General features: G+C 45.7%; 206 protein-coding genes, 1 tRNA gene, 1 other RNA gene, 5 pseudogenes, 1 riboswitch and 1 other annotated feature (2 of these 215 only partly in view). Of the genes and pseudogenes, 135 read left to right on the forward strand and 78 right to left on the reverse strand.

Annotated features, from left to right (window positions below):
- Positions 1–345 carry the start of a DNA-binding transcriptional regulator CytR gene (cytR, locus tag P4S59_RS01675; protein WP_257978021.1) on the reverse strand. It extends 684 nt beyond the left edge of the window, so the window shows 345 of its 1,029 coding nt (coding positions 1–345); its start codon is at positions 343–345; its stop codon lies off the left edge, out of view.
- Between the two features lie 302 nt (positions 346–647).
- A complete protein-coding gene (priA, locus tag P4S59_RS01680) occupies positions 648–2,852 on the reverse strand; it encodes a primosomal protein N' (RefSeq protein ID WP_140367211.1) in 2,205 nt (734 codons plus the stop codon).
- A gap of 296 nt (positions 2,853–3,148) precedes the next feature.
- On the opposite strand from priA, the gene rpmE reads away from it, so the two are divergent.
- The 29 genes and pseudogenes from rpmE to rplQ all read left to right on the forward strand — a co-directional run bounded on the left by rpmE (position 3,149) and on the right by rplQ (position 17,487).
- Positions 3,149–3,370 carry a 50S ribosomal protein L31 gene (rpmE, locus tag P4S59_RS01685; RefSeq protein WP_005379546.1) on the forward strand — a complete coding sequence of 74 codons (222 nt, stop codon included), beginning with the start codon at positions 3,149–3,151 and terminating at the stop codon, positions 3,368–3,370.
- A 455-nt stretch (positions 3,371–3,825) separates the two neighbouring features.
- Entirely contained in the window at positions 3,826–4,137 is a 312-nt protein-coding gene (gene rpsJ / locus P4S59_RS01690; RefSeq protein WP_004410492.1) for a 30S ribosomal protein S10, read from the forward strand.
- A 14-nt stretch (positions 4,138–4,151) separates the two neighbouring features.
- Positions 4,152–4,781 (forward strand): 50S ribosomal protein L3, encoded by a 630-nt coding sequence (gene rplC, locus P4S59_RS01695; RefSeq protein ID WP_005379555.1) that lies wholly within the window; start codon positions 4,152–4,154, stop codon positions 4,779–4,781.
- Positions 4,782–4,798: 17 nt separating this feature from the next.
- Positions 4,799–5,401, forward strand: coding sequence for a 50S ribosomal protein L4 (rplD, locus tag P4S59_RS01700; protein ID WP_005379556.1), 603 nt, complete (start codon positions 4,799–4,801; stop codon positions 5,399–5,401).
- Entirely contained in the window at positions 5,398–5,700 is a 303-nt protein-coding gene (gene rplW, locus P4S59_RS01705; protein ID WP_004398471.1) for a 50S ribosomal protein L23, read from the forward strand. The genes rplD and rplW overlap by 4 nt, the downstream gene beginning before the upstream one ends.
- Positions 5,701–5,715: 15 nt before the next feature.
- A pseudogene (rplB, locus tag P4S59_RS01710) lies at positions 5,716–6,539 on the forward strand (50S ribosomal protein L2).
- A gap of 21 nt (positions 6,540–6,560) precedes the next feature.
- The gene (gene rpsS, locus P4S59_RS01715; protein ID WP_004394525.1) at positions 6,561–6,839 is read left to right on the forward strand and encodes a 30S ribosomal protein S19; all 279 of its coding nucleotides are present in this window, start codon (positions 6,561–6,563) and stop codon (positions 6,837–6,839) included.
- A gap of 10 nt (positions 6,840–6,849) precedes the next feature.
- Positions 6,850–7,182 (forward strand): 50S ribosomal protein L22, encoded by a 333-nt coding sequence (gene rplV, locus P4S59_RS01720; protein WP_005383164.1) that lies wholly within the window; start codon positions 6,850–6,852, stop codon positions 7,180–7,182.
- Positions 7,183–7,200: 18 nt separating this feature from the next.
- On the forward strand, positions 7,201–7,899 hold the full coding sequence (gene rpsC, locus P4S59_RS01725) for a 30S ribosomal protein S3 (RefSeq protein WP_005383161.1): 699 nt from the start codon (positions 7,201–7,203) through the stop codon (positions 7,897–7,899).
- Positions 7,900–7,910: 11 nt separating this feature from the next.
- Positions 7,911–8,321: a 50S ribosomal protein L16 gene (gene rplP, locus P4S59_RS01730; protein WP_005379577.1), complete on the forward strand. Its 411-nt coding sequence runs from the start codon at positions 7,911–7,913 to the stop codon at positions 8,319–8,321.
- Positions 8,321–8,512: a 50S ribosomal protein L29 gene (gene rpmC, locus P4S59_RS01735; RefSeq protein ID WP_005379576.1), complete on the forward strand. Its 192-nt coding sequence runs from the start codon at positions 8,321–8,323 to the stop codon at positions 8,510–8,512. Before rplP ends, rpmC begins: the two co-directional genes overlap by 1 nt.
- Positions 8,512–8,766: a 30S ribosomal protein S17 gene (rpsQ, locus tag P4S59_RS01740; RefSeq protein ID WP_140367210.1), complete on the forward strand. Its 255-nt coding sequence runs from the start codon at positions 8,512–8,514 to the stop codon at positions 8,764–8,766. Before rpmC ends, rpsQ begins: the two co-directional genes overlap by 1 nt.
- A gap of 162 nt (positions 8,767–8,928) precedes the next feature.
- The gene (gene rplN, locus P4S59_RS01745; protein ID WP_004410450.1) at positions 8,929–9,300 is read left to right on the forward strand and encodes a 50S ribosomal protein L14; all 372 of its coding nucleotides are present in this window, start codon (positions 8,929–8,931) and stop codon (positions 9,298–9,300) included.
- A gap of 13 nt (positions 9,301–9,313) precedes the next feature.
- Entirely contained in the window at positions 9,314–9,631 is a 318-nt protein-coding gene (gene rplX / locus P4S59_RS01750) for a 50S ribosomal protein L24 (protein WP_005379574.1), read from the forward strand.
- 23 nt (positions 9,632–9,654) lie between these two features.
- Positions 9,655–10,194 (forward strand): 50S ribosomal protein L5, encoded by a 540-nt coding sequence (gene rplE / locus P4S59_RS01755; protein ID WP_005379573.1) that lies wholly within the window; start codon positions 9,655–9,657, stop codon positions 10,192–10,194.
- A 17-nt stretch (positions 10,195–10,211) separates the two neighbouring features.
- The gene (gene rpsN, locus P4S59_RS01760) at positions 10,212–10,517 is read left to right on the forward strand and encodes a 30S ribosomal protein S14 (protein WP_004410442.1); all 306 of its coding nucleotides are present in this window, start codon (positions 10,212–10,214) and stop codon (positions 10,515–10,517) included.
- 29 nt (positions 10,518–10,546) lie between these two features.
- The gene (rpsH, locus tag P4S59_RS01765) at positions 10,547–10,939 is read left to right on the forward strand and encodes a 30S ribosomal protein S8 (RefSeq protein ID WP_005379572.1); all 393 of its coding nucleotides are present in this window, start codon (positions 10,547–10,549) and stop codon (positions 10,937–10,939) included.
- Positions 10,940–10,952: 13 nt separating this feature from the next.
- On the forward strand, positions 10,953–11,486 hold the full coding sequence (rplF, locus tag P4S59_RS01770; protein ID WP_005379570.1) for a 50S ribosomal protein L6: 534 nt from the start codon (positions 10,953–10,955) through the stop codon (positions 11,484–11,486).
- Positions 11,487–11,495: 9 nt separating this feature from the next.
- Positions 11,496–11,849, forward strand: a complete 354-nt coding sequence (gene rplR / locus P4S59_RS01775) for a 50S ribosomal protein L18 (RefSeq protein WP_005379568.1) — start codon at positions 11,496–11,498, stop codon at positions 11,847–11,849.
- 14 nt (positions 11,850–11,863) lie between these two features.
- Entirely contained in the window at positions 11,864–12,367 is a 504-nt protein-coding gene (gene rpsE, locus P4S59_RS01780) for a 30S ribosomal protein S5 (RefSeq protein ID WP_004745894.1), read from the forward strand.
- Between the two features lie 7 nt (positions 12,368–12,374).
- Positions 12,375–12,551, forward strand: coding sequence for a 50S ribosomal protein L30 (rpmD, locus tag P4S59_RS01785; protein WP_005379565.1), 177 nt, complete (start codon positions 12,375–12,377; stop codon positions 12,549–12,551).
- A 5-nt stretch (positions 12,552–12,556) separates the two neighbouring features.
- Positions 12,557–12,991 (forward strand): 50S ribosomal protein L15, encoded by a 435-nt coding sequence (gene rplO, locus P4S59_RS01790; protein ID WP_005383155.1) that lies wholly within the window; start codon positions 12,557–12,559, stop codon positions 12,989–12,991.
- A gap of 20 nt (positions 12,992–13,011) precedes the next feature.
- Positions 13,012–14,346 (forward strand): preprotein translocase subunit SecY, encoded by a 1,335-nt coding sequence (gene secY, locus P4S59_RS01795; protein WP_005379562.1) that lies wholly within the window; start codon positions 13,012–13,014, stop codon positions 14,344–14,346.
- A 38-nt stretch (positions 14,347–14,384) separates the two neighbouring features.
- Positions 14,385–14,498 carry a 50S ribosomal protein L36 gene (rpmJ, locus tag P4S59_RS01800; RefSeq protein WP_000868186.1) on the forward strand — a complete coding sequence of 38 codons (114 nt, stop codon included), beginning with the start codon at positions 14,385–14,387 and terminating at the stop codon, positions 14,496–14,498.
- A gap of 149 nt (positions 14,499–14,647) precedes the next feature.
- Entirely contained in the window at positions 14,648–15,004 is a 357-nt protein-coding gene (gene rpsM, locus P4S59_RS01805) for a 30S ribosomal protein S13 (RefSeq protein ID WP_005383154.1), read from the forward strand.
- Positions 15,005–15,022: 18 nt separating this feature from the next.
- Positions 15,023–15,412 carry a 30S ribosomal protein S11 gene (gene rpsK / locus P4S59_RS01810; RefSeq protein ID WP_001118870.1) on the forward strand — a complete coding sequence of 130 codons (390 nt, stop codon included), beginning with the start codon at positions 15,023–15,025 and terminating at the stop codon, positions 15,410–15,412.
- Positions 15,413–15,439: 27 nt separating this feature from the next.
- Positions 15,440–16,060, forward strand: coding sequence for a 30S ribosomal protein S4 (gene rpsD, locus P4S59_RS01815; protein ID WP_005383146.1), 621 nt, complete (start codon positions 15,440–15,442; stop codon positions 16,058–16,060).
- 24 nt (positions 16,061–16,084) lie between these two features.
- Positions 16,085–17,080, forward strand: a complete 996-nt coding sequence (locus P4S59_RS01820) for a DNA-directed RNA polymerase subunit alpha (protein WP_337167916.1) — start codon at positions 16,085–16,087, stop codon at positions 17,078–17,080.
- Between the two features lie 26 nt (positions 17,081–17,106).
- Entirely contained in the window at positions 17,107–17,487 is a 381-nt protein-coding gene (gene rplQ, locus P4S59_RS01825) for a 50S ribosomal protein L17 (RefSeq protein ID WP_005383141.1), read from the forward strand.
- A 135-nt stretch (positions 17,488–17,622) separates the two neighbouring features.
- Here the strand turns inward: rplQ and P4S59_RS01830 are convergent, their stop codons facing one another.
- On the reverse strand, positions 17,623–18,102 hold the full coding sequence (locus P4S59_RS01830) for a DUF2780 domain-containing protein (protein WP_017820297.1): 480 nt from the start codon (positions 18,100–18,102) through the stop codon (positions 17,623–17,625).
- Between the two features lie 153 nt (positions 18,103–18,255).
- On the reverse strand, positions 18,256–18,876 hold the full coding sequence (locus tag P4S59_RS01835) for an FKBP-type peptidyl-prolyl cis-trans isomerase (RefSeq protein ID WP_005392370.1): 621 nt from the start codon (positions 18,874–18,876) through the stop codon (positions 18,256–18,258).
- 232 nt (positions 18,877–19,108) lie between these two features.
- On the opposite strand from P4S59_RS01835, the gene P4S59_RS01840 reads away from it, so the two are divergent.
- Positions 19,109–19,705 carry a LysM-like peptidoglycan-binding domain-containing protein gene (locus P4S59_RS01840; protein WP_140367209.1) on the forward strand — a complete coding sequence of 199 codons (597 nt, stop codon included), beginning with the start codon at positions 19,109–19,111 and terminating at the stop codon, positions 19,703–19,705.
- Between the two features lie 91 nt (positions 19,706–19,796).
- Here the strand turns inward: P4S59_RS01840 and P4S59_RS01845 are convergent, their stop codons facing one another.
- Positions 19,797–20,258 (reverse strand): GNAT family N-acetyltransferase, encoded by a 462-nt coding sequence (locus P4S59_RS01845; RefSeq protein ID WP_337168627.1) that lies wholly within the window; start codon positions 20,256–20,258, stop codon positions 19,797–19,799.
- 142 nt (positions 20,259–20,400) lie between these two features.
- On the opposite strand from P4S59_RS01845, the gene dbpA reads away from it, so the two are divergent.
- Positions 20,401–21,780, forward strand: coding sequence for an ATP-dependent RNA helicase DbpA (dbpA, locus tag P4S59_RS01850; protein WP_262646686.1), 1,380 nt, complete (start codon positions 20,401–20,403; stop codon positions 21,778–21,780).
- Positions 21,781–21,834: 54 nt separating this feature from the next.
- Here dbpA and P4S59_RS01855 read toward each other — a convergent pair whose 3' ends face one another.
- Together P4S59_RS01855 and cpdB are read right to left on the reverse strand one after the other, a co-directional pair.
- Positions 21,835–22,413 carry a Crp/Fnr family transcriptional regulator gene (locus P4S59_RS01855; protein WP_054579272.1) on the reverse strand — a complete coding sequence of 193 codons (579 nt, stop codon included), beginning with the start codon at positions 22,411–22,413 and terminating at the stop codon, positions 21,835–21,837.
- A gap of 97 nt (positions 22,414–22,510) precedes the next feature.
- Positions 22,511–24,472: a 2',3'-cyclic-nucleotide 2'-phosphodiesterase gene (gene cpdB / locus P4S59_RS01860; protein WP_337167917.1), complete on the reverse strand. Its 1,962-nt coding sequence runs from the start codon at positions 24,470–24,472 to the stop codon at positions 22,511–22,513.
- Positions 24,473–24,747: 275 nt separating this feature from the next.
- Here cpdB and cobA point away from each other — a divergent pair, with 275 nt between their 5' ends.
- The 5 genes from cobA to cysC all read left to right on the forward strand — a co-directional run bounded on the left by cobA (position 24,748) and on the right by cysC (position 30,659).
- Positions 24,748–25,623: a uroporphyrinogen-III C-methyltransferase gene (gene cobA, locus P4S59_RS01865; RefSeq protein WP_031780800.1), complete on the forward strand. Its 876-nt coding sequence runs from the start codon at positions 24,748–24,750 to the stop codon at positions 25,621–25,623.
- Between the two features lie 59 nt (positions 25,624–25,682).
- Positions 25,683–26,591 (forward strand): sulfate adenylyltransferase subunit CysD, encoded by a 909-nt coding sequence (gene cysD, locus P4S59_RS01870; RefSeq protein WP_258635492.1) that lies wholly within the window; start codon positions 25,683–25,685, stop codon positions 26,589–26,591.
- A gap of 18 nt (positions 26,592–26,609) precedes the next feature.
- A complete protein-coding gene (cysN, locus tag P4S59_RS01875) occupies positions 26,610–28,040 on the forward strand; it encodes a sulfate adenylyltransferase subunit CysN (RefSeq protein ID WP_046874053.1) in 1,431 nt (476 codons plus the stop codon).
- Between the two features lie 252 nt (positions 28,041–28,292).
- Positions 28,293–30,017: an SLC13 family permease gene (locus P4S59_RS01880; RefSeq protein WP_005392351.1), complete on the forward strand. Its 1,725-nt coding sequence runs from the start codon at positions 28,293–28,295 to the stop codon at positions 30,015–30,017.
- Between the two features lie 24 nt (positions 30,018–30,041).
- Positions 30,042–30,659, forward strand: coding sequence for an adenylyl-sulfate kinase (gene cysC / locus P4S59_RS01885; RefSeq protein WP_005392350.1), 618 nt, complete (start codon positions 30,042–30,044; stop codon positions 30,657–30,659).
- An 89-nt stretch (positions 30,660–30,748) separates the two neighbouring features.
- Here cysC and P4S59_RS01890 read toward each other — a convergent pair whose 3' ends face one another.
- The 7 genes from P4S59_RS01890 to P4S59_RS01920 form a co-directional block, all read right to left on the reverse strand.
- Positions 30,749–31,654: a TIGR03899 family protein gene (locus tag P4S59_RS01890; RefSeq protein WP_006742971.1), complete on the reverse strand. Its 906-nt coding sequence runs from the start codon at positions 31,652–31,654 to the stop codon at positions 30,749–30,751.
- 321 nt (positions 31,655–31,975) lie between these two features.
- Positions 31,976–32,470: a DUF3299 domain-containing protein gene (locus P4S59_RS01895; RefSeq protein ID WP_337167918.1), complete on the reverse strand. Its 495-nt coding sequence runs from the start codon at positions 32,468–32,470 to the stop codon at positions 31,976–31,978.
- Positions 32,471–32,474: 4 nt separating this feature from the next.
- A complete protein-coding gene (locus tag P4S59_RS01900; protein WP_337167919.1) occupies positions 32,475–33,734 on the reverse strand; it encodes an ABC transporter permease in 1,260 nt (419 codons plus the stop codon).
- The gene (locus P4S59_RS01905; RefSeq protein ID WP_337167920.1) at positions 33,731–34,459 is read right to left on the reverse strand and encodes an ABC transporter ATP-binding protein; all 729 of its coding nucleotides are present in this window, start codon (positions 34,457–34,459) and stop codon (positions 33,731–33,733) included. The genes P4S59_RS01900 and P4S59_RS01905 overlap by 4 nt, the downstream gene beginning before the upstream one ends.
- Positions 34,460–34,511: 52 nt before the next feature.
- A complete protein-coding gene (gene zrgA, locus P4S59_RS01910; RefSeq protein ID WP_152812838.1) occupies positions 34,512–35,177 on the reverse strand; it encodes a zinc uptake protein ZrgA in 666 nt (221 codons plus the stop codon).
- 134 nt (positions 35,178–35,311) lie between these two features.
- A complete protein-coding gene (locus P4S59_RS01915) occupies positions 35,312–35,611 on the reverse strand; it encodes a DUF2607 family protein (protein WP_005392338.1) in 300 nt (99 codons plus the stop codon).
- A gap of 236 nt (positions 35,612–35,847) precedes the next feature.
- Complete coding sequence (locus P4S59_RS01920; RefSeq protein ID WP_074191995.1) at positions 35,848–36,399, reverse strand: YtfJ family protein; 552 nt, start codon at positions 36,397–36,399, stop codon at positions 35,848–35,850.
- A gap of 214 nt (positions 36,400–36,613) precedes the next feature.
- Here P4S59_RS01920 and P4S59_RS01925 point away from each other — a divergent pair, with 214 nt between their 5' ends.
- A complete protein-coding gene (locus tag P4S59_RS01925; protein WP_012841164.1) occupies positions 36,614–36,814 on the forward strand; it encodes a DUF1107 domain-containing protein in 201 nt (66 codons plus the stop codon).
- A gap of 86 nt (positions 36,815–36,900) precedes the next feature.
- On the opposite strand, the gene msrA is transcribed toward P4S59_RS01925, so the two are convergent.
- Positions 36,901–37,539 carry a peptide-methionine (S)-S-oxide reductase MsrA gene (gene msrA, locus P4S59_RS01930; protein WP_005392333.1) on the reverse strand — a complete coding sequence of 213 codons (639 nt, stop codon included), beginning with the start codon at positions 37,537–37,539 and terminating at the stop codon, positions 36,901–36,903.
- 190 nt (positions 37,540–37,729) lie between these two features.
- Between msrA and tamA the strand changes: the two genes are divergently transcribed.
- The 4 genes from tamA to P4S59_RS01950 are packed head-to-tail and all read left to right on the forward strand — an operon-like array spanning position 37,730 to position 43,984.
- Positions 37,730–39,418, forward strand: coding sequence for an autotransporter assembly complex protein TamA (gene tamA, locus P4S59_RS01935; RefSeq protein WP_337168628.1), 1,689 nt, complete (start codon positions 37,730–37,732; stop codon positions 39,416–39,418).
- Positions 39,415–43,179, forward strand: coding sequence for an autotransporter assembly complex protein TamB (tamB, locus tag P4S59_RS01940; RefSeq protein WP_337167921.1), 3,765 nt, complete (start codon positions 39,415–39,417; stop codon positions 43,177–43,179). The genes tamA and tamB overlap by 4 nt, the downstream gene beginning before the upstream one ends.
- A 45-nt stretch (positions 43,180–43,224) precedes the next feature.
- Positions 43,225–43,572 carry a gamma-glutamylcyclotransferase family protein gene (locus P4S59_RS01945; RefSeq protein ID WP_012841162.1) on the forward strand — a complete coding sequence of 116 codons (348 nt, stop codon included), beginning with the start codon at positions 43,225–43,227 and terminating at the stop codon, positions 43,570–43,572.
- 49 nt (positions 43,573–43,621) lie between these two features.
- A complete protein-coding gene (locus P4S59_RS01950) occupies positions 43,622–43,984 on the forward strand; it encodes a DUF2799 domain-containing protein (protein WP_337167922.1) in 363 nt (120 codons plus the stop codon).
- Between the two features lie 74 nt (positions 43,985–44,058).
- On the opposite strand, the gene ppa is transcribed toward P4S59_RS01950, so the two are convergent.
- Together ppa and fbp are read right to left on the reverse strand one after the other, a co-directional pair.
- Positions 44,059–44,589 (reverse strand): inorganic diphosphatase, encoded by a 531-nt coding sequence (gene ppa / locus P4S59_RS01955; protein ID WP_012841160.1) that lies wholly within the window; start codon positions 44,587–44,589, stop codon positions 44,059–44,061.
- A 127-nt stretch (positions 44,590–44,716) separates the two neighbouring features.
- A complete protein-coding gene (fbp, locus tag P4S59_RS01960) occupies positions 44,717–45,733 on the reverse strand; it encodes a class 1 fructose-bisphosphatase (protein ID WP_005392321.1) in 1,017 nt (338 codons plus the stop codon).
- A 312-nt stretch (positions 45,734–46,045) separates the two neighbouring features.
- Here fbp and mpl point away from each other — a divergent pair, with 312 nt between their 5' ends.
- From mpl to thiQ, 5 genes are all read left to right on the forward strand, one after another.
- Positions 46,046–47,404 carry a UDP-N-acetylmuramate:L-alanyl-gamma-D-glutamyl-meso-diaminopimelate ligase gene (mpl, locus tag P4S59_RS01965; RefSeq protein ID WP_268979684.1) on the forward strand — a complete coding sequence of 453 codons (1,359 nt, stop codon included), beginning with the start codon at positions 46,046–46,048 and terminating at the stop codon, positions 47,402–47,404.
- A 4-nt stretch (positions 47,405–47,408) separates the two neighbouring features.
- Positions 47,409–48,044 (forward strand): flavin prenyltransferase UbiX, encoded by a 636-nt coding sequence (locus P4S59_RS01970; protein ID WP_046874042.1) that lies wholly within the window; start codon positions 47,409–47,411, stop codon positions 48,042–48,044.
- A 37-nt stretch (positions 48,045–48,081) separates the two neighbouring features.
- A riboswitch (TPP riboswitch) is annotated at positions 48,082–48,218 on the forward strand.
- A gap of 71 nt (positions 48,219–48,289) precedes the next feature.
- Positions 48,290–49,282, forward strand: a complete 993-nt coding sequence (thiB, locus tag P4S59_RS01975; RefSeq protein ID WP_337167923.1) for a thiamine ABC transporter substrate binding subunit — start codon at positions 48,290–48,292, stop codon at positions 49,280–49,282.
- 41 nt (positions 49,283–49,323) lie between these two features.
- Positions 49,324–50,910, forward strand: coding sequence for a thiamine/thiamine pyrophosphate ABC transporter permease ThiP (thiP, locus tag P4S59_RS01980; RefSeq protein WP_079882924.1), 1,587 nt, complete (start codon positions 49,324–49,326; stop codon positions 50,908–50,910).
- The gene (thiQ, locus tag P4S59_RS01985) at positions 50,910–51,614 is read left to right on the forward strand and encodes a thiamine ABC transporter ATP-binding protein (RefSeq protein ID WP_337167924.1); all 705 of its coding nucleotides are present in this window, start codon (positions 50,910–50,912) and stop codon (positions 51,612–51,614) included. The genes thiP and thiQ overlap by 1 nt, the downstream gene beginning before the upstream one ends.
- Before the next feature lie 18 nt (positions 51,615–51,632).
- Here the strand turns inward: thiQ and P4S59_RS01990 are convergent, their stop codons facing one another.
- Positions 51,633–52,580 carry a LysR family transcriptional regulator gene (locus P4S59_RS01990; protein WP_272164854.1) on the reverse strand — a complete coding sequence of 316 codons (948 nt, stop codon included), beginning with the start codon at positions 52,578–52,580 and terminating at the stop codon, positions 51,633–51,635.
- 92 nt (positions 52,581–52,672) lie between these two features.
- On the opposite strand from P4S59_RS01990, the gene P4S59_RS01995 reads away from it, so the two are divergent.
- Positions 52,673–53,749 carry an alkene reductase gene (locus P4S59_RS01995; protein WP_337167925.1) on the forward strand — a complete coding sequence of 359 codons (1,077 nt, stop codon included), beginning with the start codon at positions 52,673–52,675 and terminating at the stop codon, positions 53,747–53,749.
- Positions 53,750–53,812: 63 nt separating this feature from the next.
- Here P4S59_RS01995 and P4S59_RS02000 read toward each other — a convergent pair whose 3' ends face one another.
- The 4 genes from P4S59_RS02000 to argR form a co-directional block, all read right to left on the reverse strand.
- The gene (locus P4S59_RS02000; protein ID WP_005392306.1) at positions 53,813–54,250 is read right to left on the reverse strand and encodes a universal stress protein; all 438 of its coding nucleotides are present in this window, start codon (positions 54,248–54,250) and stop codon (positions 53,813–53,815) included.
- Positions 54,251–54,294: 44 nt separating this feature from the next.
- A complete protein-coding gene (locus P4S59_RS02005) occupies positions 54,295–56,874 on the reverse strand; it encodes a TRAP transporter permease (RefSeq protein ID WP_053809458.1) in 2,580 nt (859 codons plus the stop codon).
- Between the two features lie 295 nt (positions 56,875–57,169).
- Positions 57,170–58,138, reverse strand: coding sequence for a TAXI family TRAP transporter solute-binding subunit (locus tag P4S59_RS02010; RefSeq protein ID WP_005392302.1), 969 nt, complete (start codon positions 58,136–58,138; stop codon positions 57,170–57,172).
- Between the two features lie 405 nt (positions 58,139–58,543).
- Positions 58,544–59,014 carry a transcriptional regulator ArgR gene (argR, locus tag P4S59_RS02015; RefSeq protein WP_337168629.1) on the reverse strand — a complete coding sequence of 157 codons (471 nt, stop codon included), beginning with the start codon at positions 59,012–59,014 and terminating at the stop codon, positions 58,544–58,546.
- Between the two features lie 359 nt (positions 59,015–59,373).
- On the opposite strand from argR, the gene mdh reads away from it, so the two are divergent.
- Both mdh and P4S59_RS02025 read left to right on the forward strand, forming a co-directional pair.
- The gene (gene mdh, locus P4S59_RS02020) at positions 59,374–60,309 is read left to right on the forward strand and encodes a malate dehydrogenase (protein WP_046874036.1); all 936 of its coding nucleotides are present in this window, start codon (positions 59,374–59,376) and stop codon (positions 60,307–60,309) included.
- Positions 60,310–60,422: 113 nt separating this feature from the next.
- Positions 60,423–60,614 (forward strand): hypothetical protein, encoded by a 192-nt coding sequence (locus tag P4S59_RS02025; RefSeq protein WP_005392299.1) that lies wholly within the window; start codon positions 60,423–60,425, stop codon positions 60,612–60,614.
- An 89-nt stretch (positions 60,615–60,703) separates the two neighbouring features.
- Here P4S59_RS02025 and ispB read toward each other — a convergent pair whose 3' ends face one another.
- Complete coding sequence (ispB, locus tag P4S59_RS02030) at positions 60,704–61,675, reverse strand: octaprenyl diphosphate synthase (protein WP_005392297.1); 972 nt, start codon at positions 61,673–61,675, stop codon at positions 60,704–60,706.
- Between the two features lie 256 nt (positions 61,676–61,931).
- Between ispB and rplU the strand changes: the two genes are divergently transcribed.
- From rplU to folA, 6 genes are all read left to right on the forward strand, one after another.
- On the forward strand, positions 61,932–62,243 hold the full coding sequence (gene rplU / locus P4S59_RS02035; RefSeq protein ID WP_005383096.1) for a 50S ribosomal protein L21: 312 nt from the start codon (positions 61,932–61,934) through the stop codon (positions 62,241–62,243).
- A gap of 20 nt (positions 62,244–62,263) precedes the next feature.
- A complete protein-coding gene (gene rpmA, locus P4S59_RS02040; RefSeq protein ID WP_005383095.1) occupies positions 62,264–62,521 on the forward strand; it encodes a 50S ribosomal protein L27 in 258 nt (85 codons plus the stop codon).
- A gap of 206 nt (positions 62,522–62,727) precedes the next feature.
- The gene (cgtA, locus tag P4S59_RS02045) at positions 62,728–63,903 is read left to right on the forward strand and encodes an Obg family GTPase CgtA (protein ID WP_005383091.1); all 1,176 of its coding nucleotides are present in this window, start codon (positions 62,728–62,730) and stop codon (positions 63,901–63,903) included.
- Between the two features lie 195 nt (positions 63,904–64,098).
- A complete protein-coding gene (locus P4S59_RS02050) occupies positions 64,099–64,899 on the forward strand; it encodes a threonine/serine exporter family protein (protein WP_337167926.1) in 801 nt (266 codons plus the stop codon).
- Entirely contained in the window at positions 64,899–65,372 is a 474-nt protein-coding gene (locus P4S59_RS02055) for a threonine/serine exporter family protein (RefSeq protein ID WP_005392295.1), read from the forward strand. The genes P4S59_RS02050 and P4S59_RS02055 overlap by 1 nt, the downstream gene beginning before the upstream one ends.
- A 9-nt stretch (positions 65,373–65,381) precedes the next feature.
- Positions 65,382–65,861 carry a type 3 dihydrofolate reductase gene (gene folA, locus P4S59_RS02060; RefSeq protein WP_005392293.1) on the forward strand — a complete coding sequence of 160 codons (480 nt, stop codon included), beginning with the start codon at positions 65,382–65,384 and terminating at the stop codon, positions 65,859–65,861.
- Between the two features lie 266 nt (positions 65,862–66,127).
- On the opposite strand, the gene P4S59_RS02065 is transcribed toward folA, so the two are convergent.
- The 6 genes from P4S59_RS02065 to lptD form a co-directional block, all read right to left on the reverse strand.
- Positions 66,128–66,934: a symmetrical bis(5'-nucleosyl)-tetraphosphatase gene (locus tag P4S59_RS02065; RefSeq protein ID WP_109168751.1), complete on the reverse strand. Its 807-nt coding sequence runs from the start codon at positions 66,932–66,934 to the stop codon at positions 66,128–66,130.
- Between the two features lie 15 nt (positions 66,935–66,949).
- Entirely contained in the window at positions 66,950–67,330 is a 381-nt protein-coding gene (gene apaG / locus P4S59_RS02070) for a Co2+/Mg2+ efflux protein ApaG (protein WP_005379668.1), read from the reverse strand.
- Between the two features lie 75 nt (positions 67,331–67,405).
- The gene (gene rsmA / locus P4S59_RS02075) at positions 67,406–68,215 is read right to left on the reverse strand and encodes a 16S rRNA (adenine(1518)-N(6)/adenine(1519)-N(6))-dimethyltransferase RsmA (RefSeq protein ID WP_005379669.1); all 810 of its coding nucleotides are present in this window, start codon (positions 68,213–68,215) and stop codon (positions 67,406–67,408) included.
- Entirely contained in the window at positions 68,212–69,210 is a 999-nt protein-coding gene (gene pdxA, locus P4S59_RS02080) for a 4-hydroxythreonine-4-phosphate dehydrogenase PdxA (RefSeq protein WP_258507038.1), read from the reverse strand. Before pdxA ends, rsmA begins: the two co-directional genes overlap by 4 nt.
- Positions 69,200–70,483, reverse strand: a complete 1,284-nt coding sequence (gene surA, locus P4S59_RS02085; RefSeq protein ID WP_337167927.1) for a peptidylprolyl isomerase SurA — start codon at positions 70,481–70,483, stop codon at positions 69,200–69,202. Before surA ends, pdxA begins: the two co-directional genes overlap by 11 nt.
- A gap of 60 nt (positions 70,484–70,543) precedes the next feature.
- Entirely contained in the window at positions 70,544–72,889 is a 2,346-nt protein-coding gene (gene lptD / locus P4S59_RS02090; protein ID WP_085342743.1) for an LPS assembly protein LptD, read from the reverse strand.
- 266 nt (positions 72,890–73,155) lie between these two features.
- On the opposite strand from lptD, the gene djlA reads away from it, so the two are divergent.
- Positions 73,156–74,010 carry a co-chaperone DjlA gene (djlA, locus tag P4S59_RS02095; protein ID WP_005383076.1) on the forward strand — a complete coding sequence of 285 codons (855 nt, stop codon included), beginning with the start codon at positions 73,156–73,158 and terminating at the stop codon, positions 74,008–74,010.
- A gap of 99 nt (positions 74,011–74,109) precedes the next feature.
- On the opposite strand, the gene P4S59_RS02100 is transcribed toward djlA, so the two are convergent.
- The 5 genes from P4S59_RS02100 to leuA form a co-directional block, all read right to left on the reverse strand.
- Positions 74,110–74,892 carry a DUF547 domain-containing protein gene (locus P4S59_RS02100; RefSeq protein WP_145533390.1) on the reverse strand — a complete coding sequence of 261 codons (783 nt, stop codon included), beginning with the start codon at positions 74,890–74,892 and terminating at the stop codon, positions 74,110–74,112.
- 133 nt (positions 74,893–75,025) lie between these two features.
- Positions 75,026–75,628, reverse strand: coding sequence for a 3-isopropylmalate dehydratase small subunit (gene leuD / locus P4S59_RS02105; protein ID WP_009707791.1), 603 nt, complete (start codon positions 75,626–75,628; stop codon positions 75,026–75,028).
- Positions 75,629–75,639: 11 nt separating this feature from the next.
- Positions 75,640–77,040: a 3-isopropylmalate dehydratase large subunit gene (gene leuC / locus P4S59_RS02110; protein ID WP_316684392.1), complete on the reverse strand. Its 1,401-nt coding sequence runs from the start codon at positions 77,038–77,040 to the stop codon at positions 75,640–75,642.
- A gap of 110 nt (positions 77,041–77,150) precedes the next feature.
- The gene (gene leuB, locus P4S59_RS02115; RefSeq protein ID WP_337167928.1) at positions 77,151–78,242 is read right to left on the reverse strand and encodes a 3-isopropylmalate dehydrogenase; all 1,092 of its coding nucleotides are present in this window, start codon (positions 78,240–78,242) and stop codon (positions 77,151–77,153) included.
- Between the two features lie 82 nt (positions 78,243–78,324).
- Positions 78,325–79,872, reverse strand: coding sequence for a 2-isopropylmalate synthase (leuA, locus tag P4S59_RS02120; RefSeq protein ID WP_006742733.1), 1,548 nt, complete (start codon positions 79,870–79,872; stop codon positions 78,325–78,327).
- 516 nt (positions 79,873–80,388) lie between these two features.
- On the opposite strand from leuA, the gene P4S59_RS02125 reads away from it, so the two are divergent.
- The 8 genes from P4S59_RS02125 (at position 80,389) to P4S59_RS02160 (ending at position 91,216) form a co-directional block, all read left to right on the forward strand.
- Positions 80,389–81,186, forward strand: a complete 798-nt coding sequence (locus P4S59_RS02125) for an SH3 domain-containing protein (RefSeq protein ID WP_047009047.1) — start codon at positions 80,389–80,391, stop codon at positions 81,184–81,186.
- Positions 81,187–81,338: 152 nt separating this feature from the next.
- Positions 81,339–81,887, forward strand: a complete 549-nt coding sequence (locus P4S59_RS02130) for a phosphatase PAP2 family protein (protein ID WP_005392260.1) — start codon at positions 81,339–81,341, stop codon at positions 81,885–81,887.
- A gap of 3 nt (positions 81,888–81,890) precedes the next feature.
- A complete protein-coding gene (locus P4S59_RS02135; RefSeq protein WP_337167929.1) occupies positions 81,891–82,937 on the forward strand; it encodes an MJ1255/VC2487 family glycosyltransferase in 1,047 nt (348 codons plus the stop codon).
- Positions 82,938–83,493: 556 nt separating this feature from the next.
- The gene (calR, locus tag P4S59_RS02140; protein ID WP_005379693.1) at positions 83,494–84,453 is read left to right on the forward strand and encodes a LysR family transcriptional regulator CalR; all 960 of its coding nucleotides are present in this window, start codon (positions 83,494–83,496) and stop codon (positions 84,451–84,453) included.
- Positions 84,454–84,747: 294 nt separating this feature from the next.
- Positions 84,748–86,556: an AMP-dependent synthetase/ligase gene (locus P4S59_RS02145; RefSeq protein ID WP_046874025.1), complete on the forward strand. Its 1,809-nt coding sequence runs from the start codon at positions 84,748–84,750 to the stop codon at positions 86,554–86,556.
- A 449-nt stretch (positions 86,557–87,005) separates the two neighbouring features.
- Positions 87,006–88,730 (forward strand): acetolactate synthase 3 large subunit, encoded by a 1,725-nt coding sequence (locus P4S59_RS02150; RefSeq protein ID WP_085342747.1) that lies wholly within the window; start codon positions 87,006–87,008, stop codon positions 88,728–88,730.
- Position 88,731: 1 nt separating this feature from the next.
- Complete coding sequence (ilvN, locus tag P4S59_RS02155) at positions 88,732–89,226, forward strand: acetolactate synthase small subunit (RefSeq protein ID WP_005392253.1); 495 nt, start codon at positions 88,732–88,734, stop codon at positions 89,224–89,226.
- A 109-nt stretch (positions 89,227–89,335) separates the two neighbouring features.
- Positions 89,336–91,216 carry a sensor domain-containing diguanylate cyclase gene (locus P4S59_RS02160; RefSeq protein WP_005392251.1) on the forward strand — a complete coding sequence of 627 codons (1,881 nt, stop codon included), beginning with the start codon at positions 89,336–89,338 and terminating at the stop codon, positions 91,214–91,216.
- A gap of 64 nt (positions 91,217–91,280) precedes the next feature.
- On the opposite strand, the gene P4S59_RS02165 is transcribed toward P4S59_RS02160, so the two are convergent.
- Together P4S59_RS02165 and pykF are read right to left on the reverse strand one after the other, a co-directional pair.
- The gene (locus P4S59_RS02165) at positions 91,281–91,967 is read right to left on the reverse strand and encodes a GntR family transcriptional regulator (protein WP_006742739.1); all 687 of its coding nucleotides are present in this window, start codon (positions 91,965–91,967) and stop codon (positions 91,281–91,283) included.
- A gap of 157 nt (positions 91,968–92,124) precedes the next feature.
- Positions 92,125–93,537 (reverse strand): pyruvate kinase PykF, encoded by a 1,413-nt coding sequence (gene pykF / locus P4S59_RS02170; protein WP_005392243.1) that lies wholly within the window; start codon positions 93,535–93,537, stop codon positions 92,125–92,127.
- 433 nt (positions 93,538–93,970) lie between these two features.
- On the opposite strand from pykF, the gene P4S59_RS02175 reads away from it, so the two are divergent.
- The 5 genes from P4S59_RS02175 (at position 93,971) to P4S59_RS02195 (ending at position 99,434) form a co-directional block, all read left to right on the forward strand.
- On the forward strand, positions 93,971–94,732 hold the full coding sequence (locus P4S59_RS02175; protein WP_005392240.1) for a DeoR/GlpR family DNA-binding transcription regulator: 762 nt from the start codon (positions 93,971–93,973) through the stop codon (positions 94,730–94,732).
- A 114-nt stretch (positions 94,733–94,846) separates the two neighbouring features.
- Positions 94,847–96,679, forward strand: a complete 1,833-nt coding sequence (gene glmS / locus P4S59_RS02180) for a glutamine--fructose-6-phosphate transaminase (isomerizing) (protein ID WP_005392238.1) — start codon at positions 94,847–94,849, stop codon at positions 96,677–96,679.
- 204 nt (positions 96,680–96,883) lie between these two features.
- Positions 96,884–97,261, forward strand: coding sequence for a DUF3316 domain-containing protein (locus tag P4S59_RS02185; RefSeq protein ID WP_031815906.1), 378 nt, complete (start codon positions 96,884–96,886; stop codon positions 97,259–97,261).
- A gap of 102 nt (positions 97,262–97,363) precedes the next feature.
- Complete coding sequence (locus P4S59_RS02190) at positions 97,364–98,056, forward strand: heavy metal response regulator transcription factor (RefSeq protein ID WP_005487426.1); 693 nt, start codon at positions 97,364–97,366, stop codon at positions 98,054–98,056.
- Positions 98,049–99,434, forward strand: a complete 1,386-nt coding sequence (locus P4S59_RS02195; RefSeq protein ID WP_337167930.1) for a heavy metal sensor histidine kinase — start codon at positions 98,049–98,051, stop codon at positions 99,432–99,434. The genes P4S59_RS02190 and P4S59_RS02195 overlap by 8 nt, the downstream gene beginning before the upstream one ends.
- 54 nt (positions 99,435–99,488) lie before the next feature.
- On the opposite strand, the gene P4S59_RS02200 is transcribed toward P4S59_RS02195, so the two are convergent.
- The gene (locus P4S59_RS02200) at positions 99,489–100,571 is read right to left on the reverse strand and encodes a glycerol dehydrogenase (RefSeq protein ID WP_337167931.1); all 1,083 of its coding nucleotides are present in this window, start codon (positions 100,569–100,571) and stop codon (positions 99,489–99,491) included.
- A 352-nt stretch (positions 100,572–100,923) separates the two neighbouring features.
- Here P4S59_RS02200 and dhaK point away from each other — a divergent pair, with 352 nt between their 5' ends.
- The 3 genes from dhaK to ptsP are packed head-to-tail and all read left to right on the forward strand — an operon-like array spanning position 100,924 to position 105,033.
- Entirely contained in the window at positions 100,924–101,982 is a 1,059-nt protein-coding gene (gene dhaK, locus P4S59_RS02205) for a dihydroxyacetone kinase subunit DhaK (RefSeq protein ID WP_031854725.1), read from the forward strand.
- Positions 101,983–101,996: 14 nt separating this feature from the next.
- Positions 101,997–102,632: a dihydroxyacetone kinase subunit DhaL gene (gene dhaL, locus P4S59_RS02210; protein ID WP_337167932.1), complete on the forward strand. Its 636-nt coding sequence runs from the start codon at positions 101,997–101,999 to the stop codon at positions 102,630–102,632.
- 1 nt (position 102,633) lies between these two features.
- Positions 102,634–105,033 carry a phosphoenolpyruvate--protein phosphotransferase gene (ptsP, locus tag P4S59_RS02215; protein WP_337167933.1) on the forward strand — a complete coding sequence of 800 codons (2,400 nt, stop codon included), beginning with the start codon at positions 102,634–102,636 and terminating at the stop codon, positions 105,031–105,033.
- 78 nt (positions 105,034–105,111) lie between these two features.
- Here the strand turns inward: ptsP and dhaR are convergent, their stop codons facing one another.
- From dhaR to P4S59_RS02245, 6 genes are all read right to left on the reverse strand, one after another.
- Positions 105,112–107,037, reverse strand: a complete 1,926-nt coding sequence (gene dhaR / locus P4S59_RS02220; protein ID WP_114323117.1) for a dihydroxyacetone kinase operon transcriptional regulator DhaR — start codon at positions 107,035–107,037, stop codon at positions 105,112–105,114.
- Positions 107,038–107,185: 148 nt separating this feature from the next.
- On the reverse strand, positions 107,186–107,716 hold the full coding sequence (locus P4S59_RS02225; protein ID WP_012841150.1) for an MltR family transcriptional regulator: 531 nt from the start codon (positions 107,714–107,716) through the stop codon (positions 107,186–107,188).
- 56 nt (positions 107,717–107,772) lie between these two features.
- The gene (locus tag P4S59_RS02230) at positions 107,773–108,921 is read right to left on the reverse strand and encodes a mannitol-1-phosphate 5-dehydrogenase (protein WP_243194429.1); all 1,149 of its coding nucleotides are present in this window, start codon (positions 108,919–108,921) and stop codon (positions 107,773–107,775) included.
- 114 nt (positions 108,922–109,035) lie between these two features.
- The gene (locus tag P4S59_RS02235) at positions 109,036–110,988 is read right to left on the reverse strand and encodes a PTS mannitol transporter subunit IICBA (RefSeq protein ID WP_009698834.1); all 1,953 of its coding nucleotides are present in this window, start codon (positions 110,986–110,988) and stop codon (positions 109,036–109,038) included.
- A 613-nt stretch (positions 110,989–111,601) separates the two neighbouring features.
- Positions 111,602–113,350: a lysophospholipid acyltransferase family protein gene (locus P4S59_RS02240; RefSeq protein ID WP_337167934.1), complete on the reverse strand. Its 1,749-nt coding sequence runs from the start codon at positions 113,348–113,350 to the stop codon at positions 111,602–111,604.
- A gap of 137 nt (positions 113,351–113,487) precedes the next feature.
- Positions 113,488–113,754, reverse strand: coding sequence for a hypothetical protein (locus P4S59_RS02245; protein ID WP_337168630.1), 267 nt, complete (start codon positions 113,752–113,754; stop codon positions 113,488–113,490).
- Between the two features lie 163 nt (positions 113,755–113,917).
- On the opposite strand from P4S59_RS02245, the gene P4S59_RS02250 reads away from it, so the two are divergent.
- Positions 113,918–114,637, forward strand: a complete 720-nt coding sequence (locus tag P4S59_RS02250) for an SIMPL domain-containing protein (RefSeq protein WP_006742751.1) — start codon at positions 113,918–113,920, stop codon at positions 114,635–114,637.
- 53 nt (positions 114,638–114,690) lie between these two features.
- Here the strand turns inward: P4S59_RS02250 and P4S59_RS02255 are convergent, their stop codons facing one another.
- Complete coding sequence (locus tag P4S59_RS02255) at positions 114,691–115,740, reverse strand: DUF4382 domain-containing protein (RefSeq protein ID WP_065644976.1); 1,050 nt, start codon at positions 115,738–115,740, stop codon at positions 114,691–114,693.
- A gap of 229 nt (positions 115,741–115,969) precedes the next feature.
- Here P4S59_RS02255 and P4S59_RS02260 point away from each other — a divergent pair, with 229 nt between their 5' ends.
- Positions 115,970–116,245, forward strand: a complete 276-nt coding sequence (locus P4S59_RS02260; protein WP_005383040.1) for a hypothetical protein — start codon at positions 115,970–115,972, stop codon at positions 116,243–116,245.
- 94 nt (positions 116,246–116,339) lie between these two features.
- On the opposite strand, the gene P4S59_RS02265 is transcribed toward P4S59_RS02260, so the two are convergent.
- The 6 genes from P4S59_RS02265 to rpsU form a co-directional block, all read right to left on the reverse strand.
- Positions 116,340–117,143 carry a MetQ/NlpA family ABC transporter substrate-binding protein gene (locus P4S59_RS02265; RefSeq protein ID WP_226421544.1) on the reverse strand — a complete coding sequence of 268 codons (804 nt, stop codon included), beginning with the start codon at positions 117,141–117,143 and terminating at the stop codon, positions 116,340–116,342.
- Positions 117,144–117,425: 282 nt separating this feature from the next.
- Positions 117,426–117,501: transfer RNA gene (locus P4S59_RS02270), tRNA-Ile, on the reverse strand.
- 155 nt (positions 117,502–117,656) lie between these two features.
- Positions 117,657–119,519 carry an RNA polymerase sigma factor RpoD gene (gene rpoD / locus P4S59_RS02275; RefSeq protein WP_005395986.1) on the reverse strand — a complete coding sequence of 621 codons (1,863 nt, stop codon included), beginning with the start codon at positions 119,517–119,519 and terminating at the stop codon, positions 117,657–117,659.
- Between the two features lie 99 nt (positions 119,520–119,618).
- Positions 119,619–121,385, reverse strand: a complete 1,767-nt coding sequence (gene dnaG / locus P4S59_RS02280) for a DNA primase (protein ID WP_005379719.1) — start codon at positions 121,383–121,385, stop codon at positions 119,619–119,621.
- Positions 121,386–121,534: 149 nt separating this feature from the next.
- Positions 121,535–121,978 (reverse strand): GatB/YqeY domain-containing protein, encoded by a 444-nt coding sequence (locus P4S59_RS02285; RefSeq protein ID WP_005395984.1) that lies wholly within the window; start codon positions 121,976–121,978, stop codon positions 121,535–121,537.
- Positions 121,979–122,005: 27 nt separating this feature from the next.
- Entirely contained in the window at positions 122,006–122,221 is a 216-nt protein-coding gene (rpsU, locus tag P4S59_RS02290; protein WP_001145625.1) for a 30S ribosomal protein S21, read from the reverse strand.
- 230 nt (positions 122,222–122,451) lie between these two features.
- Here rpsU and tsaD point away from each other — a divergent pair, with 230 nt between their 5' ends.
- Both tsaD and P4S59_RS02300 read left to right on the forward strand, forming a co-directional pair.
- A complete protein-coding gene (gene tsaD, locus P4S59_RS02295; RefSeq protein ID WP_046874179.1) occupies positions 122,452–123,468 on the forward strand; it encodes a tRNA (adenosine(37)-N6)-threonylcarbamoyltransferase complex transferase subunit TsaD in 1,017 nt (338 codons plus the stop codon).
- Positions 123,469–123,643: 175 nt separating this feature from the next.
- Entirely contained in the window at positions 123,644–124,459 is an 816-nt protein-coding gene (locus tag P4S59_RS02300; protein ID WP_337167935.1) for an alpha/beta fold hydrolase, read from the forward strand.
- Positions 124,460–124,493: 34 nt separating this feature from the next.
- On the opposite strand, the gene plsY is transcribed toward P4S59_RS02300, so the two are convergent.
- On the reverse strand, positions 124,494–125,105 hold the full coding sequence (gene plsY, locus P4S59_RS02305) for a glycerol-3-phosphate 1-O-acyltransferase PlsY (protein ID WP_005379857.1): 612 nt from the start codon (positions 125,103–125,105) through the stop codon (positions 124,494–124,496).
- Positions 125,106–125,355: 250 nt separating this feature from the next.
- On the opposite strand from plsY, the gene folB reads away from it, so the two are divergent.
- From folB to P4S59_RS02320, 3 genes are read left to right on the forward strand one after another with little or no spacing between them, the layout of a single operon-like run.
- Positions 125,356–125,715 carry a bifunctional dihydroneopterin aldolase/7,8-dihydroneopterin epimerase gene (gene folB, locus P4S59_RS02310; protein WP_005395977.1) on the forward strand — a complete coding sequence of 120 codons (360 nt, stop codon included), beginning with the start codon at positions 125,356–125,358 and terminating at the stop codon, positions 125,713–125,715.
- A complete protein-coding gene (gene folK, locus P4S59_RS02315) occupies positions 125,712–126,200 on the forward strand; it encodes a 2-amino-4-hydroxy-6-hydroxymethyldihydropteridine diphosphokinase (RefSeq protein ID WP_012841141.1) in 489 nt (162 codons plus the stop codon). Before folB ends, folK begins: the two co-directional genes overlap by 4 nt.
- Before the next feature lie 9 nt (positions 126,201–126,209).
- Entirely contained in the window at positions 126,210–127,013 is an 804-nt protein-coding gene (locus tag P4S59_RS02320) for an undecaprenyl-diphosphate phosphatase (RefSeq protein ID WP_006743204.1), read from the forward strand.
- A 228-nt stretch (positions 127,014–127,241) separates the two neighbouring features.
- Here the strand turns inward: P4S59_RS02320 and P4S59_RS02325 are convergent, their stop codons facing one another.
- Positions 127,242–128,462 carry a multifunctional CCA addition/repair protein gene (locus P4S59_RS02325; RefSeq protein WP_337167936.1) on the reverse strand — a complete coding sequence of 407 codons (1,221 nt, stop codon included), beginning with the start codon at positions 128,460–128,462 and terminating at the stop codon, positions 127,242–127,244.
- Positions 128,463–128,600: 138 nt separating this feature from the next.
- Here P4S59_RS02325 and P4S59_RS02330 point away from each other — a divergent pair, with 138 nt between their 5' ends.
- From P4S59_RS02330 to ggt, 3 genes are all read left to right on the forward strand, one after another.
- Positions 128,601–130,217: an ExeA family protein gene (locus P4S59_RS02330; protein WP_337167937.1), complete on the forward strand. Its 1,617-nt coding sequence runs from the start codon at positions 128,601–128,603 to the stop codon at positions 130,215–130,217.
- Complete coding sequence (locus P4S59_RS02335) at positions 130,217–130,900, forward strand: general secretion pathway protein GspB (protein WP_337167938.1); 684 nt, start codon at positions 130,217–130,219, stop codon at positions 130,898–130,900. Before P4S59_RS02330 ends, P4S59_RS02335 begins: the two co-directional genes overlap by 1 nt.
- Before the next feature lie 280 nt (positions 130,901–131,180).
- On the forward strand, positions 131,181–132,911 hold the full coding sequence (ggt, locus tag P4S59_RS02340; RefSeq protein ID WP_074192028.1) for a gamma-glutamyltransferase: 1,731 nt from the start codon (positions 131,181–131,183) through the stop codon (positions 132,909–132,911).
- Between the two features lie 91 nt (positions 132,912–133,002).
- Here the strand turns inward: ggt and P4S59_RS02345 are convergent, their stop codons facing one another.
- The 3 genes from P4S59_RS02345 to P4S59_RS02355 form a co-directional block, all read right to left on the reverse strand.
- Positions 133,003–133,614 (reverse strand): TIGR04211 family SH3 domain-containing protein, encoded by a 612-nt coding sequence (locus tag P4S59_RS02345; RefSeq protein ID WP_031780509.1) that lies wholly within the window; start codon positions 133,612–133,614, stop codon positions 133,003–133,005.
- Between the two features lie 178 nt (positions 133,615–133,792).
- Positions 133,793–135,052, reverse strand: coding sequence for an inorganic phosphate transporter (locus P4S59_RS02350; RefSeq protein WP_005395948.1), 1,260 nt, complete (start codon positions 135,050–135,052; stop codon positions 133,793–133,795).
- A gap of 131 nt (positions 135,053–135,183) precedes the next feature.
- Positions 135,184–135,864 (reverse strand): TIGR00153 family protein, encoded by a 681-nt coding sequence (locus tag P4S59_RS02355; RefSeq protein ID WP_031780508.1) that lies wholly within the window; start codon positions 135,862–135,864, stop codon positions 135,184–135,186.
- Positions 135,865–136,076: 212 nt separating this feature from the next.
- Here P4S59_RS02355 and P4S59_RS02360 point away from each other — a divergent pair, with 212 nt between their 5' ends.
- Entirely contained in the window at positions 136,077–137,609 is a 1,533-nt protein-coding gene (locus P4S59_RS02360; RefSeq protein ID WP_337167939.1) for a CYTH and CHAD domain-containing protein, read from the forward strand.
- A 40-nt stretch (positions 137,610–137,649) separates the two neighbouring features.
- On the opposite strand, the gene P4S59_RS02365 is transcribed toward P4S59_RS02360, so the two are convergent.
- Positions 137,650–138,423 (reverse strand): potassium channel family protein, encoded by a 774-nt coding sequence (locus tag P4S59_RS02365; protein WP_237309081.1) that lies wholly within the window; start codon positions 138,421–138,423, stop codon positions 137,650–137,652.
- A 105-nt stretch (positions 138,424–138,528) separates the two neighbouring features.
- Here P4S59_RS02365 and P4S59_RS02370 point away from each other — a divergent pair, with 105 nt between their 5' ends.
- From P4S59_RS02370 to hldE, 3 genes and pseudogenes are all read left to right on the forward strand, one after another.
- Complete coding sequence (locus P4S59_RS02370; RefSeq protein WP_005395942.1) at positions 138,529–139,785, forward strand: methyl-accepting chemotaxis protein; 1,257 nt, start codon at positions 138,529–138,531, stop codon at positions 139,783–139,785.
- A 113-nt stretch (positions 139,786–139,898) separates the two neighbouring features.
- Positions 139,899–142,740 (forward strand): annotated as a pseudogene (glnE, locus tag P4S59_RS02375) (bifunctional [glutamate--ammonia ligase]-adenylyl-L-tyrosine phosphorylase/[glutamate--ammonia-ligase] adenylyltransferase).
- 67 nt (positions 142,741–142,807) lie between these two features.
- Positions 142,808–144,238, forward strand: coding sequence for a bifunctional D-glycero-beta-D-manno-heptose-7-phosphate kinase/D-glycero-beta-D-manno-heptose 1-phosphate adenylyltransferase HldE (gene hldE, locus P4S59_RS02380; RefSeq protein ID WP_337167940.1), 1,431 nt, complete (start codon positions 142,808–142,810; stop codon positions 144,236–144,238).
- A gap of 178 nt (positions 144,239–144,416) precedes the next feature.
- Here hldE and tolC read toward each other — a convergent pair whose 3' ends face one another.
- On the reverse strand, positions 144,417–145,745 hold the full coding sequence (gene tolC / locus P4S59_RS02385; RefSeq protein ID WP_012842165.1) for an outer membrane channel protein TolC: 1,329 nt from the start codon (positions 145,743–145,745) through the stop codon (positions 144,417–144,419).
- 229 nt (positions 145,746–145,974) lie between these two features.
- Here tolC and nudF point away from each other — a divergent pair, with 229 nt between their 5' ends.
- The 6 genes from nudF to parC all read left to right on the forward strand — a co-directional run bounded on the left by nudF (position 145,975) and on the right by parC (position 152,987).
- A complete protein-coding gene (gene nudF, locus P4S59_RS02390) occupies positions 145,975–146,625 on the forward strand; it encodes an ADP-ribose diphosphatase (protein WP_337167941.1) in 651 nt (216 codons plus the stop codon).
- Positions 146,625–147,068, forward strand: a complete 444-nt coding sequence (locus P4S59_RS02395) for a DUF1249 family protein (RefSeq protein WP_005395930.1) — start codon at positions 146,625–146,627, stop codon at positions 147,066–147,068. The genes nudF and P4S59_RS02395 overlap by 1 nt, the downstream gene beginning before the upstream one ends.
- A 61-nt stretch (positions 147,069–147,129) precedes the next feature.
- Positions 147,130–147,936, forward strand: a complete 807-nt coding sequence (gene cpdA, locus P4S59_RS02400) for a 3',5'-cyclic-AMP phosphodiesterase (RefSeq protein WP_046874001.1) — start codon at positions 147,130–147,132, stop codon at positions 147,934–147,936.
- A 47-nt stretch (positions 147,937–147,983) separates the two neighbouring features.
- Complete coding sequence (gene yqiA, locus P4S59_RS02405; RefSeq protein ID WP_046874000.1) at positions 147,984–148,568, forward strand: esterase YqiA; 585 nt, start codon at positions 147,984–147,986, stop codon at positions 148,566–148,568.
- A gap of 249 nt (positions 148,569–148,817) precedes the next feature.
- Positions 148,818–150,698, forward strand: coding sequence for a DNA topoisomerase IV subunit B (gene parE / locus P4S59_RS02410; RefSeq protein WP_006743361.1), 1,881 nt, complete (start codon positions 148,818–148,820; stop codon positions 150,696–150,698).
- Positions 150,699–150,701: 3 nt separating this feature from the next.
- The gene (parC, locus tag P4S59_RS02415) at positions 150,702–152,987 is read left to right on the forward strand and encodes a DNA topoisomerase IV subunit A (RefSeq protein ID WP_337167942.1); all 2,286 of its coding nucleotides are present in this window, start codon (positions 150,702–150,704) and stop codon (positions 152,985–152,987) included.
- A 37-nt stretch (positions 152,988–153,024) separates the two neighbouring features.
- Here parC and degS read toward each other — a convergent pair whose 3' ends face one another.
- From degS to zapG, 3 genes are all read right to left on the reverse strand, one after another.
- Positions 153,025–154,089 (reverse strand): outer membrane-stress sensor serine endopeptidase DegS, encoded by a 1,065-nt coding sequence (gene degS / locus P4S59_RS02420; protein WP_005395921.1) that lies wholly within the window; start codon positions 154,087–154,089, stop codon positions 153,025–153,027.
- A gap of 190 nt (positions 154,090–154,279) precedes the next feature.
- A complete protein-coding gene (locus P4S59_RS02425) occupies positions 154,280–155,647 on the reverse strand; it encodes a Do family serine endopeptidase (protein ID WP_337167943.1) in 1,368 nt (455 codons plus the stop codon).
- A gap of 203 nt (positions 155,648–155,850) precedes the next feature.
- Positions 155,851–156,294 (reverse strand): Z-ring associated protein ZapG, encoded by a 444-nt coding sequence (gene zapG, locus P4S59_RS02430; protein WP_005395919.1) that lies wholly within the window; start codon positions 156,292–156,294, stop codon positions 155,851–155,853.
- Between the two features lie 195 nt (positions 156,295–156,489).
- Here zapG and zapE point away from each other — a divergent pair, with 195 nt between their 5' ends.
- The 8 genes from zapE to sspB all read left to right on the forward strand — a co-directional run bounded on the left by zapE (position 156,490) and on the right by sspB (position 163,123).
- A complete protein-coding gene (zapE, locus tag P4S59_RS02435; protein WP_005395918.1) occupies positions 156,490–157,593 on the forward strand; it encodes a cell division protein ZapE in 1,104 nt (367 codons plus the stop codon).
- Between the two features lie 250 nt (positions 157,594–157,843).
- Positions 157,844–158,272, forward strand: coding sequence for a 50S ribosomal protein L13 (rplM, locus tag P4S59_RS02440; protein WP_012842158.1), 429 nt, complete (start codon positions 157,844–157,846; stop codon positions 158,270–158,272).
- Positions 158,273–158,287: 15 nt separating this feature from the next.
- Positions 158,288–158,680 carry a 30S ribosomal protein S9 gene (rpsI, locus tag P4S59_RS02445; RefSeq protein ID WP_005372876.1) on the forward strand — a complete coding sequence of 131 codons (393 nt, stop codon included), beginning with the start codon at positions 158,288–158,290 and terminating at the stop codon, positions 158,678–158,680.
- 618 nt (positions 158,681–159,298) lie between these two features.
- Complete coding sequence (petA, locus tag P4S59_RS02450; RefSeq protein WP_005396462.1) at positions 159,299–159,889, forward strand: ubiquinol-cytochrome c reductase iron-sulfur subunit; 591 nt, start codon at positions 159,299–159,301, stop codon at positions 159,887–159,889.
- On the forward strand, positions 159,889–161,154 hold the full coding sequence (locus P4S59_RS02455) for a cytochrome b (RefSeq protein WP_005372880.1): 1,266 nt from the start codon (positions 159,889–159,891) through the stop codon (positions 161,152–161,154). Before petA ends, P4S59_RS02455 begins: the two co-directional genes overlap by 1 nt.
- Entirely contained in the window at positions 161,151–161,888 is a 738-nt protein-coding gene (locus tag P4S59_RS02460; protein ID WP_005372881.1) for a cytochrome c1, read from the forward strand. Before P4S59_RS02455 ends, P4S59_RS02460 begins: the two co-directional genes overlap by 4 nt.
- 96 nt (positions 161,889–161,984) lie before the next feature.
- Complete coding sequence (gene sspA / locus P4S59_RS02465; RefSeq protein ID WP_005372897.1) at positions 161,985–162,620, forward strand: stringent starvation protein SspA; 636 nt, start codon at positions 161,985–161,987, stop codon at positions 162,618–162,620.
- Positions 162,621–162,637: 17 nt separating this feature from the next.
- The gene (gene sspB, locus P4S59_RS02470) at positions 162,638–163,123 is read left to right on the forward strand and encodes a ClpXP protease specificity-enhancing factor (RefSeq protein ID WP_031780550.1); all 486 of its coding nucleotides are present in this window, start codon (positions 162,638–162,640) and stop codon (positions 163,121–163,123) included.
- Positions 163,124–163,192: 69 nt separating this feature from the next.
- On the opposite strand, the gene P4S59_RS02475 is transcribed toward sspB, so the two are convergent.
- Genes P4S59_RS02475 through P4S59_RS02490 form a run of 4 tightly spaced genes read right to left on the reverse strand, consistent with a single transcriptional unit; the run spans position 163,193 to position 166,640 of the window.
- Entirely contained in the window at positions 163,193–163,858 is a 666-nt protein-coding gene (locus tag P4S59_RS02475; protein WP_005396458.1) for a BON domain-containing protein, read from the reverse strand.
- 21 nt (positions 163,859–163,879) lie between these two features.
- The gene (locus P4S59_RS02480; RefSeq protein WP_005372901.1) at positions 163,880–164,470 is read right to left on the reverse strand and encodes a phosphoheptose isomerase; all 591 of its coding nucleotides are present in this window, start codon (positions 164,468–164,470) and stop codon (positions 163,880–163,882) included.
- A 3-nt stretch (positions 164,471–164,473) separates the two neighbouring features.
- Complete coding sequence (locus P4S59_RS02485; RefSeq protein ID WP_012842156.1) at positions 164,474–164,842, reverse strand: YraN family protein; 369 nt, start codon at positions 164,840–164,842, stop codon at positions 164,474–164,476.
- The gene (locus tag P4S59_RS02490; protein WP_337167944.1) at positions 164,829–166,640 is read right to left on the reverse strand and encodes a penicillin-binding protein activator; all 1,812 of its coding nucleotides are present in this window, start codon (positions 166,638–166,640) and stop codon (positions 164,829–164,831) included. The genes P4S59_RS02485 and P4S59_RS02490 overlap by 14 nt, the downstream gene beginning before the upstream one ends.
- A gap of 68 nt (positions 166,641–166,708) precedes the next feature.
- On the opposite strand from P4S59_RS02490, the gene rsmI reads away from it, so the two are divergent.
- From rsmI to lpxC, 16 genes and pseudogenes are all read left to right on the forward strand, one after another.
- Positions 166,709–167,572, forward strand: a complete 864-nt coding sequence (gene rsmI / locus P4S59_RS02495) for a 16S rRNA (cytidine(1402)-2'-O)-methyltransferase (RefSeq protein ID WP_005396454.1) — start codon at positions 166,709–166,711, stop codon at positions 167,570–167,572.
- A gap of 167 nt (positions 167,573–167,739) precedes the next feature.
- Positions 167,740–168,166: RNase P RNA component class A (gene rnpB, locus P4S59_RS02500), an RNA gene on the forward strand.
- A gap of 229 nt (positions 168,167–168,395) precedes the next feature.
- Positions 168,396–169,346: a 16S rRNA (cytosine(1402)-N(4))-methyltransferase RsmH gene (gene rsmH / locus P4S59_RS02505; RefSeq protein WP_005396452.1), complete on the forward strand. Its 951-nt coding sequence runs from the start codon at positions 168,396–168,398 to the stop codon at positions 169,344–169,346.
- 5 nt (positions 169,347–169,351) lie between these two features.
- On the forward strand, positions 169,352–169,669 hold the full coding sequence (gene ftsL / locus P4S59_RS02510) for a cell division protein FtsL (protein ID WP_012842154.1): 318 nt from the start codon (positions 169,352–169,354) through the stop codon (positions 169,667–169,669).
- The gene (locus P4S59_RS02515) at positions 169,666–171,459 is read left to right on the forward strand and encodes a penicillin-binding transpeptidase domain-containing protein (protein ID WP_006743237.1); all 1,794 of its coding nucleotides are present in this window, start codon (positions 169,666–169,668) and stop codon (positions 171,457–171,459) included. The genes ftsL and P4S59_RS02515 overlap by 4 nt, the downstream gene beginning before the upstream one ends.
- A 62-nt stretch (positions 171,460–171,521) precedes the next feature.
- Positions 171,522–173,002: pseudogene (gene murE, locus P4S59_RS02520) on the forward strand (UDP-N-acetylmuramoyl-L-alanyl-D-glutamate--2,6-diaminopimelate ligase).
- Positions 172,999–174,363, forward strand: coding sequence for a UDP-N-acetylmuramoyl-tripeptide--D-alanyl-D-alanine ligase (locus tag P4S59_RS02525; RefSeq protein ID WP_337167945.1), 1,365 nt, complete (start codon positions 172,999–173,001; stop codon positions 174,361–174,363). Before murE ends, P4S59_RS02525 begins: the two are co-directional and overlap by 4 nt.
- Positions 174,363–175,445, forward strand: coding sequence for a phospho-N-acetylmuramoyl-pentapeptide-transferase (gene mraY, locus P4S59_RS02530; RefSeq protein WP_005372931.1), 1,083 nt, complete (start codon positions 174,363–174,365; stop codon positions 175,443–175,445). Before P4S59_RS02525 ends, mraY begins: the two co-directional genes overlap by 1 nt.
- 39 nt (positions 175,446–175,484) lie before the next feature.
- Positions 175,485–176,798 carry a UDP-N-acetylmuramoyl-L-alanine--D-glutamate ligase gene (gene murD, locus P4S59_RS02535; protein WP_337167946.1) on the forward strand — a complete coding sequence of 438 codons (1,314 nt, stop codon included), beginning with the start codon at positions 175,485–175,487 and terminating at the stop codon, positions 176,796–176,798.
- 18 nt (positions 176,799–176,816) lie between these two features.
- Entirely contained in the window at positions 176,817–178,013 is a 1,197-nt protein-coding gene (ftsW, locus tag P4S59_RS02540) for a cell division protein FtsW (protein ID WP_005396444.1), read from the forward strand.
- Entirely contained in the window at positions 178,000–179,067 is a 1,068-nt protein-coding gene (gene murG, locus P4S59_RS02545) for an undecaprenyldiphospho-muramoylpentapeptide beta-N-acetylglucosaminyltransferase (protein WP_104974500.1), read from the forward strand. The genes ftsW and murG overlap by 14 nt, the downstream gene beginning before the upstream one ends.
- A gap of 22 nt (positions 179,068–179,089) precedes the next feature.
- Entirely contained in the window at positions 179,090–180,547 is a 1,458-nt protein-coding gene (gene murC, locus P4S59_RS02550) for a UDP-N-acetylmuramate--L-alanine ligase (RefSeq protein ID WP_337167947.1), read from the forward strand.
- A 192-nt stretch (positions 180,548–180,739) separates the two neighbouring features.
- Complete coding sequence (locus tag P4S59_RS02555; RefSeq protein WP_012842151.1) at positions 180,740–181,522, forward strand: cell division protein FtsQ/DivIB; 783 nt, start codon at positions 180,740–180,742, stop codon at positions 181,520–181,522.
- Positions 181,515–182,777 carry a cell division protein FtsA gene (ftsA, locus tag P4S59_RS02560; protein ID WP_012842150.1) on the forward strand — a complete coding sequence of 421 codons (1,263 nt, stop codon included), beginning with the start codon at positions 181,515–181,517 and terminating at the stop codon, positions 182,775–182,777. The genes P4S59_RS02555 and ftsA overlap by 8 nt, the downstream gene beginning before the upstream one ends.
- A gap of 30 nt (positions 182,778–182,807) precedes the next feature.
- The gene (gene ftsZ / locus P4S59_RS02565) at positions 182,808–184,046 is read left to right on the forward strand and encodes a cell division protein FtsZ (RefSeq protein ID WP_012842149.1); all 1,239 of its coding nucleotides are present in this window, start codon (positions 182,808–182,810) and stop codon (positions 184,044–184,046) included.
- A gap of 101 nt (positions 184,047–184,147) precedes the next feature.
- Positions 184,148–185,065: a UDP-3-O-acyl-N-acetylglucosamine deacetylase gene (gene lpxC / locus P4S59_RS02570; RefSeq protein ID WP_025768410.1), complete on the forward strand. Its 918-nt coding sequence runs from the start codon at positions 184,148–184,150 to the stop codon at positions 185,063–185,065.
- A 114-nt stretch (positions 185,066–185,179) separates the two neighbouring features.
- On the opposite strand, the gene P4S59_RS02575 is transcribed toward lpxC, so the two are convergent.
- Entirely contained in the window at positions 185,180–185,638 is a 459-nt protein-coding gene (locus tag P4S59_RS02575; protein ID WP_337167948.1) for a DUF721 domain-containing protein, read from the reverse strand.
- A gap of 408 nt (positions 185,639–186,046) precedes the next feature.
- On the opposite strand from P4S59_RS02575, the pseudogene secA reads away from it, so the two are divergent.
- The 8 genes and pseudogenes from secA to P4S59_RS02615 all read left to right on the forward strand — a co-directional run bounded on the left by secA (position 186,047) and on the right by P4S59_RS02615 (position 198,076).
- Positions 186,047–188,777: pseudogene (secA, locus tag P4S59_RS02580) on the forward strand (preprotein translocase subunit SecA).
- 166 nt (positions 188,778–188,943) lie between these two features.
- Positions 188,944–189,342: an 8-oxo-dGTP diphosphatase MutT gene (gene mutT / locus P4S59_RS02585; protein ID WP_005396433.1), complete on the forward strand. Its 399-nt coding sequence runs from the start codon at positions 188,944–188,946 to the stop codon at positions 189,340–189,342.
- Positions 189,343–189,452: 110 nt separating this feature from the next.
- On the forward strand, positions 189,453–190,262 hold the full coding sequence (gene dapB / locus P4S59_RS02590) for a 4-hydroxy-tetrahydrodipicolinate reductase (protein WP_145473190.1): 810 nt from the start codon (positions 189,453–189,455) through the stop codon (positions 190,260–190,262).
- A 481-nt stretch (positions 190,263–190,743) separates the two neighbouring features.
- Positions 190,744–191,883, forward strand: coding sequence for a glutamine-hydrolyzing carbamoyl-phosphate synthase small subunit (gene carA / locus P4S59_RS02595; protein WP_005396428.1), 1,140 nt, complete (start codon positions 190,744–190,746; stop codon positions 191,881–191,883).
- A 16-nt stretch (positions 191,884–191,899) separates the two neighbouring features.
- Complete coding sequence (gene carB / locus P4S59_RS02600) at positions 191,900–195,133, forward strand: carbamoyl-phosphate synthase large subunit (protein WP_258628211.1); 3,234 nt, start codon at positions 191,900–191,902, stop codon at positions 195,131–195,133.
- A 786-nt stretch (positions 195,134–195,919) separates the two neighbouring features.
- Positions 195,920–196,699: a TSUP family transporter gene (locus P4S59_RS02605; protein ID WP_005396424.1), complete on the forward strand. Its 780-nt coding sequence runs from the start codon at positions 195,920–195,922 to the stop codon at positions 196,697–196,699.
- 136 nt (positions 196,700–196,835) lie between these two features.
- Positions 196,836–197,660, forward strand: coding sequence for a hypothetical protein (locus tag P4S59_RS02610; RefSeq protein ID WP_337167949.1), 825 nt, complete (start codon positions 196,836–196,838; stop codon positions 197,658–197,660).
- Positions 197,657–198,076 (forward strand): hypothetical protein, encoded by a 420-nt coding sequence (locus tag P4S59_RS02615; protein ID WP_301607537.1) that lies wholly within the window; start codon positions 197,657–197,659, stop codon positions 198,074–198,076. Before P4S59_RS02610 ends, P4S59_RS02615 begins: the two co-directional genes overlap by 4 nt.
- Positions 198,077–198,108: 32 nt before the next feature.
- On the opposite strand, the gene P4S59_RS02620 is transcribed toward P4S59_RS02615, so the two are convergent.
- The 10 genes and pseudogenes from P4S59_RS02620 to gltB (P4S59_RS02665) form a co-directional block, all read right to left on the reverse strand.
- Positions 198,109–198,993, reverse strand: a complete 885-nt coding sequence (locus tag P4S59_RS02620; RefSeq protein WP_047009084.1) for a LysR family transcriptional regulator — start codon at positions 198,991–198,993, stop codon at positions 198,109–198,111.
- Between the two features lie 129 nt (positions 198,994–199,122).
- A complete protein-coding gene (locus P4S59_RS02625) occupies positions 199,123–199,743 on the reverse strand; it encodes a TRIC cation channel family protein (RefSeq protein WP_054867265.1) in 621 nt (206 codons plus the stop codon).
- A gap of 69 nt (positions 199,744–199,812) precedes the next feature.
- Positions 199,813–200,634 carry a vitamin B12 ABC transporter substrate-binding protein BtuF gene (btuF, locus tag P4S59_RS02630; protein WP_337168631.1) on the reverse strand — a complete coding sequence of 274 codons (822 nt, stop codon included), beginning with the start codon at positions 200,632–200,634 and terminating at the stop codon, positions 199,813–199,815.
- A complete protein-coding gene (locus tag P4S59_RS02635) occupies positions 200,634–201,587 on the reverse strand; it encodes a cobalamin biosynthesis family protein (protein ID WP_337167950.1) in 954 nt (317 codons plus the stop codon). Before P4S59_RS02635 ends, btuF begins: the two co-directional genes overlap by 1 nt.
- An 11-nt stretch (positions 201,588–201,598) precedes the next feature.
- Positions 201,599–202,294 carry a 5'-methylthioadenosine/S-adenosylhomocysteine nucleosidase gene (gene mtnN, locus P4S59_RS02640; protein ID WP_005396324.1) on the reverse strand — a complete coding sequence of 232 codons (696 nt, stop codon included), beginning with the start codon at positions 202,292–202,294 and terminating at the stop codon, positions 201,599–201,601.
- A 63-nt stretch (positions 202,295–202,357) separates the two neighbouring features.
- Positions 202,358–202,786 (reverse strand): DUF1499 domain-containing protein, encoded by a 429-nt coding sequence (locus P4S59_RS02645; protein WP_041852996.1) that lies wholly within the window; start codon positions 202,784–202,786, stop codon positions 202,358–202,360.
- 91 nt (positions 202,787–202,877) lie between these two features.
- The gene (locus tag P4S59_RS02650) at positions 202,878–204,290 is read right to left on the reverse strand and encodes an FAD-dependent oxidoreductase (protein ID WP_005396322.1); all 1,413 of its coding nucleotides are present in this window, start codon (positions 204,288–204,290) and stop codon (positions 202,878–202,880) included.
- A 20-nt stretch (positions 204,291–204,310) separates the two neighbouring features.
- A pseudogene (gene gltB, locus P4S59_RS02655) lies at positions 204,311–208,772 on the reverse strand (glutamate synthase large subunit).
- 450 nt (positions 208,773–209,222) lie between these two features.
- The gene (locus P4S59_RS02660; protein ID WP_337167951.1) at positions 209,223–210,692 is read right to left on the reverse strand and encodes a glutamate synthase subunit beta; all 1,470 of its coding nucleotides are present in this window, start codon (positions 210,690–210,692) and stop codon (positions 209,223–209,225) included.
- Entirely contained in the window at positions 210,692–215,242 is a 4,551-nt protein-coding gene (gene gltB / locus P4S59_RS02665) for a glutamate synthase large subunit (RefSeq protein ID WP_337167952.1), read from the reverse strand. The genes P4S59_RS02660 and gltB (P4S59_RS02665) overlap by 1 nt, the downstream gene beginning before the upstream one ends.
- 552 nt (positions 215,243–215,794) lie before the next feature.
- Here gltB (P4S59_RS02665) and P4S59_RS02670 point away from each other — a divergent pair.
- From P4S59_RS02670 to P4S59_RS02685, 4 genes are all read left to right on the forward strand, one after another.
- Entirely contained in the window at positions 215,795–216,754 is a 960-nt protein-coding gene (locus P4S59_RS02670; RefSeq protein ID WP_337167953.1) for a TIGR01212 family radical SAM protein, read from the forward strand.
- Positions 216,755–216,789: 35 nt separating this feature from the next.
- A complete protein-coding gene (locus P4S59_RS02675) occupies positions 216,790–218,538 on the forward strand; it encodes a sensor domain-containing diguanylate cyclase (protein ID WP_337167954.1) in 1,749 nt (582 codons plus the stop codon).
- A gap of 241 nt (positions 218,539–218,779) precedes the next feature.
- On the forward strand, positions 218,780–221,134 hold the full coding sequence (arcB, locus tag P4S59_RS02680) for an aerobic respiration two-component sensor histidine kinase ArcB (protein ID WP_048626645.1): 2,355 nt from the start codon (positions 218,780–218,782) through the stop codon (positions 221,132–221,134).
- A gap of 1 nt (position 221,135) precedes the next feature.
- Positions 221,136–221,585, forward strand: coding sequence for a hypothetical protein (locus P4S59_RS02685; protein WP_006742686.1), 450 nt, complete (start codon positions 221,136–221,138; stop codon positions 221,583–221,585).
- An 83-nt stretch (positions 221,586–221,668) separates the two neighbouring features.
- Here P4S59_RS02685 and arcA read toward each other — a convergent pair whose 3' ends face one another.
- Positions 221,669–222,385 carry a two-component system response regulator ArcA gene (gene arcA / locus P4S59_RS02690; RefSeq protein ID WP_005381824.1) on the reverse strand — a complete coding sequence of 239 codons (717 nt, stop codon included), beginning with the start codon at positions 222,383–222,385 and terminating at the stop codon, positions 221,669–221,671.
- A gap of 361 nt (positions 222,386–222,746) precedes the next feature.
- On the opposite strand from arcA, the gene P4S59_RS02695 reads away from it, so the two are divergent.
- Together P4S59_RS02695 and P4S59_RS02700 are read left to right on the forward strand one after the other, a co-directional pair.
- Positions 222,747–223,154, forward strand: coding sequence for a DUF3293 domain-containing protein (locus tag P4S59_RS02695; protein ID WP_031780532.1), 408 nt, complete (start codon positions 222,747–222,749; stop codon positions 223,152–223,154).
- 55 nt (positions 223,155–223,209) lie between these two features.
- The gene (locus P4S59_RS02700; RefSeq protein WP_005396309.1) at positions 223,210–223,692 is read left to right on the forward strand and encodes a putative 4-hydroxy-4-methyl-2-oxoglutarate aldolase; all 483 of its coding nucleotides are present in this window, start codon (positions 223,210–223,212) and stop codon (positions 223,690–223,692) included.
- On the opposite strand, the gene P4S59_RS02705 is transcribed toward P4S59_RS02700, so the two are convergent.
- Positions 223,689–224,159 carry a ribonuclease regulator gene (locus P4S59_RS02705; protein WP_065645163.1) on the reverse strand — a complete coding sequence of 157 codons (471 nt, stop codon included), beginning with the start codon at positions 224,157–224,159 and terminating at the stop codon, positions 223,689–223,691. The genes P4S59_RS02700 and P4S59_RS02705 overlap by 4 nt on opposite strands.
- A 425-nt stretch (positions 224,160–224,584) precedes the next feature.
- Here P4S59_RS02705 and thrL point away from each other — a divergent pair, with 425 nt between their 5' ends.
- The 5 genes from thrL to P4S59_RS02730 all read left to right on the forward strand — a co-directional run bounded on the left by thrL (position 224,585) and on the right by P4S59_RS02730 (position 230,266).
- On the forward strand, positions 224,585–224,662 hold the full coding sequence (gene thrL, locus P4S59_RS02710; protein WP_074192076.1) for a thr operon leader peptide: 78 nt from the start codon (positions 224,585–224,587) through the stop codon (positions 224,660–224,662).
- Positions 224,598–224,717: a sequence feature (Thr leader region), on the forward strand. Its footprint overlaps the gene before it by 65 nt.
- A gap of 53 nt (positions 224,718–224,770) precedes the next feature.
- Positions 224,771–227,230 carry a bifunctional aspartate kinase/homoserine dehydrogenase I gene (gene thrA / locus P4S59_RS02715; RefSeq protein ID WP_065645164.1) on the forward strand — a complete coding sequence of 820 codons (2,460 nt, stop codon included), beginning with the start codon at positions 224,771–224,773 and terminating at the stop codon, positions 227,228–227,230.
- Between the two features lie 20 nt (positions 227,231–227,250).
- A complete protein-coding gene (gene thrB / locus P4S59_RS02720; RefSeq protein WP_337168632.1) occupies positions 227,251–228,207 on the forward strand; it encodes a homoserine kinase in 957 nt (318 codons plus the stop codon).
- On the forward strand, positions 228,204–229,484 hold the full coding sequence (gene thrC / locus P4S59_RS02725) for a threonine synthase (protein ID WP_053809747.1): 1,281 nt from the start codon (positions 228,204–228,206) through the stop codon (positions 229,482–229,484). Before thrB ends, thrC begins: the two co-directional genes overlap by 4 nt.
- A 122-nt stretch (positions 229,485–229,606) precedes the next feature.
- Positions 229,607–230,266, forward strand: coding sequence for an NADPH-dependent FMN reductase (locus P4S59_RS02730; RefSeq protein WP_337167955.1), 660 nt, complete (start codon positions 229,607–229,609; stop codon positions 230,264–230,266).
- A 90-nt stretch (positions 230,267–230,356) separates the two neighbouring features.
- Here P4S59_RS02730 and grcA read toward each other — a convergent pair whose 3' ends face one another.
- Positions 230,357–230,686, reverse strand: the 3' portion of a protein-coding gene (gene grcA, locus P4S59_RS02735) for an autonomous glycyl radical cofactor GrcA (protein ID WP_262628742.1). 48 nt of this gene lie beyond the right edge of the window; only the last 330 of its 378 coding nucleotides appear in the window; its start codon lies beyond the right edge, outside the window — the gene reads right to left on this strand; its stop codon occupies positions 230,357–230,359.

Raw genomic sequence — 230,686 nt, forward strand, 5'->3', positions numbered from 1 at the left:
AACGAAAGAGCTTTCGCGTTTCTTCTGTTGTCCGCTATCGCCCAGAAGGACTAGATAGCCATGTTCCATGGCTGCATCTTCAATACCGCGAATAATTTCAGAAAAATAAGGATCACAGATGTCGGGAACGATAGTAACAATGGTTTTTGATTCGTTTCTACGTAAGTTACGCGCTAATGAGTTTGGAGAATAACCCGCTTCAAGTACGGCTTCTTCTACTCTCTTTCTTGTAGAAGAAGAGACCTTCTCTGGATTCATTAAGGCTCGAGATACCGTAGCCGTAGACACTCCCGCAAGCTGGGCAACATCCTTCATTGTCGCCATAGTTTTTAACCTCTCATTTATTTTTTGCCAAGGTGACGTTATTCCGGTTTGAAATCAGAGTAATCAACCGAGTTAGAGCTGTGTTTGCTCTTCGCTCAGTTCGTGTTAACGAGTGGGAAAATGGATTCTTCACCGCGATATCAATTTATGGGAATAGTCATTGTTTTAATTTAAGCCTGTGCAAACAAGTCACTTTAGACTTTTCTAATTTGGATAGTCTATTCATTTCTAAAGTGAAAGTTACGGTCTGTTTAACAAAAATTGCAATCTTGGTGTGATTTTGGTCACATTAAATGGTAATTCATTACATAGTTAAACGTTTGCTAGCTGAGATCTTGTGGTTCTATGTCTAAATTCCAGCGTACTTTCTTAGCATTTGGCAACAACTCAATAGCAGGTTTGGCACTGGTTAATAACTTTTGCATCAATGAACGATGTTGAGTTTGTAGTAATAGTTGCCAGCGGTATTTACCAGCCCGCTTAGCCAAAGGTGAAGGAGTTGGGCCTAATACCATACAAGAACCATCGAACAGAGGGTGTGACTCTAACGTAAAACGAACCTGACGCAGGAAGTCTTCAACTACCTCACTTTGGTTTGCCTCTGCTTTGAACAGAGTCAAGAAACTATAAGGCGGAAGCTGAGCCAGTTTGCGTTCTTCCAGAGCAGTCATAGCAAAGTGGCGATAGTCTTTTTGAAGCAGGGCCTGCAGCAAGCTGTGCTCAGGATGGTGGGTTTGTAGGATAACCTCGCCAGGTTTACTTGCGCGGCCGGCACGACCTGCGACTTGAATAAACAACTGCGCTAGTCTCTCGGAAGCGCGGAAGTCGCTACTATAGAGAGAGCCATCAACATCCAAAAGAGCAACGAGCGTTACATTTGGAAAATGGTGCCCCTTAGCCAGCATTTGGGTGCCAATCAGAATTTGATGTTCACCTTTACGAATTGATTCAAGGGCATCTTCCAAACTACCTTTGCGACGTGTGCTGTCTCTGTCGATGCGAATAGCGTTGTATTCTGGAAATAACTGAGCCAATTGTTGTTCGAGTTGTTCCGTTCCAACGCCGACGGTAACCAGTTGAGTTGAACCACACCCCTGACACTGATGAATTACCGGTTGTTGTGAGCCGCAGTGATGGCAGCGTATTTCGTTGCTGTAATGGTGGAACGTATAGTACGCATCACAGCGTTTACATTCTGCAATCCAACCGCATTCATGGCACATCAAAGCGGGCGAAAAGCCTCGGCGGTTAAGAAACAACATTACTTGATTGCCAGCTTTTAAATGCTTGCGCATTTCGGCAATCAGTTGGGCAGATAAGCCACTTTCTAAATACTGACCTTTTACATCTAACACTTTATTGGTGGTTGGTACGGCAGAGCCAGCTCGTTGGGTTAGTGTTAAATGGTGATACTTGCCTGACAAGGCATTGTGCAATGTCTCCAGTGCAGGTGTGGCTGAGCCCAGAACAATAGGCACTTGCTCCTTGTGCGCACGCATGACCGCGACATCACGAGCGTGGTAGCGCAAGCTGTCTTGTTGCTTATATGAGGAGTCGTGTTCTTCATCGACAATAATGATGCCCAGATCCGCAAAGGGAGTGAGTAGGGCAGAGCGTGTGCCGATAATGATTCCGGCCGCTTTGTCGCGTGCAGAAAGCCACGCATTCAGACGCTCCGTCTCGTTTAACCCGGAGTGGATGACGTCAACTGGCACATTAAAACGGCGTTTAAAGCGGTTGATGGTTTGGGGCGTTAGACCGATCTCAGGTACTAAAACTAATGCTTGTTTCCCTTGCTCTAAAACTGGCTTGATAAGGTTTAAGTAAACTTCTGTTTTACCAGAGCCAGTTACTCCCTCTAATAAATAGCAAGCAAAACCTGTTTGGCTATTTACACTCGCAATAGCCAGCGCTTGTTCGTGGTTGAGCTTTGGCTTCTCGACGTCGCATTCAACGTGCTGTCCCCACTGGATGATTGCAGGCTTCTTCTCGATTCGTTCAATCCAGCCTTTCTCTTCTAAAGACTTTAGTACTGTTGAGGCTATCTCTTGGTCGACAAATTCCTGGTGAGGCAAAGCGCCGTTAACCAACATTTGCAAGACCTTCTGTTGTTTGACCGCTCGACGATCAAGCCCTTGCATCAGCTTGTCTTTACCGGATTCGGTAATTTGCCACTCTTGTAGCGTCGCAAAATCTGCAGGCTTTCCTTTACGTAGAGCTGCTGGCATCGCATTGTGTAGCGTATCTCCAAGTGGGTATTGGTAGAACTGGCTGCACCAAGTCAGCAACGAATAAAGCTTTTCAGACCATATCGGCTGAGAATCAAGAACTGCTTTGATTGGCTTGAGTTGATCTTTGGGAAAGTCCGAGTGATTAACCATCGCGGTGACGATGCCAACTAACGTTTGGCGTCCAAAAGGTACGGAAACGCGTCCACCAATGATCGGAAACAGGTGCCCCGGAATGGCGTAATCAAATTGTTTGTCGAGCGGAACGGGTAATGCCACTCTAGCAATGGTTGGACGCATAAATTCTTAGCTATTAAAAAAGAGGGAAAGGAAATGAGAGTCTATTAAAATCGGTATGGAAATTCGAGTAAAGCAATATGATTCAGCGTGAATCGTGCCTCTATGATTAGTCTGGCTAAAAAAGTGGCGAAAAAGTTGCCAAATGTGTTGATCCGAGCAATGTGATTCTTTACTATATCGCGCCTTGAGATATGGCTTCGGCAATTAGTTGATGCGGTATCCCATTTTATTATTAATTGCGTGTGGTGTGCGGCTTAGATTCGTATAGCGACACGGCCTACTATTGAGGTTATCCCATGAAAGCTGGTATCCACCCAGAATACAAAGCAGTAAAAGCGACTTGTTCTTGCGGCAACTCTTTTGAGTTCAACTCTACTCTAGGTAAAGAGTCTATCCACCTAGACGTATGTGACAAGTGTCACCCATTCTACACTGGTAAGCAACGTATCGTTGATACAGGCGGCCGTGTTGATCGCTTTAACAAGCGTTTCGGTGCACTATCAAGCGGTAAGAAATAATAGCAGCCGCTATTACGATTACAGTTTAGAAAAGGACGCTTCGGCGTCCTTTTTGTTTAATGGCTACCAAGCGAAGGGGCATGTATAGGGTTTGGAATAGTCTCGATTATTTTTCACTCAGTGCTTGCAACCTAAAGTGTGATCTGTATAATGCAGCGCACTGGTTAAGCCAGTTGTGAACCAATGAGCAGTGAGGAGCGAGCAAATCTAAGGATTTGTGAGGTAATGTATACTCAGCTTATGTTCGCGGTTAATACAATTAGCTATCTTTTCTTCGGAAAAACTATCCTCAAAGGTGACTTTGGCATATAGGGATAGTTAATCGAAAATTAACTGACAATGCGTCCTAATCTTGGATGCTACGGTTTCACATAAATCAATCGGCATTCTCTCGTCTTGACGAGTTTGAGTGGCGATATTGTTTGTGTAATTTATTAAATTTGGAGCTCTGTCTCATGCAGAACCAACGTATCCGTATCCGCCTAAAAGCTTTCGATTACAAACTAATCGATGCTTCTACAGCGGAAATCGTTGAAACAGCTAAGCGCACTGGCGCACAGGTTCGTGGTCCAATCCCACTGCCAACTCGTAAAGAGCGTTTCACAGTTCTTATCTCTCCACACGTTAACAAGAAAGCACGTGACCAGTACGAAATCCGTACTCACAAGCGTCTAATCGACATCGTTGAGCCAACAGACAAGACTGTTGATGCTCTAATGCGTCTAGACCTTGCTGCGGGCGTTGACGTTCAAATTAGCCTAGGTTAAGGGAGATTAGAAGTATGATTGGTCTAATCGGTCGTAAAGTGGGCATGACCCGCGTATTTACTGAAGAAGGCGTTTCTATCCCAGTAACAGTTGTTGAGGTTGAAGCTAACCGTGTTTCTCAAGTGAAAACTCTTGAAACTGACGGCTACGCAGCAATCCAGGTTACAGCTGGTTCTAAGAAAGCTAACCGTGTAAACAAAGCTGAAGCAGGTCACTTTGCTAAAGCTGGCGTTGAAGCTGGTCGCGGTCTTTGGGAATTCCGTTTAGAAAACGGCGAAGAGTTCGAAGTTGGTTCAGAACTAACTGTTGAACTATTCAACGAAACTAAGAAAGTAGACGTTACTGGTACATCTAAGGGTAAAGGTTTCCAAGGCGCTGTTAAGCGTTGGAACTTCCGTACTCAAGATATGACTCACGGTAACTCATTGTCTCACCGTGCTCCTGGTTCTATCGGTCAATGTCAGACTCCAGGTCGCGTATTTAAAGGCAAGAAAATGGCAGGTCACATGGGTGCTGAGCGTGTAACGACTCAAAACCTAGAGATCGTACGTGTTGACGCTGAGCGCAACCTGCTTCTTATTAAAGGTGCAGTCCCAGGCGCAACTGGCGGCAACGTGATCGTTAAACCAGCTGTTAAAGCATAACGTCTCAGGAGTAAGTAATGGAACTAATGGTTAAAGGTGCCGATGCACTAACTGTTTCCGAAACTACTTTCGGACGTGAGTTTAACGAAGCTCTTGTACACCAAGTAGTTGTTGCGTACGCAGCAGGTGCTCGTCAAGGTACTCGTGCTCAAAAAACACGTTCAGAAGTTTCTGGCGGTGGCGCTAAGCCATGGCGTCAAAAAGGTACTGGCCGTGCGCGTGCTGGTACAATCCGTAGCCCAATCTGGCGTACAGGTGGTGTTACTTTTGCTGCGAAACCACAAGATCACAGCCAAAAAGTAAACAAAAAAATGTACCGTGGTGCTATGAAGAGCATTCTTTCTGAGCTTGTTCGTCAAGAGCGTCTAATCGTTGTTGATAACTTCTCAGTTGAAGCACCAAAGACTAAAGAGCTAGTTGCTAAGCTTAAAGAGCTTGAGCTAACTGACGCTCTAATCGTGACTAGCGAAGTAGATGAGAATCTATTCCTAGCTGCTCGTAACCTATACAAAGTTGACGCACGTGATGTTGCTGGTATCGATCCAGTATCTCTAATCGCGTTTGACAAAGTTGTAATGACTGCAGAAGCAGTTAAGCAAGTAGAGGAAATGCTAGCATGATCACTGAAGAGCGTATCCTAAAAGTTCTACGTGCACCGCACATCTCTGAAAAAGCAACTATGGCAGCTGAGAAAGCGAACACTATCGTTTTCAAAGTAGCTAAAGATGCGACTAAAAAAGAGATCAAAGCAGCTGTAGAAAAGCTATTTGAAGTTGAAGTTAAGTCTGTAAATACTCTTATCACTAAGGGTAAGACCAAACGTCAAGGTCTACGCCAAGGTCGCCGCAGCGACGTTAAGAAAGCGTACGTTACTTTGAAAGAAGGTCAAGATCTTGACTTCGTTGGCGGCGCGGAATAACAGGAGTAGTTAAAAATGGCTATTGTTAAATGTAAGCCGACTTCCCTGGTCGTCGTCACGTTGTTAAAGTTGTTAACGCTGACCTACACAAGGGCAAGCCATACGCACCTCTTCTAGAGAAAAACTCTAAGAACGGTGGTCGTAACAACAAGGGTCGTATCACAGTACGTCACATCGGCGGTGGTCACAAGCATCACTACCGTGTAGTTGACTTCAAACGTACTAAAGATGGTATTCCAGCGACAGTTGAGCGTCTTGAATACGATCCAAACCGTAGCGCAAACATTGCTCTAGTTCTTTACAAAGACGGTGAGCGTCGCTACATCCTAGCACCTAAAGGTGTTGTAGCTGGTGATGTTATTCAGTCTGGTGTTGATGCACCAATCAAAGCTGGTAACACTCTACCAATGCGTAATATCCCAGTAGGTTCAACAGTACATAACGTTGAACTTAAGCCTGGTAAAGGTGGTCAGCTAGCTCGTTCGGCTGGTGCTTACGCTCAAATCGTTGCTCGCGACGGTGCGTACGTAACTATCCGTCTACGTTCTGGCGAGATGCGCAAAGTTCTTTCTGAAGGCCGTGCAACAATCGGTGAAGTTGGTAACTCTGAGCACATGCTACGTGAACTTGGTAAAGCAGGTGCATCACGTCATCGCGGTATCCGTCCAACGGTTCGTGGTGTTGTAATGAACCCGATTGACCACCCACATGGTGGTGGTGAAGGCCGTACTTCTGGTGGTCGTCACCCAGTATCTCCTTGGGGTATGCCTACTAAAGGCTTCAAGACTCGTAAGAACAAACGCACTGACAAGTACATCGTACGTCGTCGTAACAAGTAATCTATATAAAGAGGAATCGCCATGCCACGTTCTCTCAAGAAAGGTCCTTTTATTGACCTACACTTGCTGAAGAAGGTAGAGAAAGCGGTGGAAAGCGGAGACAAAAAGCCTATTAAGACTTGGTCCCGTCGTTCAATGATCATCCCTACGATGATCGGTTTGACCATCGCTGTCCATAATGGTCGTCAGCACGTACCAGTATTTGTAACTGATGAAATGATCGGTCACAAACTGGGTGAATTCGCACCAACACGCACTTACCGCGGTCACGCTGCGGATAAGAAAGCTAAGAAGCGCTAAGGAGTAGATAATGGAAGCAATTGCTAAACATAACTTTGCTCGCATTTCGCCTCAGAAAGCTCGCTTAGTTGCGGATCTAATCCGTGGTAAATCTGTTGACCAAGCTCTAGAAATCCTAACGTTCAGCAACAAAAAAGCTGCTGCACTAGTTAAGAAAGTTCTAGAGTCTGCTATCGCTAACGCGGAGCACAACGAAGGTGCAGATATTGACGATCTGAATGTCGCAAAAATCTTTGTAGATGAAGGCCCAACCATGAAGCGTATTATGCCTCGTGCTAAAGGTCGTGCGGATCGTATCTTGAAGCGTTCAAGCCACATCACTGTTGTTGTAGCAGATCGCTAGAGACTAGGAGAGTAAGCAATGGGTCAAAAAGTACATCCAAATGGTATTCGTCTAGGCATCGTTAAGCCTTGGAATGCTACATGGTTTGCTAACACCAAAGATTTCGCTGACAACCTAGACGGCGACTTCAAGGTACGTCAGTTCCTTACAAGTGAACTGAAAAAAGCGTCTCTATCACGTATCGTTATCGAGCGTCCTGCTAAGAGCATCCGTGTGACTATTCACACTGCTCGTCCAGGCGTTGTTATCGGTAAGAAAGGTGAAGACGTTGAGAAGCTACGCGCAGCTGTAGCTAAAATTGCAGGTGTACCAGCGCAAATTAACATCGCTGAAGTACGTAAGCCTGAACTAGATGCGCAACTTGTTGGTGACAGCATCGCGTCTCAGCTAGAGCGTCGTGTTATGTTCCGCCGTGCTATGAAGCGCGCAGTACAAAACGCAATGCGCCTAGGCGCTAAAGGTATCAAAGTGGAAGTAAGCGGTCGTCTAGGCGGCGCTGAAATCGCACGTTCAGAGTGGTACCGTGAAGGCCGTGTGCCTCTACACACTCTACGTGCTGACATTGATTACGCAACTTCTTCGGCTCACACTCAATACGGTGTGATCGGCATTAAAACTTGGATCTTCAAAGGTGAAATCCTAGGTGGTATGCCAGCAGCTAACGCTGTAGAGCCTAAAGGCGACAAGCCTAAGAAGCAGCGTAAAGGCCGTAAGTAAGGAGTCGACAGATGCTACAACCTAAACGTACTAAGTTCCGTAAGGTTCAGACTGGTCGTAACCGTGGTCTAGCTAAAGGTACTGATGTAAGCTTCGGCGAATTCGGTCTTAAAGCTGTTGGCCGTGGTCGTCTAACTGCTCGTCAAATCGAAGCGGCACGTCGTGCAATGACACGTCACGTTAAGCGTCAAGGTAAAATCTGGATCCGTGTGTTCCCAGACAAACCAATCACAGAAAAACCACTTGAAGTTCGTCAAGGTAAGGGTAAAGGTAACGTTGAGTACTGGGTAGCCCAAATCCAACCTGGTAAGGTTATGTACGAAATGGGTGGTGTACCTGAAGAATTGGCACGTGAAGCGTTCCGTCTTGCGGCACGTAAACTGCCTTTCAAAACTACATTTGTAACTAAGCAGGTGATGTGATGAAAGCACAAGATCTACGCGAGAAAAGCGTTGAAGAGCTTAACGCTGAGCTAATGAATTTGCTACGTGAACAGTTCAACTTGCGCATGCAAGCTGCGACTGGTCAGCTACAGCAAACTCATACTCTGAAAGCTGTACGCCGTGATATCGCACGTGTGAAAACTGTTTTGACTGAGAAGGCAGGCGCATAATGAGCGAAGTAAAACGTACTCAACAAGGTCGTGTAATCAGCGACAAGATGGACAAGTCTATCACTGTTGCTATCGAACGTTTCGTAAAACACCCAATCTACGGTAAATACGTAAAACGTACGACTAAAGTACACGCACATGACGAGAACAACGAGTGTGGCCTAGGCGACACAGTTGAAATCGCAGAGTGTCGTCCACTGTCTAAGACTAAGTCTTGGACTTTGGTAAAAGTTCTAGAAAAGGCGAAGATTTAATCTCGTTAATTCTATGAAACTAAAGCGGCTCCAAAATATTTTTGGAGCCGTTTATTTTTTGACTACCCAATCACAAAAAAGGGTGGTACAATTCGCGTCCCTTTTAAAGAGGCAGCCCGACCCGTGATGGGTCTAGTTATTAATATTTAGCGGAGCACTAACATGATCCAAATGCAAAGTATGCTGGACGCAGCTGATAACTCAGGCGCACGCAGCGTAATGTGTATTAAGGTTCTGGGTGGCTCTCACCGCCGTTATGCACATATCGGTGACGTCATCAAAGTTACTGTGAAGGAAGCAATCCCTCGCGGTAAAGTTAAAAAAGGTGATGTTCTGAAGGCGGTGGTAGTGCGCACCCGTAAAGGCGTACGTCGTCCTGACGGTTCTGTCATTCGCTTCGACCGAAATGCTTGCGTATTGCTAAACGACAATACTGAGCAACCAATCGGTACACGTATCTTTGGTCCTGTGACACGCGAACTTCGTGGCGATAAGTTCATGAAGATCGTTTCACTGGCTCCAGAAGTTCTGTAAGGAGCACGTAGAAATGGCAGCTAAAATCCGTCGTAATGACGAAGTAATCGTTCTTGCTGGTAAAGACAAAGGCAAGAAAGGTAAAGTAACTAAGGTTCTAGCAACTGGTAAAGTTATCGTTGAAGGTATCAACCTAGTTAAGAAACATCAGAAACCTGTTCCAGCTATGGGTATCCAAGGCGGTATCGTAGAGCAAGAAGCAGCTATCGACGTTTCTAACGTGGCTATCTTTAACGCAGCTACTGGTAAAGCTGACCGTATCGGTTTCCGTTTTGAAGACGGCAAAAAAGTTCGTTTCTTCAAGTCTAACGGCGAAACCGTTTCTAACTAATAGAAGTAATTTGGAGTTCTACTATGGCGAAACTGCATGATTACTACAAGTCGTCTGTAGTCGCTGAACTGACCAAACAGTTCGGTTACACAAGCGTCATGCAAGTCCCTAGAATCGAGAAAATCACCCTAAACATGGGTGTTGGTGAAGCAATCAACGATAAGAAACTGCTAGAAAATGCAGCGTCTGATATGGCAACGATCTCTGGTCAAAAGCCACTTATCACAAAAGCGCGCAAATCTGTTGCAGGTTTCAAAATCCGTGAAGGCTACCCTATCGGTTGTAAAGTAACCTTGCGTGGCGAACGTATGTGGGATTTTCTTGAGCGTTTAATTAACATCGCTCTTCCACGTGTACGTGACTTCCGTGGTGTTAGCGCTAAGTCTTTTGACGGTCGCGGTAACTACAGCATGGGCGTTCGCGAGCAAATCATCTTCCCGGAAATCGACTTTGATAAAGTTGATCGAGTACGCGGTCTAGACATCACTATTACGACGTCTGCTGGTACTGATGAGGAAGGCCGTGCTCTGCTGGCTGCCTTTAACTTCCCATTCCGTAAGTAAGGTGAAGGGTTACTGTTATGGCTAAAAATTCAATGAAAGCACGTGAAGCAAAACGTGCGAAGCTAGTAGCTAAGTTCGCTGAAAAGCGTGCAGCGCTAAAAGCTATCATCAGCGATGTAAACGCATCTGAAGAAGATCGTTGGAACGCGGTTCTTACACTGCAATCTCTTCCACGTGATTCAAGTGCATCACGTCAGCGCAACCGTTGCAACCAAACTGGTCGTCCACACGGTTACCTACGTAAGTTCGGTCTAAGCCGTATTAAGGTTCGTGAAGCTTGCATGAAAGGCGAGATTCCGGGTCTTCGTAAGGCTAGCTGGTAATTGCCACTTAATCATTTGGAGTAAATCATATGAGCATGCAAGATCCGATTTCGGATATGCTGACCCGCGTTCGTAACGGTCAGGCAGCAAACAAAGTTGCTGTAAAAATGCCTTCTTCAAAGCTTAAAGTTGCAATTGCTGCACTACTAAAAGCTGAAGGTTACATCGTTGACTTCGCTGTTGAAGGCGAAGCAAAACCTGAGCTAGAAGTTACACTTAAGTACTTCCAAGCTAAACCAGTAATCGAGCAACTTAAACGTGTTTCTCGTCCAGGTCTACGTGTTTACAAGAAGAAAGATGAACTTCCTTCTGTAATGGGTGGTCTTGGTATTGCTATCGTTTCTACTTCCAAGGGTCTTATGTCAGACCGCGCTGCACGTAAAGCAGGTCTTGGTGGTGAAATCATCGCTTACGTAGCTTAATAAGGAGTAGACTATGTCTCGTGTTGCAAAAGCACCTGTCGCTATTCCAGCTGGCGTAGAGGTGAAACTAAACGGCCAAGAAATCACTGTAAAAGGTGCGAAAGGCGAACTAACTCGCGTTCTTAACAACGCAGTTGTAATCGCTCAGGAAGAAAATAACCTGACTTTCGGTCCTAAAGAAGGTGTTGCTAACGCATGGGCTCAAGCAGGTACTGCTCGCGCTCTAGTTAACAACATGGTTGTTGGTGTTACTGAAGGCTTTACTAAGAAGCTAACTCTTAAAGGTGTAGGTTACCGTGCTGCTATCAAAGGCAACGCTGTAGGTCTAACACTAGGCTTCTCACACCCAGTTGAGCACGAGTTGCCAGCGGGTATTAAAGCTGAATGTCCAAGCCAAACTGAAATCGTGATCACTGGTGCTGACAAGCAACTAGTTGGTCAAGTTGCGGCTGACATTCGTTCTTACCGTGAGCCTGAGCCATACAAAGGCAAAGGTGTTCGTTACGCAGATGAAAATGTGCGTACTAAAGAAGCTAAGAAGAAGTAAGGTAACACTATGGATAAGAAAGCATCTCGCATCCGTCGTGCTACACGTGCACGTCGTAAGATTGCAGAACTGGGTGCGACTCGCCTAGTTGTACACCGTACTCCTCGTCACGTGTACGCACAGGTTATCGCGGCTAACGGCTCTGAGGTTATCGCAGCAGCTTCTACTGTAGAAAAAGCGATCCGTGAGCAAGTGAAATACACTGGTAACGTTGATGCAGCTAAAGCAGTGGGTAAAGCTATTGCTGAGCGCGCTCTAGAGAAGGGCGTAACTGCAGTTGCATTTGATCGTTCTGGTTTCCAATACCACGGTCGAGTAGCGGCGCTAGCAGAATCTGCTCGCGAAGCTGGTCTGAAATTCTAAGGTAGGGTTGGAAGATGGCTAAAGAACAACAAGTTCAAGCGAATGATTTGCAAGAAAAGCTAATCGCAGTTAACCGTGTTTCTAAAACGGTTAAAGGTGGTCGAATCATGAGCTTCACTGCACTAACAGTAGTTGGTGACGGTAACGGTCGTGTAGGTTTCGGTTACGGCAAAGCTCGTGAAGTACCTGCAGCGATTCAAAAAGCAATGGAAAAAGCGCGTCGTAACATGACTACGATCGCTCTAAACGAAGGCACTCTTCACCACCCAGTGAAAGGTCGCCATTCGGGCTCTAAAGTTTACATGCAGCCTGCTGCAGAAGGTACTGGTGTTATCGCAGGTGGTGCGATGCGTGCAGTACTAGAAGTTGCTGGTGTACACAACGTACTATCTAAAGCGTACGGTTCTACGAACCCTATCAACATCGTTCGTGCAACGATCGATGCACTAGGTAGCATGAAGTCACCAGAAATGGTTGCTGCTAAACGTGGTCTAACTGTTGAATCTATTTCGGAGTAAGAACACCATGGCAACTATTAAAGTAACTCAAACTAAAAGCTCAATTGGTCGTCTGCCAAAGCACAAAGCTACTTTGCGCGGTCTAGGTCTTCGTAAAATCAACCACACAGTAGAACTTGAAGATACTCCGTGTATTCGCGGTATGATCAACAAGGTTTACTACATGGTTAAAGTTGAGGAGTAATCAGAATGCGTTTGAATACTCTAGCACCGGCTGCTGGCGCGAAAACTTCTGCGAAGCGAGTAGGTCGTGGTATCGGTTCAGGCCTAGGTAAAACTGGTGGCCGTGGTCACAAAGGTCAAAAATCACGTTCTGGCGGCAGTGTTCGTCCAGGTTTCGAAGGCGGTCAGATGCCTCTGAAACAACGTCTACCAAAATTCGGTTTCACTTCTCGTAAGAGCCTAGTGTCTGCTGAAGTTCGTCTAGCTGAGCTAGCGAAAGTTTCTGGTGACGTAGTTGATCTAAACAGTCTTAAAGCTGCTAACATCATCACTAAGAACATCGAATTTGTAAAAGTTGTTCTTTCTGGTGAAATCAACAAAGCAGTGACTGTTAAAGGTCTACGTGTGACTAAAGGCGCTAAAGCTGCAATCGAAGCTGCAGGCGGTAAAATCGAGGAATAATCTCGAGGAACGAGGTACAGATGGCTAAGAAACCAGGACAAGATTTTCGTAGTGCTCAGAGCGGCTTAAGTGAACTAAAGTCGCGCTTGTTATTCGTAATTGGTGCACTTTTAGTATTCCGAGCCGGCTCTTTTGTGCCGATTCCTGGTATTGACGCTGCTGTACTTGCCGATTTGTTCGAACAGCAAAAAGGTACCATCGTTGAAATGTTTAACATGTTCTCCGGTGGTGCTCTTGAGCGTGCATCTATATTAGCATTGGGCATCATGCCGTATATTTCGGCATCTATTGTTGTCCAATTGCTAACTGTAGTTCATCCAGCGTTAGCTGAACTCAAAAAAGAGGGTGAAGCAGGCCGTCGTAAGATAAGCCAATACACACGCTACGGCACGCTTGTACTTGCAACCTTCCAAGCTATAGGTATTGCAACTGGCCTACCAAACATGGTCGACAATCTGGTTGTTATCAACCAAACCATGTTTACGCTAATTGCTACCGTAAGTTTAGTAACCGGTACCATGTTCTTGATGTGGTTAGGTGAACAAATTACAGAGCGCGGAATTGGTAATGGTATTTCGATACTAATTTTTGCAGGTATTGTTGCTGGATTGCCTTCTGCAATCGGTCAAACAATCGAGCAAGCGCGTCAAGGTGAATTGCATGTACTTCTTCTGTTGCTAATCGCGGTATTAGCTTTTGCAGTAATTTACTTCGTTGTTTTCATGGAACGTGGTCAACGCCGAATCGTCGTTAACTATGCGAAACGTCAACAAGGTCGTAAAGTATTTGCTGCGCAAAGCTCGCACTTGCCTCTTAAAATTAACATGGCAGGTGTAATTCCAGCGATTTTTGCATCAAGTATTATCTTGTTCCCAGGAACATTGGCTCAGTGGTTTGGTCAAAACGGTGAGAGCAGCGCGTTTGGTTGGTTAACTGACGTGTCTTTGGCTCTTAGCCCAGGTCAACCGTTGTATGTAATGCTTTATGCAGCAGCAATTATCTTCTTCTGTTTCTTCTACACTGCGTTGGTTTTCAACCCACGTGAAACAGCAGATAACTTGAAGAAGTCTGGTGCATTCGTACCCGGTATCCGCCCAGGTGAGCAGACAGCGAAATACATTGATAAAGTAATGACACGTCTAACCCTTGCTGGTGCACTGTACATTACCTTTATCTGTCTGATTCCCGAGTTCATGATGGTCGCGTGGAACGTACGTTTCTACTTCGGCGGTACATCGCTACTAATCGTAGTTGTTGTAATTATGGACTTTATGGCACAGGTACAGACTCATCTGATGTCTCAACAGTATGATTCTGTGTTGAAGAAAGCGAATCTGAAAGGCTACGGCCGTTAATCCGGCGGTAGACTCAGTTTCATTTACGGAGTTTAGCAATGAAAGTTCGTGCTTCCGTTAAAAAAATCTGCCGTAACTGTAAAGTAATCAAGCGTAACGGTGTCGTTCGCGTGATTTGCAGTGAGCCAAAGCACAAACAGCGCCAAGGCTAATTAGCAGAAATTTTTACTTGAAAATGAAGGTTGGGTCGAGTATATTCCTCGGCCTACCTTTTGCGTGCAAAAGAAGTAGTATTCCGCAGCGTATCCATAACGGGCTTTGCTGCGGCTAATTCTTTTATAGAAACACTTAGGAGTGAATAATGGCCCGTATAGCAGGCATTAACATTCCTGATCAGAAACATGCAGTAATCGCTCTAACAGCGATCTACGGCATCGGTAAAACTCGCTCTCAAGCTATCCTAGCTGAAGTGGGTATTGCTGAAAATGTTAAGATCAGTGAACTAACTGAAGAGCAGATCGATCAACTGCGTGATGGTGTAGCTAAGTACACTGTAGAAGGTGATCTACGTCGTGAAGTATCTATGAACATCAAGCGTCTTATGGACCTTGGCTGTTACCGTGGTCTTCGTCATCGTCGCAGTCTACCACTACGTGGACAGCGTACTAAAACCAACGCTCGCACCCGTAAGGGTCCGCGTAAGCCGATCAAGAAATAATCGGGAAGGTAGAGTACAATGGCTAAACAACCAACTCGCGCTCGTAAGCGCGTACGCAAGCAAGTTGCAGATGGCGTTGCGCACATCCATGCTTCTTTCAATAACACAATCGTAACCATTACTGACCGTCAAGGTAACGCTCTTGCATGGGCTACTGCAGGTGGTTCTGGTTTCCGTGGTTCTCGTAAGTCTACTCCGTTCGCTGCACAGGTTGCTGCTGAGCGTTGTGCTGAAATGGCTAAAGAATACGGCCTAAAGAACTTGGAAGTTATGGTTAAGGGTCCTGGTCCAGGTCGCGAATCTACTGTTCGTGCACTAAACGCCGCTGGTTTCCGCATCACAAACATCGTTGATGCTACACCAATCCCTCATAACGGTTGTCGTCCACCTAAGAAACGTCGCGTATAACGTTTCTAGGACAATTGGAGAAGAATCATGGCAAGATATTTGGGTCCTAAGCTGAAGCTTAGCCGTCGTGAAGGCACTGACTTATTCCTTAAGTCTGGTGTTCGCGCGATCGATACCAAGTGTAAAATTGATAACGCACCAGGTGTACACGGCGCTCGTCGCGGTCGTCTATCTGAGTATGGCGTTCAGCTTCGTGAGAAGCAAAAAGTACGTCGTATGTACGGCGTTTTAGAAAAACAATTCCGTAACTACTACAAAGAAGCTGCTCGCCTAAAAGGCAACACTGGTGAAAACCTACTTCAGCTTCTTGAAGGTCGTCTTGATAACGTAGTTTACCGCATGGGCTTTGGCGCAACTCGCGCAGAAGCACGTCAGCTAGTTAGCCACAAAGCTATCCTAGTAAACGGTAAAGTTGTAAACGTTCCTTCTTTCAAAGTAGCGGCTAATGACGTTGTTTCTATTCGCGAGAAAGCTAAACAGCAAGCTCGTATCAAAGCAGCTCTAGAAGTTGCTGAACAACGTGAAAAACCAACTTGGATTGAAGTAGATGGTGGCAAGATGGAAGGTACATTCAAGCGTATGCCTGAGCGTTCTGATCTATCAGCTGACATCAACGAACAATTGATCGTCGAGCTTTACTCTAAGTAAGGTTTAAACTAAAGAGAGGACACAATGCAGGGTTCTGTAACAGAATTTCTTAAGCCACGTCTACTAGTTGACATCGAACAAATCAGCTCGACTCACGCAAAAGTAACTCTTGAGCCATTAGAGCGTGGCTTTGGTCATACTCTGGGTAATGCACTTCGCCGCATCCTTCTATCTTCTATGCCAGGTTGTGCTGTAACAGAAGTAGAAATCGAAGGCGTACTTCATGAGTACAGCACGAAAGAAGGCGTTCAAGAAGATATTCTTGAAGTTCTTCTAAACCTTAAAGGTTTGGCTGTGCGCGTTGCCGAAGGCAAAGATGAAGTGTTCATTACTTTGAACAAATCAGGCTCGGGCCCTGTGGTTGCAGGTGACATCACCCATGATGGTGATGTAGAGATCGCTAACCCTGAACACGTAATTTGTCACCTAACGGATGACAACGCTGAGATCGCAATGCGTATCAAAGTTGAACGTGGTCGTGGTTATGTTCCAGCTTCTGCGCGTATCCATAACGAAGAAGACGAGCGTCCTATCGGTCGCCTACTAGTAGATGCTACTTACAGCCCAGTAGACAAAATTGCCTACGCTGTAGAAGCAGCTCGTGTAGAACAGCGTACTGACCTAGACAAGCTTGTTATCGATATGGAAACAAACGGTACTCTAGAACCTGAGGAAGCAATCCGTCGTGCAGCTACAATCCTAGCTGAACAATTGGATGCATTCGTAGATCTTCGTGATGTACGAGTTCCTGAGGAGAAGGAAGAGAAGCCAGAATTCGATCCGATCCTACTGCGTCCTGTAGACGATCTTGAACTAACAGTTCGCTCTGCTAACTGTCTGAAAGCAGAAGCGATTCACTACATCGGTGATCTAGTACAACGTACTGAGGTTGAGCTACTTAAAACGCCTAACCTTGGTAAAAAATCTCTTACTGAGATTAAAGACGTACTTGCGTCACGTGGTCTGTCTCTGGGCATGCGCCTAGAAAACTGGCCACCTGCATCAATCGCTGAAGATTAATCGATACTAGTTAGAAGGATTAGGTCATGCGCCATCGTAAGAGTGGTCGTCAACTCAACCGCAACAGCTCACATCGCAAAGCGATGTTCAGCAACATGGCTAGCTCTCTAGTACGTCATGAAGTTATCAAGACTACTTTGCCAAAAGCAAAAGAGCTACGTCGCGTAGTTGAGCCTTTGATTACACTAGCTAAGACTGACAGTGTTGCTAACCGTCGTCTAGCATTTGCACGTACTCGTGACAACGAAGTAGTTGCAAAACTATTTAACGAACTAGGTCCACGTTTTGCTGCTCGTCAGGGCGGTTACACTCGTATCCTAAAAGCTGGCTTCCGTGCTGGTGATAAAGCTCCAATGGCTTACATTGAGCTTGTAGATCGCCCAGCTGCTGAAGAAGCTGCTGAGTAATCAGTTCGTAAGAACGAGAAAGCCGAGCATTAGCTCGGCTTTTTTGTATCTGTAATTCAGTAAACCTTTATATCCAGCCTGCATTTATTTCAACCCATGCAGACTGGCAATTTAAAAAGTGATTATCACTTACGCTTATTTACTAGTATTCCACAACCCGCCCAACGAACTTAGAAGCCCTTCGCTAGCGCCTTGCTTGTTCAAGTAATCCAAGATTACTGGAGCAAACTGACTGATCATAGATGGGTCTAAACCTAACGTATCGAATGCACTTTTTACTGCACTGATATTCTCAATATTTCCTAGTAAGCTTTGTGCCCCTTGCAAGTTTGAAAGTCCAGGAATCAAAGACTGTAATTCACTACTATTTTCTTGCGAAAGCTGGCTTTGAGCCAAAGCGAGTAGCGCACCACTGCCTCCGGCTGCTTGCTCAGTGGATACTGGTAATTGGCTAGTTAGCATGTCTGTTAATGGAGATGACTCGGTGTTCAAGCTGCTGCCGACCATGTCCATCAGGCCACTTTCTTTACTTTTTTGAGTAACTGAATCTAAGAATGCGTGCGCACTACCAATGTTGATTGATAGGAGTGCTAGAGTTAGGAGTGTTTTACGCATAGTACCTCCAAACGTTGAGCGTTTTTTAAAATTGATTTTATTTTTAAAGGCTATCAGAGTGAAAGGTTCAGAGGTGAGAAAGTCTATTCAGTTTAGACAAAAAAACGGCGCTAATGCGCCGTTTTATTAAATCATAATTGAAAATGGTTTCAATTAAAGAATATCTAGTAGTTCTACTTCGAAAACTAAAGCTGCAAATGGAGGGATAGCCGCACCAGCGCCACGCTCACCGTACGCAAGATCTTGTGGTACGTATAGCTTCCACTTAGAGCCAACAGGCATTAGTTGTAGTGCCTCTACCCAACCTTTGATTACACCTGTAACAGGGAATTCAGCAGGTTGACCGCGAGATACAGAGCTATCGAATACAGTACCGTCAGTTAGCTCACCGTGGTAGTGAACGCGAACTGAGCTTTCTGCTGTAGGAACTGCACCAGTACCTTCAGAAATGATTTCGTACTGAAGACCAGAGTCTAGAACGTTAACTTCAGGTCGTAGAGCGTTGTCTTTTAGGAACGCTTCGCCTTCTGCTGCCGCAATTTTTGCTGCTTCTTGGCGAGCTGTTTCTGCACGAGTGTGAAGTTCTTGTAGTGCTTTGTTGATTTCATCAATTTCGATTGATGGCATGTCACCAGTTAGTGCTGTTGCAATACCCGCTGCGATAGCATCAACGCTAAGACCTTCAAGACCAGAGCCTGCAAGTTGCTGACCCATTTGCAGACCAATGCCGTAGCTTGCTTTTTGTTCTGCAGTTTCAAATTTAATTTCAGACATGAATGTCGCTCTTATTAGGAGTGATAAAGGCAACAGGATATCAGTTTCGAGCTTAGGTTTAAATGATTGCGACTGAATGCTTAATTGAGGCGGCCAGGTTGTGACTTATCTCTTACTCCAAGTGAAATTTCTGCTAATTTAATCCCAATTCCATTTTAGTTTGGTGAAAAACATATACTCTCCGCGTCGGTATTTTTATACTGGCCGTAGAAGTATTAAGGGACTCATTACAATGAATCGTCGCAGAAAGAAAAAGCAGCAAGTCGACTATGTCGAACTGGTTAAACAAAAATTCGCTGCTATCGACTGGAAGCAGCCGTTCAACAAAGAGCAATGGTTGGAGCGTACACAGCCTGTTAAGCAGTTTTGGTTGCGTCTGCCTAAATTTCATCAGCGTGCTTTGATGGTCTTAGTGCCATTGATTCTGGTACTCCTTGTTATTCCTTTGCCGAATAAAACAGACCAGCCAGTTGAGCAGACTGAGGTCGATCATCAACGCGTAGCGATTGAGCTGAACGCGCAGAGTTTAAGCCAGCAGAAAACCTCTCAGAACTCTGGACCGAAATCTGAAGACTGGAAAGAGTACACGGTTAAAAATGGTGATACATTAGCGCAGGTTTTCAGAAGTAATCAGCTCTCTATGGCGGATCTTAGCGCTCTGGTCAAAATAGAAGGCAGTGATAAGCCGCTAAGCCAAATAAAGCAGGGACAATTGATTCGCTTTAAGCTTAGTGACGAAGGTGAGTTAGATATGCTACAGCTGGAAAAAAGCGGGCGGTCCGTTATGTTTTTCCGTTTATCGGATGGGACCTTTGGACGTAACAAGTAAACGCTTCAAATGAAAAGACGCGAAGATATCGCGTCTTTTTAGTTAGTTTTTCATAGCGATTAGTTTTCATAGTAACCAATCGAATTGAAGCTTATTGCGATACGGATTCTTTCCGCATATCCACATGAGGGATACCATCTTCAAGATAGCACTCTGAGATAACCTTGAATCCATGACTAGCATAAAACTGGATGAGGTGTTCTTGAGCACCTATATCTATTGTCTGTCCTGGCCATAATGTTTCGCATTGTGCCAAGGCCTTGTCCAATAACTTATGACCTAAGCCACCGCCTCGCGCGGTCTGCTTTGTCACCACTCGACCAATACTCACATTGTCATACGTAGTGCCTGTGGGCAGTAATCTTGCGCAAGCAACCAGTTCATCACCGTGATAGCCTATTAGATGATAAACGCCTTCCAGCGTGTCCTTACCATCCAGTTCAGGGTAAGGGCAGGTTTGTTCAACAACGAATACATCCACACGCAATTTCATCATTTCATACAGCTGTGTGGTTGTTAGCTGAGCAAAGGGCAAAGTAATCCAAGTGAGCATGTTGTTATCCGTAATGAGAATAGAGTGACTGACTTTACTTTGTTTTGAGCTCATACTCATTAACAAAGGTTAATTATCACTGGTTTTCCCACCAAATCTGGTGATAATGTGCCCTCTTTCCATCTCACCTGAGGATATCCCCGTGAGCAAACAAACATTCGATCAAGTTGGGCTGAACCCAGCGTTACTCGCCACACTTGATTCCCTGAACTATACCCACATGACGCCAATTCAAGCTTTGAGCTTGCCTGCAATCCTAAAACATCGTGATGTCATCGGGCAGGGTAAAACGGGCTCAGGTAAAACCGCTGCATTTGGTTTAGGGGTTTTATCGAACCTCAACGTCAAACGCTTTCGTGTCCAGTCATTAGTATTGTGTCCAACGCGTGAGCTTGCAGACCAAGTAGCGAAGGAAATTCGTACTTTAGGTCGCGGCATTCATAATATTAAAGTGCTTACTCTCTGCGGTGGGATGCCTATGGGGCCACAAATTGGTTCGTTAGAGCATGGTGCGCATATCCTAGTCGGCACACCTGGCCGTATTTTGGATCACCTTGAGAAAGGCCGAATTAACCTTAGCGAGCTGAATACCTTGGTGTTGGATGAAGCTGATCGCATGTTGGACATGGGTTTCCAAGACGCATTAGATGCGATTATTGATGCAGCGCCAAAGCAGCGTCAAACTCTACTTTTCAGTGCTACTTTCCCAGAGAAAATTGAGCAAATTGCGCAGCGTATAATGCAGACACCGGAAGTGATTAAGGTGGAATCGACGCATGATACTTCAAGTATTGTGCAGTACTTCTATAAAGTTGAAGGCTCGGAAGCGCGTGATGAAGCATTGGCGAATTTGCTGCTGACTCACCAACCAGAGTCCGCGGTTGTTTTTTGTAATACCAAAAAAGAAGTGCAAAGTGTCGCAGATGAGTTGCATCACAAAGGATTCAGCGTTATCGATATCCACGGGGACTTAGAGCAGCGTGAACGCGACCAAGCATTGGTGCAGTTTGCTAACAAGAGTGTGTCTATCCTTGTTGCAACAGACGTTGCAGCGCGTGGTTTGGACGTTGATAATCTTGATGCAGTCTTTAACTTTGAGCTATCGCGCGATCCTGAGGTTCATGTGCACCGTATTGGTCGTACAGGTCGTGCGGGTAGTAAAGGTTTAGCGTTTAGCTTTTTTGGTGAGAAAGACGGTTTACGTGTAGCTCGTATTGAAGAATACCTAGAGATGGACGTGGTACCAGCAACATTGCCTGCCAAATCAAATCAGCAGCCATACCAAGCGAAAATGGTTACGATTAATATTGATGGCGGTAAGAAACAGAAAGTACGACCGGGTGATATCTTAGGTTGTTTGACAGGAAAAAATGGTATTCCAGGCTCTCAAGTCGGAAAGATTCACCTGTTCCCTGTACGCGCTTATGTTGCCGTCGAAAAGTCTGTGGCTAAAAAGGCTCTACAGACCATTAGTAACGGCAAGATGAAAGGGCGCCAGTTCCGGGCGCGAATTCTTAAATAGCTCAAATAGCAGAGAAAAAGCTCTTCGTTTGAAGAGCTTTTTTCTTTTTTGAGTTTATTTGAGAGTGTGATCTTTGGTTAAGCGTGCTTTGATTCGACTCAAACTGATTGGCGTAATGCCCAGGTAGGCCGCAACTTGACTATCGGTAATACGTTGCTTTAAATCTGGGTAATGAGCGCAAAATAATTGATATCGTTCTTCTGGAGAGTGGAGCAACATAAAGCGTTCTTTATTCTCTTTATTAACCAGTTGGTTTTCGAGTAGCTTTAAGTAAATGGCGTGCTTTTCTGCTCGCCAGTGATGCAACGTTTCAATTGGCAAGCAAAATAGCTGACAAGCGCTCAGCGTTTCCAATAAGTAAGGCGAAGGTTGGTCCTTTATTATGCTCTCAAACCCGATAACCCAGTCCTTCTCCCAATAAAATTCTTTACTGAATTCTTTGCCGTGCTCCGTGAGATAGCTTGCGTGGCATAACCCCTCAATGATGAAGTAAAGGTGTGAGCTAAACTCCCCTTGGTGATTAAGAATGTGGCGTGTAGGCAGTTCGAGTAACTCACCATTTTCAATAAGTTGGTTTGCTTCTGTCTCTAAAAAGCCATGTTTGACTAAGTCTGAAAAAAGATCGCTGTGCATGTGATAACTCGGAAACGGTTTTCTTTATTTTAACGGGTTTTATTGATAACAAAAAAGCGGCTCATGAGAGCCGCTTAGTGTTGTTGTCAAATCAACCTTATTTATTCAGATCGATTTGATAAATTGCGAAACCAATGTCGTCTGTTGACACGCGTTTCATTGGGTATTGACCTTTATCTTTAATGAATTGCGCCGCTTTATCGCTAGGAGATGTTTCGAAGCGAATATCTAGCTTTTTATCGGATTTAATCGGTGCGAAAGACCAGTTGTTGTCAGCGCTTGGTGTCACTTCACCTTTTTCTTCACTCACGCGAGAAATATAAGCGGCGACGACAGAGCGGTTTTCATCTGGTGCGTCAAACGCAATAAAGTCTGGGCCCGTACCAGGGAAAGTATTGCTATAAGCACGGTAGTTATTGGTTGCGATGATGAAATCTTGCTTCGGATTGACAGGCTTACCATTGAATGTCAGGTTCGCAATACGCTGAGAATCTGGATTAATCACTTTACAATCCGCATCGTACTTCGGCGGTTGGGTAACGTCGATTTGGTAGTTCACCCCATCAATGACATCGAAGTTGTACGTACGGAAATTATCCCAATCAATCAAAGATTGCGGTTCAGGATTGTTGATGTCGATGTGGTTGAATTGACCCGCGCTGCACTCTAGCCATTCGCGAACCTCTTTACCTTTCACTTTCATCGCGACCAAGGTGTTGGGATATAAATAAAGATCGGCAGCATTACGGAAGGTGAGCTGACCGGATTCGACTTCTGTAAAGTTATTCGGATCGTTCTTACGCCCCCCGACTTTAAATGGTGCTGCGGCACTCAATACTGGAATGTCAGCGAGATCTGGGTCGCCTTGAATAAAGCGTTCCACGTAATCTTTCTGAGCAAGGTTAACGATCTGAATGGTTGGGTCGTCCTGCACTAATGCCAAGAAGCTGTACATGACATCATTTGCTTTGCCGATTGGTTGGTTTACAAATTCACGAGTGCCTTTGTGATCCTCTTCTAACGCTTTCACAATACCTTCATCGGCTTTAGCTAATGACTTCTTATTTACTTTATCGAAGATAGGGCGTGCTTCTGCTTGGCCTTCAACTACTTGCCATCTGCCGTCTTTCTCTTTCAGCATCAAATCCATCACACCTACATGACTTCCCCAGCGACCAGGCATCACTGACGTCACACCATTGATGGTCCCTTTCTCAGTATCAACACCTGGTAGGTTTGCGAAGTCTTTCCCTGGGAAGACCGCGTGAGAGTGGCCAAAAGCAATCGCATCAATACCTTCAACTTCTGTGAGGTAGTAAACTGAGTTTTCAGCGCCAAGCTTGTATGGGTCAGTAGAAATGCCCGAGTGTGGAATCGCCACAATCACGTCTGCGCCTTCTTTCTTCATTTGAGGAATCAGTTTCTCTGCTGTTTCCTTAATGTCTTTAGCAAAGACTTTGCCTTCTAAGTTCTTCTTATCCCACACCATAATTTGTGGTGGTACAAAGCCGATATAACCCACTTTTATTTGATGCGCTTCGCCGTTTGTGTCTTTAAAGGTGTGGGTTTTGATCAGGTAAGGCTTGAAGTAATGCTCACCGGTTTTTTTTTCAAATACGTTTGCGTTGATGTAAGGGAAGTTAGCGCCCGCCAACGTCTTTTGTAGAAAATCTAAGCCATAGTTGAACTCATGATTGCCAATGTTGCCCACATCGTAGTCTAGTTGGTTCATCGCCTTGTAGACTGGGTGGACATCGCCAGCGTTAATCCCTTTCGCCGCCATGTAATCGCCCATTGGGCTGCCCTGAATTAAATCGCCGTTATCTACTAATACCGTGTTTTCTGCCTCGGACTTAGCCTGTTTCACTATGGTCGCGGCGCGACTTAAACCAATTTGCTGTGATGGTTGGTCTTTGTAGTAATCGTAATCCATCACGTTGGTGTGAATGTCGGTGGTTTCGATGATACGAAGCTTGATGGTATCGGCCATCGCAGGACCAGCAAGCGTTAGCATGCCACTTAACACTGCGAGGGAAATAGGGTGAACTGCCACTTTCATTTGGTGCTCCAATTCAATGGGAAGGGGGAATCGTACCGCGTAATGTATCAAACGCTGGTGCAACTTAATGATAAAGATACAGAAAACTGTGAACAGAAATCAGTTTACTGAACCTTATTCATATTAACCGCCGACTTTTTCACGCTTTTGAATGAGACCAAACAAAAACTTCTTAGCAGATTTTTGAATAAAAAATGAAATTTTAGAATTTCAGGTAATATAAACGCCCCGCCATAATGCTTGCATAACGATATCAATGGACGATGAGCAAGCACATGGCAACGAACGATTCAGTCACTTCTTTTCCTAAACCAAAGCCCCGGTTAGTTTCTGACAACCCAGTAGCTGGTGTTACTCGTTTTGCAAAGCAATCGCTACAGCCTGGTGAAGTCGCCTTAGTAGGTGCAGGACCTGGTGATCCTGAACTTCTTACGGTGAAAGCATTGAACTGCTTGCAGCAAGCTGATGTGGTTTTGTACGACTACTTGGTGTCAGAAGAAATCATGGCATTGATCCCAAGCGATACGATTTTGGTGTGCGTTGGGAAGCGAGCTGGGCATCACAGTGTGCCGCAGGAGAAGACGAATCAGCTTTTGGTGGATTTTGCCAAGCAGGGCTACAAAGTAGTGCGCATTAAAGGTGGGGATCCGTTTGTATTCGGTCGTGGTGGTGAAGAGTTAGAAGTGCTTGCTGATGCTGGCGTTCGTTTTCAAGTTGTCCCTGGCATTACCGCAGCAGCTGGCGCAACCGCTTATGCTGGTATTCCACTGACTCATCGTGATTATGCGCAATCGGCCATCTTTGTGACTGGCCACTTGAAAGAAGAAAGTGATGAGATGGATTGGTCCACGTTGGCGCGTGGGAATCAGACTTTAGTGATCTACATGGGGCTGATGAAATCACACTATATTCAGAATCAACTCATTAAGCATGGTCGTTCAGCGTCGACTCCGATTGCCATTATTGAGCGTGGCACGCAGATTCAACAAAAAGTATTTACGGGAGAACTATCCCAACTCTCTGATTTATCGAAGGAAGCACAATCGCCATCTTTGATTGTTGTCGGAGAGGTAGTGCGACTGTCTCAAAAGTTAGACTGGTTTTTGTCTAGTACTGAATTCAACAAAAGTGCTATTGCCAACTCCATATAATTTCAGACCAAAGATTAGAGACGTAATGCGCCTTCAAGCTTAAAAAGGAAATACAAAACATGGACCAACAACGTTTAACTCACCTTAAACAACTCGAAGCGGAGAGTATCCATATTATCCGCGAAGTTGCGGCTGAGTTTGATAACCCAGTCATGATGTATTCGATTGGTAAAGACTCATCAGTGATGCTGCACCTAGCGCGTAAAGCGTTTTACCCGGGCAAAATTCCATTCCCACTTTTGCATGTCGATACCGACTGGAAATTCCGCGAGATGATTGAGTTTCGCGATCGCACCGCTGCCAAATACGGCTTTGAGCTTTTGGTACATAAGAACCCAGAAGGTCTAGCAATGGGCTGCAGTCCGTTTGTTCATGGCTCGTCAAAGCATACGGACATCATGAAAACGCAAGGTCTTAAGCAGGCGCTAAACAAATATGGCTTTGATGCTGCTTTTGGTGGCGCTCGTCGTGATGAAGAAAAATCACGCGCAAAAGAGCGAGTGTATTCGTTCCGTGACAAGAACCATACCTGGGACCCTAAAAACCAACGTCCAGAGCTGTGGAAGACGTACAACGGTCAGGTCAATAAAGGGGAGAGCATTCGTGTATTCCCACTTTCGAACTGGACGGAGCTTGATATCTGGCAATACATCTATTTAGAAAACATCGAGATCGTACCGCTTTATCTCGCTGACAAACGTCCAGTTGTTGAACGCGACGGCATGCTAATCATGGTTGATGATGATCGTATGAAGCTTCAACCGGGTGAAGTGATCGAAGAGAAGAGTGTGCGTTTCCGTACTCTTGGTTGTTATCCATTAACTGGGGCTATCGAGTCTGAAGCGAACACTTTGACCGGCATTATCGAAGAGATGCTGGTGGCAACGTCGAGTGAGCGCCAAGGTCGAGCGATCGACCACGATCAGTCAGGATCGATGGAGCTAAAGAAACGTCAAGGTTACTTCTAAAGGATCTAAGGAAAGATAATGAACAGTGCAGTTGAAGCTCAATTAGCCGAGCTTGGTATCGAAGGCTATTTAACACAACACCAGTACAAGTCGTTACTTAGATTCTTGACTTGTGGCTCGGTAGATGACGGTAAAAGTACGCTAATCGGTCGCTTACTCCATGACTCAAAACAAATTTATGAAGATCAGCTAGCGGCAGTGCACTCAGACAGCCAACGTGTGGGCACCACGGGTGAAAAGCCTGACCTTGCGTTGTTGGTCGATGGCTTACAAGCTGAGCGCGAGCAGGGGATCACAATTGATGTGGCTTACCGCTATTTCTCGACGCAGAAACGTAAGTTCATCATCGCCGATACTCCTGGGCACGAGCAGTACACGCGCAATATGGCAACAGGCGCATCGACGTGTGACTTAGCGGTGATCTTAGTTGATGCACGTAAAGGCATTCTTGATCAAACTCGTCGTCACTCTTTTATTTCCAACCTACTGGGTTTGAAACACTTTGTTGTGGCGATCAACAAGATGGACTTAGTGGATTACTCGCAAGAGCGCTTTGAAGAAATCCGCGATGAGTATCTTAAGTTTTCTGAGAACCTAACCGGGGATATTGATATTCAAATCATCCCGATTTCGGCGCTTGAAGGTGACAATGTGGTGGATAAAGGGCAAAACCTAAGCTGGTTTAAAGGCCCGTCATTGCTTGAACTTCTTGAAACGGTCGATGTGGATCAAGAAAAAGGTGCGGGTGAGTTCCGCTTCCCTGTGCAATACGTTAACCGTCCTAACCTCGATTTCCGTGGTTTTGCGGGGACGATTTCTTCAGGTTCGATCAAAGTCGGTGATGCCATCAAAGCATTGCCATCGGGGAAAACGTCAACCGTGGCACGCATTGTTACGTTTGATGGTGATATTGAGGAAGCTCGTGCTGGGTTGGCGGTCACTCTGACGCTAAGCGATGAGATCGATATTAGCCGTGGCGATTTGATTGTCCTAGACAATGCTCAAGTGGAAACCACAAACCACTTGCTTGCCGATGTGGTATGGATGACAGAGCAACCTCTGCAACCGGGCCGTGACTACGACATCAAAATCGCGGGGAAGAAAACTGTGGGCCATGTTGAAGCGATTCGTCACCAATATGATATCAACAACCTATCAACTCATAGTGCGGCAGAGCTGCCATTGAATGGTATTGGCTTGTGTGAATGGTCTCTCAATGAGTCAGTTGCGCTGGACAATTACCAAGACTGTGCTGATACCGGCGGCTTCATCATTATCGATCGTCTGACGAACGTGACGGTCGGTGCTGGCATGGTCAAAGAAAGCCTCGCGGTGGTTGAGCGCGATTTGACGGACATCTCTGCGTTTGAAGTTGAGCTGAATGCACTTGTGCGTAAACACTTCCCACACTGGGAAGCAAAAGACGTCAGCCAATTGCTGAAAAAGTAATTGGCGCGCCCGAGCACGATAAGCTCTGATTCTATCTGTTGTTGTGCTTGGGGCGTCGCTGCCTAACTGAGTTGCGAAATGCAGTTAGGTTATTCTCCTAATACCAGAATGCTTCGGTGAAGCCCAAGAAAACCGAGCATTCTGATGTTCTTTTCGCTTGCGCTGATTTTGGTCTGTTTACTCGTTTGTCTGGTGTCTCACGGATAAATGAGCCGTTGTTGTGCCCTTTGGGCGATTTGGTAAGGAAAGGCTATGTGGGAACAAGGGTTTGTATTAGCGATTTTGCTTGGCATTATCACTTGTTTGCTTGTCACAAAAATTAAGCCTAGTTATGTCTTTGCGGGTGCCGCTTTTATTGCATTTATGGCGGGAATGATGGATTCAGCCACGATCGCATCCAACTTTACCAACTCTTCGTTATTGACTCTGGTTCTGTTGATTCTTGCATCCTGTGCTCTAGAAAAAACACTGCTGATCAGTTGGGTGAGCCGTAGTATTTCTGAAGGCCAGTTAGGTAGTGTGATCGCTAAGCTCGGTGTATCAACGGCCTTGCTCTCTTCATTCACGAATAATACCGCCGTGGTTGTCTCATTGATTGGGGCGATTAAGCGTAATCAGCAGCATGCGCCTTCGAAATTACTCATCCCGCTGTCTTACGCGGCTATTTTTGGTGGCACATTAACTTTGATAGGTACGTCGACTAACTTAATCATCAACAGCTTTGTTGAAGATGCCGGTTTGCCGAGCCTGAGCTTTTTTACACCCACGATGATTGGCTTGGCGGTGTTGGTGGGAGGAATGCTGATTCTTATCCCGCTCAGTTACTTACTGCCGAACTACGATGATCAAAGCCAAGAAGATTTACCGTACTTTCTTGAGTCTCGCGTAGAGCCTGGTTCACCGTTAGTTGGGCGCACGGTCAGCGAGAATAATTTACGTGCGCTGCGCAAACTGTTTCTTGCGGAGGTTGTACGAGATGGCGTGACGGTTTCCTCTGTAGGACCGGATTTCGTACTCAATGCGAAAGACCGTTTGTTGTTTTGTGGTGATGTTGAGAGCGTCGCGACTCTGCAAGAAATTCCGGGCCTCAAGCTTTTTGGTCAGCAGCACTTGAATGGGCAAAATTTTATTGAAGTTGTGGTGAGCTCATCCGCGACGTTTTGCTATAAAACACTTAAAGAGAGCCGATTCCGTGACCGCTTTGATGCCGTTGTTGTGGCTATTCGTCGTGGCCATGAGCGCCTAGAGGGCGGTTTGGGTAGCATTACCTTAGCGCCAGGTGACACGTTAGTTCTGGTTCCGGGGAAGCGTTTTGAATCGGAGCGTCGAGCTCATCGTAAAGAGTTTGTTTTAGTGCATGATTTGGACTCTAGCGCTCGGCTTGATACAAATAAATCCTCCATCGTGCTACTGGGCTTTGCTGCCGTAATTGGGTGTGCGCTATTAGAGCTAGTACCGATTATTAAAGGCCTTGCCGCGTATCTTATTGCACTTATCGCGTTTGGCATTGTACAGATTTCAGAACTGCGCCGCCGTTTCCCAATTGATATCGTTGTGATTGTCGGCTCTGCTTTGTCCATCGCTCAATTGATGATCTCTTCCGGCTTGTCAGAGAGAATGGGAGCGATGTTTATTGAAGCGTTCAATGGCTGGGGCGTGTTTGGAGCCTTGGTCGCAACTTACATCATGACATTGGTACTTACTGAATTGGTGACGAATAATGCCGCGGCTGCGCTTTCTTTTCCTATTGGCTATAGCATGGCGGTCGGTTATGGCGTTGATCCGATGCCATTCATTATGGCGGTCTTGTTTGGCGCCAGTGCGAGCTTTATTTCTCCCTACGGTTATCAAACCAACTTGCTGGTGTACAGCGTAGGAAATTACAAATTGACCGACTATGTGAGAATTGGTGTGCCGATTTCGATTGTGTACTCTGTATTAGTACTTACTTTGATTCCGGTCTTCTTCCCGTTTTAATTCCGATATTTACAAGGATACGTTATGACTGCCGAAACGACGGTAAAAGATGAAAACATTGTTTGGCACCAGCATTCGGTCGATAAACAGTTTCGAGCTGAATTAAAGAAGCAAAAACCTGCCGTATTGTGGTTTACTGGCTTATCTGGAGCGGGTAAATCAACCGTAGCGGGGGCGTTGGAAAATCGCCTTGCAGCATTGGGTTACCACACTTATTTATTGGATGGTGACAATGTGCGACATGGTCTGTGTAGCGATTTGGGCTTTTCTGAACAGGATCGTCGCGAGAACATTCGTCGTATTGGTGAACTGGCTAAATTGATGGCGGATGCAGGCTTAATTGTGTTGTCGGCGTTCATTTCACCGCATCGCGCAGAGCGACAGCTAGTGCGCGACTTATTGCCAGAAGGTGAGTTTATCGAAGTGTTCGTCAATGCATCTCTAGAAGTCTGCGAAGGTCGCGATCCTAAAGGTTTGTACCGCAAAGCACGCGCGGGAGAGATTCCTAACTTCACTGGTATTGATTCTGAATATCAAGCACCGAAGAATCCGGAAGTCGATTTACCAGCGGGCGAAAAAAGCGTCGATGAGCTGGTGGACTTGTGCTTGGAAGCGCTTAAGTCGCGTGCAGTGATCCGATAAATAAGCATTTGGATCATTAGTGACCTTAAGCTCTTTGAGCGGCTTAAGAAGCATTTAGATCATGGGTGGTCAAATGCTTCTCGAACTGCCTACACGGTATGATGAACCGTACTTTTCGCGTCACTATGGACACTAAATCTATGATTTAAAAGCGCAAGCATTTGGTCGTAGTAGTCGGCATGTGGTTTGTTACCGAGCAAGGTACAGAGTTCATTGCCTGTTGGCGTGAAGCGGTAATATAAAAGACGGACGCCTTTGCTGTTCACGTTCAGCGACAAGTTTTTACCTTGGTAGGTGAGGATCAATGGCGTCTCGATACCAATTTCGCCAGATTCAAGCTCGGTACTATGCAGTAACCCTAGTTCAATCAACAGCAACAAACTTGAATAGGGCAGCTGAAAACTTCCCATGTTTAAGCTGTTGGCGATGTCTCGTTTGCCGAAGCTAAATATTCCTCCTTGCGCTTTATAACCAATTAACAGCTTGCGACTGTGATCCCCTCCAAAACTGCACGCCAGAGAGGCGGCTCTTTGCAGAGTTTGTGCTTCTTTTGGTGACATATCTTTGAGGACTTTGAGCGCTTTCATAGACGTCGAGCCTGGGTTTGTCACTTCACGCTTCATCACTTGAGCCCATAACTTTTGCATCGCGCTGTTATGGATGTCTTGAGCCATTTCAAAAAAACGATACAACCAGTCTTGGTCGGGCTCTCCGGCAGTTTCATCTCGGCATGAACTGTGTGCTAGCTTTAAAATCTGCTCTAGGTTTTTTTGTCGCTGTTCTTGGCGTCTCTGTTCACGCAGTTGGGCTCTTTCAAGCGCGGATTTGGCCGGTGGATCGGTTTGCAGTAAGGCATCAAGACCGTGTATTTGGGCAATGGTTTTTACCTTGCTGGCACTGTCTTTGATGTAGCCCTGCTTCTTTTCTTGTTGCGTATTTTTTTGTGCGTTTGACTGATGTTCGATGACAACAGGTTGCTTTGTCGGTTCTGCCATTAATTTTCCTACCAAGAACTGCGCTGTTCGCTTGTTTAAATTTACACCTTATCTAACCAGGCGACCAGATAGGAGTTCTCAGTTTTTGAACGAATAGGGCTATCCAAAATGATAATGAGTTGTTAAAATTGTTATCGTTATTTTGGAGGGACAATGAAGTTCTCAGAAGCAGGTAAATTAAAAAAGCACCTGTCGATAGCGTTTCTTTTGGTTATTTATGTTGGCGTATTAGCGTATTTGTCTCGTTATATCGTGTAACACAGAACTAAAAAAGGCGCCGATGTGACGCCTTAGGTGTACCGATGCATGTCAACGACTTAACTACATATCGTCGTAGGCTTCTATTTTCGATCCCTCAATAACGTAAGCCGTTTCAGCCAGCTCGTGGCTTATCGTCTCGGTCTTCAACTCCCCAACCACATATATGACATCCCACAGTTCTTGAACGGGTGCGCCTTTGGGAAACTTCACGTAAATGATTTGGTTTGGTGGCGGTGGTGGTACGTGGATACAAGCTCCAAAGTATGGCACCAACAAAAACTCGGTGACGGTATTCGCGTCACCTTCAAGCGGGATGACAAAGCCTGGGATTTTAACTTGGCTTCCATTTAGCTCTGGTCGAACGTTACCAATTTTAGACTGTTGCGCTGCGCCGCCACTGTGATCAGAAGCTGGCATGCCCACACTGTCGAACAGTTTGCGTTCTTTCTCAGGTACTAGATCAATCCAGTCGAGCGTTAATGGCTCCTCGCTTGCGAGTACTGGTGTTATAAATGAGACGATCAGCAAGCAACTTGCGAGTATTTTTCTCCACATTTTATTAAATCCTTATTGTCATTCCGTCACTTAGTGACTGTCGGTAGGCGCGAAAAGCCGGGATGAAACCAATTACAATTCCAGCGCATTGTACGAAACCTAATAACATCCATTCATAGGGCGATAAGAGGCTTAAAGTCAGATGTATTCCATAATGCTGTTGAATGATGGGTTGCACGATGGCGAGAATGGCATACAGCCCTGCCACTCCGGTCACGATTCCGGCAGCAGTAAGTAGACTGGCTTCGCTGATCAACAATGAGAAAACATGACGAGGTCTTGCTCCCATAGCGCGCAAAATCGCCATTTCACGGCGGCGCTCCTGCAAGCTGGTTAATAAGCTGCTTAGCATGCCGAGTAATCCTGCAATCACCACAAAGCCAGACACTGCCATTAAGGCTTGCTCGGCAACAGACATCATTCCCCACAATTCATGCAACGCAACCCCGGGCATAATCGCGCTAAGCGGTTCTTTGGGATAAGTGTTGATTTGCCTTTGTAGGGCGAAAGTCTGAATACGAGATTTCAAACCGACCAGCATCGCGGTAATTTGCTTGGGCTGAAAGTCTCTGCTTTTGAGGTCTTGTGCCTTGGGTGTTGGGCCTAAACGTGCACCGCTTTCCCATCCGACGTGGATGGCTTCGATGGCTTCTAGCGAGACATGGACGGTTTTGTCGACTGGCGTGCCAGTGGGCGCAAGAATCCCGACAACTTTGAATGGCAGGTTGTCATGTCGGCTAAAGCCTACATCACTAATGCCGTGGGCAATGATGATTTCACTACCGACGTGATAACCCAGCTGTTTTGCGACATCAGAACCGAGCACGGTTTCAAATAAACCATTGAATTCTAGGCCTTCTGAAAAGGTTAGTGATTGCTTACTTCCGAATTTATAGTGTTCAAAATAGCTGTGGTTGGTTCCCATGACTCGGAACCCTTTGTGCGAGTCGCCAAGTGAGATTGGAATCGCCCAATCTACTGCTCGATGATTGGCAAACTCTTGGTAGCTCTTCCAGTCAATGTTGTTGGTGGCATTGCCAATGCGAAATACAGAGTAGAGCAGCAAGTTCACTTGTCCAGAACGGCCACCAATGATGAGGTCGGTGCCTGAAATTGTATTGGCGAAGCTATCTTTTGCCTGAGTACGAATGCGTTCTACTCCTAAAAGGAGTACGACAGAAATCGCGACTGTCATGATGGTTAATATTGCCGTCGCCTTACGATTGATTAAGCTCTTCCACGCGAGCTTTGCAACAGCGCTCATGATGCGGCTCCTAGGTTAGATGCTTGGTTAATATCTGGTAGGTTAAGTGTGCGGTCAAATAAGGGCTCAAGCGTTGGATCGTGACTGACGAAGATCAGCGTAGCGTTGGCTTGATTCGTTTGCTCCATCAGGAGTTCAATAAACGCTTTACGGTTATCATGGTCTAAAGCGGAGGTTGGCTCGTCAGCAATCACTAACCCCGGATACCCAATGAGTGCTCGTGCAGCCGCAACACGTTGTTGTTGGCCAATGCTCAGTTCCGATACCGGACGCGCATGAAGCTCGCTGGGTAGGTGGAGTCTTTCAAGCAGAGCTTGAGCTTGCTCTTCTAACGTTTGAGATGACGTTCTTGAAAGCGCGCGGCCACGTCGTGTTTGACTGAATTGGCAAGGCAGTAGTACGTTTTCAAGTACGTTTAAATAAGGCAATAAATTGAACTGCTGAAAGATATAGCCAATGTGCTCGGCGCGAAATTTGTCTCTTTGACTTGCACTTAAACTAACAAGGTCAGTGTTCAGTACGGATAGAGAGCCAGATGTTAACGTGTTGATGCCAGTTAGTAGGGCAAGCAGCGTAGATTTACCGCAGCCACTGGGACCTTTGATAAATACGTGCTCACCTTGGGCAATATGTAACTGTGGAATATGAATGGTTGCGTGTGTTGAACCGGGCCAGACAAACTGGGCATTATTTAGCTCAACAACATTTGACATGATTTCAGTCATACTAAATCACCAAAGCATTGGCGTGTAAGTGTGTACTTACACGCCACTCGTGTTATTTGATTACGATTTGGGAGTTATCTTTGCTCAGTTTGATGGCTGATTGCATGGTGTCAGTGAATATATTGACGTTGATTGACTCAGTCGTTGGAAATTGATTAAACCAGTCGGTTTGAATATGACTGAGTTGGTTAACTTGGTCACAGCTGAAGCGATATTGCACCGAAAACTCACCATGTCCGCCATTTTCATGCTCCTCATGGTGAGCATCGTGACCGTCATGGTGCTCATGTTCATCATGATGTTCATTGTGGTGATCATGGTGTTCGTGCCCTTCATGATCGTGATTTGCATGGTCATCATGGTCGTGCTCGCTATGATCATGGTCTTCATGAGGGTTGCTGAGGTTATGGTTTACGTAAGCTTCTTCAATATCACAATTGGCTTGCGCGTTAATAGCAAACAGTGTGTTGCTGTCTTCTAGGGTGGCAATGGCTTGTTTAAGTGCTTGCTCTTGCAGTTCATTTTCTGGAGCATGCTCGAAACCGACCACATCGGCACCGGGAGCAGTAATCTCCACTAGCAGATCCTTTCCATCTTGGGCGATATTAAATTCGACGTGACCATGCACATGAGCACCGTGCTGGCGGTATTCGTCCGCATTTGCTGCTGTCGATAAAGAGAGACCAATGACAAGCGCTAAAACATGTTTCGATGACATTTTGTGTTTCCTAATTTTGCTGGCACTAACCCGAGCAATACCGGATCAGATTTTTATTTACTAAGGTGCGATTCGCTGACACGTTAGGTGCAGGAATACGCACAAATTATGTTGAGTGTGGAATAGTTTGGAAATTAAGCAAAATAAGGCGGGGCACGAGCTGCACCACGAATGTCTTCACTATTAACAAGGCGCTGAAAGACATCATGGTATTGGATGCGCGTAAATGTTGGCGTCGATAGGGTCGGTTGAGCTTTGGCTATGCCGTGCTGAACCCCAGAAAATAGCTGGCAATGATGGTGTGTGTGGTGTTCGGGAGTCAGATCAACTTGATGAAGGATTACCGCAAAGTTCCAAGCGATCAGCAACGCGACACTGAAAAACAAAACAGTGCGATGCCAATGCTTCCGTATCTTTTGCTGGTGGTGGTACATCTGAGCTCCTCTTACCGACTGTTATAATATAACACCCATAATGAGTAAAAGTTCACTCTTTTGTTGGCTAGTGGGAAAATTTACGTCAACGCATGCGATGTCGCCGAATCTGAGACAGTCTCCTTGGTGGAATCACTGAGCGTTAAACTAGGGGCAACAGAAATCTCAAGCTTTAAGTTTGGTCGCATGGCTCCTTATACTGCGTACTACGGATATTAAGGAGCCAAGCAACGAGACTAGATGTTCTGTTTAATTAGCTCGATCACCTTTGCAATTTCATCTTGCTCAAGTGCGCCTTCTTTTACAAACAGCACTTTGCCTGTTTTGTCTTGAACAATAATGGCAGAGCTTTCTTCTTTAAGAGCCCAAGTGTTGGCGACTACGCCATTTTCATCCAGAACCATAGATGACCAAGGAAACTCTTTTTTGCTGTCTTGGGCTGAAGATTTCACGAACGAACCTGTCCCCCAGATTGCATCATCTTGGTTAATGATCGTAGTTGTTTGGTAGCTTTCTTGCGGGAATTGCGCGGCGGTTATTGCTGACATCAAAGGGGCGTTCATTTCTTTTGAACTGCTACGACCTGCGATTGCTTGAATAACACGAACCTTACCCTGCATATGCTGGGTTGCCCATGGTTGGTATGCCACGCCCTCACCTTGCAAAACAATCTCGCCATAAGCCGCGACCTTGGCAGAAGGAACGGTCTCACCGACAGATAGGTTGTGTGCAAACGCAAAGCTTGGCGTTATAGCCAATAGTAGAGGTAGGAGAGTCTTAGTTTTCATATTGTTATATTCCGTACGAGTTGGAAGTTTTCCAGTATATATCCAGATCTAGGAAATTTGTAGAACTGTTGATAACATTTATTTAACGTATGGGGTGGTGTAATATTGCGTTATATTTAGAATTTGCTAAAATGAACCTCGTCGCAGATTGCGCATCAAGATTGCAGAGGATAAATAAGCAATCCGTGTTTTCTCAAAGGAATTGAGGTGAGTTATGCTACGTGAGTTTGCTGTATACCGACCATTACAAGTGGCACGTTTCGTTAAAACGTTGTTCAAAGGTCAATTCTTTATTGCTGGGGTTGGATGTTTTCAGTTCGACAATGGCAAAGTTTTGCTCCCTGACGTCAACGATCAGAAAAGACTCACCATCTTTAAAGAAGTCAACCAAGTGATTGCTTCGCTGTCTGTTTAAGAGCCCGTTGGCTTGAATTTAGTTTTCGATTTCAAAAAAGAGCGACCTATTCGGTCGCTCTTTTTGGTTTGAGTTAGTCGTAGGAACTAACTTTGTAAGCTGGGTGGAAAGCAAACACCTGTACCACCGATACCGCAGTAACCGTCAGGGTTTTTAGCCAGGTATTGCTGGTGGTAAGTTTCGGCAAAATAATACGGGCCTGCTGGCTGTATCTCAGTGGTGATATTCGCGCGTAGTTCCTCTTGCAGTGCTTGTTGATACAAGAGCTTCGATTTTTCTGCGCTCTCTTGCTGCTTCGCGGAATAAGTGTAAATAGCCGAACGGTATTGTGTGCCCAAATCGTTACCTTGACGCATCCCCTGAGTTGGGTCATGTTTCTCCCAAAAAACGGCCAGTAGTTTTTCTAAGGAAATCACGCGTTCATCGAAGACGACTCGTACTACCTCTGTATGGCCTGTTTTACCCGTACACACCTCTTCATAAGTAGGATTGGGTGTATATCCACCGGCGTAGCCAACCGAAGTGGAGATAACCCCATCCAGTTGCCAAAATACGCGCTCAGCACCCCAAAAGCAGCCCATTCCCAGCAGAATTTGTTGTTGATGCGGCTCCAATGGTGCCTTTAAGTTAGATTTGTTTACAAAATGATGATCTTCAACCTGCATCGGTTGATCTCTACCTGGCAAGGCATCTTCTATACTGATCAATGTTTGTTTGTTGAGCATGGTATTTGTCCTTCAATACGTGTCTTAAATTTGCGAACTTTTTCATTTCGTCTGTATCTGATGCTGTGATGACATAGACCGCGTTAAACCTATTAATATTACAGACTTAGACTTTAATTGGCGTTATCATTATTTACGTTTACTTAACCTCATTCAGCCAAAAAAGCATGATAAAAAAGCTCTCCTCACCATTGTTGGCCTGTTTGCCTTTTCTCATGGTGCCTATGCCGATGTTTCTTTGACTTTAAAAGGCATCGATGGCGCTTTAGAAGAGAATGTCAGTGCGTACCTGTCGTCCATTCCAGCGAAGGACTACTCCACTTCTCTGCGCTTTCAAGCGAGATTAGATCAAAGTATCACTGAAGCTCTCAATGCGCTTGGGTATTATCATGCAAAAATTTCATACTCTATTCCGGAAGGGAATGATGAGTTGATCGTCAGCATCAAGCCGGGTTTACCTGTGAAAGTGAAAGTCATGGATGTGGTGATCACAGGTGAAGCAAAAGACGATGAAGAGTTCGCCAAACTTATTGAACGTTCACCGCTTAAAGTCGGCAAAGTATTGAATCAAGGCGAATACGATAGCCTGAAATCGGGTATTCGTAACTTGGCGTTGCAGCGTGGTTATTTCAATGGTGATTACAAGCTCAGCAAACTTGAAGTGATTCCTGACTTCAATGAAGCGAACGTGCGTTTGCATTATGACAGTGGTATTCGTTATCACTTTGGTCCGATTAACATTACTGGTAGTCAGATTTGGGAAAACCGTGTTGAATCAATGCGACCTTTTGAAATTGGTGAACCTTACTTGGTTTCGCAAGTGGGAGAGTACAACCAAAACCTGTCTAATACCGATTGGTTTTCATCGGTTTTTGTTGAGCCTGATTTAAGTAAATTGGATGAGGGACGCGAATTGCCAATTAAGGTCTCGCTCGCGCCAGCGTCAAAAAACCAAATAGAAACCGGCCTTGGTTACTCGACCGATACTGGTGTGCGTGGCACGTTAAAATGGAAAAAACCATGGGTTAGTTCACGTGGTCACAGCTTTAATACGGCGTTATCACTATCAAAGCCAGAACAGACGATCACGGCAGGATACAAAATCCCGCTTGATGATGTGTTGCGTGAATACTACCAACTGCAATTTGGTTTAAAGCACCTTGATAACCGAGATACGGAGAGTTTGGAATCCAACCTGGCAGTTGAACGACATTGGCTAACTGATGGCGGCTGGCATAAAACCATTTATGTTCGTCACTTGTACGAAAACTTCTCTCAAGGTCTGCAAGATGATGGGGTGCAATTTGTGTTACCCGGAGCCACTTTTTCACGAACTCGTGTCCGTGGTGGCAACATGCCAATGTGGGGGGATAAGCAAAGTGTAACGATAGAATATGGTGATCCTGCTTTGCTGTCAGAAACGCGAGTATTGCGCCTATTAGGGCGTTCATCTTGGATCCGCGGGATCGGTGATAATCATCGTGGTTTGTTCCGTTTAGAAGGTGGTGCGAACATCACTGACGAATTTGAAAAGCTTTCGCCTTCTCTGCGTTTCTTCGCTGGTGGTGATAACAACATTCGTGGTTATGGATATGAGTCTATTTCACCTGTGGATGAAAGTGGCGCCTTGACGGGTGGTAAATACATCGTTAGCAGCACATTAGAATATCAATATCGCGTGTATGGAAACTGGTGGGCAGCCACCTTCTACGATATTGGTGATGCATTTAACGAAACACCTGAATGGAAATCGGGTGCTGGTGTGGGTATCCGTTGGGCGTCTCCGGTTGGACCGGTTAGCTTTGATTTTGCGTGGGGACTGGATGAAAAACCAGAAAGAGAGTTCCGCATCCACTTCTCATTGGGGCCTGAGTTATGATCAAAATGATGTTTAAGTGGACCAAATGGCTGTCGCTAAGTTTGATTGGTCTATTGCTGTTGCTCATCATTTTTGTTGCGACAGTGCTATTTACTCACCCTGGTCTTAAGCTCGCGTTGTGGGGAGCAGAAAAGGCTTTACCGCAACTACAGATAGAGAAAGTTCAGGGCTCATTATTTCCTCGTTTTGAGCTACAGAACGTCAGTTTTGTCGACGAATCTTTGAACATCGACGCAAAAGTCGATCGTCTAGCGTTAGCGGTTAACTTCCGTTGTTTCTTTGATCCTAAAGTCTGTGTCGATGAGCTAACCCTGCAAGGTGTTAACTTTCAGATGCCAGAGCTCCCTCCGGCAGGCGAAGAGCCAGAGGAGACACCACCATTACGTACAGTAAGTACACCAGTCCCTATTTTTGTTAATAAGGTCAGTTTTGATGACATTAACTTAAACATTTTAGGCAACCAAATTGACTGGCAAGATTTCTCTACCGGGCTTTCTATGCAAGGCGACCGTTTAGTGATTGCGCCGACGGCATTAAAAGACATCAATGTTGCATTGGCTCCAAGTGAAGCTGAACCTGAAGCGGCCACAGACGAGCCGAAAGACGCTGACGCTCCGCCGCAAGATATTGTGTTACCTGAGGTGTGGATTCCACTCACAGTGGAAGCACGACGCCTCGATATTCATAACTTCAAGCTTGCAGGTGAGAAGCCGGTGATCGTTCACCACCTTGGTGTTGTAGCGAAAGCGGGGGGCGACCGTGTTGATGTGAAAACATTAGAGCTCGATATGCCTGAAGTGGAAGGTAAGTTAAGCACGCAAGTAACGCTTTCTGCTGACTATCCTCTCAAAGCTCAGCTCGATGCGCTGGTGAAGCAAGCGGATGCGAAAGGGCAAAAGCTGTCGCTGTCAGCTGCTGGTTCGGTGGGAGACCTTTTTCTCACTGCGACCTTATCTGAACTAGTCGAAGCGGAGATCAAAGGTGAACTTCAGCCCCTGAAAGCGCAGTTACCCTTTGATGTTGCAATCAAAAATGTACAAGCACAATGGCCGTTAATCGGTCAAAGTGATTATCAAGTATCGGTACCAAGTTTATCTGCAAAAGGTTCCCTGGACGGATACGCTGTGGCACTAGAAACACAAGCTTCGGGTAAAGATATTCCTGCTGTAGATGTTGCACTAAACGGCAAAGGCACATTAGAGCAAATCGATCTTGAAAGCCTGGTAGTCAAAACATTGGGCGGTGAGCTATCCGGTCAGGTGATGGCGAATTGGGCTGCGCCAATCAACTGGCAAGCTGACCTTAATTTGCAACATATTCAACCAGGGCTTCAATGGGAAGAAGCGGAAGGCGATATCAGTGGCAGCCTCTCGACTTCAGGTTCTTTAACAGAACAAGGCGGTTGGCAAGTCAGTTTACCTAAGTTAGATATCGATGGCATTTTGCGCGGTTATCCGCTGAATGTGGAAGGCCAACTGGAAGCGTCTGATAAGAATGGTAAAGGTGAAGACATTCAGCTTACCACGCAAGGTTTAGCGCTTTCTCATGGCCCTAACCAATTGAGTGCCAAGGGTAAGATTGATAAGCAGATATTAATGGATGTTGAGGTTAACTTCCCCGATTTTGCGAAAAGTGTTCCGGATCTAGCGGGTAAGATGCAGGGCAATGTGGCGCTGCGTGGTAGCTTGAAAGAGCCTGACATCAAATTAGACCTAGCGCTAAATCAAGTGAACTGGCAGCAGCAAGCGAACGTTGAAAACATAACCTTGAAGGGAGATGTGACGCCTCTGCCAGCACCGAAAGCTAACTTAAGCCTCATTGCTAACAACATTACCTACGACGACATTAAAGTTGATAGTGCAGACCTTGAAGTTTCTGGGGATGAAAAACTGCACCAACTGACGCTAGATGTGGTGTCTGACATTGTATCAACCAGCTTAGAAATTGAAGGCTCATTCATACAGAAGCCGCAAATGATCTGGGATGGTGCATTGCGTCGTCTTACTTTGAGCACGCCGCAGGGACCGTGGGCGTTGCAGAAATCGACGGCGGTTAAAGTCAACATCGATAAACAACTCGCTGATGTTCAAGCACATTGTTGGCTACAAGCCAATTCGAGTGTTTGTTTGACCGAAGATATTAGTGTTGGTCAAAGTGGCGAAGCCAAGTTAGCCGTGAACGACTTTGACTTTGAACAAATCAAGCAGTTCCTGCCGCCAGAGACGAAATTACAAGGGTCGGTCAACGCGCAAGCAACAGCAAAATGGGCACCAGAGATGAAGCCGGAAGTCACGGTGAACGTTGATATGCCTAAAGGTCAAGTAGAGCAAGCACTAGAGCAGCCGATAACACTTGGTTGGGAAAGCTTTAGCTTTAAAGCGGCGCTGGCAAAAGACAAGTTAGATGCTGAGTGGTTATTTGATGTGAGAGACAACGGTGACTTATCTGGTCAGGTTTCTTTGGTCGATGTAACGTCTGAGCAGCCTGAGATTGACGGTAAGGTCTCGCTATCGACATTCCATCTGGATTTCTTAGCGCCGTTGATAGGTGAGTACAGCCTATTCAAAGCGAATATGAATACTGATTTGGCGATATCTGGTGATGTTATGCACCCTAAAGTCAACGGTCAGTTCTTGATTGATCAAATGAAGCTACAAGGTGAAGTCACGCCGATAGACATTAACTCCGGTCAGGTCGCGATCAACTTTAAAGGTCACCAAGCGGATCTTGATGCGGGTATCATGACGCCAGATGGTGAGTTGGAAGTGACCGGTGAGGCCGATTGGCAGGATCTACAAAATTGGCATACCAAAGCGCGCGTATTTGCGAAAGAGCTTCAGGTGGATCTTCCACCAATGGTAAAAATCAAAGTTGAGCCGGACATGACTATTGATGTCACACCGCAGCTTGCTAAGGTCGAAGGTAATATTAATCTGCCTTGGGGACGAGTAGTGGTTGAAGAGCTGCCACCAAGTGCGGTTGGTGTTTCAAGCGACACCGTGATTTTGGACCAGAACTTACAGCCTGTGAGTGATATCGAGCCAATGCCATTTGATGTTGAAACGGATATCAACATTAAGATCGGTGATGACTTCCAACTGGCCGCCTTTGGCTTGAAAGGTGGTCTGAAAGGTAACCTCAATGTGACACAGAAAGATAAAGGTCCGTTCATCGTTGGTGAGGTTAATATCGTCGACGGTTCTTACCGTTCTTTTGGTCAGGATTTGGTGATTGAAGAGGGTAAGATCTTAATGAATGGCCCGGCAGATCAGCCGTACGTTTCTATTAAGGCGATTCGAAATCCAGATAATACCCAAGATGACGTGATTGCTGGTGTGCGTGTAACAGGACCAGCATCGGATCCAAATGTGGAGATATTCTCTGAGCCAGCGATGCCTCAAGCGAATGCGCTCTCTTACCTACTTCGCGGTCAAGACATTGATGGCGAAGCGGGAGGCAATGCTATGACGACCACGTTGATCGGCCTAAGTTTGGCAAAGAGTGGACGCGTGGTTGGTGAAATCGGCGAAGCCTTTGGGGTTCAAGATTTACAATTGGATACGGCGGGTTCGGGCGATGATTCTCAAGTGACCGTCAGTGGTTACATTCTGCCGGGATTACAGGTGAAATACGGCGTCGGCATCTTTAACTCACTAGGCGAGTTCACAGTGCGTTATCGATTGATGCAAGATCTGTATTTAGAGGCGGTTTCTGGTGTAGATAGTGCGGTTGACCTACTCTATCAATTTGAGTTCGATTAGAGCTTGTTCGTCTGCGTACATAAAGTTCATGACTAAGGAGTGGTTATGCAGCATTTAGTTTTTGTGTATGGGACCTTGCGTAAAGGAGAGTGTAATCATCACTTTCTGAGCTCAGCCCAGTTTCTTGGTCAGCATGAAACGGATGCTCAGTTCGCACTTTATGACTTAGGTCCTTATCCCGCGTTGTCTGTCGGGCAGCGCTCGATACAAGGTGAAGTGTATCTGATTGATGATGAAACCTTATCCGAGCTAGATAAGTTGGAAGATGTGCCAGTAGAGTATCGTCGAGAGAGTATCGTCACGCCGTTTGGCCAAGCTTGGATCTACTTGTATCAAGATACCGAACAACTGACCGAAGAAATCGCTTCCGGAGATTGGTGTCAAAAGGTGTGAGCTATACTGACATTATCAATAGCGACGAGCTGGTCACTAAGGAGTCATGATGAAGGTATTCGTAATTGGATCAATGGCGTTGATTCTTGCCGCATGCGCGCAAACAACCCTGCCGACCTCGAGTAATGTTACCGACTGGCAAGCGTTTGGTAAGCAGTCTGCCTTAGATGGATTAAGAGTTTTATCTGAAGATCATATCGCTGCACTGGATGGTACTAATCATGCTACGCCTGAACTGATCATGGCCTATCAAACGGGTTATCAGCAAGGGAAGCAAGAGTATTGTGAACAAAGCGCGTATATGCTTGGTGTTATCGGGCGTCCGTATTTTGGTATTTGTGATGACCTAGACCCTTTCTTTCAGCATGACTATGACGCTGGCCGAATGTCTTCTGCAGGCGCGCCTATCTAGTTGACTTACACAAGATGAAAAGCAAAAGAGCTGCCCTAAAGCAGCTCTTTTTAATTTTGTATCAGCCGTGATGCTTATTTTTTCTGAGCGCGCTCGTAAGATTCTAGGATCTCAGCTTTAGCGGCAGCAACATCTGCCCAACCATCCACTTTCACCCATTTACCTGCTTCAAGCTCTTTGTAACGCTCAAAGAATTGCGTGATCTGCGCTTTCAGTAGTTCTGGGATATCGTCCACATCTTGGATGTGATCGTACTCTTTCGAGATTTTGGTGTGTGGAACCGCAAACACTTTTGCGTCTTCACCTGACTCATCCGTCATCTTCAAAACGCCAACAGGACGGCAGCGAATCACTGAACCTGGCATGAGTGGGTATGGTGTTGGTACCAGTACGTCGACTGGGTCGCCATCAAGAGACAGCGTATTGTTCACGTAGCCATAGTTACATGGGTAGAACATCGGTGCAGACATGAAACGGTCAACAAATACCGCACCAGAGTCTTTATCTACTTCGTACTTGATTGGATCTGCATTTGCAGGAATTTCGATCACGACATAGATATCTTCAGGCAGTGACTTGCCTGCTGGCACATGGTTTAAGCTCATTAGAATATTCCTTTTCATTAACGATGAGTCACACAGAAGCGGCTTCATCTGATGATAAATTCGCGTTTCACTTTAGCGACAAAAACGCGGCAGGTAAACACCTGCCGCGTTGGACAAAGGTCTGAAATTATTCTTCGTCGCGGTGCAGTTCAAGGAACTCTTCAACTTTGCGAACCATGTTCTTAGAACCAACAAAGAAAGGCACACGTTGGTGCAATTCGGTTGGTTTGATATCCATGATGCGATTGACGCCGTCTGATGCAATACCGCCCGCTTGCTCAATTAAGAACGCCATTGGGTTACATTCATAAAGTAGACGCAGTTTGCCCTGTGGATGGCTTTGCGTACTAGGGTAAAGGTAGATACCACCTTTCAGTAAGTTGCGGTGGAAATCAGCAACCAATGAGCCAATGTAGCGAGAAGTGTATGGACGACCGTCTTCTGGCACATTCTCTTGGCAGTACTTGATGTACTTCTTCACCCCTTGAGGGAAGCGAATGTAGTTACCTTCGTTGATCGAATAAATCTTACCTTCTTCTGGGATCATCATGTTTTCATGAGAAAGGCAGAAGCTGCCGATAGATGGGTCGTAAGTAAAGCCGTTTACGCCGTTACCCGTGGTGTAAACCAACATGGTTGATGAACCGTAAATTACGTAACCAGCGGCAACTTGCTTATGACCAGGCTGAAGGAAATCTTCTTCTGTCGCTGGTGTGCCAATAGGTGAAACACGGCGATAAATAGAGAAGATAGTACCGACAGAGACGTTCACATCGATGTTAGAAGAACCATCAAGTGGGTCCATCAGTACCACATATTTGGCGTTTTGGTTGAGCTCTTTGTTGAAAGCAACCGCTTCGTCTTCTTCCTCACTGGCAACGCCACACACTTGGTCACGAGCTTCAAGCGCGGCTTTGAACTTATCGTTTGCGTAAACATCGAGCTTTTGCTGGTCTTCACCTTGGACATTTTCCGTGCCTACAGCACCAGTGATATCACCGAGACCCGCTGCGTTGATTTCGCGGTTAACGATTTTTGCAGCTAAACGAATGGAGGCTAAAAGGGATGATAGATCACCGCTAGCGTGGGGGAAATCCGCTTGTTTTTCGACAATGAACTCGCCTAGGGTGCGCAGTCCTGACATGGTTAATCCTTACATTTTCATTTCATTGGGGGTAGTGCGCAAGTGAGCATCTCTTTATGGATGTTAAACGATTGCGCTGGATGTAAGTTTAAGTCGCAGATCTTTTTAATGGTAATGAAGTAACTGTTTGAGATCTCAATTTATTTGTAGACTTGTTTGAGGGATTCATCAGTAAGCAAGAGGTTGTACAGTCTGTGTTCAACCTTGTCATATTTGTGAAAGGGACTGCAAGAAGAAGGCTAAAGTCTCTCGCTTTTCTGGTTGTGATCGCGATAATGAAAGCATTAAAGAACGCATTACAAGGTTTAGTTTATGCACATTCATATCTTGGGTATCTGTGGCACATTTATGGGCGGCGCTGCGATTTTAGCTCGCCAATTAGGGCATAAAGTCACTGGTTCTGATGCCAACGTTTACCCACCGATGAGCACGTTGCTTGAGTCTCAAGGTATTGAAATTATTGAAGGCTTCGACCCGTCTCAACTCGACCCTCAACCAGACCTTGTGGTGATTGGTAATGCCATGAGCCGTGGTAACCCATGTGTTGAACATGTGCTCAATACCAACATGCGCTACACCTCTGGTCCGCAGTGGCTCAACGAGTTTTTGCTGCACGATCGCTGGGTATTGGCGGTATCGGGTACACACGGTAAAACGACTACGTCGAGCATGCTGGCTTGGATACTCGAAGACTGCGGTTATCAACCTGGTTTCCTAGTTGGTGGAGTACTTGGTAACTTTGGAGTCTCTGCTCGTTTGGGCGAAAGCATGTTTTTTGTCGTTGAAGCGGACGAATATGACAGTGCTTTTTTCGATAAGCGTTCTAAGTTTGTGCACTACCATCCTCGAACCTTAATCATGAACAACCTTGAGTTTGATCATGCTGACATTTTCGATGATCTAGAGGCGATCAAGCGCCAATTCCATCATTTAGTGCGAACGGTTCCCGGCAATGGCTTAATCTTAGCTCCGAAGCAAGACCAAGCTTTGGCGGATGTATTAGAGCGTGGTTGCTGGACAGAAAAGCAGTTTTCAGGTGTTGATGGCGACTGGCAAGCGCACAAATTAGTGGTCGATGGCTCAAAGTTTGAAGTTGCTCTACAAGGCGAGAAGGTCGGTACCGTCGAATGGGATTTGGTGGGTGATCATAACGTTGATAATGCGTTAATGGCGATTGCCGCGGCGCGACACGTTGGCGTAACGCCGGAGCTTGCGTGTCAGGCTCTGGGCCGTTTCATTAACACCAAGCGCCGTCTTGAGTTAAAAGGTGAAGTGCAAGGTGTGACGGTTTACGATGATTTTGCGCATCATCCGACGGCAATTGAACTCACCGTCGGTGGTTTGCGTAACAAGGTAGGCGAAAAACGCATTCTTGCCGTGTTGGAACCTCGTTCTGCCACTATGAAGCGCGGCGTGCACAAAAACACACTCGCGGATTCGCTACACAGCGCAGATGAAGTGTTCTTATTCCAACCAGACAACATCGAATGGTCGGTGCAAGATATCGCGGAACAATGTCAGCAACCTGCTTTTTTTGACGCTAACATCGATAACTTTGTAGCGAAAATCGTTGAACGTGCGCAGCCAGGTGACCAAATTCTCGTGATGAGTAATGGTGGCTTTGGCGGTATTCACGGCAAGATCCTCGAGCAACTTAAACAAAAAGCCTGATTTTATGCAAAACAAACAGCAGCAAGCAGAAAAAGCCATCACTTTAGCGTTAACTGGAGCATCTGGTGCGCCTTATGGCCTTCGTCTTTTAGAATGTTTGGTCGCGGCGGATTATCATGTCTACGTTCTGATCTCTTCGGCGGCTCGTGTCGTGATGGCAACCGAACACAACCTTAAGCTGCCAAGTGGGCCAGAAGCCGCAAAGCAAGCGTTGGTAGAGCACCTGAACTGCAATCCCGATAACATCACCGTTTGTGGTAAAGATGACTGGTTCTCACCGGTAGCATCTGGCTCTGCGGCACCAAAGCAAATGGTGGTTTGCCCATGTTCTGCGGGAAGTGTTGCGGCGATTGCGCATGGTATGTCGGATAACTTGATTGAGCGCGCCGCTGACGTGGTGATGAAAGAGCGTGGGCAGTTGTTGCTCGTCGTTCGCGAAACGCCATTTTCAACGCTGCATCTGGAGAACATGCACAAGCTATCGCAAATGGGCGTCACCATCATGCCAGCGGCTCCGGGTTTCTACCATCAGCCAAAGAGCATTGAAGACTTAGTGGATTTTATGGTGGCGAGAATTCTCGACCACTTAGGTATTGAGCAAGGTTTAGTGCCTCGTTGGGGTTATGACCAGCGTTCGTGAGCTGATTGTGTAACCACTCAAATACCTTTACAATCCATCCAACTCATCGGGGAGCAAACCCATTTAGCATTGAGTCAATCAATGCATTTGGGCGCTGAGACCTAAGTGCTTTACTAGGGACCCGTATTACCTGAACCAGATAATGCTGGCGTAGGAATTGAGTCTGGATATTGGAAGTCCTTAATAGCCGCCTCAACCCTGTGCCGCTCAACTTATTTCTCTGAAATACTCATGGAGAGCGAGCAGTGAAAACCACTTCAAGTCTGATTGCCTTAGCTGCAATTACTTCAACTTCAGCGTTTGCTGCTGAAAACCCATTAACTATTTATACCTACGATTCTTTTGCCGCAGATTGGGGACCAGGTCCTAAAATCGAGCAAGCTTTTGAAGCAAAATGTGGCTGTGACGTTAACTTCGTGGCGTTGGACGATGGTGTGTCGATCCTGAATCGTCTTCGTCTTGAAGGCGGTAATAGCAAAGCCGACATCGTGTTAGGTTTGGATAACAATCTGATGGCAGAAGCGAAGAAAACCGGTCTGCTTACCGAGCACAATGTGGATACGGCTAACACAGTGTTACCAAATGGTTGGAGCGACACGACGTTTGTACCGTACGATTACGGCTACTTCGCGTTTGTGTACAACACAGAGAAACTGGCTAATCCGCCGAAAAGCATGAAAGAGCTGGTGGAAACGCGCGACGATTTGAAAGTGATTTATCAAGATCCGCGTACGTCAACGCCGGGCCAAGGCTTGATGCTGTGGATGAAATCCATCTATGGCGACGATGTGACGCAAGCGTGGCAGAAGCTAGCGAGCAAAACCGTAACGGTCACGAAAGGTTGGTCAGAAGCGTATTCCATGTTCCTTAACGGCGAGTCGGACTTAGTGCTTTCTTACACTACGTCACCTGCGTACCACTTAATTGCGGAAAACGATTCAAAGTTTGCGACGGCGAATTTTGCTGAAGGTCACTACATGCAAGTTGAAGTCGCCGCTAAAGTGAAAGGGGCAAAAAATTCAGAACTTGCTGATCAATTTATGAATTTCATTTTAAGTGATGAGTTCCAGTCAGCGATGCCAGCGGGTAACTGGATGTACCCTGTTACAGACGTTGAGTTACCTAAAGGTTTTGAAACCTTGAGCGTTCCAAACAAGTCGTTGAGCTTTAGTGCTGATGAAGTGGCAAAAATGCGTAAGTCTTGGATTCGCGAATGGCAAAGCGCACTGACGTTTTAGCTGACGTTCCACCCCTCATCTGAATGAGATAGGTTTTACCTTTGAATTCTGTTCCAAAAATAGGTTTAGGGGTCGCGATGATCATCGCGACCTTTGTTGTTTCTGCCCTAGGTGCTTTGATTGTTCAAGCCCCTTCACTTGATGTGTCTGTGGTATGGGACGATCCGTATTATCAACATGTCACCAAGTTCAGCTTTTACCAAGCTTTTCTTTCCACATTGCTCAGTGTTGGCTTGGCCATTCCAGTTGCGCACGCGCTTTCGCGTCGCCAATTTATTGGTAAATCATTACTGCTTAAGCTGTTTGCATCGACGCTAGTTTTGCCTGTTTTGGTTGGTGTTTTCGGGCTATTAGCGATTTATGGCAACAGCGGTTTGTTAGCGCAGTGGCTACAGAGTTTCGATAGCAAACTGCCATTTTCTATTTACGGTTTGAACGGCATTTTACTCGCCCATGTGTTCTTTAATTTACCTTATGCTGCGCGCTTGCTGTTGCAAGCATTAGAATCTATTCCTGCCGAGCAACATAAGCTGTGTGCGCATTTAGGTATGAACCATTGGAATAAGTTTCGTTGGGTGGAATGGCCGCGTTTAAGGCAGCAACTTCCCCACGTTTGTGGCTTGGTATTTATGTTGTGCTTCACTAGTTTTGCCACTGTAATGGCGTTGGGGGGCGGGCCAAAATCCACCACCATTGAATTGGCCATTTACCAAGCGATTAAGTTTGATTTTGATTTACAAGCTGGGGCGTTATTGGCGCTGTGGCAGATGCTGTTATGTGGACTGCTTGCCATTGGAGTGCAGAAGTTAACAAAGCCTGTTTCTATCAGTGCTGGCAGCACATCGGTACAGCAATATTTAACGAAGGATCATGGGTGGTCAAAAGCTTGGGATAGCTTTTGGATCATAGGTGCTTTTTTACTGGTGATACCACCGTTATTGATGGTGTTACTGAGTGGCATCAACCAACAAGTTTGGACGGTGTTAACCGATGAACGTTTTTGGTCTGCGTTATCTAACTCACTCAAAGTTGCCGGGTTAGCCAGTGCGCTTGCGGTCGCTGCGGGCGTGTCCATATTGTTGACCAGCCGTCGTTGGCGTTTGCAGTACAAAAACACGCGAGCCGATCAGATTGAGCTAATCGGAACCATTATTTTGGTGACGCCTGGTTTGGTGATTAGCACCGGATTATTCTTGCTGTTGCGATCATTTACCGATGTTTTTAGCTTGGCGTTTTTTGTTGTGATTTTGGTAAATGGTTTGATGGCTTTGCCTTACGTGATCAAAACGCTGGCACAGCCAATGCTGCACATCGAGCAACAGTACCAGTATGTGTGTGCCAGCTTAGGCATGCGTGGCTGGCAACGCTTTAAAGTGGTGGAGTGGCAGGCTCTGCGCAAGCCATTCGCACATGCGTTTGCGATCAGCTTTATGTTTGCGATTGGCGATTTAAGTGCTATCGCGTTGTTTGGCGGACAAGAGTTCCGCACTTTACCTCTGTATTTATTCCAGCTGCTTGGCAGCTATCAGATGGACGCGGCTGCGGTGGTATCGGTGACCTTGTTGTTGTTGAGTGTGGGCTGTTTTGCCTTGATTGAGAAAGTATTGAAAACGAAGGAGAGAGCGTAATGTTAGTGTTGGATGATGTGCAGTACACCTACCAACGTGAGCTGTTTCGTTTTGACTTAACGATTGAGCAAGGTCAGATAGTGTCGCTGATGGGACCAAGTGGGGCTGGAAAATCGACTTTGCTGGCGTTGGTGGCTGGGTTTATCCATCCTGACCAAGGTGACATTCGGGTTGATCGTGAGTCGATTGTGCACAAAGAGCCTTATCAGCGTCCTTTCTCCATGTTATTCCAAGAGCATAACTTGTTTTCTCACTTGTCGGTGCGTGACAACATTGGCTTAGGTTTACACCCAGGGCTAAAGCTCACGGTAGAACAAAAGCGTCAGGTTGAACAAGCCGCGCAGCAGGTTGGTGTAGCTGAGTACCTCGACCGTTTGCCTGAGCACCTTTCTGGTGGGCAGCGTCAACGTGTTGCCTTAGCACGTTGTTTTGTTCAGCATCATCCCATGTGGCTGTTGGATGAGCCTTTCTCGGCGCTTGATCCGGTTTTACGTGAAGAGATGCTGAGCTTGGTAAAAAAACTGGCGGCAGAGCGGGGAATAACCGTATTGATGGTCACGCACCATTTAAGCGATGCCAAAGCCATTGCCAGCCACTTTGTGTTTGTGGCTGATGGCAAAGTGGAAGCAGCGGATAGTATGTCTGCATTGAGTGAACTGCATGCTAGTGAGAAGCTTGCGGCATTTATCCGAGCCGCACGCTAATGCTCAATGGTGGCGGGATTATGCTTCACCGCAACACAAACCATGTCGAGGACCAAATTCAAACTGAGATCTTAGGCTCATGATATGGTCAATCATCGCTTGTACTCGTCGCGTTCGGTTTGCGCCAGGACGATAGACTAAATAAATAGGCATTGGTACCGTGTGCCATTGAGGTAAGACTCTGACTAAGGAGCCATTTTCCAGCTCTTGCGTCATGTTTTGCATAGGTAAGTTAGCGATTCCCAATCCTTTGAGCGCGCCTTTTAATACCGCTTCTACGGTGGTGCTAGAGAAGTTACTGCTTACCGAGACGTTGACGGTGCTGTCCTGCGAAATCAACGTCCAAGGGCCTATCTCTGAAACATACTGGTATCTCAAACAGTTGTGTGTTGTCAGATCTTCTGGAGTCTCAGGTACACCGCACTCAGCTAAATACTCAGGACTGGCGGCCAATACTCGGGTGGTGTAGCCCAATTTTTTAGCAATCAGTCGATCATCGACGATCTGGCCGACTCGAATTGCCATATCAAAACCGTGTGAAAACAGATCAACAAAATCGTTCGATGCTTCTAACGCAATTTGTACTTTTGGCCATTGTTTTAAAAATGGTAAAAAGATGTGCTCAGCCATATACGCGTCCAAGGCTGGTGGCGCAGCAATGCGAAGCCGACCTTGGATCTGCTGTTCCATTTCCTGAACGTCTTGACCAATCGAGTGAAATTCCTCAACTAAGCTTGCAGCACGCTCTAAAACCATTTGACCAGCTTCGGTAATCACCAACTTTCGGGTCGTGCGCTCTAGGAGCTTGGCTTCAAAGTGTTGTTCGAGTTTGGTGATGGCTTTACTAACAGTAGATTTTGGTAGGTTTAACTCCAGCGCGCACTTGGTTAAGCTCAGTAGTCGACAGCTTGTGACAAAGATAGAGAGCGTCCTAAAGTCAATTGTTTCTAAATTTCGAACAATCACTTTCAATTATCCATATTGTTTCAATATTGATCTGATTATAGTCTGGCTCTTCATCCTTAGCCATCAAGTTATTGTCATTTGAGGTAAACAACATGTCCAACTCTGTAGACTTATTTTCTCCTATCGAACTGGGTCAATTAGCATTAGATAACCGTGCCATTATGGCCCCTTTAACGCGCGCTCGTGCCAGCGCAGATCATATCCCGAATGACCTTATGGTTGAGTACTATGCTCAACGCGCGAGTGCTGGACTTATCATTGCTGAATGCACCATGGTGATGGAAGGAACGTCTGCTTTTATGGCAGAACCGGGCATTTATAACGAAGAACAAATTGCAGCTTGGAAAAAGGTAACGGATGCGGTTCATGAAAGAGGCGGTAAGATCGTATTGCAAATTTGGCATGCGGGACGCGCTTGTCATCCTGAACTGAATGACGGGAAAACGCCTGTTGCAGCGAGCGCACTAGCCATTCGTGATGAGTTAGTTCATACCCCTTCAGGTAAGCAAGCATATACGGTACCACGAGCACTCGAAGTGGATGAGATAGCTTCCATTGTGGCAGCGTTTAAGCAAGGTGCGAAAAACGCTAAGAGAGCAGGCTTTGATGGTGTGGAGATACATGGCGCCAATGGTTATCTTATCGATAACTTTCTTCGTGATGGATCGAATTTACGTACTGATGAATACGGTGGCTCAGTCGAAAATCGTGCCCGTTTTTTACTTGAGATAGTTAAAGAAGTGGTCGAGGTATGGGGACCTGGAAGAGTAGGGCTGCGCACATCACCATTAAATGGATTTAATGACATGAAAGACAGCGATCCGGTTGGCTTGGTTCGTTACTTAGCTAAGCAACTTAATGCTTTCGATCTTGCTTATTGGCACGTGATGCGTGCGGATCTAAAGGGCGTACAAAAAGCAAATGTTCTCAAGCCAGCACGCGAAAACTATCAAGGTTACCTAATGGCCAACGTGGGCTACAGTGTACAAGAAGCGACAACGGCAATTGCAGAAAATCAAGTTGATGTGGTCGCATTTGGCGTTCCATTTATCGCCAACCCTGATTTAGTTGAGCGATTTAAGAAAAATGCACCTCTTAATGAGGCAAAACCTGAGCACTTTTATTTAGGTGGAGCAGAAGGTTATACCGATTACCCAGTAATGGCATAATCCTTACTTGTTCAATATAAAAAGGACGCTAATGTTAGCGTCCTTTTTCGTTTCTTTAGTTGTTTAACCTTGCGGTTTCACGACCATCACATTGATTGGAGAATATTCCACGACCTTACTTGCGACAGAGCCAAGCATTACTTTATTGATTTTAGAACGCTTGTGACTTGGCATAATGATGAGATCAGCGCCCAAGCGCTCTGCATAATCAAGAATCGTCGCGTAGGCTTTGCCCTCAGCAACATGCACTTGGTACACCACATCTTCAGCAATATGCTTATTGGCAAAAGCTTTTAATTGCTGCTTCACGTCTTGCTTCATTTTGGCTGCTGCATCTTTTGGGAAGTATGTAGCAACCATCGACATGTGAATACCAGGTAGTACTGTTAGAAGGTGGATTTGCGCATTCGCTTGCTTTGCCTGCCAAACCGCTAGTTCAACCGCTCGGTCTGAAAAGCCTTGGTCATTTAGATCAACCGGAACAAGAATTTGTTTGTACATTCAATGTCTCTCACTAAGGCCCCTTGTCCTCGGGGCCAAATCGGTTATGCGCTCAATTGTTCCTTACGAGCACGACGTTTTTGGTTCATGGCAAGCACCAGCAAAATCATTAAGCATGGCACAAATACCCATTCTTTCATCGGACGTTCTGCATCTTGGATAACCCACTTGATCTCCCAATCAAAGTCGATACCTGCAGACTCTGCCGGGCTACCAAACTCGACCATATCGACAATCATTTTGTTGTCGCTTTCGGTCAGCATCAGACCCATAGACGAAATGCGTGCTTCCGCTGTTGTCGCACTGTCTTCGAATGGAAGACGAACCGTTTTCTCGATGTAGTCGCCCTCAAGGTTTTCGCCGGCAACACGTAGCTCCAATGATTCTCCTACATTTAGCGTTTCCGTGATTTGAGCTACCTCAACGCCAGGAGAAAGAACTTTCGCTGGATACAGCATGTCCCACCAAAAACCAGGACGGAAAAACGAAAATGTCAGTACTAATAATAGAACGGTTTCCCACCACTTGTTACGCGTGAACCACCATCCTTGTGTTGCGGCGGAGAAGATCAGCATCGCAATGATCGATGAGATGACAGTGAGTGCTAAATGCCACCAAGAGTCTATCCCCATCAACAGTAGCTGGGTATTGAACACAAACATGAATGGCAAAATGGCGGTTCGAATATCGTAAGTAAAGCCTTGGATACCTGTACGAATTGGGTCTGATTTAGCAATCGCAGCCGCCGCAAATGCCGCAAGACCTACGGGTGGGGTGTCGTCGGCCAAAATACCAAAGTAGAAAACGAACAAGTGCACCGCAATGAGTGGGATGATCAAGCCATGTGCTGCACCTAGCGTGACAATAACCGGTGCCATCAACGTAGATACTACGATGTAGTTCGCCGTTGTCGGTAGCCCCATCCCAAGAACCAAGCTGATTATTGCGGTAAACAGCAGCATAAGAATGATGCTACCGCCAGAGATAAACTCAACGAAGTCCGTCATGACCAGGCCGATACCCGTTAGGGTGACGACCCCAACTACGGTACCTGCCGCTGCCGTTGCAACGCCGATACCAATCATGTTGCGAGCGCCAGCAACCAAGCTCTCAGCCAGATCGACGAAGCCATCTTTGGTTTGCTGCATCATGTCACCTTGCCTTGATAACAGAGCAATCAATGGACGCTGAGTCAGCAAAATGAAAATCATGAACACCGTTGCCCAGAATGCTGAAAGACCTGGCGAGAAGCGCTCTACAGTCAGACACCAAACCAATACAACGATAGGCAGTAGATAGTGCAAACCAGATTTAACCGTTGGGCCAGGATCTGGTACTTCTGTTAACTCTGCATCAATCTCAATTGCGCCATCTTGCACGTGATTTGCTGAGATCTTCACCAAGCCAACGTACGCAATTAACAGGGCAACCGTAACAATTGGCGTCGCGGCATCACCAAAGACATCTTTCGTCCAACCCACTCCGTAGTAAACCAATGCGCTGATCACACACAGTCCTAAGATTGTGCCAGTAAAGGAAAGCAAACTTTGCACTAACGTTGGGTTGTGGCGACGAGGAAGACCTGTCATACCCGCTTTACACGCCTCAAGGTGAACGATGTAAATCAAAGCGATGTAAGAGATAAGTGCCGGAAGTAGGGCAGCCTTAATCACCTCAACGTATGAGATACCGACATATTCCACCATCAAGAATGCCGCCGCGCCCATGATTGGTGGCGTTAACTGACCATTGGTTGAGGCAGCAACTTCAACGGCTCCCGCTTTGGTGCCCGGAAAACCGACACGTTTCATCAATGGAATGGTAAAGGTACCAGTGGTTACCACGTTTGCGATTGAAGAGCCAGAAACAAGCCCGGATAAACCAGATGCAACAACGGCCGCTTTTGCAGGACCACCTTTCATATGACCCAGTAAAGAAAAGGCGACTTTAATGAAGTAAGCACCTGCGCCAGCGCGTTCCAGCATGGCGCCAAACAATACAAACAAGAACACAAAAGAGGTTGAAACGCCTAATGCGACACCGAATACACCTTCCGTTGTTAGCCATAAGTGAGACATGGCCTTGTTTAAGCTCGCTCCTTTATGCGCGATGACATCGGGCATATAAGGGCCAGCAAAGGTGTAAGTAAGGAAGACAGCAGCAACCACCATCAGTGGTGGACCGAGCGCTCGGCGTGTTGCCTCTAAAAGGAGAACCATACCGATGACAGCAACGACGATATCTGCCGTTGTTGGTGCACCGGAACGTCCAGCTAGCTCGGTATAAAAAAGGTAAATATATGCCGCAGAAAAACTACCTGCTAGCGCCAATATCCAATCGACAAGAGGGATATGATCGCGAGGGGAATTTTTCATCGCTGGGTAAGCAGTGAAAGCCAAGAAGATCGCGAAAGTGAGGTGGATTGATCGCGCTTCCGTGTCGTTCAGTACGCCGAAATTAAAAATAAATGGTAGCGGAGATGCGTACCATAATTGAAATAGTGACCAACACAGAGGAACAAACCAAAGGATTCGTCCTTGCATTCCCGAGGGGCTACGTGCACCTGTGTCTGCCTGAGCCACCATTTCTTGCACATCTTGTGACGGAGCTTGATTCGTCGCCATGTACTTTTTCCTTATTATTGATGGTCCTGTCGGATTTTTATCGAGAACCACACTTCGCCTTTATCAGTGTAGCGAATGGAGCGAAGTTTGCTTTCGAGTATTTTGCTGCCTGAACTCAAAGTGTTGAATTTTGGAGACTCTGCTAGGCGGCGTTTAAGTTTTTCTTGGGTATGAACTCGCAATTTTCGGAAGAAAACTGGCGAATGAAGCATGCAGTTAGCACGTGCTACAACCTGCATGCTCAAACAGGCAGAAAACCATCTTTTCCTGCCTGTGAGTTTGGAGTCTGAGGAAGTTACTTAAGTAGACCCACTTCTTTGTAGTATTTTTCTGCACCTGGGTGAAGAGGGATAGATAGACCCGCTTTCACCATGTCTTCTTTTTTCAGGTTTGCAAACGCAGGGTGTAGACGTTTGAACGTATCGAAGTTTTCAAACACGGCTTTTGCAACGTTGTAAGCGACATCGTCTGAAACGTCTGCTGTTGTAACCATCGTTGCCGCAACACCAAAGCTGTTTACGTCTTTGTCTGTGCCACGATACATGCCAGCCGGCACTGAGCTAAAGGCGTAGTATGGGTTATCAGCAACAATCTTATCGATTTTCGGGCCAGTTGCAGAAACTAGCTTAGCATCACATGATGTTGTTGCTTCTTTGATTGAACCGTTCGGGTGACCCACCATGTAAATGAATGCGTCAATTTTGTTGTCACAAAGTGCTTGGGAACGCTCAGAGCCCTTTAGCTCAGAAGCCAATTTGAAGCTGTCGTTTGTCCAGCCCATCGCTTCCATAACAACGCCCATGGTTGCACGGTCACCAGAGCCAGGGTTACCGATGTTTACGCGCTTACCTTTTAGGTCTTCAACGTTTTCGATACCTGAATCTGCACGAGCAATGATGTTGAAAGGTTCTGTATGAAGAGAGAACATTGCACGTAGCTTTTTGTACGGGCCTTGTTCCGCAAACTTACTCGTACCGTTGTAGCCGTGGTACTGCCAATCCGATTGCACGATACCAAAATCTAACTCGCCAGCACGGATAGTGTTAACGTTGTAAATAGAGCCGCCAGTCGATTCTACTGAACAACGAATGTTGTGTTCTTTACGACCTTTATTGACCAATTTACAGATAGCACCACCAGTAGGGTAGTAAACACCTGTAACAGAGCCAGTACCGATAGTAATAAACTCTTGAGCGTTAACTGCGCCTGCACCCATTACTGCTGCAGCGATAGCGCCTACTTTGAGAAGTTTGTTAAATGCCATGAATTTCCCTTCCTTATATTCATTATTTACCCGGAAATAACCATAAATCACTTCTGGAGTTTCCTATTTGGAAACGGCATCTTTTCCAATCCAATCGTTTGAAAAAGCGAGCGAATCATAACAAAAAATTGGCAGAAAATTATCCAATTGTTAAATGTTATAGTTGATAAGTCTGAATCTTGTGCAGGAGGATAGTGTTAGATTTGTGATTTAATTCTTTTTATAACAAACACTTAATAAGGATTAAGTGAACGAAGTGAAAAAGATCAATTGCGTGATGTTAATCACAAAATGGGTGGTTAGATAATGGTCTGGATAAGCAAAAAATTTACATAAATCATGGGCTACAAAATGAGATTTCTTTTATAGCCCACAAAGAGTTAGCTGATCTAAATGTGAAAGAACTTAGCCAGTGTATTCGAACAGTTCACACACTGATTTGAACAACTGTTCAGTCGTAATCGCCATCGCTGGAGTGATAAAGATAGTGTCATCACCTGCAACAACACCAAGAATACCTTCGGATTTACCCAGTGAGTCAAGCAAGCGAGCAATCAACTGCGCAGCACCAGGGCCAGTATGGATAACAACTAATGCCGCGTTATGGTCAATGTCTAGCACCAGTTCACGCAAAGAGCTGCTTACAGTCGGTACGCCTAGCTCAGCAGGAAGGCAGTAAACCATTTCCATTTTTGCATTGCGTGTGCGGACGGCGCCAAATTTAGTCAGCATGCGTGATACTTTCGATTGGTTAATGCTTTCAAATCCTTGTTGTTTGAGTGCATCAACAATCTCACCCTGTGAGCCAAAGCTCTCTTCTTTTAATAGGGCTTTAAAGGCGCGGACTAAGTTGTCTTGTTTTTCTGAATTGCGCATAGTCATTACGAATCTCTTATTACGGGTCAGCAATTTTGCATATTCTCGCATATATATTCATGCGGTGCCAAAGAGTCCCAGTATTATGTTAGTTACGTCACTGTAAACTATATACCACATGGAATTCTTTAACTATATGAAGTAGGGCTGTTTTTGTTTTCTTGAATTCCTTGTCATTTCAACAGAATAAAAGAATAATCCAAGCCCCATTTGTAGCACGGTAACAGCGAGTTGCGCGAGGTCGCAAAGCTAGCGTTAATTGATTGTAATCAAGTTGTGATTCCGATAGCTTTATTTAAGTTGGTTACAAACTACCCTACGAATACGTTTATAAGAGAAATACTCTCAAGGAGAACTACATGAAAGTAGCCGTTATTGGTGCCGCTGGTGGCATCGGTCAAGCCCTGGCCCTTCTACTTAAGAACCGTCTTCCTGCTGGTTCTGATTTAGCCCTATACGATATTGCTCCAGTAACTCCTGGTGTGGCTGCTGACCTTAGCCACATCCCGACGCCAGTTTCTATCAAAGGTTACGCGGGTGAAGATCCTACTCCAGCACTAGAAGGTGCGGATGTTGTGCTGATTTCTGCAGGTGTTGCTCGTAAGCCTGGTATGGATCGCGCGGATCTATTCAATGTAAATGCTGGTATTGTTAAGTCGCTAGCGGAGAAGATTGCGGTTGTTTGTCCGAAAGCTTGTGTTGGTATCATCACAAACCCGGTAAATACAACAGTGCCAATTGCCGCTGAAGTACTTAAGAAAGCGGGTGTTTACGATAAGCGTCGCTTGTTCGGTGTAACAACACTTGACGTTATCCGTTCAGAAACATTCGTTGCAGAGCTAAAAGACAAAGATCCAGGTGACATTCGCGTACCTGTTATCGGTGGTCACTCTGGCGTAACGATCTTACCTCTACTGTCTCAAGTGGAAGGCGTTGACTTTACAGCTGAAGAAGTAGAAGCATTAACGAAACGTATTCAAAACGCAGGTACCGAAGTTGTAGAAGCGAAAGCGGGTGGTGGTAGTGCAACACTATCAATGGGCCAAGCTGCATGTCGCTTTGGTCTGTCTCTAGTTCGTGCTCTTCAAGGTGAAGAAGGCGTAGTTGAATGTGCATACGTTGAAGGCGACGGTGAGCACGCGACTTACTTCGCACAGCCTGTGAAACTAGGTAAAGAAGGCGTAGAAGAAGTACTAAGCTACGGCAAACTCAGCGACTACGAAAAGTCTGCACTAGACGGTATGCTAGAAACACTAAATGGCGACATCAATATTGGTGTTGAATTCGCAAAGTAATCTAGAAAGCTCGAATAAGAAGAAAGCCGATCAAAATGATCGGCTTTTTTGATCTTTGGCTTCTCTGCTTCGTAAAATTACTTGATCAAAACAACGTGGTGAAGGAGAAGATGATGGAAGCAAGTCGAATCCGTAAAGGCATGGTTGTTGAATGCCAGCAGGGCGTAGGTACGATATTGGTGGTCGACCGTGAAGCAGAGACGGTACTGTTGTCGAAACAAGGTTCTGATCAGCAGATTGCGGTTAGCTTTGATGAAATAGAAGATGACCCACAACTGCATGGCGGTAGTGACAGATATTACTAGCGCTTATCACGGCATTAGGTATCAGATACAAAAAAGGAAGAGCTTGCTCTTCCTTTTTGTTTTAAGTCTTGCGTTATGGGTTGCTATGATTACTTCGTGCGTTGTACCGCGACATGAGCCAGAGTAATAAGCGCTTGCTTGTATTCAGATTCCGGCAATACTGATAGTTCTTCGATCGCTTTGTCTGCTTCTTCTAGTGCTTTTTGCGTCGTGTATTCCAGAGATCCGGCCTCTTTCATCACCGCGAGAATTTCTTCTAAGCGATCCATGCCATTGGCCTTCTCAATTGCTTCGCGAATCATGAGGGCATTGTCTGGCGTGGTATTACGCATAGCGTGAAGTAGAGGCAAAGTTGGCTTGCCTTCAGCCAAATCATCCCCCACATTTTTACCCATGTCTTCGCCATCAGAGGTGTAATCCATGACGTCATCAATAAGCTGAAACGCAGTACCCAAATACTTACCGTAATTTTGCATTGCGATTTCAACATGCTCAGGAGCATCGTTTAAGATTGCGCCAATTTGAGTTGCAGACTCAAATAAGCGTGCCGTCTTAGAGTAGATGACTTGCATGTAGCTTTCTTCTGTCGTGTCAGGATCGTTACAGTTCATCAACTGCTGAACTTCACCTTCGGCGATCACGTTTACGGCGTTGCTCATTAGCTTAAGGATCTTCATGGATCCTAGCTCCGTCATCATTTGGAATGAGCGAGTATAGATAAAGTCCCCAACTAACACGCTAGCAGCATTGCCAAATGCAGCATTCGCAGTTGCTTTACCGCGGCGCATGTCTGATTCGTCGACCACGTCATCATGCAGCAAAGTCGCTGTATGGATGAACTCAATAAACGCAGCTGCCATGGTATGACCGTTGCCTTGGTAACCAAGTGCGCGGGCTGACAGTATCGCTAAAAGCGGTCTCAGACGTTTGCCTCCACCACTCACGATATAAAAACCGAGCTGGTTGATTAAAGAGACATCAGAATTAAGTTGGGCTTGAATTGTTTCATTCACTTTTGCCATGTCATCGGCAGTAAGCGCTTGGATAGTTTTAAAATCCATCGTATATCCGGCTGAAGTTAGACCCTGCAAGGCTTATTCGATTTATATAATTGTCGAATAATACACTAAAAAACGTTGATTAATACATTACTAAAGGGCATGATTGCCGCACTTTTCTTTGGCGATTAGCTTTTCGCCAATTTTTTCAAAATATGGCTTGTCATAGGAGCATCTATTCTGTAGAATCTGCGCCCTATTGATGATTAGTTTAGCGCACACCCTCAAGAAAGGCTGTGCGGAAAAAGCGGAGTAAAATATGTACGCTGTTTTCCAATCTGGTGGTAAACAACACCGTGTAAGCGAAGGTCAAACTCTTCGTTTAGAGAAATTAGACGTTGAAACTGGTGCAACTGTAGAATTTGATAAAGTTCTTCTTGTTGCTAACGGCGAAGACATCAAAGTTGGTGCTCCTCTTGTAGAGGGCGGCAAAATTGTTGCTGAAGTTGTACAACACGGTCGTGGCGATAAAGTTAAAATCGTTAAGTTCCGTCGTCGTAAGCACTCTCGTAAGCAACAGGGTCACCGTCAGTGGTTCACTGAAGTGAAGATCACTGGTATCAACGCTTAATCTATTAGGAGAGTTTAACAATGGCACACAAAAAAGCTGGTGGTTCTACTCGTAACGGCCGCGATTCAGAAAGCAAACGTCTAGGTGTTAAGCGTTTCGGTGGTGAATCTGTACTTGCAGGTAACATCATCGTTCGTCAACGTGGTACTAAGTTCCACGCTGGTAACAACGTAGGTATCGGTAAAGACCACACTCTATTCGCTCTTACTGAAGGTAAAGTGAAGTTCGAAGTGAAAGGTCCTAAGAACCGTAAGTTTGTAAGCATCGAAGCTGAGTAATTAGGTTTTTACCAAGTTACTTAATAGCTTTAAGCTGAATTCAAAAGCCCTGCCGAATCGGCGGGGTTTTTTATTTATGGCAGTCGACATATCGAAGTTTCTCGTTTCCACGTTATTTGTGGGCTGGGAGCTTAGATCTGTCATCTGCTAAAATTGTCAGATGACAAAGTAGATTTAATCCACGCACGAAGTAGTCGGAGTAAAAGATGAAGTTCGTAGATGAAGCGGTAGTAAAAGTTCAGGCTGGCGACGGCGGTAGCGGCGTTGTCAGTTTCTGGCGTGAAAAATTCATCACTAAAGGTGGCCCTGATGGCGGTGATGGTGGCGACGGTGGTGATGTTTATATCCAAGCCGATGAAAACCTTAACACTCTGATTGATTATCGTTTCCAGCGCTTCTACGAAGCGGAGCGTGGTGAGAATGGCCGCGGTGGTAACTGTACTGGTAAACGTGGTAAAGACATCGTTCTTCGCGTGCCTGTAGGTACGCGCGCAGTGGATATCCACACAAATGAAATCGTGGCAGAAGTTGCTGAACACGGTAAGAAAGTGATGATCGCAAAAGGCGGTTGGCACGGTCTAGGTAACACGCGTTTCAAATCTTCAGTAAACCGCGCGCCTCGTCAAAGAACATTAGGCACAAAAGGTGAAGTACGTGAAATTCGCCTTGAACTATTGCTTCTTGCTGACGTTGGTATGCTTGGTCTACCTAATGCAGGTAAATCAACCTTTATCCGCGCAGTCTCAGCAGCAAAACCAAAAGTCGCTGATTACCCATTCACGACGTTGATCCCAAGCTTGGGCGTAGTGAGTGTCGTACCAGAGAAAAGCTTTGTTGTTGCAGACATTCCAGGTCTTATCGAAGGTGCAGCAGATGGCGCTGGTCTTGGTATTCGATTCTTGAAGCACTTAGAGCGTTGCCGAGTGTTGCTGCACATGATCGATATTATGCCAATTGATCAGTCTGATCCGGTGCAAAATGCATTAACGATCATTGATGAGCTAGAGCAATACAGTGAAAAACTGGCAAGCAAGCCACGCTGGTTAGTATTCAACAAAGTTGATTTAATGCCTGAAGAAGAAGCGAATGAGAAGATCCAAGAAATCTTAGACGCACTAGGCTGGGAAGACGAGTACTTTAAGATCTCGGCGATCAACCGCAACGGCACTAAAGAGCTTTGTTACAAACTGGCTGACTTTATGGATAATCTACCTCGCGAAGAGGAAGAAGTGGCTGAAGAAGATAAAGTTAACTTCATGTGGGATGACTACCATAAAGATGCGATGGCGGGTAAAGACGTTATCACTGAAGATGACGACGACGATTGGGATGACTGGGACGATGAAGAAGATGACGGTCACGTTGTCTACGTTCGTGACTAATCAGAACCGTCAAACAATGCCTGTTTGCCTATAATTCATTAAGCCGCAATTATTTATTGCGGCTTTTTTTGTATCTAAATCATATTTAGATGGTGTGATTTACGGCACAATAGCCGATACGTCGTGATTTTTGAGGGCTAGTTTGGACCTCTCGCGTATGAATGAGCAACACCCTAAAAGGAATTAGACTTATTTATGACTCTAGAAACCATACCGTCTGGAGAGTTGGCGGTATCCACTCAACGATCTATTTCTCGCCTTGTTGCCCAAGCCGGGCAAATGCTACTCGCTCATGGTGCTGAAAGTACTCTGGTGAGCGATATTATGCGCCGTATTGGCCTTGCTTGTGGGGTTAATGAAGTTGCGGTTGCGCTATCAGCCAATGCACTGGTTGTAACGACGGTAATGGATGGACACTGCATCACCACCACCCGAAGTTGTGCCGATCGTGGCATTAATATGCGCGTTATTACGCAAATTCAACGTATCTGCATCATGATGGAGCGTGGGCTGCTCGATGCAACCATGGCGCAGAAAAAGCTGAACGCCATCAGTCCAGAGCGTTATAACCGCTGGTTGGTGGTGTTTATGATTGGCTTGTCATGTGCGGCATTCAGTCATCTGGCAGGTGGTGATTTGGGGGTATTTGTTATGACCTTTTTAGCATCAGCTGGTGGCATGATCGTTCGCCAAGAAATTGGTCATCGTCACTTTAATCCTTTACTGAACTTTGCAGCGACCGCCTTTGTCACGACCTTAATTTCTGCGCAAGCTGAAATCTATCAAATCGGCAATCTGCCCACCGTTGCAATGGCATCGTCGGTATTAATGCTCGTGCCGGGTTTCCCGTTGATCAACTCGGTAGCAGACATGCTGAAAGGGCACATTAACATGGGTATTGCCCGGTTTGTGATGGCCAGCTTACTGACGTTGGCGACGAGTTTGGGCATCGTTGCTGCGATGAGCGTTACTGGAATTTGGGGGTGGGCAATCTAATGAGTTTGTTTGATTTGATGCTTGGCCTGCTGAATGACATGTTTTTCGCTGCGATTCCCGCAGTTGGATTTGCACTGGTTTTTAACGTGCCACAAAGAGCTTTAGTGTATTGCGCTGTTGGCGGCGCGATTGGACACGGCAGCCGTTATTTGATGATGCAGTTTGGTATTCCCATTGAATGGGCGACCTTTTTTGCCGCGACGCTAGTTGGGATGATTGGTGTGTACTGGTCTCGCCGCTTTCTCGCGCACCCAAAAGTGTTCACTGTGGCAGCTTTGATCCCGATGGTACCTGGCGTGTTTGCTTACAAAGCAATGATAGCCATGGTTGAGATCAACCATATTGGTTATTCACCTGAGCTCGTTGCAACTTGTATGGAGAACTTTCTTAAGGCCATGTTTATTATTGCTGGTTTAGCTGTTGGTCTTGCTGTTCCAGGGCTGTTATTCTATCGCCGCAGACCTATTGTATAAGGACCTAACATGATCATTAGTATGATTGCCGCGATGGCCGACAATCGCATCATTGGCAAAGACAATCAAATGCCTTGGCATCTTCCCGCCGATTTCGCTTGGTTTAAGCGTTGTACTATGGGAAAACCGGTTGTGATGGGACGCAAAACCTATGAGTCTATTGGTCGCCCTTTACCTGGTCGCTTGAATATTGTTATCAGCCGTGATGAGACACTAAAGATCGAGGGCGTCACTACAGTAACATCGATTGAGCAAGCTTTGGACGTGGCTGGCGACGTGGAAGAAGTGATGATCATTGGTGGTGGTGCGATTTACGCAGCTTGTCTGCCGATGGCCAATAAACTGTATGTAACACACATTGAAGCCGCGATTGATGGTGATACTCAGTTCCCAGACTGGGGAGATCAATTTAAGGAAACCTATTCAGAAACGTATCAAGCGGATGAGAAGAACGCCTACAACATGCGCTTTACTGTGTTAGAAAAGTAATTCGAAATTAAAACAGCGTAGTTAATACGGTAATGCCGTTCGTATAACACCGAGCGGCCATCCCGGCCTGCCATCATCCTGAAAGCGACGGAGGAGCGTGATTCAGGATCTTCTATACGAGTACTTTGTTGTCAAAGGTATCTCTATCTACCCGCAGCGTGCGGATATTAGATTCCTAGTTTCGCTAAGTCGCTGGAATGACTCTACAGGAGATGTTAGGTAACAGGCATTCTCCCTACGATGGATTATCGACTATTATTCAGTGTTTAACTTAACGCATCCTGAGTAAAGATTTTCTTATCGTCCCAACGGAGCATGGTTAGGCTTCCGCCCCAAACACAGCCAGTATCTAGTCCGATGATCTCTTCGTCTACATGGCCTTGTAGTGCAGCCCAGTGACCAAATAACACCGTTTTATTGAGGTGAACGCGCTGAGGTACATCAAACCATGGAATAAGTTCGTTACCGGAAACTTGTTGTGGTGGTAGTTTACAATCCATATCCAAACGACCATCGGGGAAACAAAAGCGCATCCGCGTAAAAGCATTGATAATATAACGGTATCGATCCAAACCCTGTAGAGAGTCATCCCAGGAATCAGGTTGATTACTGTACATGTTTTTTAAGAGCCAAGGCAGCTCTTCACTTTGGATGATGCGTTCAACTTCGCGGGCACATTTTCTTGCGGTTTTTAGATTCCACTGCGGTGATATCCCAGCGTGACACATCACGAACTCGTCATGCTCGGCCATAAGAGGTTGCTGAGCTATCCATGCCAATAGATCTTCTTTATCGGGTGCAGTGAAAATAGGCGCGGTTTTATCTTTGTCTTTGACCTTTTTTATCCCGTGAGCAACGGCGAGCAGGTGAAGGTCGTGATTACCAAGCACCACGGTTGCGCTTGTGCCAAGCGACTTCACAAAGCGTAAAGTTTCTAGTGATTTAGGCCCTCTGGCGACCAAATCACCAGCGAGCCAAAGTTGGTCTTTTTTCGCAGAGAAAGAGACTTGTTCTAGTAGTCGCTGCAATTCATCAAAACAGCCTTGAATATCACCAACAATATAGGTAGCCACTGAATCTCCAATTTACTAATTTAAAACATTTGGAACAGCAAGACGAAATGGTTCAATTTCGGTGATGAACTCCTGTCCTTTTTCATCCAGCATTTTGTAGTGCCCTTGCATAACGCCGACAGGGGTTTCTAACGCGGTTCCGCTACTGTACGTGTATTCATCATTGCTTGGAATAAAAGGTTGTTGACCCACCACGCCATCACCTTCAACCGTCATTTGCTTGCCATTCGAGTCTGTGATTAACCAGCGACGACTCACTAACTGCACGGTTTGTTGGCTAAGGTTTTTGATGGTGATGATATAGGCGAAAACGTAGCGTTGTAGCTCAGGATTGGACTGTTCTTCGATGTATTTGGTGTGAACTTGAATTTTGATGCAAGGTTGAATGACGTCCATGTGCACTCCTCAGAAACGTAATATCCCAATAATAATAAGCCAAACCGGCAAGGGTTTGGCTTATCGTTTGAGTTCTTAGTGCTGCGGGTTATCCGCAAGCCAATTCGCCATCGCGACGAATTGTTCTAGCGTCAGGTTCTCTGGACGCATGCTTGGATTAACACCTAGCTCTTCTAGTACTTCTGTGCTTAACAACGATTTGTAGCAGTTACGAACTGTTTTACGACGTTGGTTAAAGCCTTCACGACAAACGCGATCCAGCAAACGCAGATCTTTCGCAGGGCATGGTAGCTCTTCGTATGGCACTAGACGAACGACAGCAGAGTCCACTTTCGGTGGTGGAACGAATGCCGTTGGCGGCACTTCCAGTACTGGTACCACTTTACAGTAGTACTGAGCCATTACCGTTAAACGGCCGTAAGCTTTGCTGCCAGGGCCGGCGGCTAGGCGGTTTACCACTTCTTTTTGCAGCATAAAGTGCATGTCTTGAATGTCTTTATGGAATTCAAAAAGGTGGAACATCAATGGTGTAGAGATGTTGTACGGCAAGTTACCGAAAATGCGTAGCTTGTTGTTTGGCTTCACCAATTGAGTGAAGTCAAATCGCATAGCGTCACCCTCATGGATGGTCAACTTATCCGCCAGTTCAGGGTGAGTACGTAGGCGTTCCGCCAGATCGCGGTCTAATTCGATAACTGTGAACTTATCCACTTCACGACCTACCGGCTCAGTGATTGCACCAAGACCAGGACCGATTTCAACCAGGTTTTGACCTGGTTTTGGGTTAATCGCTGATACGATTCCATCAATAATGTATGGATCGTTCAGGAAGTTTTGACCAAAACGTTTACGCGCTTTGTGTCCTAAATGGACATCATTTCTCATTGTTTCTTCTCTACCAAATCTATCGCATGCGTGAGCGCTGTTCGGAAACTCCCTGTATCCGCTTGACCTGTCCCTGCCAGATCTAATGCAGTACCGTGATCCACCGATGTTCTAATAAAAGGTAGACCAAGAGTAATGTTTACTGAACGACCAAAGCCTTTGTATTTTAATACTGGCAACACTTGGTCGTGGTACATGCCTAAAACAGCATCAGCATCATTTAAATATTTTTCATTGAAAATGGTATCTGCCGGCAAAGGGCCGATCAGGTTGATACCTTTTTCTTGTCGAATCTTTTCCAGTGTCGGAGTGATGGTTTCGATCTCTTCACGACCTAAGCAGCCATCTTCACCAGCATGAGGGTTAAGCCCGCAAACGTAAATGTTTGGTTGGGCGATAGCAAACTTTTCTACAAGGTCTTTATGAAGAATATCGATGATTTTTTCTAATCGCTCTTCGGTGACCGCTTTGGACACATACGCTAAAGGAATATGTGTTGTGACCAGCGCCACGCGTAGTCCTTCCGTTGCTAGCATCATGACGACTAGCGGCGTTTGTGACTTCTCGGCGAAAAATTCAGTATGACCACTGAATGCAACACCTGCGCGATTAATCACCCCCTTATGAACAGGGCCGGTGACAATAGCATCAAATTCATCATTCATACAGCCTAAAGCGGCTCTTTCTAGCGTTTTTAGTACATAGTGACCATTCGCTTCGTTGAGCTCGCCTGCGACCGCAGGTTCCGATATTTGGATATGATCAACGATAAGCGTGCCTGCTTTTTGTGCTTTAGGCATTTCTTCTGGATTGTAATCAGACAGTTGGACTTCAATGCCAAGCTGCTTGGCTCTGTCCATCAGCATGTTTTTATCGGCGCAGACGACAATTTGGTGTGCCCAATCTTCCTTCGATAAGGCAAGCACTAAGTCTGGGCCGATACCCGCAGGTTCCCCTGCGGTTACGACAATTCTACGAATTGTATTAGTTGTCATTGTTGTCATCCACGATTTCAACAAACGCACTTGCGCGTAGCTCTTGCATCCATGCGCCCGCTTCTTCATTAAATTTACGGTTAAATAGAATACGGTAAGCCTTGTTCTTCATCGCTGAGTCAGTGCGGTCAACTTGGCGACGATCCAACACTTCAACGATATGCCAGCCGTGAACGGTTTTGAACGGTTCGCTGATTGAGCCAACAGGCAGAGTTTCTACTTGGTGTTTAAATTCTGGCACGTACAGATCTGGCGTTTGATAACCTAGCTCACCGTCTTGCGCTGCCGAACCAGGGTCTTGGCTGTATTGTGTTGCCAGTTGAGCGAAAGTGGCTTCGCCAGCTTTGATGCGGCGTACAAATTCATTCAGTTGCTTCTTCGCCCCTTCATCGCTCAGAATCACGGTTGGTTTAATCAAAATATGACGCGCATTTACTTCCGTTACCGCAACCGTTTCTAGGCCTTTTACATCCTCAATTTTTAGGATGTGGAAACCGACACCACTACGGAATGGGCCAATGATGCTGCCTTTGTTTTGCATTTTGATCTGATCGGCAAAGATGGTTGGCATCTCTTCTTTACGCATCCAACCCCAGTCACCACCTTGTAAAGCTTTAGGACCTTTTGAGTAGGTGTAGGCCATCTCCGTAAAGTCTGCACCTTCGTTTAGCTTTTTCGCCAGCGCTTTTGCTTCTGCTTCTACAGTAGACTTTTCTTTGTCATCAGAGAAGCGCAGTTGAATGTGTCCAATTTTGTATTGAACGGTCGCATTGGTTTCTTGTGATAGTTGCTCAGCAAGGCTGTCGACTTCTGCTGGAAGGATATTTATACGGCGACGAACCAGTGCATTACGGGCTTCTGAAGCGGCGATTTCCTTACGGATTTGTTCGCGGAATTCTGGGTAACTCAAGCCTTCACTTTCTACAGAAGCGGCGAGTTGTTCTACAGATTGTTCATTATTACGTGCGATCTCCGCAATCGCTTGGTTTAAGCGGTTATCGTCAATACGCACACCGATACGGTCTGCTTCTTGGCCTTGCAACGTGTCAATAATCAGCTTTTCAACAACTTGTTCTTTTAACACGCTAGCAGAAGGTAAGCTCTTTCCGCTTTGACGTGCGTTGGCTTGCAGCGTTTTCATCGCTGTTTCGATGTCGCTTTGTAGAATTACACCGTCGTTCACGATGACCGCAACCTTATCGATCTCTACTGGTGCTGCAACCGCTCCGCAAGAGAGTAGGGTCGTGAATAAGATTGATTTCCAAATTTTCATTTAAAATTCCGTCAGTATTTTTTGAATAGGCGTCTTATTCATTTAAGACGCCTATTTCGATTAATTGTTCAGATAGAATGGGCGGCCGTACTTAATCGCGTTGTCAGAACCATCCAGTTCTTTGACTGCAGTGTCTTCACGCTGATTGGTCGCAAAGCCTTGAATACCGAAGTTAACGCTAAAGTTATTTTCGTATTCAGGTGATGCGCCAGTGCTGCCGATAGTTTGGTTTTCCCAACCAAGCAATTGGTTGGCGTAAGTCACACCAATGTACCAACAGTCAGACTGGTAACGCAGGCTCGCTAGCCATTCTAGGTCCGCATTTTCATTTAGGTCGTAGTAGTATTGACCACTTGCAGACCAGTTCGGGTTGAACTCGTAGGCCGCTACAATACCTGCTTGTGAAATGCCTTTACGAGTAATTGTGTCTAGGTTTTCGAGAATGATCGTATCTTCGATGTATTCACGCGTGACGTAACGATAGTTACCCTGAATAAAGCCACCGTTAAATTGGTACTCTAAGGTGCTGTTCGCCAACTGCATGGAGCTCAAATCGATATCGTATTGAATTCCACCGTGATAGAACAAGTAGTCGTTGTAGTTGAAATCAGCTTCAATCGCCCATGATGAGTAGTTGGTGGTCTCATCCGGAAGATTTGGGCTGTTGCTCAGTTTGGTCTTTTTATCGAAGTAGTAAATCTGACCAAATGAAACGTTAAGACGCTCTTTATAGTCATCATCAAAGAAGCGAGTACTCGCACCGTAGCTTAACTGGTTCGCAGAGGCGATTTTATCAATGCCACTGTACTTACGACTGCGGAATAGCCCGTAGTAGTCGGTTTGTAGCAAGGTGGTATCGTAGTTGTAGATATTGGTTTGATCTTCTTCAGGTACGTACAAGTACTGTAGCTGAGGTTCCAGTGTTTGTGTGTAGCCCTTGATCCAACTCGTGTCTCGCTCTAAGTAAAGTTGCGCATGCGTACGGAACTCGGGGATAACACGAGAAACTTCGTCATCTAACTGGTTTTGTAAGTTGACATCTGTCAGACCCGTTAAGTCTTGAGAGTAGTACGTGGAAAGCACGCGAGCTTCCGTTGTCCACGTTGCCCATGAATTTGAAAGCGGCAATGTAAGCCCTGGCTCAATATGAACACGGGTCGCATTTGGTCGCGCAGTATCGCTGGTATCGAAGCGGCTCACTTGGCTCTTCACGTCAAAGTTGAGGTAATCTCCCCACAATGGCGTGTAGTAGTTCAAGTCTAACTGAGGAAGCAGGCGATAAGGGCGGTTCTCTTCTTTCAATAAGATTTGGAAGTCACGAACGGTTAACGAAGCATCCCAGAAATCAGAACGATATTGTACTTGTCCTTCTTGAACCAGTTGACCATCTTCACGGTTACCAATATCGGAGTCGAGATCGAGGAAGTAATCAATATCACTCACTTTTGAGTAATCGACTTTGACTATCCACTGTTTATTGATGATACCGTCGTGTTTAACTTGGTAGCCCCAACGAGACTCGTCTTGATATTTGCGATCGCTATTGAGGTATTCGCCTTTGATTTCACCATTCCCCCAACCATCCGTTAGGTAGCGGAAATCCGTGTCGAGTTTTGTTCCACGCTGCTGCATATAGAGCGTGGTGAGCGTCATGTCATATTGAGGCGCGATGTTCCAATAGAATGGCACCTCGACTTCCATACCATCGCTAGAACCATACGATAAAGAAGGGAAGAGGAAACCCGTTTTACGCGTATCTCCAATTGGCATGGTTAGATACGGCACATAGAAAACAGGCACATCTAACACTTCAAATCGAGGATGGTGCAGCGTCGCCGTCTCTTCATCTTGGTCAACGTCAATACCTGATGCCACTAAACGCCATGAATTGTCGCCTTGAGGACATGATGTAATAGAACCATCTTCGAGTTCATAAACCGACTGACCTGTACGCGCGATGTATGCTGCTGTGCCTCGACCTTGTTGGCAAAGGAACTGATAATCGGTGTTCTCCAGTGAAAACGTGTCTTGGTTGATGTCATTAGTAACACGATCAGATCGAGCTTTGACTTGGCCGTCATTGAAAGTCACGTTGCCTTCGGCAACCACGACGTTGTCTTGTTGGTGCAGCGTTACGCTATCTGCGGTGATTTTCTTCTGACCTTGGGTGACTTGTACATTACCTGAGTACTGAGCTTTGTCACCATTGATGGCTTGCAGGGTGTCAGCTTCTACCACTACTGGGGTATTAAGAGCGTCCTCCTCGCCACTGGTATCGACCAAACATTGATCTGTGGCGGGCATTTCCTGCACACTATCATGGATATTCGCTTCAGCTTGAGTGGTGGGTACAAACAAGGCGGTGCTGATAGAGGCCGCTAAACATGTGCGGGAGAAATGTTGCATTGAATTGAACTTTCCTGTGTCACTACTACTCGATGGCTATAGGGCTTGTTGTACCCTAGCGTAATAGCCAAATGAATCAACTATAGTCGCATTTATCCCAGCGTATTGATTCACTGTGGCATAATGACGACAAAATAGCTGCAAAGATAAGCAGGCGAAATGGCCTAGCCGAAATAAAACTAATTCCATTATCATAAAGGAAATCGTTGCATCCGGCACTATAAGACCGCCGTCGTCGATAAAAATTCATTGATAGAGAACACATAATGCATATTTTTGGCAAAATTCTGGGTGCCTTTTTTGGCTTGTTACTTGGCGGGCCGCTAGGTTTACTCTTTGGCTTATTTATTGGCCATCAATTCGATAAAGCACGTCGCTTGAGTCAAGCCGGGTTCTCTACTGGCGGCTTTGGAAAAGGGCCGAGCCAAGCTCAGCGCCAAGAAGAATTTTTTAAAGCGGCGTTTGCGGTAATGGGACATGTGGCAAAAGCGAAAGGCCAAGTCACCAAAGAGGAAATCCAACTTGCTTCTGCAATGATGGACCGCATGAATTTGCATGGCGAACAGCGCCGCGCTGCGCAAGATGCGTTTCGTGAAGGTAAAGACAGTGACTTTCCGTTAGAAGACGTTCTTGTTCGTGTGAAAATTTCGACAGCAGGCCGTTTTGACTTGTTGCAATTTTTCCTTGAACTACAAATCTCGGCGGCCTTTGCTGACGGCTCGATTCATCCTAGTGAACGAAATGTGTTACACAAAATAGCACGTGGTTTGGGTTTCTCTTCTGAGCAGCTAGAGCGTCGCTTGCAAATGCAAGAAGCCGCATTCCGTTTCCAAAGCCAGGGTGGTTTTCATGGTCAGCATCAAGGCCAATCTTCTGGTGGTAGCTGGCAACAAGCTTCACAAGCGGATCAACTGGCTGACGCGTACAAAATTCTGGATGTGTCTTCAGATGCCGACAGTAAAACCGTCAAGCGTGCTTATCGTAAACTGATGAACGAGCATCACCCAGACAAATTGATGGCTAAAGGCCTACCACCAGAGATGATGAACGTAGCGAAAGAAAAATCTCAAGAGATTCAAAACGCTTACGATCTGATTAAAAAGGTCAAAGGCTTTAAGTGATTTTGTCAAAATCTAGAAAATAAAAAGGGCACTTGGTGCCCTTTTAGCTTTTGGGTTACGGGTGACCAAAAGCGTTGCAAGCTGAGCGGTGACGATAAATTAGTCAGCTTGATTCAAACTCCAATCGTATTCGTACTTCACTTTTCCAGAGAAGTCTTTGTACTGTGGCGCGTACTTCGCGATGTGGTTGAAGACTTGTTTTTCTCCACCAAAGTCCGCTGCAAACCAATCATAAATGGAAGACAGCTGTGCCGTGTTTCCTTGAATGGATACGCCTTTGTTGCTGTTAATAAACGTTCTGGCAGCACTTTCAAGTAAGGCTTCAGTGTTTTCGGCAGTGAATGCTTGAGCTTGTAGGTTAGGGCATCCCAAACTTGCACAATTTACGGCGTAGTGCGTTCTTGGGTCATTCCAAATTGGACGCAAAATTCGATGTTCAATATCGTTTAAAGTTAGATCCTTCCCGTTGACCACGACCACATCGTCTCCCCAAGGACCAAAGCTAAATAAACCACCTAGCTTGGTGATGGATTCGACTGGATAGTTATCCAAAATAAGATCTACCGTGATGGCGTTGTAAAGGTTTACCCAATAGGCATATTGCTCTGCTTGGTTGTACTGCAATGGGTCGAGTTTTACCAGTCGTCGGATGTACTGCTTTAACTTCGCTTTGTCGGAAGCCGTGACTTTGCTATAGCGGAACAAAGTATTCTCACCTTGTTCAACCAAGTAATTGTCTAACAGTTGTTGCCATTCCTGGTGGGAAATGTGTGTTTGGTTGGCCTGATTCGATTGTTGCCAATACGGCCACAAGTCAGATTTAGGAGCAGCGAACGCTGAGAAAGAAACCAGAGCACACAATAGCAATAACAGACGCTTCATAGAGATACCTTTGAATGAGATATTGTTGATAGTGTAGACCTGCATAAGGCGAAGTTTCTTTCTTGAGGCAATGAAAATAAAAGAAAAAAGGCTGACATAAGCCAACCTTTTTTTGTTTAAATTGCGATTTTAATTAGCTTAAGAAGCTTGGGATATTCGCTTCGTACTCAGCAATCTTATCTTCATGCTGAAGGGTTAGGCCAATGTTGTCCAAACCGTTTAGCAAGCAATGACGACGGAACGAATCGATTTCAAAGCTGTACTCTTTGCCGTTGGCACGAACCACATTCGCTTCTAAATCGACCTCGACTTCTGCGCCTTCATTCGCCTCAACAAACTGGAAGATCTCATCCACTTCTTGCTCAGTCAAACGAACTGGCACCATTTGGTTGTTGATCGAGTTGCCGTAAAAAATATCGGCAAAGCTAGGTGCGATCATCGCTTTTATGCCGTAATCCGCTAGCGCCCACGGTGCGTGTTCGCGAGATGAGCCACAACCGAAGTTTTCACGTGCCAGCAAGATGGAAGCGCCCTGGTAGCGTGGGGCGTTCATCACGAACTCTGGATTTGGCTGTTCGCCAGCATCATCTAGAAAGCGCCAGTCATGGAACAAGTGTTTACCAAAGCCTAGGCGAGACACCTTTTGTAGGAACTGTTTTGGAATGATGGCATCAGTATCAACGTTCGCTGCATCTAGAGGAACAACTAAGCCTGTATGTTGTTTAAAGCCTGACATTTGTTTGCTCCTTAGTCTAGTTCACGAATATCTACAAAGTGACCAGCAATTGCTGCTGCCGCTGCCATCGCAGGGCTCACTAGGTGGGTACGGCCATCACGACCTTGGCGGCCTTCAAAGTTACGGTTTGAAGTAGACGCACAACGTTCATGTGGACCCAAACGGTCGTTGTTCATTGCTAGACACATTGAGCAACCTGGTAGGCGCCACTCAAAGCCCGCCTCTTTAAAGATGACATCTAGGCCTTCTGCTTCCGCTTGCGCTTTTACTTGCTCAGAGCCAGGAACGATAAGCGCTTGAACGTGAGACGCGACTTTGCGACCTTTCGCGACTTCCGCCGCTGCGCGCATGTCTTCGATACGTGAGTTAGTACAAGAGCCAACGAAGACTTTATCGACGTTGTAATCAGACAATGACTTGCCTGCTTCTAGACCCATGTAAGCCAGAGCTTTTTCTGCCGATGCTTTTTCTACTGGGTCAGCAAAGCTTTCTGGTGCTGGGATCGGTTGGTCTACCGCGATAACCTGACCTGGGTTAGTACCCCAAGTGACTTGTGGTTTGATATCCGCTGCGTTTAGTGTCACGACAGCATCAAACTGGGAATCATCGTCAGTTTTTAATGTCTTCCAATATTCTACAGCGGCATCAAAATCCGCACCTTGAGGTGAGAACTTACGGCCTTTGATGTATTCGAATGTAGTTTCATCTGGCGCAATCAAACCGGCTTTTGCACCTAGCTCAATTGCCATGTTACATACGGTCATGCGGCCTTCCATTGAAAGGTCTGTGATCGCTTCACCACAGAATTCAACTACGTAACCGGTACCGCCAGCAGCTGTTGTTTCACCGATGATCGCTAGCACGATATCTTTAGCCGTGATGCCCGGAGCCACTTTGCCTTTCACTTCGATCTTCATCGTTTTAGCGCGCGCTTGTTTTAGAGTTTGAGTTGCTAATACGTGCTCAACTTCAGAGGTACCAATACCAAATGCTAGCGAGCCAAATGCACCGTGTGTAGCCGTGTGCGAGTCACCACAAACAATCGTCATGCCCGGTAGGGTAATACCAAGCTCTGGGCCCATAACGTGCACAATACCTTGGTATTTATGGTTGATGTCGTAAAGCGTAACGCCAAACTCTTCACAGTTTTTTGATAGCGTTTCCATCTGGATACGCGCCATCTCACCGGATGCGTTGATATCTTTGGTGGTTGTCGAAACGTTGTGGTCCATGGTGGCAAAAGTTTTGCTGACCTGACGCACTTTGCGACCTTTTTCACGCAAGCCATCAAAAGCCTGCGGAGAGGTCACTTCATGTACCAAGTGACGGTCGATGTACAAGATAGGGTTTTCCCCTTCTGCTGCGACGGCAACGTGTGCGTCGTAGACTTTTTCGTATAGTGTTTTGCCCATTGTTTGCTTCCTTTCCTCGTTATCCTTGTTGCTTTGTTTTAGCACCAATGACTTAGAGGTAAGTCATTGGTGGATGGAGGATTTAGTATTTATTATGAATCTGTTCTGTATTACGAGTTTAAGATGTACTCAGCGATCTTATCGCCCATCTCTGATGTTGTAAGTGCCGGGTTGTTGCCTGCAAGGTCGCCTGTTAGCTCGCCAGCTGAAAGTGCTTTCGACACCGCTGCTTCGATGTCTTGTGCTGCGGCTTCTTCGCCAAGGCTATAACGTAACATCAGTGCTGCCGATAGGATTTGTGCTACTGGGTTGGCGATGTTCTTACCTGCGATATCTGGTGCGCTGCCGCCTGCTGGCTCGTACAGACCGAACTTACTTTCGTTAAGGCTTGCTGAAGGCAGCATACCCATTGAGCCAGTGATCATCGCGCACTCATCAGAAATGATGTCGCCGAAGATGTTCGAACACAGCATTACGTCGAACTGTGCTGGGTCTTTGATAAGCTGCATGGTTGCGTTGTCGATGTACATGTGTGATAGCTCGACATCTGGGTAATCTTTTGCGATTTCTTCGACTACTTCACGCCATAAGATAGAGCTTTGTAGAACGTTCGCTTTGTCGATAGAGCACACTTTCTTGCGACGTAGACGAGCAGACTCAAAAGCGATTTTTGCAATACGTTCGATCTCAAAGCGGTGGTACACCTCAGTATCAAATGCTTTTTCTGTTGCGCCTTCACCTTCACGACCTTTCGGTTGGCCGAAATAGATACCACCAGTCAGTTCACGGACCACCACGATGTCAAAGCCACGGCCTGAGATGTCAGCACGAAGTGGTGAGAAAGCTTCCAGGCCTGCGTGGATTTGCGCTGGGCGTAGGTTACAAAACAGTTGGAAGTGTTTGCGTAGTGGTAGTAGGGCACCGCGTTCAGGTTGGTCATTTGGTGGCAAGTGCTCCCACTTCGGACCGCCAACTGAACCGAATAGGACTGCATCAGACTCTTCACATGCTTTTACTGTGTTTTCTGGAAGTGGAGAGCCGTGATTATCGATCGCGATACCGCCTACATCATGCTCGTCACGCTCAAACGCAATACCGTGCTTCTTTTCGATAGCATCCAATACCTTGTGTGCTTGCGCCATTACTTCCGGGCCGATGCCGTCACCGGGTAGGACGGCAATTTTGTATGATTTGTCTGTCATGTTAATCCTTTAAGTTTTCTAATTTTGAGCTTAATTATTTCAACGAGCGTGTTCTTTCCTGAGCCATGTAGCTCGGTTGTTATTACACAGTCGCAATCTTTTTCTGCTTCATTTCTTCGATTTTGTCTGCACGGTGGATGCTATTAATAACGTGCAATAGTGCTTGGCCGGAAGCTTCAACGATATCGGTGGAAACGCCCGTACCGTGGTATTTACGACCTTTGTAGTTGGCAATGATGTCAGCTTGACCCAAACCATCTTCACCTTCGCCTTTCGCGGTTAGGTCGAATTTATCCAGTACGATGTCGTAGCCTGTCACGCGGTAGATACATTGGTATAGCGCATCAACTGGGCCATTACCGACTGCCGCTTCACACATTTCTTCATCGCCACATTGCATTTTGATGCTGGTGGTGGCCATTACGCTGCCCGATTGCACGCTTAGGTAGTTCAGTTTGTAGAAGTCATCTTCTTCACGCAGGTTCGAGAAGTGCATTAGGGCCTCTAGATCGTAATCGAACACTTGGCCTTTGCGGTCGGCAAGTTTCAAGAAGTCCGCGTATAGAGCGTCTAGGTTGTACTCGTCCTCGTTGTATCCCATGGTGTCCATGTGGCTCTTCACGGCTGCGCGACCACTACGGCTGGTTAGGTTTAGTGCTTGGTTTTTAAGGCCAATCGACTCAGGGGTCATGATTTCGTAGGTATTCTTATTCTTTAACATGCCATCCTGGTGGATACCTGAAGAGTGGCTAAAGGCATTCGCGCCCACAATCGCTTTGTTGCTCTGAATTGGCATGTTGCATAACTGGCTCACCAATTTACTGGTGCGGTGAATTTCATCATGTTTAATGCCAGTGTGAACGCCCAAGAACTCTTGACGCGTCTTGATGATCATTGCGATCTCTTCAAGTGAACAGTTTCCCGCTCGCTCACCAATGCCATTGATGGTGCCTTCTATCTGACGCGCGCCGGCTTGAACGGCGGCAATAGAGTTGGCAACTGACATCCCCAAGTCGTCGTGACAGTGAACGGAGATGATCGCTTTATCAATGTTTGGAACGCGGTTGAAAAGGGTTTGAATAATGCCACCAAACTCGCTTGGTACTGTGTAGCCAACGGTATCTGGAATGTTGATTGTGCTCGCACCTGCATTGATGGCAGCTTCTACCATGCGACATAGGTTGTCGATAGGAGTACGCCCTGCATCTTCACAAGAAAACTCGACATCATCGGTGTAGTTACGCGCATGTTTAACGGCGTTGACCGCCATTTCAAGTACATCGTCGTAGCTGCGGCGTAGTTTGTCTTCTACGTGAATGGTGGAAGTGGCTAAAAACGTGTGAATACGGAATTGGTCGGCCACTTTTAATGCTTCAGCGGCGGCATCAATATCTTTCGCAACGGCACGCGAAAGGGCACAAACTCGACTGTTTTTGATGTTTTTTGCAATGGTTTGTACCGACTCGAAATCACCAGGTGAAGAGATTGGGAAGCCAGCTTCGATAACATCAACGCCGAGTCTTTCCAGCGCATAGGCAATTTGCAGTTTTTCTTTAACCGTCAAGCTTGCTGACAACGCTTGCTCGCCATCACGCAATGTGGTGTCGAATATAATGACCTGATCGTTCATGTTTGCTTCCTTCCTGATTTCTGCACTTTACGTGCAAGTTAATCGTTTACTTCCAGTATTTAGATATAAAAAAACCCGCATTCTCATGCGGGTTCTTAGAAATTGGTGTGGTTATTTTTCTTCCACAGCCTACCCGCGCGAACTGGTCACGATCAGGAGGAGGCTAAGCAGAATAGAAAAATGAGCTGACATAGTGTTGTTAAGCTTTCCACATAATTAAGTTAACAAATTAGTACCGCACTCCATGGAGCGCGTCAACCCTAAAGTCGATTTTTTATTCATATCGGATGAGTCTTTTCATTTGCTCGAGAAAAATGATGCGCTAAGTGAAACAGCATGGTGCGATAGAAACGTGCTAGAAGAGGCAAGTTCTCATCAAGTTTGCGACGTTTCATTACCAAAACAAACATTGGGATTGCGACTTGTCACACAAAGGCCCGAATTGTTTGGCAAAAGTTTTGAATGACCATTTATAGTAGTGCAGTTGCACTAGGTAAAAAGAAGGGTTAAGGAATAATGAGGTTAGCAAAACAATTTGGACGTTCAGCCGCAGTATTTACTCTGGTCAGCTTATCGGGTTGTCAGCTGTTTCAATCTCAAACCTATATGGCAGAGATTTCCCCTGTTGCTATTAATGATCACTCTCAGAGTGTCATGGTGATTAATGATCAAATGGATCGATTCTTGAGCTACGAGGGACGTGAATCGTTTTTGAATCAAATGCTCGTTGCTCTTGAGTCGGACAGTCGAGATAAATTTAAAGGCAAAGATCCGGAAACCTATTCGTGGTGGAAGATCCGAGTGCAACCTAGTGAGAAACAACAAGCGGAAGTCTTCCGACCAACAGCTGACGGTGTGGATACCTCAAACCCAGTTGAGTTTATGGATGTCTCCTATCGCTCTAAGACCACATTAAACTTGCGATCCAAGCCGAGCCTAGAAGGAGAAAAGCTTGGCGTGTTATCTAAAGGGGAAGTTTTTAATGTGTTGGCAAAAGTGGTGGATCAACCTTGGTTTCTTGTTGAACAGAAAGGCGTGATAAAAGGTTACGTCCATAAGGATTATGCGCGCAGCAATGTGGTAAATCGTGACATTCTTTCTACACAGCCTAATCCTCTTTTAGAGTCTGCTTCGAGCACAACTGAGCAAACGGGCATAGAGCATGAACTGTCAGGAAATTACACTTGCCGCTCCCTTAGCTACGAGCTGACAAAAGATGGCGACATGACGATGGGCTCTTTGCGCGCCTGTCGTAAGAAGAGAAAAGTCTGGTATATCGATACGCCTCAACCGCAGCAAGCAAACCCTTCTTAAGCGTTCTCTCCTATGATTGTGCTCAATAGATAGATTATTGGGCACACCCTAATTTGGCATTTGTCATTAATTGTCCAAACTCCCGTCATGCAGTTGTCACCTAAACCTCCTACTTTTCACACAACGGCGTTGTCAAAGTAAGGAAAGGCCACATGCGAACCATAGAGACAATTACACAGCCAATTGCAACCATTGCTAAGTTTGATTTAGCGCTCTCTAGTGTTTGTCTTAAGCACCGTTTTAATCAGCAAGTTGCCAACATCAGTAAAGGAGTCTCCCACAGTGGTGACGGACATCTGTACTTGGTGCTAGGTTTATTAGCGTGGTATTTAGATAAAGAGCAGGGAGTCTGGTTTTTACTGGCGGGTTTACTTGCTTTTGCTATCGAGTTGCCAATTTATTGGACGCTGAAAAACAGTTTTAAGCGTCGTCGCCCTGAAGAACTCAGTGCACTCCTTCCTGCTTTTATTACCCCATCTGATCGCTATAGCCTGCCTTCAGGACATACCGCCGCAGCGTTCGTGATGGCTACGCTGATTGAGCACTTCTATCCGAGTTTAGGTATTGCAGCATTCTTTTGGGCAAGTTTAATAGGAACTGCGCGAATCTTATTGGGGGTGCACTTTTTTACCGATGTCATCATTGGTGCACTGCTAGGTAGCCTTTGTGGTGGATTAGCGATTGCGATGCTGGGAGGCTAATTGATGAAAATCTTATACGGTGTTCAAGGTACAGGAAACGGACATATTGCGCGTGCAAGGGCGATGAGTCATGCGTTTAAAGAGCACGAGGTTGAGGTCGATTTTTTGTTTTCTGGACGAGCGCCTGAAAAGTACTTTTCAATGGAAGCGTTTGGCGATTATCAGACTCGCCGAGGCTTCACCTTTATCACTGAAAAAGGTTCAGTGAACTATGCGAAAACAGCATTGAGTAACAATTTAGTGCAATTTTGCAAAGAAGTTAAACAGCTTGATTTGTCGTCCTATGATCTTGTGCTCAATGATTTCGAGCCTGTTACGGCATGGGCGGCAAAACAACAAAATAAGCCGTCGATTGGTATCAGTCATCAAAATGCTTTCCGTTATCCAGTGCCGTTAAAGGGAGCGAGTTGGTTAGACAAATCCGTCATTGAATACTTTGCGCCTTCTCAACACCACCTTGGTTTGCATTGGCATCATTTTGATCAACCTTTGCTACCACCGATAGTGCATACCGTCGATAGCCAAGCGGAAAATGACGATTTTGTTTTGGTGTATCTACCGTTCGAATCGATTGAAGACATCTCTGATTTATTGTTCCACTTTAATCAACAAGCGTTTATCTGTTATCACCCCGATGTGATCGAATGTGAGCAAGTGGAAAACATAGAATTACGCCCTTTATGCCACAGCAACTTTCAGCATCATTTACATCGCTGTAGTGGTGTCATTGCCAATGGTGGATTCGAGCTCCCTTCGGAAGCTCTGTCTCTAGGAAAAAAATTATTGCTTAAGCCACTCGCAGGTCAGTTTGAGCAACAAAGCAATGTCGCGACCTTAGAAGACTTAGGACTTGCGATGTCGATGGAGAACTTAGACATTTCCGCAGTACGCCAGTGGCTAAAGGAGCAACAAGCCGAAAGTGTGAAATACCCAGATGTTGCTCAGGCCATTGTCCATTGGGTATTGCAAGGCGCGTGGGATTCACAAGCGGAGTTATCCAAACAGTTGTGGGAGCAAGTTGATTTCCCAAGTTACGTGTCGAACATTTAAGTACGTTGTTCTAAGTACATTGTTCCTTCCTATTTTTGACACGATTTTGTTGCAGCCTTTCAATCTAGAAGGCTGCATTTTTATTCTTTCTCTTTCATTTCTATTCAATGTGTATTTGCTGATAATTTGACTGATAAGTGCAAATTTCACTCAGAGATATAGTCGTCATCTGTTGGTTTGCTCTCGACCAATAACTGAGGTAAATGCATGCATGTGGTGACCATCCGTCTCATCAATTTGCTAAATACTTCCTCAAAGAATGCGCTTTTACGTGTTTTATAGTTTTTTATGTTTTTATCAAGTTGTTGTTATTTAAAGGGTAAATACCTAATCGGCTAAAATTTACTGATTAAATATCAATCTAGTTGCGAAACCGCAATCGATTAGTTGATAGTACAGTTCGAGCCGGAAGTATCCGGACAGCAAATATAATAAAAAGTTAGGTTATCTATTCGTAAAATGATTCGAATCCAGCCGCCGTCTTTTGTGCGAGATGGGATTCTATTCGTTATGAATTTAATGAACAAAGTTGACGATTACAAAAGAGGCGCACTCAATGTTAGAGAAGAAAGATGCGATGAGCGCAATTGCTAGCTACCGTATGGAAAGCACTTTGCGTGGTGTAGATTTAAACCTACTGACTGTATTTGATGCTGTGATGCAAGAGCAAAATATTACTCGTGCAGCACATAACTTAGGCATGTCTCAGCCGGCAGTAAGTAATGCCGTGGCACGCCTAAAAGTGATGTTTAACGACGAGCTGTTTATGCGTCAGGGCCGTGGTATTCAGCCAACGCAACGTGCTCGTCAATTGTTTGGTCCAATTCGCCAAGCATTACAGCTGATTCGTAATGAACTTCCTAGCTCCGTATTCCAACCAGAATCTTCGACTCGCTTATTTAAGCTGGCGATTTGCAGTCCTTGTGACATGCGTTTTGCTCCGAAGATCATGGCAAAAGTGAATCAACAAGCACCAAACGTTCAGCTTCACCTAGATGCAGAATTTGACCGTCTGTTGTCTGAGCGTATGCGCTATCAAGAAATTGATTTCGTGATCGATTATGCTCGCTTTGATGAGCAAGGTTTCTCAAGTACTGAAATCTTCAAAGATGAATTAGTGGTTATCGCGTCAAAAACACACCCACGCATCCAAGGTGGTGTAACGGCCGAGCAACTGCTTAACGAAAAACATGCGAAGTTATCGAAAGTGCACGGTCAACGCAGCTTCTCAGAACAAGCATATCGTGAACTGGATTGCCAAGCCGCGTACGAAGGCTCTAGTCTAAGCAACCTACTATATGTGGTGGGTCAATCTGAACTTGTGACTATCGCGCCACGTTGGATGGCAGAAAATGCGGTAAACAGCGATCAGCTGCAAATTCTAGACTTCCCATTTGCAAACAAGGAAATCAGCGGCTTCTTAAGCTGGCATGAATCAAGTGAAAAAGATAAAGGCCACATTTGGCTGCGCGATCAACTGATGATCACTTGTGGTGAAGTGGTTGCCGCAAAATAAGATGACGTTTGGTCTTATCGGTTAAGACCATATTGGTAATCATCAATTTTTACAATTCATTGGTCCCCGAGAGATTTTTGTCTCTCGGGGCTTTTTGTTTTAGCAATCAACAATCGAAACAGTAAGTTAAATAGAGTAATCATTCAGCAGTTTTGGGTATGTTCGCGACGTATAAGTGATAGTTGTCTCTTATTAGTGATAAGTTTGATACTGGTCAGTTGCGTTTTAGCAAGCCGTGAGTACACTTGTTCGCTCAATTAGCTTACGCCTGTAAGCCAAAAGGTAAGTAAAAGAATGGCCAAGTTAGATTTTCATATCGTTAAACGTATTCGTGAACAAATTGCGAACGGTGGTACACGCGTTGCACTCAAGCATAAAGTGGGTGAGGAATGGCAAGGTATTACGTGGACGCAATTTGGTCAGCAAGTTGATGCTTTATCACTTGCACTTTTGGCTCAGGGATTAGGAGTCCAAGATAAAATCGGCATTTTCTCGAACAACATGCCGCAATGGACGATTGCTGATATTGCAGCGCTACAACTACGCGGCGTAACAGTACCTATTTACCCAACCAATACCGCCGCTCAGTCGGCGTACATCATTGACAACGCAGACGTCAAAGTGCTGTTTGTTGGTGAGCAGCCACAATTTGACGCAGCAGTGAGCATTTTCGACCAGTGCGAGCAGTTAGAGCTCATTGTTGCCATGTCTGATGATATCGAACTTGGCGAGCATGATTTCGTTATCTCTTGGCAAGCATTTGTCGCCAAAGGCGATACCACATACCAAGTTGAATTAGACGCACGTTTAGAGCAAGCAAAGGAAGATGATCTACTCACGTTGATTTACACCTCTGGTACCACAGGCCAACCAAAGGGTGTCATGTTGGACTACGCAAACATTGCGGCGCAATTGGAAGGGCACGATCAACGCTTGAGCCTTTCTCAAAGTGATGTGTCACTGTGTTTCCTTCCGTTGTCACACGTATTTGAACGCGCTTGGACCTTTTATGTGTTGTACAAAGGAGCGACCAACTGCTATTTGCAAGACACCATGCAGGTACGTGATGCACTGAGCCAAGTGCAACCTACCGTGATGTGTGCCGTGCCGCGTTTCTATGAGAAGATCTTCTCTGCGATTCACGAGAAAGTGTCTCGCGCGCCAATTCATCGCAAGATCATGTTTACTTGGGCCGTGAACATGGGCGCAAAAATGGCCGCTTGTCATCAAGAAAAACGTCAGCCATCGCTCATGCTGCGCAAGTCATATGCCCTGGCGGATAAATTGGTTTTGAGCAAGCTGCGTGCGTTACTTGGTGGACAAATCAACTTTATGCCGTGTGGCGGTGCAAAGTTAGATGAAACCATAGGCCGATTCTTCCACGCGATTGGTATCAATGTGAAGTTAGGTTACGGCATGACTGAAACCACGGCGACAGTATCGTGTTGGGATGATAAGTGCTTTAACCCAGACTCTATTGGTATGTCTATGCCTGGCGCGCAAGTGAAGATCGGTGAGAACAACGAGATTCTGGTGCGTGGTCCAATGGTGATGCGTGGCTATTACAAAATGCCAGAAGAGACCGAAAAGACCTTTGACGAGCACGGTTTCCTAAAAACTGGCGATGCGGGTTACATTGATGAAAATGGCAACCTGTTCATCACTGATCGTATCAAAGAGTTGATGAAAACTTCAGGTGGTAAATACATCGCTCCACAAATGATTGAAGGTGCGATTGGTAAAGACCACTTCATCGAGCAAATCGCGGTTATCGCGGACACGCGTAAGTTTGTCTCGGCGCTGATTGTGCCGTGTTTTGATTCTCTTGAAGAGTATGCGAAAGAGCTGAATATCAAGTATCACGATCGCGTTGAATTGATTAAGCATCACCAAGTGGTCGAAATGCTTGAGAAGCGTGTTAACGATCTCCAAAAAGAGTTGGCAAAGTTTGAACAGGTGAAGAAGTTTAAACTGTTACCAAGAGCTTTCTCTATGGATGATGGTGAGTTAACGCCAACTCAAAAACTGCGTCGTAAAGTCATCAATGACAAATACCAAGATGAAATTGAAGAAATGTATAAGGAAAAGTCAGAGAAAAAGTAACTTAAGCTGACTTAGATTTTATATTGATGAAAAAATCCCCAGTGATGTGATTGCGCATTACTGGGGATTTTTGTTTGTGTTGATTCTTTCTATTTTGCTCACCAAATACAGCTATTTAGCACCCTATACTTAAAAGGTTCTGAAATAATGTTCTTTTTTTAAACGTTAAATTTTTAGGTTGTACTGTGAAATAAGGTATGTGTGGCTGCTATTCCTACTAACATTCTAATTACTAGCATCTTGTTTAAAAAGTAGACCAACCTCTCATTAGACCCGTTGATAATAAAACGTTACATTTGTTGGGTAACCTTGCGGGATGTTATGACGAACGCAAGACATAGCCGAAAACGTGGAAGTATTTCGATTAGGCTACGAATAAGACCTAGACTATGTAAAACCAGACCAATCCGTTGACCTTACGGTGAGGAAACTGGCTAAGGAGAGCAATTATGACAGCAATGTTGTCAGGCGCAGAGATGGTGGTTCAATCTCTGATAGAAGAGCACGTAGAGCAGATCTTTGGCTACCCAGGTGGCTCCGTTTTGGATATCTACGATGCACTGCATGCCAAAACCGATCAAATCAAACACGTACTTGTAAGGCATGAGCAAGCCGCCACTCATATGGCAGATGGTTACGCTCGCGCTACCGGTAAACCGGGTGTCGTACTGGTATGTTCAGGTCCGGGCGCGACCAATACCATTACTGGTATTGCCACGGCTTATATGGACTCCATCCCAATGATCGTTATTTCGGGTAACGTACCTAATAGCCTAATTGGTAATGATGCTTTCCAAGAATGTGACATCGTTGGTGTCTCTCGCCCAGTGGTCAAACACAGCTTTTTAGTGAAAAAAGCGGAAGATATTCCTGAAACGATCAAGAAAGCGTTTTATATCGCGACCACAGGTCGACCTGGTCCAGTAGTTATTGACTTGCCGAAAGATGTAATGAATCCGCAAATCAAACTGCCTTACCAATACCCAGAAACGCTTTCAATGCGTTCTTACAAGCCGACGACGTCGGGTCATAAAGGCCAGATTAAAAAAGCCCTTAAATCGCTATTAGAAGCGAAAAAGCCAGTGCTTTATATCGGTGGTGGTGCTGTGATTTCTGGCGCTCATGAACATATTTTAGAGCTCTCCGACAAGCTGAACCTTCCAGTAGTCAGTACGTTGATGGGACTAGGCGCATTCCCTGGAACACATAAAAACTCACTGGGCATGCTGGGTATGCATGGTACTTACGAAGCCAATATGGCGATGCATGAAGCGGATCTCATTTTTGGTATCGGTGTGCGTTTTGATGATCGCACGACGAACAACCTTGAAAAATACTGCCCAAACGCAAAAGTCATGCATATTGATATCGATCCATCATCGATCTCGAAAAACGTGAAAGTGGATTTACCTATCGTCGGCTCTGCGGAAAAAGTGCTCACAACCATGCTTGGCCTGCTGGCAGAGCAAGAAGGTGGGAACGATGAAGATGCCATCACCGCATGGTGGGATGACATTCAGGTGTGGCGTGACCGAAATTGTTTGGCTTATGAGAAGTCACCAGAGCGAATTAAACCACAGCAAGTGATTGAAACCTTGCACAAGCTGACCAATGGTGATGCGTATGTTGCTTCTGATGTGGGTCAGCACCAGATGTTTGCAGCACTTTACTACCCATTTAACAAACCACGCCGTTGGATCAACTCGGGTGGATTGGGCACTATGGGATTTGGCCTTCCGGCTGGTATGGGTGTTAAGTTTGCCATGCCACAAGAAGAAGTCGTAGTTGTTACGGGTGATGGCAGTATTCAAATGAATATCCAAGAGCTTTCGACAGCCATGCAATACGACATTCCAGTGAAGATCATCAACCTAAACAACCGATTCTTAGGCATGGTAAAACAGTGGCAAGACATTATTTATCAAGGTCGTCACTCTAATTCTTACATGAGTTCTGTTCCTGATTTTGCAGCGATTGCAGAAGCTTATGGTCACGTCGGTATTCGTATCGAAACGCCTGAACAGCTCGAAGAAGGGCTACAAAAAGCGTTGGATATGAAAGATCGTCTGGTGTTTGTGGACATCAACGTAGACGAAACCGAACACGTATACCCGATGCAAATCAAAGGTGAGGGTATGGATAAAATGTGGCTAAGCAAAACGGAGAGAACTTAATATGAGACACATTATTTCACTGCTATTGGAAAACCAACCGGGTGCGTTGTCTCGTGTTGTTGGTTTGTTCTCTCAACGTGGTTACAACATTGAATCTTTGACGGTATCACCGACAGATGATGAAACGCTGTCGCGAATGAACATTACCACGACGTCTGATGAGATGCAGTTGGAGCAAATTCAGAAGCAGTTACACAAATTGATCGATGTGCTGAAAGTACAAGAAGTCACCGAGTACGAGCACATCGAACGTGAACTGATGATGGTGAAAGTGAAAGCCAGCGGTTTTGCGCGAGCAGAAGTGAAACGGACGGCAGACATCTTCCGTGGCCAGATCGTGGATGTCACTGCTGCTCAATACACGGTACAACTTGCGGGCACGAGTGAAAAGTTGGATGCCTTCATTCAAGCGATATCTGAAGTAACTGAAGTCGTCGAAGTTGCTCGTAGTGGGGTAGTGGGCATTGCCCGAGGTGAGCGCGCACTCAAACCGTAATTATCTAATTGCATATAGAAAAGCCACTTAATCTAAGTGGCTTTTTGTTTAGAAAATAACAATTAATGATATAATTGTCGTTTTAGTAAGCATTATAGGCAGTAGACGCGTGAAAATACCTAAGCGAGTCGGCACATTGTTGGCGACAGCACTATTTTTTAGTGCGCTCACTGCAGTTTACTATTATCAGAAATATCTGACGTTATTAGAGAGTAACGTTGAGAATACCGCTCAAGAAGCATTACACCAACTGGCTTATACTGGTCGCGAATACAACAATATTCAGGATCAAATTGAGACGATCAGCGATCTTCTCGGTCACAGCCAAAGTCTTTACGACTATCTACGTCAGCCGAACCGGGTCAACCTTTCTATCTTAGAAGATATGTGGATCTCGGTTGCGATCAACCAAAAGCTATATAAACAAATTCGTTTTCTTGATATTACCGGTCAGGAAAAAGCACGGATTAATTACGATTTCAAAACGGGTATCGCTGCACCCGCCCTCAAATTACATGACAAGTCAGAGCGGGATTATTTTCATTACGCGCAAGGTTTAGGTAATGATGAAATTGCGTCGTGGGGGATTGAACTGGAGCGGGAAAATGGTGAGCTTGTTTACCCTTATAGCCCTTCATTGCGTATTCTGATGCCGATTTCTCTCAATGGGAAACGCGAAGGGTATCTTGTTCTTAATGTTGATATTGAGTATTTATCTTCTCGACTCAACTACTCACCGGTGCGGGATTTTCATATTGAGTTAATTAAAAGTGATGGCTTTTATATCGCGAGTCCTAAGTCATCACGCTTGTACGGCAACATTATTCCAGCTCGTTCTCAATTTAATTTTGGCCGGATGTATCCCAACATTTGGCGCACGATGATCTCAGAAGTTTCGGGCTATGAGTACAACGGCTCGAATTTGATAGCATATAGCACGATCCAATTTGTTTCTAGTGAGCCACTTCATCTGGTGATTGATCTCACGAATGAGCAATTACTATCTCGATCTCAGCGAGATATTGATGACTTAATCCAAGAAGCGTTTTTTGTATTAAGTTTGGTGTTTGGTTTTACTTTACCAACGACCGCGCTAGCCCTGCACTATCGACGTCATAGTATGGAATCGAAGTTAGCTCGGGCTGCACTTGATGGCATGACTGCGGTGATGATCTCAGATGCGTCGCATCGAATCATTATGGTGAACCAAGAATTTGAAAACATGATGGGCTATTCCACCAAGCATACTCAAGGCTGGAATGCGCATAATCTAATTTTCTTACCGGAAGATCTCGAGTCGACCCTCAATATTTGGAATAAGCTTGCGAACGAGCACGTTTGGGAAGGTGAGGTTCGTTGTCGAACCAAGTTTAATCACGTATTTACCGCCATTATGCGCATTCAGGCAAACTTAACCAAGTCAGGTAAAGTGAGCTATTACATCACGTCGCTGGTGGATATATCCGAGCAAAAAGAGCTGGAAGAAAAGCTACGCAACCTCAGTGAAAAAGATGGTTTGACGGGCTTGTGGAACCGTCGAAAATTTGAAGAGCAATTAGCGCAATATGCCGGGATTATTGAGCGTTATCCTGATAGTCCCCCTGCATGTTTGGCGTTGTTTGATATTGACCACTTTAAGCGCATTAACGATGAACTTGGGCACGATGAAGGGGACAAAGTGATTTGCAGTGTCGCTGAGACTCTTCTTAAAGAGGTGCGCAGTACTGACTTTGTTTCTCGCGTCGGTGGTGAGGAGTTTGCGGTGATCATGCCGCATACCACACTCGAAGAAGCAGAAGTTGTATTGAACCGGTTACGTGTGGCGGTTCAACTGCGCAGTGATAGAGCGATTACTGTTAGCGCCGGGTATAGTGATTTAACTTCTGATCGCACGCGCACTTATAAATGTGCTGATATTGCCTTGTATGAATCCAAAAGTGCAGGGCGTAACTGCGTATCGCTATGTCATAGTTTCGATGATATTGCTTAGCTCTTTTTCAAAAACAAAAAATCGGGGATAGACCCCGATTTTTATGCTTATTTTAGCCTCAGCGTTATTCGCTAGCCAGTATGCGATATTGGTTGTCGATGGCCGCTTCGATACACTGCATTGACTGTCTCAAATAACGCTCTAGATAACCTAAAGCATCCTGGCTCTTTTTATCTAACGACGTCTTCATCAGCATTTCTTGCTCATCGATATTACAGTGCCCTGGGTTTCCAGTACCTAACATTTGCATAGCAAAATATTGGTAACGCTTAATTTGCGTGAGTAGATCGCGGAAAAAACCAAACATATTGGCAGAGCCGGCGCCTTCAAACAGCGCAGTAAGAAACTGATTATGGCGCTCTTCCCATTCCTTCCAGCAAAAGCTTTCGCCAGATTTAGAGCGGGATAACTTGTGATAAGCGGTTAGGACGTCCAGTTCCCAATTTTCATCGCCAATCACAATTGCTTTATTTAGTAGGCATGCAGAGACCATTTGTAGGCTCTCGTACAAGTCATTCAACTCATCTTTACATACAGGTGCAACCCAGCAGCCTTTTTGCGGCTCGAGTTTGACGTATTTGCTCCACGATAACTGCACCAAAGCTTCGCGAATGGGTGACGCTCCTACGTTGTACTTCTCTTTGAGTTCCGCAACCACGAGTTTTTGACCCGGTTTAAGCACGCCATCGAGAATATCCTGACGGATCATTTTTGATACTTTGTCGGTAAGAGTGGGACTGGACACATACACCTCATAGAAATTTTAATCGTGACGACAAAATTAAACAGTACGCAATTCTGCGCATGGTGAATGATACAGTTAGGCTATTATTAGAGCAAGAAAGCCATATAAAAAAAGAGGGCATAAGCCCTCTTTATCAATCAACTGAAGTATGAAAAGTTCAGTCTTATAGTACGTGTACAGAAGCTGTGTTCGTAGTGCCTGAAGCAACTAGAGCACCAGAAACCATCACTACGATGTCGCCTTTGTTACCTAGACCAGATTCTAGAGCAAGCTCTTTACCTGCTACGTAGAATGCGTCAGTGCTTTCGATAGAATCAACAACAACTGGCGTCACACCTTTAGTTAGAACAAGTTGTGCTGCTGTTTTCTTGTTTGTTGTTAGTGCTAGGATGTTTGCAGTTGGGAAGTATTTACGTACTGAACGTGCAGATTTACCACCTTCAGTTGCAACAACGATAAGTGGAGCAGCCAGTTTCTCAGCTGTGTCTACTGCGCCTTTACATACTGCTTCAGTGATACGTAGACGTGGGCTGTCTAGACGAGAACCTAGCTCAGCTTTTAGCGCTGAATCAGTACGGTTCGCGATTTGAGCCATGATAGTTACCGCTTCAACTGGGTACTTACCTTTAGCAGTTTCACCAGAAAGCATTACTGCGTCAGTACCGTCCATTACCGCGTTAGCAACGTCGCCTGCTTCCGCACGAGTAGGACGTGGGTTGTTGATCATAGAATCAAGCATTTGAGTTGCAGTGATAACCATCTTACGTGCACGGTTACACTTCTCGATCATCATTTTCTGAGCGAAGATTACTTCTTCAGCTGGGATTTCAACACCTAGGTCACCACGAGCAACCATGATGCCGTCAGAAAGCTCTAGGATCTCGTCGAAGTTATCAACACCTTCTTGGTTTTCGATCTTAGAGATGATGTGGATGTTCTCGCCGCCGTTTGCAGCAAGTACTTCACGGATTTCTTGAACGTCAGAAGCTTTACGGATGAAAGAAGCAGCTACGAAGTCAACGCCTTGCTCACAACCGAATTTAAGGTCGTTCTTATCTTTTTCAGATAGAGCAGGTAGGTTTACAGAAACGCCAGGAAGGTTCACACCTTTGTTCTCGCCTAGTGCACCGTTGTTAAGTACTTTACATTTAACTTCTGTTTCAGTCTTAGAGATAACTTCCATCTCGATTAGACCGTCGTCGACTAGGATAGTGTTACCTACGTTTAAGTCTGCTGCGAAACCTGCGTAAGTTACTGCAACTTTATCTTTGTTACCTACAACTGAAGTGTCAGTTGTGAAAGTGAATTCTTGACCAGCTACTAGATCAACGTCGTTACCGCCTTCTAGCTTAATAGTGCGGATTTCTGGACCTTTAGTATCTAGAAGAATTGCTAGTGGTTTGCCAGTAGCTTCCATTACTTTACGGAAGTTCGCGATACGAGTGCCGTGTTCTTCGTAGTCACCGTGAGAGAAGTTAAGACGCATTACGTTCATGCCTGCGTTCACTAGCTCAGTTAGCTTCTCTACAGATTCAGTTTTAGGGCCAATCGTACATACGATTTTGGTCTTTTTCATGGAAGATACTCTCCGGTAAGTATAGTTACAATTTGAAAGTCGGTTGTTTACTCTGAAGTTAGGGCGTTATTGATGACATTTAGTGCCTGTCACCCACCGATTTTTCGCCTCATTATCAGTACTTCAGATTCTGAAAGTCTTTCACCAAGTTTAGTCATTTTATGACTAAAAGATCGGCGATTTTGGTTACCTTTTTGTGACTAATCCCACTTTATATGCAGAAAGTTGCAAAAAAATAGCCTTCAATTCTGTAATTTTTTTTCTTTTCGGTGGCGAATTCTACCACTGAATGAATCCAATATCACTGTTTAAGAATTGTCTTAGGACAAGGTTTTATCGAGAAATATTAATTTTTTGGATCGAAATAAATGGACTTAAAAGTTTCGGTTTGACTATAATAAGTTTCACATCGAAACTTAAGTTCAAAACGTAAATGTCGAAACGAAACACTCAACTAAGAAGACACGCCATTTCTAACTTGGTTTCTGAGCTAGGAGAAGTCAGCGTTGACGAACTCGCTCAGAAATTCGAAACCTCAGAGGTCACGATTAGAAAGGATTTAGCTTCTTTAGAGAAAAATGGCCAACTTCTACGCCGCTACGGCGGTGCGATTGCTATCCCAACCGAAGTCATTCACGAAGAATTGAGCGCTAATGTTTCGACTCGAAAGCTAAACTTGGCAAAAGCAGCGGCATCACTGATTCGAGACCATAATCGCATCGTGATCGACAGTGGCAGTACGACGGCTGCGTTGATTCAACAGTTGAATGACAAACGTGGCTTAGTTGTCATGACCAACTCGTTGCATGTTGCTAACGCCCTTAATGAATTAGAGAGCGAACCAACACTGCTGATGACTGGTGGGACTTGGGATACGCACTCAGAATCTTTTCAAGGCAAAGTAGCCGAATCTGTATTACGAGCTTACGATTTTGACCAGCTATTTATCGGTGCGGATGGCATCGATCTCGAACGCGGCACCACAACATTTAATGAATTGGTTGGTTTGAGTAAGGTGATGGCGGAAGTGTCGCGCGAAGTGATCGTCATGATCGAATCGGAAAAAATCGGTCGTAAGATCCCGAATTTAGAGCTCGCTTGGCATCAAATTGATGTGCTAGTGACGGATGCTGATATTCAGCAAGAACACAAAATACAGATTGAACAACATGGCGTGAAAGTTATTTGCGCCTAATCTAATAATGTAATCAGTTTCATATTTCACTTCCCTCTGAATACAGGCCTTTGCTTGCTGCCTCTATCTGAAACATGGCTAGGGAAGAACAAAACTACAAACGGAGATAAACACATGTGTGGAATCGTAGGTGCAGTAGCACAACGAGATGTTGCAGAAATTTTGGTTGAAGGTCTACGCCGCTTAGAGTACCGCGGTTACGACTCTGCTGGCGTTGCTGTTGTTGATGGCGAGTCAAACCTAACGCGCGTTCGTCGCTTGGGTAAAGTGCAAGAACTGGCTGATGCAGTAGAAGAAGCAAAAGTGATCGGCGGAACGGGTATTGCACACACTCGCTGGGCGACGCACGGTGAACCATCTGAAGTTAATGCACACCCACATATGTCTGGCGATATTGCTGTTGTACATAACGGTATTATCGAAAACCACGAAGAGCTTCGTGAATTGCTTCAATCTCGTGGTTACGTGTTTGAATCTCAAACGGATACAGAAGTTATCGCACACATGGTTGAGTGGGAACTTCGCACTTCAGAAACGCTACTAGAAGCAGTACAAAAAACAGCAAAACAACTTGAAGGCGCATACGGCACGGTAGCGTTGGATCGCAAAGATCCTTCACGCATCGTAGTTGCACGTTCAGGCAGCCCGATCGTAATTGGTTTTGGTGTGGGTGAAAACTTCCTGGCTTCTGACCAACTTGCGCTACTGAATGTAACGCGCCGTTTCATGTACCTAGAAGAAGGTGATGTGGCAGAAATCACTCGCCGTGAAGTTACTGTCTTTGACGCAACGGGCGAGCTGGTTGAGCGTGAAATCGTAGAATCTAACGCAGAACATGATGCTGGCGATAAAGGCCAATACCGCCACTTCATGCAAAAAGAAATCTATGAGCAACCTAAAGCGTTGATCAACACAATGGAAGGCCGTATCACGGCAGACTCCGTTGTAACTGATGCGATCGGTGTGCATGCGGCTGACATTCTAAGCAAAGTAGAACACGTACAAATCGTTGCGTGTGGTACGTCTTACAACGCAGGTATGACAGCGCGTTACTGGTTTGAAGACATTGCTGGCGTGAGCTGTGATGTAGAAATTGCGTCTGAATTCCGTTACCGCAAGTTTGTGACTCGTCCAAACAGCCTATTGATCACGTTGTCTCAGTCTGGTGAAACCGCCGATACGCTAGCAGCACTTCGTCTCGCGAAAGAAAAAGGTTACATGGCGGCGATGACCATTTGTAACGTAGCAGGTTCTTCTTTGGTTCGTGAATCAGATTTTGCGTTCATGACTCGCGCTGGTGTTGAAATCGGTGTCGCTTCAACCAAAGCGTTCACGACTCAGCTTTCTGCACTATTGATGCTGGTTACGGCGTTAGGTAAAGAGCAAGGTCGCGTTAGCAAAGAGAAAGAAAAAGAGATTGTTGAAGCGCTACACGCACTTCCTAAGCAAATCAACGCGGCACTTTCTTTCGAGAAAGACATTGAAGCACTAGCGACGGATTTCGCAGACAAGCACCACACATTGTTCCTAGGTCGTGGTGAATTCTATCCAATCGCGATGGAAGCGTCTCTAAAATTGAAAGAGATCTCTTACATCCACGCAGAAGCTTACGCGGCGGGTGAACTGAAACATGGTCCTCTAGCGCTGATTGATGCTGACATGCCTGTTGTTGTGGTTGCACCAAGTAACGACCTACTTGAAAAGCTAAAATCAAACGTTGAAGAAGTACGTGCACGTGGCGGCCTTCTATACGTATTCGCAGATGCAGACGCAGGCTTCGAAGGCGATGAGACAATGAAGATCATCACGATGCCTCACGTTAGTGAAATCACGGCGGCGATCTACTACACCATCCCAATGCAGTTGCTGTCTTACTACGTAGCACTGATCAAAGGTACGGACGTAGACCAACCACGTAACCTAGCGAAAGCGGTAACGGTTGAGTAATTACGCTTAACAGCAAAAATCCCAAGCGGCACATGCGAGAGTATGTGCCGCTTTTTTTGTCTTATTCTAAGCGTAATGGAACGCTCAAGAGCCTTCGCCAGTAGGTTGCTTTCATGACAAAAATGTCATGTTGTTGAAAGGGTGGTGTCAGAGGCGGTGTTCAATAATGACCTCATTGAAAACAAGCACTCAAAGGTTAACAACATGAACGCAATCAAAACTGCTCTTTTTGTAACGGTAATGGCAATCACTAGCGCATCTGCATTCGCTCAACCACTTTTCACTGGTGGCAACTACGTGAGCCGCGAAGAGATGAAAACCATCTCAGTTACGCCGACAGCAACGTCAGATGAGGCTTATCAACAGGCACTGTCTGAACTCAATTCACTTAAAACCATGACGGCTCGTGAACTGAATAAAGAGCTCAATATCCTGACGTTTAATGTGAAGTCTCGCAGTACGCATTTAAAAGATGGTGGCTTCGTGACCGTGCAAGAACGCATGAATGAAGATGGTCAGTTGGAATATTTGGGCAAAGTGAATGTCAAAGTGCATTATGCCGAACGCGATAACAATCGATAATGGTTTGCCAATGGGGAAGAGTATGGTGTGGTTCACATCATGCTCTTTTTCGAGCTTTATACTGGGTTCTCATCCTCCCGCTAACACACTAGGTAAGTAAAGTTGAAAATATTGATCGTCGAAGATGAGCACAAAGCCGGAGAATATCTGCAAAAAGGTTTGATTGAATCTGGGTATGTGGTGGATTTAGTGCATGATGGGGTCGATGGGCTTTATCACGCTACCAGTGAAGAATATGACTTAATCCTCCTCGACATTATGTTGCCTAAACTCGATGGTTGGCAGGTGCTTAATACATTGCGCAGTAGTGGGATTCACACCCCAGTGATCATGCTGACAGCTAAGGAGCAAGTGGAAGATCGCGTGCGCGGTTTTGAGCTGGGTGCCAATGACTATGTGGTAAAACCTTACGCGTTTGCGGAGCTACTGGCGCGTGTTCAAAACGTATTTCGTCATCATATTGCCGCGCAAGTGGTCGCATCGCCGCAAACATTACGTGTGGCAGATTTAGAACTTGATATGATCAAACGCGTTGCCACGCGCGCGGGGCAGTCGATGTCGCTTACCGCCAAAGAATATGCCCTGCTTGAGTTGTTGATGCGCAAAACTGGCCAAGTGCTTTCACGTACCACCATTGCGTCGTTAGTGTGGGATATGAATTTTGACAGCGATACCAATGTGATTGATGTGGCGGTCAAACGTCTGCGTAGCAAAGTGGACAAACCGTTCGATAAACCACTGATTCACACTGTCAGAGGGATGGGCTACAAACTCGAAGAGAGTCGTGATGCCTAAGTTTTCGCTGCCTTTTTCCATGAAAAACAAGCTCGTGCTGATGTTTGTTAGCATGACGTTTGTTACCTATTTTTCTTTGGCTTTCATCCTACAGTACGCCATTGAGCGCCACTTTTATTCGCAAGATTTCAGCTATATTTCCAGTAAGTTCAATGCCATTGAGAACGAGTTAAAACGCTCGCCAGAGGATGTGTTCAAGCAAGCGAATAACAGTACGCTCTATATGTGGGTGTTTGAAGGCAAGCAGAACGTGTATCAGAATTCGAGCCTGACGATTCCTCAGAACCGAGCCTACAGCATTAGCTCACCTCAGGTCTTAAATCACGAGCGCGCCATCGAATGGAGTGAGGACTCGCTGAATATTCGCGCGTTTGCGTTTCAAGCTGGGGAGTATCAGGTGGTGCTCGGCATGAGTATCAATCACCATATTTTGTTTTTGGATAAGCTCGACTGGATTTTGTTTTGGGCGCTCGGTTTGGCGTTTGTGATTTCTTCCACGTTGAGCGGTTGGATGGTAAAACGTGGGTTGAAGCCGATTGTGGGATTGAATCAGCACATTCAACAGATATCACCAGAGCAAATGGGCATTCGTCTCGACCCCGATTCGTTGCCAATAGAACTGCGCGAGTTAGCCAACAAACACAACGCGATGCTCGATAGGTTGCAAACTGGTTTTCGCCGCTTGAGCGAGTTTTCTTCTGATATAGCACATGAGTTAAAAACGCCACTCACCAACATTACCACGCAAAATCAGGTCATTTTAGGTGCGTGTCGAACGCCTGAAGAGTATCAGGATGCGATTGCCTCAACGTTGGAAGAACTCAACCGCATCACGAAAACCATCAACGATTTGCTCTACATTGCCAAGGCCGAAAACAAGCTCATTCATCGCCATGACGAAGTGTTTGCGGTGCAGGAGGAAATCGACCGTTTGGTCGCGTATTTTGAAATATTGGCCGAAGATGCCGATGTGCAAATCGTGAGCTCAGGCGACGGTCAGCTCTATATGGACAAAAACATGTTTGAGCGTGCAGTGGGCAATTTGCTCTCCAACGCGATTCGTCATGCGTATGCTGATTCAACCATTGTGATTGACGTTCAAGAGGTTGATGAACAGGTTACGATATCGGTCAGCAACCAAGGTGATACCATTGCCGAGCAAAACTTACCGTACCTTTTCGACCGTTTTTATCGCGCAGATAAGTCTCGCCAACATGTAGGTAGCGTCGGTGCAGGGCTAGGTTTATCGATTACCCAATCTATCGTGCAAGCGTATGAAGGACAGATAAAAGTAACATCAGATAAAGACAAGACGCGGTTTGTTATGATGTTGCCATCGGCAGGTGTCAATGGAAGTGATAAGTCAGTTGAAGCATAAAAGGCAAGCCTTGGCTTGCCTTTGGAGACTTAAACTCGTTTGAAGTTATTTGGGTTATTGACCCAGTTGATGAGCGGTTAGAATTGCAGAGTAGACATTTTCTGCCGTCACTGGGAATGGCATATTGTGGATGGTTTCTCCCTCGGCCGTTGAAGCTTCGGCGACCTCGCGCAACTTATCGTGATTAAGCTCTTTAACGCCCATATCAAATAAGTTGGTTGGTAGACCTACAGATCGGCAGAAGACGAGAACCGTATTAATCTCTTCCATCGCTGCGTTTTCTAACACCAATTGAACAAGTGTGCCGAACGCGACTTTCTCACCATGATAGAGATGATGACACTCTTCAAGCTTAGTTAGGCCGTTATGAATAGCGTGAGCACCCGCTAGACCACTGCTTTCAAAACCGATACCGCTTAGGTATGTATTGGCTTCAATAATGTTTTCTACCGCTTTGGTGCTCACACCATTTTCTACCGCAGCTTTTGCTTTTACACCATCTTCAAGCAAGGTTTCATAGCAAAGTTTCGCAAGCGCTTGTGCTGAACGCGTCGCTAACCCACCAGCCATTGTTGCCTTACCAGAAGTCATGTTGGCACGAGCTTCAAAGTAGGTGGAAAGCGCGTCGCCCATCCCCGATACCAGTAGGCGAACTGGGGCTTTTGCGATGACTGATGTATCCATGATGACCATGTCTGGGTTTTTAGGGATCATCAAGTATTCCGCAAATTCACCTTCTGGTGTGTATATCACCGCAAGAGCTGAGGTTGGCGCATCCGTCGAGGCAATCGTAGGAACCACCACGACAGGAATTTTGGTGTAAAACGCAACGGCCTTTGCTGTATCTAACGTTTTACCGCCACCAATACCGACAATGACATCATGTTTTTGAGTCGCACAAATGTCCGTGATGCGTTCAATCTCAACGCGCGAACATTCGCCACCAAAAATGTTCATAGTGAGTGGAAGCTTTTCGTCAGCAAAGCTTTGTTTGACGTCATCACCAACCAGATTAGTCACGAACTCATCGGCAATTACTAACGGACGTTCACCTAATGTTTTCACATAGTGAGCGATAGATGTAAGTACTTGTTCACCTTGGACGTATTTGCTTGGGCTGATAATAATTTTGTCCATAATTCAAACCTTTAACCTTTTTATGTGTGTTTTGGACTGCAATGAATATCCATTGTAGGGATAAGGTTTATATTAGGTTTGGTGTGGTAGGTGGTGAAGGATATCTCTGGTTTTGTTCCATGCTTTTATGACCTCTGTGTCAAACCGACTGTCAGAAGTAATAAACATCAGCATGCTTTATGGCGACGATCACTATTCAAGCGAATCTGTCGTTTTTCGTTTCATATTGAAACGAAAATGCCGAAGTTGTTGTTTCAATATGAAACGGATTGATTTTTGTTGAGCACGTTTTTTCTCTGTTTAAGATGAATTCATACCCTACATAAAAATATAAATGGAATGAGATAGAACGATGAAAAAATTAATTAACCAAGTTGATGATGTTGTATTGCAGCAAATGGAAGGCCTGGCACTGTCCCGCCCTGAACTAAAAGCCAACTACGAACCTCGTTACATGTGGCATGAGGAAACGCCGGGGCAAGTGGCACTGGTTTCTGGTGGTGGCTGTGGTCATGAACCTTTGCACGCAGGCTTTATTGGTAAAGGTATGCTGACAGGCGCCTGTCCTGGTGAGGTGTTTACTTCACCAACGCCAGATCAAATGTACGAATGTGGTAACCAAGTGAATACCGGTGAGGGCGTGCTGTTTATCATTAAAAACTACACCGGTGATGTGTTGAACTTTGAAACGGCTGTGGAGCTGCTTCATACCGATGGTATCAAAGTTGGGTCGGTGTTGGTGGATGACGATGTTGCAGTCAAAGACAGCCTATACACCGCTGGTCGCCGTGGCGTTGCTGGAACGGTATTGGTTGAGAAGTTAGTTGGGGCTGCCGCGAACAAAGGCTATTCGTTGGAGCAATGTGAAGCACTGGCTCGTCGCGTTAATAATCACTGTCGTTCATTTGGCGTGGCGCTTAATGCTTGTGTTGTGCCAGCGGCGGGTAAACCATCTTTTGTTCTGCAAGATGATGAAGTGGAGTTTGGTGTTGGTATCCATGGTGAACCAGGTATCAAGCGAGTGAAATACACCGACGTCGATACGTTAGTGGATGAAATGTTTGCTGAAGTTGCTGAAAACACACCTTATCAGCGCACTTTGCGTATTTGGAATCGTGACGAAGGTGAATGGGATGAAGTGGAATCCAGCATTGAGCCTTTCGCCGCTGAACACGACTACATTGTGATGGTGAATGGTATGGGCGGTACGCCAACTTCAGAGCTTTACGGAGTGTACCGCCGTCTTGCTCATAACTGCGAGCAAGCAGGGTTCCGTATCGTGCGTAATATGGTTGGTAACTTCTGTACGTCACTCGATATGGAAGGCGTTTCAATTACGTTGCTGAAAGCAGATAAAGAGATGTTGGAGCTGTTTGATGCTCCTGTCGATACGGCAGCGATCAAGTGGTAACAGGGGGAGCAAACATGCAAATTGAAAAACAACATATCGTTCACTGGTTAGAGCTATGTGCAAAAACGTATCAAGAGAATCAAGATTTTCTGACCGGCCTTGATCGTGATATTGGTGACGCAGACCACGGTCTCAATATGAACCGAGGCTTTAAAAAAGTTGCTGAAAAACTGCCGCAATTTGCGGACCAAAATATCGGCAGCATTCTCAAGAATACGGGCATGACCTTGCTTTCTAGTGTCGGTGGGGCAAGTGGCCCGCTGTATGGAACGCTGTTTATTCGCACGGCCGCCGCTGTCGGAACTCGAGAGCAATTAACGTTTGAAGAGTTGGTGGATGCACTAAAAAGCGGTGTGGATGGCGTGGTGTCTCGTGGTAAAGCGGAACTGGGTGATAAAACCATGTGTGATGTTTGGTTACCCGTTTTAGTTAGCGTGAAGGCGTCGTTAGAAAATGGCATGAGCGCTGACCATTTATTGAATGAAATGGTTGAGCTAGCAGAAACGAACGCGGTTGCCACGATTGAAATGTTGGCGAAAAAAGGGCGAGCAAGCTATTTAGGTGAACGTAGTATTGGTCACCAAGACCCCGGCGCAACCTCTTCTTTGTTAATGATTAAAGCACTACAGCAGGCAATAGCAGGTAATTAAGATGGTGGGAATTGTAGTTGTATCTCATAGTCGTCGCCTTGCAGAAGGGGTGGCCGAACTTGCCACCCAAATGACGCAAGGCAAAGCCAAGCTTGCGATTGCGGCTGGGATTGATGACCCAGAGAACCCGATCGGAACTGATGCCATTGCCGTGATGGAAGCGATTGAGCAGGTACAAGATCAACAAGGGGTTGTTGTATTGATGGATCTTGGCAGCGCGTTGCTTAGCACGGAAATGGCTCTGGATCTGATTGATGATCATGTGAGGGAAAATGTCACCCTTATCTCGGCCCCTATTGTTGAAGGAACCATGGCGGCGTCGGTGGCTGCTGCCGCCGGACTACCTTTATCGACGGTAGTCGAAGAGGCACAGAATGCGTTAAGCGTAAAACGAGAGCACCTTGGTGATCAGCCACTAACATCCGCTGAGATAGCGCCAGTATCAGAGAACTTTGAGCAAGAGCGGACATTTGATTGGGTAGTGCAAAATCCGCATGGATTACATGCTCGTCCCGCTGCGGCCATTGTTGGTGCACTCGCGCCTTTTGACTGCCAATTATGGTTGAAAAAAGGTGAGCGCAGTGTGAACGCGAAGAGCTTAAACAGCATTGCGAAACTTGGCGTTCGTAGCCAAGAGACGATCACGCTGTGCGCATTCGGACCTCAATCTAGTGAAGCAATTCAGGCATTTGAAGCCTTAGCTCATGAGCACTTCGGAGAAAAAGAGGCGGTTGAGCAAGGCATTATCGAGCCTGAAGAGAGCACGGATACTCTGCTCGATGATATGGCCTCAAGTCAGATTGAAGGTGCTGTTGTTGGTATTCGAGTCAATGACGGTATCGCTACTGCTCCTGCTGTCCTTTTTACTCATGAAATGCCAGCTGTGCCTGAACGTGATTTCCAAAGTGAACAAGATGAAATTGAACGGGTTAAGCATGCGATAGGCGTGGTTGTTCAACATTTGCAGGAGCAAGCGAAGCAGCCGAAAGGGGAAATATTTTCTGCTCATAGCATGATGCTCAGTGACCCAGAGTTATGGGCATCGGTTGAGGCGCGAATTCAAACGGGCATGATAGCCGAGCAAGCTTGGATAGAATCACTGCAAACGTTGGCCGAAGAGTTTCGCCAGGCAGAAAGTCAGTACATGCGGGAGCGCGAAGCAGATGTGCATGATATCGCACGCCAAGTTATGGTCGAAATGACAGGCGTAACGCCTAATGCCATCGACATTCAGGAACCGAGTATTTTGTTGGCCCGCGACCTGATGCCTTCTGATGTGGCCGGGCTTGATAAATCGAAAGTGCTTGGTATCTGTTTGAGTGAGGGAGGGAAAACCTCTCACAGTGCGATTCTTGCTCGTGCGATGGGGATTCCTGCCATCGTTAAAGCTCAGGGCTGCCTTGATGCTGTGCGTGCTGGTCAAGTGGTGACTATTGATGGATTTCGAGGGCATTTATGGTTCTCTCCTTCAGATGCCATACAACAGGAATTAGAAGCTCAGCAAATTGAGTGGCAAAACTCCCGACAAAGTGCGCTAGCGAGTGCTCAGCAAGCCGCAGTCACCTGTGATGGCGTCCATATTCCAGTATTCGCCAATATTGGTGGACCGAAAGATATTGATGATGCACTAACATCAGGAGCTGAGGGGGTTGGTCTATTCCGGACTGAGTTTCTGTTTCAAAACAGTGATGAGTTGCCGACTGAGGAAGCGCAATACCAAGTGTATCGTGATATTGCCGCCGCACTTGGTGATAAGCCACTTACGATTCGTAGTCTAGACGTTGGCGGTGATAAGCCTTTAGCCGCTTACCCTATGCCATCGGAAGATAATCCATTTTTAGGTTTGAGAGGGGTGCGGTTGTGCCTTCAACATGAGTCATTGTTTACCGCCCAACTTCGAGCCATTCTGAGAGCTTTTCACGAGCAACCGAATATTCAATTGATGATACCGATGGTGGCTCAGGTTGAAGAAGTGAGAAAAGTAAAAGCGCTGTTGGCACATCAAGCAACCCAACTCGGCTTGGATGCGACTCATTTGCCTGTTGGTATTATGATTGAGGTACCAGCCGCGGTATTAAATGCAGATGCGTTAGCCCAAGAAGTCGACTTTTTCTCTATTGGCACCAATGATTTGACTCAATATGTTATGGCCGCCGATCGAGGCAACGCCGCCGTTGCCGAATTGGTGAACTACTTTGAACCATCGGTACTAAAAGCCATTGAACTCACGTGTGCAGCAGGCGATCGCGCGGGCATACCGGTCAGTATGTGTGGTGAGATGGCAGGCGATCCAAATGCCACAGAAACATTACTTCGTGTTGGGTTACGAAAATTCAGCGCCAGTGCGAGTTTGTTGCCGGGACTAAAAGCGCAGATTCGTCAGTTGTCTGTCGATGTTTAATCGATACCTTTATCGTTAGTACACGTATACCGGCGAGCTTACGCCGGTTTTACTTTTGAAGGAACGCCACTTCTTGGCTTAATACAGCTTCATTTGCTCCTGCAGCCCAAACTTATTAATTTTTCTCCATAAGGTCGTGCGGCCAATTTGCAATGCTTTCGCCATATCATGCATTTTGCCATCACACTGATTCCAAGCCTGAACGATAGCTCTTCTCTCGGCTTCTTCTAACGTGATTACTGGCGTATTTTCTGCGGTATGGCGAGAATTCAGTTTAATGTCTTCAGGAATATCGTTCAGCTTGATTAAGTTGGAACTGCGGTTCAGCAAAATTCGCTCAGTTCGGTTTCTTAATTCGGAGTTATTGCCTGACCAACGAAAATTCATCAACGCTTCCAGTGCGACTGGCTCTATCGAGATTGTGACATTGTGTCGGCGTTCATAATGGCTGATAAGCTGCTGGACGAGAAATTCAATGTCTTCTTTACGCTTTCGTAGTGGTGGAATATGCAGCTCGTTCGAGGAGATTTCATAATAAAGTTGCCGACCAAATGAGCGCTGAGTGACATACTCGCTGATCTCTGAAGCGGTGCTCGTAATAAGTTGAAAGTCTACGGGGATTAATCGCAAACTGTCGCTGCGGCTGACGAGCCCAGTTTTTAACAACTTAAGTAGCACGGCTTGTAAATCGGGCGACAGATATTCCACCTTTTCCAAAAAGAGCGTACCGCCATGGGCGAGTTCAAACTTAGAGGGCATGCCTTGTCCCTCGTCGTATCCCAGGGTTTCTTTGACCAGTTGCTCTGTATTGATGGAGCGGCAGTTGAGCGTAATGAACGGCCCTTCTTTGTAGGTGCTTTCGTTATGAATCGCCATGGCGAGAGTGGCTTTTCCTACACCTTCTTCACCTGTAATTAGAATCGGTGATTTGGACTTTATGGCCCGTTTTGCCACGGTAATGACATGCTTCATTTTTCGTGAAATAACAGGCAAAGTACTGAACGTATAGCGCGCACTGCCACCTATTTGTTGTTGAGCAAGTTCGCGAATTTTATCGATAGGGTGCAAAAACAATAAGTGTGTGCCGTCGTTGAGTGGACGCAAGGTAATGATTGCCTCAACAAACTCTCCACGAACCTCTACCGTTGTGAGTTTTCGGTTGATGCTTGCACCCGACTCAATACTATTGAGGACATTTGGCGGGAAACGTAAAACCGAAAAGACTTCTTTATCCAAGACCTGACTGGCTTCAATGTTTAACAAGCGCTCTGATTGGTGATTTACCATGGTGATACGGCTTTCTTCATCCCAGGCCAGAAGGCCGTCATCCATGCATTCTAACGTTGCGTTGTGCGCACAAGTGAGGCGGTTAATGTTTTCTTGTTCCGACTGAATATGGATTTGCAAACTGACTTCTTTCGCGCTCGACGCGATGATGACCAAGTTTTCTTTCTTATAGCTCTCTGCTTTTTTGAGAAGGCATGTTGTGCCGCGTAACTTGCCAAATTGGTCGAAAACAGGTGCTGCTACAGAGGCATAAGAATGTAAGTGGCGATTGAAATGTTCTGCTGCGAATACTTCACACGGGATATGAGTACTAATACAAAGATTGACCGCATTTGTGCCAATTTTTCCTTCAGATAGAAAACAGCCTTGTTTAATGCCTAGTACCTGCATCTCTTGTTGCATTGAGTCATGTCCCACAACGGAAAGAACGCAGCCGTTGCCATCAGTTACCATCAATAGCAGGTCTTCGTCTCCTAGCATGTCGTAAGTGTCTTCAAGTACTGTCGTGGCGCATTCGATGAGGTGCTCGTTGCGTTTCATCAGAGATGAGAAGGTAAAGCCAGAGGCAATATGTGGTTTTGACCAGGTATAAGGGCTGCATTGCTTTATGCAACGCTCCCACGACTCAAGTACGGGAGTGCGGGAAAATTCTGGAGATACCCAATGGTGTTTCTGGAAAAACTCCCATTTGGTTTTAGTGTCTTCGATTGAAAGCATGCCATACCGTTTCAATACCAGCGATAGATTGGTCTGATATTACAGAGACATACGAATATGGACTGTGATGGCTTTCACGCACGTCATACAGAAAGGATACGTAGAGAAAAGAGGCTAGTAGATAAGGCGTTCCTTGCCGGAGGTTGGGTTAAAAAGGGCTGTCCTTGCCCAGTTCATTGCAAATTTCGACAATGGCGAGCGAGAGACCTGATTTTATTATTTGTTGCTGGCGTTGAAGTTGGAGTTGATAAAACTCAAGGTCGATGTCGTCATCAGGTTCGTTGACTTCTAATTGCACCATGCCCATTTTCTTTACCAGATGCAGCTTTTTGATTGGCTCTAGAATATTTGGATCAGTGAACTCGTAGTCCGATGCATCGCTATTGAGTCGGTTTTTAAGCTTAATGATGTCTTCAATATCATGATAAATATCGTCTGGGAGTACGCCTAAGCCAAATAGGAGTTTCAAACGAACGGAGAGATCGCCCAGCGGTCCGGAGTCTTGCAGTAGGGGACCAACAACCGATTGCACGGCGAAGTTATCTTTACGAAAGATCCTTTGTATTAGCCCGTCGATGGAATCGTTGAACACATCGACTGCTGCAATAAAGAAGCCTCGTACCGATGGCGCGCTGTTTAATCGTTCAATGATCTCGGTTTCGTTGATGTTATCTGCCATATACTGAGTAACTGTTTAAAATTATATTTATGGGGAGCAGAGCTCCCTTGATTCGATTAAAGCTGGTGGTAAATCACTTCGATTTGAGCCACTTCAACACTGTCTTCAGCCAGGCCAGTGTACGTTGCTAGCGTTTTCTTTACGCCCACGGCTTTTAATGAGGTTTGTAGTTCCACCGCTTGTGGGTCGGTGTCGTTGGTGTATTTCAACGCTGCCGCGATCCCTTTCAAAAGTGTTTGATTTTCAGTGCCATACTCGATTGTACCGAGTAATGGCTTCACTAATCTATCATTTGCACCCAATTTACGAATTGGTTGGCGACCAACACGATCAACTTCATCAACTAAATAAGGGTTGGCAAAGCGACCTAGGATCTTTTCGATGTAAGCGTTGTGCATGTCGCGGTCAAAACCGTAGCGTTTGATCAGTACTTCTCCACTTTCTTGCATTGCTTGTTTTACTTCTGCGTGAATGCTTGGGTTTTCAATTGCTTCGCGAATAGTGCGATGTCCTTTCAAGCAACCTAAGTAAGCGGTAATGCAGTGACCCGTATTTAGGGTGAACAGCTTACGCTCGACAAACGCCATTAGATTGTTGGTTCTTTCCATGCCAGCGATATCAGGGATTTCACCTTTGAATTGCTGTTCATCCACAATCCATTCACTAAAACTCTCTACCGTGACTTCTAGTGGGTCATCGTTCGCGGCTTCTGCTGGTGGTACGATGCGGTCCACTGCGGAGTCGACGAAGCCAACTAGCTCGTCTGCTTTCGCGTGTAATGATTCATCCAAATGTTTGTACACTTCACCTTTTAGGTGAGTCGTGCCACGAACCATGTTTTCGCACGCGATGATGTTCAACGGTTTTTCGTTGCCTGCCGCAAAGCGCTTTGCAATGCCGGTCGCGATGGTTTTTGCAATGATGTCCAGTACGTTGGGACCTACGGCAGTTGTTACCAAGTCAGTTTTTACAATGCGATCGATGACATCTTCGCTGGCGGAGTTAACAGCGGTGACGTGGGTAACGGTGTCAATCTGGCATTCCGTACCGACCACTTTTACTTTGTATTCTTGTTTGTGGCTAAGTTGATCAACCAGTGGAGCATCAACGTCTGCAAATGTGACCTCGACTTCTGCATCTGCCAATAGTTTTCCGATGAAGCCACGACCAATGTTACCTGCGCCAAAATGAACTGCGTTTTTCATAATTCTTACCTACCAATGTCTGAAATGTTGACTAAAACGAATCTAGGGTGAGGCCAACCGCATAGGGGGTGACAGCTGACCTCGGTTTGCTCAGGAGCAAATTAAAAGGAGTGATTAAGCCGCTTGCTGACCACCAAGGATGTTCAGAATCTCTTCTACATCGTTGGTGCTAGTTAGCTTCTCAATTGCCTCCGGCTCATCGAGCGCGTTTGTAATGGTGGTAATCACCTGGATGTGCTCATCGTTCTTAGCGGCAATGCCGATAACCAGTTTTGCTACATCATCGTCGTCTTCAGTAAATTGGATACCCGCAGGGTATTGGCAGATTACAATGCCTGTTTTCTTCACGCGGTCTTTCGCTTCTACGGTACCGTGAGGTACTGCGATAGATTCGCCTAGGTAAGTTGGAACCAACGCTTCACGTTCAAACATCGCGTCTACGTATTCTGGTTCTGCGTAGCCAAGTTCAACCAATTTGTTGCCTGCAAAGCGAATGGCTTCTTCTTTGTTGGCTGCTTTCAAACCTAGGTGAATGTTCTCACGTTGAATTTGGAATACAGATGGTTGCTGTGGCTCAAAGCTGTCGTCGTTCGCCGCCATTACCGACACTTTTACCATTTGGTCGTCATTGGCTGCGGATTGGTTTTGTGCTGCTAGTAGTTTGGTGACTAGCTGGTTGTACATTTCGCTGTCTAGGAAGTTCGTCAATGAAATGTGGTGTGCGTTCGGAGCATGCTTACGTGCACGATCCGTTAAGTCTTTATGAGTAATCACGATATCTGCACTCTCTGGTAAGCTGTTAATAGCGAGGTTGGTTACATGGATGTTCAGACCGGCGTCTTGAACCTTTTTGCGCAGCATGCTTGCACCCATTGCGCTTGAACCCATGCCCGCATCGCAAGCGACAATGATGCTTTGTACTGTCGCTAGGTCTACGTCACCTTTGCTTTGGCTGTTTACCACCGCATCGTTTTTAGATGCAGATTTCATGTCTTTCATTTGTGATGTTGCTTTCTCTAGTGCAGCTTCATCACCGTCTTCTTCTGTTGACGTTTGCGTCTTCATTAGTAGTGCCGCTACTGCGAATGACACACCTGTTGCTGCTGCGATAGATGCGAGTACACCTACGATTGAACCTTTCTGAGTCATCAACAAGATAGCGAAGATTGAACCTGGTGATGCTGGAGAAACGATACCTGCGTTAAACATTGTTAGAACGAATACGCCAGTCATACCACCTGCAATAGCTGCTAGGATTAGGCGAGGGTTCATTAAAATGTATGGGAAGTAAATTTCGTGGATACCGCCGAAGAAGTGGATGATTGATGCACCACCGGCAGTTTGACGAGCCGTTCCTTTACCAAACACCATGTAAGCCAGCAAGATACCTAGACCAGGACCTGGGTTCGCTTCGATTAGGAAGAAGATAGATTGACCTGTCTCAGACGCTTGTTGGATACCTAGTGGAGAGAAGATACCGTGGTTGATCGCGTTGTTTAGGAACAGGATCTTCGCAGGTTCAACGAAGATTGAAGTCAGTGGTAACAGGTGAGCAGATACTAGGAAGTTAACGCCAGCTGCTAAGCCACCAGATAGAATTTTTACGAATGGACCGATAAAGATAAAAGCAAGAATCGCACATAGCATGCCGATGATGCCTGCTGAGAAGTTGTTAACCAACATCTCAAAGCCACTTTTTACTTTACCGTCGATGTAGTTATCGAATTTTTTGATCGCCCAGCCACCCATCGGACCGACCATCATTGCACCCATAAACATTGGGATGTCTGTACCGACAATCACACCCATTGTTGTGATTGCGCCGACTACCGCACCGCGATCGCCACCGACTAATTTACCACCGGTATAACCGATAAGCAGTGGTAGCAAGTAGGTAATCATAGGACCAACCATAGAGGCTAACGTTTCGTTAGGTAGCCATCCAGTTGGGATGAATAGAGCAGTGATAAAGCCCCACGCGATAAACGCGCCGATGTTTGGCATTACCATGTTTGACAGAAAACGACCAAAATTTTGTATCTTGATCTTGGCATCTGGTGATATCATAACAATTCCCCGTTCGATGTTCTGATGAATATGTTGTCGTAAACGGTTCGCCAAAACCGCTTGTTTGATTGCTTAGTACCCAATCAATTTACCACACATTTTCCAATTGGAACTGACGACGGGTTTTTCGTGATCAACCCCCGCATTTCTTCGGATGAAAAGCATTTTTTAAGTGATGATGATCAATTAATTGATATGTAACTTAATAACAAAAAATGACTTTCAAATCTGTCAATAAAAATATTAGTGATCAATTCGATCTTCTGACAAATATAAAATCAAAATTCATTGTGATTAAAATCACCTTTAATTTCTTTTTCAATTCAAATTAAATGCTCGAAATGATCAATATCACATTTTGTTTGACGTCAGGTTTGATTGAAAATGTGATATATGACCATTTTGAGGTTTTGTGAAAGTTTATAACGTGAACGTTTGTGCGATGTTGGCGTTTTGTGGATTAAAGCTTGAGATGACTGGCCTTTTTGCGATGAGTTTAACTAAACACTTTGTTTTTAATGTCTTATGGGTAAATAACGCATCACGCTGCTCGCGTTGTGTTGTTTAGAGCGATTTTGAGCAGCGCGATATCTCCTACGTTTTTAGACGACGCTTAATTGTTCATAGCTAAATACTCGCGCGCGTTTCCACTGCCCATGTAACGTGCAAGCGTTTTCTCAGGCACATCGCGTAAATCCACCATAATCAATCCATCCAGTGCGTTGTTAAACGCCGGATCGACGTTAAAACACACCAACTTACCATTCAAACTCAAATATTGGCGTAGTAATACCGGAACGCCTTTACCTTCGTCAATTCGAGCGATCACGCGAGATAGCAACTGTAAATCTCCTAATGCGGTTAGCATGCTGGTATTCCAGTTTAAGTTGGTTTCTGGCAGTGGATTTGACGGAGTGACGTATTCGGCGCAGTCGTTGTCGTAGTGGTGTAGGGTCATCGATTGTGCCAGCAACTGACGCGCGGTATGGCTGTAATCGTTGCTGATGCTCACTGGGCCAAACAAGTGCGTGTATTCGGGATGTTGATGGACAAAAGTAGCTATGCCTTTCCAGAGTAAGAGTAGGGCACTCATGCTTTTTTGATATTGCTCGGCAATCACAGAACGACCCATTTCAATCGACTTGCCCATTTGATCGAGAAAGCCTTGGTCATAGTTGAACAAGGTGCGCGAATACAATCCCTCTACGCCATATTTCGCCAATAATTGATCAACTAATCCAAGACGGTAAGCACCTACCATGCATTGGTTCTCACGATCCCACACAAATAGGTGCAGGTAATCATGATCGAAATGATCGATGTCTATCGCTTGTCCGGTCCCTTCGCCAACTTCACGGAAATTATGTTCTCGCAAGCGGCCAATTTCATGCAGGAGAGATGGGATCTGCTGCGCACTGGCGCAATATACGTCGAACTCGCCACTTTGAAGCAATTGGGTTTCTGACGGTAAGCTGTGCAGCTCTTCAAGCAATTGGCCTATGGGTAACCCTGCCGCAATAGGTAAGAGAGCATTGTCTGAGACCATTTGCTGAGTGGCACTTACATCGCGGTTAAGCAGGTAGGTGTTAAGCCTCAGATAATTGACGATCTGATCATCATTGAGGTTATTGAGTTCTTTAAACTTGATTGCTTGCCCAAAGGACAACTCAATGGTTTTTGCGCTCTTGTTGAGCAGCTCTCTTCCTAACATCAAGGTGCGTAAAAGAGGGTGGATTTTACCTGCCATGTAGAAGCGTTTTGAGTTCTGCCCACGAATGAAGACGGGAACAGTGGCGGCTTTGTTCTTACGAATTAACGCACTGACACTGCGGCTCCATTCTTTGTCTTCTAAACGCTCTTGTTTGGCATCCACCAACTGCGACACTTCACCCGCAGGGAAAACCAATAACAAGCCGCCATTCGCAAGGTGTTTGTTGGCTGCTCTGAGGGCCTTCATATTCGATTTGACGGCGTCTTTGCCTTCGAATACGTCGACACCAATAAAAAGTTGGTCGAGCTCTGGTACGGTTTTTAGGTACTGATTCGCTAAAATTTGGATATCGTCTCGTATCATCAATAGTAGCTCGGCGAGAATCACGCCTTCAACACAACCGAGAGGGTGATTCGCCACAATGACGGTTGCGCCTTGCTTTGGCACTGCGTCGAGCGAACCATGGGCAATGCGATAGTCGATCCCCAAAATATCCAGCGTAAATCGCAAGAAAGTTTTGGTATCCGCATTCACGGGGCGTTGGGCGTAGAATTTATCGAGCTGACTTAAACCCGTTGCCCATTCTGCAACGTTTTCACCAATGCCGAACGGCGTTTTACGAGGGAGACGAAAAGGGGTTGAACTATCCATATTTACCTCAGCGTACAAGTGGCTGATCGGATAGTAGAAATTACAGATGACAGTTCAGAGGCAAATCCATGAGCCTTTGGTGACAAACTGGTGAAGCTTTGTTGACCAAAGGCGAAGGGGATAGGAACGCCTTAGCGTTACGTTTTGTCGCCAGCAAACATCAGGATACTCAGAGAGTTGAGCGTTTCACCGAGACTTTCTAGTGAGCTCAAGACCTGTTTGGTCGGCTCATTGTCTAGCAGAATGCGACCATCAAAGCGTTTCCCTTCGTATTGCTCTTCATCGCACATACCCGCTTGGGGTTCTTGTGTTGAGTTGTCATCCATTACTAAGTCGTCAGTACTCAAACAAGCCGTTGAGACAAATAATCCGCTCAGAACTACCAGCCATTTTATTTTCAACATAATCTTAAAACTCACAATAAAACACCGTTCAATTGTAATTTATTCTATTCACCATTTCGAACGATATGACAAAAACTTGGCTTTAGGTCGCCATTTTCTGGCCATAGTTGAGCTATGTTATCGATACGACGAATTGTTACTTTTGGCGAAATTAGGAGGATGAATGGAGAAGATTTCCAATAGAGCGTCAATATGGCTCGGGCTGTGTCTGATAATTGGTTTAGGAGTATTGGGCTTTTTTATTCAGCAAACGGCAGTCAAATACAAAGCCTATGAGCGAGTGGTAACGGTGAAGGGATTGTCTGAACGAGAGTACTCTGCCGATACAGTGATCTGGCCAATTCAGTTCACCTTAGCGAGTAATGATATGGGGGCTATGTTTGATGACATCGATCAGCAAACGCGTTTGATTCTGGATTTCTTAAGTGCCAAAGGGCTCCCTGAAACCAGCGTTTCCCTTTCTTCTCCTGCTGTCATTGACCGAAAAGCACAGCAATACGGGAGTGAGCAAGATATCGAGTTTCGTTATTTAGCCTCGCGGACCGTTACGGTTTATAGTCAAAGTGTCGATGTGGTTCGAGCGGCAATTAATGAGATTGGTGAGCTAGGAAAACAAGGCGTACTGCTGAATCAGGACCCGTACGCGAACCGCATTGAGTACAGCTTTACTAAGCTGAATGATGTAAAGCCAGACATGATCGAAGAGGCGACGAAAAACGCCCGCGAAGTGGCGCAAAAGTTTGCGAAAGACTCACAGAGTTCACTGGGTAAGATCAAACGTGCCACGCAAGGGCAGTTCTCGATTTATGACCGAGATAGCAACACGCCTTACATTAAGAAAGTACGAGTGGTCTCAACCGTTCAGTATTACTTATCGGATTAAAATAATAGTCAAAAAGCCGCTCATCGTGTGAGCGGCTTTCGATAAGATGAGAGCTATAGGATAGGATTAATATCTTGCTCTGTATGCTCACCTTCGACCACATCAACAGGTGTGTAATGTTGATAAATCAGGAAGCCATCTTCTGATGTTTCATGGTTATCTGGTGTATCAACATACGCGGTACAGGTGTACCCAATACTGTAGGTGCCTGGGCCGATGTAACCAAACTCGTAGCTGTAGGTTGTATTACCTTCTTCGTCTTGCGATTCATTCACGTTAGCTACTGCAACTGGCGCTTGGAGTGGTTCCATCGCGCCCATATCGCCCATGGTTGAGCGATCCATCGAACCTGCGTAAAGATAGACTGAGTGAACGGCAGGAACGTCATTTATTGCATTTGATGCTGCACTGTCTGCTTCACACGCTTGATACTGAATTTCGCTGACTTCACCACCGATATGACCTGATTCTGATGCGTTTACTAAGCTTACCGCATTAGAGTTCATGTTCATGTAATCTTTGCCCGTTGGATCTGCCAGACCTTTACGCAAATCAAACTCGACAACATAGCTATTATGACCAGTATGAACTTTTACATACTGACCTTTTTGCGAAAACTTCAAGCGACCTTGATCGCTCGTATCTGGTTTAAAACCAAAACAGCTGCCTCGGCTAGGCACAACTAAGCCTTTGATGTTGCCGTCTGTCTTCTCTACGTATGACAGCGTTGTATCGTTTAATTGTTTGCCGTCTTTAGCGTACACACACATAGCATAATCACCAGGAGCGATGTCTTGCTCGCTAATGATCGTTTTAGCGTTACTTCCCTGATATTCCATTAGATCAACTTGGTGTAGTGCTCCATTGTCACTAACATCTAACAGAATATGTTCTCCAGTTTGTTCTCCAGTTTCTGGGTCAAATGGTACAAGGACAACATCTTTAAACGCTAAGACGACTTTGTTGGCATCGTCGACAGGCGCATCGGAAACGCTGAGAGAAAAAGTGGCTGCTTCTGTATCGGATGAAGAGTCGTCGCTACCACAGCCCGTCAATAAAAGACCACCTGAGATAGCAAGTAAAGGATAAGTATATTTTTTCATTATGACCTCTTGTTTACACTGCTGATAAATGTAAAAGGCTAGTCTCAAAGTCGAGAAATGATGTCATTGTATTGTGATAGAGAGGTCAATCTTCAATGGTGTTATATACAAGTCCTTTTTTATAAAACTAAGTTCTTAACTGTGATGAGGGGAGTTTGATAATAGTCAAGCTGGCTTCTTTCTTATGAGCGTAAGTTAGTATGACTTATTGCTAGAAGGAATTAGTATCATGGCATACAAGCACTTTATTAGAGAACTACTGGGTTTAGCGATTGTTGTCTCTGTCGTCTTTGGCGTATTAGGCGTGATGTTAGAGCTCTTTGCACTGACGGCACTTTGGGAGCATCAGCAAACGATAGCCGATGTTTTCTTCCATGAATCTCTCTACTTCATCGTATTTTTAATTCCACCATATTTCCTCTGGAAGTTGATTAACCGTCCTGAATTGGTTTCTGCTGACCAAGCTTATTTGGCAATGAAGTTAGAGGCTGAAAGTCGACAATGAGTCGATTTAGTGAGTAATGAAAAGAAGAGGCTATGAGAAAACATTAGCCTCTTTTCTATCTGATTCGTGGGCAAAGTATTCGTTGCTTTATTGATTAAAAAGCTGCTTCTATTGTGCCTTTGAACGTACGATCGAGATAATCACGAATTGCTTGAGATTGGTAAATAGAAACGAATTTTTTATACGCTTCATTATTTTTGTCTGCGTCACGAGTAGCGATGACCATGACGGCCAGCGGTGCGTCTTTTGCTTCAAGATAGATACTTTGTTTCTTCGGGTCTAAACCAGAAGACATTACGTAGTTCATTGTGATCGCAGCCGCGTCTACATCATCCAATGTTCGTGGTAACTGGGCGGCATCTACCTCGACAAATTCAAACGACTTTGCATTTTTTGTAATATCAGTTAGGGCGGCTTTGTGGCCAACACCTTGTTTAAGCTCAATTAAACCTGCATTGGCGAGTAGCAATAGACCGCGACCACCATTAGTTGGATCGTTTGGAATTGCTATGCGTGCATTGTTTGGAAGCTCTTGCAATGAGCGATACTTGTTAGAATAAAGTCCCATGCGCATCAGAATGGATTGACCAATCGACACTAATTGGGCGTCATGACTATTGTTGAAGTTGTCTAAAAATGGTTGGTGCTGATAGCTGTTAATGTCGATGCTACCATCGCTAAGCGCGGCATTGGGTGTCACGTAATCAGAAAACTCGATGACTTCTACATTCAAGCCTTGCTTCGCTGCTTCCTTCGCTACTGCTTCAACTACTTGAGCATGAGGCCCTACGGTTGCTCCCACTTTAATGACAGAGTTATCTTTTTCTCCACAAGCACTTAAGCCAACTACTGCCGTGAGAACCAAAGCTAGTTTCTTTAGGTGACGAATACTTTTCATTGTAACTCCATTTTTGTTTTAGACGTCTATACGTTTACATGTCCATCCTATCAGAAGTCGAAAAAGGGTCAATGGTTTAAATAGCGAGCAGACATTTTGTTTCTACGACTATATAGAAGCTTGGTAATAAGCGAAAAGAAAGAGAGGGTAGAATCGAGGAAGATGATAAGTTTGAAGTTGTTGAGGATATGAGCAACGAATTACTACACACACAACTGTACCCAAAGTCAGCAGACACAAAAAAGGCGTAGTAGGTACTAACCTGCTACGCCTTTCGAAATTTGGTGGCCCCTCGCAGACTTGAACTGCGGACCAATCGATTATGAGTCGACTGCTCTAACCACTGAGCTAAGGGGCCTTAATAGGACAACGATTATAGGGGAAGCGTTGCAAGGTGTCTAGATACCAACTAGGGCAATTGCGCTTAGTTTTTATCCACTTAGCACAGTAGATAATAAAAAAGGTGACCTAAAGTCACCTTTTTTGATTTCTAAAAGCTTGTATGCGCTGCGATTATTCGTCTAGGAAGCTGCGCAGAGTCTCTGAGCGGCTTGGGTGACGAAGTTTACGTAGTGCTTTTGCTTCGATCTGACGGATACGCTCACGAGTAACGTCGAACTGCTTACCAACTTCTTCTAGAGTATGGTCAGTGTTCATGTCGATACCAAAGCGCATACGAAGTACTTTCGCTTCACGTGGCGTTAGACCTGCAAGCACGTCTTTTGTCGCCACTTTAAGGCTAGTTGCAGTTGCAGAATCTAGCGGCAGTTCTAGCGTTGTATCTTCGATAAAATCACCTAGATGCGAATCTTCGTCGTCACCGATTGGTGTCTCCATTGAGATAGGCTCTTTAGCGATTTTCAGAACTTTGCGAATCTTGTCTTCTGGCATCTGCATGCGCTCAGCCAGTTCTTCCGGTAGTGGCTCACGACCCATCTCTTGCAGCATTTGACGAGAGATGCGGTTTAGCTTGTTGATCGTTTCGATCATGTGTACCGGGATACGAATCGTACGTGCTTGGTCCGCGATTGAACGAGTGATTGCCTGACGGATCCACCACGTTGCGTAAGTCGAGAACTTGTAACCACGACGGTATTCGAACTTATCTACCGCTTTCATCAGACCGATGTTACCTTCCTGGATAAGATCCAAGAACTGTAGGCCACGGTTGGTGTATTTCTTCGCGATAGAAATTACAAGACGCAAGTTCGCTTCAACCATCTCTTTCTTCGCACGGCGAGCTTTTGCTTCACCGATAGACATACGACGGCTGATGTCTTTAATGTTTTGTACGTTTAGAGAAGTCTCTTCTTCAATCATTTTTAGCTTAGCGATTGAACGACGGATTTCTTCTTCGTTACGTTTGATCTTTTCAGCGTATGGCTTGTCTGAAGCAAGAACTTCATCCAACCAAGCTTCACTTGATTCATTACCAGTGAACAGCGCGATGAATGATTTCTTCGGCATTTTGCCGTATTCAACCACAGACTTCATGATAAGGCGTTCTTGAGTACGAACGCGATCCATAGCAGTACGCAGTTCATTCACTAGGTGATCAAACTGTTTAGGCGTTAGACGAAACTCGCGGAATACGTCTAGCATCATTTCATTAGCAACGGTCGCTTTCGGGCTGTTATAGCCGTACTCGTTGATTGCTAATTGAAGATTTTGATAGGTGCTGCGTAGTTGGTTGAATTTCTCTAGCGCTAACTCTGGATCGATACCTACATCTTCTTCAGAATCATCTGAATCGTCATCGCTATCTTCGTCGTCATCAACGTCTTCATCGTCTTCTTCTTCTAACTGAGATTCAGTTAGTTCAGAACCGATGTGTGTTGCCGTTGGTGCAGCGGTGTCGTCAGCATCTGGGTCTACAAAACCTGAAATAAGGTCAGTAAGACGCAGTTCTTCAGCTTGAACTTTGTCAAATTGCTCAAGAATGTACGGAATCGTACCTGGGTATTCAGCAACAGACGATTGAACTTGGTTAATACCTTCTTCAATACGTTTTGCGATGTCGATTTCGCCTTCGCGAGTTAGAAGTTCGACAGTACCCATTTCACGCATGTACATACGTACTGGGTCTGTGGTACGACCAATCTCACTCTCTACGCTAGACAGTGCAGCGGCTGCAGCTTCGGCTGCATCTTCATCGGTAATATTTGTGTCATCGTTCAGTGCTAAATCATCAGCATCAGGAGCAGTTTCTACTACCTTAATGCCCATGTCGTTGATCATCTGAATGATGTCTTCTACCTGTTCTGAATCTACGATTTCAGCAGGTAGGTGGTCATTTACTTCGGCGTAGGTCAGATAGCCTTGTTCCTTGCCTTTAATAACAAGTGACTTTAGCTGTGACTGCGGATTGTGATCCATAGACGGTATCCAACTTCGTAATCTGGTGAAGGAATCAGTATGCGAAATGCAAACCACTTACTATAACAAATTAAATCGTTGCTGACTAATTAAACAGGGTTACGCTTTTAAATCTAGCATAAGTGCTAGCAGCTCCCTTTTCTCTTCGGCTGATAAACCGACACTTCTTGCTTTGGCCTGCAGGTTTTCAATTTGTTTTTCTACGCACTGGGCAATAATTTTATCCAGTGAGTCTAAAAATATTTCTTCTTGGTTGTCCTCATCGAGTGGAATGTCCCAGCTCGCGAGACGAGACAGAAGGGTCTCATTTTGGCTGTTTCGCCAATGCTCTAATAATTGGCCTGTGTTGATATGGGGATGCGCTTGGCATTTATCAAGTACATCAACAAATAAACTTAGACCAGGAATGGGTAAATCTCTAACGCTAGTTAGATCTGGCACCATACTTACGTATTGTGGGTTTTGAATCAGTAACGCGATCACTTCTCGCATCGGCGTTCGCTTGATTTCTTTATGAGGTTGAGGCCTTTTATCCTCTTTACCTTGTTTTGAAATTAGCTGCTGTAGTTGGCGTTCATCAACCAAACCCAAACGGCGGCCAAGCAGTTCTCTCAAGTATAGTCTTAAAGTGCCGCCAGGGACTTTGTCGATGAGAGGAACAGCAAGGGTACTCAGTTTTGCCATGCCTTCTTTCGTGCTCATATCGACTTGCTGAGTCAATGAGCTGAACATGAATTCAGACAAGGGCATCGCATTAGACACTTGTTGTTCAAATGCTTGTTTTCCGTTTTGTCGGATATAAGAGTCGGGATCTTCTCCATCCGGCAAAAACATGAATTTTAACTGGCGACCATCAGTTAGGTAAGGCAATGCATTTTCCATTGCACGCCACGCGGCTTCACGACCTGCGCGGTCACCGTCGTAACAACATACGACAGTGCTTGTTTGCCTGAATAATACTTGCAAGTGATCGCCCGTTGTAGAGGTACCCAATGAGGCAACGGAATAATCTACGCCATATTGAGCAAGCGCGACAACATCCATATAGCCTTCAACCACTAAAATTTGTGGTGGCTCACGGTACGCTTGTAGTACTTCATAAAGGCCATACAATTCTTTACCTTTATGAAATATCGGGGTTTCGGGTGAGTTGAGATATTTCGGTGTCCCATCACCTAATACTCGACCACCAAAGCCTATTACTCGGCCGCGTCTGTCTCGAATAGGAAACATCACTCGACCACGGAATCGGTCGTAGCGGTTGCCTTTATCGTTTTCAATCAACATGCCGCCTGTGACGAGCATGTCTTGGTTTTCTTTATTCTGGCCAAAGTTCTTACGAACTAAATCCCATTCATCAGCCACATAGCCGATGCCAAACTTCTGGACGATTTCACCAGACAGGCCGCGATCTTTTAGATACTCAATCGCCACTTTACTTGCTGGCTGCTTGAGTTGGTTACGATAAAATTGAGCAATGCTGCCCATTAAGTCGTATAGATTACGTTTTTCACTGCTGCTTGCTTGTGGGCCTGACTGGAACGAACCATTACCGCCGCTACGTTGTTCGCGAGGAACATCTAAGCCCAAGTATGAAGCGAGTTCTTCAATGGCTTCGACGAATTCTAGCCGGTCGAATTCCATCAAAAAGTCGATGGCATTTCCGTGCGCACCACAACCAAAACAATGGTAGAACTGTTTTTCTTGACTGACGCTGAATGACGGCGTCTTTTCGTTGTGGAACGGGCAGCATGCGCCGTAGTTTTTGCCTTTTTTCTTAAGTTTCACACGTGCGTCGATGATATCGACAATATCAAGTCGAGCTAGAAGGTCATCGATAAAACTGCGAGGGATGTGTCCAGCCATAAAACCTAACAAAAAAAGAAGATGATGAGTGGAGTGAATGCTTTAAAAGAATAAGCGTGTTGCTCACTTATTTCATTCCATTCGTCCAGATACAAACAAGCCGTGCGTTCCAAAGGATAGCACGGCTTGCTGCAATTGGGTGGGGTATCTTAAGCCAGTTTAGCGCGAACTAAACCGCTTACTTTACCCATATCTGCGCGCCCTTGAATTTGCGGTTTCAGAACGCCCATTACTTTGCCCATGTCTTGCATGCCAGCTGCGCCAGATTCAGCAATCGCGTTCTCGATAAGAGCCGCTACTTCTTCGTCTGTCAGTGGTTGAGGCATAAAGTCCTCAAGAACGGTAATTTCTGCTTGTTCCGCATCAGCAAGATCTTGACGACCCGCTGCTTCATACTGCGCTACAGAATCGCGACGTTGTTTAACCATTTTGGTCAATACTGCAAGAATGTCGTCATCGTTCAGAGTGATCTGCTCGTCAACTTCACGTTGCTTGATTGCTGATAGGGCTAAACGAATAGTACCAAGGCGCAATTTGTCCTTGGCTTTCATCGCTAATTTTTGCTCTTCTTTGAGTTGATCAATCAGAGCCATAACTAAATTCCTTTTGGAGCTCAGTTATTAGTACAGGCGAACGCGACGAGCGTTTTCGCGAGCTAGCTTCTTAGCGTGACGCTTTTGAGCTGCTGCTTTAGCGCGTTTGCGAACTGTAGTTGGTTTTTCGTAGTGCTCACGACGACGCACTTCAGAAAGGATACCTGCTTTTTCGCAAGAGCGCTTGAAACGACGTAGAGCAACGTCGAACGGTTCGTTTTCACGTACTTTAACTACTGGCATATGCCTTTCACCTCAGGGGTTATTCGTTAACGCTGGCATTCAACAGACCAAATCACAATTGTTTGGTCTCTTACCAGCTTGATCAAAAATGGTGCGGAATTTTAATCCGATCACAACTACTTTGTAAAGCCTTTTGTCGATTATTGTCTGTACAAAATTTGTTTGCAGCACCAAGGCGAGGTAATATGACGCCCAAATTTCCTCTATATAGAAAGCATACTGAGAAAACCATGCGCATTATCGGTATTGAAACCTCTTGTGACGAGACTGGCATCGCGATTTATGATGATGAAAAAGGTCTGCTGTCACACAAGCTTTACAGCCAAGTAAAACTGCACGCAGATTACGGTGGTGTGGTGCCTGAGTTGGCTTCACGCGACCATGTGAAGAAAACCATTCCTCTTATTAAAGAGGCGTTAAAAGAAGCGAACCTCACTTCAAAAGACATTGATGGTGTGGCGTACACCGCTGGCCCAGGTTTGGTTGGGGCGTTATTGGTTGGCGCAACCATTGGTCGCAGTATTGCTTACGCTTGGGGAGTGCCAGCGGTACCTGTTCATCATATGGAAGGTCACCTGTTGGCTCCAATGCTAGAAGATAACCCACCGCCATTCCCGTTTGTGGCAGTGTTGGTGTCGGGTGGTCACTCGATGATGGTCGAAGTGAGAGGCATCGGTGAGTACAAAATTTTGGGTGAGTCAATTGATGATGCGGCGGGCGAAGCGTTTGATAAAACAGCGAAGCTAATGGGTTTGGATTACCCAGGCGGCCCGCTGTTGTCTAAACTGGCAGAAAAAGGCACGCCGGGTCGTTTTAAGTTCCCGCGCCCAATGACTGATCGCCCTGGCTTGGATATGAGTTTCTCTGGCCTGAAAACCTTTACAGCAAATACGATTGCTGCGAATGGCGATGACGAGCAAACTCGCGCAGACATCGCTCTGGCATTTGAAGAAGCCGTGTGTGCAACATTGGCGATTAAATGTAAACGCGCGCTTGAGCAAACAGGTATGAAGCGTATTGTTATTGCTGGTGGTGTGAGTGCTAACCGTCGTTTACGTGCAGAGTTAGAGAAGCTAGCGAAGAAAGTTGGCGGTGAGGTTTACTACCCACGAACTGAGTTCTGTACGGATAATGGTGCGATGATCGCTTACGCTGGTATGCAGCGTTTGAAGAATGGCGAAGTGGCCGATATGTCGGTAGAGGCTCGCCCACGTTGGCCGATTGACCAACTGACGCCAGTCGCTTAATCAAACTTATGCGGTAGGTTTGAAATAGATTCACTACGATAAAGGTCTCTGTTCATCAGAGGCCTTTATTTTTAGCTATTCAATGAAAAGCTTCGTTTACATTCTGACTGATGCGAGCAGTTTGGTATCGTTTCAGTGATAGGATAGTGCGGAAGAATAAGAAATGGATATAACAATGAATAAGTTTGAAATTGAAGGTCAGCAACTTGCTTACCTTGATAAAGGTGATGGTCCAGTATTACTGTTTGGTCACAGTTATTTGTGGGATAGCCAAATGTGGGCGCCACAAATTGAAGTTTTAAGCCAGTCATATCGTTGTATTGTGCCAGATTTGTGGGCACATGGTGAGTCAGAAGCGGCCCCTGCATCGACAGAGTCATTAGTTGATTATGCACAACATATGTTGGCGTTGATGGATCATTTGGATATTGAAGAGTTTTCTGTGGTGGGCTTATCTGTTGGCGGCATGTGGGGAGCGGAACTGACGGCTCAAGCACCGCAACGTGTGAAATCACTGGTATTGATGGATACCTTCATTGGTTGGGAGCCAGAAGTTACATATAAGAAGTATTTTTCAATGCTTGATACTATCAGCCAAGTCCAAGCGGTGCCTGCGCCAATTATTGAAGCTGTCGTGCCATTGTTTTTTGCTGATAACGCTGAGCAGGTGAATCCTGAGTTGGTCGCTGCATTCAAACGCAGTTTAGAAGACCTCAACGGTGAGCGTGCGGCGGAAGTGGCTCGCATTGGTCGTATGGTGTTTGGTCGCCGTGATGTGATTGAAGATTCGGAAAAATTTGCTCTGCCGACGTTAATTGCAGTGGGCTGTGAAGATAAGCCTCGCCCGGTTTTCGAATCGTATTTAATGAAAGACTGTATCACGGGCAGTGAGTTGGTAGAAATTCCGCAAGCGGGACACATCAGTTGTTTAGAACAGCCGGAGTTCGTCAACCAAATGTTGTTGAACTTCCTGAATCGAGTTCATGCATAACCAATGCATCCCTCTTTAAACGAAAAACTCGGCATTAAGCCGAGTTTTTTTGTGTCAGTTTCTTTTCGCCGATTTTTGGCTCGTCGCCAGACAAAAGCCGCCGAATATTTTGATGATGCTTAAATACGATTAAGCAACACAGCATAGCAACAGGTAACGTGTATTGCGGTTTAAACATCCAAGTATAAAACGGAGTGACCAAAACCGTGACGAGAGCCGCTAAGGATGAATAGCGGAATAGCGCGGCTACTGACAGCCAAGTTAACATCACTAATCCTGTTAAGTCCAAACCAATTGGAGCGATAGCGCCAAGCGCGGTTGCAACACCTTTTCCGCCTTTAAAGTGGAAAAAGATGGGGTACATGTGCCCAAGACAGGCAGCAATGGCGATGACGCCAAGAATGATAGGGTCGATACCAAGAAAGTATCCGCCCCACACGGGGATGGTGCCTTTGAGCATATCGCACAACAAGACTGAAACAGCGGCTCCTCGTCCGCCAATACGCAATACGTTCGTTGCTCCAGGGTTGTTGGAGCCTACACTGCGTGGATCTGGCAGTTTTAAGAGTCGACAGATCAAAACCGCACTGGAAACCGAACCCAGTAAATAGGCGGCCATTGTCATTATCAGTGCCAGTGCGTCCATAGAAGTCCTTGATGGATTGGAATTTAATGCTCGGTTCCCGCGTAGTTGCTATCATACCTCGAATTCACATAATGCAGAAATCCTCACTGTGATAGAGCTTGCATTATGTGATTTCTTGTATATAAAGATGCTTTCGCAGTTTATACCTAAGTAACATTGTGATGACCCAAGTAAATGTTACTTAGGTATAGAATACTACGATCAAATTACCCCTCACGGGTATCCGACCTCTGTAATAGAAGGACATAAGATGGCTCTGGATAAAGTTTTTATTGAACAATTAGAAGTAATCACCACGATTGGCGTGTACGACTGGGAACAACAAATTAAACAAAAGTTGGTTCTGGATATCGAAATGGCGCACGACAACAAGCCTGCGGGTAAAAGCGATGATGTGCAAGATGCGTTGGATTATTCACAAGTGAGTGAGGCGGTACTGAGCCATATTGAAAATGGTCGTTTTCTGTTGGTTGAACGTGTAGCCGAAGAAGTGGCAGAGCTTATCATGCAGCGTTTCTCTGTGCCTTGGGTGAAAATCCGTTTAGCAAAACCTGGTGCCGTGCCACAAGCTCGCGCTGTTGGTGTCGTGATTGAGCGAGGTCAAGCATGATCACCACCTATATCGGTGTTGGTACGAATGTAGAAAGAGAGCAACATGCGCTCGCTGCGTATCAGGAGTTGCTACAGCTTGGAGAAAGTCTCCTCGTATCGCCGGTATATGAATGTGAACCTATTGGCTTTAGCAGCCAGAACTTCTACAACTTTGTCGTTGCAATGCGTACCGAGTTGTCATTAGAAGAGTTGAGTCATCAGCTGCGTGAGATTGAATTTAAGTGGGGACGCGAAGAAAATGCGCAAAAGTATCAGGATCGAACACTGGATCTCGATATAGTGTTGTTCGGTGAATGCGTCTCCAAGAAAAAACCTGAGCTACCTCGCAGTGATATCTACAAATATCCTTTTGTCACAAAGCCTCTGTATGATCTCGAACCTCAATTAGTGATCCCAGGCGATGGACGCACAGTCGCAGATATTTGGCATGCAATGCAGCCAGTCGATTCACTCAAACCTGTTTCTTTTTCATTTTTAATTTGAGTTGTTTACATGAGTTATTTTGAAGCCTTTATTCTGGCTCTGATTCAGGGTCTGACAGAGTTTTTGCCTATTTCGAGCTCTGCCCATTTGATCCTGCCCTCCGCCATTTTGGGATGGGAAGACCAAGGTCTAGCTTTTGATGTTGCTGTTCACGTCGGTACATTAATGGCGGTAGTGATCTATTTTCGCCATGAAGTGATCACTCTGTTCCAGGCATTATTTGCTTCGATCTTTAAAGGAGATCGGAGTAAAGAAGCAAAACTTGCTTGGATGATCGTGATCGCCACGATTCCAGCTTGTGTGTTTGGCTTGTTGATGAAAGACATCATTGAAGTGTATCTACGTAGCGCTTATGTCATCGCGACCACAACGATCGTATTTGGTTTGTTGCTTTGGTGGGTAGACAAAAACGCTAAGTTGGTTGCGGATGAATACCAAACGGGTTGGAAGAAAGCCGTGTTTATCGGTATTGCTCAAGCCTTAGCGATGATTCCTGGAACGTCGCGTTCAGGGGCGACCATTACGGCTGCACTTTACCTTGGCTTTACTCGAGAAGCGGCTGCGCGCTTTTCATTTTTAATGTCGATCCCCATCATTACATTGGCTGGTAGCTACTTGGGCATGAAGCTAGTGACCAGTGGTGAACCTGTCCATATTGGTTTCTTACTGACTGGTATCATCACATCGTTTATCAGTGCGTACATCTGTATCCACTTCTTCTTAAAGATGATTTCACGCATGGGCATGACACCGTTTGTGATTTACCGTCTGATTCTAGGTTTCGGCTTGTTTGCGTTCTTGCTTAGCGCCTGATAACGCGACGGATTGGCAGCTTGCTTAACCGCAAGCTGCATACCTAAACCACAACGTCATTCTGAACAGCGACGAAGGAGCGAGATTCAGAATCTTCTCTCCGAGTTTCTTGTGGCGTTGGTCACTTCTAAAACTTCCCTGCGTGCTGATATTAGATTCCTAGTCTCGCTAAGGCCCGCTGGAATGACCTGGCATGAATACAATTCGGTTAATTAATCTGAGCTCAGATCACTTATTCAAAGCGACTCTTACCGCTTCAATCCGTCTCTTTTCTTGTTCATCACGTATTGCCGGGCCTTTAAATCCATCCTTAATGATGCTCTGAACATCTACGGCGGCTGCGGCTTGATAAGCGCGGGTAAAAATCTCAGCTTGAGGATAAGGCTTCTCTTCTAACCCTTTTCGACCTGCATGGTCAGCCTGACAACATATTAAAATATCTTCTAAGCGCTCAGCTTTGCGCCACACATCGAATTTGTTGAGCATTTTTATGATGGTTTGCGGCTTTAACTCGGCCGCACGATGGATATTGGAGTGCTGTTCGCACACCATCAAGGCTAAATCACGAAACTCATTCGGTACACGGACACGCTCGCATAGCTTTTTGATCAGTTTTAATCCTGTATGACAATGCATTTTGTGGCTTGGCCATTCGCTCTCTGGCGTCACCCCTTTGCCCAAGTCATGCACTTGAGCGGCAAATCTGACGGGGAGTGAGTCACTCAATCTTGCGGCTTGCTCTGCCACCATCAAAGTATGGATGCCTGTATCGATTTCTGGATGCCATTTTGCTGGTTGAGGCACGCCAAATAGTGCATCAATTTCAGGTAAAACAACGGCCAATGCACCACAATCTCTTAGAACCGATAAGAAGATATCAGGGCGAGGGGTGGAGAGGGACTTATGCCATTCTTGCCAAACACGCTCGGGAGTCAGTGTGCTCAGCTCCCCAGATTCTGCCATGTGGCGCATTAACTGCATGGTTTCGTCGGCAACCGTAAAGTCTAGATCAGCCAGCTTGGCAGCAAAGCGAGCGACACGTAAAACGCGTAGAGGATCTTCGACAAAGGCGTCTGAGACATGGCGTAGTAGTTTATTATTGAGATCTTTCTGGCCGCCGTAAGGATCATGGAGCTTACCTGCATCATCCATTGCCATTGCATTAATGGTTAAATCACGACGAATTAAATCTTCTTCTAAGGTGACACTTTGATCAAAGAAACACTCAAAGCCAGTGTAACCAGAGCCTGATTTTCTTTCTGTTCGCGCAAGTGCATGTTCTTCTTTGCTTTTGGGGTGCAAAAATACAGGAAAGTCTTTACCAACGGCGGTGTACCCTTGGGACAGCATCGTCTCGGGAGTCGCACCTACGACCACCCAGTCGTTGTCATAACTATCAATTCCGAGCAATTTATCTCGAACTGCGCCACCTACTAAATAAACTTGCACGAATTACCTCTTAATTTATTGATATGTCGTTGGACATTGTAGCAAGCAATGGTACTTTTCTTTACTCCCGAGAGTAGATGCAGCTATGTTTATATTATATCTGACTATTCCCTGGTGGTTTTTTAGCTGGAGAGCCTAATGTATAAGGACTTTTTTGGGTTTGTAGAACAACCATTTTCGATTGTTCCAAACTCGCGTTATTTGTATTTAAGCCAACGTCACAAAGAGGCAATCACACATCTCCAAGCCGGGCTAGGCGATGGCGGTGGTTTTGCTATGCTTACTGGCGAAGTGGGTACAGGCAAAACGACCGTCGCAAAAGCGATGCTGGCGAATTTAGGTGATAACACCAAAGCGGGTCTGATCCTAAATCCCACGTTTTCGAGTCGAGACTTGCTCGAAGCTATTTGCGATGAATTCAAAATTACTTACCCGCCAGATGCAAACCTCAAACAGCTAAACCAAGTGATTCACAAATACTTGCTGCGTAATTATCGCTCAGGCTGGCAGACATTGCTGGTCATTGATGAGGCTCAACACCTTGCTGCCGACGTTTTAGAGCAGTTACGTTTGTTGACCAACTTGGAAACCGATACCAGAAAACTGCTCAAAGTGTTGTTGGTCGGACAGCCTGAATTACAGCGGTTATTACAAACGACGCAACTACGCCAGCTCGCTCAGCGCATTACTGGGCGTTATCACTTGTTGCCGTTGGATGAAAAAGAGACAGAAGATTACATCGCGTTTCGATTACATACGGCAGGTGGTGACCAGCAACTGTTTAATCGTGCTTCTTGTAAACTCATTGCCAAATACAGTCACGGCATCCCGCGCTTGATTAATCTTATCTGTGATAAATCTCTCAACATCAGTTATCACCAAGGTAATGTGGTGGTGGATAAGCAAACCGTTCAGCAGGCCTGTGAAGAGGTGATGCAGTTTCAGGCAGATATTTATCAGCAAGATAAAAAAGAGCGCCGTACTTTCCGCTGGCCTGCTTGGGGCTCTGTTACGGTGGGTCTTATTGCTGCATTAGGTACGGGGTGGGCGGTCGTTAATTATATGCCAGCTCAAGCAACGTCAGTGTTGGCACAAGTGACCGCACCAAGAGAGGAGCCAACGCCAATAGTCGTCAACCAACAATTGACAGATGATCAGCGTGACTTATTGTTAGCACAAAAACAGTCGAATCTCGCCGTGAATGATTTGTATCGTTTGTGGGGTTATCAAGCATCGGTTCGCGACAATCTTTGTTTATCAGAACCCCAATCGACCATACGTTGTGAGCGTAAAATGGCGACCTGGCCGCTGCTGATGCAACAAAATCGCCCTGTAATTTTGGAGTTGAATTATCAAGGTGATGTTGGGTATGTCATTTTGTACGCCGTCGGTAATGACAAAGTCGAAGTGCTCAATGGCAAGCAGCGTCTGCGTCTGCCTATTTCGTGGCTAAAGCCGATGTGGCAAGGCAATATCATTGAACTGTGGCAAGCGCCGTTGAAAGAGACATTACGTTTAGACATGGAAGGCCCTGCGATCGAAGTATTAGACCGACTATTAGCAGAAGCGGTAAGTGAGCCACTGCTTGAAACGTCTATTTTTGATGGTGCGATGAAAGAGCGCGTTGAGTTATTCCAACGTTGGCAAGGTATCGGGGTCGACGGCATTGCAGGTAAGCGGACGCTAGATCGTCTTCAACAAAACGTGCAGCCAGATGCGCCTCAACTGGCACGAATCGAGAAGGAGGACGCATAATGTCAGCCATGAAACATATTGGTTTGTTCTTGTTGCCGATCACCGTTGCTGCAATCGGAGTTGCTTGGTATTTAGATCTCCTTACGCCTCATGCTGAAGCTAGTACTTCCGCCCCTGAGGCTAAGATGGAAGCGGAACAACCGTTCAAAGCATTGGACTATCCTGAAACTACTCAGTTGGCGCAATTGCCAAGAGAGTGGCCAAGTGCAGAGCTGTCTCGTGATTTTGGTACGTTTGCAACATCTGATGAATACGTGAGTAATACAGCAAACAAAGACGAGATAGAAACATCTGTATCAACTCAAGGCACTTCAGTCGTTGAAGAGGACCTAGGTTTGTCTCTGGATGATCTTGACTTGTCCTCATTATCTCCTGATTTGGCGCGAAAGGTCGAAAATGCGTTATCCCGAGATGATGCGCCTTCACCACAAACGGTGCGCGTGAACGATTTAGAGCGCAACGCTCACCAATGGCAAGGGCGTTTACCTGCGCTCAATTTGCAAACTCACATGTACGCCAGTGATGAAAATCGCCGCTGGGTGAAAATTAACAATGTTGAATATCATCAAGGAGACGTTGTTGATGGGCAGGTCACATTAAGAGAAATACAACCGCAAGCGGTGATTGTCGAGTTCCAAGGTGAGCAAATTCGTATCCCAGCGTTGTATGAGTGGGAAGGGTAGCCGTTTTTTATAGTAAATCATCAAGCCAGCGAGGTCATGTCGCTGGCTTTTTTTGTTTCTCATAAGGTCTTTTTTCATCTATTTGAGTGATGATTTTTAGGGACTCACACAAGCTAAATATAGCTTTTCTCAGTTGTTTAAATTACATCAATATCAGTCATGTATTAGTAGAATGACTCCAGTCAGCGTTGTGTAAAAAAACGCCATATTGACGAACTTCGTCATCACGACCTGGTCCACGTTAGACCCCATGAAATAACAGGAGTCTACACAGAGACACATGCGTATTCTGATTTTTTCTTTAAGTGTTGTTGCGTCGTTAAGTTACGCAGCAAAGCCAACCCCTTTCCCTATAACACCAGATAATAACGGACAAGATTTTATGGTCAGCGCGACTAACCCTTACGTGAGCAGCACTGGTTATTCAATATTGAAAGAGGGCGGGAACGCCGTTGATGCCATGGTCGCGATGCAGATGGTGATGTCTGTAGTTGAGCCAGATATGACGGGAATTGGCGGCGGTACTTTCGCGCTGTTTTATCAACATGACAAGCAGAAGTTTTTAGCCCTTGATGGGCGAGATGAAGCGCCGTCTAGCGCTCACCCTGAGATGTTTATTGAAAATGGGAAAGCACTCAGCCGCGATGAAATTTTGGGGCCTCGCTCCGTTGCGGTACCGGGCACCTTACGTCTGCTTTGTTCCACTCATGAGCAATACGGCAAATTACCATGGTCTGAGTTGGTTCAACCTGCGATTAAGCTCGCGCGTGATGGGTACGCGATGAACAGCTATACCTATGATATCGTCGTGCGAGAGCAAACGCGTTTGGCTCGCGACCCAGAAATTAAAGCCTTGTATTGGCAAGATGATGAAGTGAAGCCATCAGGGACGTTAATGAAGAACCCTAAAATGGCTGAGACGCTAGAGAAAATAGCTCAGCAAGGCGATCGATATTTGTATGGTGGTGCACTTGGTCAACATATTGTTGATACGGTGAATCGTCGTATTAACGATCAGCATGAGAAATTGTCGTTAGAGGACTTTAAAAACTATCAGGTTAAATCTCGCGATATTATTGAAAGCGATTATCGAGGCAGCAAAATTGTTTCGTTTGGTTACCCGGCCTCTGGCGGTGTGATGGTTGCTCAAAGTCTGAAATTGCTGGAGCCGTACGATATATCTCAGATGGCATTAACTGATGTAGAGCCTTGGCGTTTAATGACTGAGGCGATGCGCTTAGCAAAAGCCGATCGTATTGCGTATGCCGGAGATCCGGATTATGTGGAAGCACCAGTTGAACAACTGTTATCTAAAACCTATTTGGACCAGAGACGTGATTTAATCCCTGATAATGGCACCTCGAAAGAAAATCCAAAAGCCGGACAGATAACGCAAACTCAGTATGCGCAATATCAAGGCTTCGAGAGCAAAGATACAGGGCACATTTCTATCGTTGATAGGGAAGGTAATGCGATTGCTATGACCAGCACCGTTGGCACGGGAATGGGATCTGGTGTCATGGTTGATGGCGTTATCTTGAATGCACAAATGGCAAACTTTTCACCTCAACCAACGCTTAACGGTAAGCCTACTCAAAACTCGATTGAAGCGGGTAAGCGTCCACGCTCAGCCATTACGCCATTGATAGTGATGGACGGCGATGGCAATCTGCGCTTAGTGGTCGGCTCGCCGGGCAGTTCGCAAATTCCGGGGTATGTACTCAAAACCGTGGTTGGGGTACTGGATTGGAAGTTATCAGCGCAAGACGCCATTGACCTACCAAATATCCAGTACGGCACCAAGATAGACCGCACTAAGCCGTATGACCCAACAGGGTTGCTAGTGGAGAAGAAAACCTTCGCAGAAATGTTGGTGCCGGAGTTTATGGCGCTTGGCTACCCAGTACACGTTATTCCAGTGGTAAGTGGTTTGAATGCAATTGAGCTAAAAGATGGCAAGCTTTATGGCGCAACGGATCGTCGTCGAGCGTCTAGTTCAATGGGTGAGTAGTGCTGATTTCCGTAAAACTAAGCAAACAAAAAAGCCAGTCGAATATCGACTGGCTTTTGCATTCTTTTTTATAGATAAAAGGGCGAAGGATTTATGCCCAACCTGCAGGTGAACGTTTTCTACGAGGCATGACATGCGGAAGAATCAAACCAAATAGCAAACCTAAACCTGCAACACCGCCGCCATAAGTGAAGTACTTAAGCAGCATGTCGTCTTTTTGTGTATCCAGTTTAGCGCGCAGCTCGCGGTTTTCTGTTTCAACAGAAGTAAGCTGGTCGCTGATCTCAGAGTATTTATTCTCAAGATCGGAAATTTGTTGGTTACGCGTTTCTAGAGAGGTAACAAGGCCGGCTTTCTCTGCATCAGAAGTTTTACGAGCGTTAGCAAGCTGCTCTTTCACTTCTGCTAGCTCTTTCTCAATGCGAGGAAGGCGAATCGCCATGCTTTCTTGGTTTGTCACAAACTTGCTTTGTACCCAACCAGTACGACCGCGGTCATCACGAACTTGCGTATAGCCAGTATCTCGGTTGGTTTTAATCAGTTGTACTTTAGAACCGGCGTTAACACTACCAATAATACGGTAGGTGTTATTTGGACCTGAGTGCATAAAAGTGAAGAGGTCATCAGAAATATAACGGTCTGCTGCTAGGGCCGCTGGCGCTGCTAGCAAAGTAAACAAAACCGTGATGATTAGTTTTTTCACAGTAAATCCCTTAACGATTTTTCTTGGAGACAGCGTTGGCACCGAATGATTGGAGCCGGAAATAGACGAATAGTATGCAGTTTCAAACTTCGGTGCAACAAAGAAGGGAGGCAAAGCCTCCCTTTCTGTGCGTTTGAGTCAATAATGACAAAGCGCTTACATTCTATTGACGAGTGTCTTAAGCGAACATCGCTTGAAGTCCGTAGAAGAATACAACGGCCAATAGTGCACCTGCTGGTAGTGTAACGATCCATGATGCCACGATGTTACGAACCACGCCCAGGTTTAGTGCCGCGATACCACGAGCAAAGCCAACACCGAGAACCGCACCAACCAATGTTTGAGTGGTTGAGATTGGCAGACCAGTACCAGAAGCTAGAACAACAGTACAAGCGGTTGCTAGCTGAGCTGCAAAACCACGGCTAGGAGTTAGCTCAGTGATACCTGTACCAACGGTTGCCATTACTTTGTGACCCAGTGTCGCAAGACCGACCACGATACCAATACCACCAAGAGGTAGAATCCACCAAGCGATGGTGCTTTTCGTGCTTATTTCGCCCATGTGTTCAACAGTCGATACTACAGCAGACAGTGGACCAATGGCGTTTGCAACGTCGTTTGAACCGTGTGCAAATGCCATTGCACAAGCGGTGATAACCATCAGAACGCTGAAGATACCTTCCACGCCAGAAAAGCTGCGGTCTTCTTCGCGATTAGCGAATTTTTTCTGGATGTATACGTAGCCGCCAACCATCACGAGTGCTGAAACTGCTGCTGCCCACATCCAAGCTTCGCCATTGGTTAGGTGAAGACCAACGTGTTTTAGACCTTTTTTGATAGTTACAAGTGCAATCACCATTGTTGTGATGAACATGTAAACAGGAACAAAACGTTTGGCGTTGAATAACGGGTTCTCAGTATCAAAAATCAGACGTTGTGCGCTGACAAAGATAACGTAAGCAAAGAAACCTGAAATCACTGGTGTAATAATCCAGCTACCAACAATGCCTTGAACGCTGCCCCAGTCAACCGCTTCAGTACCTACTGATACGCATGCAAAACCAATGATTGCACCGATGATTGAGTGAGTCGTAGATACTGGCCAGCCCATGTAAGAGGCAAGAAGTAACCATGTACCCGCAGCCAAAAGAGCAGACATCATACCGTAGACAAGAACGTCAGGTTGACTAGCAAATAAAGAAGTTTCGATTACACCTTTACGGATAGTGTCGGTTACTTCACCGCCTGCAAGGTAAGCACCTGCAAATTCGAAGATCATCGCAATGATGATAGCTTGTTTTACGGTTAGCGCTTTTGAACCTACTGATGTACCCATCGCATTAGCAACGTCGTTCGCGCCAATACCAATCGCCATCATGAAACCAAAAATCGCTGCAACAATAATCAGGACAGTGCCGTAGTTCGCAAGGATATCCATCGTAATACCTAGTTGTTTTATAACAAGCGGAACAAAATTTTACGCGCGCCAAACCATAAGACGATGAAAATAGTCATCGTCCCTATGACACGTGTTCATTATGCTCTTCGTTATGTCGTTAACTTTATGTTTTAAGATCGAGATAGCATGACTTCCAAACGAGCACCTACGCGCTGCGCTTGGTCGGCAATACCACCTACCCATTCAAGAATCTTGTACAAGAACATGACATCGATAGGGTTCATGTCAGACTCAATCGCCATCAACTGTTGACGAAGTTCAATCTGCATAGCATCGGTATCATCTTCGATGACATCTAATTGATGAATCATTTCAGCGACGAGCGTCACTTCACGACCTTTGAAGCCGGTTTCTAGCAATTCATCAAGTTCATTGATTACCTTTTGCGCCTGATCGGCCGCATCAAGACAACGTTGAACGTAAGCGAGGAAGTTTGGTTGGAGAGCCTCAGGAATGACAAGTTGACGACCATATACACGGCCAGCAATGTCTTTTGCCAGGTTTGCAAGTTTGTCCTGCTGAGTCAGAAGCTCAAGCATGTCAGTACGGTCTACTGGCATGAACAAACCGCGAGGCAGTTTTAGACGGATTTCACGTTTCAGCACGTCCGCTTCTTTCTCTAGGTGAGAAATTTGTGCACGGATTTCAGATGCTTTTTCCCAGTCACCCTTTGAAGATACTTCAAAGAATTTCACCAAGTGTGAACAACATTCGTTGACACACACAACGTGGCGTTGCAAAGGCTTAATTGGGGACTTTGCAAATAACCCCATAATTGTATTTACTGGCATGGTCATTCAACCTAATAACTATAACCTTAAAAAAACATACACCATTTCTGAGTGCTTGGCGAAATGTTGAACGATGGCTATAAAGGCGCGCATGGTAACGCATTAAATCGCTCATTAAAACTGTTTTAGATCATCATTCCGGCGATATTTCTCTCTTGCCGTGCGAGAAATTACGCAATATCCTGTTTCTATCTGCTTTGAAAGGTATAGCTATGGAAACCGAAATAGAACTGAAGTTTTTTGTTTCTCCTGAATTTTCAGAAACTTTAAAAGAAAAAATTTCTGAGACAAAAGTACTTCAGCATAGTTGTCGTGACTTGGGTAACACCTACTTTGATACCGCCGATAAATGGCTGAGAAAGCACGACATTGGTTTAAGAATTCGCCGTTTTGATGATGTATTCGTCCAAACCGTAAAGACAGCAGGACGCGTCGTCGCAGGCTTACATCAAAGACCAGAATACAATGCTGAGCACACTAGCGACGAGCCTAATCTGTCGCTTCATCCTGTAGACATTTGGCCGCCAGGTAAAGACGCAGCAACGCTGCAATCTGAGCTTATGCCGTTATTCTCGACCAACTTCACACGTGAACAGTGGCTGATTGGCATGCCAGACGGTAGCCAAATAGAAGTGGCGTTTGACCAAGGTATGGTCGTCGCCAAAGGTGAAGATGGGCAAGAGAAACAAGAACCGATTTGCGAAGTTGAACTGGAACTTAAATCGGGCCAAACCGATGCCCTATTTACACTAGCACGTAGCTTTTGCGAGCAAGGTGGCATGCGTTTGGGTAACTTGAGTAAAGCGGCGAAAGGCTATCGACTTGCAAGTGGCTATGCAGGTGATGAAGTAAAATCGTTGGCGCTTGTGGACAGTAGCCCGACGGATACCGTTGAATACTGCTTGATCAACTCTTTAGAACACGCCCTATCTCACTGGCATTATCACGAGCAAATTTATGCTGAGCGTGACAATGTGGAAGCGCTACGTGAAATCAGCAATGCCATTCGTTTTATTCGTCAAACATTGACCATTTTTGGTGGTGTTGTCCCTCGTCGCGCGAGTGCGATTCTGCGCCAAGAGCTTAAATGGTTGGAAGAAGAACTGAGTTGGTTGGATGAGCATGCACACCTTGAAGAGCTCTTAGATGACAAAGGCAATGTGCTGCGTAAGTTGGATGCGCGTAAGTTCTTAGTATCTGAGTTGACTCAGCAGTTACAAGAGCTGCCAAGCCGTGAAGAAGTGCTAGGGTTGCTCAATTCCGCGCGTTACACCGGGTTATTGCTGGATCTTAGTCGCTGGATCTTAGCGCGTGGCTGGCAGCCGTTTCTTGATGAAAAAGCGCGCGAAAAAATGGCAAGTAATATCATGCCGTTTTCAGTCACTCAGCTCGATCGCACTTGGGCAGAACTAATGGAAGCTTTCCCAGCAGAGCGCGACCTGACGGCGCAAGAGTACGTTGATCAGCGCTATCGCTTGCTGCGTAACCTCTATACCGGTATTGGTTTCGCGAGTCTATATAACTCGGATGAGCGTAACAGCTTCCGTTTGCCATGGGCGGATCTGGTGCATGGTATTGATGATCTGCTAATGCTGAACCACTTACTTCCGTTGGTAGATATGTTGGAAGACGCAGAAAAAGAGCAGTTAGAACGCTGGTTGCACCGTCAAGAGCGTTCAATTTTGCATGCAATGGATCAAACCCGAGCGATCAGTGTGGAAGTGCAGCCTTATTGGCGTGAATGATCGTTCTGGTGATAAGGACAAAAAATAGGACCGCATGGTCCTATTTTTTTGTCTCTGTTTTACGTTGTTGTAGCTCTTTTTCCATGAAATCGAGTCGTTCTAGTATTTGCGCTTGTTGGCTTAGGAGCTGCTCGAGCATACGTTCTTTATTGATTGAGCTGTGCGTCTGTTGTTTCGTCGGGGCGGTAAGAATAGAGGTGATAAGACCCGAAATCATACCAAAGATCCCCACACCACAAACAATGATGATGACGGCTAAAAACTTTCCTACTGAGGTCACCGGATAATGATCGCCGTAACCAACGGTTGAGATCGTTACGAATACCCACCACAAAGCATCGGCGCCAGTGCGAATATTTGCTTCTGGGTTTTTCGCTTCGATAAACAGCATGGCACTAGAACCGAGCGTAATGAGGATCACCATCAACAGTAATATTGAGGCGACCGTGGTTTCGCGGCGGTTCTCTTTGAGCTGATGCAAAATGAACTTCGACGAGCGCAGTACTAATACCACTCGAAGAATATGAAAGATACGAGCAAAGCGCAGTGGCTCTATTAATGGGATGCTCGCCACGAAATCTATCCAATGGCGTTTAAGAAATAACCACCGATCTGTGGACCGGATCAAATCAATGGTGAGCTGTAATAGAAAAATACTACAGATTATGAAATCCAGACCGATAAGAACTTGACGGGTTTCGTGATCGATCGGGAAAAACAACAAGCCAGAGATCACAAATAGTGCCATAAAAGACAATATTAGTGACAACAGGCCCATCGGTCGTGTGCTGTCTTTGATATCATTGTTTTTCATACGAAGCTCGAAATAAATCGCGTAACCACGCTAAACGCGAACATAACTATAAGTAATATAAAGATTATAGATAAAGACTATATAAGACTCGGTGGAGAACTGACAATGGAAAAGCTGGCATTTAAGCCATGGGAAAGGGTCATATCCGACATTCGACTGGTTCCTAAAATGGTCATGTTGATGGTCTTCAGTACTGTCCTGATAGTGGCAAAACAACTGTGGGACGCGAACACCTTTTACGATTCACTTTTAGCGGCGACACAAAACGCGCAAGTTGCCCAACAGCATTACGAAGCATACTTAACGCAAGTTGCTTGGCAAACCGCCTTATTGATTGTGGTTTTTGTCGTGCTCTTATTAGCGGCGGCTAGAGTGATGCTGCGTCAAACGCAGTATCTGAGCGACGCAATCAAACTGATGGCGAGCAAGAACCTCTCCGTGCCATTTGGTATGGATTGTAAAGATGAATACGGAGACGTGGCACGTGAATTAGAAAAGACACGTCGCCAATTGCACGATGTGATTCAAATGCAAATTAATGCTTCTGATGAGTTATCCACACTCACGGAAGTGATGACGCTGAGCATGTCGGAAACGAAGGAGTCGGCGCAAGAAGAGTTTAACGAAATTGATCAACTTGCGACGGCCATGAGTGAAATGTCGTCGACGGTACAAACCGTCGCGGAACATGCCCAGACGGCGTCTTCTCTTACAGAGCAAGCTTCCGCACAAGCGATTTCTGGTCAACAGTTCTTGCAAAGTACGATGGCGAAAATGAGTGAACTCTCGTCGGACATCGCTTCATCGGCACAGGCGGTTAACCAGGTCGAAGAACGTGTTGAATCCATTGGTAGTGTTGTGGGTACGATTCAAGGTATCTCTGAACAAACTAACCTGCTTGCACTGAATGCGGCTATTGAAGCTGCGCGAGCTGGCGAGGCGGGTCGTGGTTTTGCGGTGGTTGCAGATGAAGTTCGTAACCTTGCACAGCGTACACAACAAGCGACGGTAGAAATTCAAGAGATGATTGCTCAGCTGCAAACCAGTGCAGAATCTGCTGTAGAACTCATGGAGAAAAGCGTAGTGGAAGCGGCCGATGGAAACGAGCTGGTTTCTAATGCTGGATCTGAGCTCGATGGTATTGTTGGGCAAGTGACGCAAATCAATGACATGAACTTCCAAATCGCGACGGCGTCTGGTCAGCAAAGCAGTGTTGCAGAAGAGATGAGTCAAAACCTCACAAATGTACGTGAGCTGGTGGAAGCCTCGGTTGTGGTTGTGACAGAGCTGCTAGAAACTTCTGAAATGATGCAAAATAATGCTGGCGAGTTAGATAAGAAGATCAAATCTTTCCAAGTTTAATATTCCATCCAGAACTTTTGATAAAACGCCCACAAACCTTTTGTGGGCGTTTTTATTTGCTTTAAGTCTGGTATAAAGAATGAGTTACCGTGCTTTTCAAACAAGGAAGAAAAATGCAGCTGCCTTCGCCACTGATTTCTATCGCTGAATCTGCCGTACAAAATGCTCAAGAGGCAGGTTATTTTCCCCTTTGGCCAGATGAGATTGCGCAGCAATTTCGCTATGTGGCGGGCTTAAGCCAGTTTATTACCGAAGCGATTCATCGCGATGAAGTTTTAGCGCGTGAGCTACCGAACATGTTAGCGCAACCAAGCCGTCAAGAATCTTACCGTTCACGTCTTGCGGCACTGCTGGGACAATGCCCGGATGAGATGTCTGGTCATCGCGTGTTGCGTCAGTTTCGCAACCGAGAAATGGTGTACATTGCGTGGAAGGATTTCACGCATGCATGGTCGCTAGAAACGTCTTTAAGCCACTTATCCGAGTTGGCTGAAGCGATGATTTTTGAAACCTATCAATGGCAATATCAAGCGTGTTGTCAGGAGTGGGGAACGCCGACGAGTGAGGAAGGTGAAGTACAGCCGATGTTGATTATCGGCATGGGGAAACTGGGTGGCGGCGAGCTAAACTTTTCATCCGATATCGATCTGATTTTCACGTATCCAGAAAACGGTGAGACACAAGGCGCGCGCCGCAGCATTGCTAATGCGCAATTCTTTACTCGTCTTGGTCAACGCATCATCAAAGCGCTCGACCAACAAACCTTCGATGGTTTTTGCTACCGCGTCGACATGCGACTTCGCCCATTTGGAGAAAGTGGCCCATTAGTCATGAGCTATGCTGCGCTTGAAGATTATTATCAAGAACAGGGACGTGACTGGGAGCGTTACGCGATGATCAAAGCTCGAGTGATGGGGTGCGAAATGTACCCGCAATACCAAGAGCTACGCCAAATGCTGCGTCCTTTTGTTTTTCGTCGCTATATTGATTTCAGTGCGATTCAGTCTTTGCGTCGGATGAAATCGATGATCAGTAGTGAGGTTCGCCGCCGAGGTTTGAACAACAACATTAAGTTAGGCGCAGGTGGCATCCGAGAAATTGAATTTATCGCCCAAGTTTTTCAATTAATTCGAGGGGGCGCGAGCCTTCTCTTCGTAATCGAGGGTTGTTGGAAACGCTGCAAGGAATTGAAGAGCTGGCGTTACTCACTTCGCAAGAAGTCAGCAGTCTAGAAGTCGCATACAAGTATTTGCGTCAATTAGAAAACTTGTTGCAAGCGATGGCGGACAAGCAAACCCAGACGCTGCCTGATTGCGAAACCGAACGCTTAAAGCTCACTACCGCGATGCAAATGACCTCTTGGGACCAACTGATTGAGCAAACTCAGCAGCACATGGCGAATGTCCATCAAGTATTTGAGTCGTTAATTGGTGATGATGAAGAAGACGAGGGTACTACGGTTGCTCGTCATTTTCATGAGTTATGGGATATGGCGAACAAACAAGATGTGCTTGAACATATCTTGCAGCAGGATATTCAGGTTGAAGACTTTGCTTCATGCGCGAAAACCATCATCAACTTTAAAACCGATCTGGCTAAAAAAACGTTAGGACCGCGTGGACGCGAAGTGTTAAACCGTTTGATGCCGAAGGTGTTTGATGCGGTGTTTGCCCACCCTGATGCACAGTTTGGTTTACCGCGAGTGCTGCATTTACTGCACAATATCTGCACTCGTACGACTTATCTGGAGTTATTGGATGAGCATCCAGCGGCTCTAGTACAGCTCGTGCGTTTGTGTACCGCAAGCCCAATGATTTCAGAGCAGCTATCTCGGTATCCGATCTTACTCGATGAGTTGATCGACCCTGCACAGTTGTACAATCCAATCCCATTAGACAGTTACCGTACAGAGCTGCGTGATTATCTGGCCCGTATTCCAGAAGATGATATGGAGCAGCAAATGGAAGCGTTGCGCCAGTTTAAGCAAATCTGCATTTTACGTATTGCGGCGGCGGATATTGCTGGTGCATTGCCGGTAATGAAAGTGAGTGATCACTTAACCTATTTGGCGGAAGCTATCGTTGATGCAGTGGTCAGTCAGGCTTGGTTGCAAGTGTCCGAAAAATACGGCGAGCCAACGCATGTGAAAGATCGTGAAGGCAAGGGTTTTGCCGTCATTGGCTATGGCAAAGTCGGTGGCTGGGAACTCGGCTATAACTCCGACTTGGATATCGTCTTCATGCATGACTGCCCAGTCAATGTCTATACAGATGGCAAAAAGGAAATCGACGGCCGTCAGTTCTACCTTCGCCTAGCGCAGCGCATCATCCATATTTTCTCGACTCGCACCGCTTCCGGCATTTTGTACGAAGTCGATACCCGCTTGCGCCCATCTGGCGCGTCAGGTTTGTTGGTTAGCCCAACCGATGCGTTTGACGATTATCAGCATCAAGAAGCCTGGACATGGGAGCATCAAGCACTTGTGCGCGCGCGCTTGATTTACGGCGATGAACCCCTTGCCATTGCATTTCACAATACGCGACATGATGTGTTGTGCAAAGCGCGCGATCGGGCGGAACTGAAAAAAGCCGTTGTCGAAATGAGAGAGAAAATGCGCGGTCATCTTGGGGGAAAAAGCCCGGCCGTTTTATGCTCAAGCAAGATGTGGGAGGGATTACCGATATCGAATTTCTCGCTCAGTACTTAGTGCTCAACTATAGTCACGATAAGCCGAAATTAACGCGTTGGTGTGATAATGTGCGCATCTTTGAAACGCTCATTGCACAAAATGTCATGGACGAAGACCAGGCAATGCAGTTGATACGTGCCTACACGACAATGCGAAACGAAATACACCGGAGAAATCTACTCAATTTAGATGCTGATGTGGTGGAAGATAAGTTTGTTGCCGAAAGGGAGTGGGTAAAACAGGCTTGGAATCAGTGGTTCAGTTAAGACCATATATTTAGCCTCGATAAGGGCTGTGATAAACTCACTTCGATTTAATTTTTGGAGACCAATAATGAAACCAATTCTACCTGATTACAACAGCGCTGGTGTGCTCATCATCGGTGATGTCATGCTAGATCGTTACTGGTATGGCCCAACCGGACGTATTTCTCCTGAAGCGCCGGTTCCTGTTGTAAAAGTAGAAAACAATGAAGAGCGTCCTGGTGGTGCTGCGAACGTTGCGATGAATATCGCATCACTAGGTGGCCATGCTCACATTGTTGGTCTAACAGGGGAAGATGAGCCTGCAAAAGTGCTGACGGAGACGCTGAGCTCACTCAATGTGAAATGCGATTTCGTTGCACTGCCTGATTACCCAACGATCACGAAGCTTCGCGTAATGAGCCGTGGACAACAGCTTATTCGTCTCGACTTCGAAGATAAATTTGAAAACACGGATTCTGCACCTGTGCTATCGCGTATGGATGTCGCTCTGCCAAACGTTAAAGCCGTGATTATGTCTGACTACGCAAAAGGCTCGTTAGAGCATGTTCAGGCATACATCCAAAAAGCGCGCGCAGCAAACATTCCAGTTTTCATTGACCCTAAAGGTGCGGATTTTGAACGCTACCGTGGCGCAACACTTCTTACGCCAAACATGAAAGAGTTCGAAGATGTCGTTGGCAAAGTAAAATCAGACCAAGAGCTGGTTGAAAAAGCACTTCAGCTTGTTGAAGAGTTTGATTTTGAAGCGCTACTGGTTACGCGTAGTGAAAACGGCATGACGTTGATCCGCCGTGGTCAAGAGCCATTCCACCTTCCGACTCAAGCGAAAGAAGTGTACGACGTGACTGGTGCTGGTGATACGGTGATTTCTGTACTTGCAGCTTCAGTGGCGGCGGGTAAATCCTTCGAAGAAGCGTGTGCACTAGCGAATGCTGCGGCAGGCGTTGTTGTTGGTAAGCTTGGTACCTCGACCTTGTCTGAAATTGAACTGGCAGAAGCGGTACATGGCAGCCAAGACACGGATTACGGTGTGATTTCAGAAAAAGCGCTGATTGAAGCAGTGAAAAAAGCACGTGCACGTGGCGAGAAAGTCGTTATGACAAACGGCTGCTTTGATATTCTTCACGCTGGGCATGTTTCTTACCTCAATCACGCTGCAGAACTTGGTGATCGCCTGATTGTTGCGGTGAATACCGATGAATCAGTGAAGCGTCTTAAAGGGCCTGGTCGTCCTGTGAATCCAACCGATCGCCGCATGGCGGTATTGGCAGGTTTGGGCGCTGTGGATTGGGTAGTACCATTTAGTGAAGATACGCCGCAACGTTTGATCTCGGAAGTTCTGCCAAGCTTGCTAGTAAAAGGTGGTGACTACAAACCAGAAGAGATTGCTGGTGGTAAAGAAGTCATTGCTGCAGGTGGCGAAGTTCGTGTATTGAACTTTGAGGATGGGTGCTCAACCAGTGAAATCATCAATGCAATCAAAGGCGGTAAGGGCTAAGCCTACGATTTGTTGGCATTGAAACGCTATTTGTTTGTAAAAGGTCGCCAAGTGCGGCCTTTTTGATACTTGATGTTCTGAGACACTTTTCGTCTCTTAACGGCAAGCAATAAAAAACGCCAGCTGATAAATCAACTGGCGTTTTTATTTATTGAGAACTGAAGCATTCAGTCAGCAGTTATTTTGCTGCTTTCAAACCTGCATCAACGTCTAAGATGTCTTGTTCGCTTAGCGTACCAACGGCTTGGCGTAGCTGAAGAACACTTAAGATGTAGTCGTAACGAGCGTTCGATAGGTTTTTATTCGCATCGTATAGACGACGAGTTGCGTCTAGCACGTCAACGATAGTACGAGTACCCACATCAAAACCTGCTTCTGTTGCTTCTAGTGCAGAGCGCGCAGAAATAACGGCTTGCTCATAAGCACGTAGTGCGCCGATAGAGGCGTTAATGTTGTTGTTTTGTGCGCGAACATCTTTTACTACGCTACGGTATTGTGCTTCAAGATCTTCACTTGCAGCCACGTACGCGTATTCAGCCTGTTTGGTTTGAGAGGTGACGTTACCACCCGTGTATAGCGGCACCGCAAGGTTCACACCGATATTGAAGTTGTCTGTGGTGTTGTCACGAGAGCTATGAGACGTATCACCGTAGTTGTAACCACCGTCTAGAGACAGCGTTGGTAGATGACCAGAACTTGCTAGTGAAATATTGTCACGTGCGATATCTTGAAGAATACGTGAAGATAGCAAGGTCAGGTTTTTGGTTTTTGCTTCGTCAATTAGCGACTCAGCAGGCACGGTCGATGGGCTAGCAGTGAAGCGGCGAGTGTCCAAGATGTTGAGATCTTTGTGTTCTTGACCGGTAATTTCACGTAATGACTCGTAGCTGTTAGTCAGTGCGTTTTCTGCTAACACTTCATCCGCCAGTACTTGGTCGTACTGAGCTTGCGCGTCGTGTACGTCAGTGATCGCAGATAAACCTACTTCAAAACGCTGTTTTGTTTGCTCTAGTTGACGACCCACTGCAGCTTTTTCTGCACGGACGAAAACAAGGTTGTCTTGTGCGCGTAGAACTTCAAAATACGCTTGTGAAACACGAAGAATTAGTGCTTGTTGAGTCGCAGCGTAAGTTGCGTCTGCTTGGCGAGCACTTTTCTCAGCGGTATCTAGCGAGATCCAAGATGCGCGGTTGTAAAGTGCTTGTGAAAAGCTAACACCAGCGGTTAGAGCGTTGGCATCGTTTGATACGTCATTGACTAGATTTGAGTCGTATTCAGTATCACCACGAGTTAAGTTGTAACCTGCTGTTAGGTTAATTTGTGGTAATAGAGCACTACGGCTTGAGGTGATTGCTTCGAAAGCTTGGTCACGTTGTGCTGCTACACTGAGCAATTGTGGATCATTTTGTTTTGCTAAGTCGTAGATTTCAGCCAAAGAGTCTGCGAACGCAGACGTACTCATGCTACCTAGCGCTGCACTGATAAATAGTGGAAGCAATTTTTTCATTTTCTATTCCCGCGGTCAATAGATTGGTTAATTCTCAGTAGTTTAACTCAATTTGCACGATATTTACTCTAAAGTTTGCACTTTTTTACACGTAATTATCCAGTTGTGCAATAAATTTTCACCAAAGACTTAAATTAATTTGTAACTATTGTACAAAAAGTTGAGCCAAGTCCTTTGAGCAAGCGAATAACAATGAGTAAACTACAAGATTCACTCAGAGAGGTGTCGAATGCAACAGTGTGACAAACAACAAAAGGATTTTACTTCGCAAGATGTAAAAGTCATCTCGAAAGAAACCTTATTTGAAGGCTTTTTCAAAATGGTGAAATATCGCTTTCAGCATAAGCTATTTGCTGGAGGTTGGAGCGAGGTTGTCGAACGAGAAATGTTCGAGCGTGGTCATGCTGCAGCGATGCTTCCTTATGATCCAAGTACGGATCAAGTGGTTATCATTGAACAGATTCGAGTAGGAGCCTTAGAGCATCAACACCCATGGCAGCTAGAGATTGTCGCGGGTATGATTGACCGTGATGAATCAGCTGAAGCCGTCATTCGCCGAGAAGCTGTCGAAGAGGCGGGGATACAAGTGGGTCGTGTTGCGCCAGTCACTTCTTATTATCCTTCAGCTGGCGGTTGCTCGGAAAAGTTGGACGTATTTGTTGGTGAAGTGGACGCATCTAAAGCGCACGGCATTCATGGTTTAGACTATGAGAATGAAGATATTCGCGTACATGTTTTGAGTCGCGAGCAAGCATATCAATGGGTGAAAGACGGAAAATTTGAAAATGGTGCGTCGATTATTGCGTTGCAATGGTTGCAATTAAACCATCAAGAGTTGAAGTCACAGTGGGGGCAACCCCAAATGGTGGAGAGTAAGTAATGGCACAAGTGGCTGAAAAACAGAGGTATCATGTTGATTTAGCGGGTCTAATGAGAACCTATGAGACCAACTACGCTAAATTGAACGCCTTATTGCCTGCTTCTGCCGAAGTTGGGGATGTACGCTGCTATCAAGCGGCGAACATGGTTTACCAACTGACCGTGAATGAAATCACAAAATACACCACAGTTGTTGAGATATGTCAGAGTGATGAAACGCCAGTGTTTCCTTTACCGACGATGTCTGTCAGGCTTTATCACGATGCGAGAGTAGCCGAAGTATGCTCAAGCGGAGAGTTCTCTCGCATAAAAGCTAAGTATGATTATCCCAACGACCAACTGATGCAGAAAGATGAAAAGCATCAACTAAACACATTCCTCGGTGAATGGCTGACGTTTTGTTTACGAAGTGGTATCAGTAGAACACCACTTGCCTTCAATTGATCGTCACGTCACTAAAGGAAAATAACAAATAACGATATAGTGGACGAATCAGGTTTTCATTTTGCAATCATCTAGTGACAGCATCAAACTTTTACAAATTACGGATACTCATCTGTTTGCTGCCGATGAGGGAAGTTTGCTGAGCGTAAAAACGGCCGATAGCTTTAACGCTGTTGTTGCTGATGTTTTACGCCGCAACGTGACGTTTGATTACATCTTGGCGACAGGGGATATTTCCCAAGACCATAGTGCAGAATCTTACCAGCGCTTTGCCGAAGGCATTGAACCGCTAGAGAAAGACTGCTTTTGGCTGCCTGGTAATCATGACTACAAGCCCAATATGGGCAGTGTATTACCTTCGCAACAAATCAAAGCGGCAGAGCATGTATTGCTTGGCGCGCATTGGCAGTTGGTTCTTTTAGACTCGCAAGTTGTTGGCGTTCCCCACGGACGCTTGAGTGATCAGCAGTTAGCGTTACTCGAAGAAAAGTTAGCAGAACACCCAGAAAGGCACACACTTGTGTTGCTGCATCACCATCCATTATTGGTGGGAAGCGCGTGGCTTGATCAACATACCTTAAAAGATGCCGAAGCGTTCTGGCAGGTTGTCGATCGTTTTGATAACGTGAAAGGTATTCTCTGTGGTCATGTTCATCAAGACATGAATGTGCTTCATAATGGCATTCGAGTGATGGCAACACCCTCGACGTGTGTTCAGTTTAAGCCTAACTCGGATGATTTTGCCCTCGATACGACTTCGCCTGGTTGGCGTGAACTGCAGCTGCATGCTTGTGGTGATATTACGACTCAAGTGGGCCGACTTCCTGATGGTCAGTTCCAACCAGACTTCTCTTCTAACGGATACTAACGCGCCCGAGCTCTATGTTCGGGCTCGCTTTTTTGTGCGAGATATCTATGAGTAAACCTTCACTTCTTCTGTATATCCATGGTTTTAACAGCTCCCCACTCTCAATGAAAGCCAATGTGATGAGAGCATACTGCGAGCAGCATCGTCCTGATATCAAAGTGATTGTTCCCCAGTTACCTTGTTATCCTCAACAAGCGGCGAAAATGTTGTTGGATATCATCGAGCAATATAAAGACGACTATAACATTGGTCTGGTGGGCAGCTCATTAGGCGGCTTTATGTCAATGTGGCTAAATGACAAGTTTGGATTTAAAGCGGTTGTGGTCAACCCCGCGGTTAAGCCCTATGAGTTGTTAGTAGATTATTTGGGTGAGCAAACTAACCCTTATACGCACGAAACCTATACACTTGAAGCTTGTCATATTGACGAGTTAAAAGCTCTTGATGTACAAAGCATCGCGTCGCCACATTCTTTCTGGTTGTTACAGCAGACAGAAGATGAGGTTTTAGACTATCGACAAGCGGTAGATAAGTTTGCAGACGCTAAGCAAACAGTAGAACAAGGCGGTGATCACAGTTTTGTAGGCTTTGAGCGTTATCCTGCACAGATTATCGAATTTCTAGAACTGTAATTCGAAAGCGATTGGAAAAGGCTCATAGTTTTTATTGATATATCCAACCGTTTCTTGACATGGGCGGTATGCTTTCCGACTATGTTTTGCCAAAAGATCTTAAGGGTCGAGGACCCTGGCTACTTTGTTATGCATCATGTTTACAAGCACTTAGTGATGTGAACAGGGTGGCTTTTTCGTTTCCTGAGTATGGGTTCACCCATTGGTGATATTCAGGCAACAAGTAAACTTTGAGAATAATTCCGTATTATGACTGAACAATATAATGCTGGTGCCATTGAAGTACTGAATGGCTTAGAGCCAGTACGTCGCCGACCAGGGATGTATACGGATACAGCGCGCCCAAACCATTTGGGCCAAGAAGTTATCGACAACAGTGTCGACGAAGCGCTAGCCGGACATGCCTCAAAAGTACAAGTCATCCTACATGCCGACCAATCACTAGAAGTGATCGATGATGGTCGAGGCATGCCTGTTGATATCCACCCTGAAGAGAAAGTGTCAGGCGTAGAGTTAATCCTATGCAAGCTGCACGCAGGTGGTAAGTTCTCTAACAAAAACTACCAATTCTCTGGTGGTTTGCACGGGGTAGGTATTTCGGTAGTAAACGCGTTGTCAAAACGCGTTGAAGTAACCGTTCGTCGTGATGGCCAAGTGTATGAAATTGCATTTGAGCACGGTGATAAAGTTTCTGACCTGACCGTAACCGGCACATGTGGTCGTCGCAATCGCGGTACCAGCGTGCATTTCTGGCCTGATGCGAAGTACTTCGATTCGGCTAACTTCTCTGTTACGCGCCTAGTCAATAATCTGCGCGCAAAAGCGGTTTTGTGTCCGGGTTTAGAAATTACATTAACCGACAAAGTTAATGGTAAAGACTATAAGTGGTACTACGAAGACGGTCTTAAAGACTATCTTGCGGAAGGCGTAAAAGGCTACCCAGTTATTCCTGAAGAACCATTTACTGGTGAGTTCTTGGCGGATACCGAAGCGGCAAACTGGGCGGTAATTTGGCAGCCAGAAGGTGGTGAGATGATCACCGAAAGCTACGTTAACCTGATCCCAACTGCTCAAGGTGGTACGCACGTTAATGGTTTACGCCAAGGCTTGTTAGAAGCGATGCGCGAGTTCTGTGAGTTCCGTAATCTATTACCTCGTGGCGTGAAGCTAACGGGTGATGACGTTTTCGACCGCTGTTCTTACGTGTTGTCGGTTAAAATTCAAGATCCGCAATTTGCAGGCCAGACCAAAGAACGTCTGTCTTCTCGTCAAACCGCGGCATTTGTCTCTGGCGTAGTAAAAGATGCGTTCAGTCTTTGGTTGAACGAAAAGCCTCAGCTAGCAGAGCAATTGGCAGAAGTCTGTATCGCTAATGCGCACCGTCGTATGCGTGCAGCGAAAAAAGTCGTACGTAAGAAAGTGGCGTCCGGCCCGGCACTGCCAGGTAAGTTGACCGACTGTTCAGCACAGGATTTAAGTCGCACTGAAATCTTCTTTGTGGAGGGTGACTCTGCGGGTGGCTCGGCAAAACAGGCACGTGACCGTGAATTCCAAGCCGTGATGCCACTACGTGGTAAGATCTTGAACACGTGGGAAGTCTCTGCTGACCAAGTATTAGCATCTCAAGAAGTACACGATATTTCAGTGGCTTTGGGGATTGATCCTGACAGCGATAACCTTGAGGGGTTGCGTTACGGTAAGATCTGTATCCTTGCCGATGCGGACTCGGATGGTCTTCACATCGCAACGCTGCTTTGTGCTCTATTTACTCGTCACTTCCGCGCGCTGGTTGAAGCGGGCCATATCTATGTGGCGATGCCGCCTCTGTATCGAATCGATTGCGGGAAAGAAGTGTTCTACGCCCTCGATGACGATGAAAAAGATGGCATTTTAGAGCGCTTGTCGAAGAAGAAAGCCAAAATCAACGTGCAACGATTCAAAGGTCTGGGTGAGATGAACCCACTTCAGTTGCGTGAAACCACCATGGATCCGAACACGCGTCGCTTAGTGCAGCTAACCATTGACGACTCTACGGCGACCATGGAAATGATGGACATGCTGCTAGGCAAAAAGCGTGCAGATGACCGTCGTTCTTGGCTACAAAACAACGGCGACTTGGCAGAGGTGTAACGGATGTCTACAGAAATTACCTACGATGGCGTCGAACAGTTGCCAATGCGCAAGTTCACTGAAGACGCTTATCTGAACTACTCGATGTACGTAATCATGGACCGCGCCTTGCCATACATTGGTGATGGCTTAAAGCCGGTTCAACGACGCATCATTTATGCGATGTCAGAGCTTGGTCTCTCTGCATCAGCAAAATACAAAAAATCTGCACGTACCGTTGGTGACGTGCTAGGTAAATACCATCCGCACGGTGATTCAGCTTGTTACGAAGCGATGGTATTGATGGCTCAGCCATTCTCTTACCGCTATCCATTAGTGGATGGTCAAGGTAACTGGGGTGCGCCAGATGACCCGAAATCATTCGCGGCAATGCGTTATACCGAAGCAAAACTGTCTAAGTTTGCTGAAGTGTTGCTGGGCGAACTTGGCCAGGGCACGGTTGAATGGCAACCTAACTTTGATGGCACAATGAAAGAGCCACAAATGTTGCCAGCACGTCTGCCTCATATCCTGGTTAACGGTGTAACCGGTATTGCGGTTGGTATGGCAACAGATATCCCACCGCATAACGTTCGTGAAATCGCAGATGCGACTATTCATTTGATCGACAACCCGAAAGCAGAACTGCCGGACGTGATGCAATATGTTAAAGGTCCAGATTACCCAACAGAAGCAGAAATCATCTCGCCGCAAGCGGATATTGAGAAGATTTACCGCAACGGTCGCGGCAGCATCAAGATGCGCGCGGTATGGCACAAAGAAGGTTCTGATATCGTTATCACCTCTCTGCCACACCAAGTATCGGGTGCAAAACTGCTTGAGCAAATCGCCAACCAGATGCGTGCGAAGAAGCTACCAATGGTTGACGATCTTCGTGACGAGTCGGATCACGAGAACCCAACGCGTATCGTTGTGGTACCTAAGTCAAACCGCGTCGATTGTGATTTGTTGATGAACCACTTGTTCGCATCAACGGATCTTGAGCGCAGCTACCGCGTTAACTTGAACATGATTGGTTTGGATAATCGTCCTCAAGTTAAAGGTCTGGTGCAAATTCTGTCAGAGTGGATTGAGTTCCGTCGCACGACCGTACGTCGCCGTCTACAACACCGCCTAGACAAAGTCATGGCTCGCTTACACATTTTGGAAGGTTTGTTGGTTGCTTACCTAAACCTAGATGAAGTGATTGAGATCATCCGTACTGAAGATGATCCTAAAGCGGTATTGATGGCACGTTTTGGTATTACCGATATCCAAGCGGATGCGATTCTAGACACCAAACTTCGTCACTTAGCCAAACTAGAAGAGATGAAGATTCGTGGTGAGCAAGACGAGCTAGAGAAAGAGCGTGAGAAGCTAGAACAGCTGCTCGGTTCTGAGCGTCGTCTAAACACACTACTGAAAAAAGAAATCAAAGCAGACGCAGAGAAATACGGTGATGACCGTCGATCTCCATTGGTTGAGCGTGCAGAAGCAAAAGCGCTTACTGAACGTGATCTTGTTCCAAGCGAACCAATCACGGTTGTGCTTTCTGAGAAAGGTTGGATTCGTCACGCGAAAGGCCATGACGTAGATGCAGAAGGCCTGAACTATAAGTCGGGTGATAAATACTTAGCGCATGCGCGAGGTAAGAGTAATCAGCCGGCGGTATTCCTAGGTAGTGACGGTCGAAGTTACTCTCTGGAATCACACTCGCTGCCTTCTGCTCGTAGTCAAGGTGAGCCGATTACCGGTCGTTTGAATATTACGGCTGGTAGCAGTATTCGCCAAGTGATCATGAGTGAAGAAGATCAGCTGTGGCTGGTGGGCTCTGATGCAGGTTACGGCTTTGTATGTAAAGGGGCTGATTTGCTGTCTAAAAACCGCAGTGGTAAAGCGCTGGTCACTTTGCCGGCTAACTCTGAGGTCATGACGCCAAAAGCGATTGAAGATTTAGATTCTGATGAAATCTTAGCAATTACTAACCAAGGTCGCATGCTGCTGTTCCCAATCAAAGACCTGCCACAACTGGCGAAAGGTAAAGGGAATAAGATCATCAACATTCCTGCTGCTAAAGCAAAAGAGCGAGAAGAAGTACTATCTCACTTAATGTCTTTACCAAAAGGTGCATCGTTAACGTTGTACGCGGGTAAGCGAAAATTGGGTCTTAAACCGTCTGACCTTGATAACTTCCGTGGCGAACGTGGTCGCCGAGGTGGGTTACTACCAAGAGGTTTGCAGCGAGTCACTCGCATTGAGGTTGAGCTGGACGATTCCGATACGACGGAAACACCGAGCGATAGCGAGTAACGCACAAATAAAAATCCCAGCCAATGGCTGGGATTTTTTATGCTTCTTGCTTGTCTTCAGCAATGGTGACTTTCAAGCTCATCTCTTTTCCTTTACGAATGATGCCGACGTCCACGGTGGTGCCAGGACGTAAATCGGTGACGATATCCATAACGCTCTGACGCCCTTGCACTTTATTGCCATCAATACTGATAATGATGTCCTGCTTTTGGAAGCCTGCCGCATTGGCTGGACCATTTGGATCAATACCAAGCACGACAATACCACCTATGTGTTCATTTCCAAGTAGGCGAGCAGTGACCGCATTAATGTCTTGGCCGTCGATTCCAATATAACCACGAATCACGCGACCATCAGCGATGATTTTCTGCATGATCTTGCTGGCTAGTGGCGCAGGGATCGCAAAGGAAATACCGTAAGTTTCTAAATCAGTCGCTTGTTGGAAAGAGGCGGTATTGATGCCGACGAGCTCACCTTGTGTGTTCACTAGAGCACCGCCAGAGTTGCCCTCATTGATGGCGGCATCGGTTTGAATGAATGCTTGGCGACCGTCGCTAATCGATGAGCGTCCTGTTGCTGAAATAATGCCGAACGTTGTGGTTTGTCCAAGGTTGTATGGGTTACCGATGGCTAGGACCACATCACCCACTTGTGGCTTGTAATTAGAGTTCAGAGGAATAACAGGTAAATTTGAACCTTCGACACGCAGTACGGCAATGTCTGTGCGTTTATCCGTGCCAACTAGCTGAGCCGCTGCGGCTCTACCGTCTTGTAATGCGACAACAATTTGGTCTGCTTGAGCAACCACATGGTAGTTGGTAATGATGTAGCCTTTCTCACTGACAATGACACCTGAACCCAGACCTTGAGTCGAGAGTTTACTGCGATCATTTTCAACATATTTACGGCTGTAGATGTTTACTACGGCAGGTGCTGCTCTTCGCACCGCCTGATTAAATGTCAACTCAACGGACGCGATATTAACAGGTTGCGGATCTAGCGCGGCAGGAATTACGTTGTTGCGCAAAGATGGTACCGCCAGTAATACCACTGCGGCAGTAGCCAAGCCTAAAAAGACAGAACGTAATAAAAAGCTGAGCATATCCTCTCCATGCATGAGCGCCAAAATGGCATAGAAGATGAAGAATAGCATTACATTGAAAAATAACAAAAGGGCAGCACGGAATCGTGCTGCCCTTTTCATTAGCTATTGAGCGATAAGGAAAAGTATTCGAGGCTTATTACTCGATGCTATGCATCGAAAACCTTATTTCCTATTACTTTGAAAGTGACTAACGAATAACAAGATAAATAGTACGTTCGCCACGCTGAATATTCAGAGCCAATACGCTTTTGTGCTTATCCACGATTGCACGAAGCTCAGCAAGGTTTTTCACGCGCTGACGGTTTACACCGATAATGATGTCCCCTTGTTGTAATTGATATTGAGCAGCCGGAGAGTTATCTGCAACGCTCGATACTTTAACGCCTTGAATTGCATCACTTGGTGTCGTATTGCTTAATTCCGCACCCTTGAGCCCTTCGTGTAATGTTTCGGCTTTGGCTTTCATATTTGTAGATTCGCCAAGCGTTACATCAAAGGTTTTATTCTTACCATCTCGAACCACACCTAATGTGATTTCTTTTCCTGCGCCCAGCGTTGCTACTTTTGCGCGGAGCTCTGAGAAAGTATTAATCTCTTTGCCGTTTACCGATACAATTACATCACCGGCTTTCAATCCAGCTTTATCGGCTGCGCTGTCTGGTACGACTTGGCCAATAAAGGCCCCTTTACTCGACTCGTAACCCAATGCATCAGCCAGCTCAGAGGTTACTTCACCGCCCTGTACACCCAACATGCCGCGTTTGACTTCACCAAACTCTAGAATTTGCTCGGTGAGGTTTTTCATCATGTTGGACGGAATCGCAAAGCCAATCCCCACGTTACCGCCGTTAGGGCCTAAAATCGCAGTATTAATACCGATCAGCTCACCATTAAGGTTGACCAATGCACCACCAGAGTTACCGCTGTTAATTGCGGCATCGGTTTGGATGAAGTTTTCGAAGTTTTCAACGTTTAAGCCACTACGGCCTAACGCTGAGACGATGCCCGACGTCACGGTTTGACCGAGTCCGAATGGGTTACCAATCGCAACCGTAAAGTCACCTACGCGAAGTTTGTCGGAATCTGCGACTTTAATTTGCGTTAAGTTTTTCGCTTTTTCTAATTTAAGCAACGCAACATCGGCCATCTCATCTCCGCCAACGAGCGTAGCGTCATACTCGCGACCATCATAGAGGCGAACTCGAATCTCATCCGCGCCCTTGATTACGTGGTAGTTAGTGACGATATGCCCTTTTTTCGCATCAATAATGACACCAGAACCTAAACCTCTGAACGGGCGCTCGCGCCTTTGCTCCATCGGAAAGTCCGGTCCAAAGAAGAATTGAAATTGTTCGGGAATACGGCTGGTTTGTACTTGTTTGCCTTCTACAGCAATACTCACAACAGCAGGGGTTACTTTCTCAAGCATGGGCGCCAAGCTAGGTAACTGTTGGCCATCCACATTTAAAGGTAATGCGGCGGTGGCTTGAACTGGCGCAATAATAGAGCCCAAACTCAGAGATAGAACGGTGAGCGCAAGCAGTGGTTTTTTCATCCAATAACTCCTCTTGAAACATGTCTGCCAAAAAGAAATATCCGAACGGTTAGTTCACTTTGTTAATAACTAATATAGGGCCTAGTTCGGATAATCAAAGGGGGAGGCAGCTCACATCCAAGTTAGAGCAAAGGTAAGAAGAAAAAGTTCAAAAAAGGGCCGATACAAATGTATCGGCCCTAGTAGGTAGAGGTAAGAGAAGGTTATGATGCTTTTGCGGTTACCGCTTCGGGAGCATTAATGATTTCTTTCTCTTGATCCTTTAAAAGACCCGTTGCGCCATTGGCGTAGTCTTTTGGCTGTTCGTTAAACTCTGGTTGATCTTCTGCAATAGCTTCAGAAGACATTGCCGTTTTCTTATCAAACGGGTTGTCTTGCTCTGGCAAGTTTGGCAAAAGCTCAGAAGAGGTCTTAGCCATATGTTGGTACAGCTTGGTGTAATCTTTACCTAGTGTATCCAACATTTCTGCGGTTTGTGCAAAATGATCGACGAGCTCTTGACGTTGTTGCTCTAGTTCAAACTTGGCCGCTTCAAGTTCTTTCTGCACAGACTTTTGTTTCTTGTATTCAGGGGTGGTTAGTCTACTAATGACTACGCCTACGATTGTACCGACCAGCAAACCCACAATGGCATAAATCCAAGGCATAACTGCTCCTTATAGTTGTTTTAACAAGTCTTTTACTACTTAGTTACACGCGGTGCTAGTCCATGTTACTATGGCTTGAACAGCCGATAAAGAAAAATAGCAGTATGTCTTCGGGGACTGATAACTACTTCTCTCTATTCTCAAAGTTGACCCCGAGGTAACCCTTTTCCCAGTACCTCTATACGACTTAATACGATGACACCACTACAACAATATCAAAAAGACATAGCAGAACACGGGTTTCAGCGTGATGAAGCTCAGTATCAAGCGGTCGTTGCACTAGATAAGCTTTACCATGCTATCGTTGAATTTCAGTCAGCTCCTGTGCCCCAGCTTTCCAAATGGCAAAAGCTCATGGGGAAAAAAATCGACATGCCTGAACCCCCAAAAGGTCTTTACTTTTGGGGAGGAGTCGGACGCGGTAAAACGTACCTCATGGATGCGTTTTTTGATGCTTTACCAACCCAAAGAAAAATGCGCGTACACTTTCACCGCTTCATGTATCGAGTACATGATGAGTTGAAGCTGTTAGGTGATGTCGAAAATCCGCTAGCAAAAGTAGCGGATAAATTCAAAGAAGAAGCGGATGTGGTTTGCTTTGATGAATTTTTTGTCTCTGACATTACGGATGCGATGATCCTTGCAACGTTACTCCAAGAGATGTTCAAGCGGCAGATGATCCTAGTCGCGACTTCAAACATCGAACCGCAGAACTTATATCGTAATGGCTTACAAAGAGCGCGCTTTTTGCCTGCAATTGATATGATTTTGGCACGCTGTGACGTGTTGAATGTTGATAGTGGCGTTGATTATCGCTTAAGAACGCTTGAACAGGCCGAAATATACCATTATCCACTTGATGAACAGGCCAACATTAATCTCAACAAGTATTATCAGCAGCTGACGGGCGAACGTCAGATCGTCGCTCATCAAATCGAAGTTAATCACCGTCAGCTTGAGGTAATTGAAGCGAGTGATGGGGTTCTGCATGCGTCGTTTGCTCAGTTATGCCAAACCGCTCGCAGTCAAAATGACTACATTGAGCTGTCCCGAATTTATCACACGGTATTATTGGCGGACGTTCAACAGATGAACCGAAAAATAGATGACGCTGCGAGGCGTTTTATCGCACTGGTCGATGAGTTTTACGAGCGCAATGTGAAGTTGATTATTTCTGCTGAAGTGCCAATGGAAGACTTATATACTGAGGGGCAGCTCGAGTTTGAATTTAAGCGCTGTTTGTCTCGGCTCACTGAGATGCAAAGTCATGAGTACCTCGCGCGTGAGCATTTGGCCTAAATCTAGTGGGTTCTTAAAAAGTGAAGAAAAAATTAGTGATTTGGCGCAAAAAAAGGTGATTTTTTCTTCGCTCTTCTCTATAATCCTGCGACCCACCGTTACTGCAGACCGGATTATCGAAGTTATTTCGAAATTGAAGGTCGAGAGTACCAACGACTCGAAGGGGTGATGACTGGGCTCTTAGACAGTGTGGGAGCACCAGAACGGTGTTCCTTAAAGTTTAAATTTTAATTAACGGGTTATTATTAGCATGAAAACTTTCGTTGCTAAACCAGAAACTGTAAAACGCGACTGGTACGTTGTAGACGCTGAAGGTAAAACTCTTGGTCGTCTAGCAAGTGAAATTGCATCTCGCCTACGTGGCAAACATAAAGCTGAATACACTCCTCACGTTGACGCTGGTGACTACATCATCGTTATCAACGCTGAGAAAGTTGCTGTAACTGGTAACAAAGCTAAGAACAAAGTGTACTACCGCCACTCTGAGTTCCCAGGTGGTCTAAAATCTATCACTTTTGAAAAGTTGATCGATCGTAAACCTGAGATGGTTCTTGAGCTTGCAGTTAAAGGCATGCTTCCACGTGGTCCTCTAGGCCGTGCTATGTACCGTAAGCTTAAAGTTTACGCAGGCGCTGAGCACAACCATGTTGCTCAACAACCACAAGTACTAGACATCTAATTGGGGATTTCGAAAATGGCAGAGAATCAATACTACGGCACTGGCCGTCGCAAAAGCTCAGCTGCACGTGTTTTTATTAAACCAGGCAGCGGCAACATTGTAGTAAACAAGCGTAACCTTGACGAATACTTCGGTCGTCCAACAGCTCGCATGGTTGTACAACAACCTCTAGAACTTGTTGAACTAACTGAAAAGCTAGACCTTTACGTAACAGTTAAAGGCGGCGGTATTTCTGGTCAAGCTGGTGCTATCCGTCACGGTATCACTCGCGCGCTTATGGAATACGATGAGTCTCTACGTCCTGCTCTACGCGCAGCTGGCTACGTTACTCGTGACGCTCGTTGCGTTGAACGTAAGAAAGTTGGTCTACGTAAAGCACGTCGTCGTCCACAGTTCTCTAAGCGTTAATTTCCTCTTATTGGAAATTCTGCTTTTCAGAGTTACTCTGGAAACTGTGTACCAAAAGCTCGGCTCTATGCCGGGCTTTTTTGTTTTTAAAGAAATAATACCTGCCTATCAATATCCATTTGTATTCACTTATAACTAGGCTCAAAGTAAGGCTTCTTCCTTACCATACGTTATAAGCTTATTTATCTGCTGTGGGTGCCTTTACGTCTTAATATCCCTGCAACATGTTTTAAAATGCCTACTCGTCTTTTTTGCGTATGCGGCGTGCTACAAAAGTGAAAATACAAACAACGTAAGTTGAATGCGCACTAAGAAATATTTTGCTGTGTAATTAACTGAAAACTACCAAGATAAAAGGTTTGAATAGCTTTCAGCAGAACTTCCATGTTGTGCTTTCTTGTTACAAATCACATCAATTTTTTATAATTCTGCCGCTTTTGTGACGACGCGAGCGATTTGCCTCACAAATGTTACAAAAAGGTAGCTTTATCTTGTCAAAAAGTAGGGTTTTCTTTATCATTTCCCTCCAATAAATAGAACTAAATTCATTATTTGTTAGCCATGCTCTTATAAGCGGAATAATAACGATCCAAAGGGAGCAAATGGGAGAATGTTTGGATGAGCAACGCGCCTTTAAATAACGGTCGCAGGCGTTTTCTAACCGCTACAACGGCAGTTGTTGGTGGGTTAGGGGCAGTCGCCGTCGCCGTGCCTTTTATCAAATCATGGAATCCGAGTGCCAAAGCCAAAGCGGCAGGTGCACCGGTGGAAGTGGATATAAGTAAAATTGAACCAGGTCAGCTGGTTCGTGTCGAGTGGCAGGGGAAACCTGTATGGATTGTTCGCCGCACTCAAAGCGTTCTAGATAACTTAAAAACGATCGGCGATAAGCTTCGTGATCCGCAATCTGAAATGGAACAGCAGCCTGAGTACGCTCAGAATGAGTTTCGTTCGATTAAGGAAGAGTTTTTTGTCGCTGTTGGTTTCTGTACTCACCTAGGTTGTTCACCAACCTATCTACCAGACTCTTTCTCAGAGCAGGTCCAGGGCGTAAGATCTGGCTTCTTCTGTCCTTGTCATGGTTCTAAGTTCGATATGGCTGGTCGAGTGTTCCAAGGGGTACCTGCTCCATTGAACCTTGTCGTTCCTAAGCACATGTATTTGAGCGACACCAAGCTCATTGTGGGTGTTGATGAGGGGGATGCATAATGCAAGCAATGTTAGACTGGGTTGAAAAGCGTATTCCTGCAATGAATGCTTATAAAAAGCATTTGTCTGAATACCCAATGCCTAAGAACTTCAACTTTTGGTACCTTTTCGGTTCTCTGGCGATGCTGGTTCTGGTTAACCAAATCCTAACGGGTATTTGGCTAACGATGAACTACGTTCCTTCTGGTGACGGTGCGTTTGCTTCTATCGAGTACATCATGCGTGATGTAGAGTACGGTTGGCTTCTACGTTACATGCACTCAACTGGCGCATCTGCGTTTTTCGTTGTTGTGTACTTGCACATGTTCCGTGGCCTGATCTACGGCTCATACCAAAAACCTCGTGAACTACTGTGGATCTTCGGTATGTTGATCTTCCTCGTTCTAATGGCTGAAGCATTCATGGGTTACCTACTGCCATGGGGTCAGATGTCATACTGGGGTGCGCAGGTAATCATTTCTTTGTTTGGTGCGATTCCTGTTATCGGTGATGACCTAACGCTTTGGATCCGTGGTGACTACATCATCTCTGGTGCAACGTTAAACCGTTTCTTCGCGCTACACGTTATCGCACTGCCTATCGTTCTACTTCTTCTTGTAGTTCTGCACGTATTGGCGCTGCACGAAGTCGGCTCAAACAACCCTGATGGTATCGAAACTAAGCTACCAAAAGGTTCAATGGGCGATGATTACAAGACACAGTTCAAGTTCCACGATTACTACACGAAGAAATACGACATTATCGACTCTATTCCTTTCCACCCATACGGTACGGTTAAGGACTTGGTTGGTGTGGCTGGTTTCTTGTTCTTCTTCTGTTACGTGCTGTTCTTTAACCCAGAAATGGGAGGATACTTCCTTGAACCGCCTAACTTTGAAGCGGCCAACCCACTGAAGACACCAGAGCACATTGCTCCGGTATGGTACTTCACGCCGTTTTACGCAATCTTACGTGCGGTTCCAGACAAACTATTAGGTGTTATCCTAATGGGTGCGTCAATTGCAGTGCTGTTTGTTCTACCTTGGTTGGATCGTTGTAAAGTTCGTTCATACCGTTACCGTAGCAAACTTCATCTGTTGAATATTGTACAGTTCACTATCGCCTTTATCGCTCTGGGTATTTTAGGTGCGTTACCTGCAACACCAACGTACACACTACTATCTCAGATCTTTAGCTTGTGTTACTTCATGTTCTTTGTGTTGCTGTTCTTCTACAGCAAAAATGAAGCAACCAAACCATTACCAGAGAGGGTGACATTCAAATGAAGAAGTGGATTGTAATTCTATTTGCGATGTTGCCATCACTAGCGATGGCAGCTGGGGCCAATGTTCCGCTGGATAAAGCGAATGTTGACCTAACGGATAAAGCTTCGCTACAAAACGGTGCGAAGTTGTTCATGAACTACTGTTTTGCTTGTCACTCAACGCAGTATCAGCGTTATGAGCGTGTAGCAACAGACTTGGAAATTCCAACAGACTTAATGAAAGAAAACCTGATTTTCAATCCTGAAGCGAAAATCGGTGATCTAATGGTCAACGCAATGCCACCGAAGCAAGCGGCAAACTGGTTTGGTGCTCCACCACCAGATCTTACGTTGGTTGCACGAGTTCGTGGTGCTGATTGGTTATACACTTACTTACGCTCTTTCTATGTTGATCCATCTCGTCCATTCGGCGTAAACAACATTGTCTTCCCGAGTGTTGGTATGCCACATGTGCTCGAAGAGCTACAAGGTATCCCGACGCCGATTTACGATACGAAAATCGTAGATGGCGAAGAAGTACAAGTTGTTGTTGGTACTGAAACAGACGGTACGGGTGAGCTGAGCGAAGGCGAATACGACAAAGCGGTTGGTGACCTAGTGAACTTCTTGGTTTATTCAGGTGACCCAGTGCAGCTTGAGCGTCATGCTTTAGGTTGGTGGGTAATGGGCTTCTTAGTGCTTCTAACCATCGTTGTCGTGATGCTCAAGAAAGAGTATTGGCGCGATGTGCATTAATTGTGCTAAAATACCGTGCTAATTCCCAATTTTAATTGATGTACAATGGAGGCTTAGCCTCCATTGTTTTTATTTGTAAGTGTACTGGAGGGCTCCATGGCTGTAGCTGCCAATAAACGTTCTGTGATGACTCTTTTCTCAAGTGCATCAGATTTGTATAGCCATCAGGTTCGCATTGTACTAGCTGAAAAAGGCGTAAGTGTTGAAGTTGAGCTTGTTGACGAAGCAAACCTTCCTGCTGAGCTTGTTGAGCTAAACCCATATAAATCAGTGCCAACTCTTGTTGACCGTGAGCTAGCTCTTTACGATTCAAAAATCATCATGGAGTACTTGGACGAGCGTTTCCCTCATCCACCTCTAATGCCGGTTTACCCTGTTGCTCGTGGCAACAGCCGCTTGATGATGTACCGTATCGAACGCAACTGGTATTCACTCGCTGAAAAAGTGATGAAAGGTAATGCGGAAGAATCAGAAAAAGCACGCACAAAGCTGCGTAATGATCTTCTAACATTAGCGCCAATTTTTGCTGAATATGAGTACTTCATGAGCGAAGAATTCAGCTTGATCGACTGTTACCTAGCTCCATTATTGTGGCGTCTGCCTCAACTTGGTATCGATCTGGTTGGCCCTGGTTCAAAAGAAATCAAGGTGTACATGAACCGCGTATTTGAACGTGATTCGTTCCTTGCTTCTTTAACTGAAGCTGAACGTGAAATGCGCCTAGTTCGCTAAGCGATTTTAAACACGTTATGGATATTGCAAAAATGACTGCTCGCCGTCCGTATATGCTTCGTGCATTTTACGATTGGCTAGTAGACAATGACTTGACTCCTCACTTGGTGGTGGATGCAACGATGCCGGGCGTACGTGTACCGGTTGAGTTTATTCAAGATGGTCAAATTATTTTGAATATTGCACCACGTGCGGTGGGTAATCTTGAGTTAGGTAATGATGCGATTACCTTCCATGCTCGCTTTAGCGGCCGTCCACACTCAGTAATTGTGCCTGTGTATGCTGTCCAAGCTATTTATGCGCGTGAGAATGGTGCTGGTACTATGTTTGAACCAGAAGAAGCGTACACTCACATCGAAGAAGAAGCGATGACCGAGGAAGAATCATCCCCATCGTTTACAACGGTTAGCGATGAGCCTTCTGAGTTAGCCTCTGATTCGGATGCCGAAGAGGACGATGCTCCTCGACCAAAAGGCAAACCAAGCTTAAGAGTGATTAAATAATAAAAAAGCAGCGTAACGCTGCTTTTTTCTTTTTAGTGTCTTGACGTGTTTTCAAGTGATGTTTCGCAATTACTCAATCGTAAATGCTTCGACGTTGGCTTCATTTTCCGCGTTTGTCTCACTTTCTATTGTTTGTACACCGTCACTCGGTAAGTCCACTTCAACAGGTTCCATTTCGCCATATTGGAACCCTTTAATGACTTGTTTTACGCCAGAGATATTACGCGCGATTTCTGTCGCTCGCTCGCCTTGCTCTGGTGTGACATAACCAAACAGAAAAACGTCGCCGTCTTCAGTGATCACTTTAACCTTAACGCCATTGAGCTCAGAGTCGGTAAGCAAGGCTGATTTTACTTTGGTTGTGATCCAGCTGTCGTTGCTAATTTGAGTGACAGTGAGTGGCTCTTTTTGTTTGATTTGATTGTGTATGACTTTCACACCACTAACTTCTCGAGCTCTTCGCTCTAAAGCATGGATAAGGTCTTGCGTTGGAGCCTGACCCATAAGAACAACCGTACCGTTATAGGAGCTGGCAACCACACGAACTTCACCTTTAAACGGCGCCTTGTTACCGATCGCTGCAACTTCGAATTCGATGTTGTTGTCCTGCCAAATTTGTTTTGTACTGCGTGTGTCCGTGACAATATTTGCTGTGGTAGCAGCACCAGCGATAAACAAGCCAGCGCAACCACTTAAACTCAATGCTGTTAATAAGATAACGAGGCTACGTATCATAATTCTGACCCTCAGTCTTGGTTACTCTTCATGAGCAGGGAAAAGCACCTGGTCAATAAGATCACAAAGACAATGGAGTGTCACCATATGTACTTCGTGAATACGTGCAGTGCGGTGTGATGGAATACGAATTTCGACGTCGTTCTCACCAAGCAGTCCTGCCATCTCACCGCCATCTTTTCCTGTTAGCGCGATAATCGTCATGTCTCGAGTTACGGCCGCTTCCATCGCTTTGATAATATTTTTGCTGTTACCGCTAGTCGACATGGCAAGCAGAATGTCGCCTGGCTGGCCAAACGCTCGTACCTGTTTTGAGAAAATTTCCTGGTAGTGGTAGTCGTTTGCAACAGCGGTCAGGGTTGTATTATCGGCTGTTAAGGCCATTGCAGGTAGGCTAGGGCGCTCAGTTTCAAAACGGTTTAAAAGACAAGAAACAAATTGTTGAGCGTTTGAAGCACTGCCGCCATTACCACAACATAAAATTTTGTTGCCATTGAGCAAGCTTGAGACCATCGCTTGGGCCGCGTGAGTAATGGCATCGGGCAGCGCCTCTGCTGCTGCGATTTGAATTTGAATACTTTCTGTAAAGCTGTCTTTAATGCTGTCTAGCATCGCTTATCCTTCAGAGATTGCGTTTTCTATCCAGTTGATATCTCGCCCATTGTCATGAATAGCGATGACATCAAACCGATAATCGATATTGTGTTTTAAGCGCTTTTGTTGGCTAAGCCAAACTTGTGCAGTTTTGATTAGCTTGCGCATTTTTGCGTGCGTTACCATTTCTGCTGCTGAGCCAAAGTGATCATTCTTACGATATTTGACTTCAACAAACACGATAGTTTCACCTTGTTGGAAGATTAAATCAATCTCACCGACCTTGGTCAGGAAATTTTGTTCAATAAAGCGCAAACCCTGGCGTTGCAAATAGTGCTTCGCCAGAGCTTCATATTGATTTCCGATTTGGCGCTTACTAAAGAGCCCCACGCTCAGCCCAGCTCAATTCACGCTGTACAACACAGTTGTTGTCGATACTTAAAATACCGGTTTGGCCACCGACTGAGTAACCAGGAACGACCTTCATTTGTGGAAGTTCACCGATCAATTTATATGCATCCATACCGAGTGCTTTCAAACGTTTTTCCATGTTAGATTGCTCTGACCAAAGCTCGTTCATTTCAGCGGTTACGCTAGGATCTGGGTCAATCAGCAATGGAATGTCGCTGTAGATGATGCCTGTTAGATCTTCGTATGTCGCGCCGCCACTGTTGCTACGCGAACTAGAGAAGATTTGTGGTGCTTTCGCATCAGGGTTAATCGCTACTTCGATAAACGGCTTGATCAAAGTCAGCTCAGTGCTTCTAGCTACGATATAAACCGCATCAACATCACGACGGCTACGTGGCTGTGTTTCAAGCTTAATTCGCATTAATGATTGCATCTGGGCGATACGCTGCTTGCTCTCTTGCAGGCCAAATACTTCATTGATGTCTTTTTGAAGTTGGCGCTTGTCACCAAAGTAACTTGCTGCGACTTTGTTAGAGCTGTACTTTCGCCATTCTTTGTTGAAAGCCTCAGTTACACGCTCTCCAAAGCTGCCTTTTGGTGCAAGAATAAGAGGGAAGTTGTAGCCTTCGCTGAACAAGTGTTTTGCAGCTTGTGCGGCTTCTTGTTCCGGTGATAATGCCAAGTAGCAAATATTGCTATCTGGTTGCACATCCTCGGGGATATTTAGCGCAAGGGCTGGAATGGTAGGGCCATTTGCTGAGCCATCCATGGTTGTGTGCAACAACTCCACGTTCTCTTTTTCTAGAGGGCCAACAACAAAATCGATGTTTTCATTGATCAAGCGTTGTTTAATTTGGTCAGCGTTATACGCATTGGTGTCAATCACCGTAAGTGTTGCACTAGGATCTCGATTACGATCATTCATCATCGCAAACACAAAACCATCACGAATTAATTGCGCTTGTGGCGAGAACTTACCCGTCAGCGGCAGCAATAAAGCAGTATTGTTTGGCTTCACGATATCAAGAGAGAGAATGTTTTGAATCTCTTCTGGTGTATAGATAGCAGCAGGGTGCGAAGGGTTTTCGCTTAACCAGCGCTCTAGCGTATTTTTAAGTTGGGACAGGTTGCCCGATAGCGTTTTTGCATAAACAGCCAGCTGAAGCCAGCCGTCTAGAACATCCTCATTCGGCTCTGTTTCTAATGAGGTGAGTTCATATTCTGAGTAGCTGCCAAAGTTCATCCAAATACGGCTAGAGATTTCCCTCTGCTCTGCTGACGAGGCGTATTGACCAAATGTAACCAGCTGGCGGTTTGCTTCAAACGCTTGGTTAAGGCCTTGATAAGCGTCGGCACGCATCAAGTAATAGTCTTTCCATTGCTCGTTTGGCAATTTCCACCAAGGTTTAAAGTTTAACAATTGCAGCAACTGCGAGTAATTGCCTTGCTTTTGCTGTATGGTCGCACGCGCCAGTTGCCACTCCGCTTGCTGAACTTCGGTCAACTGTTGTCGAGCCAGACGTTTGATCAACAGTTCTGCTTGATCAAACTGGTTCGCTTGAATAGCGGCTTTGGTTGCCATGATCAACCAGTCATTTTGTAAACTGCCTTCCGTGCTATCAGCTTGGATCATATAGTTCTGAACAGACTGAGTAGGCTCAAGTGTTACATCAACGCCATCAGGCTGTCTTGGACCTGAAGAACAGGCGGCGAGCGTAATTGCTAGTGCAACAGGAGTAAGTATGCGTGGTACACTGAGTCTCTTATGGTTAATCATTGCCGTGAGTTCTCTATAATTTTGTACAAAATTGTCTCTATATTAATCGTTGAAGTGATGGTAAACAAATGACAGATAAAAATAAGTTGCCGAATGAGGGGCCAACTCTCTATATCGTACCGACTCCAATCGGAAATTTAGCGGATATCACCCAACGTGCTATCGAAATTCTGTCGACGGTGGACATCATTGCTGCTGAGGATACTCGACATACGGGTAAATTACTGTCTCACTTCAATATTCAAACCAAAACTTTTGCTCTGCATGATCATAATGAGCAGCAAAAAGCACAGGTTTTGGTAGAAAAGCTGCTTTCCGGTCAGTCTATCGCGTTAGTTTCTGACGCTGGTACGCCACTTATCAGCGACCCAGGATACCATTTGGTGACAAAATGTCGTCAAGCGGGCGTTAGAGTTGTGCCGCTTCCTGGTGCTTGCGCGGTCATTACGGCGTTAAGTGCATCAGGCTTGCCATCCGATCGCTTTAGCTTCGAAGGCTTTTTACCACCGAAAAGCAAAGGCCGTAAGGATAAATTCCTAGAGATTGCTTCGGTAGAGCGTACGTGTATTTTTTACGAGTCACCGCACCGTATTTTGGACTCTCTACAAGACATGTTAGACGTTCTTGGCCCAGATAGAGAAGTCGTGTTGGCGAGAGAACTAACGAAAACCTTTGAAACCATTCAAGGTATGCCATTAGGTGAGTTAATTGAGTGGGTGAAAAGTGACGATAACCAACAGCGTGGCGAAATGGTATTATTGGTACATGGTCACCGCGAAACCGCGGACGATTCATTGCCAGATGATGCCTTGCGTACATTAGGGATTTTAACCAAAGAGCTGCCTTTGAAAAAAGCAGCGGCTTTGGTGGCAGAAATTCATAACTTGAAGAAGAATGCGTTGTATAAGTGGGGCTTAGAAAACTTAGACTAAGCACTGCTAACGAGACACATGGTAAAGCGGGTCGATGTGAAAATATCGGCCTTTTTTAGGCTCAATGTTTGATGGTTAGGTTAAAAAAACACCACTCAATGCATTCATTTCATCATATCTGTGATCTCACTAGACTCTGAGTAGATAACTCTATACAATCCGCCCTCGGAGTTGACTGGGTAGTCGCTGCTTTACTGATGTCCTTCGGGAGACTGACGTTGAAGTCCTTTGGGAGACTGACGTCGACGTCCTTCGGGAGACTGGTAAAGGGGAGGAAAGTCCGGGCTCCATAGAGCAGGGTGCCAGGTAACGCCTGGGGGCGCAAGCCTACGACAAGTGCAGCAGAGAGAAGACCGCCGATGGCCCTAGGGCACAGGTAAGGGTGAAAGGGTGCGGTAAGAGCGCACCGGACGACTAGCAATAGTTCGTTGCAGGGTAAACTCCACCCGGAGCAAGACCAAATAGGCCTCCACATTGCGTTGCTCGCGTAAGGAGGCGGGTAGGTTGCTTGAGCCAGTGAGCGATTGCTGGCCTAGACGAATGGCTACCGCCGCGCAAGCGGAACAGAACCCGGCTTATGTGTCGACTCCAACTATTCGAGACCCATCACTACTTTTTGTAGTGATGGGTTTTTTGCATTTTATTGACGCAAACCCTGTCATTACCAATAAACTTGGCGTTAAATCACGTCTGACTTTAGACTTGAGGTGGCGATGATGTGGGAAATCAGTACACTATGGTAGGTTGATCTTTTGCTATAAGTATTCAGCATGAGAGAGCAACATATCTTAAAATCGCTTCAAGATCATTCAACGAGAAAGCTATGACCGAAACCTTCCAACATATTTCCGTGTTATTAAATGAATCCATTGATGGCTTAGCTATCAAACCAGACGGTATCTATATCGATGGAACATTTGGCCGTGGCGGTCACAGCCGGACTATTTTATCTAAACTCGGCGAAAACGGCCGACTGTACAGTATCGATCGTGACCCTCAAGCGATAGCTGAAGCAGGCAAAATCAATGATCCTCGCTTCACCATCATTCATGGTCCATTTTCTGGTATTGCTGAGTATGCTAAAGAGTATGACTTGGTTGGCAAAGTTGATGGCGTTCTACTGGATTTAGGTGTTTCTTCTCCGCAGTTAGACGACGCAGAGCGTGGCTTTAGCTTTATGAAAGACGGCCCGCTAGATATGCGTATGGACCCAACATCAGGTATTCCCGTATCTCAATGGCTAATGGAAGCTGACTTAGATGATATTACTTGGGTGATTCGTGAGTTTGGTGAAGACAAACACGCGCGCCGTATTGCCAAAGCGATTGTTGCCTACCGTGAAGACGAAGAAAATGAACCTCTGGTACGTACTGGCCAGCTCGCGAAGCTGATCTCAGATGCTGCACCCAAAAGCTTTAAAGAGAAAAAACACCCTGCGACTCGTGCGTTCCAGGCATTTCGTATTTACATCAACAGTGAGTTAGAAGAAATTGATACGGCACTAAAAGGCGCGGCAAGTATTCTGGCTCCTGAAGGTCGTTTATCTGTCATCAGTTTCCACTCTCTGGAAGACCGTATGGTCAAACGTTTTATCCGTAAAGAGAGCAAAGGACCTGAAGTGCCACACGGCATTCCAATGACCGAAGAGCAAATTCGTGCTCTTGGTAGTGCGAATATGAAAGCGGTGAGCAAAGCGATTAAGCCAAGCAAACAAGAAATTGAAATGAACCCTCGTTCGCGCAGCTCTGTGCTAAGAATTGCAGAAAAGCTTTAATTATTATGACGAAACCCACTCCTAACCTTGCTAAGTTGATTGCAACGGATCTTATCACCGTTGGTCGCTGGCCATTACTGTTGTTGCTATTGATCGTAGCATCGGCAATGGGAGTGGTATTTGCTACCCACCATGCGCGTCAAGCGATCACCGAAAAAGATCACACTTTGGTTGAACGAGAGCGTTTAGATAGCGAATGGCGCAACCTGATGTTGGAAGAAACGGCCCTCGCGGAACACAGTCGTGTTCAAGACCTTGCCAAAAAAGAACTTGAAATGAAACGACCTGATGGCGATAAAGAAGTGGTTGTCACGCTCAAATGATTAGAAAGAAAACCAACACGAAACCAAGCAACAAGCGTAAACCTGTCGCGAAAGAAAAAAACGCTTCGGGGGATACGAAAACCGAGAAAAAAGCAGTGAAAGTGGCGGTTGAAGAATCCTTTCTGATTCGTTGGCGCTTCCATCTATTACTGTTTTTTGTCTTTTGTGCATTTGCACTTTTGGTGGCGCGCGTAGCCTATATTCAAATCATTGAACCGGATAACCTGATTAAACAAGGTGACCTACGCTCGGTTCGTGTGAAATCCATTCCTTCTGCACGCGGTATTATTTCGGACCGAAATGGTGAGCCGCTCGCTGTCAGTGTGCCTGTTGAGGCCGTTTGGGCGGATCCCGCGACGATATTTAAAGAAAATGCCTTAAGCCAGACCAAGAGTTGGTATGCATTAGCGGATGTTCTTGGTGTTGACCGACAAGGGTTGATAGACAAGATCAAGCACAATGAAAAGCGCCGCTTTATTTACTTGCAGCGCCAAGTGAGTCCAGCCATGGCGAACTATATTCGTGAGCTAAAGCTGCCTGGTGTGGGTCTTAAGTCAGAATCTCGTCGTTACTATCCTGCCGGTGAGGTTAGTGCTCACTTAGTTGGGGTGACGGGGATTGATGGGCATGGTCTAGAGGGTGTTGAGCGTAGCTACGATGAGTGGCTTACTGGCGCCGCAGGTAAGAAAACCATTCGTAAAGACCGTTATGGTCGCGTCGTAGAAAACATTGCGTGGCAAGACAAGCAAGAAGGTAAGTCACTCCAGTTGACAATCGACCAGCGCCTACAGGCGATTGCTTATCGTGCTATTAAACAAGCTGTTGCGGACCATCGCGCCACGTCAGGCTCCGTTGTTATGTTGGACGTGAAAACCGGCGCCGTATTGGCCATGGTGAATGCGCCTTCCTACAACCCTAACAATCGTAGCGACTGGCAAAGCTATAAAATGCGTAACCGAGTGATCACGGACTCGATGGAGCCAGGCTCTACCATTAAGCCTTTCGTTATTTTAGCCGCCTTAGAAAATGGGGTAGCCGATAAAGATACCATCGTAGATACCGGTAATGGTGTACTTCGTTTAGGTGGTAGCCGAGTAAGAGATGTATCCCGCGTGGGTAAAGCGAGCTTGACCACGATCCTCAAAAAATCGAGTAACATCGGTGTGACGAAGCTGGCAATGCAAATGCCAGTAGAGGCGCTGCTCGGTCTGTACAGCTCTGTGGGCTTTGGTGAGCTTTCTGGTCTGAACCTCGTTGGGGAAGTGACTGGTATCTTCCCGACACGAACACGATGGTCTCCTATTGAACGTGCCACGATTGCGTTTGGTTATGGTCTATCGATAACGCCAATCCAGTTAGCGCATGCCTATGCGACGCTTGGAAATCTCGGCAAATACGAGCCAATCCATATTATCGAAAGCAATGATCATGACATGTCGCGCCAAGTAGTGAGTGCAAAGTACGCACGCCAGGTCTTGGACATGCTGGAAACCGTAACCCAAAAAGGAGGCTCAGCTCGTCGAGCGGCAGTTCCTGGTTATCGAGTGGGAGCCAAAACAGGTACCTCACGTAAAGCGTCTGCAGGTGGATACAGCGATGAGTACATCACTTATACGGCAGGGCTTGCTCCGGTTAGCGATCCGCGAATTGCATTGGTTGTGATCGTAAACGAGCCTCAAGGTGATGATTACTATGGTGGTTCGGTAGCGTCTCCTGTCTTCTCTGAAATCATGAAAGGCGCGCTACAAATACTCAATGTTGCACCAGACGAAAACAAATTCCAGCAGTAAGCCGAGTGGCTTACTGAGCAAACAAAATTAAGAAAACCTGAGCCAAAGCTCGGAGAACAAATATGACTAAAGCCATCAGTATGGACGTGCTGCTTTCCCTTGGGTGGATTGCCCCAGCTTATCGTCCGTTCTTGTTTCTGAATTGGAGCTCGACAGCCGAAGAGTTCAGCCTGGAACCACGTTTGTTGCGGTGATTGGCCATATTGTGGATGGGCGTAACTTCATTGCTTCTGCCATTGAGCAAGGCGCCAATGCGGTTCTAGCGCAAGCCTGTGAGGTAAAAGCACACGGCACGGTGGAAATCATCGATGACGTTCCCGTTATTTACCTCGATACGTTGGATCAACGTTTATCTGCAATCGCTGGAAAGCTCTATGCTTACCCAGATATGGATTTGATTGGTGTCACCGGCACCAACGGCAAAACCACCATTACTCAGCTAATTGCACAATGGCTAGAGCTACTTGGCCACAAAGCGGCAGTGATGGGCACGACGGGAAATGGTTTTCTCGACAATTTACAGCAAGCCGCGAATACAACAGGGAATGCTGTAGAAATTCAGAAAACGCTCTCCTCTCTCGCAAAGCAACACGCCACATACACCGCGCTAGAAGTCTCTTCTCATGGCTTAACGCAAGGCCGTGTCAAGGCGTTGTCGTTTGCGGCGGGTGTGTTTACTAATCTAAGTCGTGATCACCTAGATTATCATGGCACGATGGAAGAGTACGCCAATGCAAAGCTGGGGTTGTTTACACAACATCAATGTGAACGTGCCATTATCAATATCGATGATGAGGTCGGTCATGCATGGGCGACGCAGTTAAGCAATGCGATTGCGGTGTCACTCAAACCGAACACTGAGTTTGAAAGCGCAATTTGGGCGACAGATGTCCGTTACGCGGAGTCGGGGATTACTATCCAATTCGATGGTAAATTTGGCTCAGGTCAATTGCACGCGCCACTGATTGGTGAGTTTAACGCAACCAACTTAATGCTCGCTTTTGCGACCTTATTAAGCTTGGGTAAGGATAAACAAGCGTTACTCGAAACCGCAGGTCAGTTGCAACCTGTACTCGGCCGAATGGAGTTATTCCAGACAGAGGACCGTGCCAAAGTCGTGGTCGATTATGCCCATACTCCTGATGCTTTAGAAAAAGCGCTGCAAGCTTTACGAGTTCACTGTGAGGGGCAGCTGTGGGCTATTTTTGGTTGCGGAGGCGATCGCGATGCAGGTAAGCGCCCAATGATGGCGGAAATTGCAGAGCGTCTAGGCGACAGAGTGGTGTTGACTGACGATAACCCACGCAGTGAAGATCCGGTTCAGATTGTAAAAGACATGTTATCCGGGCTGTCAAAACCTGCCGAAGCGATTGTGCAGCATGATCGTTTCAAAGCACTGTCTTATGCGGTTGAGAATGCTTCGCCAAACGACATCATCTTGTTAGCGGGTAAGGGCCACGAAGATTATCAAATTCGGAATGGCGAAACGATTCATTACTCCGACCGTGAGTCCGCTATGCAGCTTTTAGGATTGTCCTTATGATCAAAGTAACGTTATCTCAAATTGCCAACACCACTCGCGGTGAGCTATTCGGCGATGATCTACTTATCGACGCGGTTTCTACTGATACACGAGCGATTGACAACGGTGCTTTATTTGTTGCGCTGGTGGGTGAGCGCTTTGATGCGCACAACTTTTGCCAGCAAGCGGTGGATGCAGGCGCTGGTGCTTTACTCGTACAAAAACGTTTAGATGTGAATGTGCCACAAGTCGTGGTGTCGGACACCAAAATGGCACTGGGTGAGTTAGCCTCTTGGGTGCATCAAACTTGCCAAACACCTACCGTTGCCATCACAGGCAGTTGTGGTAAAACGACCGTCAAAGAAATGGTCGCGAGCATTCTGCAATTGAAAGGCAAAGTGCTGTTTACTGCAGGTAACTTCAATAATGATATTGGTGTTCCGTTGACGTTATTGCGCTCACAGCAGGATGACAATTATGCCGTGATTGAGCTTGGTGCTAATCATATCGGTGAAATTGCTTACACAACGCAGTTAGTAAAACCAGATATCGCGTTAGTAAATAATGTAGCCGCCGCGCATCTTGAAGGCTTCGGTTCTATTGATGGCGTGAAACAAGCCAAAGGTGAAATTTACCAAGGTCTTGCTGCAGGTAGTATTGCGATTGTCAATTTAGACAGCAATGGCGAAACAAAGTGGGAAAGCGTGCTGGCGGATAAGGAAGTTATCACCTTCTCACAAAGTAATTCTGCGGCTGATTACTATGCATCAAATATCGTGATGAATGCCGCGGGAGAGGCCAGCTTTAACCTACATATCGCAGCAAGCTCACAAGAAATTGAACTGTCTCTGGGTATTATAGGTCAACACAACGTGGCGAATGCAATCGCAGCTTCTATTATTGCGTTACAAATGGGCGCCACATTAGAAGAGGTTCGCGCTGGCCTTAAACATTTAAACAAAGTGAAAGGTCGCGTCGAGGTTGAAGCGCTGAGCGAAAAAATCAAATTGATTGATGACAGCTACAACGCAAGCGTGCCAGCCATGAAAGCGGCGGTTGACTTATTGGCTGCTTTCCCAGGTCAGCGCTGGCTGATTTTAGGTAATATGGCGGAATTGGGCGAGGAAAGTCTTGCACTTCATCGTCAAGTCGGGGAACATGCTGCCCCACAAAAATTTGAACATGTTCTCACATATGGTGCAGACGCCAAGGTGATCAGTGAGCTTTGCCAAGGCATTCATTTTGAGACGCACCAAGAGATGATTGAATACATCAAGCAGCATCTAGACCAAGCCGTTCCTGAAAACCATACGATTTTGGTGAAAGGAGCGAACGGTGCACGTATGTTTGAAGTCGCTGCTGCTTTGAAGGAGTATTATTAATGATTATTTGGCTTGCCGAGCTGCTACAGCCATACCTGTCTTTTTTTCGATTGTTTGAATACTTGTCTTTTCGAGCAATTCTAAGCGTATTAACCGCTCTGGGTCTGTCATTATGGATGGGACCAATCATGATCAAGCGTTTGCAAATGCTGCAAATTGGTCAGGTAGTACGTAACGAAGGTCCTGAATCTCACTTTAGTAAGCGTGGTACTCCAACGATGGGCGGTATCATGATCTTAGCGGCCATCTCAATCACAATCTTGCTTTGGACTGACTTATCCAACCCATATGTATGGGCGGTATTGACGGTCTTGCTTGGCTACGGTGCAGTCGGATTTGTTGATGATTATCGTAAAGTGGTGCGAAAAAATACCGATGGTTTGATCGCGCGTTGGAAGTACTTCTGGCAATCGTTGATCGCGTTTGTCGTGGCTTTTGCATTGTACGCTTACGGTAAAGACACTGCAGCCACTCAGCTCGTGGTGCCATTCTTTAAAGACATCATGCCGCAACTTGGTTTGATGTACATTATCCTGACTTACTTTGTGATTGTCGGTACGAGTAACGCGGTTAACCTGACCGATGGTCTAGACGGTTTGGCAATCATGCCAACGGTTCTTGTTGCTGCAGGCTTCGCGGTTATTGCATGGGCGACGGGTAACGTTAACTTCTCTGAATACCTTCATATTCCATACCTACCACATGCTTCTGAGTTGGTTGTCGTATGTACAGCAATCGTCGGTGCAGGCCTTGGTTTCTTGTGGTTTAACACGTACCCAGCACAAGTGTTCATGGGTGATGTCGGCTCACTAGCGCTTGGCGGCGCGTTAGGCACTATTGCTGTTCTCGTTCGTCAAGAGTTGGTGTTGGTGATCATGGGCGGTGTGTTTGTGATGGAAACGCTGTCGGTAATTCTACAGGTGGGTTCATACAAACTGCGTGGTCAGCGGATCTTCCGTATGGCACCTATTCACCACCACTACGAATTGAAAGGTTGGCCAGAACCTCGCGTAATCGTGCGTTTCTGGATTATTTCTATGGTTCTTGTTCTGATTGGTCTTGCGACATTGAAAGTGCGTTAATCGCACTTTCCAAGAACAAGATTTACAGTGTGATCAAATATGGAACGTTGGCAAAACATACATAGTGTTGTCGTCGTAGGGCTCGGTATTACCGGGCTCTCTGTCGTTAAACACCTAAGAAAAAATCAGCCACAGCTTGTGGTCAAAGTCATTGATACTCGCGTAAACCCTCCGGGTGCAGAGCGTTTGCCGGAAGATGTTCAACTGCATAGTGGTGGTTGGAATACAGACTGGCTTTCTGACGCTGATCTTATCGTGACCAACCCTGGTATTGCGCTAGCGACACCAGAGATCCAAGCCGTATTAGCAAAAGGCACGACAGTAGTTGGTGATATTGAGTTATTCGCCTGGGCGGTGCAGAAACCAGTGATTGCGATTACGGGCTCAAACGGTAAGAGCACAGTCACCGACCTCACAGGTGTGATGGTTAAGGCTGCAGGTTTGGATGTGGGCGTTGGTGGTAACATTGGTGTTCCTGCACTGGATTTGTTAGAACAAGACGCAGACCTGTATGTGCTTGAACTTTCGAGCTTCCAGTTAGAAACGACGTCAAGCTTAAAGCTCAAAGCCGCTGCGTTTCTGAATCTTTCTGAAGATCATATGGACCGTTATCAAGGCATGTCTGACTATCGACAAGCTAAGTTGCGTATTTTTGACCACGCTGCTCTTGCGGTAGTGAACCGTGATGATCAAGAAACCTTCCCAGATGCAGAGATGCCATTGGTGACATTTGGCAGCGACAATCAGGACTTTGGTCTCGAGGTGGATGGCAATCGCACTTGGCTGCTCGATCATGGTCAACGAGTGGTCGCAAGTGATGAACTTAAGTTGGTTGGTAAACACAACTTATCTAATGCTCTGGTTGCTTTAGCGCTATTAAAAGCTTCGGACGTAAACTATCACAACGCATTGAATGCACTTAAAAATTACACGGGACTGACACACCGATGCCAGGTGGTTGCGGATAATCAAGGCGTCAAATGGGTGAATGACTCTAAAGCAACTAATATTGCCAGCACTATGGCTGCGCTATCTGGTTTGGAATCGACAGGCAAGCTCTACTTACTCGTTGGTGGTGTTGGCAAAGGTGCTGACTTCTCGCCATTAAAACCGATCTTCGCGACGCTTAACTTGCAACTGTGTTGCTTTGGCGCTGATGGCGATGAATTTATGCCACTGCATGAATCTGCAATACGTTTCGACACTATGGAAGATGTGATTCAACAAGTATCTTCGCAGTTAAAACCAGGTGATATGGTGATGCTGTCTCCTGCATGTGCTAGCTTTGATCAATTCGACAACTTTATGGCAAGAGGTGATGCTTTCGCTGCTCTTGCTCAGAAATATGCATAATTAAAGGTTACACACTTCGTGGGTTTAGGTAACGTTAAACGCAGTATTGGCAATTGGCTCAAGCATCCAGCCCCAGAGGCGATGTTTGATCGTCAGTTAGTGTGGATTGCACTGGGTTTGATGTTGACTGGTTTAGTCATGGTAACCTCTGCATCATTTCCAATCAGCTCTCGATTAACGGAACAGCCGTTTCACTTTATGTTTCGTCACGCGACGTTTCTCGTGCTGGCGTTAGGGACATCCGCTGTTATTTTGCAAGTGCCTTTGCAAGAGTGGTTTAAGAAAAGCCACTACTTACTTTGGGCTTCTTTTGCACTGTTGATCATCGTGCTCTTGGCGGGTAAGTCGGTTAATGGTGCGTCTCGTTGGATTCCCCTTGGGCTGTTTAACCTTCAGCCAGCAGAGGTCGCGAAGCTATCGCTGTTTATCTTCATGTCTGGTTACTTAGTTCGAAAGCAAGACGAAGTACGACAAACCTTCTTTGGTGGCTTTATGAAGCCAATCATGGTGTTTGCCTTCTTCGCAGTATTGCTACTTGGTCAGCCAGACTTGGGGACGGTCGTCGTAATGTTGGTCACGCTGTTTGGCATGCTTTTTATCGCAGGCGCAAAACTGACTCAGTTTCTCGCGTTGATGGTGGCAGGTATCGGCGCTGTGGTAGGCTTGATTCTCGTCGAGCCATATCGTATGCGACGAGTAACCTCCTTCCTTGACCCGTGGGAAGACCCATTTGGTAGTGGCTATCAGTTGACTCAGTCTTTGATGGCGTTTGGTCGTGGTGAATGGTTCGGTCAAGGTCTCGGTAACTCAATTCAAAAACTGGAATATCTACCAGAAGCGCATACCGACTTTGTGTTTGCGGTACTTGCTGAAGAGCTTGGTTTCGTGGGCGTTGTGTTGGTCTTAATGTTGATTTTTAGCTTAGTGCTAAAAGCGGTTTACATAGGCAAGCGTGCGTTTGAAGAAGGCGAAATGTTCGGCGGTTATCTGGCTTTCGGTATAGGTATTTGGTTTGCGTTCCAGACCTTGGTGAACGTTGGTGCTGCAGCTGGTATCGTGCCAACCAAAGGTTTAACACTTCCGCTAATCAGTTATGGTGGTTCCAGTCTGATTATTATGTCCGTCGCAGTGTCCATATTGCTGCGTATCGATTACGAATGCCGCTTGAAACGCGAGCAACAACAATCAGAACAACAAACTAATGAAACAAAATAAACGTTTGATGGTGATGGCTGGTGGTACTGGCGGTCACGTATTCCCAGGGTTAGCTGTAGCAAAACAGCTGCAAGAGCAAGGTTGGGAGATCCGTTGGTTAGGCACGGCGGATCGAATGGAAGCGGATTTGGTGCCAAAACATGGCATTGAAATCGATTTTATCAAAGTGAAAGGGTTACGAGGTCAAGGCGTAAAGCGTCTGCTTGCAGCTCCATTTCAAATTATTAATGCCATCATGCAAGCTCGCGCGCACATGAAGCATTGGAAGCCCGATGCCGTGTTAGGTATGGGTGGTTATGTGAGTGGTCCCGGTGGTATTGCGGCTTGGTTGAGCGGTATTCCTGTTGTTCTGCATGAACAAAATGCAGTAGCAGGTTTAACGAACCAATGGTTATCGAAAATCGCTAAGAAGGTTTTTCAGGCTTTCCCGGGCGCTTTTCCAAATGCCGAAGTGGTTGGTAACCCAGTTCGTGAAGACCTAACAAGATTAGAAGCGCCTGCAGAGCGAATGCAAGATCGCCAAGGCCCAATTCGTATTCTGGTGATGGGCGGTAGCCAAGGTGCACGCATTCTTAACCAAACTCTGCCAGAAGTGATGGCAAAGTTGGGCGGTGATTACTGTATTCGTCATCAAGCGGGCAAAGGTTCCGCCGAAGAAGTGAACGCCGCATACCAAGCTAATGGTGTGGTAAATGCAGAAGTCACAGAGTTCATTGACGACGTAGCAGAGGCTTATGCATGGGCTGACCTTTTAGTTTGTCGTTCAGGGGCGTTAACCGTTTCTGAAGTTTCTGCTGCTGGCGTTGGTGCGATCTTTATTCCTTTTATGCATAAAGATCGCCAACAAGCACTGAATGCCGATCATCTAGTAGAATGCGGCGCAGCGAAAATGATTGAACAACCAGATTTAACCGTTGAGTCTCTGACTCAGCAGATCCAACAATTGGATCGCCAAGCTTTACTTACGATGGCTGAGCAAGCGCGTGGCGCTGCTAAATTGAATGCCGACCGAGTTGTCGCACAAGCCATTGTCGCTTTGACCGAAAAGCGTTAACGAATTATTGAGAATAGAATTGATGACAATCCGACATACACAAGACTTAGCTCAGATTCGCGCCATGGTGCCAGAGATGCGCCGCGTGAAATCCATCCACTTCATCGGTATTGGTGGTGCGGGCATGAGCGGCATTGCAGAAGTGCTGTTGAACGAAGGCTACCAAATCACAGGTTCTGACCTATCAGAGAACCCAGTGACAGAGCGTTTGGTATCAAAAGGTGCAACCGTATTTATCGGCCATCAAGCGAGCAATGTAGAAAAAGCCAGTGTGGTTGTTGTGTCAACGGCGATCAACGAAGAAAACCCAGAAGTGATGGCGGCACGTGAGTTACGTATCCCAATCGTACGCCGCGCAGAGATGTTGGCTGAATTGATGCGCTTCCGTCATGGTATTGCCGTTGCGGGCACGCACGGTAAAACGACGACGACGGCACTCGTGACACAAATTTATTCTGAAGCCGGTCTTGATCCAACGTTTGTAAACGGCGGCTTGGTGAAAAGCGCAGGTACAAATGCTCGTTTAGGCTCGAGTCGTATTCTAATTGCTGAGGCGGATGAGAGCGACGCGTCATTCCTGCACCTGCAACCAATGGTAAGTATCGTCACCAATATTGAAGCCGATCATATGGATACTTATGGTGGTGACTTTGAAACGTTAAAGCAAACCTTCATTGATTTTCTACACAATCTACCGTTCTACGGCCAAGCTATTGTTTGTATTGATGATCCTGTGGTTCGAGAGTTAATCCCACGTATTAGTCGTCAAGTGATTACTTACGGTTTCTCCGAAGATGCTGACGTACGCATTGAAAACTATCGTCAAGAAGGTCAGCAAGGCAAATTTACGGTAGTACGTAAAGGGCGTGCCAACCTAGATATCACTCTGAACATTCCAGGTCGTCACAATGCACTTAATGCGTCGGCTGCGATTGCAGTGGCTACTGAAGATGACATTGAAGACGATGCAATTCTAAAAGCAATGGCCGGTACGCAAGGCACGGGACGACGTTTTGATCACCTTGGCGAGTTTGATACTGGTAATGGTCATGCCATGTTAGTGGATGATTACGGACACCACCCAACAGAAGTTGATGTGACCATTAATGCTGCGCGAAGCGGTTGGCAAGATAAACGTCTCGTTATGATTTTCCAACCACACCGTTATAGCCGTACTCGTGATCTGTACGATGACTTTGCGAATGTGCTAGAGCAAGTTGATGTATTAATCATGTTGGATGTATATGCCGCAGGTGAAAAGCCAATTGCAGGAGCTGATGGACGTTCATTGTGTCGCACAATTCGCAGCCGAGGTAAGGTAGATCCGATTTTTGTTCCAGAAATCGAGCAATTACCTTCAGTTTTAGCTAACGTTATACAAGACGGCGACCTAATCTTAACGCAAGGCGCGGGTGATGTTGGTAAAGTGGCGAAACAACTGGCAGGTCTTGAATTAAATATAAACAAGATGCTTGGTTAACACAGATTGTTGGCGCGAAGGACAGATAAAGACTCAGATCTCGATTTTGCGTCAATATCATTGTGATTTATTGCTATCAGTGTTTGATAGTTTACAAGAGCTCAGTATAATCCCAAGGTTAAAGTCAAGACTTTTACCTCTGCGTAATTATGTGGGTAAAAAGTACACGACAAAAGTCAGGAAACGAAGACGTTGTTGAATATTGCACTGAATGACGAGCGACCAAACACGGATAATAACCGTGGTCGCCAAGAGAAAATCTTGGGTGCGTTATTTTTCGTTGTGGTTGTGACCTTAATTAGTTCTGTTTTGTACTCGGCGATCAGTTGGATGTGGGATGACCAAAGGTTACCTCTCTCCAAAATAGTACTTCAGGGAAAACTGGAGTATGTCCAAGCTGACGATGTGCAGGCTGCATTTAGTCGAATAGATCACATCGGTACATTTATGTCTCAGGATATTGATGTATTACAGCAAAGTGTCGAAGCTCTGCCATGGGTGGCGCATGCCGCAATCCGAAAGCAGTGGCCTGATACAGTAAAAGTTTTTTTGACAGAGCATCAACCTGAAGCCATTTGGAATGGCAACGAACTGTTAGATAAAAATGGGTTTGTTTTTGATGGCGATGTGGCTCTGTTACAAGAAGAAAAAGTGAAACTGTACGGACCCAAAGACAGCGGACCAGAAGTCTTACAGACTTACCGTGATTTGAGTCCTAAGTTTCAGCAATTGGGTTTAGCGATATCGTCTCTGGTATTAAACGAGCGACGAGCTTGGCAAATCATCCTTGATAACGGTATTCGATTAGAGCTCGGTAAAGAGTCTCTTCTTGAGCGTATAGAGCGATTTTTTAAGCTCTATAACAAGCTTGGCAGTGACACGCAAAGAATCAGTTATATCGATCTTAGGTACGATACAGGAGCCGCAGTTGGTTGGTTTCCTGAACAAGAGTTAGAAGAGAGTACAGATGACTAAGGCCGCTGATGACAACATTATTGTTGGTCTTGATATAGGCACTGCAACCGTATCGGCTCTAGTGGGTGAGGTTCTACCAGACGGTCAAATTAATATTATTGGCGCAGGTAGTAGCCCTTCACGTGGCATGGATAAAGGTGGCGTGAATGACTTGGAGTCGGTTGTAAAATCAGTACAACGTGCAATTGATCAAGCTGAATTGATGGCCGAGTGCCAAATCAGCCGAGTCTTCATTTCGTTGTCTGGTAAGCATATCGCAAGCCGAATTGAAAAAGGTATGGGCACGATTTCAGATGAAGAAGTGTCTCAAGAAGACATGGATCGCGCTATCCATACCGCAAAATCGATTAAAATTGGTGATGAACAGCGAATCCTTCATGTGATTCCGCAAGAGTTCACCATTGATTATCAAGAGGGAATCAAAAATCCGCTTGGTTTATCTGGGGTAAGAATGGAAGTAAGTGTCCACCTTATCTCATGCCATAATGACATGGCGCGCAATATTATTAAGGCGGTAGAACGATGCGGCCTTAAAGTAGAGCAACTCGTATTTTCTGGGCTTGCTGCAAGTAATGCAGTAATCACCGAGGATGAAAGAGAGCTTGGAGTTTGTGTGGTGGATATTGGCGCCGGCACGATGGATGTGGCCATCTGGACTGGCGGTGCGTTACGTCACACAGAAGTATTTTCGTACGCAGGAAATGCTGTAACCAGCGATATTGCTTTTGCTTTTGGTACGCCAGTGAGCGATGCTGAAGAAATAAAAGTCAAATATGGCTGTGCTTTGAGTGAACTGGTCAGTAAGGATGACACGGTTAATGTACCAAGCGTAGGTGGGCGACCATCACGTAGTCTGCAACGTCAAACGTTGTCAGAAGTGATTGAGCCACGCTACTCTGAGCTTATGGGACTGGTTAACCAAACTATTGACTCTGTACAAGCGAAATTGCGCGAAGAGGGTATAAAGCACCATCTAGCTGCGGGAGTTGTACTCACCGGCGGTGCTGCGCAAATGGACGGAGTGATAGAATGTGCGGAACGCGTATTCCGCAATCAAGTAAGGGTCGGCAAACCGCTCGAAGTCAGCGGATTAACTGACTATGTAAAAGAGCCGTACCATTCTACGGCAGTTGGATTACTTCATTACGCAAGAGACATGCAGTCTAGCGACGATAGCGATTATAATGAACCTAAACGCTCATCTGTTACTGGCTTTTTCGATAAATTGCGTAACTGGATACAAAAAGAGTTTTAACCTGAGTTGCAGGATAAACGGAGACAACACATGTTTGAACCGATGATGGAAATGTCTGACGATGCAGTAATCAAGGTCGTTGGGGTTGGTGGCGGCGGTGGTAACGCCGTTGAACACATGGTGCGTGAATCCATCGAAGGTGTGGAATTCATCAGCGTCAACACTGATGCGCAAGCACTTCGTAAGACAAGCGTTGGCAATGTTATTCAGATCGGTGGCGATATCACCAAAGGTCTGGGTGCAGGTGCTAATCCACAGGTTGGCCGTGACGCAGCTCTCGAAGACAGAGATAGAATTAAAGATTCCCTAACTGGCGCCGATATGGTGTTTATCGCAGCTGGTATGGGTGGCGGTACAGGTACTGGTGCAGCACCTGTTATTGCTGAAGTAGCTAAAGAGCTTGGCATTCTAACTGTCGCGGTCGTGACAAAACCGTTCAGCTTTGAAGGCAAAAAGCGTTTGGCGTTCGCTGAGCAAGGTATCGATGAGCTGTCTAAGCACGTTGACTCTTTGATTACGATTCCAAACGAAAAGCTGCTTAAAGTACTTGGCCGTGGTGTCACGCTACTAGAAGCTTTTGCAAGTGCGAACGACGTTCTTAAGAACGCAGTTCAAGGCATTGCAGAGCTAATTACTCGCCCTGGCATGATCAACGTCGACTTTGCGGACGTAAGGACAGTAATGTCTGAAATGGGTCACGCGATGATGGGCAGCGGTATTGCTAAAGGCGAAGATCGTGCTGAAGAAGCGGCTGAAATGGCAATTTCTAGCCCACTTTTGGAAGACATCGATCTAGCGGGCGCTCGTGGTGTTCTTGTCAATATTACTGCAGGTCTGGATATGCGTCTTGACGAGTTTGAGACGGTTGGTAATACAGTGAAAGCATTTGCTTCTGACAATGCAACTGTTGTTATCGGTACTTCTCTAGATCCAGATATGACTGATGAAATCCGCGTAACAGTTGTAGCGACAGGTATTGGCAATGAGAAAAAGCCAGATATTACGCTAGTTGCGGGTGGTAAAGCGAAAGTGGCTCCGACGCCGCAGGCTCAACCACAACAGCAAGCGGCGGCAACGCAAGCTGAAGAGAAACCGGCACAAACCTTGCAAAATAATCAAGTGCAAGAGAAGCCACAGGTAACTCCTCAGCCGACAAATACAGTTTCTTCTTCTCCAGCATCGTCGAGCCAAAGCTCTGCGGCTCCGAAGCAAGAGAAGGAAAGTGGTTATTTAGATATCCCGGCATTTTTGCGTCGTCAGGCTGATTAATCTTTAATCCATAAATTTGACATGGCTCAAAATTATGGTAGCATTCACGGTCGACGTTACAGACGGCCGTGTTTTGTAGCAAATTTTTGAGAGGCAAGCAGATGATCAGACAACGTACTCTGAAAGAAATAGTGAAAACAACTGGTGTGGGCCTCCACTCTGGTCGTAAAGTCACGCTTACTCTGCGCCCGGCTGCTGCAAATACAGGTATCATTTATCGTCGTACAGATGTAAACCCACCTGTAGATTTTCCAGCTGATCCAGCTTCTGTTCGCGACACCATGCTGTGTACTGCATTGGTAAACGACGAAGGTGTGCGTATTTCAACTGTAGAGCACTTGAATGCGGCACTTGCTGGTATGGGCATCGACAACATTATTGTCGAAGTAGACGCACCTGAAATTCCAATTATGGATGGTAGTGCTAGCCCATTTGTATACTTGCTACAACAAGCAGGTATCGAAACGCAAAATGCGCCAAAACGTTTCATCCGAATTAAAAAGCCAGTTCGTTTTGAAGATGGCGATAAATGGGCAGAGTTTGTACCATTTAACGGCTTCCGCATGGACTTCGAAATTGAATTTAATCACCCTGCTATTGAGTCAGACGAACAGCGCTTGCTGTTTGATTTCTCTTCAAAAGGCTTCGTTCGTGAAATTTCTCGTGCACGTACGTTTGGCTTTATGCGTGATATCGAATATCTACAATCTCAAAACCTAGTTTTGGGTGGTAGTTTCGATAATGCTATCGTATTGGATGATTACCGTATTCTTAACGAAGAAGGTCTACGCTTTGAAAATGAGTTTGTGACTCACAAAGTGTTGGATGCGATTGGTGACCTTTACATGTGTGGTCACCCAATCATTGGTGAATTTCGCGCCTTTAAATCAGGGCACGGTTTGAACAACCAACTTCTGCGAGCTGTTCTTGCTGATCAAGAAGCCTGGGAGTGGACTACATTCGAAGAAGAAGTCGGCTCACCAGTAGCATTCGCTGAACCAAATATGGTGCTTGCGTAAATACTCGGCATTAAAATTAATAAAAAACCAGGCTTATGCCTGGTTTTTTGCTATTTGGCTTTAATCTTGGGCTTATTAATAGCATTCGAGCTTTTCAGCATATTGAAATAACGGTTACTTACGGTCTTTCTTTTCTGCCATATCGGCCAATCGCTTTAAACGCTCTTGAATTTTAGGCGGTGCCATGTCGGCAATCGTCATCAATGACTTTGCTGCAGATTCTGTTAATGGTGGACGTTTAGGTCTGTCGTCTTGTTCGAAACGATTTTTGTATAATGATGGATTGATCCTCACTTCAACGCTCATCAGTTTGGCAAAGCCTTGAGTACGAAGTTTATTTAGGATCATGAGGCGATCGTAATCGATCTTCATTTTGATCGCGGCACTAGAAACATCGATCAATAGGTGGCCGTTACGAACATTCGCCACCCGGCAATGATCGGCCGTCCCTGTGGGTAAGATCTCTTGCAAAGCTTGGTTAAGCTGTAAGATTTCTCCAGCATGTTCTTGAATCTGCTTGAACTGTGATTCAGCAATAACATCTTCAGTCGAGGTTGGACGGTGATCACGCATAGGTAAAATCTAATTTTGTTGAGATATCAGCTATTCTAGAGCAGCTTTCTATCAAGGTATAGTTTACATTAACGTCTTTCGCTTCAGTTTTACAATGTAGCGAGGTAAAAAGCAAAGTCTGCTCTGAATAGATTACACATATTGTGGTATGCAATATCGTCTAATCAGTCACCACTTTGAGTAAAAACTTCAGAGTGCTTCAAACAAATACGTCTATTTATGGTTGTATCGATGAAAAATCCTTACACTAAGCCACATTGTTTCGAAACTTAGCCTTGAAATATGGATGTTTGAACTCAATATCTTTGATAAATGATTTATCTCAGTATTCTTAGTTCCAAACTGGCAGAGACTGAAGGCATTATGAGTAGATCGGGAACGGTCTGATTAAAGAGAGATTCACGAAAAATGATAACTAAGCTACTGACAAAAGTGATTGGCAGTCGCAACGACCGAACACTGCGCCGCCTTAGAAAAATTGTAAAAGAAATTAATAACTACGAGCCAACATTCGAAGCTCTAAGTGATGAAGAGTTAAAAGCAAAGACGGTTGAGTTCCGTGAGCGCCTAGAGAAAGGTGAAACTCTTGATAAACTACTTCCTGAAGCTTTTGCTACGGTTCGTGAGGCATCTAAGCGTGTCTACGGCATGCGTCACTTCGACGTTCAGCTTATCGGTGGTATGGTTCTAAATGCGGGTCAAATTGCGGAGATGCGTACAGGTGAAGGTAAAACGCTGACTGCAACGCTTCCTGCTTACTTAAATGCTCTGGCTGGTAAAGGCGTTCACATCGTAACAGTGAACGATTATCTTGCTAAACGTGATGCTGAGACGAACCGCCCTCTATTTGAATTTTTAGGTATGACCGTTGGCGTAAACGTGCCAAACATGCCTCCTCAAGAGAAAAAAGAAGCGTACCAAGCTGACATTCTATACGGAACCAACAATGAATTTGGTTTTGACTACCTTCGTGACAATATGGCTTTCCGTAGCGAAGACCGTGTACAGCGTGATCGCTTCTTTGCAGTTGTCGATGAGGTGGACTCAATCCTAATTGATGAAGCTCGTACTCCTTTGATCATTTCAGGTCCTGCTGAAGATAGCTCTGAGCTATACACTCGAATCAACCTTTTGATCCCGCATCTGAAAAAGCAAGATAAAGAAGACTCTGAAGAATACCGTGGTGATGGTCACTACACTGTTGATGAAAAAATCAAAGCAAGTATACCTAACAGAAACGGGTCAAGAATACGTTGAAGAGCTGTTGGTGAAAAACGGTCTGATGGAGGAAGGTGATACACTTTACTCTCCGGCTAACATCAGCATGTTGCATCACGTGAATGCTGCTTTGCGTGCTCATGTGTTATTCGAGCGTAACGTTGATTACATCGTTACTGATGAAGGCGAAGTGGTCATCGTTGATGAACACACTGGTCGTACAATGCCAGGTCGTCGTTGGTCTGAAGGTCTTCACCAAGCAGTAGAAGCGAAAGAAGGCGTTAAGATCCAAAACGAAAACCAAACTTTGGCTTCTATTACCTTCCAGAACTACTTCCGTTTATACGAAAAACTGTCAGGTATGACAGGTACAGCGGATACTGAAGCGTTCGAATTCCAGTCTATCTATGGTTTGGAAACGGTGGTTATCCCAACCAACAAGCCGATGATTCGTAACGATATGCCAGATGTGGTTTACCGTACTGAAGCAGAGAAGTTTGCGGCAATCATTGAAGATATTAAAGAGCGTGTTGCCAAAGGGCAGCCAACGCTTGTTGGTACTGTGTCGATTGAAAAGTCAGAACTTCTTTCTAACGCATTGAAGAAGGCTAAGATCAAACACAACGTATTGAACGCGAAATTCCATGAGAAAGAAGCGGAAATTGTTGCTGAAGCGGGTATGCCTGGTGCGGTAACTATCGCGACCAACATGGCCGGTCGTGGTACGGACATTGTGCTTGGCGGTAGCTGGCAATCAAAAGTTGAAGCTTTAGAGAGCCCAACTCAAGAGCAAATCGATGCGATTAAAGCAGAGTGGAAAGTGGTGCATGACCAAGTGCTAGAAGCTGGTGGTCTACATATCATCGGTACTGAGCGCCACGAATCTCGCCGTATTGATAACCAGCTACGTGGTCGTTCTGGTCGTCAAGGTGATGCGGGTTCATCGCGCTTCTACCTATCTATGGAAGACTCTTTGCTACGTATTTTCACTTCTGATCGTATGGCGAGCCTTATTCAAAGTGGTATGGAAGAAGGTGAAGCTATTGAATCGAAAATGCTTTCTCGCTCAATTGAAAAAGCACAGCGCAAAGTGGAAGGTCGGAACTTTGATATCCGTAAGCAGCTGCTTGAATACGATGATGTAGCGAACGATCAACGTAAGGTTGTCTACGAACTGCGTGACGAGTTAATGAACGTTGAAGACATCAGCGGCATGATCGAGCAAAACCGTGAAGATGTGCTAACAGCGGTTATTGATGAGTACATTCCACCACAGTCACTAGAAGATATGTGGGATGTTGAAGGTCTACAAGAGCGCTTAAAAGCGGACTTCGATCTTGATGCGCCAGTGAAGCAATGGCTTGAAGAAGACGACAAGCTTTACGAAGAAGCATTACGTGAAAAGATCATCAACCTAGCCGTTGAAGTGTACAAAGAGAAAGAGGAAGTAGTGGGCGCACAAGTGCTTCGCAACTTCGAAAAATCGGTCATGCTTCAGACTCTGGATACGCTTTGGAAAGAGCATTTGGCTGCGATGGATCACTTGCGTCAAGGTATCCATTTACGCGGTTACGCACAGAAGAACCCAAAACAAGAATACAAACGTGAGTCGTTTGAACTGTTTGAGGGTCTACTAGAAGCGCTGAAAACAGACGTTATTACTGTTCTATCTCGTGTTCGCGTTCAGCAACAAGAAGAAGTTGAACGTATGGAAGAACAGCGTCGTGCGCAAGCTGAAGAAGCCGCTCGTCGTGCGCAAGCGCAACACGCTGCAGCACAAAATCCGCTTTCTGAAGGCGAAGAATCTGAAGAAGGTTCAAATCAACCAATGGTACGTGATGAACGTAAAGTAGGTCGTAATGAACCTTGCCCTTGTGGCAGTGGCAAGAAGTACAAACAGTGCCACGGCAAAATCGACTAATCTGTTAGTCGGATTATTTATCAAAGAGTCGCTTAGGCGACTCTTTTTTTAAATAAATTCTTTGGCTATCAAATTCCATAAGTTTGATAGGTCAGAAAGTTTTTGAGATGTAGAAGCTCGTTGTCACAATAGCAAAGTACAACGGTCTTGAGAGTTAGGAATCCCCATGAAAAGAATTCACATAGTCGCGGCAATTATTTTTAACCAAGACAAATCAAAGATCTTTATTACAAAGCGTCCTGATGATAAGCACAAAGGCGGGTTTTGGGAGTTTCCGGGTGGCAAAGTCGAGCCGGGAGAAAGTATTGAGCTTGCTATTACAAGAGAACTCGAAGAAGAAGTGGGAATTGAAGTTATTGAGCAAGCCCCTTTTGAACACTTGGAATACGACTATCCAGACAAATCACTCAAGTTTGATTTTATTACAGTATCTCAATTCAGTAATGAGCCTTACGGTCGAGAAGGTCAAGAAGGATGCTGGGTTGAGATCAGCGAATTGGGCGACTACACCTTTCCTGAAGCGAACGTACCTATCTTGGAGCGTGTTGTAAAAGAGTTTGCTTAAGCTCGATGAACTTGCTTGTGGTAACCACGGTATGTTGTTAGTTTAAACAGATTAAGCGAAACGAGAGAACGAGAGCAAACCTCGTTATCCAGAGAAGGAGAGAAAGCGCAATGGTTCGTATTGCAATCGCAGGAGCAGCTGGCCGAATGGGCCGCAATTTGGTTAAAGCTTCACACCTTAATCCTGAAGCGACAGTGAGCGCGGGATCAGAACGACCTGAGTCTTCACTCGTCGGCGTCGATATCGGTGAACTTTGTGGTGAAGGTAAATTCGATGTGCTCTTAACGGATGATCTTGCTAAAGACGTCGATAATTTTGATGTAATCATCGATTTCACCGCTCCAGTAAGCACATTAGCGAATCTCGAGTTGTGCAAGAAATACGGTAAGAGCATTGTGATTGGGACGACTGGCTTCAGCGATGCAGAGCGTGATCTTATCGATGAAGCAGCCAAGCAAGTGCCTGTTGTGATGGCGCCAAATTATTCTGTAGGCGTAAACCTTGTCTTTAAGCTTCTTGAGAAAGCGGCCAAAGTGATGGGGGATTACTGTGATATCGAGATTGTTGAAGCACACCATCGCCATAAAGTTGATGCCCCCTCTGGTACCGCTGTCGGAATGGGAGAAGCTATTGCTGGTGCGATGGGTAATAAGCTGAATGATGTAGCTGTCTATGCCCGAGAAGGCATTACTGGTGAAAGAACAAAAGATGAGATCGGCTTTGCTACGATTCGCGCTGGCGATATCGTCGGTGAGCATACAGCTATGTTTGCTGATATCGGGGAACGAGTGGAAATAACGCACAAAGCGACTGATCGCATGACGTTTGCTAATGGGGCCGTAAAGGCTGCAGTTTGGTTGAGTGCTAAACCTGCGGGCTTTTATACCATGACAGATGTTTTGGGATTGAATGAACTTTAAATACATAATTATTCGCCGGCGTTAGCCGGCTTTTTTATATCTATAGAATTATTTGTAAATAAAATGATTCTGATAGAGAAGATTTTAGCACTTACTTTTGTTGTGTTTTTATCTGTTTTAGCTTTGTTTTTGGGTGTAACCGTTAAAAGTGTTCCTATTTTTGTCGTGGTGAACGTTTGCGTTAAAAACTCATAATTTTTTGTGATCCATAAAAAGTTCAAATTTGTAAAATTCATTAAACCTCTATCCCTCCCTATGTAATAGCATTCAAAAGTTATCTTTTTGAGCCTTACTGATTCGAAATGACCTTACTCGCTAGAAATTGATAATTTATTTTTGATTGTAGGTTGACAGATTTCCAGTCCAACTTTAGAATACCGCCAATTTGTCTGAAATACCTATTTATGTAGATTTTATAGGTAAAGGAAGGCATGTTTGCAGTTTGATTTATTTTTTTTGCATTTTTATTCTGGAGGTTGTCTTGGGTAAATTAGCACTGTTAGTCCTAGAAGATGGGACAGTGTTCCACGGAGTGTCCATAGGGGCAGATGGTATTTCCGTTGGTGAAGTCGTTTTTAATACCTCGATGACGGGGTATCAAGAAATCCTCACTGATCCTTCCTATTCTCAGCAAATCGTCACCCTTACTTATCCTCACATTGGCAATACCGGAACCACTTCCGAAGATGAAGAATCCTCTTCCATTCATGCACAAGGCCTTGTGATTCGCGATCTTCCTCTTATCGCTTCTAACTTCCGTAATGAACAATCCCTCTCTGATTACCTTAAGTCTCAAAATATCGTTGGCATCGCTGATATTGATACGCGAAAGCTCACTCGTATCTTGCGTGAAAAAGGTGCTCAAAACGGTTGTATTGTTGCGGGTAATAACCTAGATGAAGCTTTGGCTCTAGCGAAAGCAAAAGAATTCCCAGGCTTAAAAGGAATGGACCTTGCGAAAGAAGTTACAACGAAAGAAGCGTATCAATGGAAACAAGGTTCGTGGACGCTTGAAGGTGGACTTCCAGAGGCGAAAGATGACAGCGAGCTGCCATACCACGTCGTTGCTTACGACTTCGGCGCAAAACGCAACATCCTGCGAATGTTGGTTGACCGCGGTTGCCGCTTAACGGTTGTTCCTGCTGAAACGTCAGCGGAAGAAGTGCTTGCGATGAACCCGGACGGTGTTTTCCTATCAAATGGCCCTGGTGATCCAGAACCATGTACTTACGCGATTGAAGCGACAAAAGTGTTCCTAGAAAAAGGCTTACCTATCTTCGGTATCTGTTTAGGTCACCAAATCCTTGCGTTAGCGTCAGGTGCACAAACCGTGAAAATGAAGTTTGGTCACCATGGTGCAAACCACCCAGTAAAAGATTTAGACCGTAACGTTGTTATGATCACTTCGCAAAACCACGGCTTTGCGGCAGATGAAGCAACGTTACCGGAAAACTTACGTGCTACTCACGTATCGTTATTTGATGGCTCTTTGCAAGGTATTCACCGCACAGACAAGCCAGCATTTAGCTTCCAAGGTCACCCAGAAGCGAGCCCAGGTCCACATGACGCGGCACCGCTATTTGACCACTTTATCGAACTAATCAAAAAACACAGCGCTTAATTCGGAGTAGTAGATAATGCCAAAACGTACTGACATTCAAAGTATTCTAATTCTTGGTGCTGGTCCGATTGTTATCGGTCAGGCATGTGAGTTTGACTACTCTGGCGCACAAGCCTGTAAAGCACTTCGTGAAGAAGGCTACCGAGTTATTCTGGTTAACTCGAACCCAGCAACGATCATGACTGACCCAGAGATGGCTGATGCGACTTACATCGAGCCAATCCAATGGGAAGTGGTACGCAAGATCATTGAAAAAGAGCGTCCAGATGCAGTTTTGCCAACCATGGGTGGCCAGACTGCACTTAACTGTGCGTTAGACTTAGAGAAACACGGCGTACTAGAAGAATTCGGCGTAGAGATGATCGGTGCAACGGCTGATGCAATCGACAAAGCGGAAGACCGTTCTCGTTTTGATAAAGCGATGAAGTCTATCGGCCTTGAGTGTCCTCGCGCAGATACAGCGAAGAGCATGGAAGAAGCTTACAAAGTTTTAGATATGGTTGGCTTCCCTTGTATCATCCGTCCATCGTTCACCATGGGTGGCACTGGTGGTGGTATTGCGTACAACAAAGAAGAGTTCGAAGAAATCTGTCGTCGCGGTCTGGACTTATCTCCGACCAACGAACTTCTTATCGATGAGTCACTAATCGGTTGGAAAGAGTACGAAATGGAAGTCGTTCGTGACAAATCGGACAACTGTATCATCGTATGTTCAATCGAAAACTTTGATCCAATGGGTATCCACACGGGTGACTCAATCACAGTAGCACCAGCACAGACACTGACTGACAAAGAATACCAGCTAATGCGTAACGCATCGCTAGCCGTTCTACGTGAAATTGGTGTTGAAACAGGTGGTTCAAACGTACAGTTTGGTATCAACCCGAAAGATGGCCGTATGGTTATCATCGAGATGAACCCACGTGTATCTCGCTCTTCTGCGTTAGCGTCAAAAGCAACAGGTTTCCCAATCGCTAAGATTGCCGCGAAGCTTGCTGTTGGCTTTACTCTGGACGAACTACAAAACGACATCACGGGCGGTGCAACACCAGCATCATTCGAGCCAACTATCGACTACGTCGTAACTAAGATTCCTCGCTTTAACTTCGAGAAATTTGCTGGCGCAAACGACCGTCTGACTACTCAGATGAAATCGGTTGGTGAGGTAATGGCAATTGGTCGTAACCAACAAGAATCTCTTCACAAAGCACTTCGTGGCCTAGAAGTTGGCGCAACTGGTTTTGACGAGATGGTCGATTTAGAAGCACCAGATGCACTGACTAAGATTCGTCACGAACTTAAAGAAGCTGGCGCTGAGCGTATCTGGTACATCGCCGATGCATTCCGAGCTGGCATGTCAGTTGACGGCGTGTTCAACTTGACTCAAATTGACCGTTGGTTCCTGGTTCAAATCGAAGAAATCGTAAAACTCGAAGAGCAAGTCAAGGCGGGCGGCTACGCAGGTTTGACCAAAGACGTTCTTCGCCAGATGAAACGTAAAGGCTTCTCTGATGCGCGCTTGTCTAAACTGCTTGGTGTCGCTGAAAGTGAAATTCGCCGTGCTCGTGAGCAGTTTGATATTCACCCGGTTTACAAACGTGTGGATACGTGTGCCGCTGAGTTTTCTTCTGATACGGCTTACATGTACTCATCTTACGATGAAGAGTGTGAAGCAAACCCAACAGACAAAGACAAGATCATGGTTCTTGGTGGCGGTCCAAACCGTATCGGCCAAGGTATTGAATTCGATTACTGTTGTGTACACGCATCACTTGCGCTGCGTGAAGACGGTTACGAAACCATTATGGTTAACTGTAACCCAGAAACGGTATCTACTGACTACGATACGTCTGATCGCCTGTACTTCGAACCAGTAACTCTGGAAGATGTACTGTCTATCGCTCGCGTTGAAAAACCAAAAGGTGTGATTGTTCAGTACGGTGGTCAAACGCCACTTAAACTGGCTCGTGCTCTAGAAGCGGCTGGTGTTCCAATCATTGGTACTAGCCCAGATGCTATCGACCGTGCGGAAGACCGTGAACGCTTCCAGGCAGCTGTTGACCGTCTAGGTCTACTTCAGCCAGAAAACGCGACAGTAACAACGATGGAACAGGCGGTTGAAAAATCGAAAGAAATTGGCTTCCCATTAGTTGTTCGTCCATCTTATGTACTCGGTGGTCGTGCGATGGAAATCGTATACGACGAGCAAGACCTGCGTCGCTACTTCAACGAAGCAGTAAGCGTATCGAACGAGTCTCCAGTTCTACTAGACCGTTTCTTGGATGATGCAACCGAAGTTGATATTGATGCTATCTGTGACGGTGAACGCGTCGTTATCGGCGGTATCATGGAACACATCGAACAAGCGGGTGTTCACTCTGGTGACTCTGCATGTTCACTGCCTGCATACACGCTAAGTCAGGAAATTCAAGACAAGATGCGTGAGCAAGTTGAGAAGCTGGCGTTCGAACTCGGTGTACGCGGTTTGATGAACACGCAGTTTGCTGTGAAAGACAACGACGTTTACCTAATCGAAGTGAACCCTCGTGCTGCTCGTACGGTACCATTCGTATCGAAAGCGACAGGTGCACCTCTAGCGAAAATCGCTGCACGTGTAATGGCGGGTCAATCTCTAGAGTCACAAGGATTTACTAAAGAGATTATCCCTCCTTACTACTCAGTGAAAGAAGTGGTTCTGCCGTTCAACAAATTCCCTGGTGTTGACCCTCTATTGGGCCCAGAAATGCGCTCAACAGGTGAAGTAATGGGTGTTGGTGCAACGTTCGCAGAAGCTTACGCGAAAGCAGAGCTAGGTTGTGGTGCGGTTTACCCTGAAGGTGGTCGTGCGCTACTGTCTGTACGTGAAGGCGATAAAGAGCGTGTTGTTGACCTAGCTTCTAAGCTAGTGAAACTGGGTTACCAGTTGGATGCGACACACGGTACTGCTGTAATTCTGGGCGAAGCGGGTATTAACCCACGTTTGGTAAACAAAGTACACGAAGGTCGTCCACACATTCTTGACCGTATCAAGAACAACGAATACACCTACATCGTAAACACGGCTGCTGGTCGTCAAGCGATTGAAGATTCGAAAGTTCTACGTCGCGGCGCACTGGCAGAGAAAGTGAACTACACAACGACACTGAACGCAGCGTTCGCTACATGTATGTCTCATACTGCAGACGCAAAAGCGTCAGTAACTTCGGTTCAAGAGCTACACGCAAAAGTGAAAGCGAGTCTAGACGCGTAACAGATAAAAATCAGTAAGCTCGTTAATCAGGGCTTACATGACAACCTCATTGCCCGCTCATTTGAGCGGGCTTTTTTATATTGAGGTTTTTCTAAAATGAAGAGCATTAAAGTGTGCTAGGAACGATTGGTATGCTTTGCTTTTGAAGATCATCAAGCTAATTATGGCAAGCAATATTCCCAAAGATGAAGAAATAGTACTACCACTTGCTACAACAAAGTTGATACTGCAGGTAAGAATGATAAAAGAGATAGTGATTAAGTTTATTTTTGCAGCAATACTTAATCCTTTGCTTATTGTCAGGATGTTTGGAATACATACAACAACAACTGTAATAGCTCCCAATGTAAGAAGGTACGTATCTAGATCAATGTGTTGAGTGAAAGAAAACCAGTCATTCCAAATGCTTAAGCTAATAGTCAGACCAATAGTCAATGCCAAGTATAAACATACACTTATTGAGATGTTCACTATTTGTTCGATTTTTGAGTGTAATTGTTGTTTTTCTGGATGGTCGAGTCAGTAAGTTATCCATTATTTTCGTTTTTATCAGATTAGACGTTCCCTATTAAGACAGCGCTTTCCTTTTCTATCAAAATATTAAGAGGCTCTTGAGGTGAGGCTCTATATTTGGTTGTGATTGATGTTTTTAATGTGTCATTTTCTAGATTTATTAAATGATGAAAATTAGGAATAGATTGGTGTCTTGACTTTCCATTGGTGGTTTTGTGAATAAGTGCTACCGTTTTTCCTCTTTGATGCCTCTTTAAATAAAAAGGATGTGTAGTGGAAATCACGGTTGAGATTTTGTTGGCTCTATTTTTTGTTGCGACTGCCGCAGGCTTTATTGATGCGATGGCTGGTGGGGGAGGGCTCATTACGCTCCCTGCGCTTTTGGCAGCGGGGTTGAGTCCGACTCAAGCTCTAGCAACCAACAAGTTACAAAGTTCGTTTGGCAGTTTCTCTGCTAGCTGGTATTTCGTGCGTAACGGTATTGTCAGCCTAAAGGAAATGCGTTTCGCGATACTCTGTACTTTTATCGGTGCAGCGATCGGTGCCGAGGCTGTGCAGTTTATTGATGCTAGCGTACTCACCAGTTTGATCCCTGTTCTTTTGATAGCCATTTCCCTCTATTTTTTACTCGCGCCAAGTACGCGAAAAATCGATGGAGAACCAAAGTTATCTGAAGCGATGTTTGCGCTATGCATTGGTGGGGGGATCGGTTTCTATGATGGCTTTTTTGGCCCTGGGACTGGATCTATTTTTACTGTTTGTTTTGTTGCACTGGGTCACTTTTCTTTGGTCGAAGCCACTGCTAGAACAAAAATCCTCAATTTCACGTCAAACATAGCGGCACTACTCTTTTTTATCTTAGCCGGGTTGCCAGTGTGGAAGCTTGGCTTAACCATGGCTGTTGGCGGTTTTCTTGGTGCTCAGTTAGGGGCGAAGGTCGTGGTAAGTAAAGGGCAAAAATGGATTCGTCCTCTAGTTATTGTGATGTCGATGCTCATGGCAACGAAACTTCTTTGGCAACAACATCAGCAATGGATTTTGTCAGTATTATAACTCGTTCTCTACGTTCAACTACGCCTACTCATGAATTATATGTAAAGAAATACTGATATATCTATGATTTCATTATAGTGTGATATCGTACTTAAAATGAAAAAGTAATAAACAATTTTTATTTAATAAAGTTAGAATGCTAAGTTTAGAATATTTAATTGTTGGTTATATGTATCCTATTATATCTCGAGATAATACCCAGTCAAAAAGAGAATGTTATGCATTTTCTATCAATGAATTTGATAAATTGGTTAGTAAATTTATCCCTAAGCATGAACAGCTTCGGTGGAATAGTTTAAAGGATAAGTTAGAATTTATTGCAAACTACTATGCAACTGTAGATGATTTGGCGTATTTAGGTAGAGTTGCTGTAGCCTTGTCAGGTAGCGCAGCTCCTATTGCAGTTGAGAAGTATGGTGGTTTTAATCATATTGTAATTAAAGGAACACCTAGTTTACAAAGAAAAGTTATGGCTTTGTCTGGTAAGATTTCGCCACCGATGGCTGTAAGTTTTGCTATAGGAAAAGAAAAGGCATTACAGACGGTTAAGCAAGGTGCAATTATTACTGTTATTTTTGTCACATCTTATAGAATAGCTGAGTATTTCTTTAAAGAGTCAAATAAAAGAGTATTGGCTAAATTATTCGGAGTTATAGCAAGTGACATTATTAAAGTGGGTTTGGCTGCTTTAGTTGCTAGTATAACATTAAAAACGATGGTTTCTGTAGGTGTTGTCGCTGCTGGTGGTTCAGCAGCTCTGTTTGTGGTTGTTTTTGTCGGTGTTGTTGCCAGCTTTGCAGCTAGTAAAATAGATGAAGAATTTAACCTCACAAAGAGGTTCCAAAAGGAAATTATGCTATTTTGGTCTCAAAAGGAAGAGGTGGAAAAATTGGAGATGAAAGATAAAATAAACCAATACCGAGCGATGCAAAGCTTTAAAAATAGTGGTTTTTCATTATGAAAAATGAAGAAATAGATTATAGCACATTTATTATAGGTTCAATTCTATTTCCTATATGTACATATTTTGTGATTTATCTTCCGGTATCTGATTTGTTGGATTTTTTTGGAGCAATTTCATCCGATCAGGAAAGTTTATCCTTAGGTGGTCAGAATATTCAGTTATTTTCATCCGGTTTTTTATTTGCTTTGCTTTCTTATGTTTCTATTTATACTGTTTCTACTAAGAGAAAGCCAAATAAAGAAAAACTTAAAAAGCTTTTTAAATTATGTTTTGTTTTATTAGTTTCTAGCTTTTTGTTTTCTTATATGTTTAATGAGTGGCTGCTGTCTTATGCTGAAAGTCATGGATACCATTATTCTGAGGAACTTAGTTCTCGATGGTTTTTAAGTGAGTACTATGTTTTTGTAAAATGACTATGAAATACACTTTTACATTATACTCTACTTCAATTGTCTAGTTGTTGTGATGTCGATGCTAATGGCAACGAAACTTCTTTGGCAACAACATCAGCAATGGATTTTGTCAGTGCTTTAACTCGTTTGCTGCGATATGTGCTGTGGCGCAAGCAGATATGTATTGGTCGAATTAACTGTCCTAGTTCTTCAAAGTCATAGCAGAATTTGGGTGTGATATTAAGTGTCTTCAGGATAGATTTAGGAATTAAAGCGGGAGCCATTCCGCCCAAAGCCAGTTGTGCTGCCGCAGTGTATGAATCCATTTCCATCAAAGGCTCAATTCCGTATTTTGACAAAATAGCTTGTTGGTAAGTGTTGGCAGGATTGGTTAAGTCATTGGTCAAAATGGCTTTGGGTAGTTGCGAAAGTGGGTATCTACTGACGATTGAAAAAGGTTCATCAGCGAGGTGAAGGCTCATTAATCCATGATGAGGCGGTAAATAACCAGCACAGAATCCCAGTGTCGCTTTACCTGATTTGACGTTCTCAATAATGCGTGGTGTATGATTGGTCGATATTCGTATGTACTGGTCATGGGCAAAGCGTTCTGCCATGATCACACTAAGGTATCCAGCGACTAAGGTTTCAGAGCAGTCTATCTTGATCAAAGAAGTATCTTCTATTTCTTGCTGATCATAGATCTGACCTCTTAACTCATTGAACGTTGGCTCGATCGTGTTGATGAGCGCAAGGCCATCGGAGGTCAGCTTTATGTGCCGACCACTTGGCTCAATCAATTTTTTTCCTAACTTCTTCTCTAGATTCGAAATGCGCTTACTCACCGCAGATTGACTAATATAGAGTTGGCTGCCCGTACGGCTCATGGTTTTTTCTTTACTGAGGACAAGTAACGTCTCAATACCTTCAAGCAACATAATAATTAATGAAAGTTAGGAATGGTTGAAATAATTTAGCGAATTGTACAAGAATTGGCGAATCAAATGAGTATAAATGAGAGGAGCCGACACTCAGTCGACTCCATGACCGAATCATGTAATTTGTGTTTAACGATTAATTGCGAAAGTTGGCAGGGATAGATGCCAACGAATAGCACCGAGACGTATAATGAGCGTTGAGATTACACCAGCGAGTAAAGCCGTTGAGTGGTCATAACCCATGTTTACCGCCATCGTATGGAAGATGCCGCCAATAATACATGCCGTAGCGTAGACTTCGCTTCTTAATACCATAGGAACTTCGCGAGCCAGCACATCACGTATAATACCACCACCACAACCAGTAATGACTCCCATGATCACGGCGACCATCCCAGACGCGTTGTAAGCGAGGGCTTTCTCTACACCTATTCCTACAAATACTGCAAGGCCGATCGCATCACAGACGGGTAATACCCACCATGACAGCCGTTTTGGTCTGCGTACAACGAGCATGGTTAGTAGACACGTAACAAATATCACCCATAAGTACGTAGTATCTGTTATCCAAAATACAGGAGTGGCACCTAGCGCCATGTCTCGGATTGTTCCGCCACCAATAGCAGTCACACTGCCGAGAACGATAACGCCGAATGGATCCATTTTTAAACGGCCCGCCAGTAACACGCCAGAGATAGCGAAAACAGCGGTACCGAACAAATCGATCATATAAAGCAGCATGGAGTCCATGTTACTTAGTACCTTTATATAGTGTGAGAAAAAATGGGCGGAAATTGTACGGTATTTGCCACGAAATCGTTAGCGTTTTTGACGAACGCTTTTAAAGTGCTCACACACTTCTGTGATCGCATTTAGTGTGCGTGGGGTTGGGCGGTTAATCCAATCTGAGTTTAGAGACCAGATGTGTTTATTTCTAAGTGCGGGAAGCTCATTGCTCCACTCTGCCCACATACCATCATTACTCATTGCGTGACGAGAAGTAAAAATAACCTCTGGTTGGCGAGTGATGACCTGCTCGATGCTGACCTGAGGATAAGGCGCGCTGGATGCTGCGAAAATGTTTTCACCACCGCAAAAAGTAAAGACTTCACTTGGCCAGTTCTTCCCGGCGACAGTGATGATAGGCTTTTCACTCAACTGATAAAAGTAACGAACTTTCTCGTGCGTGTTGTACTTCTCTTTTAGTGTATTCAGTTGCGTTCTAAAATCTTCAGCGGCCTTTTGTCCTATTTGCGGGGTTTCGCTGTATTGGCTTAGCTGCTCGATATTATTGGCGATATCTTCCAGTGAGCCAGTAGTGGAATAATAGATAGGAATGCCGAACTGTTTAATTTTCTCCAGCTCTTTTGCCGGGTTTCCTGCCGGCCAAGCAATGACTAAATCCGGTTGAAGAGCAATAATGCGCTCTAATTTAATTCCTTGGTAATTAGAGACTCTTTCCAGCTGCTTTGTCTGCTCTGGATAATCACTCATTTCGCTGACAGCAACAAGCTTGTCTCCTAGCCCTGCCGCAAAGGCAATTTCAGTGGCATGCGGAGCTAAACTTACAATGCGTTGAGCGGGTTGAGCGAAGGTCGCTGTCGAAACAAACAGCGTTAATGCGAAGCATAGTTTATTCATCATAATCCTTGATAAATCATTCCTAAAAGCAGACTTTGGATAGCTATCCAAACGAAGACTCGCCAAACGAGCAGCGTATGTATTTGTGAAAGGTGAATAGCCGATGGGGCGATTCGTCCACCGATTTTTGCGCGTTCCGCACGTATACCTTGATAGATAGCAGGGCCGCATAAAGAGAGTTGTAGTTTGTGTCCGATGGTACACAACACCCAGGCAGGCCCGGGTAGTGGCCAAGAGTTAGCTTGTTGCTGTACACCAGAAAGCACATTGCTTACGTTCTTTCCTACAGCTAAAAGTATGGCAAAGAGACGAAGTGGAATAATATCCAGAGCGGCAACCAGCTGAACGGCAGGTTTACCAAAGGGCAAATATTGGCGTCGGCTAGGGGACCAAACTCGAGCTAACTCTGTGGCTAGTCGATACATTAACGCACCAATACCACCTGCTAGTGCGTACCAAAATAACACACCGATTACGTTGCGGCTGTATCCCATAATCATAGCTTCTGAGCTTGCTTTACCTATGCCGATGATCGAGAGGCTGTCAGTATCGCGATTAAGGTATGGTCTTAGTAATTGTCGGCACTGAGCTTTGTCTTCTCTCGACATACTTGTGACGAGTTGTTTCGTTAAGGCTTCGCTGTTGCGCCAGTCCAAAGCAATGATCAATAGCACTAGTTCGTATAAAGGCACTTGCCAAACGAATGGCTCCACGGCAATCAGCAAGATCAAGCAAGGCAATAGCATCAAGCCCAATGCAAGACTGCCGGAGGTCAGCCTCTGTGAGTAACTGTGATTATTGTTTACTTTGTTGGCGAGGTTCTCAGCTAACTTTCGCCATAAAGTGATGGGATGCGATGAACGGGGGATTGGTAAAAGAAGGTGAAAGAGCAGTGCGCCCCACATAATAAGGAGCGCACCGTTGGCATAAAATGACTGAAAAACTTCTTCCATGAATGAGTCTTTTACTTAATGAGTTCCAGCATTTTGAATACCATTTCAGAAGAGCTCTTTGCTGCTAGCGGTAGGAACTCATCAAAGCTCATTGGTGACTCTTTATCAGCGACATCAGAGATTGCACGCACAACAACAAACGGCGTGTTGAATTGGTGACAAGTTTGAGCGATAGCAGATGCTTCCATTTCTACCGCGATAACGGATGGGAAGTGCTTACGAATAAATTCTTGACGCTCAGCGGTGCAAACAAACGCATCGCCAGTACAGATCAGGCCGCGAACTGCATGAGTGTTTTCCATTTGCGCTAGTGCCTTTTCTGCTAAATCCATTAGCTTTTCATCTGCTTTGAATGCAGCAGGCTGGCCAGCCATTTGGCCAATTTCATAACCAAAAGCTGTCACGTCTGCATCGTGATGACGAACTTCTGTTGAGATAACAACATCACCTAGATTTAGGCTTGAATCGAAGCCACCAGCAGAGCCTGTGTTAATCACAACATCTGGCTGGTATTCATCAAGAAGAATGGTAGTGCCTACTGCAGCTGCAACTTTACCAATACCTGATTGTAGTACGACTACTTCTACATCATTAATTTGACCAGAGAAAAACGTACAACCTGCTTTATTTACGGTTTTGCAGTTTGTGATTGCTTCTTTCAGGATGGTCACTTCTTGTTCCATCGCACCGATGATACCAACTTTCATAACACTCTCTTTCGGTAAATATTTTAGTTGGCCGAGAGTATAGCACTCCCCGTGAGCAGTTTTCTATTTGATGAGCTTAGCTTGAGTGAGCTTTTCTCGTAATTGTTCGGCGCGCTTTCTGTTTACGCCAAAGTCAGAATAGCCTACACGTGACTCTGAGCGAACAATCAGTTTGTCTCCTGCTACTTTTAATTCGAGGTCATCCACGAAGCGCATGATTTTAGATGTGCATTCTATCCGAAGGTAATCGCCCTCTTTTACCGCGGTTTTGGCGCCAGGAAGTTGAAGCGCAGCTTGCTCAATGGCATCTAACGTTGCGGATTCAGTGAGCAAAAAAGGCGCTAATTGAAACTTGTCTCTAGAGTCCTGAGTTGAAACGCAATTTGGTTTGTCACCACAAGGTGATTGAGAACGATCTGGCATACTGGTGACTCCTTGGCTGCAGGCTGTCAGGCTGAGTAAAGTGATGGAAAGGAGAGCGGCTTTTTTCATTGTATTTACTCTTATAATTTTGTTTCTAATTATATGGATACAAAAGAAAAAGGATCCAATAATAGGATCCTTTTTGTGATGTTAGCTGTGATTAGACTTCTAGGTAATCAAGAATGCCTTCTGCCGCTTTTCGCCCTTCATCAATTGCGGTTACGACGAGGTCTGAGCCACGGACCGCATCACCGCCAGCGAAGATTTTCGCATTGCTGGTTTGGTACATGAACGCTTGCTCAACAGGTGCCTTGATACGTCCCCATTGGTCTAAATCGACACCATACGGTTCTAACCAGTCCATTTTGTGTGGCTGGAAACCAAATGCCATGATCACGGCATCCGCAGGCAATACATGTTCACTGCCTTCCACTGGTTCTGGTCTGCGACGACCTGCATCATCGGGCTCACCTAAAGCGGTTTTTACCACTTTAACGCCCGATACGTTACCTGAGGCGTCGACCTCCACACCGAGTGGTTGCAGGTTAAACATGAACTTCACGCCTTCTTCCTTCGCGTTTTTTACCTCGCGACGAGAGCCAGGCATGTTGGCTTCGTCACGACGATAAGCACAAATCACATTGGAGGCTCCTTGGCGAATAGAGGTTCGTACACAGTCCATTGCGGTATCGCCACCACCAAGCACGACCACTTTCTTTCCTGCCATGTCGATAAAAGGTTGGTTGTTCTCAAGCTCCATGACTTTGTAGGTATTCGAAATTAAAAATGGCAGCGCGTCATATACACCCGGCGCATCCTCATTTTCTAGTCCTGCTCGCATGTATTTATAGGTGCCAACGCCTAAGAAAATGGCATCGTACTCATCGATTAGGTCTTGCATTTGTACATCTTTACCGACTTCCACGTTCATGCGGAACTCGACGCCCATTTCAGTGAACACACGGCGACGATTTTCCATTACCCCTTTTTCAAGCTTGAACGAAGGGATACCGAAAGTCAGTAGTCCGCCGATTTCTGGGTAGCGGTCAAACACGACTGGCTTAACGCCATTGCGCACTAGGATATCAGCGGCTGCCAAGCCTGCTGGGCCAGCTCCAATGATTGCGACCTTTTTATCGGTCCACTCCACCTTGGACATATCTGGCTTCCAGCCCATTTCAAAGGCTTTGTCGGTAATGTACTTTTCTATATTACCGATGGTGACGGCACCAAAGTCATCATTAAGCGTGCATGAACCTTCACATAGACGGTCTTGAGGACAAACGCGTCCACATACTTCAGGTAAACTATTGGTTTGATGCGATAGCTCAACAGCTTCAAGAATACGTCCCTCATTCGCCAGTTTTAGCCATTGAGGGATGTAGTTGTGTACTGGGCACTTCCATTCACAGTATGGGTTACCGCAATCTAAACAGCGGTCTGCTTGCGCAGTGGCTTGTTGCTTAGTAAACGGCTCGTAGATTTCAACGAACTCGATCTTACGAACTTTGATCGGCTTTTTGGCAGGATCTACACGCTGCACATCGATAAATTGATAAACGTTCTGGCTCATGATTCAAACATCCTCCATGATTACTGTGCTTGAACACGCAGCTCTGCAGCACTGCGGCTCTGGTGACCAAGTAGCGTGCGAAGATCAGCCGCTTGTGGTTTCACCAAATAGAACTTTGGAATCCATTCATCAAAGTTCGCCAAAATATTTTCTGCATGACTCGACCCTGTTTCTTCAAGGTGTTCCGCAATCAGGCCGCGCAAATGCTCTTGGTGGATGTATAGATCGGACAATGAAATGGCTTCGACAGATTCAGTATTGACTCGACCTTCAAAGCTCTGGTTTTCATCCAGAACATAGGCAAAGCCTCCAGTCATACCTGCACCAAAGTTCACGCCTGTTGCGCCTAGAATGGCAACAATACCGCCGGTCATGTACTCACAAGCGTTATCGCCAGCGCCTTCAATGACGGCTATTGTACCTGAGTTTCGTACCCCAAAACGTTCACCCGCTTTACCGGCTGCGAACAGTTTACCGCCCGTTGCGCCGTACAAACACGTGTTACCAATAATGGTGGCTTCATGACACTTGAACGCTGTACCTAAGTGAGGTTTAATGGCGATCTTGCCGCCTGCCATGCCTTTCCCTACGTAGTCATTCGCATCACCTGTGAGGTAAAGCTCTACGCCACCCGCATTCCAAACGCCAAACGACTGGCCGGCAGTGCCGTCAAGATAGATTTTGATAGGGGAAGCCGCCAATCCTAGGTTGCCATAGCGTTTTGCTATTTCGCCAGATAAGCGAGCACCCACAGAACGATCAGTGTTGATGACATTGTAGAAGAAACTTGCCGATTGACTGTTTTCGACCGCATGCATGGCATCATCAACGATCTTTTGATTGAGCTCTGCTTTATCAAACGGTTTATTTGGTTCCGTCCAAAACAGCGGATGATCTTCAGGCGAGACGGGAGCTTCTAGAATATTCGACAAGTCCAGCTTGGTTTGTTTTGCTGTCAGACCTTCAACGGTTTCCAACAAATCGGTACGACCAATCAAGTCAGTCAGTTTTTCAACACCAAGTTCAGCGAGCAATCCGCGCACTTCGTCCGCCAGACCGATGAAATAGTTCATCACCATTTCCGGTAGACCTTTGAAGTACTCTTTACGCAGCGTCTCGTCTTGAGTTGCAACCCCTGTGGCACAGTTGTTGAGGTGACAAATACGTAGGAATTTACAACCCATTGCCACCATTGGCGCAGTACCAAAACCGAAGCTTTCTGCACCGAGAATCGCCGCTTTCACCACGTCCAGACCGGTTTTTAGACCACCATCTACTTGCAGACGGATCTTATGGCGTAGACCATTGGCAACCAATGCTTGTTGGGTTTCTGCTAACCCTAGTTCCCAAGGGCTACCTGCGTATTTCACTGAGGTTAGTGGGCTTGCTGCGGTACCGCCGTCGTAACCCGAGATGGTAATGAGATCAGCGTAGGCCTTCGCGACACCTGTTGCGATGGTGCCGACACCTGGCTCGGAGACGAGTTTTACCGAAACCAGCGCATTCGGGTTGACTTGTTTAAGGTCGAAGATCAGCTGGGCCAAATCTTCAATAGAATAAATATCGTGATGTGGAGGAGGGGAGATTAACGTCACCCCTTGTACCGAATAACGCAGTTTTGCGATTTCTGCGGTGACTTTGTGTCCCGGTAGCTGACCACCTTCACCCGGTTTAGCTCCTTGCGCTACCTTGATTTGTAGTACATCCGCATTAGTAAGGTAATGAGGCGTGACACCAAATCGGCCTGAAGCAATTTGCTTGATGCGCGAGTTACGTTCAGTGCCGAAACGGCGAGGATCTTCACCACCTTCACCGGAGTTTGAATAGCCACCAAGACGGTTCATCGCAGTCGCGAGGGCTTCATGCGCTTCAGGGCTAAGTGCGCCAATGGACATAGCCGCAGAGTCGAAGCGTTTGAACAGTTCGGTTTTCGGCTCTATTTGCTCAAGTGGCAGCGGTGAGTTTGATTTTTTCAGCGACATCAAGTCACGCAACATAGCAACAGGGCGTTGATTCACTTGCTTGGCAAAGCTCTGATAGTCGTTACTTTCGCCAGATTTAACGGCTTGTTGCAGCGTGCCGACAACATCCGGGTTGTAAGCATGATACTCACCTCCATGGACATACTTTAACAAGCCGCCATGATCAATCGATTTACGTTTCGCCCATGCTTTGCGAGATAAGTTTGTAAGATCTTGCTGGAAGTCGTCAAAATTCGCGCCTTCAATACGAGTTGTGACGCCTTTAAAACACAGGTCGACCACATCTTGGCTCAAACCAACCGCTTCAAACAGTTGTGAGCAGCGGTAAGAGGCGATGGTTGAGATCCCCATTTTCGACATGATCTTGTACAGGCCTTTGTTGATGCCGTATTGGTAGTTTTGCATCACATCGCGGTAGTCTTTCTCTAGTGCCTTATCATCAATCAGTTTACCTAACGCTTCATAAGCAAGGTATGGGTAAACTGCAGTAGCACCAAAGCCAAGCAAGACAGCAAATTGGTGTGGGTCACGTGCAGTTGCGGTTTCGACTACAATGTTGGCATCGCAACGTAGGTTCGCATCAATCAAACGAGTTTGAACGGCGCCGACAGCCATTGCGGCTGGAATTGGTAACTTGCCTTTGACCAAAGCGCGATCTGAAAGTACCACTAAAACCGTGCCTTCACGTACGACTTGCTCTGCTTGCTCACAGAGATCATTAATGGCTTGTTTAAGATCTTTCTCTTGTGGATCGTAGTTGATATCTAGAATGGTATTACGGTAGTGATCGTCACCAAGCTCGAGCAGTTGCTGCATGTCTGAATAAAGCAGTACAGGCGAATCAAATGTTACGCGATGCGCGTGGCCATCGGTTTCACAGAAGACATTCATTTCCTTACCGATACTGGTCGCCAGTGACATCACGTGTTTTTCACGCAGTGGATCGATCGGTGGATTGGTGACCTGAGCGAACTTCTGGCGGAAGTAGTCAGTTACCAAACGCTCTTTTGAGGAGAGCACTGCCATTGGAGTATCATCACCCATAGAACCAACGGCTTCTTGGCCCATTTCTCCGAGTACACGCAGAACTTGGTCGACTTCTTCGTTCGTCATCGCGAATTGCTTTTGATAAGTCTTAAGTAAGTCTTCATCAAAGCTGCGCTCGCCTACTTGCTCCTCAGGTAGCTGAGAAAATGGTGTGAGTTTGCGAACGTTGTTTTCCATCCATTTGCGATAAGGGTGACGAGATTTCAGATCATTATCGATCTCGCTAGACTGCCAAAGCTTACCTTTACGAGTGTCGATGACGAGCAATTCACCCGGACCTACACGCCCTTTTTCGGCAACTTCATCTGGGGCGTAATTCCAAATTCCTACCTCAGATGCCAGAGTGATCAACTTATCTTTGGTAATTACATAACGCGCAGGACGCAGACCGTTTCGGTCTAGGTTACAAGCAGCATAACGACCATCGGACAGTACGATACCTGCTGGGCCATCCCATGGTTCCATGTGCTTGGAGTTGAAATCGTAAAACGCCCGCAGATCCGGATCCATATCTGGGTGGTTTTGCCATGCAGGCGGCACAAGCATACGCATGGCACGGAAGATATCCATGCCGCCAGCTAAGAAGAGATCCAGCATATTATCTAAGCTGGAGGAGTCTGAACCGGTCTCGTTCACAAATGGTGCTGCAGTTTGAAGATCGGGCAGCAGTGGTGACGAGAACTTGTAAGCGCGCGCGCGCCCATTGGCGGTTACCTTCAATGGTGTTGATCTCACCGTTATGAGCAAGATAGCGGAACGGCTGAGCCAATGGCCAACGCGGTTGAGTATTGGTAGAAAAACGCTGGTGGAACAGACAGATAGCGGATTCCATGCGTAGATCAGCAAGATCAAGGTAGAAGCGAGGCAAATCCGCAGGCATGCACAGGCCTTTGTACACCAAAACTTGAGTCGACAAGCTACAGATGTAGAAATCAGGATCTTCGGTGATTTGTTTCTCGATGCGACGGCGTGCGATGTAGAGACGACGTTCAATGTCACGCTCTCGCCAACCAGCCGGTGCAGAGATAAAGACTTGCTGAATATTTGGAAGCGAGTTAGTCGCAATTGGACCGAGCACTTCTGAATTGGTTGGAACTTCACGCCAACCGGCCACTGTTAGCGTCTCTTGCGCAAGCTCTCTGTTGACGATGTCTTTAGCGAGTTGAGCTTTGACCGGATCTTGGTTGAAGAAAATCATCCCTACGGCGTATTGCTTGCCAAGGTTGAAACCATTTTCTTCGGCAATAAGACGTAAATAGGAATCGGGCTTTTGTAATAGAAGACCACAACCATCACCGGTTTTACCATCGGCGGCAATACCACCACGGTGGGTCATTCGGTCAAGTGCAGAAATTGCTGTACGAACCAGCTTGTGGCTTTGTTCGCCTTCCATATGCGCGATCAAGCCAAATCCACAGTTGTCTTTCTCAAGACTTGGATCATAAAGAGCCATTGCAATTCTCCCTTTGCTTATCCGTCATCCCGACAGATATATCAACACTGCTTACGTTGATAGTGATGACTGAATATGCGTCATCTTTATGGTTTTATGTATATTTATTCAATAAAAGCTGTGAAATATTTAACATTTTTTGAGTGTTTTATTTTCATCAACTTCACAAGCTATAGCTTATTGTAAAAAAGGTCAAGTTATTAGTGGATAATCACGTGAATATGCGATTTACCATTTAATAAGCTAAAATAGTTTAATAATTTCAAATAGATAGAAAATTGATTGTTACAAAAAAGTAACATTTGATTCTGTGGGAAATAAAAAAGACCAGCATAAAATGCTGGTCAAAATAGAAAGATTGGAAGGAATTGTTTTCTTTCTTTGCTAATAGCCATCGATATCGCTGATGGCTATTTATGGCATTGAAAGAGGGAAGCGTGAATACTTCCGTTAAGCAGAAAGCATCAGTGAATCTGCTTTTGCTTCTAGGTTTGTGCCATCCATTAGGTAGTCATCGATAGCACGAGCACATTCGCGACCTTCGTTGATACAACGAACCACCAAAGATTGGCCTGTTCGCATATCACCAGCAGCAAATACGCCTTCTTGGTTAGTAGCAAAACCTTGAGTTGCTACGTTACCGCGATCATCTAGCGCGATATCCAGTTGAGCAAGCACGCCTGTAGGTTCTGGGTGTAAGAAGCCCATTGCTAGGAATGCCATATCACATGGGATCACTCGCTCGCTGCCTTCTACTTCTTTGAAACTTGGGCGCTCGCCTGGTTTTGCATCTTGCCAAACGATATCAGCAAGACGAAGGCCAGTGACTTCACCTTTGTCATTTCCGATGAACTCTTTGGTCAGGATGTTCCAGTGACGATCGACACCTTCTTCATGAGAGGTCGAAGTACGTAGGATCATTGGGTATTGAGGCCAAGGCATATTGGCTGGGCGCTTCTCTGGTGGAATCGGCATGATTTCCACTTGAGTTACGCTTGCTGCGCCGTGACGGTTTGACGTACCTACACAGTCTGAACCGGTATCACCACCACCAATGACAACCACATGTTTACCTTTTGCGTGAATCTCTTCCGTTTTCAGGTCCATGTTATTTGCACGTCGGTTGTTTTGACCTAGGAATTCCATTGCGAAGTGAACGCCTTTGAGCTCACGACCCGGAACTGGCAAATCACGTGGAACCGTTGAGCCACCCGTCAGTAGAACCACATCGAACTCTTGACGCAGTTGCTGAGCATTTACATCAACACCGACGTGTTGGTTTACTTTAAACTCAACGCCAGCTTCTGCCATTAGATTGATCTTACGATCAATGACTTCCATGCTCAGTTTAAAATCTGGAATACCGAAACGCAGCAGACCACCAACCTTCTCGTCTCGCTCGAATACTGTCACGGTATGGCCTGCGCTGTTTAGCTGCTCAGCAGCCGCAAGACCAGCAGGTCCAGATCCAATGATCGCCACCGTTTTACCAGTGCGAGAACGTGGCGTTTTTGGCTTGGCGTACCCTTCACGATACGCCGTTTCTACGATGGTTTTCTCGATATTACAGATAGTGATTGGGTCTTGGTTGATGCCAAGTACACAAGCACTTTCACATGGAGCAGGGCAAACACGACCAGTGAACTCTGGGAAGTTATTGGTTGAGCTTAGAATGTTCCATGCTTCTTCCCAGCTATCACGATAAACCGCATCGTTAAATTCTGGGATGATGTTACCGATAGGGCAGCCGTTATGACAAAACGGCACACCACAATCCATACAACGAGACGCTTGAATATTGATCTTGTCACCAAACTCCTCGTTCAGAACGAACTCTTTGTTGTTCTTGATGCGTTCAGCTGGGTCGATCTTCTGTGGTAGTTCACGACCATGCTCTAAAAATCCAGTAGGCTTACCCATTATACGGCCTCCACTTGAGTTTCGTTTCCTTGAGACTGTGCTTCAGCTTTACGCTTTTGAAGCACCGCTTTATAGTCACGCGGCATTACCTTAACCATAGAGGCTAGGCTTGCTTCAAAGTTGTCTAGGAAAGACTGAGCGACTTCACTTCCTGTGAATTGAACATGCTTAGTTAGCATGTCGAGTAATAGATCTCTGTCTTCTTGCTCGATTGGATCTAGGTCTACTAACTCTGGGTTCAGTTTCGACTCAAAGTCGCCTGATTTATCCCATACGTAAGCCACGCCGCCACTCATACCTGCGGCAAAGTTACGACCTGTTGAACCAAGGATAATTGCTGCACCGCCCGTCATGTATTCACAACCGTGGTCACCGACGCCTTCTACTACTACTTTCGCGCCTGAGTTACGAACACAGAAACGTTCACCAGCCATACCGCGGATGAAAGACTCACCCGAAGTAGCACCGTAGAAACACACGTTACCAACCACGATGTTGTCTTCTGCGACAATGCTTGATTTCGCATCTGGGTAAAGTACTAACGTACCGCCAGATAAGCCTTTACCCCAGTAGTCGTTCGCGTCGCCTTCTACTTCGAACTTCACGCCCTTAGCTAGGAATGCGCCGAATGACTGACCCGCTGAACCTTTGAACTTCACGTTCATTGGTCGAGGTAGGCCGGCATCTTTGTACACTTTCGAGATTTCGTTCGACAGCATGGTACCTACAGAGCGGTCCGTGTTGACGATAGGGAACTCGGCATTCACCGCTTCGCCTTTCTCGAGTGCAGGAATCGCTGCTTGAATCAGCTTACGGTCTAGTACCGATTCAAGATTGTGGTTCTGTTGCGTTTGGTTATGGATACCGTCTGACTCACGTGGCTGTTCAACGTGTAGAACAGGAGACAGATCTAGGTTCTTGTATTTCCAGTGAGAAACGTCTTGGCGAACACGCAGTTTCTGGCCTTGACCGACCATCTCATCGATAGTGCGGAAGCCAAGTTCAGCCATGATTTCACGTAGACCTTGTGCCATGTATTGGAAGAAGGTTACGACGTCTTCTACGCGACCATCAAAGCGCTCGCGAAGCGTCTTGTTCTGAGTTGCGATACCAACAGGGCAGGTGTTCTTATGACACTTACGCATCATGATACAACCTTCAACCACCAAGGCTGCGGTTGCCACGCCCCATTCTTCTGCACCTAGTAGTGTTGCCACTGCAAGGTCGCGAGGTGTCTTCATCTGACCATCTGCTTGAACCACGATACGGTTACGTAGACCGTTCTTCAGTAGCGTTTGGTGCGTTTCTGCCAAACCAAGTTCCCAAGGAAGACCAGTATGACGGATTGAAGACATTGGGGATGCACCAGTACCGCCGTCGAAACCTGCGATTAGTACAACGTCCGCTTTCGCTTTCGCAACACCAGAAGCGATCGTACCTACGCCAGCTTCCGATACCAGTTTCACGTTTACGCGACCCGCGCGGTTGGCGTTCTTCAAATCGTAGATAAGCTGAGCCAAATCTTCGATTGAGTAGATATCGTGGTGTGGTGGTGGCGAGATAAGGCCAACGCCTGGAGTAGAGTGACGTGTTGCACCGATCCAGTCATCTACTTTATCGCCTGGTAGCTGACCACCTTCACCTGGCTTCGCACCTTGAGCCATTTTGATTTGCAGTTCTTCAGCGTTAGTTAGGTAGTAAGAGGTTACGCCGAAACGACCCGAAGCTACCTGTTTGATCGCAGAGCGTTCCCAATCGCCGTTGTCTTTGCGTTCGAAACGCATTGGGTCTTCACCACCTTCACCAGAGTTCGATTTTGCGCCAAGGCGGTTCATCGCAACAGCCAATGTGGAGTGTGCTTCGTAAGAAATAGAACCGAATGACATTGCACCTGTCGCGAAGCGTTTCACGATTCTTTCAATTGGCTCGACTTCGTCGATAGAGATAGAACCAGCTGGGTTCTTAATGAATTCTAGCTGGCTACGCAGAGTTACTGCGTTGTCGCCTTGCTTATCTACTGCTGTCGCGTACTGCTTGAACTGATCGTAGTTCTTGTTGCGCGTAGACTCTTGCAGTAGCGAGATGGTTTCTGGGTTGAATAGGTGCTTCTCACCACGCTGTTTCCATTGGTAAACACCACCTACATCCAGCATTTGAATTGGGATTTCGCGTTGTGGGTAACCGATGCGGTGACGAACGAGCACTTCTTTAGCAATATCGTCAAGGGTGAGACCTTGGATACGAGAAACTGTACCTGTGAAGTACTTGTCTACCACTGACTTATGAATACCCAAGGCTTCGAAGATTTGCGCACCGTGGTACGACTGCAGGGTTGAGATACCCATCTTCGAGAAGATCTTCAGAAGACCGCCATTGATCGCTTTACGGTAGTTGTTGAACAGATCGCGAGGGCTCGCTTCTGGGTCCAGCTTCTTCGTACGCTGAAGCTCAATGATGGTTTCAATCACTAGGTATGGGTTAACGGCGTTGGCACCGTAACCAATTAGCGTTGCAAAGTGGTGCGTTTCACGCGCGTCACCAGTTTCAACCACGATATCACACTTCGCACGTAGACCTTTGCGGATCAAGTGGTGATGTACTGCGCCAACTGCCAGCATTGCTGGGATCGCCGCGTGGTTTGAGTTCACTGCACGGTCAGTTAGCAGGATGATTGAGTAACCATCAATAACCGCATCTTCTGCGTACTGGCAGATGCGTTTTAGTGCGCGCTCAAGCTTGCCTTGGTCTTCACTGGCTTGGAATACGATATCCAGTGTCTTCGCCTGAAGATGCTCGTTGTCAATAGCACGCAGTTTCTCAAGCTCAGAGTTGGCCAGAACAGGCGATTCCAATTCGACTTTCTGACAGTGAAGTGGTGTTTCAGTCAGAAGGTTTTGGTCTTTACCCAAGTAAGTGTTCAGCGACATAACCATACGCTCACGGATCGGATCGATCGGTGGGTTAGTTACCTGTGCGAACAGTTGCTTGAAGTAGTTTGAAAGATGTTGAGACTGATGAGATAGAACCGCAAGAGGCCAGTCTGCACCCATGGCTGATAATGGCTCTTTACCTTCATTTGCCATTGGAACGATGATTTCGTTCACTTCTTCAGTACTTACGCCAAACGCTTGTTGGCGGTGTAGAAGATGTTCTGGCTTAGGTTGGCTGAATTGGTTGCTCGCATCTGGCAGCTTCTTCAAGCTTAGTAGGTTTTCTTCTACCCACTTTTCGTAAGGCTGCGCTGTTGCGATGGTGTCTTTCACTTCTTCATCAGAGATGATGCGACCTTGCTCTAAGTCTGCAACGAATATGCGACCTGGTTGTAGACGACCGCGGAACTCAACGTTCTCTGGCTCAATATCCACAACACCAGATTCTGATGCCATTACTAGGAAGTTATCTTTGGTCACTGTGTAGCGAGAAGGGCGCAGACCGTTACGGTCGAGTGTCGCACCAACTTGAACACCATCAGTAAAACATACTGAAGCCGGACCATCCCATGGTTCCATGATGTTCGCGTGGTACTGATAGAACGCGCGACGCTTAGGATCCATGTTTTTGTTTTCTTGCCATGCTTCCGGGATCATCATCATCAATGCGTGCGGCAGGCTACGACCAGAAAGAACTAGGAGCTCAAGTGCCATATCAAAGTTAGATGAATCCGAACTGCCTTCCTGACAAATAGGAAGCAGCATGTCGATTTCAGCTTGGGTAAATAGATCGGATTCAATGATCGCCTCACGGGCTTTCATCCAGTTCAAGTTACCTCGAACTGTATTGATTTCACCGTTGTGGGCAATGTAACGGAAAGGTTGTGCAAGACGCCATTTCGGGAAGGTGTTGGTAGAGAAGCGAGAGTGTACCAGTGCCAGTGCGGTCACCATGGTCGGGTTTTGCAGATCAAGGAAGTACTGAGGGACTTGCTCGGTCGTTAACTGACCTTTGTACACCAATGTCTTGTAAGACATTGAGTTAATGTAGAAGTCATCACCAATGTTCGAAACGCTCTCTAGGCAAACACGTACAGTGTAGTTACGAAGTACGTACAGTTTGCGCTCTAGCTCTTCAGGTGTGATACCTGGACCACCAGAGATAAACACATGCTCAAACTGAGGTTCTGTGCTTAGCGGGTCGGCACCGATCATCGAGTTATCGGTTGGCAAAACGCGGTAGCCAATAACTTCAAGGTCTAGACGCTGAGCGTTGCGTTCTAGAATGTCACGGCATTGCTCGCGTTTGTATTCGTCTTTCGGGAAAAGTACGACACCCACACCATACTTTTCAAATGAAGGTAGTTTAATGCCGAGCTTAACGGCCTCTTCTAATAGGAATTCATGAGGTTTTTGTAGCAAGATACCCGCACCATCACCGCTGCATGGATCACAACCTTGACCACCACGGTGCTCCATGCGAGCTAGCATATCCAATGCTTGAGTCACTACTTCATGAGATTTACGGTTTTTAAGGTGAGCAACAAAACCGATACCACACGCGTCATGCTCCAATTCAGGAGTATATAGACCCTGTGGATTTTGCTCTCTATCTACCATAGATACATCCTTCCAGTTCAATGTCGACGCAAAAGCACCAGGCAGGCAAATGCCACCTAGACCATTGATTACGTCTTGTCCTTTATATTTATTATCGCCACCGATCTAGGTTGACCGATCTTGATTCCTTTCCGTATCTCGCAGGAAAAGTTTTGCGAGAAAAACAATCCTTGGTGGTATCCCTTTATTTATTGCCACTATTTAGTGATTTATATAGGTAGGAGTGGGATAACACCGACAAATCCCGCAGTGTACTTTGTAATAAAAGTCACAAAAATAACGGGGTTGTGTAAGTATCCTACAATTTTGTCACTTCAGAATGCAATGAAAAAGTCGACGTTGTGACCCAATTTTTTCGTTTAATTATGCATTTTTAGTTTAACATTTACGCAACATGAACGTTTTTTATCTGTATTTATGCAGGTTTATTGATTTTGAGCCGTATGATGTTTGTTTGAATTGACTAGTATTGTGTGTTTTTTCTTGCAGGGATGTAATTTATTTACACAGATCGTAGTGAGATTGATTACGGTTCATTGTTGGTGAGAATTTATGCAGTTACATGAGTTGGTCAATTCAATCGGCCAAGACCTTCAGCGTCGATACGGTGAAAAAGTCCATAAACTAACGTTGCACGGTGGATTTAGTTGCCCTAATCGAGATGGCACTATTGGTCGGGGAGGATGTACTTTTTGTAATGTGGCTTCGTTTGCGGATGAAGAAGTACAGATAAAGAGTATTCACGATCAGTTGAAAGATCGTGCGGGCGAAATTCATCGAGCGAAGAAGTATCTCGCTTATTTTCAGGCTTACACAAGTACTTATGCGGAAGTGCAAGTGCTGAAAAATATGTATGAAGAAGCACTAAAAGCGGCTGATATTGTGGGATTGTGTGTCGGGACTCGTCCAGATTGCGTGCCTGATGCCGTATTAGATTTACTGTCTGACTATGTAAAGCAAGGTTATGAAATTTGGCTAGAGTTAGGGCTTCAAACCGCTAATAACGACACCCTTAAGCGCATCAATCGCGGTCATGATTTCGAATGTTATGCCGAGATCACCAAGCGTGCGCGTGCGCTAGGTATTAAAGTCTGTACTCATTTAATTGTTGGATTACCGAAAGAAAGCCGCGACGATAACATTGAGACGCTGCAAAAAGTGTTAGCCGTGGGCACGGATGGCATCAAGTTACATGGTCTTCATATCGTGGAAGGCAGCACCATGGCGAAAGCGTGGCGTGCAGGACGATTAGAGGCGCCAGAGCTAGAAGAATATGTCGCAATTGCCAGTGAGATGATTCGTATGACGCCACCGGACGTGATTTACCATCGCGTTTCATCAGCAGCTCGTAGACCTACCTTATTATCGCCACTGTGGTGTGAAAATCGCTGGCTGGCGATGACTGAAATTGGTCGAGCCCTCAGTGAACATGGTGCTCAAGGAAGCCTAACGGGAAACGCTTTTATCTATACTAAACCGGAATTAATAGCAGATCGCTCAATAAATAACTGATATATTTTAACCAGTTTTCTTTAAAGGTTTAAACGATGGATCAGTTACTCAATTGGCTTTGGGATGGTCAAGGCGGTTATGGCTATGTCGTCTTGTTATTAATTGCTAGCGTGTGCGCGTTAGCACTGATCTATTTGCACTTTCAAACATCACTTAAGCAACTCGTAACGGATTCACCCTATCCAGTCATAGTGCTGGATAGTGGCTATGCTCAGATCTTGTTATCTAACCAAGCTGCGATGCAGTTATTAGGTATTCGCTCTTTAGGTACGGGATATTTGTATCCCGCTTTATTCGATATTCGTGAGCTTGAGTCGTTTCTCGACAGTGTCTCTAGTCGTCATTTTAGCCAGCAGGTATTTGATTGGCGCTTATCTGAAAGCGAATCTATCAAGGTGGAGTTGTCAGGAAGAAAGAGTTTGCTGCGCAATCACCGTGTTTGGATCATCTACGCGCAGCCATATCAAGCCACTCATCAAGAGCAGCAACAAGAGCTTGCGCAATTAACGATTGCTCGTTCGGCACTAGACTCACTCTCTGAGTTAATTTGTACCCAAGATCGCCAAGGGAATTTATTAACGACGAACCGAGCATTTGATCAATTTTGGGAAGGGCGAAGGGAAGAAGCCTGCGCATCAAAGGCTTCCATGGGTGAGGCTAGCAGAAAGAGTGAGCGCAAGTGGACGACGGATCCACAAGGTCGCAGTTGCTTATTGGAAGTGAATCAAAATTCCCTTGTGTCACCGAGTGGTGAGCTGATCGGTACATTATCCATTAGTCATGATGTGACCGAGTGGCACAAAATGCAGCAGAACCTGAGAGATGAAATGGAGCGCCGTAAAGATACAGAAGTTGCGTTGGCGCAAAGGGATACTATCTTACAAACTATTCTTGACGCTAGCCCTGACTCTATCGGTATCTTCAATGAGAATATGGTCTATCAAGCGTGTAATAAACCGTTCGTTAATGCATTAGGAATTTCAGACGTGTCTGATTTGATTGGTAAGCGCCTTCAAGATGTCATTCCTGAAGAGATGTACGCTCGCTTAGCCGCTAGTGATTTAGATGCATTGCGCCAGTCAGAACCTGTCCGATACATAGATAAAGTCGTTAGCAGTGATGGCAAAAGTACGTGGTTTGATGTGGTGAAATCGCCCTTTAAAGATAAAGCTTCAGGAACGAATGGTGTGTTGATCATGGCGCGTGATATTTCTGAACGTTACCTTGCCGAACAAAAGTTGGAGAGAGCTAATTTAGAGTTAGAAAAGTTGAGCTTTATGGATAGCTTAACTCAGGTATCGAACCGACGCCGCTTCGATGAACAACTGCAGGTACTATGGTACCACCATGCCCGCGAAAAGCTGCCGCTCACTATCATGTTGTGTGACATCGACTTTTTCAAAGATTACAACGACTGTTACGGCCATCAGCAAGGTGATGAAGCATTGGTCAGTGTTGCTACCGTATTCACAAAAGTCATCAATCGCTCTTCGGATTGTGTTGCGCGTTATGGTGGTGAGGAGTTTGGTTTTATCCTGCCGAATACCACAACGGAAGGCGCGAGCAATGTAGCGCAGCGTATTCATGAACAAATTCGACAACTCGATATGGAGCACGACAGCTCAGAAGCTTCGGAACGTCTCACGGTCAGTATCGGTCTTGTCTCTTATATTCCTCAACATGGTGATGAACCGGAAATGGGTATTGCCATGGCTGACAGTGCGCTATACCAAGCCAAAGCGGATGGACGTAATCGCACCTGTATTCACCCCAGTTCTTGCTAACGCTTTGTGACCGCTTGCTCTAAGTTGATAGCTGATTGTTTAAATCGCCGTATTAAACACGTTAAACTTACCGAAGCCTGTGCGTTCGTTGGTTAACTTATCTTTTTATCTTGTTTAGCAAGCGCAGTTCGCACTACGTATTTTTCACTAATCACACAGACCTAAATTGCGTTAGGCCGAATATGTCTGCTCGTTTTTTATCATTGAAGGGCAACATCTAGCCAGCACCATGGAGTAGTTAATGAAACCCATGAAAAATCTCGCCCAGTATTATGTCGACTTGCTAGTCAAACTGGGGATTGTTCGTTTCTCGATTTTGCTGGCCCTTGCGCTGGTGGCATTAGCCGTTGTGGTGCAGGTGGGGATTACTTTAGCTCTCAAGGGGCGAGTCGACGATATCGACATTGTCCGTTCGGTGTTTTTTGGTCTCTTGATTACACCTTGGGCGGTTTATTTTCTTTCTGTTGTTGTTGATCAGCTAGAAGAGTCTCGCCAGCGTTTAACCAAGTTGGTGTCCAAACTGAAAGACATGCGCTCGCGAGACCAAGAACTGAATTATCAATTGCAACAAAACATCGAAAAGCTCAACCAAGAAATTGAAGAGCGCATTAAAGCAGAAGAAGCTCGTGAAGAGGCGATGCAAGATCTCGAAAACGAGGTGTTCCAACGAGAGCGTACTCAGTTAGAGCTTGCGGAACGCACTGCACTACTGCGTTCATTTATTGATGCCTCGCCAGACTTAATTTACTACCGCAATGCCGATGGTGTGTTCTCCGGTTGTAACCGGGCAATGGAAGAGCTAACGGGCAAAAAAGAGCACCAGTTAGTCGGATTAAGCCCTTGGGATGTTTATAGCAAAGAAATCGCTGAGCACATCGTTGATACTGACCAAAAGGTCTTCGCCGATAATCAAGCCATCACTTACGAGCAGTGGCTAGAGTATCCTGATGGACGCAAGCACTACTTTGAACTGCGTAAAGTGCCGTTTTACAGCAAAGATGGTCGTCACCTTGGATTGGTAGGTTTTGGCCGTGATATCACTGAACGTAAACGTCATGAAGAGTCATTAGAGAAAGCAAGCCGTGATAAAACTACTTTCATCTCAACCATCAGTCATGAACTGCGAACGCCACTAAATGGCATTGTGGGCTTAAGTCGCATGCTTCTCGATAGTCCGTTGACAGAAGAGCAGCGCAAACACATGCAGACCATCAATGTGAGTGCGATTACGCTAGGTAACATCTTCAACGATATTATCGATATGGATAAGTTTGATCGCCGCAAGCTAGAACTATTACCTGCGCCACTTAACTTCGAAGACTTCGTCGCTGAGATTGAAAGCATCTCTGCTTTGATGGCGGAGCAAAAAGGGCTGCGTTTTGACTTAGAACGTTTGAGTGATTTACCAAAAGCAATTGAAGTGGATGCGACCCGTTTGCGTCAGGTAATTTGGAACTTGGTCAGCAACGCAATGAAGTTTACCAAAGAAGGTGGCGTTGTGATGACGGTGAGCGCGGATGTCGAAGACGATTTTGCGACCATTATTATGGAGGTGGAAGACACGGGTATTGGCATACCAGAAGACGAGCTCGATAAAATCTTCGCCATGTATTACCAAGTGAAATCAGGTAAAGACAACCTACATGCTGTCGGGACTGGTATAGGCTTGGCGGTGTCAAAACAGCTGATCAATATGATGGATGGTGACATTACTGTCGCTAGTGAAGAGGGTTTTGGTAGTACTTTTACCGTATCGATTCACGTTCCTATAGTGGAACTCGAAGAACCTGTCATTGATGCAAAACGCGACAATATGCATCTCAACATCTTTATGGTCGAAGACATTGAGCTTAACGTTACCGTGGCCAAATCGTTGCTTGAGAGCTTAGGGCACTCCGTTACCGTGGCGATGACGGGACAAGAAGCGCTCGTGAACTTTGTGCCAGAAAAATATGACTTGGCGTTGTTGGATATTCAGCTGCCTGATATGACGGGGTTTGATGTCGCAAATTATTATCGCGAGCATTATAACAATCTGCCTCCATTGGTCGCCCTAACAGCTAATGTGATGAAAGATCGTCGTGAATATTTAGATAACGGTATGGATGATGCCATCAGCAAACCGCTTGCTGTGAACGCCATTCAGTCTGTAATTGATAAATTCTTCGCGCATCAGGTAGAGCTGCAAGAGCAACCTGAGAGCATTCCAGAAACAGTGGAAGAGCCGACGCCTTCTCCTGTGATTGAGACACACTTGCTCGATATGGATATGTTAGAGTCTTACGTCGACATTGTTGGTGCCAAGCCGGTCTACGACAGCATAAAAATGTTTGAAGACATGATGCCAGACTATATTGATGTCTTAGACTCAAACATGACGGCAAAAGATCAAGATGGGATTGTTTCTGAAGCGCATAAAATTAAAGGTGCTGCAGGTTCGATTGGCCTCAAACGTATCCAAAGTGTGGCGCAGAAAGCGCAATCTCCCGATATGCCAGCATGGTGGGAAAACATTTCAGACTGGGTTGAAGAGATCAAAAATGAATACCAAAACGATATTCAAGTCCTCAAAAGTTGGTTGGAACAAAGGAAATAACATGAAAAAAATCGCACCGTTGGCGTTGGTTATAGCATTGATGGCAGGTTGCAGTTCCGTTCCAAGTGTGAACTGGCAACAAAACAGTCAGATTACGATTAACCAGGTGAATGTCGAGCTCAAAAGTAACTTATGGGTGAACCTGATGCCGACCGTTGGGGAAGTGCAAGAACAAAGCATTCAAGGATCACTTTACCTTGAAGGAGACCAGTTACTCCCAGCCAACCTGACTGCCGAAGCGCTTATCATCAAGCAAGGGGAAAAAGAGTGGTGGGTGGATGAAGACTCTTTAGAAACTCGAACTCATAGTGAGAGCCAATGGGAAGTTGCCTTCACGTCTCAGGTAGACGCGGACACAGAAAAATCGGTTGATATCGCGGTACTTTTAGACGACGCAGGTAAACAGCGCTGGTTGGTGGAAAAGTACGTGAAGATTAACAAGGTTTATTAGATTCAGTGATTGTCCGCTAATTGCTAAACCCAAAATAAAAGGGCTTGCTCAATGAGCAAGCCCTTTGCGTATTAGCGATTCAATTAGTCTTCTAGATCGCCACAGAAGCGGTAACCTTCGCCGTGGATAGTCGCGATGATTTCAGGAGTACCTGAAACAGACTCAAAGTGTTTACGAATACGACGAATCGTTACGTCTACAGTACGGTCATGCGGCTTAAGTTCACGGCCAGTCATCTTCTTAAGAAGATCGGCACGAGTTTGAATCTTACCTGGGTTTTCACAGAAGTGAAGTAGAGCTCGGAACTCAGAGCGAGGGAGCTTGTAGCTATCACCAGCAGGGCTTACTAGAGAGCGGCTGTTGATGTCCAGTACCCAACCATTGAATTCATACTTTTCTACTGAGCGTTTCTCTTCTTGCACCGCGTTAGAGCTCATTGAGCGGCTAAGTAGGTTGCGAGCACGAATAGTCAGTTCACGTGGGTTGAATGGTTTAGTGATGTAGTCATCTGCACCAATCTCAAGACCTAGGATCTTGTCCACTTCATTGTCACGGCCTGTCAGGAACATTAAAGCAATGTTCGCTTGTTCGCGTAGTTCACGCGCTAACAGAAGGCCATTCTTGCCTGGAAGATTAATGTCCATAATAACCAAGTTGACTGAGTTGTCAGACAACACTTGGTGCATCTCTTCACCGTCACTGGCTTCAAAAACAGCGTATCCCTCTGCTTCAAAAATACTCTTAAGAGTGTTACGAGTTACTTGCTCATCTTCAACGATAAGAATCTGCGGGGTTTGCATTGGCGGTACCTAAATTTGTGACAAAATTGTGCTAATAGAATAAATTCTAGGCAAAAATATAACATACAGGTAATGTGATTTTGATAATAAATCAAGTTGATCAAAAAAACACTTCTTTCAGTTATCCGCCCTCCATGGAATTTTGCCAACTCACCAGTATCCAATGGCGACGTTTATTCTAAAGGGCTTGTTTACCTTTCATTTCCTGCTTTCTGTGGGGCCTGAAACGTAAACACCCTAAGATATGGAGCGGATTTTATATTGTTAACAGCATGCTAACAATGCTCAAATGTTAATTCCATTCAGTTTGTTGATTTATATCAATTGATGAAATGTAACTGTTATTAATCGTTTAAGACTTATGATAGAAAAAAGTAATACGAACATAGACGCATCGTTATGGAATGCTTATTCAGAATCTTTTTTCAGATTCGAGGCCGAGTGGTGCGTTTCAAACTACGCTGTGATAACCGCTTGGAACCCATACAGTAATTTGCGGTCCAAAGAAGAGAACTGCATAAGCAATCAAGCATTAGAAACACTGCTACAGCACGTTAATTACGCGCCTATCACAGTAGGTGACAGCTCTTTTACATGGTATGAGGAAAGCTTTGCCGTCGAGTTATCACCAGAGGCGGCGGTCGCATTGGCGAATGACTTTCAACAAAACGCGATTTACTACGTCATTGATGATCAACTTTACCTTATTGCGTGCTCACAGCCGAAAGTGTTGCATAAGTTAGGCTCCCTTAAGCCTCGACTCGTATAGGAAAGGATACTACTCACTGAAGCACTGCTTGGGTGAGAAAATTCACGGAGGAAATATGAGAGACATTACACCCGATATTTGTGACCAATTTGAAGACCAAGTTACCCTGCTTACTTTGCCACTGCAGAACTTTGGTCAACGCACCGCTTTTTACGGAGAAATTGTCACAGTGCGTTGCTATCACGACAACTCAAAAGTACGTGAAGTACTGGGCGAAGATGGGACGGGGAAAGTATTGATTGTTGACGGACATGGTTCGTGTCAGAAAGCATTGCTTGGCGATCAATTAGCAATACTCGGAATAGAAAATGGGTGGGAAGGCATTATTGTCTATGGTGCAATACGCGACGTAGCACAAATATCTCAGATGGACATTGGTGTGCAAGCACTTGGTACCAATCCGTTTAAGACAGAGAAGCGAGGTATGGGAGAGGTCAATGTGACCTTAACGATGCAAAACCAAATCGTGCAGCCGAAGCATTATGTGTACGCTGATTGGAATGGTGTGTTGATTTCAAAGCAAAAATTAGATTTCTAAAAACGAAAGCCTAAACCTACCTCAATACCTTGTTGCCAATCTTGGTAATCAAGAGTCGCGTGAAGATCCAGTTTATCGGTGATTTTTACGCGACTTGAGACTTCAGCTGCGAGGCTGCTGTCTTCTTGGCGGATACCTTCCGCAGTCTCATTCTTGTAAGAGCGAACCGTACTTTTTAGTGTGACACGATCATTGAAGTGATAGCTGATCCCACTCAAAAAACCGCTTTGGTTTTGGGTTGGAGAGTTGTTGACTCGTGCACCGACGTAAACGTCTACTGAGTCAAAGAGTTCGTACGCATAACCCGTGTCGATATTCCAAACATCGAAACTGTCAGATTGATAGCTGTCGCTGGAAATAAATAGTTTATGAGGAGAGGGGGATGTTTTGCCTGGAAGAGGCGGAAGCTCGTTTGCTAGACAAACGCCAGGCACAAAAAACAGCAACAGAAAAAGCCCTCTTTTCATGCTCACCACTCCTTGTGTCAACTTTTTTATTAGTATGTGCCCAAAGCTTCTCACTATTAAAGCATAGAATATGAAAGCTAGCTCACCTATTTTCTAAATAATTCGATCCTGTGAACATAGGTCACAGTTAAGTTGTTGTTAAGTGTCAACAACTCCCTTTCATAATTTGATCTTACGCTTTATGACGAAGATCAGACTAGTTATGGAGTAAAAAGTGAGGCTGATGACGATGGGATGAGCCCCCTACAAAAATTAGCGACAGATTTCCTAACGAGCAATAACATCCAATTAGCTTTAAATATCAATAAGATTGCTTAGCAGAAATCGCTGTAAGACTGAAAAACAAACAATTTTTTGTTGACTATGAATCGGAAACTCGGTAAACGTAGAGTTAAGCAAACACAATTAACGTTGAATATTTATTTATGCCATCTAACAGCCTAGTAGTAATGACCACGACCATTATTATTACCGACACGACACATGTTGGGGCAGGCTGCTGAGCGAAAGAAATTCACAAAAAAGGCCTGTATCCAACAAGATACAGGCCTTTTTTTATGCTTTTTTATCCAGAATTTAGACAAGTTTGAGAAGATATACCGGAGGAAGGGATGCGAGTATTGAAGTTTGGCGGTTCATCACTAGCTGATGCAGATCGCTTTTTAAGAGCGGCAGACATCATTGCCAATAACGCTCAACAAGAAGAAGTGGCGGTTGTTCTTTCAGCCCCAGGTAAAACAACAAATAAGTTGGTTGCGGTCATTGAAGGCGCGTTGCGCAATGGTGAAGCAGAGCTGCAAATCAAAGAGTTGGATGAATCGTTTAAAACGCTATTCACTCAAATCCAAGCAGTACTACCCAATATTGATGGCTCAGCTTTCGATAACCAAGTGAAAACCTCGCTATCTCAATTACGTCAATTTGTTCACGGCATCAATCTATTAGGTATGTGCCCAAACAACGTAAATGCGCGCATTATTAGTAAAGGTGAGCGTGTTTCCATTCAGTTGATGAAAGCTGTCTTGGAGGCGAAAGGACAACAAGCGAGCTTGATCGATCCTGTCGAGTATCTGTATGCCCAAGGTGATCATCTTGAAGCTATGGTTGATGTGGATATTTCAACGCAAAACTTCCGTCAAAAACCCCTTCCTCAGGGTCATGTGAACATTATGCCGGGCTTTACAGCTGGCAACGAAAAAGGAGAGCTTGTCACGCTTGGTCGTAATGGCTCTGACTACTCGGCAGCGGTTCTTGCAGCTTGCTTACGTGCAGACTGTTGTGAAATCTGGACCGACGTTGATGGTGTATACAACTGTGACCCACGTTTAGTCGAAGATGCTCGCCTACTTAAATCACTAAGCTACCAAGAAGCGATGGAGCTTTCTTATTTTGGTGCTTCCGTTCTGCACCCGAAAACCATCGCCCCTATTGCTCAATTCCACATTCCATGTCTGATCAAAAATAGCTTTAACCCTCAAGGTGCAGGTACTCTTATCGGCCAAGATACTGGTGAAGATAATCTTGCGATCAAAGGTATTACAACACTTAACGACCTAACCATGGTTAACGTATCAGGCCCTGGTATGAAAGGCATGGTAGGCATGGCGAGTCGTGTATTCGGTGCGATGTCGTCTGCTGGTGTATCTATTGTTCTGATCACTCAGTCTTCTTCTGAATACAGCATCAGCTTCTGTATTGAGGCTGAAGATAAAGCGAAAGCGCAGCAAGTGCTGGCAGATGCGTTCGAGCTAGAACTGAAAGATGGCTTACTAGAACCGGTCGAGTTTATTGATAATGTTTCAATCATTACGCTTGTTGGTGACGGTATGCGCACATCGCGTGGTGTGGCTTCTCGCTTCTTCTCTTCTCTTGCTGAAGTGAACGTGAATATCGTGGCGATAGCACAAGGCTCATCAGAACGTGCGATTTCTGCCGTTATTCCAGAAGACAAAATTTCTGAGGCGATCAAAGCGTGTCACGAAAACCTATTCAACTCGAAACACTTCCTCGATGTGTTCGTTGTTGGTGTTGGTGGTGTGGGTGGCGAGCTGGTGGATCAGATCGAGCGCCAACAAGTCAAACTGGCTGAGAAAGGCATTGTGATTCGAGTTTGTGGCTTAGCAAACAGCAAAGGTCTGTTGCTTGATAGCGAAGGCTTACCGCTCGAGCACTGGCGTGATCGTATGTCAGCAGCCACAGAAGAATTCAGCCTAGCGCGTCTGATTTCTTTGGTACAACGCAATCATATTATCAACCCTGTATTGGTTGATTGTACTTCCAGTGAAGACATTGCTAAACAATACGCCGACTTCCTAGCGGCAGGTTTTCATGTTGTAACACCAAACAAAAAAGCAAACACAGCAAGCATGGCGTACTACCATCAGCTTCGCGATGTGGCTCGTAGCTCCCGTCGTAAATTGATGTATGAAACAACCGTAGGTGCAGGCCTACCGGTTATTGAAAACCTGCAAAACCTAATTTCTGCAGGCGATGAACTGGAGCGTTTCAGCGGTATTCTTTCCGGTTCTCTTTCTTATATTTTCGGTAAGTTAGATGAAGGAATGAGCTTAAGTGAAGCGACGAATATCGCAAAAGAAAATGGCTTTACTGAACCAGATCCTCGTGATGATCTGTCTGGTATGGATGTCGCGCGTAAGTTGTTGATCCTAGCTCGTGAAGCGGGCATGTCACTAGAGCTTGAAGATGTTGTTGTTGACCAAGCGCTACCGCCAGGTTTTGATGATTCAGGCAGTGTTGATGAGTTTATGGCGCGTCTCCCAGAAGCGGACGCCTACTTCAAAGAGTTATCAGCTAAAGCAGCAAAAGAAGGCAAAGTACTGCGTTACGTTGGTGAAATTAACGAGGGCAAGTGCACAGTAAGCATTGCTGCGGTGGATGAAAACGATCCGATGTATAAAATCAAAGACGGTGAAAACGCACTGGCATTTTACAGCCGTTACTACCAGCCAATCCCACTTGTGTTGCGTGGCTATGGCGCAGGTACTGAGGTAACGGCTGCGGGTGTATTCTCTGACGTGATGCGTACTTTAGGTTGGAAACTAGGGGTATAACAAGAATGAGTTCAAGTGATATGGATGTAGTGGTTTATGCCCCAGCATCAATTGGTAATGTAAGTGTTGGTTTTGATGTATTGGGGGCGGCGGTGTCCCCAGTGGATGGGACCTTGCTAGGTGACAGAGTGCAAGTTAAGGCAGGGACTGAGCCGTTCAGTCTGAAAACTGCGGGTAATTTTGTCTCTAAGTTGCCTACAGAGCCAAAAGAAAACATCGTTTACGATTGTTGGCTGGTGTTTTCTCGCGAGCTAGATAAAAAAGGTGTTGAGCTAAAACCACTTGAAATGACGCTAGAAAAGAACATGCCAATAGGCTCAGGTTTAGGCTCAAGTGCATGTTCTATCGTGGCGGCGCTGGATGCCTTAAACCGATTCCATGGTCAACCGCTGAATGAGACTGAGCTGCTAGCACTGATGGGGGAAATGGAAGGCAAAATCTCTGGTGGTATTCACTACGATAACGTCGCGCCGTGTTACCTTGGTGGTGTCCAGTTGATGCTTGAAGAGCTTGGTATCATCAGTCAAGAAGTGCCTTGTTTTGATGATTGGTACTGGGTCATGGCGTATCCGGGAATCAAAGTATCAACAGCAGAAGCGCGTGAGATCCTACCATCTCAATACCGCCGACAAGATATCATCGCTCATGGTCGTCACCTTGCGGGCTTTATTCATGCGTGTCATTCTGGTCAGCCAGAGCTAGCTGCAAAAATGATCAAAGACGTGATCGCAGAACCGTATCGTGAGAAACTGCTTCCGGGCTTTGAGAATGCACGTCAATACGCTGCATCAGCAGGTGCGTTAGCAACCGGTATTTCTGGCAGTGGTCCAACACTGTTCAGTATTTGCAAAGAGAAAGATGTCGCTGAGCGAGTTGCTCGCTGGTTAGAACAGAACTACGTACAAAACGAAGAAGGATTCGTCCACGTTTGTCGTCTAGATAAGCAGGGTTCGAAAGTAACAGGAAGTGAGCTATGAAGCTTTACAATATAAAAGAAAATGATGAACAAGTTTCCTTTGGCCAAGCCGTTCGCCAAGGGTTAGGCCGTAACCAAGGTCTATTTTTCCCATCGGAATTACCAAAGTTTGAAGACGTTGATGCGTTACTGGCAGAAGACTTTGTTTCTCGTAGCACTAAGATTTTATCAGCGTTTATCGGTGATGAGCTGGCGGAAGAGCAAGTCAACGCGCTTGTGGACGCAGCGTTCCAATTCCCTGCGCCAATCAATCAAGTCAAAGACGGTGTTTACGCGTTAGAGCTTTTCCATGGTCCAACGCTGGCATTTAAAGATTTTGGCGGTCGCTTTATGGCGCAATCTCTTGCGGCGGTATCGGACGGTGGCAAGATCACCATTCTGACTGCGACTTCTGGCGATACTGGCGCAGCCGTTGCGCACGCTTTCTATGGTATGGAAGACATCAACGTTGTGATTCTTTACCCGAAAGGCAAGATTAGCCCACTGCAAGAGAAGCTATTCTGTACGCTAGGCAAGAACATTCACACTGTCGCGATCGATGGCGACTTCGATGCGTGTCAGGCACTGGTTAAGCAAGCTTTCGATGATTCCGCACTGCGTGAAGAGATCGGCCTGAACTCTGCAAACTCAATCAACATCAGCCGTTTGATGGCGCAAATCTGTTACTACTTTGAAGCAGCCGCGCAAATGAGTAAGGAAGAGCGTGAAAACCTAGTAGTGTCTGTACCAAGTGGTAACTTCGGTAACCTGACGGCAGGTCTACTGGCAAAAGCGCTGGGTCTGCCGATCAAACGCTTCATTGCTGCAACGAACGCCAATGACACCGTGCCACGCTACTTAGAAACAGGTAAGTGGGAGCCAAAACCAACGGTTGCAACGACATCGAACGCAATGGATGTAAGTCAACCGAACAACTGGCCGCGTATTGAAGAGCTCTGCCGAGTGAAAGAGTGGGGCCTAGAGACACTAGGTAAAGGCGCGGTTTCAGATGAGCAAAGCGCACAATCTGTGAAAGACTTGTACTCATTGGGCTACCTATGTGAACCGCACGGTGCGATTGCTTACCGCGTTCTTGAAGAGCAACTGCAAGAAGGTGAAACCGGTCTGTTCCTATGTACTGCTCACCCAGCGAAGTTCAAAGAAGTGGTGGATGATATTCTAGAATCAGACATCGACCTTCCTGCGCCACTAGCGAAGCACGCGGCGATGGAGTTGCTATCGGAAGATCTCGACGCAGACTTTGAAGCATTGAAACAAGTACTGCGCCGCGTACAGTAATTATTAAAATGATGAACGACGAAAGGTGAATGAGCAATCATTCGCCTTTTTTATTGTCGGTAAGTTTTGACTCTCTTTATGATTGAGAAACGAACTTAACTAAATGAGATGGAAAGAAAAGCATGCATTTTTTGATTTTCCTTGGCTCAGTGAGAGACAGCACGCCACCACGACCAGCCCGTTTAGGAATGCGAGTCAGTAGAGCGTGTGAAAAACTCATCGTGAGTCAGTATTCGCAACATACCGTCGAAATCATTGATCCATTGAACTACGACTTTGACGACGTGTTTAAGCCTGAGTTTGCTTACCATCGCGCTAAAGTGCCAGCCCACTTGAGAGAACTGGCAGACAAAATTAAAAGTGCCGATGGGTACGTGATGGTCAGTCCGGAATACAACCATTCGATGAGTCCTGCTTTGGCTAATATGCTTAATCATTTTGGTAGTTCGCTGTTTTCTTATAAGCCAAGTGCTATCGTGACCTACTCTGCTGGACAATGGGGTGGTGTTAGAGCTGCCGTTTCTATGCGTATCTTCTTATCTGAACTTGGATGTTTACCTGTCTCGGCGATGATTCACATTCCGAAAGCGCAAGAAGTGTTTGACGAACAGGGTGTCGTTGCGGATGAATTGCAGCAGACGCAGTGGGACAGCTATATGAATCGCACCATACATCAACTCATTTGGTGGTCTGAAGGCGCTTCACAACAAAGAGAAAGGCTTGACCCAACCTCATTGGCTGAAGTGTTTAAGAAGGATCCGTCACAGAGAAATGCTCCGTAAAGGAACAGAACGGTTAGATACTAGGAAAACAAAAAAGCTTGGCCATTGAGACCAAGCTTTTTAAATGTGAGTAAGTCGATTTTATTGAGATTATAGCGTCTCAGTAAAAGTACGAGCGATGACATCACGTTGTTGCTCTGGAGTTAGCGAGTTGAAACGTACTGCGTAACCAGAAACACGGATTGTTAGCTGTGGGTATTTCTCTGGGTGTGCAACTGCATCTTCTAGTGTTTCGCGTTTAAGCACGTTCACGTTTAGGTGTTGACCGCCTTCGATGCGAGGAGCTGTTTCGATTGCTACTTCACGGCTTTCGTATTCACCTAGATCGCTGATTTCGATAACTTGGTCTGCTTCGTAGCCAGCAGTTGCAGCAACACAACGAGCTTCATTTTTTTCGCTATCTAATAGCCAGATAGAGTT

The organism is Vibrio sp. M60_M70 (assembly GCF_037162085.1).
Lineage (GTDB): Bacteria > Pseudomonadota > Gammaproteobacteria > Enterobacterales > Vibrionaceae > Vibrio > Vibrio diabolicus.

Excerpts from the sequence above, each read along its gene's own strand:
- P4S59_RS01925 (WP_012841164.1), top strand. The coding sequence starts at position 36,614 with ATGCTACGTGAGTTTGCTGTATACCGACCATTACAAGTGGCACGTTTC.
- rpsI (WP_005372876.1), top strand. The coding sequence starts at position 158,288 with ATGGCAGAGAATCAATACTACGGCACTGGCCGTCGCAAAAGCTCAGCT.
- P4S59_RS02355 (WP_031780508.1), bottom strand. The coding sequence starts at position 135,864 with ATGCCAGTAAATACAATTATGGGGTTATTTGCAAAGTCCCCAATTAAG.
- dhaL (WP_337167932.1), top strand. The coding sequence starts at position 101,997 with ATGCAAATTGAAAAACAACATATCGTTCACTGGTTAGAGCTATGTGCA.
- P4S59_RS02250 (WP_006742751.1), top strand. The coding sequence starts at position 113,918 with ATGGAGAAGATTTCCAATAGAGCGTCAATATGGCTCGGGCTGTGTCTG.
- P4S59_RS02460 (WP_005372881.1), top strand. The coding sequence starts at position 161,151 with ATGAAGAAGTGGATTGTAATTCTATTTGCGATGTTGCCATCACTAGCG.
- P4S59_RS02245 (WP_337168630.1), bottom strand. The coding sequence starts at position 113,754 with ATGTTGAAAATAAAATGGCTGGTAGTTCTGAGCGGATTATTTGTCTCA.
- hldE (WP_337167940.1), top strand. The coding sequence starts at position 142,808 with ATGAAACCAATTCTACCTGATTACAACAGCGCTGGTGTGCTCATCATC.
- lpxC (WP_025768410.1), top strand. The coding sequence starts at position 184,148 with ATGATCAGACAACGTACTCTGAAAGAAATAGTGAAAACAACTGGTGTG.
- P4S59_RS02650 (WP_005396322.1), bottom strand. The coding sequence starts at position 204,290 with ATGAGCCAGAACGTTTATCAATTTATCGATGTGCAGCGTGTAGATCCT.
- P4S59_RS02700 (WP_005396309.1), top strand. The coding sequence starts at position 223,210 with ATGAGAGACATTACACCCGATATTTGTGACCAATTTGAAGACCAAGTT.
- yqiA (WP_046874000.1), top strand. The coding sequence starts at position 147,984 with ATGAGTAAACCTTCACTTCTTCTGTATATCCATGGTTTTAACAGCTCC.
- rplU (WP_005383096.1), top strand. The coding sequence starts at position 61,932 with ATGTACGCTGTTTTCCAATCTGGTGGTAAACAACACCGTGTAAGCGAA.
- P4S59_RS02125 (WP_047009047.1), top strand. The coding sequence starts at position 80,389 with ATGAGGTTAGCAAAACAATTTGGACGTTCAGCCGCAGTATTTACTCTG.
- rpsQ (WP_140367210.1), top strand. The coding sequence starts at position 8,512 with ATGAGCGAAGTAAAACGTACTCAACAAGGTCGTGTAATCAGCGACAAG.
- murC (WP_337167947.1), top strand. The coding sequence starts at position 179,090 with ATGACAATCCGACATACACAAGACTTAGCTCAGATTCGCGCCATGGTG.
- rpsE (WP_004745894.1), top strand. The coding sequence starts at position 11,864 with ATGGCTAAAGAACAACAAGTTCAAGCGAATGATTTGCAAGAAAAGCTA.
- P4S59_RS02135 (WP_337167929.1), top strand. The coding sequence starts at position 81,891 with ATGAAAATCTTATACGGTGTTCAAGGTACAGGAAACGGACATATTGCG.
- pdxA (WP_258507038.1), bottom strand. The coding sequence starts at position 69,210 with ATGACAACTAATACAATTCGTAGAATTGTCGTAACCGCAGGGGAACCT.
- rsmH (WP_005396452.1), top strand. The coding sequence starts at position 168,396 with ATGACCGAAACCTTCCAACATATTTCCGTGTTATTAAATGAATCCATT.
- priA (WP_140367211.1), bottom strand. The coding sequence starts at position 2,852 with ATGCGTCCAACCATTGCTAGAGTGGCATTACCCGTTCCGCTCGACAAA.
- rplM (WP_012842158.1), top strand. The coding sequence starts at position 157,844 with ATGAAAACTTTCGTTGCTAAACCAGAAACTGTAAAACGCGACTGGTAC.
- ggt (WP_074192028.1), top strand. The coding sequence starts at position 131,181 with ATGCGTATTCTGATTTTTTCTTTAAGTGTTGTTGCGTCGTTAAGTTAC.
- arcB (WP_048626645.1), top strand. The coding sequence starts at position 218,780 with ATGAAACCCATGAAAAATCTCGCCCAGTATTATGTCGACTTGCTAGTC.
- P4S59_RS01880 (WP_005392351.1), top strand. The coding sequence starts at position 28,293 with ATGTGGGAACAAGGGTTTGTATTAGCGATTTTGCTTGGCATTATCACT.
- P4S59_RS02675 (WP_337167954.1), top strand. The coding sequence starts at position 216,790 with ATGGATCAGTTACTCAATTGGCTTTGGGATGGTCAAGGCGGTTATGGC.
- rpsC (WP_005383161.1), top strand. The coding sequence starts at position 7,201 with ATGGGTCAAAAAGTACATCCAAATGGTATTCGTCTAGGCATCGTTAAG.
- ftsZ (WP_012842149.1), top strand. The coding sequence starts at position 182,808 with ATGTTTGAACCGATGATGGAAATGTCTGACGATGCAGTAATCAAGGTC.
- carB (WP_258628211.1), top strand. The coding sequence starts at position 191,900 with ATGCCAAAACGTACTGACATTCAAAGTATTCTAATTCTTGGTGCTGGT.
- P4S59_RS02005 (WP_053809458.1), bottom strand. The coding sequence starts at position 56,874 with ATGGCGACGAATCAAGCTCCGTCACAAGATGTGCAAGAAATGGTGGCT.
- P4S59_RS02370 (WP_005395942.1), top strand. The coding sequence starts at position 138,529 with ATGGAAAAGCTGGCATTTAAGCCATGGGAAAGGGTCATATCCGACATT.
- P4S59_RS01845 (WP_337168627.1), bottom strand. The coding sequence starts at position 20,258 with ATGCTCACTTGGATTACTTTGCCCTTTGCTCAGCTAACAACCACACAG.
- zrgA (WP_152812838.1), bottom strand. The coding sequence starts at position 35,177 with ATGTCATCGAAACATGTTTTAGCGCTTGTCATTGGTCTCTCTTTATCG.
- P4S59_RS02050 (WP_337167926.1), top strand. The coding sequence starts at position 64,099 with ATGACTCTAGAAACCATACCGTCTGGAGAGTTGGCGGTATCCACTCAA.
- P4S59_RS02320 (WP_006743204.1), top strand. The coding sequence starts at position 126,210 with ATGAGTTATTTTGAAGCCTTTATTCTGGCTCTGATTCAGGGTCTGACA.
- rplQ (WP_005383141.1), top strand. The coding sequence starts at position 17,107 with ATGCGCCATCGTAAGAGTGGTCGTCAACTCAACCGCAACAGCTCACAT.
- msrA (WP_005392333.1), bottom strand. The coding sequence starts at position 37,539 with ATGCTCAACAAACAAACATTGATCAGTATAGAAGATGCCTTGCCAGGT.
- rpmE (WP_005379546.1), top strand. The coding sequence starts at position 3,149 with ATGAAAGCTGGTATCCACCCAGAATACAAAGCAGTAAAAGCGACTTGT.
- sspB (WP_031780550.1), top strand. The coding sequence starts at position 162,638 with ATGGATATTGCAAAAATGACTGCTCGCCGTCCGTATATGCTTCGTGCA.
- leuB (WP_337167928.1), bottom strand. The coding sequence starts at position 78,242 with ATGACAGACAAATCATACAAAATTGCCGTCCTACCCGGTGACGGCATC.
- zapE (WP_005395918.1), top strand. The coding sequence starts at position 156,490 with ATGACACCACTACAACAATATCAAAAAGACATAGCAGAACACGGGTTT.
- P4S59_RS02145 (WP_046874025.1), top strand. The coding sequence starts at position 84,748 with ATGGCCAAGTTAGATTTTCATATCGTTAAACGTATTCGTGAACAAATT.
- argR (WP_337168629.1), bottom strand. The coding sequence starts at position 59,014 with ATGCGCAATTCAGAAAAACAAGACAACTTAGTCCGCGCCTTTAAAGCC.
- mdh (WP_046874036.1), top strand. The coding sequence starts at position 59,374 with ATGAAAGTAGCCGTTATTGGTGCCGCTGGTGGCATCGGTCAAGCCCTG.
- P4S59_RS02490 (WP_337167944.1), bottom strand. The coding sequence starts at position 166,640 with ATGATTAACCATAAGAGACTCAGTGTACCACGCATACTTACTCCTGTT.
- P4S59_RS01950 (WP_337167922.1), top strand. The coding sequence starts at position 43,622 with ATGAAGGTATTCGTAATTGGATCAATGGCGTTGATTCTTGCCGCATGC.
- rpsU (WP_001145625.1), bottom strand. The coding sequence starts at position 122,221 with ATGCCAGTAGTTAAAGTACGTGAAAACGAACCGTTCGACGTTGCTCTA.
- parE (WP_006743361.1), top strand. The coding sequence starts at position 148,818 with ATGACTGAACAATATAATGCTGGTGCCATTGAAGTACTGAATGGCTTA.
- dapB (WP_145473190.1), top strand. The coding sequence starts at position 189,453 with ATGGTTCGTATTGCAATCGCAGGAGCAGCTGGCCGAATGGGCCGCAAT.
- ftsA (WP_012842150.1), top strand. The coding sequence starts at position 181,515 with ATGACTAAGGCCGCTGATGACAACATTATTGTTGGTCTTGATATAGGC.
- P4S59_RS01840 (WP_140367209.1), top strand. The coding sequence starts at position 19,109 with ATGAATCGTCGCAGAAAGAAAAAGCAGCAAGTCGACTATGTCGAACTG.
- P4S59_RS01890 (WP_006742971.1), bottom strand. The coding sequence starts at position 31,654 with ATGGCAGAACCGACAAAGCAACCTGTTGTCATCGAACATCAGTCAAAC.
- P4S59_RS02350 (WP_005395948.1), bottom strand. The coding sequence starts at position 135,052 with ATGGATATCCTTGCGAACTACGGCACTGTCCTGATTATTGTTGCAGCG.
- glmS (WP_005392238.1), top strand. The coding sequence starts at position 94,847 with ATGTGTGGAATCGTAGGTGCAGTAGCACAACGAGATGTTGCAGAAATT.
- P4S59_RS02100 (WP_145533390.1), bottom strand. The coding sequence starts at position 74,892 with ATGAAGCGTCTGTTATTGCTATTGTGTGCTCTGGTTTCTTTCTCAGCG.
- rpmD (WP_005379565.1), top strand. The coding sequence starts at position 12,375 with ATGGCAACTATTAAAGTAACTCAAACTAAAAGCTCAATTGGTCGTCTG.
- rpsS (WP_004394525.1), top strand. The coding sequence starts at position 6,561 with ATGCCACGTTCTCTCAAGAAAGGTCCTTTTATTGACCTACACTTGCTG.
- P4S59_RS02635 (WP_337167950.1), bottom strand. The coding sequence starts at position 201,587 with ATGGAAGAAGTTTTTCAGTCATTTTATGCCAACGGTGCGCTCCTTATT.
- P4S59_RS02515 (WP_006743237.1), top strand. The coding sequence starts at position 169,666 with ATGATTAGAAAGAAAACCAACACGAAACCAAGCAACAAGCGTAAACCT.
- folA (WP_005392293.1), top strand. The coding sequence starts at position 65,382 with ATGATCATTAGTATGATTGCCGCGATGGCCGACAATCGCATCATTGGC.
- calR (WP_005379693.1), top strand. The coding sequence starts at position 83,494 with ATGTTAGAGAAGAAAGATGCGATGAGCGCAATTGCTAGCTACCGTATG.
- P4S59_RS02645 (WP_041852996.1), bottom strand. The coding sequence starts at position 202,786 with ATGAAAAAAGCCGCTCTCCTTTCCATCACTTTACTCAGCCTGACAGCC.
- rpmA (WP_005383095.1), top strand. The coding sequence starts at position 62,264 with ATGGCACACAAAAAAGCTGGTGGTTCTACTCGTAACGGCCGCGATTCA.
- cysD (WP_258635492.1), top strand. The coding sequence starts at position 25,683 with ATGGACCAACAACGTTTAACTCACCTTAAACAACTCGAAGCGGAGAGT.
- mtnN (WP_005396324.1), bottom strand. The coding sequence starts at position 202,294 with ATGAAAGTTGGTATCATCGGTGCGATGGAACAAGAAGTGACCATCCTG.
- gltB (WP_337167952.1), bottom strand. The coding sequence starts at position 215,242 with ATGGTAGATAGAGAGCAAAATCCACAGGGTCTATATACTCCTGAATTG.
- thrA (WP_065645164.1), top strand. The coding sequence starts at position 224,771 with ATGCGAGTATTGAAGTTTGGCGGTTCATCACTAGCTGATGCAGATCGC.
- rpsN (WP_004410442.1), top strand. The coding sequence starts at position 10,212 with ATGGCTAAAAATTCAATGAAAGCACGTGAAGCAAAACGTGCGAAGCTA.
- leuC (WP_316684392.1), bottom strand. The coding sequence starts at position 77,040 with ATGGGCAAAACACTATACGAAAAAGTCTACGACGCACACGTTGCCGTC.
- P4S59_RS02575 (WP_337167948.1), bottom strand. The coding sequence starts at position 185,638 with ATGCGTGATCACCGTCCAACCTCGACTGAAGATGTTATTGCTGAATCA.
- folB (WP_005395977.1), top strand. The coding sequence starts at position 125,356 with ATGGCTCTGGATAAAGTTTTTATTGAACAATTAGAAGTAATCACCACG.
- P4S59_RS01915 (WP_005392338.1), bottom strand. The coding sequence starts at position 35,611 with ATGTACCACCACCAGCAAAAGATACGGAAGCATTGGCATCGCACTGTT.
- nudF (WP_337167941.1), top strand. The coding sequence starts at position 145,975 with ATGCAACAGTGTGACAAACAACAAAAGGATTTTACTTCGCAAGATGTA.
- P4S59_RS02240 (WP_337167934.1), bottom strand. The coding sequence starts at position 113,350 with ATGGATAGTTCAACCCCTTTTCGTCTCCCTCGTAAAACGCCGTTCGGC.
- P4S59_RS02685 (WP_006742686.1), top strand. The coding sequence starts at position 221,136 with ATGAAAAAAATCGCACCGTTGGCGTTGGTTATAGCATTGATGGCAGGT.
- rplV (WP_005383164.1), top strand. The coding sequence starts at position 6,850 with ATGGAAGCAATTGCTAAACATAACTTTGCTCGCATTTCGCCTCAGAAA.
- P4S59_RS02175 (WP_005392240.1), top strand. The coding sequence starts at position 93,971 with ATGTCGAAACGAAACACTCAACTAAGAAGACACGCCATTTCTAACTTG.
- P4S59_RS01995 (WP_337167925.1), top strand. The coding sequence starts at position 52,673 with ATGTCCAACTCTGTAGACTTATTTTCTCCTATCGAACTGGGTCAATTA.
- thiQ (WP_337167924.1), top strand. The coding sequence starts at position 50,910 with ATGTTAGTGTTGGATGATGTGCAGTACACCTACCAACGTGAGCTGTTT.
- rplR (WP_005379568.1), top strand. The coding sequence starts at position 11,496 with ATGGATAAGAAAGCATCTCGCATCCGTCGTGCTACACGTGCACGTCGT.
- tsaD (WP_046874179.1), top strand. The coding sequence starts at position 122,452 with ATGCGCATTATCGGTATTGAAACCTCTTGTGACGAGACTGGCATCGCG.
- P4S59_RS02475 (WP_005396458.1), bottom strand. The coding sequence starts at position 163,858 with ATGATACGTAGCCTCGTTATCTTATTAACAGCATTGAGTTTAAGTGGT.
- ftsL (WP_012842154.1), top strand. The coding sequence starts at position 169,352 with ATGACGAAACCCACTCCTAACCTTGCTAAGTTGATTGCAACGGATCTT.
- P4S59_RS02235 (WP_009698834.1), bottom strand. The coding sequence starts at position 110,988 with ATGATATCACCAGATGCCAAGATCAAGATACAAAATTTTGGTCGTTTT.
- rplF (WP_005379570.1), top strand. The coding sequence starts at position 10,953 with ATGTCTCGTGTTGCAAAAGCACCTGTCGCTATTCCAGCTGGCGTAGAG.
- ispB (WP_005392297.1), bottom strand. The coding sequence starts at position 61,675 with ATGGATTTTAAAACTATCCAAGCGCTTACTGCCGATGACATGGCAAAA.
- P4S59_RS02625 (WP_054867265.1), bottom strand. The coding sequence starts at position 199,743 with ATGGACTCCATGCTGCTTTATATGATCGATTTGTTCGGTACCGCTGTT.
- pykF (WP_005392243.1), bottom strand. The coding sequence starts at position 93,537 with ATGAAAAAGACCAAAATCGTATGTACGATTGGCCCTAAAACTGAATCT.
- degS (WP_005395921.1), bottom strand. The coding sequence starts at position 154,089 with ATGCTCAGCTTTTTATTACGTTCTGTCTTTTTAGGCTTGGCTACTGCC.
- mpl (WP_268979684.1), top strand. The coding sequence starts at position 46,046 with ATGCACATTCATATCTTGGGTATCTGTGGCACATTTATGGGCGGCGCT.
- fbp (WP_005392321.1), bottom strand. The coding sequence starts at position 45,733 with ATGTCAGGACTGCGCACCCTAGGCGAGTTCATTGTCGAAAAACAAGCG.
- P4S59_RS01905 (WP_337167920.1), bottom strand. The coding sequence starts at position 34,459 with ATGACTGAAATCATGTCAAATGTTGTTGAGCTAAATAATGCCCAGTTT.
- P4S59_RS02025 (WP_005392299.1), top strand. The coding sequence starts at position 60,423 with ATGGAAGCAAGTCGAATCCGTAAAGGCATGGTTGTTGAATGCCAGCAG.
- P4S59_RS02300 (WP_337167935.1), top strand. The coding sequence starts at position 123,644 with ATGAATAAGTTTGAAATTGAAGGTCAGCAACTTGCTTACCTTGATAAA.
- P4S59_RS02610 (WP_337167949.1), top strand. The coding sequence starts at position 196,836 with ATGCTAAGTTTAGAATATTTAATTGTTGGTTATATGTATCCTATTATA.
- P4S59_RS02670 (WP_337167953.1), top strand. The coding sequence starts at position 215,795 with ATGCAGTTACATGAGTTGGTCAATTCAATCGGCCAAGACCTTCAGCGT.
- P4S59_RS02285 (WP_005395984.1), bottom strand. The coding sequence starts at position 121,978 with ATGGCTCTGATTGATCAACTCAAAGAAGAGCAAAAATTAGCGATGAAA.
- P4S59_RS01830 (WP_017820297.1), bottom strand. The coding sequence starts at position 18,102 with ATGCGTAAAACACTCCTAACTCTAGCACTCCTATCAATCAACATTGGT.
- P4S59_RS02260 (WP_005383040.1), top strand. The coding sequence starts at position 115,970 with ATGGCATACAAGCACTTTATTAGAGAACTACTGGGTTTAGCGATTGTT.
- P4S59_RS02185 (WP_031815906.1), top strand. The coding sequence starts at position 96,884 with ATGAACGCAATCAAAACTGCTCTTTTTGTAACGGTAATGGCAATCACT.
- P4S59_RS02055 (WP_005392295.1), top strand. The coding sequence starts at position 64,899 with ATGAGTTTGTTTGATTTGATGCTTGGCCTGCTGAATGACATGTTTTTC.
- P4S59_RS02200 (WP_337167931.1), bottom strand. The coding sequence starts at position 100,571 with ATGGACAAAATTATTATCAGCCCAAGCAAATACGTCCAAGGTGAACAA.
- murD (WP_337167946.1), top strand. The coding sequence starts at position 175,485 with ATGGAACGTTGGCAAAACATACATAGTGTTGTCGTCGTAGGGCTCGGT.
- rpsH (WP_005379572.1), top strand. The coding sequence starts at position 10,547 with ATGAGCATGCAAGATCCGATTTCGGATATGCTGACCCGCGTTCGTAAC.
- P4S59_RS02010 (WP_005392302.1), bottom strand. The coding sequence starts at position 58,138 with ATGGCATTTAACAAACTTCTCAAAGTAGGCGCTATCGCTGCAGCAGTA.
- P4S59_RS02195 (WP_337167930.1), top strand. The coding sequence starts at position 98,049 with ATGCCTAAGTTTTCGCTGCCTTTTTCCATGAAAAACAAGCTCGTGCTG.
- mraY (WP_005372931.1), top strand. The coding sequence starts at position 174,363 with ATGATTATTTGGCTTGCCGAGCTGCTACAGCCATACCTGTCTTTTTTT.
- mutT (WP_005396433.1), top strand. The coding sequence starts at position 188,944 with ATGAAAAGAATTCACATAGTCGCGGCAATTATTTTTAACCAAGACAAA.
- dhaR (WP_114323117.1), bottom strand. The coding sequence starts at position 107,037 with ATGCTTTCAATCGAAGACACTAAAACCAAATGGGAGTTTTTCCAGAAA.
- P4S59_RS01900 (WP_337167919.1), bottom strand. The coding sequence starts at position 33,734 with ATGAGCGCTGTTGCAAAGCTCGCGTGGAAGAGCTTAATCAATCGTAAG.
- lptD (WP_085342743.1), bottom strand. The coding sequence starts at position 72,889 with ATGCAACATTTCTCCCGCACATGTTTAGCGGCCTCTATCAGCACCGCC.
- rsmI (WP_005396454.1), top strand. The coding sequence starts at position 166,709 with ATGACAGATAAAAATAAGTTGCCGAATGAGGGGCCAACTCTCTATATC.
- dnaG (WP_005379719.1), bottom strand. The coding sequence starts at position 121,385 with ATGGCTGGACACATCCCTCGCAGTTTTATCGATGACCTTCTAGCTCGA.
- cobA (WP_031780800.1), top strand. The coding sequence starts at position 24,748 with ATGGCAACGAACGATTCAGTCACTTCTTTTCCTAAACCAAAGCCCCGG.
- P4S59_RS02525 (WP_337167945.1), top strand. The coding sequence starts at position 172,999 with ATGATCAAAGTAACGTTATCTCAAATTGCCAACACCACTCGCGGTGAG.
- thrC (WP_053809747.1), top strand. The coding sequence starts at position 228,204 with ATGAAGCTTTACAATATAAAAGAAAATGATGAACAAGTTTCCTTTGGC.
- rplO (WP_005383155.1), top strand. The coding sequence starts at position 12,557 with ATGCGTTTGAATACTCTAGCACCGGCTGCTGGCGCGAAAACTTCTGCG.
- P4S59_RS02620 (WP_047009084.1), bottom strand. The coding sequence starts at position 198,993 with ATGTTGCTTGAAGGTATTGAGACGTTACTTGTCCTCAGTAAAGAAAAA.
- petA (WP_005396462.1), top strand. The coding sequence starts at position 159,299 with ATGAGCAACGCGCCTTTAAATAACGGTCGCAGGCGTTTTCTAACCGCT.
- P4S59_RS01945 (WP_012841162.1), top strand. The coding sequence starts at position 43,225 with ATGCAGCATTTAGTTTTTGTGTATGGGACCTTGCGTAAAGGAGAGTGT.
- P4S59_RS02265 (WP_226421544.1), bottom strand. The coding sequence starts at position 117,143 with ATGAAAAGTATTCGTCACCTAAAGAAACTAGCTTTGGTTCTCACGGCA.
- rpsJ (WP_004410492.1), top strand. The coding sequence starts at position 3,826 with ATGCAGAACCAACGTATCCGTATCCGCCTAAAAGCTTTCGATTACAAA.
- zapG (WP_005395919.1), bottom strand. The coding sequence starts at position 156,294 with ATGCCTTGGATTTATGCCATTGTGGGTTTGCTGGTCGGTACAATCGTA.
- P4S59_RS02705 (WP_065645163.1), bottom strand. The coding sequence starts at position 224,159 with ATGAAAAGAGGGCTTTTTCTGTTGCTGTTTTTTGTGCCTGGCGTTTGT.
- rpmC (WP_005379576.1), top strand. The coding sequence starts at position 8,321 with ATGAAAGCACAAGATCTACGCGAGAAAAGCGTTGAAGAGCTTAACGCT.
- parC (WP_337167942.1), top strand. The coding sequence starts at position 150,702 with ATGTCTACAGAAATTACCTACGATGGCGTCGAACAGTTGCCAATGCGC.
- rpoD (WP_005395986.1), bottom strand. The coding sequence starts at position 119,519 with ATGGATCACAATCCGCAGTCACAGCTAAAGTCACTTGTTATTAAAGGC.
- P4S59_RS02335 (WP_337167938.1), top strand. The coding sequence starts at position 130,217 with ATGTCAGCCATGAAACATATTGGTTTGTTCTTGTTGCCGATCACCGTT.
- P4S59_RS01920 (WP_074191995.1), bottom strand. The coding sequence starts at position 36,399 with ATGAAAACTAAGACTCTCCTACCTCTACTATTGGCTATAACGCCAAGC.
- rpsD (WP_005383146.1), top strand. The coding sequence starts at position 15,440 with ATGGCAAGATATTTGGGTCCTAAGCTGAAGCTTAGCCGTCGTGAAGGC.
- surA (WP_337167927.1), bottom strand. The coding sequence starts at position 70,483 with ATGAAAATTTGGAAATCAATCTTATTCACGACCCTACTCTCTTGCGGA.
- P4S59_RS02660 (WP_337167951.1), bottom strand. The coding sequence starts at position 210,692 with ATGGGTAAGCCTACTGGATTTTTAGAGCATGGTCGTGAACTACCACAG.
- P4S59_RS02130 (WP_005392260.1), top strand. The coding sequence starts at position 81,339 with ATGCGAACCATAGAGACAATTACACAGCCAATTGCAACCATTGCTAAG.
- rpsK (WP_001118870.1), top strand. The coding sequence starts at position 15,023 with ATGGCTAAACAACCAACTCGCGCTCGTAAGCGCGTACGCAAGCAAGTT.
- P4S59_RS02695 (WP_031780532.1), top strand. The coding sequence starts at position 222,747 with ATGATAGAAAAAAGTAATACGAACATAGACGCATCGTTATGGAATGCT.
- P4S59_RS02730 (WP_337167955.1), top strand. The coding sequence starts at position 229,607 with ATGCATTTTTTGATTTTCCTTGGCTCAGTGAGAGACAGCACGCCACCA.
- ptsP (WP_337167933.1), top strand. The coding sequence starts at position 102,634 with ATGGTGGGAATTGTAGTTGTATCTCATAGTCGTCGCCTTGCAGAAGGG.
- cgtA (WP_005383091.1), top strand. The coding sequence starts at position 62,728 with ATGAAGTTCGTAGATGAAGCGGTAGTAAAAGTTCAGGCTGGCGACGGC.
- cysN (WP_046874053.1), top strand. The coding sequence starts at position 26,610 with ATGAACAGTGCAGTTGAAGCTCAATTAGCCGAGCTTGGTATCGAAGGC.
- plsY (WP_005379857.1), bottom strand. The coding sequence starts at position 125,105 with ATGGACGCACTGGCACTGATAATGACAATGGCCGCCTATTTACTGGGT.
- P4S59_RS02365 (WP_237309081.1), bottom strand. The coding sequence starts at position 138,423 with ATGAAAAACAATGATATCAAAGACAGCACACGACCGATGGGCCTGTTG.
- secY (WP_005379562.1), top strand. The coding sequence starts at position 13,012 with ATGGCTAAGAAACCAGGACAAGATTTTCGTAGTGCTCAGAGCGGCTTA.
- folK (WP_012841141.1), top strand. The coding sequence starts at position 125,712 with ATGATCACCACCTATATCGGTGTTGGTACGAATGTAGAAAGAGAGCAA.
- leuD (WP_009707791.1), bottom strand. The coding sequence starts at position 75,628 with ATGTCAGGCTTTAAACAACATACAGGCTTAGTTGTTCCTCTAGATGCA.
- P4S59_RS01970 (WP_046874042.1), top strand. The coding sequence starts at position 47,409 with ATGCAAAACAAACAGCAGCAAGCAGAAAAAGCCATCACTTTAGCGTTA.
- P4S59_RS01895 (WP_337167918.1), bottom strand. The coding sequence starts at position 32,470 with ATGTGGAGAAAAATACTCGCAAGTTGCTTGCTGATCGTCTCATTTATA.
- rplD (WP_005379556.1), top strand. The coding sequence starts at position 4,799 with ATGGAACTAATGGTTAAAGGTGCCGATGCACTAACTGTTTCCGAAACT.
- rpsM (WP_005383154.1), top strand. The coding sequence starts at position 14,648 with ATGGCCCGTATAGCAGGCATTAACATTCCTGATCAGAAACATGCAGTA.
- djlA (WP_005383076.1), top strand. The coding sequence starts at position 73,156 with ATGCATATTTTTGGCAAAATTCTGGGTGCCTTTTTTGGCTTGTTACTT.
- murG (WP_104974500.1), top strand. The coding sequence starts at position 178,000 with ATGAAACAAAATAAACGTTTGATGGTGATGGCTGGTGGTACTGGCGGT.
- ilvN (WP_005392253.1), top strand. The coding sequence starts at position 88,732 with ATGAGACACATTATTTCACTGCTATTGGAAAACCAACCGGGTGCGTTG.
- cysC (WP_005392350.1), top strand. The coding sequence starts at position 30,042 with ATGACTGCCGAAACGACGGTAAAAGATGAAAACATTGTTTGGCACCAG.
- rplN (WP_004410450.1), top strand. The coding sequence starts at position 8,929 with ATGATCCAAATGCAAAGTATGCTGGACGCAGCTGATAACTCAGGCGCA.
- rpmJ (WP_000868186.1), top strand. The coding sequence starts at position 14,385 with ATGAAAGTTCGTGCTTCCGTTAAAAAAATCTGCCGTAACTGTAAAGTA.
- arcA (WP_005381824.1), bottom strand. The coding sequence starts at position 222,385 with ATGCAAACCCCGCAGATTCTTATCGTTGAAGATGAGCAAGTAACTCGT.
- P4S59_RS01835 (WP_005392370.1), bottom strand. The coding sequence starts at position 18,876 with ATGTCTGAAATTAAATTTGAAACTGCAGAACAAAAAGCAAGCTACGGC.
- thrL (WP_074192076.1), top strand. The coding sequence starts at position 224,585 with ATGCCATCTAACAGCCTAGTAGTAATGACCACGACCATTATTATTACC.
- P4S59_RS01820 (WP_337167916.1), top strand. The coding sequence starts at position 16,085 with ATGCAGGGTTCTGTAACAGAATTTCTTAAGCCACGTCTACTAGTTGAC.
- rplP (WP_005379577.1), top strand. The coding sequence starts at position 7,911 with ATGCTACAACCTAAACGTACTAAGTTCCGTAAGGTTCAGACTGGTCGT.
- leuA (WP_006742733.1), bottom strand. The coding sequence starts at position 79,872 with ATGAACGATCAGGTCATTATATTCGACACCACATTGCGTGATGGCGAG.
- btuF (WP_337168631.1), bottom strand. The coding sequence starts at position 200,634 with ATGAATAAACTATGCTTCGCATTAACGCTGTTTGTTTCGACAGCGACC.
- P4S59_RS02225 (WP_012841150.1), bottom strand. The coding sequence starts at position 107,716 with ATGGCAGATAACATCAACGAAACCGAGATCATTGAACGATTAAACAGC.
- P4S59_RS02360 (WP_337167939.1), top strand. The coding sequence starts at position 136,077 with ATGGAAACCGAAATAGAACTGAAGTTTTTTGTTTCTCCTGAATTTTCA.
- P4S59_RS02425 (WP_337167943.1), bottom strand. The coding sequence starts at position 155,647 with ATGAAAAAACCACTGCTTGCGCTCACCGTTCTATCTCTGAGTTTGGGC.
- thrB (WP_337168632.1), top strand. The coding sequence starts at position 227,251 with ATGGATGTAGTGGTTTATGCCCCAGCATCAATTGGTAATGTAAGTGTT.
- sspA (WP_005372897.1), top strand. The coding sequence starts at position 161,985 with ATGGCTGTAGCTGCCAATAAACGTTCTGTGATGACTCTTTTCTCAAGT.
- P4S59_RS02150 (WP_085342747.1), top strand. The coding sequence starts at position 87,006 with ATGACAGCAATGTTGTCAGGCGCAGAGATGGTGGTTCAATCTCTGATA.
- P4S59_RS02255 (WP_065644976.1), bottom strand. The coding sequence starts at position 115,740 with ATGAAAAAATATACTTATCCTTTACTTGCTATCTCAGGTGGTCTTTTA.
- tolC (WP_012842165.1), bottom strand. The coding sequence starts at position 145,745 with ATGAAAAAATTGCTTCCACTATTTATCAGTGCAGCGCTAGGTAGCATG.
- P4S59_RS02330 (WP_337167937.1), top strand. The coding sequence starts at position 128,601 with ATGTATAAGGACTTTTTTGGGTTTGTAGAACAACCATTTTCGATTGTT.
- P4S59_RS02480 (WP_005372901.1), bottom strand. The coding sequence starts at position 164,470 with ATGCTAGACAGCATTAAAGACAGCTTTACAGAAAGTATTCAAATTCAA.
- tamB (WP_337167921.1), top strand. The coding sequence starts at position 39,415 with ATGATCAAAATGATGTTTAAGTGGACCAAATGGCTGTCGCTAAGTTTG.
- apaG (WP_005379668.1), bottom strand. The coding sequence starts at position 67,330 with ATGGACGTCATTCAACCTTGCATCAAAATTCAAGTTCACACCAAATAC.
- cpdB (WP_337167917.1), bottom strand. The coding sequence starts at position 24,472 with ATGAAAGTGGCAGTTCACCCTATTTCCCTCGCAGTGTTAAGTGGCATG.
- ppa (WP_012841160.1), bottom strand. The coding sequence starts at position 44,589 with ATGAGCTTAAACCATGTGCCAGCAGGCAAGTCACTGCCTGAAGATATC.
- rplE (WP_005379573.1), top strand. The coding sequence starts at position 9,655 with ATGGCGAAACTGCATGATTACTACAAGTCGTCTGTAGTCGCTGAACTG.
- rsmA (WP_005379669.1), bottom strand. The coding sequence starts at position 68,215 with ATGAGAAATGATGTCCATTTAGGACACAAAGCGCGTAAACGTTTTGGT.
- dhaK (WP_031854725.1), top strand. The coding sequence starts at position 100,924 with ATGAAAAAATTAATTAACCAAGTTGATGATGTTGTATTGCAGCAAATG.
- P4S59_RS02000 (WP_005392306.1), bottom strand. The coding sequence starts at position 54,250 with ATGTACAAACAAATTCTTGTTCCGGTTGATCTAAATGACCAAGGCTTT.
- P4S59_RS01855 (WP_054579272.1), bottom strand. The coding sequence starts at position 22,413 with ATGCACAGCGATCTTTTTTCAGACTTAGTCAAACATGGCTTTTTAGAG.
- P4S59_RS02230 (WP_243194429.1), bottom strand. The coding sequence starts at position 108,921 with ATGAAAAACGCAGTTCATTTTGGCGCAGGTAACATTGGTCGTGGCTTC.
- P4S59_RS02455 (WP_005372880.1), top strand. The coding sequence starts at position 159,889 with ATGCAAGCAATGTTAGACTGGGTTGAAAAGCGTATTCCTGCAATGAAT.
- rplX (WP_005379574.1), top strand. The coding sequence starts at position 9,314 with ATGGCAGCTAAAATCCGTCGTAATGACGAAGTAATCGTTCTTGCTGGT.
- rplC (WP_005379555.1), top strand. The coding sequence starts at position 4,152 with ATGATTGGTCTAATCGGTCGTAAAGTGGGCATGACCCGCGTATTTACT.
- P4S59_RS02615 (WP_301607537.1), top strand. The coding sequence starts at position 197,657 with ATGAAAAATGAAGAAATAGATTATAGCACATTTATTATAGGTTCAATT.
- P4S59_RS02395 (WP_005395930.1), top strand. The coding sequence starts at position 146,625 with ATGGCACAAGTGGCTGAAAAACAGAGGTATCATGTTGATTTAGCGGGT.
- rplW (WP_004398471.1), top strand. The coding sequence starts at position 5,398 with ATGATCACTGAAGAGCGTATCCTAAAAGTTCTACGTGCACCGCACATC.